General features: G+C 63.9%; 169 protein-coding genes, 2 tRNA genes and 2 riboswitches (1 of these 173 cut by a window edge). Of the genes, 52 read left to right on the forward strand and 119 right to left on the reverse strand.

Going from position 1 to position 230,686, the window contains the following annotated elements; all coding sequences use genetic code 11:
* Positions 1-671: 671 nt before the first annotated feature.
* The 3 genes from B5F90_RS03670 to B5F90_RS03680 all read right to left on the reverse strand — a co-directional run bounded on the left by B5F90_RS03670 (position 672) and on the right by B5F90_RS03680 (position 1,787).
* Positions 672-893: a hypothetical protein gene (locus tag B5F90_RS03670; RefSeq protein ID WP_087309017.1), complete on the reverse strand. Its 222-nt coding sequence runs from the start codon at positions 891-893 to the stop codon at positions 672-674.
* A 223-nt stretch (positions 894-1,116) separates the two neighbouring features.
* Positions 1,117-1,479, reverse strand: coding sequence for a hypothetical protein (locus B5F90_RS03675; protein ID WP_087361307.1), 363 nt, complete (start codon positions 1,477-1,479; stop codon positions 1,117-1,119).
* Between the two features lie 11 nt (positions 1,480-1,490).
* Positions 1,491-1,787 (reverse strand): helix-turn-helix domain-containing protein, encoded by a 297-nt coding sequence (locus tag B5F90_RS03680; protein WP_087263913.1) that lies wholly within the window; start codon positions 1,785-1,787, stop codon positions 1,491-1,493.
* Between the two features lie 225 nt (positions 1,788-2,012).
* Here B5F90_RS03680 and B5F90_RS03685 point away from each other — a divergent pair, with 225 nt between their 5' ends.
* On the forward strand, positions 2,013-2,900 hold the full coding sequence (locus B5F90_RS03685) for a Fic family protein (RefSeq protein ID WP_087361309.1): 888 nt from the start codon (positions 2,013-2,015) through the stop codon (positions 2,898-2,900).
* A gap of 832 nt (positions 2,901-3,732) precedes the next feature.
* Here B5F90_RS03685 and B5F90_RS03690 read toward each other — a convergent pair.
* The gene (locus tag B5F90_RS03690; RefSeq protein ID WP_087361311.1) at positions 3,733-4,638 is read right to left on the reverse strand and encodes a hypothetical protein; all 906 of its coding nucleotides are present in this window, start codon (positions 4,636-4,638) and stop codon (positions 3,733-3,735) included.
* A 356-nt stretch (positions 4,639-4,994) separates the two neighbouring features.
* Between B5F90_RS03690 and B5F90_RS03695 the strand changes: the two genes are divergently transcribed.
* Complete coding sequence (locus B5F90_RS03695; RefSeq protein WP_143256096.1) at positions 4,995-6,338, forward strand: porin; 1,344 nt, start codon at positions 4,995-4,997, stop codon at positions 6,336-6,338.
* A 199-nt stretch (positions 6,339-6,537) separates the two neighbouring features.
* Here the strand turns inward: B5F90_RS03695 and B5F90_RS03700 are convergent, their stop codons facing one another.
* From B5F90_RS03700 to B5F90_RS03725, 6 genes are all read right to left on the reverse strand, one after another.
* Positions 6,538-7,032 (reverse strand): exonuclease domain-containing protein, encoded by a 495-nt coding sequence (locus B5F90_RS03700; RefSeq protein WP_087361313.1) that lies wholly within the window; start codon positions 7,030-7,032, stop codon positions 6,538-6,540.
* A gap of 576 nt (positions 7,033-7,608) precedes the next feature.
* The gene (gene guaA / locus B5F90_RS03705; RefSeq protein WP_087361315.1) at positions 7,609-9,138 is read right to left on the reverse strand and encodes a glutamine-hydrolyzing GMP synthase; all 1,530 of its coding nucleotides are present in this window, start codon (positions 9,136-9,138) and stop codon (positions 7,609-7,611) included.
* Positions 9,138-10,232, reverse strand: a complete 1,095-nt coding sequence (locus tag B5F90_RS03710; RefSeq protein ID WP_087361317.1) for a hypothetical protein — start codon at positions 10,230-10,232, stop codon at positions 9,138-9,140. The genes guaA and B5F90_RS03710 overlap by 1 nt, the downstream gene beginning before the upstream one ends.
* Before the next feature lie 27 nt (positions 10,233-10,259).
* Positions 10,260-11,732, reverse strand: coding sequence for an IMP dehydrogenase (gene guaB, locus B5F90_RS03715; RefSeq protein WP_087361319.1), 1,473 nt, complete (start codon positions 11,730-11,732; stop codon positions 10,260-10,262).
* 217 nt (positions 11,733-11,949) lie between these two features.
* A complete protein-coding gene (gene panB, locus B5F90_RS03720; protein ID WP_087361321.1) occupies positions 11,950-12,765 on the reverse strand; it encodes a 3-methyl-2-oxobutanoate hydroxymethyltransferase in 816 nt (271 codons plus the stop codon).
* A gap of 272 nt (positions 12,766-13,037) precedes the next feature.
* Entirely contained in the window at positions 13,038-13,568 is a 531-nt protein-coding gene (locus tag B5F90_RS03725) for a TrmH family RNA methyltransferase (protein WP_087361323.1), read from the reverse strand.
* Positions 13,569-13,653: 85 nt separating this feature from the next.
* Between B5F90_RS03725 and B5F90_RS03730 the strand changes: the two genes are divergently transcribed.
* The 3 genes from B5F90_RS03730 (at position 13,654) to fbp (ending at position 17,937) form a co-directional block, all read left to right on the forward strand.
* Entirely contained in the window at positions 13,654-14,781 is a 1,128-nt protein-coding gene (locus tag B5F90_RS03730) for a hypothetical protein (protein WP_087361712.1), read from the forward strand.
* A gap of 25 nt (positions 14,782-14,806) precedes the next feature.
* Positions 14,807-16,489 carry a glutamine--tRNA ligase/YqeY domain fusion protein gene (locus B5F90_RS03735; protein WP_087361325.1) on the forward strand — a complete coding sequence of 561 codons (1,683 nt, stop codon included), beginning with the start codon at positions 14,807-14,809 and terminating at the stop codon, positions 16,487-16,489.
* Positions 16,490-16,923: 434 nt separating this feature from the next.
* Positions 16,924-17,937: a class 1 fructose-bisphosphatase gene (fbp, locus tag B5F90_RS03740; RefSeq protein WP_087361327.1), complete on the forward strand. Its 1,014-nt coding sequence runs from the start codon at positions 16,924-16,926 to the stop codon at positions 17,935-17,937.
* 278 nt (positions 17,938-18,215) lie between these two features.
* Here the strand turns inward: fbp and B5F90_RS03750 are convergent, their stop codons facing one another.
* The 5 genes from B5F90_RS03750 to B5F90_RS03770 all read right to left on the reverse strand — a co-directional run bounded on the left by B5F90_RS03750 (position 18,216) and on the right by B5F90_RS03770 (position 24,264).
* Positions 18,216-19,253, reverse strand: coding sequence for a glycosyltransferase family 2 protein (locus B5F90_RS03750; protein ID WP_087361331.1), 1,038 nt, complete (start codon positions 19,251-19,253; stop codon positions 18,216-18,218).
* Complete coding sequence (locus B5F90_RS03755; protein ID WP_087361334.1) at positions 19,240-20,160, reverse strand: lysophospholipid acyltransferase family protein; 921 nt, start codon at positions 20,158-20,160, stop codon at positions 19,240-19,242. The genes B5F90_RS03750 and B5F90_RS03755 overlap by 14 nt, the downstream gene beginning before the upstream one ends.
* Positions 20,157-21,506 carry a TIGR00341 family protein gene (locus B5F90_RS03760; protein ID WP_239307737.1) on the reverse strand — a complete coding sequence of 450 codons (1,350 nt, stop codon included), beginning with the start codon at positions 21,504-21,506 and terminating at the stop codon, positions 20,157-20,159. The genes B5F90_RS03755 and B5F90_RS03760 overlap by 4 nt, the downstream gene beginning before the upstream one ends.
* 175 nt (positions 21,507-21,681) lie before the next feature.
* Positions 21,682-22,410 (reverse strand): 16S rRNA (cytidine(1402)-2'-O)-methyltransferase, encoded by a 729-nt coding sequence (gene rsmI / locus B5F90_RS03765; RefSeq protein WP_087361339.1) that lies wholly within the window; start codon positions 22,408-22,410, stop codon positions 21,682-21,684.
* 6 nt (positions 22,411-22,416) lie between these two features.
* Positions 22,417-24,264: a hypothetical protein gene (locus tag B5F90_RS03770; RefSeq protein WP_143256097.1), complete on the reverse strand. Its 1,848-nt coding sequence runs from the start codon at positions 24,262-24,264 to the stop codon at positions 22,417-22,419.
* A 232-nt stretch (positions 24,265-24,496) separates the two neighbouring features.
* Here B5F90_RS03770 and ychF point away from each other — a divergent pair, with 232 nt between their 5' ends.
* From ychF to B5F90_RS03790, 4 genes are all read left to right on the forward strand, one after another.
* Positions 24,497-25,597 (forward strand): redox-regulated ATPase YchF, encoded by a 1,101-nt coding sequence (ychF, locus tag B5F90_RS03775; RefSeq protein ID WP_087361343.1) that lies wholly within the window; start codon positions 24,497-24,499, stop codon positions 25,595-25,597.
* 105 nt (positions 25,598-25,702) lie between these two features.
* Entirely contained in the window at positions 25,703-26,428 is a 726-nt protein-coding gene (locus B5F90_RS03780; protein WP_087361345.1) for an SIMPL domain-containing protein, read from the forward strand.
* 385 nt (positions 26,429-26,813) lie between these two features.
* Positions 26,814-28,349 carry a glutamate--tRNA ligase gene (gene gltX, locus B5F90_RS03785; protein WP_087361347.1) on the forward strand — a complete coding sequence of 512 codons (1,536 nt, stop codon included), beginning with the start codon at positions 26,814-26,816 and terminating at the stop codon, positions 28,347-28,349.
* Between the two features lie 42 nt (positions 28,350-28,391).
* A complete protein-coding gene (locus B5F90_RS03790; protein ID WP_087361348.1) occupies positions 28,392-29,447 on the forward strand; it encodes an aldose epimerase family protein in 1,056 nt (351 codons plus the stop codon).
* 83 nt (positions 29,448-29,530) lie between these two features.
* Here the strand turns inward: B5F90_RS03790 and B5F90_RS03795 are convergent, their stop codons facing one another.
* From B5F90_RS03795 to B5F90_RS03810, 4 genes are all read right to left on the reverse strand, one after another.
* Positions 29,531-31,849, reverse strand: coding sequence for a glycoside hydrolase family 95 protein (locus B5F90_RS03795; protein ID WP_162607742.1), 2,319 nt, complete (start codon positions 31,847-31,849; stop codon positions 29,531-29,533).
* Positions 31,850-32,210: 361 nt separating this feature from the next.
* Positions 32,211-33,899 carry a sulfate permease gene (gene sulP / locus B5F90_RS03800; RefSeq protein ID WP_087361352.1) on the reverse strand — a complete coding sequence of 563 codons (1,689 nt, stop codon included), beginning with the start codon at positions 33,897-33,899 and terminating at the stop codon, positions 32,211-32,213.
* A 270-nt stretch (positions 33,900-34,169) separates the two neighbouring features.
* Positions 34,170-34,886, reverse strand: a complete 717-nt coding sequence (locus B5F90_RS03805; protein WP_087361354.1) for an SDR family NAD(P)-dependent oxidoreductase — start codon at positions 34,884-34,886, stop codon at positions 34,170-34,172.
* Between the two features lie 54 nt (positions 34,887-34,940).
* Positions 34,941-35,501 (reverse strand): Crp/Fnr family transcriptional regulator, encoded by a 561-nt coding sequence (locus tag B5F90_RS03810; protein WP_087361356.1) that lies wholly within the window; start codon positions 35,499-35,501, stop codon positions 34,941-34,943.
* A gap of 96 nt (positions 35,502-35,597) precedes the next feature.
* Here B5F90_RS03810 and B5F90_RS03815 point away from each other — a divergent pair, with 96 nt between their 5' ends.
* On the forward strand, positions 35,598-36,173 hold the full coding sequence (locus B5F90_RS03815) for a hypothetical protein (RefSeq protein ID WP_087361358.1): 576 nt from the start codon (positions 35,598-35,600) through the stop codon (positions 36,171-36,173).
* Between the two features lie 214 nt (positions 36,174-36,387).
* Here the strand turns inward: B5F90_RS03815 and B5F90_RS03820 are convergent, their stop codons facing one another.
* Genes B5F90_RS03820 through B5F90_RS03840 form a run of 5 tightly spaced genes read right to left on the reverse strand, consistent with a single transcriptional unit; the run spans position 36,388 to position 41,706 of the window.
* Positions 36,388-37,392 carry a diacylglycerol kinase family protein gene (locus B5F90_RS03820; RefSeq protein WP_087361359.1) on the reverse strand — a complete coding sequence of 335 codons (1,005 nt, stop codon included), beginning with the start codon at positions 37,390-37,392 and terminating at the stop codon, positions 36,388-36,390.
* Between the two features lie 6 nt (positions 37,393-37,398).
* Positions 37,399-38,859 carry an aminoacyl-histidine dipeptidase gene (locus B5F90_RS03825; protein WP_087361360.1) on the reverse strand — a complete coding sequence of 487 codons (1,461 nt, stop codon included), beginning with the start codon at positions 38,857-38,859 and terminating at the stop codon, positions 37,399-37,401.
* 6 nt (positions 38,860-38,865) lie between these two features.
* Positions 38,866-39,882 (reverse strand): PhoH family protein, encoded by a 1,017-nt coding sequence (locus B5F90_RS03830; protein WP_087361362.1) that lies wholly within the window; start codon positions 39,880-39,882, stop codon positions 38,866-38,868.
* Positions 39,883-39,884: 2 nt separating this feature from the next.
* Positions 39,885-40,481, reverse strand: a complete 597-nt coding sequence (locus B5F90_RS03835; RefSeq protein WP_087361365.1) for a porin family protein — start codon at positions 40,479-40,481, stop codon at positions 39,885-39,887.
* A gap of 28 nt (positions 40,482-40,509) precedes the next feature.
* Positions 40,510-41,706 carry an MFS transporter gene (locus tag B5F90_RS03840; RefSeq protein WP_087361368.1) on the reverse strand — a complete coding sequence of 399 codons (1,197 nt, stop codon included), beginning with the start codon at positions 41,704-41,706 and terminating at the stop codon, positions 40,510-40,512.
* Between the two features lie 495 nt (positions 41,707-42,201).
* Here B5F90_RS03840 and B5F90_RS03845 point away from each other — a divergent pair, with 495 nt between their 5' ends.
* The 3 genes from B5F90_RS03845 (at position 42,202) to B5F90_RS03855 (ending at position 46,801) form a co-directional block, all read left to right on the forward strand.
* Positions 42,202-44,262: a cation:proton antiporter gene (locus tag B5F90_RS03845; RefSeq protein WP_087361370.1), complete on the forward strand. Its 2,061-nt coding sequence runs from the start codon at positions 42,202-42,204 to the stop codon at positions 44,260-44,262.
* Between the two features lie 311 nt (positions 44,263-44,573).
* Entirely contained in the window at positions 44,574-45,878 is a 1,305-nt protein-coding gene (gene der, locus B5F90_RS03850) for a ribosome biogenesis GTPase Der (RefSeq protein ID WP_087361372.1), read from the forward strand.
* Between the two features lie 470 nt (positions 45,879-46,348).
* Positions 46,349-46,801 carry a GNAT family N-acetyltransferase gene (locus tag B5F90_RS03855; RefSeq protein WP_087361374.1) on the forward strand — a complete coding sequence of 151 codons (453 nt, stop codon included), beginning with the start codon at positions 46,349-46,351 and terminating at the stop codon, positions 46,799-46,801.
* A 104-nt stretch (positions 46,802-46,905) separates the two neighbouring features.
* On the opposite strand, the gene B5F90_RS03860 is transcribed toward B5F90_RS03855, so the two are convergent.
* From B5F90_RS03860 to B5F90_RS03875, 4 genes are all read right to left on the reverse strand, one after another.
* Positions 46,906-49,458: a beta-N-acetylglucosaminidase domain-containing protein gene (locus B5F90_RS03860; protein ID WP_087361376.1), complete on the reverse strand. Its 2,553-nt coding sequence runs from the start codon at positions 49,456-49,458 to the stop codon at positions 46,906-46,908.
* 245 nt (positions 49,459-49,703) lie between these two features.
* Complete coding sequence (locus B5F90_RS03865; RefSeq protein WP_087361379.1) at positions 49,704-51,209, reverse strand: DEAD/DEAH box helicase; 1,506 nt, start codon at positions 51,207-51,209, stop codon at positions 49,704-49,706.
* A 104-nt stretch (positions 51,210-51,313) separates the two neighbouring features.
* Positions 51,314-52,705, reverse strand: a complete 1,392-nt coding sequence (miaB, locus tag B5F90_RS03870) for a tRNA (N6-isopentenyl adenosine(37)-C2)-methylthiotransferase MiaB (RefSeq protein WP_087361380.1) — start codon at positions 52,703-52,705, stop codon at positions 51,314-51,316.
* Positions 52,706-52,744: 39 nt separating this feature from the next.
* Complete coding sequence (locus B5F90_RS03875) at positions 52,745-53,734, reverse strand: YitT family protein (protein ID WP_087361382.1); 990 nt, start codon at positions 53,732-53,734, stop codon at positions 52,745-52,747.
* Positions 53,735-53,877: 143 nt separating this feature from the next.
* Here B5F90_RS03875 and plsY point away from each other — a divergent pair, with 143 nt between their 5' ends.
* The 4 genes from plsY to B5F90_RS03895 all read left to right on the forward strand — a co-directional run bounded on the left by plsY (position 53,878) and on the right by B5F90_RS03895 (position 58,611).
* Positions 53,878-54,555 (forward strand): glycerol-3-phosphate 1-O-acyltransferase PlsY, encoded by a 678-nt coding sequence (gene plsY, locus B5F90_RS03880; protein ID WP_087361384.1) that lies wholly within the window; start codon positions 53,878-53,880, stop codon positions 54,553-54,555.
* A 314-nt stretch (positions 54,556-54,869) separates the two neighbouring features.
* Positions 54,870-56,567 carry an AMP-binding protein gene (locus B5F90_RS03885; RefSeq protein ID WP_087361386.1) on the forward strand — a complete coding sequence of 566 codons (1,698 nt, stop codon included), beginning with the start codon at positions 54,870-54,872 and terminating at the stop codon, positions 56,565-56,567.
* 246 nt (positions 56,568-56,813) lie between these two features.
* Positions 56,814-57,878, forward strand: coding sequence for a histidine kinase (locus tag B5F90_RS03890; RefSeq protein ID WP_087361388.1), 1,065 nt, complete (start codon positions 56,814-56,816; stop codon positions 57,876-57,878).
* A complete protein-coding gene (locus B5F90_RS03895) occupies positions 57,871-58,611 on the forward strand; it encodes a LytTR family DNA-binding domain-containing protein (RefSeq protein ID WP_087361390.1) in 741 nt (246 codons plus the stop codon). The genes B5F90_RS03890 and B5F90_RS03895 overlap by 8 nt, the downstream gene beginning before the upstream one ends.
* Before the next feature lie 19 nt (positions 58,612-58,630).
* Here B5F90_RS03895 and B5F90_RS03900 read toward each other — a convergent pair whose 3' ends face one another.
* Positions 58,631-59,128: a type I restriction enzyme HsdR N-terminal domain-containing protein gene (locus tag B5F90_RS03900; RefSeq protein WP_343213191.1), complete on the reverse strand. Its 498-nt coding sequence runs from the start codon at positions 59,126-59,128 to the stop codon at positions 58,631-58,633.
* Between the two features lie 84 nt (positions 59,129-59,212).
* On the opposite strand from B5F90_RS03900, the gene B5F90_RS03905 reads away from it, so the two are divergent.
* Positions 59,213-60,511 carry a glycoside hydrolase family 2 TIM barrel-domain containing protein gene (locus tag B5F90_RS03905; RefSeq protein WP_087361394.1) on the forward strand — a complete coding sequence of 433 codons (1,299 nt, stop codon included), beginning with the start codon at positions 59,213-59,215 and terminating at the stop codon, positions 60,509-60,511.
* A 93-nt stretch (positions 60,512-60,604) separates the two neighbouring features.
* Positions 60,605-60,680 (forward strand) — tRNA-Lys (locus B5F90_RS03910).
* Positions 60,681-60,881: 201 nt separating this feature from the next.
* Here the strand turns inward: B5F90_RS03910 and B5F90_RS03915 are convergent.
* From B5F90_RS03915 to B5F90_RS03940, 6 genes are all read right to left on the reverse strand, one after another.
* A complete protein-coding gene (locus B5F90_RS03915) occupies positions 60,882-63,041 on the reverse strand; it encodes a hypothetical protein (protein WP_087361396.1) in 2,160 nt (719 codons plus the stop codon).
* A 557-nt stretch (positions 63,042-63,598) separates the two neighbouring features.
* The gene (locus tag B5F90_RS03920; RefSeq protein ID WP_087361398.1) at positions 63,599-64,540 is read right to left on the reverse strand and encodes a ribose-phosphate pyrophosphokinase; all 942 of its coding nucleotides are present in this window, start codon (positions 64,538-64,540) and stop codon (positions 63,599-63,601) included.
* Between the two features lie 114 nt (positions 64,541-64,654).
* Complete coding sequence (gene yihA / locus B5F90_RS03925) at positions 64,655-65,251, reverse strand: ribosome biogenesis GTP-binding protein YihA/YsxC (RefSeq protein ID WP_087361400.1); 597 nt, start codon at positions 65,249-65,251, stop codon at positions 64,655-64,657.
* Positions 65,252-65,442: 191 nt separating this feature from the next.
* Complete coding sequence (locus B5F90_RS03930; RefSeq protein WP_087361402.1) at positions 65,443-66,261, reverse strand: SDR family oxidoreductase; 819 nt, start codon at positions 66,259-66,261, stop codon at positions 65,443-65,445.
* Positions 66,262-66,338: 77 nt separating this feature from the next.
* A complete protein-coding gene (locus tag B5F90_RS03935) occupies positions 66,339-67,127 on the reverse strand; it encodes an MBL fold metallo-hydrolase (RefSeq protein WP_087361404.1) in 789 nt (262 codons plus the stop codon).
* 109 nt (positions 67,128-67,236) lie between these two features.
* Positions 67,237-67,881 carry a TetR/AcrR family transcriptional regulator gene (locus B5F90_RS03940; RefSeq protein ID WP_239307738.1) on the reverse strand — a complete coding sequence of 215 codons (645 nt, stop codon included), beginning with the start codon at positions 67,879-67,881 and terminating at the stop codon, positions 67,237-67,239.
* A 161-nt stretch (positions 67,882-68,042) separates the two neighbouring features.
* Here B5F90_RS03940 and B5F90_RS03945 point away from each other — a divergent pair, with 161 nt between their 5' ends.
* Positions 68,043-69,074 carry a von Willebrand factor type A domain-containing protein gene (locus B5F90_RS03945; protein WP_087361406.1) on the forward strand — a complete coding sequence of 344 codons (1,032 nt, stop codon included), beginning with the start codon at positions 68,043-68,045 and terminating at the stop codon, positions 69,072-69,074.
* 287 nt (positions 69,075-69,361) lie between these two features.
* On the opposite strand, the gene B5F90_RS03950 is transcribed toward B5F90_RS03945, so the two are convergent.
* The gene (locus B5F90_RS03950) at positions 69,362-71,395 is read right to left on the reverse strand and encodes an alpha-amylase family glycosyl hydrolase (protein WP_087361408.1); all 2,034 of its coding nucleotides are present in this window, start codon (positions 71,393-71,395) and stop codon (positions 69,362-69,364) included.
* Positions 71,396-71,761: 366 nt separating this feature from the next.
* Here B5F90_RS03950 and B5F90_RS03955 point away from each other — a divergent pair, with 366 nt between their 5' ends.
* Positions 71,762-73,264, forward strand: a complete 1,503-nt coding sequence (locus B5F90_RS03955) for a peptide MFS transporter (RefSeq protein WP_087361410.1) — start codon at positions 71,762-71,764, stop codon at positions 73,262-73,264.
* Between the two features lie 183 nt (positions 73,265-73,447).
* Here the strand turns inward: B5F90_RS03955 and tpx are convergent, their stop codons facing one another.
* The 8 genes from tpx to B5F90_RS03995 form a co-directional block, all read right to left on the reverse strand.
* Positions 73,448-73,960 (reverse strand): thiol peroxidase, encoded by a 513-nt coding sequence (gene tpx / locus B5F90_RS03960; protein ID WP_087361412.1) that lies wholly within the window; start codon positions 73,958-73,960, stop codon positions 73,448-73,450.
* Positions 73,961-74,200: 240 nt separating this feature from the next.
* Complete coding sequence (locus B5F90_RS03965) at positions 74,201-75,934, reverse strand: S41 family peptidase (protein ID WP_087361414.1); 1,734 nt, start codon at positions 75,932-75,934, stop codon at positions 74,201-74,203.
* Positions 75,935-76,179: 245 nt separating this feature from the next.
* A complete protein-coding gene (locus B5F90_RS03970) occupies positions 76,180-77,487 on the reverse strand; it encodes an amidohydrolase (protein WP_087361416.1) in 1,308 nt (435 codons plus the stop codon).
* A 140-nt stretch (positions 77,488-77,627) separates the two neighbouring features.
* A complete protein-coding gene (locus B5F90_RS03975; RefSeq protein WP_087361418.1) occupies positions 77,628-78,137 on the reverse strand; it encodes a DUF1573 domain-containing protein in 510 nt (169 codons plus the stop codon).
* Between the two features lie 146 nt (positions 78,138-78,283).
* Positions 78,284-78,973, reverse strand: a complete 690-nt coding sequence (locus tag B5F90_RS03980; RefSeq protein WP_087361420.1) for a TonB family protein — start codon at positions 78,971-78,973, stop codon at positions 78,284-78,286.
* Between the two features lie 85 nt (positions 78,974-79,058).
* A complete protein-coding gene (locus tag B5F90_RS03985) occupies positions 79,059-79,463 on the reverse strand; it encodes a biopolymer transporter ExbD (protein ID WP_087361421.1) in 405 nt (134 codons plus the stop codon).
* Between the two features lie 6 nt (positions 79,464-79,469).
* Positions 79,470-80,144 (reverse strand): MotA/TolQ/ExbB proton channel family protein, encoded by a 675-nt coding sequence (locus tag B5F90_RS03990; protein WP_087361423.1) that lies wholly within the window; start codon positions 80,142-80,144, stop codon positions 79,470-79,472.
* A 17-nt stretch (positions 80,145-80,161) separates the two neighbouring features.
* Positions 80,162-84,751, reverse strand: coding sequence for a translocation/assembly module TamB domain-containing protein (locus tag B5F90_RS03995; RefSeq protein ID WP_239307739.1), 4,590 nt, complete (start codon positions 84,749-84,751; stop codon positions 80,162-80,164).
* 71 nt (positions 84,752-84,822) lie between these two features.
* Here B5F90_RS03995 and tsaD point away from each other — a divergent pair, with 71 nt between their 5' ends.
* The gene (tsaD, locus tag B5F90_RS04000; RefSeq protein WP_087361427.1) at positions 84,823-85,848 is read left to right on the forward strand and encodes a tRNA (adenosine(37)-N6)-threonylcarbamoyltransferase complex transferase subunit TsaD; all 1,026 of its coding nucleotides are present in this window, start codon (positions 84,823-84,825) and stop codon (positions 85,846-85,848) included.
* A gap of 107 nt (positions 85,849-85,955) precedes the next feature.
* Here tsaD and B5F90_RS04005 read toward each other — a convergent pair whose 3' ends face one another.
* Complete coding sequence (locus B5F90_RS04005; RefSeq protein WP_162607743.1) at positions 85,956-87,122, reverse strand: Ig-like domain-containing protein; 1,167 nt, start codon at positions 87,120-87,122, stop codon at positions 85,956-85,958.
* A 335-nt stretch (positions 87,123-87,457) separates the two neighbouring features.
* Between B5F90_RS04005 and B5F90_RS04010 the strand changes: the two genes are divergently transcribed.
* Positions 87,458-88,558, forward strand: a complete 1,101-nt coding sequence (locus tag B5F90_RS04010; RefSeq protein ID WP_087361431.1) for a nitronate monooxygenase — start codon at positions 87,458-87,460, stop codon at positions 88,556-88,558.
* Between the two features lie 308 nt (positions 88,559-88,866).
* Here the strand turns inward: B5F90_RS04010 and folD are convergent, their stop codons facing one another.
* The 34 genes from folD to B5F90_RS04180 form a co-directional block, all read right to left on the reverse strand.
* Positions 88,867-89,718, reverse strand: coding sequence for a bifunctional methylenetetrahydrofolate dehydrogenase/methenyltetrahydrofolate cyclohydrolase FolD (folD, locus tag B5F90_RS04015; RefSeq protein WP_087361432.1), 852 nt, complete (start codon positions 89,716-89,718; stop codon positions 88,867-88,869).
* A 54-nt stretch (positions 89,719-89,772) separates the two neighbouring features.
* A complete protein-coding gene (purD, locus tag B5F90_RS04020; protein WP_087361434.1) occupies positions 89,773-91,023 on the reverse strand; it encodes a phosphoribosylamine--glycine ligase in 1,251 nt (416 codons plus the stop codon).
* A gap of 84 nt (positions 91,024-91,107) precedes the next feature.
* Positions 91,108-92,637, reverse strand: a complete 1,530-nt coding sequence (purH, locus tag B5F90_RS04025) for a bifunctional phosphoribosylaminoimidazolecarboxamide formyltransferase/IMP cyclohydrolase (RefSeq protein WP_087361436.1) — start codon at positions 92,635-92,637, stop codon at positions 91,108-91,110.
* A 3-nt stretch (positions 92,638-92,640) separates the two neighbouring features.
* Complete coding sequence (purN, locus tag B5F90_RS04030; protein WP_087361438.1) at positions 92,641-93,288, reverse strand: phosphoribosylglycinamide formyltransferase; 648 nt, start codon at positions 93,286-93,288, stop codon at positions 92,641-92,643.
* A gap of 4 nt (positions 93,289-93,292) precedes the next feature.
* The gene (gene purM, locus B5F90_RS04035) at positions 93,293-94,318 is read right to left on the reverse strand and encodes a phosphoribosylformylglycinamidine cyclo-ligase (RefSeq protein WP_087361440.1); all 1,026 of its coding nucleotides are present in this window, start codon (positions 94,316-94,318) and stop codon (positions 93,293-93,295) included.
* A 57-nt stretch (positions 94,319-94,375) separates the two neighbouring features.
* Positions 94,376-95,791, reverse strand: a complete 1,416-nt coding sequence (purF, locus tag B5F90_RS04040) for an amidophosphoribosyltransferase (protein ID WP_087361442.1) — start codon at positions 95,789-95,791, stop codon at positions 94,376-94,378.
* A 1-nt stretch (position 95,792) separates the two neighbouring features.
* Entirely contained in the window at positions 95,793-96,509 is a 717-nt protein-coding gene (gene purC / locus B5F90_RS04045; protein ID WP_087361444.1) for a phosphoribosylaminoimidazolesuccinocarboxamide synthase, read from the reverse strand.
* Between the two features lie 65 nt (positions 96,510-96,574).
* Complete coding sequence (locus B5F90_RS04050) at positions 96,575-100,288, reverse strand: phosphoribosylformylglycinamidine synthase (RefSeq protein WP_087361446.1); 3,714 nt, start codon at positions 100,286-100,288, stop codon at positions 96,575-96,577.
* A gap of 42 nt (positions 100,289-100,330) precedes the next feature.
* A complete protein-coding gene (gene purK, locus B5F90_RS04055) occupies positions 100,331-101,422 on the reverse strand; it encodes a 5-(carboxyamino)imidazole ribonucleotide synthase (RefSeq protein WP_087361714.1) in 1,092 nt (363 codons plus the stop codon).
* 65 nt (positions 101,423-101,487) lie between these two features.
* The gene (gene purE, locus B5F90_RS04060) at positions 101,488-101,955 is read right to left on the reverse strand and encodes a 5-(carboxyamino)imidazole ribonucleotide mutase (protein ID WP_087361448.1); all 468 of its coding nucleotides are present in this window, start codon (positions 101,953-101,955) and stop codon (positions 101,488-101,490) included.
* 391 nt (positions 101,956-102,346) lie between these two features.
* Positions 102,347-104,683, reverse strand: a complete 2,337-nt coding sequence (locus B5F90_RS04065) for a GH92 family glycosyl hydrolase (protein ID WP_087361450.1) — start codon at positions 104,681-104,683, stop codon at positions 102,347-102,349.
* Between the two features lie 29 nt (positions 104,684-104,712).
* Positions 104,713-106,896 (reverse strand): GH92 family glycosyl hydrolase, encoded by a 2,184-nt coding sequence (locus B5F90_RS04070; RefSeq protein ID WP_087361452.1) that lies wholly within the window; start codon positions 106,894-106,896, stop codon positions 104,713-104,715.
* 36 nt (positions 106,897-106,932) lie between these two features.
* A complete protein-coding gene (locus tag B5F90_RS04075; RefSeq protein WP_087361454.1) occupies positions 106,933-109,200 on the reverse strand; it encodes a GH92 family glycosyl hydrolase in 2,268 nt (755 codons plus the stop codon).
* Between the two features lie 4 nt (positions 109,201-109,204).
* Positions 109,205-110,215 (reverse strand): glycoside hydrolase family 130 protein, encoded by a 1,011-nt coding sequence (locus B5F90_RS04080; protein ID WP_087361456.1) that lies wholly within the window; start codon positions 110,213-110,215, stop codon positions 109,205-109,207.
* A gap of 57 nt (positions 110,216-110,272) precedes the next feature.
* A complete protein-coding gene (locus B5F90_RS04085) occupies positions 110,273-111,619 on the reverse strand; it encodes an MFS transporter (RefSeq protein WP_087361458.1) in 1,347 nt (448 codons plus the stop codon).
* A 198-nt stretch (positions 111,620-111,817) separates the two neighbouring features.
* The gene (locus B5F90_RS04090) at positions 111,818-113,338 is read right to left on the reverse strand and encodes a BACON domain-containing protein (protein ID WP_087361460.1); all 1,521 of its coding nucleotides are present in this window, start codon (positions 113,336-113,338) and stop codon (positions 111,818-111,820) included.
* Positions 113,339-113,358: 20 nt separating this feature from the next.
* A complete protein-coding gene (locus B5F90_RS04095) occupies positions 113,359-114,783 on the reverse strand; it encodes a DUF1735 domain-containing protein (protein WP_087361462.1) in 1,425 nt (474 codons plus the stop codon).
* A 20-nt stretch (positions 114,784-114,803) separates the two neighbouring features.
* The gene (locus B5F90_RS04100) at positions 114,804-115,991 is read right to left on the reverse strand and encodes a DUF1735 and LamG domain-containing protein (RefSeq protein WP_234025697.1); all 1,188 of its coding nucleotides are present in this window, start codon (positions 115,989-115,991) and stop codon (positions 114,804-114,806) included.
* Entirely contained in the window at positions 115,988-117,112 is a 1,125-nt protein-coding gene (locus tag B5F90_RS04105; protein WP_087361464.1) for a glycoside hydrolase family 18, read from the reverse strand. Before B5F90_RS04105 ends, B5F90_RS04100 begins: the two co-directional genes overlap by 4 nt.
* A gap of 26 nt (positions 117,113-117,138) precedes the next feature.
* On the reverse strand, positions 117,139-118,773 hold the full coding sequence (locus B5F90_RS04110; protein ID WP_087361466.1) for a RagB/SusD family nutrient uptake outer membrane protein: 1,635 nt from the start codon (positions 118,771-118,773) through the stop codon (positions 117,139-117,141).
* A gap of 4 nt (positions 118,774-118,777) precedes the next feature.
* Complete coding sequence (locus tag B5F90_RS04115) at positions 118,778-122,167, reverse strand: SusC/RagA family TonB-linked outer membrane protein (RefSeq protein ID WP_239307740.1); 3,390 nt, start codon at positions 122,165-122,167, stop codon at positions 118,778-118,780.
* A gap of 217 nt (positions 122,168-122,384) precedes the next feature.
* Positions 122,385-123,317: a FecR family protein gene (locus B5F90_RS04120; protein ID WP_087361470.1), complete on the reverse strand. Its 933-nt coding sequence runs from the start codon at positions 123,315-123,317 to the stop codon at positions 122,385-122,387.
* A gap of 95 nt (positions 123,318-123,412) precedes the next feature.
* Complete coding sequence (locus B5F90_RS04125; protein WP_087361473.1) at positions 123,413-123,994, reverse strand: RNA polymerase sigma-70 factor; 582 nt, start codon at positions 123,992-123,994, stop codon at positions 123,413-123,415.
* 270 nt (positions 123,995-124,264) lie between these two features.
* A complete protein-coding gene (gene pyrB, locus B5F90_RS04130; protein WP_087361475.1) occupies positions 124,265-125,350 on the reverse strand; it encodes an aspartate carbamoyltransferase in 1,086 nt (361 codons plus the stop codon).
* Positions 125,351-125,399: 49 nt separating this feature from the next.
* Positions 125,400-126,032 carry an orotate phosphoribosyltransferase gene (pyrE, locus tag B5F90_RS04135; RefSeq protein WP_087361716.1) on the reverse strand — a complete coding sequence of 211 codons (633 nt, stop codon included), beginning with the start codon at positions 126,030-126,032 and terminating at the stop codon, positions 125,400-125,402.
* Between the two features lie 102 nt (positions 126,033-126,134).
* Positions 126,135-126,398 carry a glutaredoxin domain-containing protein gene (locus tag B5F90_RS04140; protein WP_087361477.1) on the reverse strand — a complete coding sequence of 88 codons (264 nt, stop codon included), beginning with the start codon at positions 126,396-126,398 and terminating at the stop codon, positions 126,135-126,137.
* 113 nt (positions 126,399-126,511) lie between these two features.
* Positions 126,512-127,219, reverse strand: a complete 708-nt coding sequence (pyrF, locus tag B5F90_RS04145) for an orotidine-5'-phosphate decarboxylase (RefSeq protein WP_087361479.1) — start codon at positions 127,217-127,219, stop codon at positions 126,512-126,514.
* A gap of 347 nt (positions 127,220-127,566) precedes the next feature.
* Complete coding sequence (locus tag B5F90_RS04150; protein WP_087361481.1) at positions 127,567-128,478, reverse strand: dihydroorotate dehydrogenase; 912 nt, start codon at positions 128,476-128,478, stop codon at positions 127,567-127,569.
* Between the two features lie 83 nt (positions 128,479-128,561).
* Positions 128,562-129,305, reverse strand: coding sequence for a dihydroorotate dehydrogenase electron transfer subunit (locus tag B5F90_RS04155; protein ID WP_087361483.1), 744 nt, complete (start codon positions 129,303-129,305; stop codon positions 128,562-128,564).
* Between the two features lie 79 nt (positions 129,306-129,384).
* The gene (carB, locus tag B5F90_RS04160; protein WP_087361485.1) at positions 129,385-132,567 is read right to left on the reverse strand and encodes a carbamoyl-phosphate synthase large subunit; all 3,183 of its coding nucleotides are present in this window, start codon (positions 132,565-132,567) and stop codon (positions 129,385-129,387) included.
* Positions 132,560-133,651, reverse strand: a complete 1,092-nt coding sequence (gene carA, locus B5F90_RS04165; protein ID WP_087361487.1) for a glutamine-hydrolyzing carbamoyl-phosphate synthase small subunit — start codon at positions 133,649-133,651, stop codon at positions 132,560-132,562. The genes carB and carA overlap by 8 nt, the downstream gene beginning before the upstream one ends.
* A gap of 327 nt (positions 133,652-133,978) precedes the next feature.
* Positions 133,979-135,259, reverse strand: a complete 1,281-nt coding sequence (locus tag B5F90_RS04170; protein ID WP_087361489.1) for a dihydroorotase — start codon at positions 135,257-135,259, stop codon at positions 133,979-133,981.
* Positions 135,260-135,488: 229 nt separating this feature from the next.
* A complete protein-coding gene (locus B5F90_RS04175) occupies positions 135,489-136,268 on the reverse strand; it encodes a DeoR/GlpR family DNA-binding transcription regulator (protein WP_087361491.1) in 780 nt (259 codons plus the stop codon).
* Positions 136,269-136,420: 152 nt separating this feature from the next.
* Positions 136,421-137,794, reverse strand: a complete 1,374-nt coding sequence (locus tag B5F90_RS04180) for an MFS transporter (protein WP_087361493.1) — start codon at positions 137,792-137,794, stop codon at positions 136,421-136,423.
* 507 nt (positions 137,795-138,301) lie between these two features.
* Between B5F90_RS04180 and B5F90_RS04185 the strand changes: the two genes are divergently transcribed.
* The 3 genes from B5F90_RS04185 (at position 138,302) to B5F90_RS04195 (ending at position 141,233) form a co-directional block, all read left to right on the forward strand.
* A complete protein-coding gene (locus B5F90_RS04185) occupies positions 138,302-139,168 on the forward strand; it encodes an HAD-IIA family hydrolase (protein WP_087361495.1) in 867 nt (288 codons plus the stop codon).
* Between the two features lie 256 nt (positions 139,169-139,424).
* The gene (gene zupT, locus B5F90_RS04190) at positions 139,425-140,225 is read left to right on the forward strand and encodes a zinc transporter ZupT (RefSeq protein ID WP_087361497.1); all 801 of its coding nucleotides are present in this window, start codon (positions 139,425-139,427) and stop codon (positions 140,223-140,225) included.
* 42 nt (positions 140,226-140,267) lie between these two features.
* On the forward strand, positions 140,268-141,233 hold the full coding sequence (locus tag B5F90_RS04195; protein WP_087361499.1) for a calcium/sodium antiporter: 966 nt from the start codon (positions 140,268-140,270) through the stop codon (positions 141,231-141,233).
* Here the strand turns inward: B5F90_RS04195 and mutY are convergent.
* Complete coding sequence (mutY, locus tag B5F90_RS04200) at positions 141,209-142,264, reverse strand: A/G-specific adenine glycosylase (protein ID WP_087361501.1); 1,056 nt, start codon at positions 142,262-142,264, stop codon at positions 141,209-141,211. The genes B5F90_RS04195 and mutY overlap by 25 nt on opposite strands.
* A gap of 104 nt (positions 142,265-142,368) precedes the next feature.
* On the opposite strand from mutY, the gene B5F90_RS04205 reads away from it, so the two are divergent.
* From B5F90_RS04205 to B5F90_RS04225, 5 genes are all read left to right on the forward strand, one after another.
* Entirely contained in the window at positions 142,369-142,659 is a 291-nt protein-coding gene (locus B5F90_RS04205; protein WP_087361503.1) for a GNAT family N-acetyltransferase, read from the forward strand.
* Between the two features lie 445 nt (positions 142,660-143,104).
* Positions 143,105-143,524: a DUF2141 domain-containing protein gene (locus B5F90_RS04210; protein ID WP_087361505.1), complete on the forward strand. Its 420-nt coding sequence runs from the start codon at positions 143,105-143,107 to the stop codon at positions 143,522-143,524.
* Positions 143,525-143,568: 44 nt separating this feature from the next.
* Complete coding sequence (locus tag B5F90_RS04215; protein WP_087361507.1) at positions 143,569-144,219, forward strand: hypothetical protein; 651 nt, start codon at positions 143,569-143,571, stop codon at positions 144,217-144,219.
* A gap of 134 nt (positions 144,220-144,353) precedes the next feature.
* The gene (locus B5F90_RS04220; protein ID WP_087361509.1) at positions 144,354-145,004 is read left to right on the forward strand and encodes a hypothetical protein; all 651 of its coding nucleotides are present in this window, start codon (positions 144,354-144,356) and stop codon (positions 145,002-145,004) included.
* Entirely contained in the window at positions 144,989-145,276 is a 288-nt protein-coding gene (locus B5F90_RS04225; RefSeq protein WP_087361511.1) for a transcriptional regulator, read from the forward strand. Before B5F90_RS04220 ends, B5F90_RS04225 begins: the two co-directional genes overlap by 16 nt.
* A 279-nt stretch (positions 145,277-145,555) precedes the next feature.
* Here the strand turns inward: B5F90_RS04225 and B5F90_RS04230 are convergent, their stop codons facing one another.
* Complete coding sequence (locus tag B5F90_RS04230) at positions 145,556-148,258, reverse strand: AsmA-like C-terminal region-containing protein (protein WP_087361513.1); 2,703 nt, start codon at positions 148,256-148,258, stop codon at positions 145,556-145,558.
* Complete coding sequence (locus B5F90_RS04235) at positions 148,255-148,704, reverse strand: GNAT family N-acetyltransferase (protein WP_087361516.1); 450 nt, start codon at positions 148,702-148,704, stop codon at positions 148,255-148,257. Before B5F90_RS04235 ends, B5F90_RS04230 begins: the two co-directional genes overlap by 4 nt.
* 66 nt (positions 148,705-148,770) lie before the next feature.
* Positions 148,771-148,974: riboswitch (cobalamin riboswitch) on the forward strand.
* 116 nt (positions 148,975-149,090) lie between these two features.
* Between B5F90_RS04235 and B5F90_RS04240 the strand changes: the two genes are divergently transcribed.
* The 6 genes from B5F90_RS04240 to crcB all read left to right on the forward strand — a co-directional run bounded on the left by B5F90_RS04240 (position 149,091) and on the right by crcB (position 156,031).
* Entirely contained in the window at positions 149,091-150,125 is a 1,035-nt protein-coding gene (locus B5F90_RS04240) for a DUF5074 domain-containing protein (protein WP_087361518.1), read from the forward strand.
* Positions 150,126-150,129: 4 nt separating this feature from the next.
* Positions 150,130-151,020 carry a hypothetical protein gene (locus tag B5F90_RS04245; protein WP_087361520.1) on the forward strand — a complete coding sequence of 297 codons (891 nt, stop codon included), beginning with the start codon at positions 150,130-150,132 and terminating at the stop codon, positions 151,018-151,020.
* Between the two features lie 25 nt (positions 151,021-151,045).
* Positions 151,046-153,115 (forward strand): TonB-dependent receptor, encoded by a 2,070-nt coding sequence (locus B5F90_RS04250; RefSeq protein ID WP_087361522.1) that lies wholly within the window; start codon positions 151,046-151,048, stop codon positions 153,113-153,115.
* Entirely contained in the window at positions 153,112-153,795 is a 684-nt protein-coding gene (locus B5F90_RS04255; RefSeq protein WP_087361524.1) for a DNA alkylation repair protein, read from the forward strand. The genes B5F90_RS04250 and B5F90_RS04255 overlap by 4 nt, the downstream gene beginning before the upstream one ends.
* A gap of 290 nt (positions 153,796-154,085) precedes the next feature.
* Positions 154,086-154,814 (forward strand): polyprenol monophosphomannose synthase, encoded by a 729-nt coding sequence (locus B5F90_RS04260; protein ID WP_087361526.1) that lies wholly within the window; start codon positions 154,086-154,088, stop codon positions 154,812-154,814.
* Positions 154,815-155,465: 651 nt separating this feature from the next.
* Positions 155,466-155,536, forward strand: a riboswitch (Fluoride riboswitch).
* Positions 155,537-155,653: 117 nt separating this feature from the next.
* Complete coding sequence (gene crcB / locus B5F90_RS04265) at positions 155,654-156,031, forward strand: fluoride efflux transporter CrcB (protein ID WP_087361528.1); 378 nt, start codon at positions 155,654-155,656, stop codon at positions 156,029-156,031.
* Positions 156,032-156,206: 175 nt separating this feature from the next.
* On the opposite strand, the gene B5F90_RS04270 is transcribed toward crcB, so the two are convergent.
* From B5F90_RS04270 to B5F90_RS04310, 9 genes are all read right to left on the reverse strand, one after another.
* Complete coding sequence (locus tag B5F90_RS04270) at positions 156,207-158,990, reverse strand: hypothetical protein (RefSeq protein ID WP_087361530.1); 2,784 nt, start codon at positions 158,988-158,990, stop codon at positions 156,207-156,209.
* 20 nt (positions 158,991-159,010) lie between these two features.
* Positions 159,011-161,350, reverse strand: a complete 2,340-nt coding sequence (locus B5F90_RS04275; protein ID WP_143256098.1) for a DUF1566 domain-containing protein — start codon at positions 161,348-161,350, stop codon at positions 159,011-159,013.
* 16 nt (positions 161,351-161,366) lie between these two features.
* Complete coding sequence (locus B5F90_RS04280) at positions 161,367-162,755, reverse strand: hypothetical protein (RefSeq protein ID WP_143256099.1); 1,389 nt, start codon at positions 162,753-162,755, stop codon at positions 161,367-161,369.
* Between the two features lie 36 nt (positions 162,756-162,791).
* The gene (locus tag B5F90_RS04285; RefSeq protein ID WP_158699719.1) at positions 162,792-163,763 is read right to left on the reverse strand and encodes a FimB/Mfa2 family fimbrial subunit; all 972 of its coding nucleotides are present in this window, start codon (positions 163,761-163,763) and stop codon (positions 162,792-162,794) included.
* Positions 163,764-163,863: 100 nt separating this feature from the next.
* Positions 163,864-164,931, reverse strand: coding sequence for a hypothetical protein (locus B5F90_RS04290; protein ID WP_162607744.1), 1,068 nt, complete (start codon positions 164,929-164,931; stop codon positions 163,864-163,866).
* A 125-nt stretch (positions 164,932-165,056) separates the two neighbouring features.
* The gene (locus tag B5F90_RS04295) at positions 165,057-166,355 is read right to left on the reverse strand and encodes a hypothetical protein (RefSeq protein WP_162607745.1); all 1,299 of its coding nucleotides are present in this window, start codon (positions 166,353-166,355) and stop codon (positions 165,057-165,059) included.
* Positions 166,352-166,954, reverse strand: coding sequence for a DUF3575 domain-containing protein (locus B5F90_RS04300; RefSeq protein ID WP_087361543.1), 603 nt, complete (start codon positions 166,952-166,954; stop codon positions 166,352-166,354). Before B5F90_RS04300 ends, B5F90_RS04295 begins: the two co-directional genes overlap by 4 nt.
* 187 nt (positions 166,955-167,141) lie before the next feature.
* Positions 167,142-167,459: a hypothetical protein gene (locus tag B5F90_RS04305; protein ID WP_087361545.1), complete on the reverse strand. Its 318-nt coding sequence runs from the start codon at positions 167,457-167,459 to the stop codon at positions 167,142-167,144.
* A 160-nt stretch (positions 167,460-167,619) separates the two neighbouring features.
* Complete coding sequence (locus B5F90_RS04310; protein WP_087361547.1) at positions 167,620-168,330, reverse strand: hypothetical protein; 711 nt, start codon at positions 168,328-168,330, stop codon at positions 167,620-167,622.
* A gap of 392 nt (positions 168,331-168,722) precedes the next feature.
* On the opposite strand from B5F90_RS04310, the gene B5F90_RS04315 reads away from it, so the two are divergent.
* From B5F90_RS04315 to B5F90_RS04325, 3 genes are all read left to right on the forward strand, one after another.
* Complete coding sequence (locus B5F90_RS04315) at positions 168,723-169,268, forward strand: TlpA disulfide reductase family protein (RefSeq protein WP_087361549.1); 546 nt, start codon at positions 168,723-168,725, stop codon at positions 169,266-169,268.
* A gap of 206 nt (positions 169,269-169,474) precedes the next feature.
* Complete coding sequence (locus tag B5F90_RS04320) at positions 169,475-170,440, forward strand: fimbrillin family protein (RefSeq protein ID WP_162607746.1); 966 nt, start codon at positions 169,475-169,477, stop codon at positions 170,438-170,440.
* Positions 170,441-171,026: 586 nt separating this feature from the next.
* Positions 171,027-172,340: a UDP-glucose/GDP-mannose dehydrogenase family protein gene (locus B5F90_RS04325; RefSeq protein ID WP_087361553.1), complete on the forward strand. Its 1,314-nt coding sequence runs from the start codon at positions 171,027-171,029 to the stop codon at positions 172,338-172,340.
* A 189-nt stretch (positions 172,341-172,529) separates the two neighbouring features.
* Here the strand turns inward: B5F90_RS04325 and B5F90_RS04330 are convergent, their stop codons facing one another.
* From B5F90_RS04330 to B5F90_RS04390, 13 genes are all read right to left on the reverse strand, one after another.
* Positions 172,530-173,681, reverse strand: a complete 1,152-nt coding sequence (locus B5F90_RS04330) for a sialidase family protein (RefSeq protein WP_162607747.1) — start codon at positions 173,679-173,681, stop codon at positions 172,530-172,532.
* A 43-nt stretch (positions 173,682-173,724) separates the two neighbouring features.
* Positions 173,725-174,174: a YhcH/YjgK/YiaL family protein gene (locus tag B5F90_RS04335; RefSeq protein WP_087361557.1), complete on the reverse strand. Its 450-nt coding sequence runs from the start codon at positions 174,172-174,174 to the stop codon at positions 173,725-173,727.
* 12 nt (positions 174,175-174,186) lie between these two features.
* Positions 174,187-175,338, reverse strand: a complete 1,152-nt coding sequence (locus tag B5F90_RS04340; RefSeq protein WP_087361559.1) for an endonuclease/exonuclease/phosphatase family protein — start codon at positions 175,336-175,338, stop codon at positions 174,187-174,189.
* 25 nt (positions 175,339-175,363) lie between these two features.
* On the reverse strand, positions 175,364-175,972 hold the full coding sequence (locus B5F90_RS04345) for a rhomboid family intramembrane serine protease (protein ID WP_087361561.1): 609 nt from the start codon (positions 175,970-175,972) through the stop codon (positions 175,364-175,366).
* Positions 175,973-176,072: 100 nt separating this feature from the next.
* Positions 176,073-178,145 carry a DNA mismatch repair endonuclease MutL gene (gene mutL / locus B5F90_RS04350; protein ID WP_087361563.1) on the reverse strand — a complete coding sequence of 691 codons (2,073 nt, stop codon included), beginning with the start codon at positions 178,143-178,145 and terminating at the stop codon, positions 176,073-176,075.
* Between the two features lie 4 nt (positions 178,146-178,149).
* Positions 178,150-178,602 (reverse strand): hypothetical protein, encoded by a 453-nt coding sequence (locus B5F90_RS04355; protein WP_087361565.1) that lies wholly within the window; start codon positions 178,600-178,602, stop codon positions 178,150-178,152.
* Positions 178,603-178,693: 91 nt separating this feature from the next.
* On the reverse strand, positions 178,694-179,866 hold the full coding sequence (dnaJ, locus tag B5F90_RS04360; protein WP_087361567.1) for a molecular chaperone DnaJ: 1,173 nt from the start codon (positions 179,864-179,866) through the stop codon (positions 178,694-178,696).
* A gap of 4 nt (positions 179,867-179,870) precedes the next feature.
* Positions 179,871-180,515: a nucleotide exchange factor GrpE gene (locus B5F90_RS04365; protein ID WP_087361569.1), complete on the reverse strand. Its 645-nt coding sequence runs from the start codon at positions 180,513-180,515 to the stop codon at positions 179,871-179,873.
* 66 nt (positions 180,516-180,581) lie between these two features.
* A complete protein-coding gene (locus B5F90_RS04370; protein WP_087361571.1) occupies positions 180,582-181,310 on the reverse strand; it encodes an SAM-dependent methyltransferase in 729 nt (242 codons plus the stop codon).
* 19 nt (positions 181,311-181,329) lie between these two features.
* A complete protein-coding gene (gene alr, locus B5F90_RS04375; protein WP_087361573.1) occupies positions 181,330-183,705 on the reverse strand; it encodes an alanine racemase in 2,376 nt (791 codons plus the stop codon).
* Positions 183,706-184,001: 296 nt separating this feature from the next.
* Positions 184,002-186,497 (reverse strand): Smr/MutS family protein, encoded by a 2,496-nt coding sequence (locus tag B5F90_RS04380; protein WP_087361575.1) that lies wholly within the window; start codon positions 186,495-186,497, stop codon positions 184,002-184,004.
* Between the two features lie 360 nt (positions 186,498-186,857).
* Entirely contained in the window at positions 186,858-187,871 is a 1,014-nt protein-coding gene (locus B5F90_RS04385; RefSeq protein WP_308663238.1) for an MlaD family protein, read from the reverse strand.
* 12 nt (positions 187,872-187,883) lie between these two features.
* Positions 187,884-189,014: an N-acetylmuramoyl-L-alanine amidase gene (locus tag B5F90_RS04390; RefSeq protein ID WP_234025699.1), complete on the reverse strand. Its 1,131-nt coding sequence runs from the start codon at positions 189,012-189,014 to the stop codon at positions 187,884-187,886.
* A 140-nt stretch (positions 189,015-189,154) separates the two neighbouring features.
* Here B5F90_RS04390 and B5F90_RS04395 point away from each other — a divergent pair, with 140 nt between their 5' ends.
* The gene (locus B5F90_RS04395; protein WP_087361579.1) at positions 189,155-191,998 is read left to right on the forward strand and encodes a putative LPS assembly protein LptD; all 2,844 of its coding nucleotides are present in this window, start codon (positions 189,155-189,157) and stop codon (positions 191,996-191,998) included.
* A 238-nt stretch (positions 191,999-192,236) separates the two neighbouring features.
* Here B5F90_RS04395 and B5F90_RS04400 read toward each other — a convergent pair whose 3' ends face one another.
* The 3 genes from B5F90_RS04400 to B5F90_RS04410 form a co-directional block, all read right to left on the reverse strand.
* Positions 192,237-193,529, reverse strand: coding sequence for a hypothetical protein (locus B5F90_RS04400; RefSeq protein WP_143256101.1), 1,293 nt, complete (start codon positions 193,527-193,529; stop codon positions 192,237-192,239).
* A gap of 217 nt (positions 193,530-193,746) precedes the next feature.
* Complete coding sequence (locus tag B5F90_RS04405) at positions 193,747-194,601, reverse strand: nitroreductase family protein (RefSeq protein ID WP_087361583.1); 855 nt, start codon at positions 194,599-194,601, stop codon at positions 193,747-193,749.
* Positions 194,602-194,615: 14 nt separating this feature from the next.
* Positions 194,616-195,893 carry a nucleoside permease gene (locus B5F90_RS04410; protein ID WP_087361585.1) on the reverse strand — a complete coding sequence of 426 codons (1,278 nt, stop codon included), beginning with the start codon at positions 195,891-195,893 and terminating at the stop codon, positions 194,616-194,618.
* A 139-nt stretch (positions 195,894-196,032) separates the two neighbouring features.
* Between B5F90_RS04410 and B5F90_RS04415 the strand changes: the two genes are divergently transcribed.
* Both B5F90_RS04415 and B5F90_RS04420 read left to right on the forward strand, forming a co-directional pair.
* A tRNA-Gln gene (locus B5F90_RS04415) sits at positions 196,033-196,103 on the forward strand.
* A gap of 533 nt (positions 196,104-196,636) precedes the next feature.
* Positions 196,637-198,298: a hypothetical protein gene (locus B5F90_RS04420; RefSeq protein ID WP_087361587.1), complete on the forward strand. Its 1,662-nt coding sequence runs from the start codon at positions 196,637-196,639 to the stop codon at positions 198,296-198,298.
* A 488-nt stretch (positions 198,299-198,786) separates the two neighbouring features.
* Here the strand turns inward: B5F90_RS04420 and B5F90_RS04425 are convergent, their stop codons facing one another.
* Both B5F90_RS04425 and B5F90_RS04430 read right to left on the reverse strand, forming a co-directional pair.
* Positions 198,787-200,895 (reverse strand): M3 family metallopeptidase, encoded by a 2,109-nt coding sequence (locus B5F90_RS04425; protein ID WP_234025700.1) that lies wholly within the window; start codon positions 200,893-200,895, stop codon positions 198,787-198,789.
* Positions 200,896-200,955: 60 nt separating this feature from the next.
* A complete protein-coding gene (locus tag B5F90_RS04430; protein WP_239307741.1) occupies positions 200,956-203,196 on the reverse strand; it encodes a M3 family metallopeptidase in 2,241 nt (746 codons plus the stop codon).
* Between the two features lie 207 nt (positions 203,197-203,403).
* On the opposite strand from B5F90_RS04430, the gene B5F90_RS04435 reads away from it, so the two are divergent.
* The 3 genes from B5F90_RS04435 to B5F90_RS04445 are packed head-to-tail and all read left to right on the forward strand — an operon-like array spanning position 203,404 to position 205,298.
* Positions 203,404-204,138 carry a 16S rRNA (uracil(1498)-N(3))-methyltransferase gene (locus B5F90_RS04435; protein ID WP_087361593.1) on the forward strand — a complete coding sequence of 245 codons (735 nt, stop codon included), beginning with the start codon at positions 203,404-203,406 and terminating at the stop codon, positions 204,136-204,138.
* 33 nt (positions 204,139-204,171) lie between these two features.
* The gene (locus B5F90_RS04440; protein ID WP_087361595.1) at positions 204,172-204,729 is read left to right on the forward strand and encodes a chromate transporter; all 558 of its coding nucleotides are present in this window, start codon (positions 204,172-204,174) and stop codon (positions 204,727-204,729) included.
* A complete protein-coding gene (locus B5F90_RS04445; protein WP_087361597.1) occupies positions 204,726-205,298 on the forward strand; it encodes a chromate transporter in 573 nt (190 codons plus the stop codon). The genes B5F90_RS04440 and B5F90_RS04445 overlap by 4 nt, the downstream gene beginning before the upstream one ends.
* A 110-nt stretch (positions 205,299-205,408) precedes the next feature.
* On the opposite strand, the gene B5F90_RS04450 is transcribed toward B5F90_RS04445, so the two are convergent.
* The 3 genes from B5F90_RS04450 to B5F90_RS04460 form a co-directional block, all read right to left on the reverse strand.
* Positions 205,409-206,380, reverse strand: a complete 972-nt coding sequence (locus B5F90_RS04450; RefSeq protein WP_087361598.1) for a class I SAM-dependent methyltransferase — start codon at positions 206,378-206,380, stop codon at positions 205,409-205,411.
* 83 nt (positions 206,381-206,463) lie between these two features.
* The gene (locus B5F90_RS04455; protein ID WP_162607748.1) at positions 206,464-209,529 is read right to left on the reverse strand and encodes a glycoside hydrolase family 2 TIM barrel-domain containing protein; all 3,066 of its coding nucleotides are present in this window, start codon (positions 209,527-209,529) and stop codon (positions 206,464-206,466) included.
* A complete protein-coding gene (locus B5F90_RS04460) occupies positions 209,530-211,383 on the reverse strand; it encodes a U32 family peptidase (protein ID WP_087361601.1) in 1,854 nt (617 codons plus the stop codon).
* Between the two features lie 126 nt (positions 211,384-211,509).
* Between B5F90_RS04460 and B5F90_RS04465 the strand changes: the two genes are divergently transcribed.
* The 3 genes from B5F90_RS04465 to B5F90_RS04475 all read left to right on the forward strand — a co-directional run bounded on the left by B5F90_RS04465 (position 211,510) and on the right by B5F90_RS04475 (position 214,830).
* On the forward strand, positions 211,510-212,964 hold the full coding sequence (locus B5F90_RS04465) for an arylsulfatase (protein ID WP_087361603.1): 1,455 nt from the start codon (positions 211,510-211,512) through the stop codon (positions 212,962-212,964).
* A gap of 239 nt (positions 212,965-213,203) precedes the next feature.
* On the forward strand, positions 213,204-214,475 hold the full coding sequence (gene serS / locus B5F90_RS04470; protein WP_087361605.1) for a serine--tRNA ligase: 1,272 nt from the start codon (positions 213,204-213,206) through the stop codon (positions 214,473-214,475).
* 187 nt (positions 214,476-214,662) lie between these two features.
* On the forward strand, positions 214,663-214,830 hold the full coding sequence (locus B5F90_RS04475) for a 4Fe-4S binding protein (protein WP_087260820.1): 168 nt from the start codon (positions 214,663-214,665) through the stop codon (positions 214,828-214,830).
* 519 nt (positions 214,831-215,349) lie between these two features.
* On the opposite strand, the gene B5F90_RS04480 is transcribed toward B5F90_RS04475, so the two are convergent.
* From B5F90_RS04480 to cysS, 6 genes are all read right to left on the reverse strand, one after another.
* Positions 215,350-216,489, reverse strand: coding sequence for a hypothetical protein (locus B5F90_RS04480; RefSeq protein ID WP_087361607.1), 1,140 nt, complete (start codon positions 216,487-216,489; stop codon positions 215,350-215,352).
* Between the two features lie 131 nt (positions 216,490-216,620).
* Positions 216,621-218,048: a DUF1343 domain-containing protein gene (locus B5F90_RS04485; protein ID WP_087361608.1), complete on the reverse strand. Its 1,428-nt coding sequence runs from the start codon at positions 218,046-218,048 to the stop codon at positions 216,621-216,623.
* A gap of 113 nt (positions 218,049-218,161) precedes the next feature.
* Entirely contained in the window at positions 218,162-219,274 is a 1,113-nt protein-coding gene (gene prfB / locus B5F90_RS04490) for a peptide chain release factor 2 (RefSeq protein ID WP_087361609.1), read from the reverse strand.
* 6 nt (positions 219,275-219,280) lie between these two features.
* On the reverse strand, positions 219,281-219,916 hold the full coding sequence (locus B5F90_RS04495; RefSeq protein WP_087361610.1) for a cytidylate kinase-like family protein: 636 nt from the start codon (positions 219,914-219,916) through the stop codon (positions 219,281-219,283).
* A gap of 6 nt (positions 219,917-219,922) precedes the next feature.
* The gene (locus B5F90_RS04500; protein ID WP_087361611.1) at positions 219,923-221,320 is read right to left on the reverse strand and encodes an MATE family efflux transporter; all 1,398 of its coding nucleotides are present in this window, start codon (positions 221,318-221,320) and stop codon (positions 219,923-219,925) included.
* A gap of 231 nt (positions 221,321-221,551) precedes the next feature.
* Positions 221,552-223,027, reverse strand: a complete 1,476-nt coding sequence (gene cysS / locus B5F90_RS04505; protein ID WP_087361612.1) for a cysteine--tRNA ligase — start codon at positions 223,025-223,027, stop codon at positions 221,552-221,554.
* 185 nt (positions 223,028-223,212) lie between these two features.
* Here cysS and B5F90_RS04510 point away from each other — a divergent pair, with 185 nt between their 5' ends.
* Complete coding sequence (locus tag B5F90_RS04510; RefSeq protein WP_087361613.1) at positions 223,213-224,847, forward strand: DEAD/DEAH box helicase; 1,635 nt, start codon at positions 223,213-223,215, stop codon at positions 224,845-224,847.
* 240 nt (positions 224,848-225,087) lie between these two features.
* Positions 225,088-228,312, forward strand: coding sequence for a DUF2723 domain-containing protein (locus B5F90_RS04515; protein WP_087361614.1), 3,225 nt, complete (start codon positions 225,088-225,090; stop codon positions 228,310-228,312).
* Positions 228,313-228,684: 372 nt separating this feature from the next.
* Here B5F90_RS04515 and B5F90_RS04520 read toward each other — a convergent pair whose 3' ends face one another.
* A complete protein-coding gene (locus B5F90_RS04520; protein WP_087361615.1) occupies positions 228,685-230,391 on the reverse strand; it encodes an AMP-binding protein in 1,707 nt (568 codons plus the stop codon).
* A 133-nt stretch (positions 230,392-230,524) separates the two neighbouring features.
* Between B5F90_RS04520 and queG the strand changes: the two genes are divergently transcribed.
* Positions 230,525-230,686, forward strand: the 5' portion of a protein-coding gene (queG, locus tag B5F90_RS04525; RefSeq protein ID WP_087361616.1) for a tRNA epoxyqueuosine(34) reductase QueG. 780 nt of this gene lie beyond the right edge of the window; 162 of the gene's 942 nt are visible here — the first part of the coding sequence; the start codon lies at positions 230,525-230,527; its stop codon lies beyond the right edge, outside the window.

Genomic DNA, 230,686 nt, shown 5'->3' on the forward strand with positions numbered 1-230,686 from the left:
AAACGGAGCCGAAAATATAAAAAGATGAGTTCAATCGGAAAAATTACCGGGACAGTCTGCCGATTGACTCATAATGACGGAATTAAACGACTGTCCCTAATATAAATATCTTTCCGATATAAAAGAAACAGAATAACAGAAATTTTCATTAGCAATTATAAAAACCAATAATCGTAAAAGTGGTCTCTAAACTTGTTATATGTATGTAGTTTTTCCTCAATTAACTAATTGATAATATTCAATAAATGAAGCTACCATATATCTCGTCTTATCCAAAATCGAAGACCCATTCATTTAGTATCTTTCATACAAAACCTCAATAGTTCAGGTCAAATACCTCTAATAAGATTAGACAACAATTATTTTATATTTTCATGCATACCATATCCCATAAAAATAGATATTCCGCTCAAGATAGAGCGTGTGCAGGTCATATGAGATGACCCACAGACATAACGAGCGGTCGCCTCGAAGACTGAATGTCAAATCACGGAAAGCTGCTTTCGGGAAGCGGTCGTTCTGCGTGTAGAATCGCCCCTTATAACCCGCAGGCGTTGCTTCACACAGGTAGACACTAAAAGTGCAAAACAACCAGCGGAGAATCCTCCGCCGGTTCTCGGGGTACAGGCTCTCAACATAAAAGTGATGGTAGTAAATCATCTCCTGCTGCTTCAACGTAAACGATACCTCCGAGCAAAATAGGCGACAACTCCCGGAATGTGCTTTTTGTAATAGGGCTGATTCTCCCGGCACCACGTGGCGAGCTCCTGCTTCGTGGTAAAGGGACGATGCCAACTGCGTCCCGACATAATACGATCCAACTCGGGAGCCAAGCGCTCGACAAAGTCGCCAACGGTCCAACCTTCCCAGATGTGTTTCTGAAGGTCAATCATATCAAATCCATTTTGAAGTTTGACATACGTTCATGGACCGACTCCATTTAGGAAAGAAGGTGCCGGCCACGGGCAGAAACACAGCGGCGGGACCAACCGGAGGCACTTTTCGGACGATACGACCCGGACGGGTGGAGATCGTGCGAAAAGGGACTTCGAGGTGCAGGCACGACGCTATCTTGGCCCGAGGCCGGCACTTGTGGAATAACCTTCTACCCCACTGTCAAACTTTCTGTTCATCCGGTCCGACCACAATCCGGGGAGTACGCCGCAGTGCATTCTGCAGATTGCGCTGGTTAATCCGGTAAACGAGCATCAGCAGATCATAGGCGCTGTACAGGAATTGCCGCCGATAGATCTTGGGACGAATCAACCGTTTTTGACGGTAACGGGTCAGCATTTCGGGGCGAATGTCGAGGACCTCGCAGGCCGCATCGGCCGTCAGGAAGAGCGGTTCGTCGCTTTGACTGCACAGGTATTCAAACAGCAGCAAACTTTTGCTCAAAAGAAAGTTCGTCTTGATGAGACGTTCGAGCTGTTCAGAGGGTACAAGCCGATAGATCCGGGGATTTTGTTTGTTTTCCATGGGTAACAGATTTATTGATTCAACGATTCGAGTTTTCCACGGCGGCGCATCTTGCGGATGAACTCCTGCACCTCGGAGAGCAGGTACATGCGCCGGGCTCCGATGTTGAAGCCGACAAGCAACCCCTGTTCACGAAAGCGGCGCACCTGGCGTTCGCTCTGGCGAAGCAACTGGCAGACCTCCGCAAAATCGAGGATCGGATCGCCTTCGAGCTGGCTCCGGTGATCCTTCATGAAGTGTACAATCTCGAGAATCTCTTCGACCGTTCGCAGAATGCGGGACAGGTCATCCGTGTGTTGATTTTCCATCTTTGTCGCGTTTGGTTTCCACGGCAAAAATGGGATGACCCCGGCACTCGTTTATCAGTGTTTGAATCAATTATATGTTTTTCAGATCCGAAACCCGGACATCTCTTGTTCCCGGCAGACCATCAGATAGCAGGGCCAAAACTTCTATAATTTGCCGATATCGGCAAGAATCGTTATATTTGGGCCGGAAATCGGCCGTTTAACTTGCCGATACGACGTTCGGTTATGGAGTACATTTCAGTCGCGGCATTCGCCGCAAAGCACGGTATCGCAGAGCGGACGGCCCGCAATTACTGCGCCTCGGGAAAGATTGAGGGGGCCTTTCTTACGGGCAAGACCTGGAATATCCCGGCAGATGCCGCATTGCCCAGTCGCAAGCCGCGAGCCGGACACGTCATGCCGCTGCTGGAGGTGCTGAGCGAGCAGAAGGCGATGCGTCTCAAGGGCGGCATCTACCACCGCACGCAGATTGACCTTACCTATAACTCGAATCACATCGAAGGCAGCCGGCTGACCCACGACCAGACGCGCCACATCTTCGAGACCGACACGGTGGGCGTCGAGGGCGAGACGCTGCGGGTGGATGACATCCTCGAAACCACGAACCACTTCCGCTGCATCGACACGATTATCGACCGGGCCACGGAGCCGCTCACCGAAGCCTTCATCAAGGAACTGCATGCACAACTCAAGTCCGGCACGTCGGACAGCCGCAAGGAGTGGTTCGCCGTAGGCGACTACAAGCGTCTGCCCAACGAGGTGGGCGGCATGGAGACTACACCTCCCGAAGAGGTACACCGCGAGATGAAGCGTCTTCTTGCGGAGTACAACGCCCGGCGGCACAAGACGCTCGACGACATCCTCGACCTGCACCAGCGCTTCGAATGCATCCACCCGTTTCAGGATGGCAACGGCCGTATCGGACGCCTTGTGATGTTCAAGGAGTGTCTGGCAGCCGGCATCGTTCCCTTCATCATCACCGACGACCTCAAGATGTTCTACTACCGCGGTCTGCAACAGTGGCCCGCCGTGCGCGAATATCTGCGCGACACCTGCCTCACGGCGCAGGACAACTACAAGGCCCTGCTCGACTACTTCCGAATCCCCTACTGAACCGCCGAATCACCTTCCAGGGATGTTACAGGGACTGGAAATATCGGATTGGGCACCAGGCTCAAACGTCACAACTAGAATATTGATTTATTGACATTTAGGCACATCATAATACCCACAAAAACGATAAAAAAATCCGCAGGTTCGTTTCCAATTCGGTTGCAACATCAGGAAATTTTTCGTAACTTTGTAACAACCAAGTGAATACAAGGGAAAACAGCGAAAATAGGTTGTGGCCTATTCGGTGTATCTAAAAATTTTTACAATCTTAATACGTTGATATATTGGCGATTATGATATGGGTTCAGTTACCCCACTCTCCGCAACGAAGAAAAGCCTGAGTTTCGAGAACTCAGGCTTTTTTTGTTTCACCGCCGGACCGGCCCCGCACGGGACGGGCGGGCGGAGCAAAAAGGCCGGAACGGCGCAGCCGCACGGCTTTTCGCCTGTTGCAGGGGCCTCCCCGGCGAGGGGACGGGGAAAAAGCGTGCGCAGCACAGTTAATCCCCACTCTCCGCAACGAAGAAAGGCCTGAGTTCTCAAAACTCAGGCTTTTTTGTTTCACCGCCGGACCGGCCCCGCACGGGACGGGCGGGCGGAGCAAAAAGGCCGGAACGGCGCAGCCGCACGGCTTTTCGCCTGTTGCAGGGGCCTCCCCGGCGAGGGGACGGGGAAAAAGCGTGCGCAGCACAGTTAATCCCCACTCTCCGCAACGAAGAAAAGCCTGAGTTCTGAAACTCAGGCTTTTTTGTTTCACCGCCGGACCGGCCCCGCACGGGACGGGCGGGCGGAGCAAAAAGGCCGGAACGGCGCAGCCGCACGGGACGGAGACTTACTGCCCGGCTCGCAGCGAGACGACCTTCGTCACCTCGTAGACGCCCGTATATTCGGCCGCAAAACCCTCATCGCGGGGTCCCGTATCACGGACCTCAAGCTCCGCCTCGACGACCCGACCGTTCTTCACACCGCCCGTGACACGGTCATACTCCGCCGCAAGCCGACCGGTGCGGTCGATGACCCAATATTCACACGTATCGTTGTCGGCCATGAACGAACGGACCTCGTGACCGATAATCAACCGCCCCTTGACGCGCTTCGTGCCGCCCAAGACAACCGAATCGGGCAGCAGCACGATGCTCTGCTCGTCGAAAAGGGGTGCATTTTGGCCGATTTCGACAAAGAGCGCACGCCCCGGAGCATTGGCATGCAGCTCGAAATAGCGCATACCGCTGTTGCCCACACCCCATCCGCTGCAGGTTGCAGGCACGGGCTCCCCGGCACTCCGCCGGCGGAACTCCTCGGCGCAGGCCCCTGCCGGCCGAAGCTCAAAGCGCCGCACACCCCGACGACCGCTCGCCACCTCCTGCATGACACACTCCTGCGATGCATCCCAACCGGGCATCCTCCCGAGCTGCGAGAGCAGGGCTTCGGGACCGTCGCCGTCGATGCGGAGCACCCGCAGCACCGGCTGCCCCGGGACACCGTCGCACTCGAGCCGGGCACCGGGCAGTTCCGAATCGGCCACCACCTGCAGCCGGCCGTCGCTCTGACTCCAGAAGCGAAGGCCCGCACCGGAGACCTCCTCCCACCATAAATTCTCGAAGGCTTCGCGCGACGGACGTGCCGGGAAAAGCGGCTCATCCGCCCCCTTCTGCTCCGCCCCGCAGGCCGAGAGTGACAGCGCCAGCAGCGCCCACGAGATTCGGAGCCCGAAGCTCCGACCGAATACCTGTACCATAAGCCACGTGTTTGAAAAATGTCGTCTGACAACACGCTGCCGTTCCCCGAGGAGGGGCGACAGACCGTTCCGCGCCGCAGGCTTGATACAAATATAGTGAAAGATGGGCTCAATGGCAAACGGGAGGTCGGGAACTCCGCCTCGCGGGCAGCCATGACCCGGCCCCTTCGAAGGGAGCCACCCCCTCCAGAGGGGCCTCCCGCGGCAGCATGGCAACCGGGAAGCCGGAGCTGTAACCGAATTGTAACATCGGTTTCATAAAGGTTTCAGATTTATTTCGCAACTTTGTCACTCGAAAGCCGGAATGAAACCATTCCCGTCAACCAAAACCTTTTACCGAACCAAAATACCCCAAGATGAAACACCGTATCCTGCTTTTGCTGTTGTGTCTGACCGCCGCAACGGGACTTCGCGCCCAGGAGGAGCGTTCCCTGTTCCGAAAAACCGTATTCACCGTCAACGGCGCCTCGCAGACGGATTCCGACAGCCTCGAAGTGGCCCATCAGGAGTATCCCGCAGACAGCATCGCGGCTCTCGCCGACGCGGAGCACTCCGACGAGGAGCTGCTCGAACTGCTGCGCATGATGCCCAACATCGAGATAGGCAAGGGCATCACCTTCCAGCCGCGGAGCAAGTGGTACTCGATGACGCTGCGCTTCCGCATGCAGAACATGGTGGGGCTCTCGTTCGACCGCGACTTCTCGCTCACGCAGACCGAGGCGCGCGTCAAGCGGCTGCGCCTGCGCTTCGACGGTTACATCTACTCGCCCAAGCTGGTCTACTCCATCCAGCTCGGATTCACTCCCTACGACACCAAGGAGCTGCCCAACGGCAACACGAACATCGTCCGCGACGCAATCGTCTACTACGTACCCAACGCACACTGGAACATCGGCTTCGGACAGACGAAAATCAAGGCCAACCGCGCCCGCGTCAACTCGTCGAGTGCCCTGCAGTTCGTCGACCGCAGCATCGTCAACAGCGAATTCAACCTCGACCGCGACTTCGGATTCTTCGGTGAATACAACGGCCGCATCGGCAAGCGCTTCCGCCTCTCGGCCAAAGGCTCCATCACGCTGGGCGAGGGCCGCAACTGGAGCACGTCGTCCGACGGAGGACTGGCCTACACGGGTCGTCTGGAGCTCTACCCGCTGGGGCGTTTCAAGTCGAAGGGCGACGTCATCGAAGGCGACTTCGAATACGATGAGCAGGTGCGCATCCTGCTGGCTGGCGCCTACTCCTACAACAGCCGCGCAGCCCGGCTGCAGGGTCAGAACGGCGCGCTGATGCCCGACGGCGAGCAGCGCAGCCTGGGCTCCTACTTTTTCGACTTCATCCTCAAGTACCGCGGCTTCGCCTTCTATACCGACTTCATGGGCCGCACGTGCGACACCCCGCTCTTCGACGGCAACGAAGGCATCTTCGTCTACACGGGCAAGGGCCTCAACCTCCAGACGAGCTACCTCATCAAGCAGAAGTGGGAAATCGCGCTGCGCAACTCGACGATGTTCCCCGACCGCGAGGTGCAGTCGCTGGCCGGCTACCGCCGCTGGAACCAGACCACCATCGGCGTGACGCGCTACCTCATCGGGCACAGCCTCAAGCTGCAGGCCGACGCCTCGTACAACCACCAGAGCGGAGCGCTCAACCCCAACTACAACCGCTGGGAAATCCGCTTCCAGGTCGAGCTGGGTCTTTAGGCCATCGAGCCGCCCGACAGACAAAGACCCCCGGCACGCAGTCGTGTCGGGGGTCTTCGTTTCATGCGGGGTCATACGGAGGATGCGCGCCGGCGGCGTGCGCAGTGTTCCGCCGCAACAGGCGACAGCGCAGAGTCCGGCTTCGGCCCGGCGGCATGCGCAGCGTTCCGCCGCTAACGACGGCATACGGCCGCACCTTTCAGAGAATCTTGAGCGCAATGCGGGCGCAGGCCTCGGCATCGGCCAGCGCATGGTGGTGGTGTTCGAGGTCGAAGCCGCAGGCGGCCGCAACGGTATGGAGCTGATGGTTGGGCAGGCGGCTGCCGAAGATGCGGCGCGAGGCGCGGCAGGTGCAGTAGAAGCGGTAGCCGGGATAGGGCATGCCGTAGAGCTCGAAGGCGGCCTTGAGGCACCCTTCGTCGAAGGGCGAGTTGTGGGCCACGAGGGGCAGCCCCTCGATGCGGGGGGCAACCTCCTCCCACACGGTGCGGAAATCGGGGGCATCGGCCGTATCGGCATAGCTCAGGCCGTGGATGGCGGTGGTGAAGGCGCTGTAGTAGTTGGGACGGGGACGGATGAGGCGGTAGAGCGAATCGACCACCTCGCCGCCGCGCACGACCACCACGCCCACCGAGCAGACGCTGGAGCGCTTGCCGTTGGCCGTTTCGAAATCAATGGCGGCAAAATCGGTCATGGGTTGCAGTCAATCTTAACGCAGCTCCGCACGCCGCAGGGACGCAGCGTCGGAGGCGGATGCAAAGATAGCCATTTCCGGCATCGGATGTACTCCCTGCCGGCTCAAAAACCGCCGCCGAGAAGTTCCGGCCGTGCACCCCGCACAAGAATGGACCCCAGGCTCTCCTCTCCTCCGCCCCGCGACCGCGGTACCGGACGCAGCAACAAGCCCTTCCCCGCCGGCTCAAAAACCGCCGCCGCGGGAAAGTTCCGGCCATGTCCCCGCGCAAGAATGGGCTCCGGGGCCTTCCTTTCCTTCGCCCCGCGACCACGGCGCCGGACGCAGCAACAAGCCCCCGCGCAACTCCGCGGCCACGGACTCCGGCTGAGCCCCCCCCCGGCACGTCCCTCCGGCACCGTCCTCCACCCCCGAGGCGCCGGACCGCCATAAAATTCCGCCTCCGGTCCTCCTCCGCCCCCCATGACTCCCCTCCTCCTCCGTCCCCACTCCGCCTCGATGTCCCGCTCTTCCGCCGACACAAAAAAACCGGACCGTGAGGCTCGGTCCGGAGCGTTTGCTTGCCGCAGAGCGGGATTACTCCCACTCGATGGTGGCGGGCGGTTTCGAGGAGATGTCGTAGACTACGCGGTTGACCCCCTTGACCTTGTTGATGATGTCGTTCGAGACATCGGCCAGGAACTCGTAGGGCAGATGCACCCAGTCGGCCGTCATGCCGTCGGTCGAGGTCACGGCGCGCAGCGCCACGCAGCTCTCGTAGGTACGCTCGTCGCCCATCACGCCGACGCTCTTGACCGGCAGCAGGATGGCACCTGCCTGCCATACCTTGTCGTAGAGCCCGGCCGCATGGAGGGCATCGATATAAATCTTGTCGACGTTCTGGAGAATCTCCACCTTCTCGGGGGTGATGTCGCCCAGAATGCGGATGGCCAGGCCCGGTCCCGGGAAGGGATGGCGGCCGATGAGCTGCTCCGAGATGCCGAGCGAACGCCCCACGCGGCGCACCTCGTCCTTGAAGAGCAGCCGCAGCGGCTCGACGATGCGCAGATTCATCTTCTCGGGCAGGCCGCCCACGTTGTGGTGCGACTTGATGGTGGCCGAGGGTCCGTTGACCGAGCAGGACTCAATGACGTCGGGATAAATCGTACCCTGTGCCAGCCACTTCACATCCTTGATTTGCTGCGCCTCCTCGTTGAAGACCTCCACGAAGTCGCGGCCGATGATTTTGCGCTTGGTCTCGGGGTCGGTCACGCCCGCCAGGTCGCCGAGGAACTTCGCCCCGGCCTTGACCCCTTTGACGTTGAGCCCCATGTTCTCGTAGGATGCCAGCACCTCCTCGAACTCGTTCTTGCGCAGCAGGCCCGAGTCGACGAAGATGCAATAGAGGTTGTGGCCGATGGCCTTGTGGAGCAGCACGGCGGCCACCGACGAATCGACACCGCCCGAGAGACCCAGCACCACGCGGTCGTTGCCCAGCCGCTCGCGCAGCTCGCGCACGGTCGACTCGACGAAGCTCTCCGAGGTCCACGACTGCGCGCATCCGCAGATGCCCACGACGAAGTTGCGGAGCAGCTGCGTGCCGTCGGTCGAGTGGTAGACCTCGGGGTGGAACTGGATGCCCCACGTCTGCTCACCCTCGATGTGGTAGGCCGCCACGCGGACATCCTCCGTCGAGGCGACAATCCGGTAGTTGTCGGGCACGCGCGTGATGGTGTCGCCGTGCGACATCCACACCTGCGTCTTGGCCGGAAGCCCCTTCATCAGGGCATCCCCGGCGTCGCCCACCGTCAGCATCGCACGGCCGTACTCGCGGCTCGGCGCAGGCTTCACCTCGCCGCCGAAGGCCGAGGCGAGGAACTGTGCCCCGTAGCAGACGCCCAGCAGCGGCAGCCGGCCCTTGATGGCCGAGAGGTCGGGGTTGGGAGCCTCCTTGTCGCGCACCGAGTAGGGGCTGCCCGAGAGAATCACGCCCCGCACCGACGCGTCGAGCGCCGGAATCTTGTTGAAGGGGTGAATCTCGCAGTAGACATTCAGCTCGCGCACACGCCGCGCAATGAGCTGCGTGTACTGCGAGCCGAAGTCGAGAATCAAGATTTTTTCCTGCATTATTCCGTAGGTTTGTTAGTTTCGTTGGACGTATGTTCCGCAGCGGCTCCGTCGGCTGTTGCGCCCGAGGCCTCTCCGCCGGCACCCTCTGCGGAGTGCTCGCCCGAAGGACGGGCTCCGCGGCGGCGGTGACGGCTGCGGCTGCGCGGGGCGGCGGACTGCTCCTGCGCCCCCTCGGCCGACCCCTTTTCGCCGGCTGCAGGCGCACCCTCTGCCGGTGCGGCACTCGGTGCAGCGTGCTCAGCAGCGGCCGAAGCGGCTGCGGCCTCCGCACGAAGCGGCTCCTCGGAACGTGCCTCGGAACGTGCCTCAGGCCGAACTTCGGGCTGCGCTTCACGCTCCGTCCGCGCGGCCGTGAACTCGGCCGTCTTGACAGCGGCAGGCTGCTCCGAAGCGGGTTTTCCGGCTGCGCTCCGCTCCACGGCTGCCGACTTCTCGGCACCAACGGGCTTCTCACCGGCAACGGCCTTTTCCGCAGTCGCGGCATCTGTCTGCTTCCGGGCGGCGTCTCCGGCCGGTTTCCGGCGTTCGGCCGGACGCTCCGACGGCGTCTGGGTCGTCTGGGCCGGGGCTGCGGCGGCATTGCGCGGAGCCGAGCCCTGCGGCTGCTCAGCGGCGGCGGCTTCACCGCGACCGCCCCGGTTGCGGCGGCGACGGCGCGACGAGGCGGAAGCCTCCCCCTCCTTCACGCCGGCAGCCTGTTGCGGACGGGCCGGAGCCTCGTTGCGGGCTCCCTTTGCGGCGGCTTCGCCGCGTTGCGGGGCCGTCTTCACGTCGGCACGGTTGCGGGGCTGTCCCTGCGGACGGGCGCCCTCCTCGCCCCGGCGTACGGAGGCGGCAGCGGCCGTCGATGCGTTGCGTCCCGAACGGCCATTGCGGCCGCGGCCGTTGCGCCCCTCGCCGCGCTGCGCCCCATGGTCGCCCCGGCGCGAGGCGTTTGCCGGCTCCTCCTTGCCGGAGGACAGGCCCACAAGCAGCACGCAGCAGGCCGCCACGGCGCCGAGCGCCTGGACGACGATTCCGGCCGTATGCCAGTCGGTCACCAGCCGGATAAGGAGCGAGGCCACTGCCAGTACGGCAACGGCCCACTCCAACAGAGTTCTTGTGCGGTTTTTCGTCATTTATCGTTCACTCGAGTAGTTGGGAGCTTCGCGCGTAATGGCCACGTCGTGCGGGTGGCTCTCATGCATGCCCGAAGCGGTGATTCGGATGAATTTGGCCGTCTGAAGCGTCGGGATGTCCTTCGCGCCGCAGTAGCCCATGCCCGAACGCAGACCGCCGATGAGCTGGTAGACCGTCTCGCTGAGGGCACCCTTGAAGGGGACGCGGGCCTCGATGCCTTCGGGCACCAGCTTGTTGATGTTGCACCCCTTCTGGAAGTAGCGGTCGGCCGAGCCCGCCTTCATGGCCTCGATGGAGCCCATGCCGCGGTAGGCCTTGAACTTGCGGCCGTTGTAGATAATCGTCTCGCCCGGAGCCTCCTCCGTGCCGGCGAACATCGAGCCAATCATCACGCAGTCGCCGCCTGCGGCAAGCGCCTTGACGATGTCGCCCGAGTAGCGCAGACCGCCGTCGGCGATGACCGGAACGCCCGAACCCTTGGCGGCCGATGCGGCGGCGTAGATGGCCGAGAGCTGCGGAACGCCCACGCCGGCGATGATGCGCGTGGTGCAAATCGAGCCGGGGCCGATGCCCACCTTGATGCCGTCGGCACCGTGGCCAATCAGGTAGCGGGCCGCTTCTGCCGTGGCGATGTTACCCACCACTACGTCCAGCTTCGGATATTCGGCCTTGATGCGCATCAGGGCGTTGACGATGTTGGCCGAGTGGCCGTGCGCCGAGTCGAGCACCACGGCGTCGACATCCTCGTCGACGAGCGCCTTGACACGCTCCATCATGTCGGGCGTGATGCCCACGCCGGCCGCTACGCGCAGACGGCCCTTCTCGTCCTTGCAGGCATTGGGATGGTCCTGCACCTTGGTGATGTCCTTGTAGGTGATGAGTCCCACGAGCCGGCCTTCGTCGTCGACTACGGGGAGCTTTTCGATTTTGCTGCCCAGGAGCGTCTCCTGCGCCTCGCGCAGGTCGGTGCTGTGGGTCGTCACGAGCCGGTCACCGGGGGTCATCACCTCGGAGATGCGGCGCTGCATGTCGCGCTGGAAGCGCAGGTCGCGGTTGGTCACGATGCCAATCAGACGGCGCCCGGCATCCACCACGGGAATGCCGCCGATTTTGTTCTCCTGCATCAATGCGAGGGCATCGCCGACGGTCTCCTCCTTGGAAATGGTCACCGGGTCGTAAATCATGCCGTTCTCGGCACGCTTCACACGACGCACCTGCACGGCCTGCTCGGCAATGGACATGTTCTTGTGAATCACGCCGATACCTCCTTCGCGGGCAAGAGCTATCGCCAGCGGAGCCTCCGTGACGGTATCCATCGCCGCGGAGACGATGGGGATGTTGAGCTGGATATTACGCGAGAATCGGGTCTTGACATTCACCTCTCGCGGCAACACTTCCGAATAGGCGGGTATGAGCAGCACGTCGTCGAAGGTAAGGCCTTCGGGCTGCACCCTTTCATTGATAAACGACATAAGAACGTGGATTTTTGTTGCCTGCAAAAATAAGCATTTTTTTCGAACGGCCCAAACCTGCAACGAATTTCCTACGGAAAAGATGACCGAGCGCGCCGCACCCGCTCCGCGCCCGGAGGCAAAAGAGGAAAAAGACGAAGGGGCGCACCCTTGCGGGAGGCCCCTTCGGAGGTTTGCTGCCGCCGGACCGTGAAGTCGCGGCGCTCTGCGTCCGAGATTAATACTGCTCCTTCTCGTTGGGGAAGTCGCACTCCTTCACGTCGGCCACGTAGCGCTCGACGGCATCGGTCATCACCGTGTGCAGGTCGGCATAGCGGCGCAGGAAGCGGGGCGAGAAGCCCTTGTTGATGCCCAGCATGTCGTGGATGACCAGCACCTGGCCGTCGCAGCCCGGGCCGGCGCCGATGCCGATGGTCGGCGTCGGGATTTCACTCGTCACGCGCGTTGCCAGCGCCGCGGGAATCTTCTCGAGGACGATGCCGAAGCATCCCGCCTCGCTCAGCAGATGGGCGTCACGCACGAGCTTGGCCGCCTCGGCCTCCTCCTTGGCGCGGACGTTGTAGGTTCCGAACTTGTGAATCGACTGGGGCGTCAGTCCCAGGTGACCCATGACGGGGATGCCCGCCGAGAGGATGCGCTGCACCGACTCGAGCACCTCCTCGCCGCCCTCCATCTTCACGGCGTCGGCCTCGGTCTCCTTCATGATGCGCACGGCCGAGTCGAGCGCCACCTTCGAGTTGCCCTGATAGGTGCCGAACGGCAGGTCGACCACCACCAGCGCACGCTGCACGGCGCGCACCACCGAGCGGGCGTGGTAAATCATCATATCGAGCGTAATGGGGAGCGTCGTCTCGTAGCCGGCCATCACGTTGGCCGCCGAGTCGCCCACCAGAATCACATCGACTCCGGCGGCATCGACAATCTTCGCCATCGAATAATCATACGAGGTGAGCATGGCGATTTTCTCGCCGCGCTGCTTCATTTCCGTGAGCCGGTAAGTCGTCACGGCCCGAACGGTGCTTTCTACAGACATCTTTTTTGCGTTTAGTACTTAGCGTTGTACGGCCGGCCGGGCCCGCTGCGGGCGGCACGCCGGTCAAAATCGGAGCAAAGGTAGTGCATGGCGGCGGCACAAGCAAATTTTTTTCACCCTGCAGCCTCCGCGCCCGCTCCGGGACACCCGCCCCGGGACACCCGCCCGGCGGCGGCTCTGCGGCCCGACGGCTCTGCGGCTCTGCGTGTCAGCGGCCCGGCTGTTCTGCGGCCCGGCGCCTCAGCAGCCCGACGAGCCGACGGCCCGGCGCCTCAGCGCGCCAGCTGGCGGAAGAACTCCCACAGCACGACGCCCCCCGAGACCGAGACGTTGAGCGAGTGCTTCGTCCCCGCCTGCGGAATCTCCAGCGCCCCGTCGCACAGGTCGACGGCCTGCTGCGAGACCCCCTCCACCTCGTTGCCGAAGACCAGGGCGTACTTCACCCCCGGCTCGACGCGGAAGCGCTCGAGCGAGCAGGCCCCCTCGACCTGCTCGACGGCCAGCAGGCGGTAGCCCTCCGCACGCAGCGCCTCGAGGCAGTCGGTCGTCTGCCCGGCATGGTGCCACACGACGGTGGCCTCGGCACCGAGCGCCGACTTGTGAATCTCGCGCGAAGGGGGCACCGCCGTGATGCCGCACAGGTGGATGCACTCCACGGCAAAGGCGTCGCCCGTGCGGAAAAAGGCACCCACGTTCTGGGCCGACCGCACGTTGTCAAGCACCACCGCAACGGGCATCTTCTCCCGGGCGGCAAACTCCTCGGGCGTGGGACGTCCGAGCTCTTCGTTGGTAATCTTGCGCATTGCTCCTCTAATTTGGGTGCAAATGTAACCAAATTTGAAATCTTTTCCCTACTTTTGTCGGTTGATTGCAACCCTGCAACTGCGCATGAAGAAAATTCGAATCATCCTCACGCTGCTGACGGCCCTCTGCGCCGCCCGACTCTCGGCCCAGGAGCTCTTCGTCGACGTCGACTTCCGGACCTACTTCGACAACAAAGAGTTCGGCAGCTGCACCTTCACCGTGCCCGAACCCGAGAAGGTCTCGGGCACCGACTTCGCCGCCCGCCTCACCCCGCGCATCGGTCTGCGCTGGGAGGAGAAGAACTCGCTGGTCTTCGGTGCCGACATGGTCCAGAACTTCGGTGAACCCGGCTCGCAGTTCCTCTCGGAGGTGAAGCCCGTGATGTACTACCAGTTCCAGACACCCCGAGTGCGGGCCGTGGCCGGCATCTTCACGCGCGACCTGACCCACGACGAGGACTACTCGACGGCCTTCTTCTCGCTCGCCGAGCGCTTCGTCCACAACCGCATGAACGGCGTCCTGGCCCAGTACAACGGCCGGCGCGGCTCCTACGTCGAGTTCGTCTGCGACTGGGAGGGGATGTACTCCACCGCCTCGCGCGAGAAGTTCCGGATTCTCAGCTCGGGACGCCACTTTCTCGACCACTTCTACTACGGCTACAACCTCACGCTGCTCCACTTCGCCTTCCAGAAGGACGCTCCGCTCGAGAACGTGGTCGACTACCTGCTCGTCAACCCGACGGTGGGCGTGAAGTTCAAGGCCTTCTTCGACTTCGACATCCACCTCGGACTGCTCCAGACGGCGCAGCGCGACCGCAGCTTCGGCCACTCGTGGGAGCTGCCCCGCATGGGCGAATTCGGGCTGCGCATGAGCCGCTGGGGATTCACGCTCGACGAGCGCATCTACTTCGGCGGAAACCTCTGCCCCTTCTACGGCGGACACGACTACGTGACCGAGGGCGGCGAAACGGTCTACATCCCCTACGGCCGCGCGCTCTATCCGGGCGAGAGCTTCTTCCGCACCCAGCGCGGCTTCTACAACCGCGCGTCGCTCTCCTACGCCAAACACTTCTTCCACGACACGGTGCGCGTGCGCGCCGAGTTCGTCACCCACTGCGACGGCTCGGGGCTGGGCACGCAGCAGCTGCTCGACGTGGCCGTAAAGTTCCTCAAACCGGTCTACAACAGCCGAAACCACAAACACGGACATTAAACAGACATTAACAGACATATATATTATGGCAGCAACCGAAACCACCGAAACCCGCGAGAAGTCGCTGAACTTTCTCGAGGAGATTATCGAAAAATCGCTGGCCGACGGCAGCGTGAAGGAGATTCAGACCCGCTTCCCGCCCGAGCCGAACGGCTATCTGCACATCGGCCACGCCAAGAGCATCTGCATCAACTTCGGCCTGGCAAAGAAATACGGCGGCAAGTGCAACCTGCGCTTCGACGACACGAACCCCGTCAAGGAGGATGTCGAGTATGTCGACTCCATCAAGCGCGACATCCACTGGCTCGGCTTCGACTGGGCGCTGGAGCGCTACGCGTCGGACTACTTCGACCAGCTCTACGAGTGGGCCGTCCTCCTCATCAAGAAGGGGCTGGCCTACGTCGACGACCAGACCCAGGAGCAGATTCGCGAGAACCGCGGCACGGTCTCCGTACCGGGCACCCCGTCGCCGTGGCGCGACCGCTCGGTGGAGGAGAACCTCGACCTCTTCGAGCGGATGAAGCGCGGCGAGTTCCCCGACGGCTCGAAGGTGCTGCGTGCGAAAATCGACATGGCGCACCCCAACATGCTCTTCCGCGACCCCATCATGTACCGCATCATCCACGCCGAACACCACCGCACGGGCAACAAGTGGTGCATCTACCCGATGTACGACTACGCCCACGGCCAGAGCGACTCGATTGAGCACATCACCCACTCAATCTGCACACTCGAGTTCGACGTCCACCGTCCGCTCTACGACTGGTTCATCCAGGCGCTGGGCATCTTCCCGTCGCACCAGTACGAGTTCGCGCGGCTCAACCTCACCTACACGCTCATGTCGAAGCGCCGCCTGCTGAAGCTCGTGCAGGAGGGCGCCGTGATGGGCTGGGACGACCCCCGCATGCCGACCATCTGCGCCCTGCGCCGCAAGGGCTACACCCCCGCATCGGTGCGCAACTTCGCCGAGATGGTGGGCGTCGCCAAGCGCGACAACGTCATCGACCTGGGCAAGCTCGAGTACTGCGTACGCGAGGACCTGAACAAGGTGGCCGAGCGCCGCATGGCCGTGCTCAACCCCCTGAAGGTGGTCATCACCAACTACGACGCCGCGAAGACCGAGTACTTCAAGGCGGTGAACAATCCCGAGAACGAGGCTGCCGGCACGCGCGAGGTACCCTTCTCGCGCGAGCTCTACATCGAGCGCGACGACTTCATGGAGAATCCCCCCAAGAAGTTCTTCCGCCTGCAGCCCGGCGGCGAGGTGCGCCTGCGCTACTCCTACCTCATCAAGTGCGAGGAGGTGATTAAGGATGCCGAGGGCAACATCACGGAGCTGCACTGCACCTACGACCCGATGTCGGGCGAGGGCTCGTCGAGCGACGGCCGCCGCGTCAAGGGTGTCATCCACTGGGTATCGGCTCCGCACGCCGTCGAGGCCGAAATCCGCCTCTTCAACCCTCTCTTCACGAAGGAGAACCCCGACGACGTGGAGGAGGGCAAGACGTGGGAGGACAACCTCAACCCCGACTCGATGGTCAAAATCAAGGGTTACCTCGAGCCCTCGCTGCGCGACGTGCCCGTCGGCCAGGCCGTGCAGTTCGAGCGCGTGGGCTACTTCTGCCCCGACACGGACTCGACGCCCGACCATCTGGTCTTCAACCGCACGGTGACGCTCAAGGATTCGTGGGCCAAAATCAACAAGTAGCCCCGCCTCCCGACTGCCCTGCCCTGACATCCGACTGCCCCGCCACGTCCGACGCCCCAGTCGAGGGCAACAAACCGGGCCGCCGGGTAACAAGCCGGGCAGCCGGTGAAAAATCGGGCCGCCGGTGACAAGCCGGGCCGCCGGTGACAAGCCGGGCCGCGACGGCAAGCCGGGCCGCTGGCGAAAAATCGGGCCGCAGACCGCCGGTTACAAGCCGGGCAGCCGGCAACGAACCGAGCCCCTGGCAATAAGCCGCTCCGCCGGCCGCTGAAACCGCTCCGCCCCGCCGCTTTACGATGAAGCGACGGGGCGGAGCTCTTTTGTCCGGGAGGCCCTTTTCTTTGGGTGCGAAGAGCGTTTGCCCGAAAAAGTATTTCCTTTTTCGGAAATTTGTTTCTAACTTGCTCTACCGTAACCCTTAAAAAGAGACCGACATGACGAAAGTCACCACCCTCAACCAATTCATCATCGAACGGCAGTCGGAGTTCCCCGAAGCCACGGGCGGCTTCTCGCGGCTGCTCCACCACATCGGCATCGCGGCCAAGAAGGTCAACCGCGAAGTGAACAAGGCGGGCCTGGTCGACATCCTCGGACGCACGGGCGTCGAGAATGTCCAGGGCGAGGAGCAGCAGAAGCTCGACCTCTACGCCAACGAGACCTTCCTCGACGAGCTGCGCGCCAGCGGCGAGTGCTGCGGCGTGGCATCGGAGGAGAACGAAGAGGTGGTCCTCTTCGAGGAGGGGCTCGCGCAGGGCGCCCGCTACGTGGTCTGCATGGACCCGCTCGACGGCTCGTCGAACATCGACGTCAACGTCTCGGTGGGGACCATCTTCGCCATCTACCGCCGCCTCTCGCCCGTGGGCGAACGCGTCGGGCAGGGTGACTTCCTCCAGCCGGGGCGCGCCCTTGCAGCGGCCGGATATGTCATCTACGGCTCCTCGACGATGCTGGTCTACAGCTCGGGCAACGGCGTGAACGGCTTCACGCTCGACCCTTCCATCGGCGAATTCTGCCTCTCGCACCCCGACATCCGCTTCCCGCAGCGGGGACGCATCTACTCCATCAACGAGGGCAACTACGAACGTTTCCCAATCGGAGTGAAGAAGTACATCAAGTATTGCCAGGAGAAGGATGCGCGCACGGAGCGCCCCTACACGTCGCGCTACATCGGCTCGCTGGTGGCCGACATCCACCGCAACATGCTCAAGGGGGGCATCTACATCTACCCCGAGACCGAGAGCCACCCGCGCGGCAAGCTGCGGCTGCAGTACGAGTGCAACCCGATGGCCTTCATCGTCGAGCAAGCGGGGGGCCGGGCCACCGACGGCGAGCGGCGCATCCTCGACCTCGAACCCGAGGACGTGCACCAGCGCACGCCGTTCTACGCCGGTTCGGAGGCGATGATGGAGAAGGTGACCGACTTTCTGCGCTTCTTCGGCTCCATCTGAGCGGCGGCGCGAAAGGGCGCTGCACCACCCCTTTGCAGACAAAAATCCCCGACTTCTCACGAAGCCGGGGATTTTCATGATTTATGCCGGAGCGTATCTGAACCGAAAGATGCCCGTTTTTGGGTGGGGCACCCGCCGGAATCACATGGTCCGCAAGTTCAGGGCTGAGGGCGAAACAGCCTTCTCCTTCTCCTTCTCCTTCTCCTTCTCCTGTTCCTGCTCCTCCTTCTCCTGTTCCTGCTCCTCCTCCTTCTTCTCCTTCTTCTCTCGCCCCCGCGTTACATCATCCGGCCGAAGGTGCGGCGCCCGAGCAGGTAGCACAGCACGATGGAGCCGTCGTAGACATGCCGCCGCAGCGCACGTTCGCGCTCGCCGCGCACGCGCTCGGAGTCCAGCAGCGCCCGCGTCTCGAGCCGCTTGCGGGAGAGCATCGGATGCCACCGCACGAAGTCGCGGTAGGCGCGCCCCACGGCCCGGAAGTTGTCCCAGCGCCCCTGCGCCAGGTAGGAGAGGGCCGCCAGCAGGTCCAGCATCGGCCGCACGACGGCCACGATGAGGCGCTGCAGGGGCGACGAGCACTTGTAGAGCATCGCCAGATTGTTGCGGTGGTTGTAGAAGACCTTCGACGGCGAGTCGGTCTGCAGCGTGCCTCCGCCCAGGTGGTAGACCGTACTGCCGGGGACAATCCGCACCCGGTAGCCCGCCAGCTGCATCCGCCAGCAGAGGTCAATCTCCTCCATGTGGGCGAAGAAGTCGGCGTCGAAGCCCCCCAGCGCCCGGAAGACATCGGCCCGGCAGCAGAAGGCGGCGCCCGTCACCCAGAAGACGTCGCGCGCATCGTCGTACTGCCCCTCGTCGCGCTCGGTGCACTTCAGAATCCGGCCGCGGCAGAAGGGATAACCCAGAAAATCGATGTATCCGCCCGCCGCACCGGCATACTCGAACTTCTCGGGCTCGCAGAGCGACCGCAGGCGGGGCGCAACGGCCGCCACGTCGGGATGGCGTTCCAGTTCGGCGATGAGCGGCGCGAGCCACCCCGCGGGGGTCTCGACGTCGGAGTTAAGCAGCACGTAGTAGTCCGCCTCGATGTGTTCGAGCGCGCGGTCGTAGCCGCCCGCAAAGCCGTAGTTGGCATCCATCGTCACCACCTCGACCCCGGGGAACTCTTCGCGGAGCAGCCGCAGCGAGTCGTCCGTCGAGCCGTTGTCGGCCACGACCACGCCGGCCCCGTCGGCCGCCGCCACGACGCTCGGCAGGAAGCGGCGCAGATGCTCCGCACCGTTCCAGTTGAGTATGACGATTTTAACCGTTGACATTCGTGCGTTTGTGTTTCCAGCGGCGGTGCGACCATATCCACAGCTCGGGTTGGGCGACAATCTCCGCCTCGAGCCGGCGCACGTAGCGCTCCGTAATTTCGTTGGGCTCGACCGCCTCCTCGCCGTCATAGAGCAGGTCGAACGACATCTCGTAGCGGCCGCGGCGCAGCCGCTTCATGCGGACGAAATAGACGGGGAGGTGGCAGCGCAGGGCCAGCTTCTCGCCGCCGTCGAAGAATATCGTATCCTGATTGAGGAAGCGGAACCAGTGGCTGTCGGGACGCCGCGGCGGGTTCTGGTCGGCGATGAGCCCCATGACGAGGTTCTTGCCGTCGATGCCCTTCTCGCGGTTGCGCAGGTAGAAGCGCAGGCACTCCTTCATGGCCACCGTGGTCGAATTCTCGTAGTTGCGCAGCCGCTGGTAGAAGCACTCCATCACCACGCTGCGCAGCGGATGGTAGACCGCAACGAGCATCTGCGAGGGTTCGTAGAGCCCCCAGTAGGAGCAGTACTCCCAACAGCCGTAGTGGGCCGTCAGCGCAATCCAGTCGCGCCCCCTGACGGCGGCGCGGTGCTCCTCGAGCCCCTTGACCGTCAGCACCGTGCGGGCCTTGTCGGCGCTCATGTGGGCCATGTTGACCGTATCGACGAACAGCTCGGAGAGCGTGCGGTAGTACTTGCGGCGGATGGCGGTCAGCTCGTCGTCGCTCTTCTCGGGGAAGGAGTTGCGCAGGTTCTGCCACACCACCTTGCGGCGGTAGCGCAGCACGTAGCAGAGCAGCACGTAGAAGAGATTCTCGACCACGTAGTATTTGAACCAGTAGGGCATCACGGCGAAGAGCCATGCCCAGAGCCAGAGCAGCTCCAAACCTACCCGTTGCGCGAATGTCAGTTTCTGATGATTCATGGTCTGTCGTTCTCTACGAATACCTTGACGTTGGCCACCTTCGTGCGCACGCGCAGCCATGCGGCGAGCGACTCACGGTCGATGTGCTGCGTCGAATCGGCGGGCGAGACGACACAGACGAGCGTCGTGTCGCGCGGCTGGCCGTCGACTCCGAAGGTGATGCCCTTGGTGAGCGACACCGCCGCCACGTTGCGGACCACCACCCCGGCCTCGCGCGAGATATCCTCCACGGCGACGTTCGTCACCCGGTAGCGGGCCAACTGCGAGCGCATCTGCTCGATTTGGGCGTTCTTCTCCCCGAGCAGCTCGAGGTAGCTCTTCTGGAGCGTCGCCATGTCCAGCCGGTCGCTGTTGTCGGCCTGGCGGACCACCAGCTCGGCATCCTCCAGTCCGCGGAAGCCGGCCAGCTGCGCCCGGGCGTTCTCGATGACCTCGTCGCCGAGCGTCTCGCCCAGCAGCACCAGCTCAATCTGCGAGGGATGGCTGCCGCGGGCGTAGTGCTTGTTGCACTCGATGACGCGCGTATGGGGGAAGTTGAAGACCCGCGAGACGTACTTGTCGGCCGCCGCCTCGAAGAGCGAGACCCGCACCATGCGGAAGCCCACGAAGACGCTCGGGATGAAGGTGATGAGCGTGATGAACATCATCAGCCGCTTGACGTTGCGCTCGCGGACCTTGTCGATGAAGACCTTCTTCTCGTACTTGAGGAAGCGCACCATGAGGTAGGTGGCCAGGGCGATGAAGACCGAGTTGATGAAGAAGAGGTAGAAGGCCCCGATGAAGAAGCGCGGCTGCCCCGTCGCCACGCCGTAGCCCGTCGTGCAGAGGGGAGGGATGAGCGCCGTGGCAATCGCCACGCCGGGGATGACCGTCGAGGTGCGGTCGCGCCGCGACTGGGCGACGATGCCCGCCAGACCGCCGAACAGGGCGATGAGCACGTCGTAGGTCGTCGGGACGGTGCGCGCCAGCAGCTCGCTCTGCGCCGTCCCGATGGGCGAGATGAGGAAGTAGAGCGTCGAGGTGATGATGGCGACGATGAACATCAGCGCATAGTTGCGCAGCGAGCGCTTGAGCAGCTCGAAGTCGTTGATGCCCAGCGAGAGGCCGATGCCCATGATGGGGCCCATGATGGGCGAGATGAGCATCGCGCCGATGATGACGGCCGCCGAGTTGACGTTGAGTCCCAGCGAGGCAATCATCGTGGCGAAAATCAGCACCCAGAGGTTCACGCCGCGGAACTCGACCCCCTTGGCGATGTTGGCCACCACCTCGTCGCGCTGCGCCTTGTCGTCATCCTCGAGGCTGAAGCGGTCGCTCAGGTAGTCGCGCAGCGAGGCGAGCCACACTCCGAAGGCCCGGCGCTGGCGCCCGCCGCGGCTCCTCTGCGGCCCCGAGGTGGCGCCGCCGTTTGCGGTATTTGCGTTACCTGCGGGATTTTCCGTATTTCCCGCGTTTCCCGTATTTTCCGTGTTTTCCGTGTTTTCGGTATTTTTCAGTTCCGTATGCTCCATGTTGTCCGTTTCAATCGTTTTCCTGCTCGGGGAACTCCTCCCCGTCGGCCGCCTCGCCGCGGCGCGGGCGCGTCTTGCCGGCCACCACCAGGACGAACTCGCCCCGGGGCTCCGTCGCGCGGAAGTATTCGAGCACCTCGGCCACCGTGCCGCGCACGGTCTGCTCGAACTTCTTGGTCAGCTCGCGCGAGACCGACACCTGCCGCTCCGCCCCGAAGGTCTCGGCAAACTGCTCAAGGCACTTGACCACGCGGTAGGGCGATTCATAGAAAATCATCGTACGCTCCTCGTCGGCAAGCGCCTGCAGACGCTTCATGCGCCCCTTCTTCTGGGGCAGGAATCCCTCGAAGCAGAAGCGGTCGCAGGGGAAGCCGCTCTGGAGCAGCGCCGGCACGAAGGCCGTGGCTCCGGGCAGCGACTCGACCTCGATGCCCTGCTCGACGCAGGTGCGCACCAGCAGAAAGCCCGGGTCCGAGATGCCGGGCGTGCCGGCGTCGGAGACCAGCGCCACGGTGCGGCCCGCGGCGATGTGGTCGGCCACCATGCGGACCGTGGCATGCTCGTTGAACTTGTGGTGCGAGCGGAGCGGCTTTTCGATGCCCAGGTGGCGCAGCAGCACCGACGTGGTCCGCGTATCCTCGGCCAGGATGAGGTCCACCTCGCCCAGCACCTTGACGGCGCGCAGCGTGATGTCGTCCAGATTGCCGATGGGCGTGGGTACGATATAGAGTTTGGCCATGCTAAGCTAAGCGTATTTGCGTTCGAGGAGCTCCATGAGGAAGCGTGCGCCGTCCGACGAGGAGTTCCAGGCGTAGTTCTCGGCGATGTAAATCATGCACTCGTCCAGGTCGCTGCAGCCGTCGAGCGCCGTGATGGCGCGCTCGTAGGCGTCGGCGTCGCCGCCGAACAGGTCGCGAATCATCAGGAAGCGGTCGTTGATGCCGATGGCCCGGCGCAGGTCGGTGACCGGTTCGCTGCGGGCGATTTGCGAGGCCATGTCGCGCGGCGGAGCGATGGTGTCGGCCAGCGTCCGCACGTCGTGGTTGATGACCTCGCCCAGCACGGCGCCCCCCTCGGCGGCAAGAGGTGCCGACGGATGTGCATGCGGCGCAGCGCCCGGGACCGCTCCGTGCGGCACGGCACCGGCGGAGTGCGAGGCGTGTGCGGGATGCGATTGGACCGGCTCGGGTTCCGGTTCGAACTCGGGCTCAGGCTCGGCTTCCGGCTCTTCCGGTTGTTCCGGGGCCGGGGCCGCCTTCTCTGCAATCGCGTCGGGAGCGAGCTCCACCTCGACAAAGGGGTCCGCCTCCTCTTCCCCGGCTCCGGGTTCCGAAGCTGCGGCTTCAGCGGCATTTTCCAATTGAGGTTCCGGCGCGGCAACTTCGGGCTGCACCTCGGGCTCGGTTTGCTGTTCGTTCTGCGGCGCGTTCTGAACGTCGTTCTGCGGCCCGGTTTGCTGTCCGGCGGACGGCTCCGACTCCGGGCGCTGCCCGGCAGCTTCGCCCTTCACGGCAGCCGCCTCGACCGAATGCTCAGCCGCGGCGGCGGGTGCCGGCTGCGAAGCGGTCGGGCTCACGGCGCGGGCTTCGTCCCCGGCGGCCTCGTCACGCAGACCGGCCATGCGGCGCTCGGCAACGGAGGCGGCCGGTTTGCGCACCGTACCCGTACCCGAAAGGCGCTCGCCCGATGCGGGCTCCCCATCGCCGTAGAGCGACATGATGACCCGCTGACGGTGGCGGTGGCGCACGACGGGCTCCTCAGCACCGAACAGGCTGCCCATCACGGCACGCGGACGACCGCCCGCATGGTGCTCCTCCTCCCCGGCCTCACTTCCGGCAGCCGCTTCGGCAACGGCAGGGGCGGCGGCAGGGGCGGCGGCAGGTTCAGCCGTGACGGCAGGGACGACGGCAGGCTCAACTGCAACGGCCGGCTCAACCGCAGTCTCAGCTGCAACGGCCGGCTCTGCAGCCGCCGCTTCCTCTGCGGGCTGCACCGATTCGGCGGGTTCGGCCGGGACAGCCGGGGTGGCGGGCTCGGATACCGGCTCCGCAGGCGAGGCCTCTACGGCCTCCTTGACCTCTTCGGCGGCGGATGTCGCGGTGGCAGGCTCCTCCGGAGCAGTCTTTTCGGCGGCAGGCGTCTCCGGAACATTCTTCCCGGCAGCGTCGATGCGCTCCTCGTCGACGGTGGCCGTCACCACCTCGACCGTCTCGGCAGCAGCCTCCTCGGCCGCCGCCGCACGCGCCTCGGGCGAACCGGGGGCCGGGGCCGCAGCCTCTTCGGCCTTCATCACCGCTTCGGCCTCGTTGTCGTCGTCCGCAGCCGCCGCAGACTCCTCCACGGCAGCGGCGGCAACCGGTTCGAGGGCGAGCATCTCGTCCAGGTCGATGCTCTCGGGTACCTCGACGGCCCCCGTCCCGGCCTCTTCGGGCTGCGGCGCCCCGGGGGCGTCGAAACGCAGCTGCTCGTACAGCCTCCGGAGCAGTTCGAGCGCCAGGTCGCGCTCGACGGCCGGAACCTCCGCCGCGGCCTGCCAGCCGCCGACGAGCGATTCGAGCCGCGACAACTCTTCCCGTATCGTTTTCAAATCCATAATTTCAAGGCTCTTTTTGACCTCCAAAGATACGCATTAATGCGCATCGAGGCAAGCATTGCCCGCGATATTTTGCCCCGCGGCCCCCGGCAGCCGCCCCGCCCCGGGCCAAAAGATTTGAAACAGAGCCCACACACAGGAACCTCCACCCGAAAAATAAAGAGGCTCCCGCATCCCGTTCCCGAAAAGTTGGTTATCTTTGCAGCACGAAACGAAAATCAGAATTCAGATAATGGCTTTACAATGCGGCATCGTCGGACTGCCCAATGTCGGCAAATCGACGCTTTTCAACTGCCTCTCCAACGCAAAGGCCCAGGCGGCCAACTTCCCCTTCTGCACCATCGAGCCCAACGTGGGCGTCATCACCGTGCCCGACCAGCGGCTGGTCCGTCTGGCCGAAATCGACCATCCGAAGCGGGTCATCCCCACCACCATCGAGATTGTCGACATCGCCGGTCTGGTCAAGGGAGCCTCCAAGGGCGAGGGTCTGGGCAACAAGTTCCTGGGCAACATCCGGAACACGAACGCCATCATCCACGTGCTGCGCTGCTTCGACAACGGCAACATCACCCACGTGGACGGCTCCATCGACCCCGTGCGCGACAAGGGCATCATCGACACGGAGCTCCAGCTGAAGGACCTCGAGACGGTCGAGAACCGTCTGGCAAAGACCCAGAAGGCGGCCACCTCGGGCGGCGACAAGCAGGCCAAGCGCGCCGTCGAGCTGCTGCTGCAGTACAAGGCCGTGCTCGAGCAGGGCAAGAGCGCCCGCACGGTCGAGCTCGACAAGGAGGACCACAAGCTGGTGGCCGACCTCAACCTGCTGACCGACAAACCGGTGCTCTACGTCTGCAACGTCGACGAGAAGAGCGCCGCGACGGGCAACGCCTACACCGAAGCGGTGCGGGCCGCCATCGCCGACGAGAAGGCCGAGATGCTCATCATCGCCGCCGCCACCGAGGCCGACATCGCCGAACTGGAGAGCTACGAGGAGCGTCAGATGTTCCTCGAGGACCTCGGCCTCGAGGAGTCGGGCGTGGCCCGGCTCATCAAGTCGGCCTACCGGCTGCTCAACCTCGAGACTTTCTTCACCACGGGAGCCGACGAGACGCGCGCCTGGACCTACGTGCGCGGCATGAAGGCGCCCCAGACGGCCGGCATCATCCACACCGACTTCGAGCGGGGATTCATCCGCGCCGAGGTCATCAAGTACGACGACTACGTGACGCTGGGCTCGGAGAAGGCCTGCCGCGACGCCGGCAAAATCGGCATCGAGGGCAAGGACTACGTCGTGCAGGACGGCGACATCATGCACTTCCTGTTCAACGTCTGATTCGGCGTCCGCGCGGGGCGCCTGCGGCCCCGCCGCCGGCCCTCCGCCCCGAACCCCGTCCCGATTGAGACAACCAACCCGATAACCTAAAACAGAGTTCGAACCATGAAAAGCAAGTACCTCATTCTGGGAGTGACGGCCATCATCTGCGTTGTATTGCTGGGCCGCTACTACACCTACAAGTACCGTGCTCAGGAGACCGTCACCGTCACGGGTCTGGGCGAGACGGAGTTCACCTCCGACCTGATTGTCTGGTCGGGCGTCCTGACAGCCGAAGCGGAGAACGTCGCCCGGGGCTATGCCGAAATCGAGGCCGGCAAGGCGAAGGTCCAGAAGTTCCTCGCCGAGCGGGGGCTCCCCGCCGAGGCGGTGGTCTTCGAGTTTGTCAACGTCGAGAAGCAGTATACGGCCATCTACAACGCCAACGGCAACTGGGCCGGCCAGCGCTTCACGGGCTACCTGCTCCGGCAGCGCTTTACGGTCGAGTCGAACGAGGTGGAGAAGGTCGAGGCCATCTCGCGTGAAATCTCGTCGCTCATGGCCCAGGGCGTGGGCATCGAGGTGATGGCGCCGGACTACTACTACACGAAGCTCGACGACGTGAAGATGGGGCTCATCGAGACCGCCTCGGCCGATGCCCGCACGCGCGCCGAGAAGATTGCCCGGAACGCCGGTGCGAAGCTGGGCCGCGTGGCCTCGGCGCGCATGGGCGTCTTCCAGATTACGGGGGCCAACACCAACGAGGAGTTCTCGGCCGGAGGGTCGTTCAACACCTCGTCGCGCCAGAAGAAGGCCCGCATCACCATGCGGCTCGAGTACCGGGTCAAGTAGCGGCGCCCAAGGGGGGGGGCGGGGATGACACCCGCCCTACCGGCTGAAAACCGGCGCAACGCCGCCCCACGGCAACGGCTGAGGGCTGCGGCAACCGCCGAGGCCTCCCGCACCACCCAAAAACCGGGCCGCCGCGCAACGGGACCGCGCGCAACTGCCATCCCGGAACCGGGGCCGGTGTGAAAACGGAACCGTTGCGAACCCGCACCCGGCACCTTCCGCCGCCAACCGCTACGGAGCGCACACCCGCCCGGGCACGCCGCCCGCAGGTGTGCGCTGCCGCACGAAGCGGAGAGCCGCACGAAACGAAAAACGAATACGCGAAACGCGCACGCAACCGTGCACGGAACGCTTGAGCAAGGATATTCAAAATTTGAAAAACGATATGGAAAGACCCGTTCGGGTGCGCTTCGCACCCAGCCCCACCGGCCCGCTGCACATCGGCGGCGTCCGCACGGCACTCTACAACTACCTCTTCGCCCGCCACCACGGCGGCGTGATGCTGCTCCGCATCGAGGATACCGATTCGCACCGCTTCGTCCCGGGCGCCGAGCAGTACATCCTCGACTCGCTCAAGTGGTGCGGCATCGAAATCGACGAGGGCGTCGGCGTGGGCGGTCCCCACGCCCCCTACCGCCAGAGCGAGCGCCGCGAAATCTACCTCAAGTACGCCCTCCAGCTCGTCGATGCCGGATGGGCCTACTACGCCTTCGACACGGCCGAGGAGCTCGAGGCGCTGCGCAAGGAGGCCGAGGCGCGCGGCGAGGCCTTCGCCTACAACTACACGGTGCGCGAGAAGCTCGCCACGTCGCTCGCCCTGCCGGCCGACGAGGTGCGCGCCCGCATCGAGCGCGGCGACCAGTGGGTCATCCGCTTCAAGATGCCCGAGGACCAGACGGTCGAGATGGACGACCTGATTCGCGGCCATGTCGAGGTCAACACCTCGACGCTCGACGACAAGGTGCTCTACAAGTCGGCCGACGCGCTGCCCACCTACCACCTGGCCAACATCGTCGACGACCACCTGATGGAGATTTCGCACGTCATCCGCGGTGAGGAGTGGCTGCCTTCGCTGCCGCTGCACTACCTGCTCTACAAGGCCTTCGGATGGGAGGATTCGCGTCCCGCCTTCGCCCACCTGCCGCTGCTGCTCAAGCCTACGGGCGGCGGCAAGCTCTCGAAGCGCGACGGCGACAAGATGGGCTTCCCCGTCTTCCCGCTCTTCTGGAAGTCGCCCACCACGGGCGAGACGGCCCGCGGCTACCGCGAGGACGGCTACTTCCCCGAGGCCTTCATCAACATGCTGGCGCTGCTGGGCTGGAACCCCGGCACCGAGCAGGAGCTCTTCACGATGCAGGAGCTCATCGACAGCTTCTCGCTCGACCGCGTCTCGAAGTCGGGCGCCCGCTTCCAGCCCGACAAGGCGCGCTGGTTCAACGCCCAGTACATGCACCGCAAGAGCGACGCCGAGCTGGCGGCCGTCTACCAGCCGATTCTGCGCGAGCACGGCATCGAAGTCTCCGACGAGGTGGCCGGACGTGCCGCAGGCATCATGAAGGAGCGCGCCTCGCTCATCACCGACCTGTGGGACCTCACCTCGTTCTTCTTCGTGGCTCCGACCGAGTATGAGGAGAAGCAGGTGCGCAAGTACTGGAAGGGCGACAACCCGCGCATCCTGCGCGAGGTGCGCGCCGTGCTGGAGGGCATCGACGACTTCTCGCTCGAGAACACCGAGCGGATTGTCCACGGATGGATTGAGGAGAAGGGCTACTCCATGGGGCAGGTGATGAACACGCTGCGTCTGGCGCTCGTGGGTGCGGGCAAGGGCCCCGGCATGTACGACGTCACCTCGTTCATCGGCAAGCAGGAGACGCTGCGCCGCATCGACAACCTGCTCGAGCGTCTGCAGCCGGCCGAGTAGCGCACGGCGGCGGAACCGACAACCGACAAAAAAGCGAACACCATGATTGAAATCGAACAGAATCTCTGGAGCATGACCCCCGAAGGCGAGGCCATCATCCTCTATACGATGAGCAACAGCCGGGGCGGCCGCGTACGGGTGACCAACTACGGTGCGGCGATTGTCTCAATTGAGGTCCCCGACCGCGAGGGGCACATCGACGACGTGGCGCTGGGATACAAGCATCCCGAGGGCTACTTCTACGACAGCGCGGCGCTGGGCAAGAGCGTGGGCCGCGTGGCCAACCGGATTGCCTACGGGCGGATGACGGTCGAGGGCAAGGAGTACCGGCTCGAGGTGAACAACGGCGTGAACCACCTGCACGGCGGCACGAAGAACTTCGCCAACCGCATCTGGGAGAGCCGCGTGGAGGAGAACCGCGTGGTGATGGCCCTCACGTCGGAGGATGGCGACCAGGGCTACCCGGGCGAGGTGAACGTCGAGGCGGTCTTCGACTTCGACGACGACAACGCGCTCGAAATCACCTATCTGGCCAAGTGCGACCGGACGACGCCCGTCAACCTGACGAACCACGTCTACGTCAACCTCTCGGGCGAGCATTCGGGCTCGGTGCTCGACCACGAGCTGCGGCTCAACTCGTCGCACGTGCTGGAGATGAACGAGCGGCAGATTCCCACGGGGCGCATCCTCGACGTCGAGGGGACGCCGCAGGACTTCCGCACCTTCCGCACCCTGAGACCCGGCATCGACTCGGAGTTCAACCACATCCGCGACTTCCGCGGCTACGACCACCCCTTCATCATCGACGGCTGGAAGCCCAACATCCTGGGCGAGGTGGGCGAGTTGCGCGACCCGCGGTCGGGACGCCGCGTCGAGGTGCTCTCGTCGCAGCCCAGCGTGATGCTCTACACGGGCAACTGGCTCTCGGGCGGATGTCCCGAGACCAAGTCGGGCGGCCGCTACGAGGACTACGCTGGTGTGGCCCTCGAGTGTCAGAACTACCCCGATGCGGTGAACCACGCCGACTTCCCCTCGCCGCTGCTCCACCCCGGCGAGCTCTACTGCCAGAAGATTGTCTTCCGCTTCGGCACCTTCTGAAGGCCGGGCGACGACCGATAGGGAAAAAGCGGGGAGGGTTCCGACGTGGAACCCTCCCCGCTTTTTCGTCTCCTGGAAAACCGTCAGCTAAAGCGCAGCGTGCAGGGCTCGCCGGCGCGGCAGCTCACCTCGCGCGACTCGCCGCCCGGCACGCAGAGCGTCACGCGGCAGTCGGCCTCGCTGCAGAGCGTCACCTCGCGGACCCGCCCCTGCGACCAGCGGCAGCCGACCGTGATGTTACCGCGCGCCTTGAGCCCCCGGTACTCGCCCTCGGGCCAGGCGTCAGGAAGCGCCGGCAGCACATCGATGCAGCCGTCGTGGCTCTGCAGCAGCATCTCGGCAATGCCCGCCGCTCCGCCGAAGTTGCCGTCAATCTGAAAGGGAGGATGGGCGCAGAAGAGGTTGGGATAGGTACCGCTGCGTTCGTCGGCCGAACCCTCGACGAGCGCCGGCTGGAGCAGGTTGTGGAAGAGGCGGTAGGCGCGGTTGCCATCACCCAGACGGGCCCAGAAGGCGATTTTCCAGGCGCGCGACCACCCCGTGCCCTCGTCGCCGCGACGTTCGAGCGTCGCCCGGCAGGCAGACATCAGCTCGGGCGTACGGCGGCGTGTCAGCTGCGTGCCGGGATAGAGGCCGAACAGGTGGGAGACGTGGCGGTGGTGGGGCTCCATCTCGCGGTAGTCCTTCAGCCACTCGAGCAGGTAGCCCGACTCGCTGACCTGATGGGGCGGCAGCCGCAGCGCCGTGGCACGCAGCCGTGCGGCAAAATCGACATCGCAGCCCAGCAGCTCCGAGGCCTGGGTGACGGCGCCGAAGAGCTCGCGCACCAGCTGCGTATCCATCGTCGAGCCCATGCATACGTAGGTAATCTCCGTCGGGCTCTCGTCGTAGAATCCGTTCTCGGGCGACGAGGTGGGGGCCGTCACCAGCCATCCGTGCTCGGGCTCGGGGATGAGATTGTCGAGGAAGAAGCGCGCCGCACCCCGCATCACAGGGTAGACGCTGCGCAGGTAGGCCGTGTCGGCCGTGAAGCGGTACTGCTCCCAGAGGTGCAGCGCCAGCCAGGCCCCGCCCGTATTGGTTGCTCCCCAGGCGGGATTCTCGGCCGGCGCCGTGAAGTTCCACGGATTGGCCAGCACGTGGGCGCACCACCCCTCCGAGCGGTAGAAGCAGCGGGCGGTCCGCTCGCCCGAGGGGACCATGCGCCGGACGAGCTCGATGAGCGGCCGCTGGAGCTCCGACAGATTGCCCGGGCCGGTGAGCCAGTGGTTCATCTCGACGTTGATGTTCAGGTGGTAGTCCCCCTTCCAGGGGGTATCAACAGTATTGGCCCAGAGCCCCTGCAGATTGGGCGGCAGCGACCCCTCGCGCGTCGAACTGAGCAGCAGGTAGCGGCCGTACTGCATGTAGAGCGCCGCAAGCGCCGGGTCGGGCAGCGAATCGAACCGTTCGAGCCGCCGGTCGGTGGGCAGGTCGGGCGCCTCGCCCAAATCGAGCGAGACACGGTCGAAATAGCGGCGGTAGTCGGCCGTATGGGCCTCGCGCAGCGAATCGAAATCACAGCCAAGGGCCGCATCGAGCAGCGAGTCGGTCATCCGCCCGCAGTCGTCGCTCCACCACGTGGTCGAGGCCGAGAGGTATATCACCGCCTCGTCGGCATCGCTCACATGCAGGGCTCCCGCCTCCTCGTCGAGCCGGCCGTTGCCCTTCACCGCCGCACGGGCGGCATAGCGCATCCCTTCGACCCCCTCCTGGCCGCTCGGCAGCGAGCCCTCCATCCGCAGCTCCCCCCGCCCGGCCGAGCAGCGGGCGTTTTCGGGGCGCGACAGCCGCACCGAAAAGTTGAGCGCTCCGGGCCGGGAGGCGCGCAGCCGCACGGCCACGACATCGGCGGTGCGCGAGACGAAATATTCGCGCGTAAACCGCACGCCGCCCGACTCGAAACGCGTATAGGCCGTCGCGTCGCCGATGTTCAGGCCCCGTTCATAGGCTCCGACGTCGGAGCTGTCGGGAAGCTGCTGCCGGATATCGAGCGCACCCAGCAGCTGGTAGCTGCCGTAGGCCGCACCGGCGGAGCCTCCGCCCCGGCAGACGAAGTGACGGTACATGAGCCGCTGCGCCTCGAGGTTGCGCCCCTCGAGCAGCAGGGCGCGGATGCGGGGAAGCCACTCGCCGGCCTCGGGGTTGTCGGTGTTCTGCTCGGAGCCGCTCCAGAGCGAGATGTCGTTGAGCACGATGTGCTCGGCCGCAGGCCCGCCGTCGGGCATGGCCCCCAGCCGGCCGTTGCCCAGCGGAAGCGTCTCGACCCAGCGCGAGGCAGGTCTGTCGTACCATAGGGTGAGCGCTCCGTGACGGGGAGCCTCCGTGCCGCTGCACCCCGTCAGGAGAAGCAGAAGGGCCATTCCAATCAGTTTGCGAATCATGATGCGGTTTGTACGGATAACAAAAGCGGGATAGGGATGAGGCGCACACCGCCCTTCGGGTGCGTTGACGGTGCAGACCGTACGTGGGGAGAGGCGGCACCTCCTTCCTCCACAAAGATAAGGAATTCCGTCCGGAAACGCTTTTCAATTCGTACGCAAACGGCACTCCGCAAGGGACTTTTGCGACCTCGCACGGCGACGGTCCCCTCTTTGCGGAGCCGGCTTTCACAAAGTCCTCTTCCCGCACTGTATTTGCCCCGCTCCGGAAACAGGAGAGGCGGCGCGGAGTCATCGCTCCACGCCGCCTCTTCCAGCAGTCGACCTGCGACCGCCGCACGGGTCAGCTCCGCGCCGCAACGAGCCGTGCGGCACGCTCGAGCGCCACGTGGATGTTGGGGCAGACGTTCTCGCCGCCCAGCATCTCGATGATGCCCGCCCGTTCGAGCGCTCCGTGCACCTGCTCGTTCACGCCAGAGAGAACCACCTCGATTTTCTCGCGGCGCGACATCTCGCACAGCGTCGTGAGGTTGTGCAGGCCCGTCGAGTCGATGAAGGGGACCTTGCGCATGCGGATGACGCGCACCCTGGGGCGGTCGCCCATCTGGGCCATCAGCTCCTCGAACTTGGTGGCGATGCCGAAGAAGTAGGGGCCGTTGATTTCGTAGACCTCGACCCCCTCGGGCACCGTGAGGTGCTCCTCGTGCAGCGTCAGGTCGGTGCCGGCACTGGGGTCGATTTCGTCGCGGATGACCGAAATCTCGGTGGTCTCCATCACCCGCTTGAGGAAGAGGACGCAGGCGATGAGCAGCCCCACCTCGATGGCCACCGTCAGGTCGAAGACCACCGTCAGGAAGAAGGTGATGAGCAGCACGGCCACATCCGAGCGGGGGTTGCGCAGCAGCGCCTTGAAGGTGCGCCAGCCGCTCATGTTGTAGGCCACCACGGCCAGCACACCCGCCAGGCAGGCCATCGGAATGTACTGCGCCAGGGGCATGAGCAGCAGCAGGATGAGCAGCAGCACGACGGCGTGGACGATGCCCGCCACGGGGGTGCGACCGCCGTTGTTGATGTTGGTCATCGTGCGGGCGATGGCGCCAGTGGCGGGGATGCCGCCGAAGAGGGGCGTCAGCAGGTTGGCCGCACCCTGGGCGATGAGCTCGGTGTTCGAGTCGTGGCGGTCCTCGATGACGCCGTCGGCCACCGTGGCCGAGAGGAGCGACTCGATGGCCCCCAGCAGCGCGATGGTCACCGCTACCGGGAAGAGGCTCCGCACGGCCTCCCAGTCGAGGGCCGGGAGCGCCGCGGCGGGCAGCTCGGAGCGAATCGTGAAGCGGTCGCCGATGGTGTCGATGGAGTCGATGCCCGCATAGCGGCGCAGCGCCCAGACGGCTGCCGTCATCACGACGATGGCCACGAGCGAGCCGGGGATGCGGCGCATGAGCTTCGGCGTGAGGGCGATGAGGACGATGCTCAGCACGGCGACCAGCGTATTCCACCAGTTGACCGTGTCGAAGTGGCGGAAGTAGAGGGCCCACTTCTCGATGAAGTCGCCCGGCACCTTCTCGCCGCCGAAGTCGAGGCCGAAGATGTCGGCCACCTGCGTGGTGAAGATGGTCACGGCAATACCGCTCGTGAAGCCCACGATGATGGGATAGGGGATGAACTTGATGACCGTACCCAGCCGGAAGAGCCCCATGAGCAGGAGCAGCACGCCGCCCATGAGCGTTGCCACCAGAAGTCCCGCCTCGCCGTACTCCTGGACGATGCCGTAGACGATGATGATGAAGGCGCCGGTCGGGCCGCCAATCTGGACGCGGCTGCCGCCCAGCAGCGAGACGACGAAGCCGGCGATGACGGCCGTGATGATGCCCTTCTCGGGCGAGACGCCCGAAGCGATGCCGAAGGCGATGGCCAGCGGCAGGGCGACGATGCCGACGATGACGCCGGCCATCAGGTCGCGCATGAAGTCGGCACGCGAGTAGTTGCGGAGCGTGTCGACGAGTTTGGGCCTGAACGTGAAGAGTTTCATTTCGAGGATTCTTGTTTGGAACGAAAGCGCAAAAGTAGACAAAATTTCTCTTTTTTGCCTGTTTTGTTCCGTTTTTTTGCAGGTCGTGCGGCTGTCCACCGTCCTCCCCGACCCTTCTCACGCTGCGCCGCTTCCCGTCCGGCACCCCGGACCTCTTTCGGAAAAAGATTGACCCGCAAAGATGGTGAAGAACGGCGGAGGGCAACAAATCCACGCCAATCATCTGTCAGAAGCAAAATTCCCGCTGCCAGGAGAGACTCGTTCTTCTGATTACAATCTAAGATACAAGAATTGGGGCAATATACGAAGTATCCAGCCGACAATCAACCATCTGCGGGTAACAACGATTAATCGTCGGCCCTTGAGCAGGGCATTCAACGCCTGATTCGCTACCCGGTCGACGGGCATCACCCAGAACAAGCCACTGCCTTTGGCCATCGCCGTATCAACCAGGCCGGGACGAATCTCCATTATCCGGACATTCGAGGCAGATTGTACGCTTCGCTGACACAACCCCTCGACATAATTAATCTGATAGGCTTTCGAGGCATTGTATGCCGGAGCCGACGCGCTTCCGCGCAATCCGCCAATCGACGTAACAACCGCAAGGTCTCCTCCACCCCGACCTTCGAAATAGTTGTACGCCCAGTCCACCACGGCCGTCCATCCCCGTACGTTGGTCAAGATGGAGGGCTCTTCAAGGGTGAAATCGAGCGACGGATTCAGTTCGCCCGTGCCGGCGCATACGACACAGAGGTGCATCCCTCCCATCCGCTCGACCAAATCCGACAGAGCGTTCAGACAGGCGGCCGGTTGTGCAATATCGACTGCAGCATATGAAAAAGCGGTTGGATAACGCTCCTTCAATTCACGCAGCAACGCTTCGCGGCGTCCAACCACACCTACCCGCCAGCCGGCTGCAACAAGTTTCAATGCAAGAGAGCGCCCGATTCCCGACGTAGCTCCGATAACGACTGCCTGTTTCATGAAGGCAAAAGTATCGGATTTTTTCCGTGTCAATCTTGATTAGAATCAAGAAATCTACAAAATGCGGCGCCGGATGCGACTCAAGGTTTCGGGACGAATGCGCAGGAAGGAGGCCAGCTCCTTCAGCGATATGAAATTCAACAGATTGGGACAGCGGCGCAACAATATTTCATAAAGGTCCTGAGGCGAAGTGACGTAAGATTGCAGCAACCGTTCATAGACCTCGGACAGCAGATGCTCCGCAAACAGGCGCCCGAGTCGCTCATGCGCCGCATCCACTGCATAAAAAGCCTCCAGAGTGTCTCGCTCAAGAGTCCATACACGACTTTCGCAGATTGCCTCGATTCCGACCCAGGACGGACGACCGCTGCTCATCGAGATGTAGTCGCCCACAAACTCCCCGGCAAAGGCATAACCCACCACATGGGATTCCCCCCGAGAGGTAAGATGCACATAGCGAAAAGCCCCCTCTTCGACCAGTCCGCAATGGCGATTGCGCTCATCCTGACGCGCGAACGGCTCCCCGGGAGCAAACGCAACAAGCCGCCCTTCGGTCCGGAGAAGTTCTGCAAGTTCATGAAACTCAGCAGTCGTGATATAGCGATTGAAATCCATCGTCGCCGCTTATATTAAATATGGCACCGCAAGATACTACTTTTTTGGCACAGGGATTGCTCCGTTGCGAGGAAGCAAACCAACAACCAAGAAAGGATGAAAAAGATTCTACTCTGCATTCCGGTGCTGGCGCTCTTCGCCGCCGGCCTCGCGGGCTGCTCGCAGCAGCGCCGCTGGAACGACCAGGAGCGCAAGGCGATGCGCGAAGCGCTGCGCGACTACCGCCAGATGGTCTACCTCGACGACCTGACCGACGCCGAATTCTCGCTCTTCGCCGACGACGTGTCGGGACAGCTCGAGGCGAGCTATCCGGTCTACGTCACCTTCCTCGAGATGCCGGGCGTGAGCGACACGGTGGACATGGTCGTGGTGACCACCATCGTCGACGAGCTCAACGCCGACGCCCGCAACATGCGCCACATCTACCCCTACCCCTATCTGGTGGCCCAGGGCGTGCTGCCCGCCGGCCTGAACTACGAACAGCAGCACGGCTTCTACAAGTGCTTCGCCTCGAAGGTCAACAACACCTACCAGACCATGGGCGCCTTCTTCAACGCCGTGCTGGCCGACACGACCGACCTGTCGCAAATCCGCCAGATGGAGCTCGAGTGCGCCAACGACCTCTTCGGGTGGACCTTCACCGAGGTCGACATCCTCGAGACGGTCGACTGACCCCCGCATCGGCCCGGACGCCGCGACGAAGCGGACCTCCGCGGCCGGTCCTTGCAGCCCCCGCCCGGCGCAGCAGCAAACCCGGCCGCAGTGTTCGGAGCCGCACTTCGCGGATGCGCGGCACCTCCACACACGAAAAATCCCGGAACGGCAATGTTCCGGGATTTTTCATATCTGGCCTGCTCCGCATGCGGCCCGAGACGACGGCGCCCGCTCAGGCATCCGGCGTCGAAGGCTGCGGCCCGGCGCCGGCGCTGCGCTCAAGCCGCCCGGCCAGGAATTCACGCCCCACCACCACACGGATGGCGCGGTGGAGCACCGAGAACTCGAGCGGCGACTCGCCCAGCAGCTCGCCGTCGACCTCGACCGAGACCTCGGGCGAGGACTCAATCCGGATGCGGCTACCCCGCTCGCGCAGGATGTGGCGGATGCGGTAGATGCCGCCGTTGAAGAGGTAGTGGAAGCGGAAGAGCAGGTGCCAGAAGTGGACCGGACGGATGAGCGAGACGTCGAACATGCCGTCGTCGGCCACCGCTTCGGGCAGCGGCTGCATGCCTCCGCCGTTGTACTTGCAGATACCGATGGCGATGCTCAGCAGCAGGTTGTTGTAGACCAGCCGGTCGTCGACCCATACCTTCACGCCCGTCGACTTGTAGCGGAAGAAGGAGTTCACGACGCACCACGTGTAGCGCCAGCGGTGCTTGTGGCCCTTCTTCTTCAGATGCGACTGTTTGCGCACCACGTGGGCGTCGAACCCCGCGCCGGCCACGTTGGCCATGTAGCGGCTCTGACGGTAGTGCGCCTCCTCGTAGGAGACCACGCCGACGTCCTGCAGGAACGAGTGCCCCTCGGCAATGGCCCGCACAGCGTCACGGTAGCGGTTCGAGATGCCGAACGTGCGGACCCAGTCGTTGCCCGTGCCGACGGCGATGACCGCCAGCAGCACCTCGTCGGGGCGCACCTCCTGCTGGATGAAGAGGCCGTTGACCACCTCGTGCAGCGTTCCGTCGCCACCCACGACGATGATGTGGCGGTAGCCCTCCCTCACGGCCGTGACCGTGAGCTCCGTGGCGTGGAACTTGTGCTCGGTGAAGACCGGTTCGCAGCGGATGTACGCATCGCGCAGATGCTTCGATATCTGCGGAAAATGGTCAAGCCCGCGGCCGCCTCCGGCCACGGGATTGACGATTACGAACCATTTGACGCCGCGTGTCTCCAAGGTCTGCTACTTTTGGGGTACGTTCTCCAGCGTGTGGACCAGGAACTCGTAGAAGCGGCCCACCGAAGCGATGTCGACCTTCTCGTCGGGCGAGTGGGGGTAGCAGATGGTCGGGCCGAACGAAATCATGTCCAGACCGGGATACTTGCCGCCGATGATGCCGCACTCCAGACCGGCGTGGATGGCCGTCACCAGAGGCTTGCGGCCGTAGAGCGCCTCGTAGGAGGCGGTCATCGCCTTGAGAATCGGAGAGTCCATATCGGGCTTCCAGCCGTCGTAGCTGCCCGTCAGCTCGACGCGCGCGCCGGCCAGCGTGAAGAGCGCCTCGAAGGCCTGGCCCAGCTCCTCCTTCTCGGAGTTGACCGAGCTGCGCAGCAGGCTCTGCAGCCGGACGGTCCGCCCGTCAGAGACCACGCGGGCCAGATTCGACGAGGTCTGTACCAGACCGGGCATCGACATCGACATGCGGCGCACGCCGTCGGGGCATGCGAGCACGGCCCGCACCAGACGCTCGCCCACCGCGCGGGCAATCATCCGCTCGGGCAGCGCGCAGGGTTCGGCGTGCATTTCAATCGAATCCTCGATGCCGGCGAACTCCGCCACGACGACCTGCTCGAAGTGCTTCAGCGCCTCGATGACGGTACCCGAACGGCCGGCGGGAAGCAGCACAACCGCCTCGGCCTCGCGCGGAATGGCGTTGCGCAGACCGCCGCCGTCGACCGACGCGAGCAGCATTCCCTCGTCGGCAGCCATGCGGCCGATGAAGCGGAAGAGCAGCTTGTTGGCATTGGCACGCTGGCAGCCAATCTGGATGCCCGAGTGGCCCCCCTTGAGCCCCTTGACCACGATGCGCAGCGCCTCGCAGGCAGCGGGCACCGGCTCGGCCTCGTAGTTGAAGGTGATGTTGGCGTCCAGACCGCCGGCGCAGCCGACGTAGAGCTCGCCCTCGGTCTCGGAGTCGAGGTTGAGCAGGATGTCCCCCTGGAGCAGGTGCTCCTCCAGCCCGAAGGCGCCGTCCATGCCGGTCTCCTCCGTGGCGGTGAAGAGCGCCTCGACGGGACCGTGGCGCAGCGTGTTGTCCTCGAGCACGGCCAGAATGGCGGCCACGCCGATGCCGTCATCGGCGCCGAGCGTCGTGCCGTCGGCCGTCACCCACTCGCCGTCGATGTAGGCCTCGATGGGGTCCTTCTCGAAGTCGAAGGCCTTGTCGTTGTTCTTCTGCGGCACCATGTCGAGGTGGGCCTGCAGCACCACGCCCTTGCGGTTCTCCATCCCCTTCGAGGCGGGTTTGCGCACGTAGACGTTGTGGCCCGCATCTTCGCGGCACTCGAGCCCGAGCGAACGGGCCACGTCGAGCACGTAGCGGCGGATTTGCTCCTCGTGCGACGAGGGGCGCGGAATGCGGACGATTTCGGCGAAATGTTTCCAGACAAGCGCCGGTTTGAGGGCTGTCAGATTCTTATCCATAAGGTTCTATTGGTTTTTGTGTGATACATTCTGTTCGTTTTCGTGCGAAGCCGAAGCGCCGCGCGCGGGGGCCGATGCGGCGGCGTCGCGGTCGAAGGCCTCGACGATGTACTTGACCAGCGGGTGGCGGACGATGTCGCGCTTGTCGAATTCGACGATGCCGATATCCTCCACGCGGCGCAGAATCTCCATCGTGTGCACCAGACCGCTGTCGCTCTTGCGCGGCAGGTCAATCTGCGTCACGTCGCCCGTGACGATGAACTTGGCGTTGCGTCCCATGCGCGTGAGGAACATCTTGATTTGCGAGAGGGTCGTGTTCTGCGCCTCGTCCAGAATGACGAAGGCGTTGTCGAGCGTGCGGCCGCGCATATAGGCCAGCGGCGCAATCTGCACGGTCCCCTCCTCGATGTAGCGGGTCAGCTTGGCGGCGGGAATCATGTCGTTCAGCGCATCGTAGAGGGGCTGCAGGTAGGGGTCGAGCTTCTCCTTCATGTCGCCGGGCAGGAAGCCCAGTTTCTCGCCCGCCTCGACGGCCGGACGCGTCAGGATGATGCGCCGCACCTGCCGCTCCTTGAGCGCCCGCACGGCCAACGCAATGGCCGTATAGGTCTTGCCCGAGCCGGCCGGTCCGACCGCAAAGAGCAGGTCGCACTTGTCGTAGAGGCTCACCAGCCGCTGCTGGTTGACCGTCCGTGCGCGGATGATGTTGCCGTTGTTGCCGTAGACGATTACATCCTTGTCGGTGGGCGCCTCCTGCAGCGCCACGCCCGAGAAGGCCTGCGAGACCACCTCCGAGGAGATGTGGCCGTACTTGAGGTAATAGGCCACCAGCCCGTCGAGGTGCTTCTCGAAGCGCTCGGTCTCGGCACGCGGGCCGAGCACCTTGAGCGACGAGCCGCGCGCGACAATCTTCAACTGGGGATGCAGCTCCCGAATCTGGTCCAGATAGACGTTCTGGGCTCCGTAGAGCTCGCGGGGGTCGACCCCCTCGACGAGTATCTCTCTGCCGACTGCCTCCGTCATGGTCAGAAGATATAGCCGACGCTGAGCGCCACGTTGTAGGAACGGAGTTTGCCCATCACCTTGTCGTTGGGCAGCGCCACATCCTTCTTGCTCGAGAACTGGCCGTTGTAGCGCAGGTCGATGTAGAGGTGGCGCAGCAGCGTGATGCCCGCGCCCACGGTATAGGAGACCGACGGACGCACGCGCCCGAAGTCGAGCAGGTCACCGCCCGACTTCTGCTTGCAGTCGTTGAGCACCGTGAAGACCGGACCGGCGAAGATGCGCACCGGACGGAGCAGCCGCAGCGATGCGAGCACCGGCACGTCGATGGAGTTCGACTTGACGTTGACCTCAGCCTCGCCTTCGGTGCGGATGCGCATCCCCTGGCGGACATAGAGAATCTGCGGCTCGATGGCCACGGCGCCGAAGTTGACCGCCGTCATGATGCCGGCCTGCCAGCCCAGCTTGTTGCGGATTTCGGTCTTGCTCATGTTGGTGGTGAACTCGGGGACGTTCACGCCGCCCATGATGCCCCACTCCACCCGAATCGGAGAGCGCTGTGCCGAGGCCGTCAGAGCGGCGACGAGCAGCAGCGAGGTAATCACTATTCTGCGTATCATAATCGTTTCTGTTTTTCGGTTTGTTTCGTTATCGGTTGTTCATCTCTTTCCGGCCGCGCCGCCGCAGCACCACCGAGGCCCAGAGCATGTAGAGGACACACGCCGCCGGGAAGAGCAATCCCCATGCCGCGGCCCCCGTCCAGCGGACAATCGCCCCGCAGACCGGACCCGAGAGGGCGCCGGCCGAGATGGCCAGAATCATCAGCCCGGCCACGCCGTTGGCCTGCTCCGCGGCGACGGCCCGCGTGGCGACGGCGTAGAAGGTGGCGAAGACGCAGGCCAGCGTGAAGCCCAGCACCCCCAGCAGCAGGTAGACCGGCCATACGGAGCCGTGCGGCAGGGCCACCAGGGCGGCGAGTGCCGCGAGGGCCACCGTCATGTTGCCGCCGAGGTACTTCACGTCGGAGCGGCGGGCCAGCACCCACGCGCCGACCAGCGTCCCGACGATGCGGCAGGCGTAGAAGCCCGTCGTGGTGAGCATCGCGTCGGGCGAATCGATGAGCCGCACCGAGAGGTAGCCCACCCCGACATCGGCCGCGATGAAGCAGGCCACGCCGACGGCGCAGAGGAGCACCGTGCGGTTGCCCAGCAGGCGGAAGCTGTCGGCAAGCCCCCGCCGGCCGCCGCTCCGGGCGGTGCGTGCCGCCGCTGCGGGCTCCGCAACGGGTGTCAGCTGCAGCCAGAGCCCGCCCGCAACGGTCAGTGCAGCGTAGAGCGGCAGCAGCAGGCGCCACGAGCCGGTCAGCGCCACGAGCCCCGTGACAATCGGCGCCAGCAGGAGCAGCGAGGTGTTGCGGAAAATCTGCCCGATGGTCAGATAGCTCGTCATCCGCTCTTCGGGCACGATGGTTGCCAGCAGCGGGTTGACGGCCACCTGCACCACCGTGTTGCCGATGCCCAGCAGGCCGAAGCCGACGAAGTACCACCCCAGGGCGCACCCCTCGCCCGCAAGCCAGGGGACGAGCAGCCCGACGGCCGTCAGGGCGTAGCCCAGCAGCGCCGTGACCTTGCGCCCGATGCGGTTCATCAGCCCCGCGACGGGGGTCGAGAGAAGCAGGAACCAGAGGAAGACCATCGTCGGCAGGAAGCTCACGGCCGCCTGGCGCCCGGCCGGAAACTCGGCGGCGATGCGCCCCGTAATGGGGGCCACAATGTCGCAGAAGCCCATGATGAAGAACCCCATCAGGACCGCTCCGAGCAGTTTTCTGTCCACTTTCTTACCCATCGACACAAGGATATGTTTCGTCAAAGTTACATTTTTTTTCGGGAAAACAACCGCTCCGCCCGATTTTTTACCGCCCGGCGCGGCACTTTCGCCGACTTGCGCGACACTCCGTCCGACCCGGCGCGGCACCTCATCTGGCCCCAAGCGGCACCTCATCCGACCCGGCGCGGCACCTCATCCGACCCGAGCAACACCTCATCCGACCCCCGCGACACTCCGTCCGACCCGAGCAGCACTCCGTCCGCCCCTGCCGCATGCGCCGCTGCCGCCGGATGCCTCCCGCGCGCCACGGCAAGAGCGCCCGCACGCAGCGAATCGCTGCCGACCCCCGCCGAAGCCGCAGCACGGGGCAAAAAATACGGGCGGAACGTTCTCTTTTTCGCCGATTTTTCGTATATTTGTTTCTAAGGAGCCCGGGCGCAGCCCTTTTCTCAGGGAGAGAACCCGCACGGCATGCCCGAACCGGCTCCGCAACCTCCAAAAACCGCACCGACCATGTTTCTCGCACTCTCCGGCATCACCCTGCCGCTCGAAGACCCCATACTCAAGTTCCTGCTCATCCTGGCCATCATTCTGGCCGCCCCGCTGGTGCTCAACAAGCTGCGGATTCCCTACCTGCTGGGACTCATCATCGCCGGCGCCGTCATCGGCCCCCACGGCTTCAACCTCGTGCTGCGCGACAGCAGCATCATCCTCTCGGGTACGGCCGGACTGCTCTACATCATGTTCCTCTCGGGTCTCGAGATGGATGTCAACGACCTGCGCCGCAACGGCTGGCGCAGCATCGTCTTCGGCCTCTACACCTTCTCGATACCGATGGCCTTCGGCATCCTGGCCGGATACTACATCCTCGGCTTCGCGCTCCACTCCTCCATCCTGCTGGCGGCGCTCTTCGCCTCGCAGACGCTCATCGCCTACCCGATGGTCTCGAAGCTGGGGCTCGCCCGCGACAAGTCGGTGGTCATCGCCGTGGGCGGCACGATGATTACCGACACGCTGGCCCTGCTGGTGCTGACCGTCATCGTGGGCCTCTCGACGGGCAAGGTCGACCAGGCCTTCTGGTACCGGCTCAGCGGCTCGGTGGTGGCCTGCATCGCCGGCATCACGCTGCTCTTCCCGCTCATCGGACGCTGGTTCTTCAAACATTGCAGCGACAACATCGCGCAGTACATCTTCGTGCTGATGATGGTCTTTCTGGGGGCCTTCGCCGCCGAAGCCGCCGGTCTGGAGCCCATCATCGGCGCCTTCCTGGCGGGTCTGGCCATGGGGCGGCTCATCCCGCGCACCTCGCCGCTGATGAACCGCATCGACTTTGTCGGCAACGCCATCTTCATCCCCTTCTTCCTCATCAGCGTGGGGATGCTCATCGACTACCGCGCCTTCTTCAAGAGCTGGGAGACGCTCGAGGTGAGCGCCGTGATGGTCGTCGGCGTCACGGCGGCCAAGTACCTCGCGGCGGTCCTCTCACAGAAGACCTTCCGCCTCTCGCGCGACCAGCGCACGCTGCTCTTCGGCCTGAGCTCGGCCCACGTGGCCGCCACGCTGGCCGCCGTGATGGTGGGCTACAACGTCATCCTGGGCCATACGCCCGAGGGCGAGCCCATCCGCCTGCTGAACGAAAGCGTGCTCAACGGCACCATCCTCATGATATTCTTCACCTGCACCATCTCGACCTTCGCCGCCCAGCGCGGCGCCCACAACATCGCCCTGAGCGGCGGGCGGACGGAGGAGCCCGACGAACACGACGAGCGGATTCTCATCCCGGTGGCCAACGACGAGACGGTCGAGGAGCTGGTGCACCTGAGCACCGCCATCAAGACCCCGCGCGACAAGGGCGGCCTCTTCGCCCTCAACTCGGTGAGCAACCACCTGCAGGACAACGGCCCCGACATCAAGCGGGCCAAGACGGCGCTGCGCATCGCCCAGAAGACCGCCGCCGCGGGCGACTACCCCATCGAGGCGATGCTCCGCTACGACGTCAACACGGTCAACGCCATCACGAGCGTCATCCGCGAGCAGCGGATTACGGACCTGGTCATGGGTCTGCACCACAGCCAGGGGCGCATCGACACCTTCCTGGGCAACACGGCGCAGGGCGTGTTGAGCCAGAACAGCACCATGACGCTCATCTACCGCTCGAAGCAGCCGCTGTCGACCATCCAGCGCCATCTGGTGGTCTGCCCCGCGCAGGCCGAGAAGGAGGCGGGCTTCCCGCGCTGGGTGCACCGTCTGCGCAACATCGCGCGCAACACCGGCGCCCGGATGATTTTCTACGGCACCGAGACCACGCTGCGCTACATCCGCGAACTGAACGGCAAGCGGGCCGGTGAGGCGTCGTACCACACCTTCGACGACTGGGACGAGATGCTCGGCGTGGCCAACGACGCGCGCCGCGACGACTGCATCTGGCTCATCATGAGCCGCAAGGAGCGCATCTCCTACCAGGCGCCCATGAGCCGCATCTCCTACTATCTGAGCACCTACTTCCCCGAACACAGCTTCGTGCTGCTCTACCCCGAGCAGGCCTCGAACACCGAGGCGCACTACCTGGCCTGACGCCCACGGCCGCTCTGCGCGGCAGAGGGACCAAGGTGGAGGTTCCGGAGCAGAGGTTTCGGGAGAGGCTCCAAGAAGAGGTCCCAGGGCGGAGATCCCGGAGCGGAGGTCCCGGAGCGGAGGTCCCGGAACGGAAGTCCCGGAACGGAAGTCCCGGAACGGAAGTCCCGGGGAGAAGGCTTCGTGGCAGAGGCTGAAGGGATTTTCAGCAACGATGAAAGCCGTTGCGGCCCCTTTTTTGCGGTTCCGGGGGCCAAAACTTTTTTACTTCGCGGATTTACGCTATCTTTGCACCCCAAAACCTACGGAATATGAGTCTTGTAGCAATAGTAGGCCGTCCCAACGTCGGCAAAAGCACCCTCTTCAACCGGCTCGTCGGCCAGCGCCAGGCCATCGTCGACTCCACGGCCGGTACCACGCGCGACCGCCACTACGGCCGCACCGACTGGAACGGCAAGGAGTTCTCGGTCATCGACACGGGCGGCTATACGGTCAACTCGGAGGATATCTTCGAGGACGAAATCCGCCGCCAGGTGCTGCTGGCCATCGACGAGGCGGATGTCATCCTCTTTCTGGTCGAGGTGGCGACGGGCGTCACCGACCTCGACATGATGATGGCCGACATCCTGCGCCGCTCCTCGAAGAAGGTGCTGCTCATCTGCAACAAGGTGGACAACAACGACCAGATTTACCTCTCGCACGAGTTCTACTCGCTCGGGCTGGGCGACCCCTACTGCATCTCCTCGATGTCGGGCAGCGGCACGGGCGACATGATGGACGCCATCCTGGCGGCACTGCCCGAGGATGCGGCGGCCGAGGAGGAGGACGACCTGCCGCGTATCACCATCGTCGGCCGCCCCAACGTGGGCAAGTCGTCGATGACCAACGCCCTGCTGGGCGAGGAACGCAACATCGTCACGGCGATTGCCGGCACCACGCGCGACTCGATTCGCACGCGCTACAACAAGTTCGGCATGGACTTCTACCTGGTCGACACGGCCGGCATGCGCAAGAAGGGCAAGACGATGGAGGACCTCGAGTTCTACTCGGTCATGCGCTCCATCCGCGCCATCGAGAACTCCGACGTCTGCATCCTGATGCTCGACGCGCAGCAGGGGCTCGAGTCGCAGGATTTGAACATCCACAACCTGATTGTCCGCAACCGCAAGGGGTGTGTCATCGTGGTCAACAAGTGGGACCTCGTGGAGAAGGGAAGCAACACGATGAAGGAGTGGCGCGACTTCCTGATGAAGCGGCTCGCACCGTTCAACGACATTCCGATTATCTTCACCTCGGTCATCAACAAGCAGCGCATCCTCGAGGTGCTGCAGACGGCCATCCGGGTCTATCAGTCGCGCAAGCGGCGCATCGCCACCTCGGAGCTCAACGAGGTGCTGCTGCCGCTCATCGAGAACTACCCGCCCCCCGCAACCAAGGGCAAGTACATCCGCATCAAGTACGTGACGCAGCTCCCGACGCCGACGCCGCAGTTTGCCTTCTTCGTCAACCTGCCGCAGTACATCAAGGAGCCCTACCGCCGCTTCCTGGAGAACAACATCCGCGAACACTGGGATTTTTCCGGTGTCCCGCTCCAAATTTACTTCCGGCAGAAGTAGACCGAGACCGCACCCGTTGCAGCCCGGCTCGTTCCGCATCTGGAAAAATCCCATATTGACATTCCCCCTTTGTTCCTCTTTGGCAAAGGGGGATTTTTTGTTGCCCGCCTCCTCGCCGCGGCCCGGCACCGGCCCCCGGACACCCGACCCGGCTTCCCCGCCGACCGATGAGCCCCGGCGTTCCGCTTCTGATTGCTTCCAGCAATGGTCACACATCGCAACACGGCAACCGCCCTCTGCGAGAAAGCGTATGAACGAATTGCCCGACTTAGAACACTCAAATAGGACATTATCCATCAAATAATCGAGCCGACCAACACTGTATGAAACAGCTCAGGAGCATATTATTTTAATCCGAAGCCATAAGATTTGGCCTACATTTGTTGAATACGCTGAAATTGTCTAATTTTAGGGCTCACGTGAAGAAATATGCTTTCCGCGAATCAAACCATTCATCGATAAAAGTTGAAATGATGGATATATATCCTGTCCTTTGCAACAAAAAGCAATATCTCGATTTACTGCTCCTCGCCGACGAGCAGGAGTCGATGATTGACCGCTATCTGGAACGCGGGGAAATGTTCGTCCTGGCTGAAAACAGCGAGGTCAAAGCTGCATGCGTTGTAACTGAAGAAGGCAAAGGCATCTACGAAATCAAAAATATTGCGGTCTATCCACAGTTCCAGCACCGGGGGTATGGGAAAAGATTGATATTTTTTCTTCTGGAGCACTACAAGGCTCGATGTCACACAATGCTTGTCGGGACCGGAGAATCTCCCGAAAACCTCTCCTTCTACAAGCAATGCGGATTTGTCTATTCACACCGGATACCTGATTTTTTCACGGATAATTACGACCATCCCATTTTTGAAAAGGGCAAACAATTGAAAGACATGATTTACCTGAAGATAGCCATTCATTAACAAACAGGTCCGTAACCCTTTCAGGGCACGGACCTGTTTCATGTTTTTCCCGGCAACGATGTTCCGACAAATCTACGAAGAGAGGTCTGCCGGAGCAAACGCCGCTACTCGGCGATGATTTCGAAGATGCGCAGGGCGCCCTCCAGCTCGACGCGGGCGGCTCCCGACTCAAGCGTCAGGCGGAAGAGGGGTGCATCGACGTGCGTCTCGGACAGCAGCGTTCCGTCGGCCGCATACTGACGCACGCTCGCGGGCGCAGCATCGGCATCCGGCTGCAGGAGCATCGTATACCCCTTCGCACCGGCAAGCACCCCGAAGCGGAGCGCGCCGTCGAGCAGGAACGAGGTCGACGGGTTGCGGTCGAAGGCGTAGAGCGCCGCCGTCAGGTCGTCGGCCTCGACCTCGAAGCCGAGCCGCTCGGCCCGCACGGGGTTCACCTCGAACGAACGCACCGAGGCCCAGTGCGTGCGGGGCGACTCCAGGCGGCGCAGGCGCACGTAACGTGCCGGCACCGGCTCACCCGTCCAGCGGATGTCGTAGACCGTGCGGAGGCTGTCGCCCAGCGCCGTCCACTGCCGGCCGTCCACCGAGGCCTCGACCAGCGCATGGTCGAAGAAGTCGACGTCGTCGACCGAGTTGCGGCCCTGGAGGATGGCCACCTCGTGCACGTCGCGCACGCAGCCCAGGTCGGCGCCAATCCAGTCGCCGTCCTGCTGCGAGACGCCCGACGTATAGTGCGTCGTCGAGTCGTGGTCGAACATCAGCTTGCTGAGCGTCGTGCGCAGGTTCTGGAACGACCCGATACCCTTGCACCCGGCGGGTTTCTCGCCCGTGAGCCGCTCGAAGAGGCCCGAGGCCATGTCGTCCATCGCCTGCTCGTAGAAGGGCTGGAGCTTCATCGTGCCCGACTTGTGGGCCTCGTAGGCCTTCATCTGGTCGGGCGTCATGCGGTTGGCGACGTAGGCGGCCCAGAAGGCGGCATCGTCACCGCCGGCATAGAGCTCCATCAAATCGAGGGCGCGCAGGCAGCGCTCGCCCAGCTTGCCGAACTCGACGAGCCACGGCCGCAGCTCCGCCAGCAGCTCCTTGTTGGCGCACTGCTCCATCCGGGCCGGCACGCGCACGACGCGCTCCAGCTCGGCACGCAGCGCCGCAGCCCGCTCGGGCGTACGGTCGGCCAGACGGAAGGTCTCGGTCTCCCACGACTCGTCGCGGCGGTAGCCCGTCTCCGTATCGCACGAATGGATGGCGAAGGTGCGGTAGGCGTCGCGCACCTCGGGCGCAAGGAGCGCAAGGCCGCGCTCCCAGTTGTCGATGGGGTTGTAGGCGGCGACGTTCCACGTATAGTCGGCCACGCCGTAGAGAGCCAGCTTCGAGGCCTCGCCGTGCTCCATGGGGTTGCTCACCAGACCGCACAGGTCATCGGCCGTGAGCGTCGTATCGAGGCCGTAGACGGGGCCCTGCATCAGGATGTGGCGCACGTAGTCCGTCACCGGATAATTCCACCAGTAGAAGGCCGGCCGGCGGATGCGCGAATTGACCCACTCCAACGTCTCGGGCGTGAGGTCGCTGCAGACGACGTCGCCCGTCCAGAAGACCGCCACCGAGGGGTCGAGCGTCCGGCCGTAGATGGCCAGGCTGCCCTGCGGCGTGGGGTTGGCCCAGAGCTTCGAGTAGTCGGTCGGGCAGACCGTCAGCGGCGTCACGTCGCCCTTCACCCGGACGAACTCCTCGTTGAGACGGTTGAGCAGCTCGGTCTGCCGCTCGGGGTTGGTACCCTCACCCGAGATGTCGTCGAAGAAGATGGCGAACGAACGGACGCCGAGGTCGTACATCCACTCGAACTTGCGCACCAGATTGGCGTAGTCCTCCTCGTTCCACTTGATGTCCTGTCCCGGGTGGATGGCCCAGACGAAGTCGACGCGGTTGCGGCGGCACGCCTCGACCAGCTCGCGGATGTTGCCCGCCTCCTTCTCGGGATAGGGCAGCCGCCAGTTGGGGCAGCTGTGGTAGGGGTCGTCCTTCGGGCCGTAGATGTAGCAGTTCATCTTGAAGCGGCCGTAGAAGTCGATGAGCGAGAGGCGCACCTCATGCGACCAGGGGGTTCCGTAGAAGCCCTCGACCACGCCGCGCAGCGGCAGGTCGGGATAGTCGTTGACCTCCACCGCGGGGAGCGTACCGCCGGCCGCAGCGGGCGAAGCGACCAGCTGCCGGAGCGTCTGGATGCCGTAGAAGGCACCCCGCTCGTCGTAGCCCACAATCGTAATGCCCTTCTCACCGACGCTCAGTGCGTAGGCTCCCGAGAGGGGCTTCACGCCCGCGCGGGCGGCCGCCTTGGCGCCGAAGTCGATGTCGACCACGGGACCGCGGCGATTGGCTTTGAGGAAGTCCACGTCCTCGGAGAAGGCCTTGCGGCGGTCCTTCACGGCAACGCCGCGCGAAAGGTCGAGCCGCTGTGCGGCGTTGACCTCGAGGCTGTGAGGCGTGGGGTTGATGATGATGCCGCCGTGGTCGACCACGTGGCCGGGGACTTTGCGTACGTCCTGCGATTCGGAGCGCTGCGACGTGAGGTCGAAGCCCTCCTCCTGGGCCTGCAGCGGGCACCAGCAGACAAGGCCGGCGGCCAGCAGCGAGAGCAGTTTTCTGAAGTTGGTCATGTTTTTACCTGGGTTCTTAGGTTGAATAAGCAATTTGGGGTTCGGATTTCGGGTCTCGGGCCCGGAGTCCTATCGGAGGCCGGGAGCCGGGTCCGGCGTCCGGCGTCCGGCGTCCGGTTCGGGGCTCAGAGGCTGGGCCTCCGGGGCCTGGGGCCGGGATTCTGGGGTGGGGCCGGGGTCAAGGGCCGGCAGCCCTCCGGAGCGGCAATGCAGCCCTCCTTCGCCGCCGGGCCGAAGCCGGGTGGCTATGCCTCGCCGCCCTGCGGAGCTGCCGGGGTCGAGGAGGCCTCTGCCGAGGCTCCGCCGCCGCGACGATGGCGCCGTCCTCCGCGGTGACGCCGGCGGCGGGGCTTCTCGCCTTCGGTCGGAGCGGCGCCGGCCGCTACCGGGTTCGTCGCCGCAGCATCGGCCGCAGCCGCGGGACGGTCGTTCGACGTCGGCGCCCCGGCGCTGTCGGCCGGGCGCTCGTCACGCGGCGCCGAGCTGCTCGAACGCGGCTTGTCGCGCAGACGGTCGCGGCGTCCGCGCCCGTGGCCGCGTCCGTCGCCCCCCTTGCTGCGGCTGCGGCCTCCGCGGCCGCCCCGCTTGCGGCTCTCCTCGGGCTCGTACTTCGGCCCCTCGCCCACGCTGGCGGGAAGCTCCGCCTTGCGGATGTCGCGCTCGATGAACTTCTCTATCTGGTGGAACTTGCCCTGCTCCTCCTCGTTGACGAAGGTGATGGCGCTGCCCGTGGCGTCGGCTCGCGCCGTACGGCCGATGCGGTGGATGTAGTCCTCGGGGTCGTGAGGCACGTCGTAGTTGATGACCAGTCCGATGTCCTCGATGTCGATGCCTCGGGCCACGATGTCGGTGGCCACCAGAATGTTGACCCGGTTGTTCTTGAAGGCGAGCATCACCTCCTCGCGCTGCGCCTGCTCCAGGTCGGAGTGCATGGCCGCCACGTTGAGCTTCATGCGCTTGAGCGTATGGGCCAGCTCCTTGACCTTCATCTTCGACGACGAGAAGATGATGGTCTTCGACTCCGACGGCTTGGCGAAGAGCTCGCGGATGATGCCCAGTTTCTGGCTCTCGTAGCAGATGTAGGCCGACTGGTCAATCGCCTCGTTGGGTTTCGAGATGGCGATGTTGATTTCGGCCGGGTTGCGCAGGATGCTCTTGGCCAGCTCGCGGATTTTGGGCGGCAGCGTGGCCGAGAACATCACCGTCTGACGCTCGCGCGGCAGGTAGGAGATAATCTTCAGGATGTCGTCGCTGAAGCCCATGTCGAGCATGCGGTCGGCCTCGTCGAGAATCAGGCACTCGACGTGCGAGAGGTCGACGCCGCTGTTCTGCAGGTGGGAAATCATGCGGCCCGGGGTGGCAATCACCACGTCGGAGCCCATCAGCATGCCCCGCTTCTGAATGTCCCAGCCCTTGCCGTCGCCGCCGCCGTAGACCACCGTGGTCGAGACGGGCAGGTAGTAGGAGAAGCCCTGGAACTGCTGGTCGATTTGCTGCGCCAGCTCGCGCGTGGGGACGATGATGAGCGCCTTGACCACGTTGTCCTCGTTGCCCTCGATGAGCAGCCGGTTGAGCAGCGGCAGCGTATAGGCCGCCGTCTTGCCCGTACCGGTCTGGGCGCAGCCGATAATGTCGCGCCCCTCGAGGATGACCGGGATGGTCTTCTCCTGCACGGGGGTCATCTCGTGAAAGTTCATATCGTACAGACCGTCGAGGATTTCATCCTCCAAATCCAGTTCGTCGAATCGCATGAATCGTAAATTTTATATTAAAGGTACAACAATAGGGTTTGTTCCCGGAGTGGCTCCGGGAACACGGCTCCGCCGCGTCACGGGCGGCGGAGTGCGGCGGCCGCTCAACGCTCCGCCCCGGGCTGAGGCTCCCCTGCCGGAAGCTCCTCGCCCAGCAGCGTGGCGGAGGTGCAGCCCGTCACGCGCACGCGCACGTAGTCGCCGATGCGGTGGTTGCCCCGGTCGAAGACCACCACCTTGTTCTGCGACGTGCGGCCCGAGAGCTGGCCGCTGTTGCGCTTCGATTCGCTCTCGACCAGCACCTCGAACTCGCGCCCCACGTCGCGGCGGTTGCTCTCGAGCGAGAGGTCGTTCTGCAGGGCGATAATCTCCTGCAGGCGGCGGCTCTTCACCTCGTCGGGCACGTCGTCCGGCAGGTTGCGCTGGGCGAAGGTGCCCGGGCGCTCCGAGTACTTGAACATGAAGGCCCACGAGTAGCCCACCTCGCGCATGAGCGAGAGCGTGGCGGCATGCTCCTCCTCCGTCTCGCCCGAGAAGCCGGCAATCAGGTCGGTCGTGATGGCGCAGTCGGGCATGTAGCGGCGGATGGCGGCGATGCGGTCGAGGTACCACTCGCGCGTATACTTGCGGTTCATCCGCTCGAGCATCGAGGTGGCTCCCGACTGGGCGGGCAGATGAATCGCCCGGCAGATGTTGGGCATCGAGGCCATCGTTTCGAGCAGACGGTCGCTCATGTCCTTGGGGTGCGACGTGGCGAAGCGCACGCGCAGCAGCGGCGAGATGGAGGCCACGCGGCGCAGCAGCTCCGGGAAGTCGACCTCGCCGGCGCGGTACGAGTTGACATTCTGCCCCAGCAGCGTCACCTCGCGGTAGCCGTTGTCGAAGAGCGACTGCGCCTCGGCGACAATGGTCGCCGCATCGCGGCTCCGCTCGCGGCCCCGCGTATAGGGGACCACGCAGTAGGAGCAGAAGTTGTTGCAGCCGCGCATGATGGCCACGAAGGCGCTCACGCCGTTGCGGTCGAGCCGCACGGGGGCGATTTCGGCATAGGTCTCCTCGGTCGAGAGCAGCACGTTGACCCCCTTGCCGCCCGCCTCGGCCTCACGCACCAGCCGCGGCAGGTCGCGGTAGGCGTCGGGGCCCGCGACGACGTCGACGCCCCAGGGGCCCTCGAGCAGCTGCTCGCGCAGCCGTTCGGCCATGCAGCCCAGGATGCCGACAATGAGCCCCGGACGCGCCTTGCGGTAGCGTTTCAGCTCGTTCAGACGCCCCCAGATGCGCTGTTCGGCGTTGTCGCGAATCGAGCAGGTGTTGATGAGAATCACGTCGGCCTGCTCGATGCGGTCGGTATAGACGTAGCCCTCGCGCTGCATGAGCGAGACGACAATCTCCGAATCACCCACGTTCATCTGGCACCCGTATGTCTCGACAAAGAGCTTCCGTCCGGTGCCCTGGAGCGGTCGCAGCGAATTTACTTGAATTTCCAATTGTTTCATTACCGGTTTATAGCGTTTGGACCGCGCGTCGGTGCGCCGTCACTCCGCCTGAATCGTATCGGCGTCGGGCAGCGGTTTGAAGCCCTCGCCGTAGGTGTCGTAGGCATCGGTCACCACCACGAAGGCGCGCGGGTCGATGGAGCGAATCTTCTGCTCGACCAGGCGCACCTCCCTGCGGCTCACCACCAGGAAGATGACATCCTTCATCGCTTCGGTGTACATGCCCTTGCCCTTCAGGTAGGTGGCGCTGCGCTCGAGGTCCTCGAGGATGAACTGGCGCAGCTCCTGGTGCTTGTCCGTAATGATGAAGAGCAGCTTGTCGTACGAGGCGCCGTCGAGCATGTAGGCGATGACGCGCGAGGTGATGTAAATCGTGATGAGCGAGTAGAGCGTCAGCATCCAGCCGGCGGGCTCCGCCTCGGCCGTACCGATGCCGAAGCCGATGACCACCAGACCCGACAGCACCACCGAACCGTCGGCCAGCAGGATGCCCGTCGAGAACTTGATGCCCGCGAACTTCTGGAGCAGCATCGCCACGATGTCCGTACCGCCCGTGGTGGCCTGCTGCCGCACGACGATGCCCTGGCCCACGCCGATGACCACGGCGCCGATGACGCAGGTGAGCAGCAGGTCGTTCGACAGGTCGAGCCGGCCGCCGAGCAGCAGCGCCGGGTCGAGGCTCTCGACCGCCGCCGCGTCGGGATAGACCAGCCGCGTGAGGATGTTCATGTAGCCGGGCGTGAAGAGCGCGGCAAGGACCGTTCTCGTACCGAACTGCCCTCCGAAGATGAGCATGGCGATAATCATCAGCGGCACATCGAACATGTAGCCGAAGGTACCCACCTGCACGGAGGGGAAGATGTTGTGGAACACGATGCCGAGGCCGTAGACGCCTCCGGGCACGAAGTTGTAGGGATTGATGAAGAGCACGAAGCCCGTACCCATGACGGCGCATCCGAAGAATATCAGAAACCACGAACGCCACCATGCCCACGACCCCATCGGTTCGAGAAAAGCCTTAGTATTCATATCAGGTCAATTTTTAGATGTAGCGCAAAGTTACTCAAATCCGCCGAATTTGCCAGCTCCCGCAGGCGGATTTTTCGACCGGGGCTTCCGTTTCCCGAAAATTTTATTAAGTTTGCATTATCAACCCGCAAAACGAACCGACCATGATATTGACATACTACTGCGCCATCACCATGATAATCATTGCCTATCTGCTCGGCTCGATTCCGAGTGCCGTGTGGATTGGCAAGAAATACTACGGCATCGACATCCGCGAGCACGGCTCGAAAAACGCCGGAACGACCAACATGCTCCGCGTGCTGGGCAAGCGCGCCGCCCTTCCGGTCTTCGCGCTCGACTTCCTGAAGGGATTTCTGGCCGTGACGATTTTCGAGATGCTCAAATACGACGTCCACGTCGGTGACAACGACCTCATCAATCTGAAGATTGCCGCCGTCATCGCCGCCGTGCTGGGCCACATCTTCCCGATTTTCGCCGGATTCCGCGGCGGCAAGGGGGTTGCCACGCTGGTGGGGGCCATCACGGGCATCTACCCCCCGGTGGCGCTGCTCTGCTTCGGCGTATGGCTCGTCGTGCTGATGATTTCGCACTACGTCTCCCTCTCGTCGATGGTGGCGGGCTGCTGCTTCCCCGTCTTCACGCTCATCTCGCCCAAGGTGAACGACTCGGTGCCCTTCGTCGTCTTCTCGTTCGTCATTGCCGTACTGCTGCTCGTCACCCACCGCAAGAACATCGAGCGGCTGCTCCACGGCACCGAATCGAAAATCTACATCTGGAAACCCCGACCGCCCCACGAGGACCAGACGCCGCCGCAGGCGTGAGCCGGCGTGCAGCGTGCGGCACTCCGTTTGCAGCATGACTGCATCATGCGGCACGCTCCGGCGTGAAAAACGCCCCAACGCGCACGCGCGCATGCGCGCGCGAACGCAATCAGACAAGGTAGGCCCGAAACAGGCGCAACCGCGCGCGGAAGACTCGCCCGGCCGCGGATGCAGCGCCCGGGGCGACAAAACCGGAGCCGGCAGAGACGATGCTCCGCAATCGGAGCATGCGGGCAGACCGCGTCCCCGCTGACCCCCTGTCGAGCGAACCGGCCCCACGGGGGAGGGTTCCGCAGACCGAAACAGATACGACCATGTTACAAGAGAACCTGATTAAGATTTACGAACAGAGCTTCCGCGAGAATCGTGAGATGGCCGCTCTGACCGACTACTTCAAGAAAGAGGAGTTTTCCTACTACGAGATGGCCAAGGAGATTGCCAAGCTCCACCTGCTCTTCAAGAAGGCAGGCATCAAGCGCGGCGACAAAATCGCCCTGGTAGGACGCAACAACCCGCGGTGGTGCATCACCTATATCGGAACCATCACCTACGGCGCGGTCATCGTTCCCATCCTCCAGGACTTCACCCCGGCCGACATCATCCACATCATCAACCACTCGGAGAGCCGCCTGCTCTTCCTGGGCGACAACTACTGGGACAACATCGAGGAGGACCAGATTCGCCAGATTGAGGCGGTCTTCTCGCTCACCGACTTCCACGTCATCTACGAGCGCGACGGCAAGTCGCTGAGCAAGTACCAGAGCAACATCGTCAAGAACTACCGCTCGAAGTATCCGCGCGGATTCAGCATCGACGACATCAGGTACCCCGACATACCCAACGACCAGGTCATCCTGCTCAACTACACGTCGGGCACCACGGGCTACTCGAAGGGGGTCATGCTGACGGTCAACAACCTCACGGGCAACGTCCTCTTCGCCATGACGGCGCTCAACACCCGCACGCAGACCCGCTACTTCCAGCGGGGCGGCCGCACGCTCTCGTTCCTGCCGCTGGCCCACGCCTACGGCTGCGCCTTCGACTTCCTGGCACCGCTGGCCGTCGGCGGCCACATCACGCTGCTGGGCCGCATCCCCTCGCCCAAGATTCTGCTCGAGGCGATGGCCGAGGTCAAGCCCACCATCATCTGCTGCGTACCGATGATTCTCGAGAAGGTCTACCGCAAGCAGGTGCTCCCGCTGCTCGAAAAGGGTCCCATGTCGATTGCCATGAAGATTCCGCTGCTCAACTCGGCCATCCATTCGGTCATCCGCCGCAAGCTGATGGAGGCATTCGGCGGCAACGTGCTGATTTTCATCGTAGGCGGTGCCCCGATGAACCAGGAGACCGAGTCGTTCCTCATGAAAATACACTTCCCCATCACCATCGGCTACGGCATGACCGAGTGCGCGCCGCTCATCAGCTTCACCCCCGACAACGAGTTCAAGGCGGGCTCGTGCGGCCGCTACCTCCATGGCTTCCTCGAGGTGAAAATCGACTCGCCCGACCCCGAACATACGGCCGGCGAGATTCTCGTTAAGGGCGAGAACGTCATGAAGGGGTACTACAAGAACGAAAAGGATACGAACAAGGTGCTCACCCCCGACGGATGGCTCCACACGGGCGACATGGGGACGATGGACCCCGACGGCACGCTCTACATCCGCGGCCGCTCGAAGACGATGATTCTCGGCGGCAACGGCCAGAACATCTACCCCGAGGAGATTGAGGACAAGCTCAACAACATGTACCTGGTGCTCGAATCGCTGGTGCTCGACTCGGGGAACGGCCGCCTGCGGGCGCTGGTGGTGCCCGACTACGAGCAGGCCGAGAAAGAGGGGGTCGACAAGAACGACCTGCCCGCCATCATGGAGAACAACCTCAAGGAGCTCAACACGCTGCTGGCGGCCTACGAGCGCGTCAACTCGATTACCATCTACCCCACCGAGTTCGAGAAGACCCCCAAGCGGAGCATCAAGCGCTACCTCTACACCACGGCGCTGCTCGACTGACCCCGCCCCGCACCCGTGCGGCAACGGGACAACGGCCCCGGACAATCCGTGCGGCACGGCGCCGCAACGCACCTCCGCCCCGCACCCGTGCGGCAATGCGACAACGGCCCCCGGACAATCCGCGCGGCAACGCACTTATACAACGGACCTCACCCCGCGCCCCGTGCGGCAATGCACTTATACAACGGACCTCCGCCCCAGGGACGGACGGTCCGTTTTTTGCGGAATAATCGCTATCTTTACGGCATGAAAATCACGAAAAAGCAAGCCATCGGCGAGAACCTGCTCTACGTGATGGTCTGGCTGGCCATCATTCTGGTGCCGGTGCTCAACTCGCAGATGATGTCCGAGCTGCACATCAGTCTGGAGAACGTGCTGATTGCCTGGCGCAAAATCGCCCCCTACCTGATTGTCTTCATCGTCCACAACGCCATCATCGCCCCGCGGCTGATGCTCCGCCACCGCTATGCGCTCTACCTGGTGGTGAATCTACTCTTCATCATCACGGTCTTCTGGGCCGTGGACCTCTACGACCAGTACTTCTCCACCCCGCTGCTCTTCACCGAGGAGGAGCCCTTCGACGAGCACCGCAAGGCGTCGTTCACCGACCTGGAGCTCTACTGGAACGTCGTGCTGGCGCTCTTCATGACCGGCGCCAACTCGGGCATCAAGCTCATGTACCAGTCGATTCGCGACGAGCAGGAGATGGAGGAGCTCAAGCGCCAGAACATGCAGGCCGAGATGGACTACCTCAAGTACCAGATTAACCCGCACTTCTTCATGAACACGCTCAACAACATCCACGCGCTGATTGACATCGACCCCGAGTGCGCCAAGGATGCCGTCATCGAGCTCTCGAAGATGATGCGCTACGTGCTCTACGACTCGGGACGCGAGGTCATCCCGCTCAGCCGCGACATCCAGTTCCTCGAGAACTACATCGAACTGATGCGCATCCGCTATACGGACAACGTCGAGATTCGCCTCGACTACCCCCGCCCGCTGCCCGACGGAGTCTCGATTCCGCCGCTGCTTTTCATCGTCTTCGTCGAGAACGCCTTCAAGCACGGAGTGAGCTACAACCGCCGCTCGTTCATCCACATCGAGATTGCCTGCACTCCCGAGCGCGTGACGGGCACCATCGTCAACAGCCGCAACCCCGAGAGCGGCAACCGCCCGACGGGCATCGGACTGGAGAACGTCCGCAAGCGGCTCGAACTCATCTACGGCCCGCGCAACTACACGCTGCACATCGACGAGCAGCCGGATACCTATACCGTACAACTCGAAATCCCGACCCTGCATGCTTAAGTGTCTTGCCATCGACGACGAACCGCTGGCCCTGCGACAGCTCAAGGCCTACATCGCCAAGATTCCCTATCTGGAGCTGGCAGCCCTGTGCAACGACGCGCTCGAGGCACAGGAGTTTCTCGCCACGCACAGCGTCGACCTGATTTTCGTCGACATCAACATGCCCGACCTCAACGGCGTGGACTTCGTCCGCTCGCTCACCCAGAGGCCGATGGTGGTCTTCACGACAGCCTACTCGGAGTATGCCGTCGAGGGGTTCAAGCTCGACGCCGTCGACTACCTGCTCAAGCCCTTCAGCTTCGCCGACTTCAGCCGCTCGGTCTCGAAGGCCAACCAGCTCTACGAGCTGCGCCACAACCAGCGCACGGCTCCGGAGGCCGAAGCGGAGGCGGCGCCCAAGGACAAGGAGTATATCTCGGTGAAGGCCGACTACAAGGTTTCGCTAGTGAAAATCAGCGACATCGTCTATCTTGAAAGCGAGGGGGAGTACGTGCGGCTCCATCTGGCCGACGGTTCGAGCATCACCACCCTCTTCCGGCTCAAGAACATGGAGGCGGCGCTCCCCTCGGAACACTTCATGCGGGTGCACCGCTCCTACATCGTCAATCTGAAGTACACGCGGGCCTATGTCAAGGGGCGCGTCTATCTGAGCGACACGGAGTATGTCCCCATCGGGGAGAACTACAAGGAGGCCTTCCAGGCCTATATCGACCGCACGTTCCGGAATCTCTGACCGCCCGGCCCTGTCGGCCTCAGAGGGCCGAATGCCCCGGCTCTTCCGGCTTTGCGCCGGCGGCCGGCACCTCCGGCGCCCCGCACGAGGCGTCGTCCGAAGAATCGCTCAGGTCGGGAAAGGCCCCGAGCGGCAGACACTGCCCGTCGCGGCAGGCGTAGCAGTAGTGGTTCAGGCCGTTGGTGAGCAGGATGTAGCGGGCGCCGAGCACCGAGTTGTAGCGCACGGCCTGGGCGAGCGTACGCCCGTCGAGCTTCACGTCGGGGGCCTTGCATTCGGCCAGCAGCAGCGGCTGCCCGGCCGCATCGACCACCACCACGTCGGCCCGCTGCGGCTGCCCGTTGAGCCGCACGGGATACTCCTGCACGATGCGCTTGGCGCAGGCGCCGCACCGCTCCACAAGGAAGACGAGCAGATGGCGGCGCACCCACTCCTCGGGCGTCAGCACCAGATAGCACCCCCGCCACTCATCCCACACCTCGGTCTGCGCACCCTGCCGGCGGGCGCGGAGCTTCACGGGCGGGAAATTGAGTTTGGGAGGCCGCAACATGGGAGTTCCAAAAAAATTAGTATCTTTATGCGCACAAATATACGAATTCCCATGCGAACTCTTCTTGCAACCATAGCCCTTTTTTTGCTCACGCCGACGCTCCGCGCCCAGCAGCTCCCCGCCTCCTTCGGCAAGGAGGCAACGCGCGGCGAGGTGGTCGTCTACCCCACCCAGGCCGAGGCAACGGCGGGTGAGCGCAGCTCGAAATACCTCACGCGGCTCGAAGGCTGGACGCGCGAGGGCAACCGCTTCACCACCCCCTTCACCGTCCCCTTCGCCTGGGCCAATCGCCAGGTGCTCTTCCACATCTCGGCCGCGACGGCCGACTACGAAGTCTACGTCAACGGTAAGCAGGTGGCCTATAACGCCAACAGCTGCAACCCCGCCGAGTTCAACATCACGCGTGCCGTCCACGAAGGGCGCAACACGCTCGAGGTGGTGCTCTCCAACCCCTCGCCCCTCGCTCCGCTCGAGAGCTGGCGCGAGGAGTCCGCGCAGGCCGCCATCGGTCAGACGTGGGTCATGAGCCAGCCGACGATGTACATCCGCGACTACTATGCGCGCACGTGGCTGAGCGACACGACGGCCATGGCCGAGATTACGGTGGTGGTCAAGAGCGGGGCGCTCAACCCCCGCACCTCGCGCGTATACTGCGAGCTGCTCGCCCCGTCGGGCGAACAGGTCCTCTTCGACCAGAAGGAGCTGACGCTCGATATGCGCCGCGAGGATACGCTCCGCTTCCTGACCCCGATTCCGAAGAACCTGCTCTGGAGCGACGAGCTGCCGACCCGCTACACGCTGCGGCTCCGCACGCAGCACGAGGGGCGCTACGGCGAGTATATCGAGGCGAAGGTGGGCTTCCGCGCCCTGGAGTGGCGCGAGGGACGGCTGCTGCTGAACGGGCAGCCCGTCACGCTGCGGACGGCCGAGGTGGCCCCCTACATCCAGCCGCAGGAGCTGGCCCTGCTGCGCGAGCAGGGTTACAACACGCTCCGCGTCAAGGCGGGGGCCGAGGTGCCGGGATTCTACAACACATGCGACGAGATGGGCCTTATGGTCATCGCCCAGGCGCCGCTCAACACGAGCCGCAGCGGCAATTCGCGCCGCAAGGGGGGCAACCCGACCAACGACCCGCGCTGGAAGGGGGCCTACATCGAGCGGACAACCGACAGCTACTACTCGGCGCGGCGCCATTGCTCGGTCATTGCCTTCTCGCTGGCCGAAAATTCGTCGAACGGCACCAACCTCTACGATTCATACTTGACAATGAAGCAGTTGGGCGACGAACGGCCCGTCATCTACCCCGCAGCAGAGGGTGAATGGAACACGGACCTGGTGGTGACGGAGTGAAAAAAAATGCATTTTTTAAAAAAAATCGTGCAAATATTTTGGAGATATGAAAATTCGCCGTATATTTGCACTCGCAATCAGGAAATGATTGATGCCTCTCTAGCTCAGTTGGTAGAGCACGACACTCTTAATGTTGGGGTCCAGGGTTCGAGCCCCTGGGGGGGTACCAAGGAAAACCTCTCGAGATTACTCGAGAGGTTTTTCGTTTTTATCCCGCTCCCGGCTATTGACTCCGGCTTCCGATTCAGGCTATTCTGTTAGCTCCGACTACCGGCCGCGACCGGGTGCAAAGGCGTTGGTCCGCAACTGCAACCAAAAAGGCGGCCCGGCACTGTTGCCGGGCCGCCGCCTCTTTCACACGGGCCTTACCCTACCGCAGCTCGCGGCCCCAGTTGCGCACGGCAGCCGAGCCCCGCATCACCTCGGGCGAGAGCATGCGGCCGCGCAGCTTGTCCGACGAGGCCTGTGCCTCACGACGCCCGAGCTGCATCGCCTCGCAGCGCGCCGCCGGCACCGGCTCCGAAACCGGCGCACGGAGCGACTCGTCGAGCTGGCGCAGCGGGCAGGGAACCATCTCCACCGGCAGCTCCGGCCGCTCGGCATAGGGCCAGAACCAGGGATACTCCGAAATCGGCGTCACCCCTTCGTGGTTCACCTGGATGATTTCGCGCTGAATGGGACCGTAGTTGCCCTCGGCATCGATGGCCACGGCGCACAGCGTCATCGGGACATCCCACGCCAGCGAATAGATGGGACAATAGACATTCTTGTTGCCGTCGTTCTCCATCTTGGCCGCAAGCCGGTAATCGGGATAATCGCTCGTCGAGGTATAATCACCCTGATAGAGCGCCGTCCAGGTCGTCACGGCATTCTCGCTCCGCTCCGTACGGAAGTAGCCCACGGCAACCTCCGAGGAGACACCACCCATGTAGGGGTCGACCTCGGCAACGTCGCCGCCGTCGAAGTACATCTCGAGCCGGTGGGTCACGGTCTCCGACGAAAGCACGTAGGGCGTGGTCTTGAAGGCCTTCACGACGGGTTCCGACTGGAGCTTGCCCTCCTCGTCGCACGCGGCCGCCCAGGTGATGTAGTTCTTGTCGGGAGTGAGGAACGAGAGCCGGTAGGTGAACTCGTTCTTGGCCGTAATCTGGTAGACCACGTCTCGGACCGTAAGCGAGGGCAGCTGCTCGATGAGGCGGGCGATGAGCTCGTCGTAGTAGCGCTGAATCGCCGCGGCATCGGCTCCGTACTCGTTGTAGGTATCCTCGGGCATGATTTCATAGGCATAGCGGACCGACTCCATCGAGGGCTTGTAGGTAGCCTCGGCCTTGAACTGGTGGGGCACCACCTCGATTTCGAAGTCAAGGTCGACGACCGCGCCCGTTGCCGGCGTGCGGAAGTTGCGGCGGAAGAGCCCCGTCGTATTGACGCCCGACTCGTAGCCGAAGGCCAGCACGACCCACTCCGTATCGGGTGCGAGCTCGTAGAAGGTCTGCGTCCGCGTTCCGAACTTGAGTTCCGAGTCGACCGAAGGGCCGAACTTCTGAATCATGGCGTCGATAATCTCCTGGTCGCTCGAGAACTTCGTCAGCTCGTCGGCATAGAAGAGGTTGACCAGGTAGAACTCGTCGTCGTTGTCGGGCGTCGTGGTGACGTCGGCCTGGTCGGGCTTGATGTTCGAGACCTCGATGGCGATGGTCATGTCGGAGGCCTCGACGGCCGGCGTGCGGAACTTCTCGAAGGCGCACCGGTCGGAGATGTTGCCCTCGGCATCGACCACCACGGCATAGGCGTAGTATTCGGTGTCCTGCGTCAAATCCTCGTAGGTATATTCATCGGTTCCCTGCACGCTCATGGCCCGGACGAGCTCCTCAACCGTCATGCCGCCCGACGAAGCGGTATAGGAGGCCACCTGCCTGAAGTACTCGAGCACGGCGCCTTCACCGCCGCCCAGAGCCTCGTAGTCAGCGGCCTCCATCAAATCGGTGCAGTAGAACACCTCGGGTTCGGAGGCCTCCGTGACAACGGTCATGCGCGTATACTCGAGCACCGGGGTCGAGAAGGTGAACCGGACCAGCTCTTCGGGAGCCGGCTGCGTGCGGAACTCGCTGCGGGCAACCGCTCCGTCGGCACGCCCCGTCTCATCCATCCGGTAGGCGTAGATGAAGTAGTCGGTATCGGGGTCGAGCTCCTCGAAACGGCCCTCCGTCTGGCCGCACTCCAGCCGCTGGCGGAGCGCCTCCTCGAAGGTAATGCCCTTGCTTGCAGCCTGCTGCTCGACAAGCGCCCGGTCGTCGGCCTTGAGCGTGGCATCGTCGACATAGGACGCCTTCTTGATGTAGTATGCGAAGTAGGTCAGACTCTGGTCGTCGGGCATAATCGAGAATTCGACCGAGTTGGAGGTGGGTTCGGCCACCGCAAAGGTAAAGGAGAGCTCTTTCCACGCGGGGGTTTCGCTCTCATCCGAACTGCAGGAGAAGAGCGTGCTGAACGCCAGCAGGGCGCCCAGAAGCGACAGAAGTTTTTTCATGTTTTTTAAGGGTTAGATGGGTTTTGTCTCACAAGATAGGATTTTGCAGCCGTTTCTCCAAATATTTTCTCCTCTTTCGGGCGGACGGATTGATACTTTTTGGAGCCGGAGGCGGACAAAACAGCCCCATCCGGGGACAATCCGGCCTCTTTCCGAAAGCGGGAAGAGGCACGAACCAGAAGGGGGCACAGGAGGGGCCGGAGGGAGAACTGAAACAGGAGGAACCGGAGCAAGTAATGGCCGGGACCGAAGGGCGCCGGAACCGTAAAAAAAAGCGACGCCGGAGGGGTCGGAGCAGGGAAGGCAATGTGGCCGGAGGAAAGGCCATGCGGGGAGAGGACGCGGAGGCCGGGAAAGGCGACGCGGAGGGGTCGGAGCAGGGAAGGCGATGTGGCCGGGAAAGGGCGTGGAAAGGCCAGGGCCGGAAAAGGGAAGATGCCGGGGCTGGAGGAAGAGCTATGCGGGGGGCAAAGGCCAGAGAAACGCCGTCTCCATACAGCAAGCGGAGCGGAACCTCCGTCAGGGAAGTTCCGCTCCGCAGGGTGACGCAGGGTCGGCTATTTGAAGAATATCGACGAAATCTCCTTGTAGTTGTGGACGCGCTCGATGACGTCGGCAAAGAGGTCCGCCACCGAGAGCACCGTAAACTTGTGAAGGTCCTTCTCGGGCTTGAGCGGAATGGTGTCGGTGACAATCACCTCCTCCAGCGCGCTGTCGTTGATGCGCTCGTAGGCCGGGCCCGAGAGCACGGGGTGGGTAATGGCCGCACGCACGCTCTTCGCGCCGCGCGCCATGAGCATGTCGGCAGCCATGCAGATGGTGCCCGCCGTATCAATCATGTCGTCGACGATGAGCACGTTGCGCCCCTCGACCTCGCCGATGGCGGTCATCTTGCCCACGACGTTGGCCTTCGCACGCTCCTTGTGCGAGATGATAATCGGTGTACCGAGGTGCTTGGCGTAGGTGTTGGCCCGCTTGGCGCCGCCCATGTCGGGTGCGGCAATCGAGAGGTCCTCGATGTTGAGACTCTTGATATAGGGGACGAAGATGCCGCTGGCGTAGAGCGCGTCGACCGGAACGTCGAAGAAGCCCTGAATCTGGTCGGCGTGGAGGTCCATCGTCATGATGCGGTCCACACCGGCGGCCATGAGCATGTTGGCCACCAGCTTGGCGCCAATCGGCACGCGGGGACGGTCCTTGCGGTCCTGACGCGCCCAGCCGAAGTAGGGCATCACGGCCACCACCTTGTAGGCCGAGGCGCGGCGCGCCGCATCAATCATCATCAGCAACTCCATCAGGTTGTCCGAGGGCGGGAAGGTCGACTGGATGATGAAGACCGTACAGCCACGGATGGATTCGTTGTAGCTCGGCTGGAATTCGCCGTCGCTGAAGCGCAGCACGTCCGATTTGCCGAGGGTCGTGCCATAGCTGGCGACGATTTTTTCGGCAAGATATTCGGAACCCTGCCCTGCGAAAAACTTGATTTTGTGGATTGCCATAGGTATGGAGGGTTTTTGATGTTGCAAATATAGGACAATACGGTGAAAAAAAACACTTTGCCGGTTACCTTTTTTCAACACCGGTGCCCGATTTAGGTCCGCACGGCAGCTTTTTCAGCCCTGAGCCAGACACTCTTCGATGAAATCGAGCAGCTCGTCGCGCCCGGTGCCCCGCTCCGACGAGGTAACAAGCATCGGCGGCAGCTCCTCCCACTGCTCCGCGAGCGTCTGGCGGTAGCGCTCGACGCTTCGCTGCAGCTGCGCCTTCGAGAGCTTGTCGGCCTTCGTGAAGAGAATCCCGAACGGGACGCCGTTCATGCCGAGCATCTCGATGAAGCGCAGGTCGATTTTCTGGGGCTCGAGCCGCGCGTCGACCAGCACGAAGAGGTAGTGCATCTTCTCGCAGCGGAGCACGTAGTCGGTGATGAGCTTCGAGAAGCCCTCGCGCTGGCTCTTCGAGGTACGGGCATAGCCGTAGCCCGGCAGGTCGACCAGATACCACGCGTCGTTGATGCGGAAGTGGTTGATGAGGCGCGTCTTGCCGGGCGTCGCTGAGACCTTGGCCAGGCCGTTGCGGCCCGTGAGCATGTTGATGAGCGACGATTTGCCCACGTTGCTCCGCCCGATGAAGGCGATGTCGCGCAGCGAGTCGGCGGGCACCTGCGAGATGCGCTCGGAGCTGCACTGGAATTCGGCTTTGAGAATCTGCATGCGTCAAAACAATTGAAAGGACAACGGACGGAGCGGCACGCCCCGCAACTGCCGGTTTACTGACCTGCTTATCGGCCGGTCTGCCGTCTCCGGCGGCGGAAAGGCCGGGAGACGGAAGGCGAGAAGGAGGGCTGGAGGCCGGGAGGCGGAAGGCACCCCGCCCCACTCCCGTGGCGGCCCGGTGAGGGGTGTTACTTGAGCGGCGAATCGGGTTCGCGCGACATGACCAGATAGAACATGCGGTCGAGGAAGGCCGGGGCGAACTTCTTGACGAAGTGCGTGGCGCGTCCCTCGGCCTCCATCAGGCAGAGACGCTTGCGGTGACGCACGCCCCGGGCGATGATGCGGGCCACCTGTGCGGCGGTCATCATCTTCGACTCGTCGCGCGGCGTCTCGCCCTGCTGCGAACCGTTGGCCGTGAGGGCCGAGAAGCGGACGTTCGAGGCGGTGAAGCCCGGGCAGGCAATCATCACGTGGAGCCCCTTCTTGAGGTTCTCGATGCGCAGCGTCTCGAGGAAGCCCGTCATGGCGTACTTCGAGGCCGAATAGCCCGTACGTCCCGGCAGGCCGTGCAGGCCGGCCACCGACGAGACGCCGACAATCGAGCCGTGCGACGCCTGCAGGTAGGGCAGCGCATACTTGCAGCAGTAGACCGTCCCCCAGAAGTTGACATCCATCAGGCGGTGTAGCACGTCGAGCTCCACGTCGTCGAAGAGCGCCCGCATCGAAATACCCGCATTGCAGAGCAGGATATCCACGCCGCCGAATTCGCGCACGGCCGTGGCGATGAGCTCGCGGCACTCCTCGGGGCGGGTCACGTCGACGGCGCAGCAGGCGGCCTGCCCGCCCTGGGCGCGAATCTCGTCGACGATGTGCTGGAGTTTCTGCAGGCTGCGCGCTCCCAGCACGACACGCCCGCCCTCGGCGGCAAATTCACGCGCCAGCGCCTCGCCGATTCCCGACGATGCGCCCGTCACGACGACGACCTTGTCCTTGAAATACTGTTTCATTATCTCCTGTTTATGTTTTTCGTTCTGTTCCCTGTCCGGCGCGCCGGAGGCTTCGCCCCGCCGCTTCGTACAGCCGTTTACTCCTCCCCAATCTCGACCTGAAGGCCGTCGTAGGCCATGTGCACGCCGCAGGGCAGACGGGGCTCGGTCTCGGCCTGCAGCCCGATGTCGTGCGACATGTGGGTGAGGTAGGCCTCACGCGGCGCCACGCGGCGGATGAGCACAAGCGCCTCCTCGACGTTGAAGTGCGAATCGTGGGGCGCAAAGCGCAGCGCGTTGACCACCAGCACCTCCACCCCGGCGAGTTTGGCCACTTCGGACTCCTCGATGGTCTTGAAATCGGTCAGGTAGGCCAGCGGCCCGATGCGGTAGCCCGTCACCGTGAAGCGCTCGGAGTGGTGCCCCGCTACGGGGACGACCTCCACGCCCTTGACCTCGAAGGGGTGGTCGAGGTCGATTTCGTGGAGCTCGATTTCGGGCACGCCGCGGTACTTGTCCTGCGCGAAGGCGTAGTCGAAATCCTTGCGCACGACGGCCAGCGTACGCGGCGCGGCATAGATGTCCACGCGATGGATGGCGGCGGGATAGTCCACGAAGTTGAAGGCCCGCACGTCGTCCAGACCGCCGATGTGGTCCTTGTGTTCGTGCGTGAGGAGAATCGCATCAATGTGGCGCACTCCGGTGCGGAGCATCTGGCAGCGGAAGTCGGGTCCCGCGTCGATGACCAGACGCACGCCGCGCGTCTCGACCATGGCCGACGTGCGCAGCCGGTTGTCGCGCGGGTCGGTCGAACGGCAGACGGCGCACCGGCATCCGATGACGGGGACCCCCTGCGAGGTCCCGGTTCCCAGAAAAGTGAGTTTCATGAGGCAAAAATAGGAAAAATCCGCGGAAGCTCCTCCATCTGCGTGCAGGTTTTGCCCTCGGCACGACACGACTTATCGAGGTCCGCCCCTCACCGCGGCTCCGGAGGCGTCACGCCCGGTCGGTGCCGGAGACAATACGGTTCTTGTACTCGTCGATGAGCTCCAGCCCCTTGGCGGTGGCGATTCCGCGGAAGAAGGTGCTGATTACCTGAATGAAGGCCTCGCGCTCGGTCATCCCCTCGGGCAGCACCAAATCGCGGCGCTCCACCAGCACCGAGGCGGTATGGTAGAGCATCGTGATGGCCAAATCGAGGTTGAAGTCCGCCACGAAGAATCCGTCGGCTATCCCCTTTTCGAGCATCTCTCGGATGTTGCGCCGGTTCTTCTCGGCCCCTTCATGCAGCACGCGGTCGTGCACCGCAGGATGGAACTTGCGCAGGCTGCTCATGATGCGGTTGGCAGTCTCCGACTGGGCCATCAGCTCGTTGAGTTCGAGGAAAATGGCCTCCAGCACGTCGCGCGCCCCGGCACTCAGACGGGCCCGGCGCTCGTTGCACTCCCCGAAATAGCTCTCGACGGCCAGAAAGAGGAGCGTCTCCTTGTCGCCGAAGAGCTCGTAGAGCGTCCGCTTCGAGATGCCCATCATCTGGGCGATGTCGTCCATGCGCACCGCCTTGATTCCCTGCTTGAGGAATATCTGCATCGCCTGAGCGACGATTTTCTCCTTGTGGAGGTTATGTTCCGGAGCTTTCACGCGGCAAAGATAGCGAAGAAACCCGAAAAACCCAAAAAGTTTTCCATTCCGCCGCCGGTTCTACCGCACGGAAACAGGATTTTCGCCATCGCGGGACCCCGGAATTTCGCCGTCTCGAAAAAAATCCGTATCTTGTAGGTGAGAACCTGAAACCAACCGCCATGAAACGCTTCATCAGCCTGCTGCTTCTGCTGCTGCCCGCCGCAGCAGCAGCACAGCCGCCCGTCGCGCCCGAGCAGGCGCCGGAATCAAAGGCGGCTCCGGCGCCCGCAGAGGCCCTGCGCGCCCCACGACCCGATACCGTCGCACTGCCGATGCACGACCACACGGGGCTGGTCGGCGAGTGCCCCTACCGCCACGCCTTTACCGAGCCGCGCTCGGTCGTTCCCCTCACGCCATGCGGCAACGCGTATGCCGAATGCCGCCGCATGCTCGGCGAGGATAAGCTGCCCGCGGCCGGAGATGTGCACATCGACCAGCTGGTCAACCACTTCACCTACGACTACCCCGCACCCACAGACGGAGCGTCGCTCTCGTTCACGGCCGAGATGGCCCCCTGCCCGTGGAATGCCGAGCACCGGCTCGTCCGCTTCGGCATCCGCCTCCGCGACGCCGCCGACACGACCCTGCTGCCGCTCCGCCATGCACGGCTGCGCGTGGAGTTCAACCCCGCACAGGTCGTAGCCTACCGTCTGGTGGGTGACGACCGCATCCTTCCCCAGCCGCGCCACCGCCACAGAAGGCACGATGCGGCGCGACGCGGCGGACGCCTCGAGGCGGGCTACTCGACGACGATTCTCTACGAGGTGATTCCCGCCGATGCTGAACGCTCGCCGGAGCGGGCCTCGGCCCTTCGGCTCGAGAGCCGCGAAGGGGTTCCCGTCGTACTCATCCCCTCCTCCGAGCTGCTCACGGCACGGGTGCGCTACCACCTTCCGGGGGTCCGCCGCGGCGAGCAGATGACCGCGACGCTCAAGGAGGAGAACCTCGTGGAGCTGACGGGCGACTTCGCCTTTGCGGCCGCCGTGGCGATGTACGGGCAGCTGCTGAGCGACTCGGAGTTCCGCGGCGACTCCACCTGGGACAAGGTGCTCGAACTGGCCGAAAAGGGGCTCGGCAGTGACCCCGACGAAGAGCGCCGCGAGTTCATCGCCCTGGTGCGCATGGCCCAGATGCTCGACAGCCGCCGCTGACCCCGCAGCGGCCGGGCCGATGGAGCGGACCGGGCCAAGCCAAACCGAACAAAACCAAGCCGAACCGATAGACCGGGCCGGCGGGCTGGGCTGGCGGGCTGGACCGGCGGGCTGGACCGGCGAAGCAGACCGAGCCGGTGTATAGGACCAACGGGCTGGGCCGGACCGGGAAGCACGCCTCACAAGCAAAACGGGCGGGCCGCACACAAAAGAGTTAAACCCTGCAAAAAGAGAGGGGCGAGGTTCGACCTCGCCCCTTTTCGTCTCTTTGCCTTCCGTCGGCGGCCTCAACGCTTGCGCAGGTAGACCGTCGCCGTACGCGACGTGTTGTAGATGCGGATGTGGTGGCGCGTCTGCCCGTCGTCGCACACGACGGGGGTAGAGAGGTGCTCGACATCCATCGACTGCCGCTCCGGACCTCCGAAGCGCTTCTCGTCGGTCGAGAGGATGGGCACATAGCGACCCGGCCCCTGCACCTGCAGCTCGTAGTCGGGAATCGAGGCCGTGGGGTGCCAGTTGAAGACGAAGAGCAGCCGCCCGTGCGAGAAGACCATCGTCTTGTTCTGCTCGTCCATCTGCTGGTTCCAGGCATAGCCGTCGCCCAGCACGTTGTAGCGCTTCACCAGCCGCAGCATCGCCTTGTCGAAGGCCCCCAGCCACGAGTAGCGCAGCAGCCCGTTGCGCGAGAGCGACCACAGCCGCCGCGCATGGGCATAGCTCCAGCCGTTGCCCTCGCGCGGGAAGTCAATCCACTCGGGGTGGCCAAACTCGTTGCCCATGAAGTTCAGGTAGGCCTGACCGCCCGTCGAGATGGTCATCAGCCGAATCATCATGTGGAGTGCCATGCCCCGGTCGATGATGAAGTTCTCCGAGGCGCGGTCCATGTGGAAGTACATCTCCTTGTCCATCAGCCGGAAGGCGATGGTCTTGTCGCCCACGAGCGCCTGGTCGTGCGACTCGGCATAGGCCACGGTCTTCACCTCGGGCAGACGGTTGGTCATCACCGACCACATCTCCCAGATGTTCCACTGCTCGTCGGGGATGTCCTTGAGCAGCTTAATCCAGAAGTCGGGAATCGCCATTCCGAGGCGGTAGTCGAAGCCCACCCCGCCGTCGTCAATGGGGATGCACATGCCCGGCATGCCGCTCACATCCTCGGCGATGGTGACCGCCGTGGGGCGGAAATCGTGGATGAGGCGGTTGGCCAGCGTCAGGTAGCAGAGCGCATCGGTGTTGACCCCGCTGTCGAAAAAGCGCTCGCGGCAGTCGAAGTCGACGTAGCCGTGGTGGTGGTAAATCATCGAAGTGACGCCGTCGAAGCGGTAGCCGTCGAAGTGGAACTCGTCGAGCCAGTACTTGACGTTCGAGAGCAGGAAGTGCTGCACCTCGCGCTTGCCGTAGTCGAAGAGCTTCGAGTCCCAGTAGGGCTGGTAGCCCGCCTCGCCCGGCAGCGAATAGAGGTGGTCCGTACCGTCGAGCTCGTTGATGCCCTCATTGAGGTTCTTGACGTAGTGGGCATGGACCAGGTCCATGATGACGGCCAGCCCCATCTCGTGGGCGCGGCGGATGAGCTCCTTGAGCTCCTCGGGGGTACCGCAGCGGCTCGTCGGGGCGAAGAAGCTCGAGACGTGGTAGCCGAACGAGCCGTAGTAGGGGTGCTCGGCGATGGCCATCAGCTGCACGGCATTGTAGCCGTCGCGCTTGATGATGGGGAGAATCTTCTCGGTGAACTCGCGGTAGGTGCCCACCCCTTCGCGCTCCTGGGCCATCCCCACGTGGGCCTCGTAGATGAGCAGACTGCCCACCTGCGCGATGTCGAAGCGGTCGCCCTTCCAGTCGAAGGGGCCGGGGTTCCAGAACTGCGCCGTGTAGTCCTTCGTCTTGTCGTCCTGCACCACGCGCGTGGCGTAGGCCGGGATGCGGTCCAGCCAGCCGTTGTCGCCGTGGACGTGGATTTTGTAGAGCGAGCCGTGCGTCAGCCGGTCGCCGTACATGGCCGCCGGCAGGAAGATACTCCAGACGCCGGCCGCATCCTTGCTCAGCCGCAGCTCGGTGCGCTGCCAGTTGTTGAAGTCGCCGAAGAGGTAGACGTCGTAGGCGCCGGGCAGCCATTCGCGGAACCACCACCCGTCGAGGTCGTCGTCCCACTGCCAGCCGAAATAGCGGTATCCGTTGGCATAGTCGACGATGTTGCCGGCCGAAGCCTCAATATCCTTCATGTGGTTCAGGTAGCGCTCACGGCGGCGGAGAAGCTCCCCTTCGACGGGGGCGAGCCACTCGTCCCGTTCGACCATCGGAAGATGTCGCGACGTTTGTTCCATAGCGTGTCAGTAGCGGTTGATTTACTACAAATATACGAAAAAATCCGATGCCGTCGGCATCCGCCCACTGAAAATCGACACCCCGCCGCCGGCAAAAAGGCCGGGCCCCGCCCGAAGCGTGGCCCGATATTGAAGTTGAGCCCCAAACAGGGCATCGGCGCAAACCGCCGGCCCGGATTGAGTCGATATTCGGGGCCCAAAGGTTGACCGGCGATACAAAAAAACGACAAATCGCAATACCCTGTTTGCCGAATGCCCGATTCATTCCACCCCCCGTCGGCTGCACAATTCATCGGCGCGGATATTGCAGGTCGTGGAAAAAATATTATCTTTGTCGGAAAACGTAACCAAAAACCCCTAAATGCAATGTTCAAAAATCAACCCAAAGGCCTGATTGCCGCCGCGCTGGCCAACACCGGCGAACGCTTCGGCTTCTACACGATGATGGCCATCCTGACGCTCTTCCTCATGTCGAAATTCGGCATCGACGGTGAGCAGGCCGGAAAAATCTATTCGTTCTTCTACACCTCGATTTACATCCTCGCTCTGGTGGGCGGACTCATCGCCGACCGCCTGCGCAACTACAAGGGGACGATTATCGCCGGCATCGTGGTCATGACGCTGGGTTACGCCGTGCTGATGGTACCCACCATCACCTCGAAAACGATGGTCATCGGCGCCCTGATGATTATCGCCTTCGGCAACGGCCTCTTCAAGGGCAACCTCCAGGCACTGGTGGGCCAGCTCTACGACAACGAGAAGTACGCCAAGCTGCGCGATACGGGCTTCCAGATTTTCTACATGTTCATCAACATCGGCGCCATGGTCGCCCCCTTTGCGGCCGTGAGCGTCCGCAACTGGTGGCTGCGCACGCAGGGCTACCTCTACAACTCGGACCTTTCGGCCCTCTGCCACCAGTATCTGGGCGGCACGATGGCTCCCGAGGTGGTTGACGGCCGCTTCAGCGAACTGGCCGCCCAGGTGAGCCTCAACGGCGCCCCGACCGACATGGGTGTCTTCGCCGAGAGCTACCTCAACGCCTTCAACACGGGCTTCCACTACGCCTTCGGCGTGGCCATCGTGGCGCTGCTCTTCTCGCTGGTGGTCTTCGTGGTCAACAAGAAGAAGCTGCCCGACCCCAAGGTTGCCGAGAAGAACCGTCCGACCCCCTCGAAGGCCGAAATCCAGCAGGATGCCCGCGAAATCAAGCAGCGTCTCTACGCGCTGTTCGCCGTCTTCGCCATCGTGATTTTCTTCTGGTTCTCGTTCCACCAGAACGGTCTGACGCTGACGCTCTTCGCTCAGGACTACACGCGTCTTGAAATCTTCGGAATGCCCATCACGGCCGAAATCTTCCAGTCGGCCAACCCCTTCTGCGTGGTCTTCCTCACGCCGCTGGTCATCGCCGTCTTCTCGTGGCTGCGCAACCGCGGCAAGGAGCCCTCGACGCCGATGAAGATTGCCATCGGCATGGGCATTGCCGCCTTCGCATACGTGCTGATGGTCCTCGGTTCGCTGGGTCTTCCCAAACTGGCCGAGGTGCAGGCCCAGGGCGGTCTGGCCGTCGCCGACCGCGTCACGCCGTGGCTGCTTGTGGCCACCTACCTGATTCTGACCATCGCCGAGCTCTTCATCTCGCCGCTGGGTCTGTCGTTCGTCTCGAAGGTGGCTCCCCAGAAGCTGCAGGGTCTGATGCAGGGCTGCTGGCTCGGCGCCACGGCCATCGGCAACGGACTGCTCTTCATCGGTCCGATTCTCTACAAGCGCATCTCCATCTCGGCCACGTGGAGCATCTTCGTGATTGTCTGCGCCATCTCGATGATTGCCATGCTGGCCATGGTCAAGTGGCTCGAGCGGGTGACCAAGTAGCGGGAAACGCACCGCATGCAACGGAAGAGGGGGTGATGCTTCGGCATCACCCCCTCTCTCATATCCGGTCCAACCGGCACCCGAAGCGGAAAGCGCCTCAGACGCGCGAAGGCCTCAGACGCAGCACACGACGGAACGCGGCAAAATGCGGCGGAAAGCGCCCCGCCGGCCGGATTTGTCCGCCTACTCCTTGAGCGCGCTGCGAACCGCCTCGATGGCCCGCGCATAGTCGGGTTCGTGGGTCACCTCGGGCACATACTCGATGTAGCGAATCCGGTCGTCACGGCCGACCACCACCACGCCGCGCGCCAGCAGCCGCAGCCCCGGAAGGACGAATCCGTACTTCATACCGAAGTCGAGACGCTGATAGTCCGACAGCACCTCGACGCGGTCGATGCCCTCGGCCGCGCAGAAACGCTTCTGCGCAAAGGGAAGGTCGACCGAAATCGCCACGATGGTCACCTCGTCACCCAGCGCCGCCGCCTCGCGGTTGAAGCGGATGTTCTGCAGCGAGCAGACGGGGGTGTCGATGGAGGGGAAGACGCTGTAGACACGCACCTTGCCGTGCAGACGCTCCGACGACACGGGCGCCAGGTCCTGACCCATCAATACGAAATCGGGGGCCGCATCGCCCACACGCCGCGGCGTACCCTCCAGCTCGAAGGGCTGCCCTGCGAACAAAACTTTTTCTCCCATAACGTTTTACTGTTTAGTTGTTATCCTTGTCCCGCAGCCCGGTGCGGCACACCGCACCGGAGCCGAAGGGCTCTTTTTCGTTCATACACCGTCCGAGCGGCCCGGCGTCCGCATGTCAGCCATCGGAGACCGCGCCGCGGACCATTCACCGCTGCAAAAGCCGTACCGCCGGCCCGCCCCGGCCACGGCCACAGTCACGGCCACAGTCACGGCCACAGTCACGGAGCGGCACGCCCCACCCTATTGCCGGGCCAGCTCCAGTGCCCGTTCGAGCACCTCGTCACGCCCGGCCTGTAACCCTTCGGCCGTCGGCAGCACCTCGACATCGAGGCGCACACCCACGGTCTGGGGCTGGGTCCCGTCCGGATAGAGGGCGCCGATGCCGGAGAAACTGGTCATCTGACCGGGCAGCGGAATCCAGACAATGGAACCGTTGGCACCCGAGGTCGGCGAGCCGATGGTCAGCGTCTGCGGGCAACTCTGGAACGCCATGGCCTGGAACTCGGGGTTGCTTTGCGTCATCTCGTCGACCAGTAAGATCACCCGTCCTTTGTAGGGCTCGGTGCATCGTGCAGCAACCTCTCCGAAGTCCTCGAACAGCCACTGCTCCTGCCGGTAGAAGAGGCCGGGCAGTGCCAGTGTCTGATAGAGCGCCTGCCTAACAACAACCGACTCGGTGCGCAACGACTGGCCAATCAACGCTATCAGCGCGCCGTCCACTTTCAGCGGGTAGGTGCGCAGGTCGATGATGAGCGCCCGCGTGCGGGGCAGCGTCTGCACGACCTGGGCGAGGTGCTCGCGTGAGAAGGTCCCGGCGTAGATGTAACCCACCGAATCGGCCAGCAGGCGGAAGGGCGGCTGCTCGAGCTGGGCCGGGTCGTAAAGGGGGGAGACGCTGCCATAGGGCACCGTTGCCACGCGGAGCGTGTCGCAGGACCCGGCGCGACGGCGGACCACCTCGGCGGTATCGCGGCGCGTGCAGAGCCCGTAATAACGGAGGGCCTGGCGCAGACTTGCCTCGTTCGACCGCGAGGCATATTCCCGCAGCAGCTCCAGCCGTTCGGAGATAGGCTCCCCATCAATGGCCACCACCTCGTCGCCCCGTTCGAGAACCCCGTCGTCGGAGTGGCCGACAAAGAGGCGCCCTTCGGCCTGGAGCGGCCACACGGGCAGCATCCGCTGTCCGAAGAGCATCTCGATCGGCGCGTAGGCATGGCCGTCGTTGAGCTCGCGAATCAGCCGGAAGTAGAGCCGGGAGAAGCGGACGGGATCCGTCTCGACCCCCATGCGCGGAATGTAACTCGTGAGCACCTCCTCCCAAGGGTGCAGCGTCAGCGAACGGTTCGGAGCATAATATTCGATGACGTTCCACAACCGGAAGAGCGTCAGCAGGTTGAGTCCGCTATCCATCTGCTGGGTCGGATAGGACCTCTCGTTGCGCAACGAAAGGTAGTGATAACCCGGTCCGTTTTCCATTGTTCCCATGCGGAGGTAGAAGTTCTCATCGCGCTCGGCATAACGCAGGTCCTGCAGTAGCTTCGAGAGCTCCCCGCCCAGCAACACGGTGTCGGCCGTCCAACCGAGGTCGGCTGTCTCGACCAGGTCATACGGTGCCAGCGCCTGTTCGCACTCGATCCGGTTGGGGGTGTAATCTCCCAGCGAGCGTACCCAGTCGAGCAGGTGCCGGTTGCGGGTCACCCGGTCGGCATGCACAACCCGGGGCAGCAGGGCAAAGAGGGCGCTGTCGATATCGACGCGGCACAGCGTGTCACAAAAGACCGGATGGTGGTACTTGGCATAGCCCCAGACGCGGCAGAGCGTCTCAAGGTTGCCGGGCACGCGGGGGTCACTCAGGTCGTCGGAGGTCATCGAAAACCCCGAAGAGGCATTCGCCATCTGCTGGGCCTGCACCGGCAGGGCAGCGAGCATCCAAAGGCTGCACAGAAGGAGCAAAAAACGAAGGTTTCTCTTCATGGTCGGAAAATTTGGCTCCCCGAAGGGCACGTTTCAGGTAACAAGATAGTGTTTTTTTCCGACAAACCTCCCGCACCGGCAGAATTCCGCCGGACCAGACCGAACAACGGCGCCCTCCATACCCCGAAAAGGGGATGGAGAGCGCCGCATGAGACCGAAAATCGGCAACTTGCGCCGCATCAAAAACGGGACAGCCGCTAGCGGCGGGAGGCAGCACTCCCCCCCCGGCGCAAGCGGACGGACGGCTACGCGCGCTTGATGCGCTCGACGGCAGCCGCCACGTCGGCATAGAGCCGCTCGAGGTCGATGCCCTCTATCTGCCGCTTCTCGACAACGACGCGGCCGTCGACCACCACCGTCTCGACATCCGACGCCTTGCCGCAGTAGACCAGGTTGCCCACCAGGTCGTGGACGGGCTGCAGGTGGGGCTTCCGGAGGTCGACCACCACCACGTCGGCCAGCGCTCCGGGGCGCAGCACCCCCAGGAGGCCCTCCAGACCGAAGGCGCGGGCGCCGTTGACGGTTGCCATGCGCAACGTCTCGTAGGCCGGCAGCGCGCAGGGGTCGCCCGTATAGGATTTCTGGAGGAAGGATGCCGTGCGCAGCTCCTCCCACATGTCGAGGTCGTTGTTCGAGCAGGTGCCGTCGGTGGCCACCGTCACGCAGGCCCCGGCCTTGCGCAGCCGCTCGACGGGGGCTACGCCGCTCGAGATTTTCATGTTGCTCTGCGGGTTGTGCGAGACGACGACACGCCGCTCGACGAGCGTGCGCAGGTCGTCGTCGGTCAGATGGACGCAGTGCGCGGCGATGAGCCGCTCGTCGAGCAGCCCGAGGTGGTCGAGGTGTTCGACGGGCGTGCAGCCGAAGCGTTCGCCGATGATGCGCACCTCGTCGCGGGTCTCCGCCACGTGGGTCATCATCCGCAGGCCGAGGCGGTCGGCCAACTTGCGGCCCCGCAGCAGGTTCTCGGGCGAGACGGTGTAGGCCGAGTGGGGCGCCACGGCAATCTGCACGCGCAAGCTGCCGGCAGCGGCCGCCGCAGCGCGCTCAATCTGCGGAAAGACTTCGTCGATGTTGCTGTCGAAGTAGTTGCAGCCCAGCATCGCGCGGATGCCCATCCGCTCGGCCACCTCGACGCAGCGGTCCTCGTGGTAGTACATGTCGACGAACGAGGTGACACCCCCGAGCAGCATCTCGACGATGCCCAGCGTCATGCCCAGCGCCACGTCGTCGGCCGTCTGGCGCCCCTCGAAGGGCCAGATGTAGTCGTTGAGCCACTCCATGAGGGCGATGTCGTCGGCGTAGCCCCGCTGAAGCGTCATCGCCGCGTGGCAGTGGGTGTTGACCAGACCCGGCATGACCAGCTTGCCGCGGCAGTCGAAGAGCCGCGCGTCGGGGTGCGCCGCCAGGAACTCGTCGGCGCCGGCATCTCCGGCCTCGACCCGCTCGATGCGGTTGCCGACGATGCCGACCCAGCCCGTGAAGTATTTCGGTGCGTCCGCCTCCACCGTCATGGGCAGCACGGTCGCGTTTCGGAAGAGAATCGATGTCATAAAAAAGATTGTTGCTTAGGTGTTTCGCGCCCGGCCCCGCTGCGGACTTCGGACGACATACCCGGGCGGTTGCGCGTCCGGGTATGGTTGACTGCGCCGGGATGCGGAGGCTCTGTCGCCGCGTGTCCCGACAGAGGGAGCTACTCCTCCTCTTCGTCGTCGTAGGAGCTTCCCTGCACCGTGATGACGGTGCGCCCCTCGGTCGAATTGGAGTAGACCTGGATGACCTTGTAGAAGGTTCCGGGCTCGCTCTTGTAGGGTTCGTAGGTAATCCGAATCACCCCCGTGCCGCCGGGCGGGATGGGGCGCTTCGAATAGCTCGCCTTGAGGCACGAGCACGAGGTGAAGACCCGCGTGACAACGAGCGGCACCGTACCCTCGTTCTCGACGACGAAGTCGTGCACCAAATCGCCGCCGCGGCGCGGCACGCGGCCGAAGTCATAGACCGACTCCTCGAGCCGCAGCAGCGCACCGCCCTGCTGTGCCGAGGCATTCCGCCGTTCGCGGCGCGAGGGGTTTTCCCCCTTTTTCGGGGAGCTCTCCGCCACGGCATCCCGCTGCGAGCGCTCCGCCGCGCCGGCGGTCCGGCCGACGGCCTGTCCCGTTGCCAGGAGCAGGCACCCGATGCATGTCCAAACAAATTTGCGCATAGTGTTTCTCTTTTTCCGGGAGTCCCCTCTGAGGGGCTCCCCTCCGGAGTCTTCTCCGCTTCCGCAGCTCGGCCCGCGGCCTCCGTTGCCGGCGGGTCTGCCTCGTCGGAGGGGCGGCCGCTTATCGGCTCCGCCCCCGCCGGCGGCTACTCCATGCGGAAGACGTAGGTGATTGTGCCGCCCTGCACCGCCGCACGGCTCTCCGTGAAGCGCGCCTTGCGGGCCGCCTCGAGGGCCGCGGCCACCAGTGCCGGGTCGCTTTCGGTCGACCCCTTGGGCTCGTACGAGGCCCCCGTCACATTGCCTTTGGGGCCAACGGTCACGCGAATCACGATTTTACCGCTCTTGTTGCCCGGATAGACGGGCTTGGGCAGCGCCCCCACCAGGCCGCGTCCCTGCAGCCCCTTGTCGAGCTGGTCGAGGCCGTCGACGTCGAGCCCCGGACCCTTGCCGCTCGCCTTGTCCTCGCCCTTCGGAGCGCGGGGATTGCCCGCATTCTCGGGCTCGTCGGCCCCGCCCTTGTTCATCCGGAAGAGCGCCCGGGGGTTGGGTGTCTGCGTCACCTCGTCCTTGCCGCTCACGCGGGCCGTCTGCTCGACGGGAGCCGCCTCGTCGTGCATGCGCGGCTCGGTGGCCCGCCGCACCGGAGGACGCTGCGGCTCGGGCTCGGGAGGCTCCGTGAAGTCGATGACAATCGTATCACCGGGCTTCTCCTCGATATGCCGGAAGTCGAACGACACGAGCGCGAACGCAACGACGAGCAGCAGCGCGTAGCACAGCGCCGCCATCGTCGCCCACCTGCGGGGGGACCGGTCGTTCGGGTCGTAATAATACATCTTCTCTGTTGCGTTTCAAAATCCAGGTCTCCGCCCGGCGGCATGCGCCGCTCCTGCGCAGCGGGCCGCCGCGAAGACCGCCCTCCTAGCGCGGTGTCGTGGCCAGGATGAGCTTGTACTTGTTGTCCTTGGCGATGTTCATCACCTTCACCACCTCGTCGACGGCCACCGTCTTGTCGCAGTGGAGCGATACGGTGGGCTCCTCCTGACCCTCGAGGCGCGTGGAGAGCGCCCGCTCGACCCCTTCGATGGAGCCCACGTCCTGCAGCTCGACGTAGTAGCGGTAGCCGTGGCCCGTGTCCTGAATCGACACGGTGGTCATCGCCTTGTCCTTCAGCTGGTTCGAGCTCTTGGGGAGCATCAGCTTGAGGGCGTTGGGGTTGATGAGCGTCGTGGCTATCAGCAGGAAGAGCAGCAACAGGAACATCAGGTCGGTCATCGACGATGCCGAGAAGCTCTTGTCAACCTTGGAACCGTGTTTGATTGCCATGGCGCACTATTTTTGAACGGGTTGGTTAAGGATGTCCATGAAGGCAATCGAGTTGGCCTCCATCTGGAAGACCAGCTTCTCGATGCGCGCCACCAGGTAGTTGTAGCCGAAGTAGGCCGGGATGCCGACGATGAGGCCCATCACCGTGGTGACCATCGCCACATACATGCCGCTCGAGAGCAGACCGAGGTCCACCGTGCCACCCGCGGCTGACATGTCCATGAAGGTCTGCACCATGCCGAGCACCGTGCCGAGGAAGCCAATCATCGGGGCGCCGCCGGCGATGGTCGCCAGGAAGGGAAGGCCGTTCTCGAGCTTCGAGACCTCGAGGTTGGCCACATTCTCGATGGCCGTCTGCACGTCGCCCATCGGCCGTCCGATGCGCTCGATGCCCTTCTCAATCATGCGGGCAATGGGGGTATCGGTCTTCTTGCAGAGGTTGACCGCCACGGCAATCTTGCCGTCCGAGATATAGTCGCGAATCCGGTTCATGAAGTTCATGTCGAGCACCGAGGCCTTGCGGATGGCGAGGAAACGCTCCACGAAGATGAAAATCGTCACGCCGCCCAGTGCCAGCAGAGGCCACATCAGCCAGCCGCCCTTGGTGAACAGGGTCCACAATCCCATGCGGGTCTCTTCGCTCGCAGCCACCGCTTCGGCAGCCTGTAAAAAAGTCATCATAACGTCGTTTTTTGTTTTTATTTGTTGTTTGAGTTCTCCGTATTGTACTCGTCGTCCGCCGTTGCAAGCGGCTCCGCACCGGCGGCGGCCGCCTCCGGCTGCTCCTGCCCGGCCTGACGCCGGCACTCCCGTTCGGCGCGGCGCTCCTCGCGGCGGGCCCGGCGCTTGCGGTTGATGAAGCGCTCCTTGACCCGCTGGCGGAAGTCGCGGAAGTTGTTGAAATCCTCCTTGAAGTAGACGCCCAGGCCGTACTCCTGCAGACCCTGGTTCTCGTCGAAGCGGTCGATGGTCTGCGTGAAGAGCTTCAGGCGCAAGGCACCCGAGCGGTCGATGAGGTAGGTCACATAGGCCTCGCCCATGAAGTTGGACATGGCGTTGTTGTTGACCGCCTGCTTGTTGTCGATGATGTAGTTGCCCTCCAGCTCGACGAACAGACGGTTGTTGATGAGGCTCTTCGAGAGGCCGAAATCGACCTCGTCGCTCGTCAGCTCCGACTTGGGTCGGTAGCGGATGACCAGGTTGTAGTCGTCGGCCGAGAGCCAGTTGCTGAGCTGGTTGGTCAGGAATTCGAGCCCCGTGGCGGCCGACACCGAGGCGCCCATGTTGCTCCCGGCGGCCGAATTTTCGGCCATGAAGCTGTTGAAGAGCAGCAGGTAGAGGAACTGCATGTCAACCGACTCGGGGGTGCTGAGCGCATTGGCGATGATGCTCTGCATCTCGGGGTCGACACCCGGCACGCGCACGTCGAAGCCGATGGCCGGGTTGGTCAGCCGGTCACCCAGATGGATGACGCACTCGACCGGCACGGAGCGGTCGCCGGCCACGTCGGCCGTACCCTGCAGCAGCGGCTGGAGCGAGGCCTTGACCTTGTAGACGGCATCGATGTCGAGCATCGCGTCGGTCGGCGCTCCGGTCCACTGAATCGTCGAGCCGTTCTCGATGACGAACTTCTTGTTGATGAGGTTCTCGAGCGAGAAGAGGTAGCTTCCCTCCAGAATCGTATAGTCGCCGTACATCTCGAAGATGCCCGAGCGGGGGTTAATCTGCAGGTTGAGCGTACCCTCGCCGCGGGCCCGCACGGCATTGCCCGACACGGTCAGCTCGACCTCGGTGTTGGGGCGCACGTCGAGTGCCAGCGAGATGTTCATCTGTCCCGGCGTGGCGCTCTTCTTGCGCTGCTTGCGCTCGAAGCTCAGCTTCTTGAGCTCGACGGTCGTGAGTGTATCGGTGGCGGCGGGCTCGACGAAGGTGACGAAGTTGGCCGCCGAGATGTTCGACTTGCCCGAAAGGGGCATGAAGAAGGAGGAGCTGCCGGCCGTCGTCGCCGTCACGTCCATGTTGACGCCCAGCTTGTCGCCCCGAATCCGGGCGCGGCCCGAGGCGTAGACCTTGCCGTAGAAGAGGTCGTTGTCGCGGCTCGAGGTGTTGAGCACGAGCATCTGCTCGGGCGTGACGCGCAGGTCGTAGGCGATGTTGGTCACGTGGCCCAAATCGAGGCTGAAGTCGAGCGAGCCGCTGTTGCCCTCGCTGTCGAGCACCGTGGCGTTTTTGGCGCTGAAGAGGCTGTTCTTCACCTCGAGCGTCACGTCGGGCACCGTGTAGGTCACCTGCGTGAAGTCGACCGTGGTCGAGAGCCCCGAGGCGTGAATCGCCCCCGAGAGTTCGCCGTCGCGGCCGCGCCCCGTCAGGACGAGGTCCAGATTGGCCAGACCGCGCGTGCGGGATATGACCCCCGTGAGCACGGGGTCGAGCAGCCCCATGTCGAGGCTGTCGATGCGCATGCGGGCGTAGTAGCGCCGCTGCGAGGGGGCGTAGAAGCCCCTCACGAGCGTGTCGCCCTTGATGCGGTTGGCCACCGTCAGCCCCGCGCGGTTGCGCTGGAAGTCCCACTGCGAGGTCAGCCGCATGGGAGGGGCCGGGATGTCGTTCACCTCGAGGCTGTCGAGCTGGATGTCGGCCGTGAACTGACCGTCGCGCAGCACCGACTTCATCACCGCGAAGCCGTCCGTGCGCCCCTCGACGACGTAGCCCATGCGGTCGGCGAACTGCGTCAGGGGGGCCAGGTCGAAGTTGCGCAGACGGAGCGTGAGCGAGTCGTCGCGGCTGCGCGAGGCGATGCCGTTGAGCGCCAGCACCTGCTCGTCGTTGCGCACGTAGAAGCGGTCGATGACCACGCGCGTGGTGTCGAACTGGATGTTGCGGGCCAGGATGCGCCACATCTTGTCGCCGCGGACGATGCGCGAGGGGAGAATCCTCAGACCGACGACCCGTCCCGAGGGGCCGTGCTCGTCGGCAATCGAGGCGCGGACGCTCAGCTGGCCCGAGAAGCGGCGCGTCGTGTCGGAGAATCCCGTCGAGAGCTGGACGTCGCCCTGCCGCGCGCCGCCCGTCACCGAGAGGTTGGGCAGATGGAGCATGCCGAGGTAGAGGTCCTCGGCCGAGGCGTAGAGCGTGAGCGAGTCACCGCGGTTCGAGGCGTTGACGTTGAGCCGCGTGGCCAGCATGCGGCGCCGCTCGATGTAGTCCGAAGTGGCCCGGAAGGAGAGCTGGTCGCTCGCCGGGTTGAAGAGCAGCTGGAGTTTCGAGCCGTCGGCCACCTGCAGCCCCTCGGAGATGGCGTCCATCACCGGATTGATGTTGCGGATGCTGACCGACAGCAGCGAATAGTCGTTGGCCAGGGCGATTTTCCGCTCGGCGGCGCCTTCGCGCACCCGGGCGTCGTGGAGCATCGGCAGGTAGCGGGCCGCACTCTCGCGCAGGTAGGCGAAGACCTCGCGGTAGCTGGTCTTGCTGCGGAAGGTGGCGTCGGCGAAGTCCGAGCGCAGTTCGACGAACTTGCTCGTGGGCGAGTTCTCGCCCGTCACCGAGACGTTCTTGGCCGTGAGCGACTTGTCGTTGTAGCGGTAGGTGGCGTCGAGCACCTGGATGCGGCCGTTCAGGTCGTCGAGCGAGCGGCCGCCCGCGCGGGCCACCACGCGCGCCGAGAGCTGCGAGATGGAGTCGCGCCGGTTGAGGTGCAGCGCTGCAAGGTCGGCCCTATGGAGCTCCATCACGAAGTCGTAGCGGGGCGTTCCGTCGTTCAGGTCGACCAGTCCGAGGAAGTCGAAGTTGAGGTTGGGGTCGCGCGCGAAGATGCGGCCGTCGAACTCCTTGTTGCGCAGCCGGCCGTCGAGGCGCACGTCGTTGTAGGTGTAGCCCTTGAATTCGAGCTGGGCGATGTTGCCGAGCACCTCGGCGTCGGCAAAGCCGCGGCCGATGGCGCCGTCGACACGGGCCGTGAGGGTCGTGCTGCCCAGCAGCTGCTCCTTGCCCAGCAGCTTGCCGAGGCTGAACGAGCGAACGCGCACGCTGCCCGTCACCTGACGGCGGCCCACACGCAGGGGCTTCATCGCCAGGCGGCCCGAGAGACGCCCCAGCGGCGTGCGGAGCTGCGTGCGGAGGTCGAACAGCGAGAGGGTTCCGCGGAAGCTCCCCGCCAGGTCGATGCGACCCGCGCGGCCGAGCATGGCGACCGTCTGCGGCGGGAGCTCCGTCCGCGCGAAGGAGGCGGCCAGCGTCCTGAGCGAGCGGGCCGAGGTGGCCAGGCGCTGCACGTTGACGTCGAAATGCGTCGAGGCGATGTCGGGAAGCCCCTTGACCGTGGCGCTGCCCATCAGGGTCGTACCCCCGACGTCGAGGCTGCGGATGCGGGTCTGGAAATCGGCAACCGTACCCGAGGCGTCGAGCTCGACGTCCGAAAAGAGCGTCTTCCACTCCCGCAGCTTGGGGGCGAAGTAGGCCAAATCGTCGCTCGAGAGCTTCGAGCGGCGGAAGGCGGCGTCGATTTGCACCGAATCGACGAACCACTTGTAGTCGTTCCACGAGTTGCCCACCAGCGCGATGCGGGGAATCTCAAGCTGCGAGCGGGGCGTTCGGATGGTCGTCTGCTCGAAGCCGATGCAGCCGGTGGTTAGGTAGAACGAACCGGCGAGGTTTTCGATGCGGAAGCCGCTCCGCTCGGTGGCCGAGAGGCTCTCGAAATCGGTATGGATGACCGAGCCGTCGATGGTCAGGTCGCGGGCCACGGTCGCAAGGTCGTAGATGTGCAGGTGCGAGAAGTCGATGCCGTATTCGGGGTTGCGGTGCTCGAGCCGTTCGAGGCAGAACTCCATCCCCTCGATGGCCGCGTCGTGAATCGTCAGTTTGAATTCGCCCTTCTTCTTGCGGTCGGGATTGCTCAGCCGCTCGACCACCTGCTTGATGTTCATCTCGCCGTCGGGCGTCTCGTGCAGGCAGAGCTTCGCCCCCTCGATGCGGGCGCGGCTCAGCACGATGCCCTCGCTGAAGAGGCCGAAGCCCGTGACGAAGGCCTCGGCGCGCCCCGCATAGAGCAGCGTATCGTGCTGGAAATCCTCGACGTAGAAGCCCTGCACGCGCACCCGGCTGAAGAGCCCGATATCCACGCGGTCGATGGCGACCTTCGTTCCGAGCTTCTCGCTGACGAGTGTCACGGCCTTCCGGACCACGAAGTTCTGCACGGCCGGGATGTCGAGCAGCAGCGAGAGCAGCAAAGGCAGAAAGAGCAGCAGCAGAACTGCTGCCGAGAGCACCTTTCCCAATATTTTCATACCTTTGCGCATTGAAAGTCGTTTAATCTGCAAATTTAACTATTTTTGCAATAAAATAACGAAATCAACCAATGGATATTACAATCTTAGGCATCGAATCCTCGTGCGACGACACCTCGGCGGCAGTCATCCGCGGCAACGTGCTGCTGTCGAATGTCATTGCGTCACAAGCCGTTCACATCAAGTACGGAGGCGTGATTCCCGAGCTGGCCTCGCGCGCCCACCAGCAGAACATCGTTCCGGTGGTGGATACGGCGCTCAAGGAGGCCGGCATCACGGCCGACAAGCTCGATGCCATCGCCTTCACGCGCGGCCCCGGCCTGCTGGGTTCGCTGCTCGTGGGCGTTTCGTTCACCAAGGGGCTCTCCATCGCCCACAACATCCCGATGGTGGAGGTCAACCACCTCCAGGGCCACATCCTTTCGCACTTCCTCGACCTGCCGGACCGCAAGCTGCCCCACCCCGACTTCCCATTCCTCTGCCTGCTCGTCAGCGGCGGACACACGCAGATTGTCCGGGTGAACTCCCCGCTCGAGATGGAGATTGTCGGCACGACGATTGACGACGCCGCGGGTGAAGCCTTCGATAAGTGTGCCAAAGTGATGGGACTCCCCTATCCGGGCGGTCCGGTCATCGACCGCCTGGCCAAGGAGGGCGACCCCAAGGCCTTCCGCTTCGCCCGACCCCACGTCGACGGCTTCGACTACTCCTTCTCGGGGCTGAAGACCTCGTTCCTCTACACGCTGCGCGACGCCGTGGCCCAGGACCCCGACTTCATCGAGAAGCACAAGGCCGACCTCTGCGCCTCGCTGCAGAGCACCGTCGTGAGCATCCTGCTCGACAAGCTCGTCAAGGCCGCCCGGGAGTACGACATCCGCGACATCGCCATCGCCGGCGGCGTCTCGGCCAACTCGGGGCTGCGCAACGGGATTGTCGAAGAGGGGCGCAAACGGGGCTGGCGCACCTTCCTGCCCGAGTTCAAGTTCACGACCGACAACGCGGCGATGATTGCCATGGCGGGACTCTACCGCTACCGCGCGGGGCTCTTCTCCTCGCTCGAGGTTTCGCCCGTGGCCCGGCTCGAGGAGCTGCTCTGAGCCGGCAGCCGCTCTACGCAACGGATTCCAAGGACGAAGGCCGCAACCCTTACGGGGGTTGCGGCCTTCGCTCGTCAAGGGGGCGGCACCGGGCCGCCCGCCTAAGGTCAGAATGCCAGAATGGGACGCGCGAAGCAGTCGGCGTCGTACCAGTTGGTCATGCACTCGATGAGCCCCTCGGAGCCGATTTCGAGGATGCATGCCGACTCGCTGTCGTAGGGGGTCGAAGCCCAGAGCGAGCAGAAGGGATGGGTCTCGTCGTCGTTGACCAGCAGGTCGCGCTCCGCCTCGGGAATCTTCGAGAGCGTCTCGTTGAAGCGGGCCATCGCGTCGTAGGAGACCGTCTCCGAGCAGTACCACGTGGCGTCGTACGAGAGCGTCTGCCACTCCTTCATGTAGCGGGCCACCTCATCGCCGCACAGGTTGGCGGCCATGTCCCACAACTGCCCCGTCGAGGGGAGGAACCATCCGCTCGTATGTTCGGGCGCCGGCAGCGAGAAGTCGTTGAGCACACACCCGAAGGCGGGCATCATCTCGTCGAGCGTTTCGCCGTAGTTGTCGCGCACGGTCATCGTCTCGACATAGCCGTTCACGTTGGCATACCACGTCTCGGCCAGCTTGGCGGCATCCAGGCACGAGAACTCCCAGTCCTTCGACCAGTAGGTGGTCATCTTGTCGGCGCCGTGGGCAAAGCGCACGGCCACCACATAGCCGTGGGTATAGCCCGCCGCAACGTCCGAAGCGGCCATGCGTTCGGGGTTGGTCTGGAAGACGATGCCGATGACCTGCTTCCCGGCCACGGGCGCCGGCTTCTCGTCGGCCCAGACGGGATTCAGACCGTCGGCCTCGATGCTGACCAGTCCGCCGTCACTCCACGTGCCGTCGCTGTAGAAGTAGTCGCCCACCTTCGGCTCCGAAGGCTCGGGCTCGGGCTCGGGTTCGGGCTCGGTCACCGTCACCCGACATGCGGCCGAAGATTCACCTACCGAGGCCGTGACGGTCGTCTCGCCTGCACCTACGGCCGTCACCACGCCGGCATCGACAACTGCCACTTCGGGATTGGCCGATGCCCACACGACACTTGCACCGGCCTCCGCCTCGGGCGTCACCTGGGCGGTCAGCGTATGAGTCTCTCCCACGGTCAACTCGATTGCGTTGGCGTCAAGCGCAACCTTGACGCGACTCTCCGTCCGTTCGCCATCCTCCTTGTCACAGGCGCTGAAAGCAAACAGAGCACAGGCCAACAACAGCGGCCTCCACATCACTCGTTTCATAAGCATCGTTGTTTTTTAGATGAATACTCCGGTCGTGAGCTCCGCACCGTCGGGGGCAAGGGGGCGGAACCCGGCCTCTCCGGCCGCGTCGGATTCACGATACCCACTCAAATATACGAAAATCCCGCCAGAATCCGACTGCAGGTTCACAAATTACTGGATAACAGACCATAAAATAGGCCAAACCGCACAACATCCGTACTCGGACGCGTTCCAGGCTGCGACTTTTCGGCAAATTTTTCGGACTTTTCAGCGAAACAGAGGCTACCCGCGCCAAAAAATCCCTACCTTTGCCTCAACGGGACGGAACAAAAGGCGTCCCGCGCCAAACAACCATGAAAGCACTGAAAATCGGAAACCTGCTCGCTCCGCTGCCCATCGTACAGGGCGGCATGGGCGTCGGCATTTCGCTCTCGGGCCTCGCCTCGGCCGTTGCCGAGCAGGGAGGCATCGGCGTCATCTCGTCGGCCGGACTGGGAGCCATCTACAACGACTATTCGAAGGATTACCGCAAGGCCAGCATCTGGGGGCTGAAGGAGGAGCTGCGCAAGGCGCGCGAGCGGACGCGCGGCATCATCGGCGTCAACGTCATGGTGGCCATGTCGAACTTCGCCGACATGGTCCGCACGGCCATTGCCGAGAAGGCCGACATCATCTTCTCGGGTGCGGGGCTGCCGCTCAACCTCCCCTCGTTCCTCACCCAGGGGGCGCGGACCAAGCTGGCCCCCATCGTCTCGTCGGCACGCGCCGCCGGACTGCTCTGCCGCAAGTGGTTCTCGGAGTACCGCTACCTGCCCGACGCGATTGTGGTCGAGGGTCCCAAGGCGGGAGGCCACCTGGGCTACAAGCCCGAACAGCTCGAAGACGAACACTACGCCCTCGAGCAGCTCGTGCCTGAGATTGTGGCCGAGGTGCGCTCCTTCGAGGCGGCACACGAGTGCCGCCACATCCCGGTCATCGCCGGCGGCGGCATCTACACGGGCGAGGACATCTACCGCATCATGGAGCTGGGGGCCGACGGCGTACAGATGGGGACGCGCTTCGTGACCACCGAGGAGTGCGACGCCGCCCGGGAGTTCAAGGAGAGCTACCTCCACGCCCGCAAGGAGGATATCGAAATCATCCAGAGCCCGGTCGGCATGCCGGGCCGGGCCATCCACAACACCTTCCTCGAGCGGGTGAAGCAGGGGCTCAAGCGCCCGCGGGCCTGCCCCTTCGACTGCATCAAGACCTGCGACGTGACGCACAGCCCCTACTGCATCATGCTGGCACTCTACAACGCCTTCAAGGGGCGGCTGCAGAACGGCTACGCCTTCTGCGGGGCCAACGCCTGGCGGGCCGAGAAAATCCAGAGCGTCCGCGAACTCATCGCCTCGCTGCGCAGCGAGTATGAAAGTTTCGCGCTCCGCACCCGCCTCTCCGGCGCCAAGCGGTAGCGGGCACAGCGTTGCCGGTGCCGGTGTTGTCTGGGGCAGCGTTGCCGCCCGGCACGGGCAATCATGACACCGCCACCCGGCACGGACAACCGCGACACGACCGCCCGACGCCAAACGCCGCAGCACGGACGCCCCGGCACGAAGCACCGCAACACGGCTGCCCGACGCGAAACATCGTGCCGCCCGGTGCAAGCCGCGCATCGGCAGGCCGCAAAACAAGAGAAGACCCCGAAGAGTTTATCTTCGGGGCCTTCTCTTTTACAGGCTTTTACCGGCAGCCTTCGCTGCCTTCGGACCGCCCGGACGCACTACTTCGCCCGACGGCGGAGGAAGCACTCGATGGTATTCTCCATCAGGCAGCAGATGGTCATGGGACCCACGCCGCCCGGCACCGGAGTGATGACCGAGGCCTTCGGCTCGATGGCCGCAAAGTCGACGTCGCCGCACAGCTTGCCCGTCTCCGGGTCGCGGTTCACACCCACGTCGATGACCACCGCCCCGTCGGCAACCATGTCGGCCGTCACGAACTTCGGGCGGCCGATGGCCACCACCAGAATCTCCGCCTGGCGCGTCACCTCCGCAAGGTTACGCGTACGGCTGTGGGTCATCGTCACCGTGGCGTTCTCGTCGAGCAGCAGCTTCGAGACGGGAAGACCCACGATGTTGCTGCGGCCGATGACCACGGCCCGCTTCCCCTCGATGGTCACACCGGCCGCCTTGAGCATCTTGATGATGCCCTTCGGGGTGCAGGGAAGCGTGCAGGGCTGCTTCTGCCACAGGGCGGCGACGTTGAGCGGATGGAATCCGTCGACATCCTTCGCCTTGTCGATGGCGGCAATCACCTTGTCCTCGTCGATGTGCTTCGGCAGCGGCAGCTGCACCAGAATGCCGTCCACCTCGTCGTCGGCATTGAGCTGCGCGATGAGCTCCAGCAGCTCCTGCTCCGAGATGGTGTCGGGCTTGCGGATGGTGGTGTTGCGAATCCCCACCTCGGCCGAAGCCTTCGCCTTGCCCTTCACATAGCTCACGCTGCCCGGGTCCTCGCCCACGAGAATCACCACCAGGTGGGGCACCCGTCCATACAATGCGGGAAAGCCCTTCACCTTCTCCGCCATCTCGGCCTTGAGTTGCGCCGAGAGCTCTTTTCCACTAATAATCATACTGTCAATCAGGTTGTTCGTTTGTTGTTGTTCGGTATTCGCATCCGCACGCCGCTACCTCTTGTTGAGCGCCCAGTGGCCGATGTCGGTACGGTGGAAGAGGTTGTCGCACTCGATGCGGGCGACATCCTCGAGCGCATGGCGGCGCGCCTCCGAGAGCGTCGCCCCCTCGCCCACGACGAAGAGCACGCGGCCGCCGGCCGTCACCAGACGGTCGCCCTCCATGCGGGTGCCCATGTGGTAGACCTTGCCCCGCACGCGGTCGAGTCCCTTGATTTCGTGACCCTTCTCGTAGCTGCCCGGGTAGCCCTTCGAGGCGAGCACGATGCCCAGCGTGGCGAAGTCGTGCCACTCGAGCGTCGCATCGCCGCCGTCGGCCACGGCGCAGAAGATGTCGACGATGTCGCTCTTCAGACGCGGCAGCACCACCTCGGTCTCGGGGTCGCCGAAGCGGGCGTTGAACTCGATGACCTTGATGCCCTGCGCCGTCTTCATCAGACCGCCGTAGAGCACGCCCGTGAAGGGACACCCCTCCTCAACCATCGCGTCGGCCGTCCGCTGCATGATGTTGCGCAGCGCGAACTGCTCGTCCTCGGCCGTGATGAAGGGCAGGGGCGAGTAGGCACCCATGCCGCCCGTATTGGGACCCTTGTCGCCGTCGTAGGCGCGCTTGTGGTCCTGAGCCAGCACCATCGGCCACACCTTGCGGCCCGAAACGAAGCACATGAACGAGAACTCGGGGCCTTCGAGGAAATCCTCGACAACGACCTTGCCCTCGCCGAAACGGTCGTCGAGCAGCATCTCGCGCAGCGCCTCGTCGGCCTCCTCCATCGTGGCGGCAATCACCACCCCCTTGCCTGCAGCCAGGCCGTCGTACTTGAGCACGGCCGGCAGCGGACGCGCGGCAACGTAGGCGCGCGCCTCCTCATACTCCGTAAAGGCGCGGAAGCCGGCCGTCGGCACGCAGTATTTGGCCATGAGCCGCTTGGCGAACTCCTTCGAGGATTCGATGCGCGCGGCCGCCTTCGTGGGGCCGAAGATGCGCAGCCCCGCAGCGCGGAAGACGTCGACCACACCGGCCGCCAGCGCCACCTCGGGGCCCACCACCGTGAGCCCGATGCCCTCGCCGGCCGCAAAATCACGCAGCCGCTCGACCTCCGTGTCGCGGATGTCGACGCACTCGGCCACGCGGGCGATGCCGGCATTGCCCGGTGCGCAGTATATCTTTTCGACTTGCGCCGAGCGCGTCAGCGCATCGACGATGGCGTGCTCGCGGCCGCCGCTTCCTATAACCAGTACCTTCATATTGCGAACGGTTGTTGGATTTGTAATGAAACGATACGGGACGGCAGACTTCACGGAGGAGTCCGCCGCCCCGTCTCTGTCCTGTTAATGCTTGAAGTGGCGCTCGCCCGTGAAACACATGGCAATGCCCTTCTTGTTGGCCTTGCTGATGGACTCTCCGTCACGCACCGAGCCGCCCGGCTGGACGATGGCCGTCACGCCGTACTCGGAGGCCAGCGCCACGCAGTCGTCGAAGGGGAAGAAGCCGTCCGAGGCAAGCACCAGACCCTCGGTCACACCGGCCGCACGCGCCTGCTTGAGGGCAATTTCGGCCGAACCGATGCGGTTCATCTGACCGGCGCCCACGCCCAGCGTGCGTCCGTCCTTGACCGCCACGATGGCGTTCGACTTCACATGCTTGACGATGCGCCAGCCGAAGTTCAGGTCCTCCATCTGCTCGGGGGCGGGCTTCGTCTCCGTCACGCACATCGAGGCGTCGACGTGCTTGGTCGTCAGGTCGAGGTCCTGCACCAGCAGACCGCCGTTCACGCTCACATACTGCTTGCGGTCCACCTCGCCGCGCGTCATGTCGACCTCGAGCAGACGCAGGTTCTTCTTCGTGCGGAGCAGCTCGAGGGCCTCGTCGGTGAACGACGGCGCCATGATAATCTCGAGGAAGATGGGCTTCATCAGCTCGGCTGCCTCGAGCGTTACGGGACGGTTCGTCGCCACGATGCCGCCGAAAATCGACACCTTGTCGGCCTCGTAGGCCTTCTTCCACGCCTCGACCACGTCGCGGCCCGTAGCGGCGCCGCAGGGGTTCATGTGCTTCAGACCCACGCAGAAGGGCTCGTCGAACTCACGGACGATGCAGAGCGCCGCATTGGCATCCTGAATGTTGTTGTACGAGAGCTCCTTGCCGTTGAGCTGGCGGGCAAAGGCCAGCGAGTAGGGAACGTGCTTCTCCTCGCGGTAGAACTTGGCCGCCTGGTGGGGATTCTCGCCATAGCGGAGCGACTGCACCAGGTCGAACTCGAGGAAGAGCTTCTCGTTGAGCCCCGCCTGGGCGCGCATGTAGGTGGCAATCATCGTATCGTACTCGGCCGTATGGGTAAAGGCCTTGGCCGAGAGGCGCAGACGCGTTTCGCGGCGCGTCGTACCTTCGGCACGCAGCTCGTCGAGCACCGCAGCATAGTCTGCCGGGTCGCATACGACCGTCACGTCGGCCCAGTTCTTGGCCGCCGAACGCAGCATCGAGGGGCCGCCGATGTCGATGTTCTCGATGGCGTCCTCCATCTTCACGTCGGGTTTGGAGATGGTCTGACGGAAGGGATAGAGGTTGACGCAGACCATGTCGATGAGTTCAATGCCGTTCTCCTTGAGCGCCGCCATGTGCGACGGGTCGTCGCGGCGGGCCAGCAGACCGCCGTGCACCTTGGGATGGAGCGTCTTCACGCGGCCGTCGCAGATTTCCGGGAAACCCGTCACGTCGCTGATGTTGATTACCTCCACACCGCTCTCGCGGAGCAGCTTCATGGTGCCGCCCGTGGCGATGACCTCCCAGCCGAGGCTCCGCAGCCCCCGGGCAAAATCGACCACGCCGGTCTTGTCGCTTACGCTGATTAATGCTCGCATATCTTATTGTTTATCGTTTGTTTGTGTTGGTTGTTCCTGTTTCTTTTCCTCCGCGGCCCCCGCAGCCGGTCCCCGGTCCCGGAGTCCGCCGTCGAGCAGCCGGGCGATGGTCTCGATATAGAGCGGGTGCTCCACACAGTGAATCATCGCCTCGAGTTCCTCCAAATCATGCCCCTCGTAGCCAAAGGCGCGCTGCGCGATGATGCGCCCGCCGTCGAGCGTCGCATCGACCCAGTGAATCGTCACGCCGAAGACCTTGACGCCGTAGTCGAGCGCCTGTTCGATGGCGTGCGCTCCGCGGAAGGAGGGGAGCAGCGAGGGGTGGAGGTTGATGATGCGCCCTTCGTAGGCCCCGAGCAGCGTCGGTCCCACGATGCGCATGTAGCCCGCCAGGCAGACCAGTTCGACGCCCGCCTCGTCGAGCCGCCGCACAATCTCGCGCTCGAAGTCGGCCTTCGAGGCGAACTCGCGGGGGGCAAAGACGTAGCTCTCGACGCCGTGGGCGGCAGCCCGCTCCACGACCGGCGCTCCGGGCCGGTCGCAGACCATCAGCGCCACCTCGGCCTGCAGCTCGCCCGTATCGCACGCCGTGGCGATGGCCTCGAAGTTGGAGCCGTTGCCGCTGGCGAATACCGCAATCCGTCGCTTCATGGCACTAACGGATGACGACCCCTTCGGTGTCGGTCACGCGGCCGATGACCGAGGCCTTCTCGCCTGCGGCCGTCAGGATGTCGATGGCACGCTGCGCCTCCGAAGAGTCGAGGGCAATGACCATGCCGATACCCATGTTGAAGATGTTGAACATCTCGCGATGCGGCACCTTGCCGTACTTCTCGAGGAAGCGGAAGACGGGGAGAATCTCCCACGTGCCCTCCTCGATGTCGAGTCCCTGGCCGTCGTGCAGGATGCGGGGAATGTTCTCGTCGAAGCCGCCGCCCGTGATGTGGCTGATGCCGTGGACATCGCAGTTGCGAATCACCTCGAGCACCTGCTTCACATAGATTTTCGTCGGCGTGAGCAGCACCTCGCCCAGCAGGTTGTGCGACAGCTCGGGGTAGACCTTGTGGAGGTCGAAGCCGTTGTCGGCCACAATCTTGCGCACGAGGCTGAAGCCGTTCGAGTGCACGCCGCTCGAGGCGATGCCCACCAGCACGTCGCCCGCCTTGACCTTCGAGCCGTCGATGAGCTTCGACTTCTCGACCACGCCGACCGTGAAGCCCGCGATGTCGTACTCGCCGGCTGCATACATGCCCGGCATCTCGGCCGTCTCGCCGCCCACCAGAGCGGCACCCGCCTGGCGGCACCCTTCGGCCACGCCCGCTACGATGGCCTCGATTTTACGGGGTTCGTTGTGCCCCACGGCCACATAGTCGAGGAAGAGCAGCGGTTCGGCACCCTGGGCCAGCACGTCGTTGACGCACATCGCCACGGCGTCGATGCCGATTGTGTCGTGTTTGTCCATTTCGAAAGCCAGTTTGAGCTTCGTGCCCACGCCGTCCGTGCCGCTGACCAGCACGGGTTCCTTCACGCCGAGCGACGCCAGGTCGAACATGCCGCCGAAGGCGCCGATATTACCCATCGTACCCGGGCGCGAGGTCGATGCCACATGCTTCTTGATGCGCCGCACCACTTCGTATCCGGCTTCGAGATTCACGCCGGCCTTTTCATAGGATTGAGCCATGAAATTCTATTGTTTTTAAGGTTCTTACTTCAATTCTTCTTATCTGTCTCTGCGAGGCTATTTGCCATCCTTGTTGGCCTCCTCCACACGGCTGTAGAGCGCCGTGGGATAGTGCCCCGTAAAGCAGGCCATGCAGAGCTCCTTGCGGTTGCCGGCCTTGAGCACCGACTCGGGCGAGAGGAAGGAGAGCGAGTCGGCCCCGATTTCGGCGCAGACCTCCGCGCAGTTCTTGCGGGCCGAGATGAGCTCGTCGTAGGTCGAGGTGTCGACCCCGTAGAAGCAGGGGTTCGTCATCGCGGGGCTGGCGATGCGGACATGCACCTCGGTGGCTCCCGCCTGCCGAAGCATCGCCACGATGCGCCGCGAGGTGGTGCCGCGCACAATCGAGTCGTCGACCAACACCACGCGCTTGCCGCGCACGATGGTCCGCACGGCCGAGAGCTTCATCCGCACGCCCTTCTCGCGCAGCTCCTGCGAGGGCTGGATGAAGGTGCGGCCGATGTACTTGTTCTTGATGAGCCCCATCTCGTAGGGCAGTCCGCTCGCCTCGGCATAGCCCATCGCGGCACTGAGGCTCGAATCGGGGACTCCCACCACGATGTCGGCCACGGCGGGCGCCTCGCGGAAGAGCAGACGTCCCGACTCCTTGCGGTAGGCGTGGACGTTGCACCCCTCGATGTCGCTGTCGGGGCGCGCGAAGTAGATGTACTCCATCGCGCACATCTCGTGGCGCTTGTACATCGAGTAGTCGCTGCTGCGAATCCCCTTCTCGTCGATGGTGACGATTTCGCCCGGCTCGACGTCGCGCACGAACTCGGCGCCGATGACGTCGAAGGCGCAGGTCTCGCTGCTGAGCACGTAGCCCTCGCCCAGCCGTCCAATCGAGAGGGGGCGCAGTCCGTACTTGTCGCGGCAGGCATAGATGCGGTTGCCCGTCATAATCAGGAAGGCGAAGGCCCCTTCGAGCATGTTCAGCGCATCGATAATCGAGTAGATGCGCGGACGGTCGTGGTAGCGGGTCTCCTTCTTGATGAGGTGGGCCAGAATCTCGCTGTCGGAGGTCGACTGGAAGAGGCTTCCCTTGTTCTCGAGATACTCGCGCAACAGCTGCGAGTTGACGATGTTGCCGTTGTGCGCCAGGGCGAAGTCGCCCGAGTTGTGGCGGAAGAGGAAGGGCTGGATGTTCTCCGCACCGCCGCCGCCCGTGGTCGCATAGCGCACGTGGCCGATGGCCATGCTGCCGCGCAGGGTGGCGAGCTTCGCCTCGTCGAAGACCTCGGTCACCAGTCCGGCTCCCTTGATGCGGCGGAAGTTCTTCCCGGCGTCGACGGCCACGATGCCGGCGCCCTCCTGCCCGCGGTGCTGCAGGGCGTGGAGTCCGTAGTAGGTCAGCGAGGCCGCATTGGGCACCCCGTAGACACCGAAGACGCCGCACTCCTCGTGCAACTCGCGCTCTTGAATCTTCTCTATCATGTCAGGCACAGATTTTTTTCAGTCGGTTGAGAATCTCCTCATAGGCCTCGCGCACACGGCCCAGGTCGCGGCGGAAGCGGTCCTTGTCCAGACGCTCGCCGGTCGTCATGTCCCACAGGCGGCAGGTGTCGGGCGAAATCTCGTCGGCCAGGATAATCCGCCCGTCGGAGGTGCGGCCGAACTCGATTTTGAAATCGACGAGGGTGATGTTGATGCGGGCGAAGAGCTTCTTCAAAACCTCGTTGATGCGGGCCGTCATCCGGTAGATGCGGTCCAGCTCCTCGTAGGTCACCAGCCCCAGCGCCACGGCGTGGTGGTCGTTGATGAGCGGGTCGCCCAGCTCGTCGCGCTTGTAGCAGATGTCGTAAATCACGTTCGACGGCCGCGTCCCCTCCTCGATGCCGAGCCGCTGCGCCATCGACCCTGCGATGACGTTGCGGACGATGACCTCGAGCGGGATAATCTCGACGCGGCGGCACAGCTGCTCGCGTTCGTTGAGCGTGCGGACGTAGTGGGTCTCGACCCCCGCCCGGGCGAGCTGCTCGAAGATGAGTGCCGAGATGGCGTTGTTCAGAATGCCCTTGTTCACGATGGTGGCCTTCTTGATGTTGTTGAACGCCGTAGCCGCATCCGTATAGTGGATGATGACATACTCCGGGTCGTCCGTGCTGAACACCTGCTTGGCCTTGCCGTCGTAAAACTTTTCGAGCTTTTGCATGGTTTGTATTCTGTATCTTGTGTTTGTTGCTTATACTGCTTGAATTCCGGGGTTCACGGCGCCCTCTACCGCTTGCGGAAGTAGTTCACCGCATTGCGGAAGATGGCCTGCTCGCGGTTGCCCGCAATGTTCTTGTAGAGGTTCTCCTCCCAGCGCTCCGTGTGGCCCATCTTGCCCAGAATCTGGCCGTCACGCGAGATGAGGCCCTCGATGGCGAAGTTCGAGCCGTTGGGGTTGCAGGGAGCCTCGGCCGTGGCGCGACCCTCGGAGTCGGCATACTGGAAGGCCACCTGCCCGTTGTCGAAGAGCACCTGCGCCAGCTCGTCGCTCACCACGAACTTGCCCTCGCCGTGGCTGACGGCAATCGAGTGCAGTTCGCCCAGTTCGAAGCCGGCCAGCCAGGGCGAGTTGAGCGACGCCACGCGCGTCGTGACAATCTGCGAGACGTGGCGGTTGATGTCGTTGCGGAAGAGCGTCGGCGAGGAGTCGTTCACCATGCCCAGACGGCCGTAGGGAAGCAGTCCCGACTTGACCAGCGCCTGGAAGCCGTTGCAAATGCCCAGAATCAGGCCGCCGCGGTCGAGCAGCGCATGAATCTCGGCGGCGATTTCGGCGTTGTTCAGCACGTTGACGATGAACTTGCCGCTGCCGTCGGGCTCGTCGCCGGCCGAGAAGCCGCCGCTGAGCACCAGGATGTGGCAGCGGGAGATGTGCTCCTTCATCTGCTGAATCGAGCGCAGGATGTCGTCGCCCTCGAGGTTGCAGAGCACGCTCGTCGTCACCTCGGCGCCCGCCAGACGGAAGGCCTTGGCCGTATCGTAGTCGCAGTTCGTACCGGGGAAGACCGGCAGATAGGCCACCGGATGCTCGACCGCCTCGCCTTCGTAGTGGAACACGCGGCGCTCGGGCGTGGTCTCGACCACCTCGGCGTGGTTCTCGCCCTTGTCGGGATAGATGGTGGCGAACTTCTCGGTGTTGGCGCGGTAGAGCTCGTCGAGCGGCATGCGCACACCGTTGACAATCAGCGCCTCGTCGGCGACGGTCTCACCCAGCAGCTCGGCCGAGGGGTAGTCCAGCTCGACGGCGCTCTCGACCAGAATCGAGCCGTAGGCGTAGTCGAAGAGCGCATGCTCGTCCATCTTCACCTGCGCACCGATGCGGTTGCCGAAGGCCATCTTGGCCAGACCCTCGGCAACGCCGCCGAAGCCCACCGACCAGGCCGAGAGGATGTCGCCCCGCTCGATGCAGTCGCTCACGAAGCCGAAGTTGGCCTTGAGCTGCTCCGTATCGGGCATGTAGCTTGCGCGCGGCGTGTGGCGCACGAGGTAGAGGCGGCTGCCCGGCCGCTTGAAGTCGGTCGAGATGACCTGCCCGGCGTTGACCGTCGTGATGCCGAAGGCCATCAGCATCGGGGGCACGTTGATATCCTGGAAGGTTCCCGACATGGAGTCCTTGCCGCCGATGGAGGGGAGCCCCAGCTCCACCTGCATGCGCAGCGCGCCGAGCAGCGCGCCGAGCGGCTTGCCCCACGAGGTCGGGTTCTTGGTCATGCGTTCGAAATACTCCTGGTAGGAGTAGCGCATCCGGTTGTAGCGCGCACCTGCGGCCACCACCTTCGCCGCAGCCTCAACCACGGCATAGGCCGCCCCGTGGTAGGGGCTCCACGATGCCAGGAAGGGGTTGTAGCCGAAGGCCATGATGCTGGCCGTATCGGTGTAGCCGTCGGTCGGGAGCTTCTGCACCGAGACCTGCGTCTCGCTCCCCTGCGTCCGGCCGCCGAAGGGCATGAGCACCGTCGAGCGGCCAATCGTCGAGTCGAACATCTCGATGAGGCCCCGCTGCGAGAGGACATTGTCGTCGCTCAGATTGGCGGCCATCTTCTCGGCGAGCGTCGCACCGGGCAGCTCGCGGCGGAAGGGGTCGCGCTGCTCGACGCGGCCGATGCGCGCCTGAGCATAGTGCCGGGCGCCGGCGCTGTCGATGAATTCGCGCGAGAGGTCGACCACCAGACGGTCGCCGTTGTACATCCGCATGCGCTCCGTGTCGGTCACCTCGGCCACCTGCACCACCTCGATGTTCTCCTCGCGACAGTACTTCATGAACTCCTCGGCATCCTTCGCCTCGACCACCACGGCCATGCGCTCCTGCGACTCGCTGATGGCCAGCTCCGTCGCATTCAGACCGCTGTACTTCACCCGCACGCGGTCGAGGTGGATGTCCAGTCCGTCGGCCAGCTCGCCGATGGCGACGCTGACGCCGCCGGCGCCGAAGTCGTTCGACTTCTTGATGAGGCGCGTCACCTCGGGACGGCGGAAGAGCCGCTCGAGCTTGCGCTCCTCGGGGGCGTTGCCCTTCTGCACCTCGCTGCCGCACGTCTCGAGCGACTTGGCGTTGTGCTCCTTCGACGAGCCGGTCGCTCCGCCGATGCCGTCACGGCCCGTACGGCCGCCCAGCATCAGGATGACGTCGCCCGGCTGCGGCTTCTCGCGGCGCACCGACTCGGCCTTGACGGCGCCCACCACGGCGCCCACCTCGAGGCGCTTGGCCACATAGCCCTCGTGGTAGATTTCGCGCACGTGGGTCGTGGCCAGACCAATCTGGTTGCCGTAGCTCGAGTAGCCGGCCGCGGCCTTGTGGGTGATGACCCGCTGCGGCAGTTTGCCCGGCAGCGTGTCGCTCACCTTCTGGTAGATGTTGCCCGCACCCGTCACGCGCATCGCCTGGTAGACGTAGCTGCGGCCCGACAGCGGGTCGCGGATGGCGCCGCCCAGACAGGTCGACGCACCGCCGAAGGGCTCGATTTCGGTCGGGTGGTTGTGGGTTTCGTTCTTGAACTGCAGCAGCCAGCGCTCCGTGCGTCCGTCGACGTCGACGTCGACATAGACCGAGCAGGCGTTGTTCTCGTCGCTCACCTCGAGGTCGTCCAGCAGCCCGTGCTTGCGCAGGTAGCGGGCGCCGATGGTGGCCAGGTCCATCAGGCAGATGCTCTTCTGCTCGCGGCCCAGTTCGCGGCGGATGCGCAGGTAGAGCGCGAGCGACTCCTCGATGTCGCCCCGCACGAACGACTCCTCGACCGAGATATCCTCGAGGTGGGTCGTGAAGGTGGTGTGGCGGCAGTGGTCGCTCCAGTAGGTATCGAGAATCCTGAGTTCGGTTTCATAGGGGTCGCGGCCCTCGCGGCGGAAGTAGTTGACCACCTCGCGCAGGTCGTCGGCGTTCATCGCCAGGCCGTAGCGCTTGCAGTAGGGCTCCAGCTCCTCCTCGCCCATCTGGCGGAAGCCTTCGAGCTCCGGCACGGTCTTCACCTCGGCATGCTCGAGGTCGGTCAGACGGCTGAGGTCCTTCTCGCGCGACTCGACGGCGTTGATGTAGTAGTGGCGGATGCGGGCCAGCTCCTCGTCGGTCACGCCGTTGTCGAAGAGCAGCAGCTTGGCCGAACGGATGTTGACCCGGGCCGAGGGGTCAATCAGCCGCACGCAGTCGATGGCCGACGCGGCGCGCTGGTCGAACTGGCCGGGAAGGAACTCCACGGCGATGTACTTGCGCCCCTCCAGGTCGCAAGAATCGCTCACCGTGTCGGTCACCACCTCGCCGAAGACGCGGTAGCGGCTCTTCTCGAGCAGCTCCTCCGTGAAGCCGAACAAATCGTAGATGTTCAGCAGCCGCAGCTCGGCGATGTGCAGATTCAGGTTGTCGTTCAGCTCGCGGCGGAGGCTCTCCGCCTCGACGCGGAAGCGGGGACGCTTCTCGACGAAAATTCGGTAATTGGACGTTTTCATGTATGCTCTTTTGTTTCTTTTTTCCTCGCTCTTCGCGGCCGACTACCGCACGAAGCGGTCGCGCCACTCCCGGTCGTAGCGCTCGGGGGTCATCCCCACGAAGGTGATATGGCCCATCTTGCGCTTGGGGCGGCTCTCCGTCTTGCCGTAGATGTGGACGTAGACCCCGTCATGGTCCTCGGCCGCAATGCGCTGCGCCGCCTCGAGGTCCTGGCCCAGGATGTTCTTCATGACCGTCGGGGCGACCAGCCGGGGCTCCTCCAGCGGCAGGCCCAGCAGGTAGCGGGCCAGCTCGCGGAACTGGTTGGTCGTACACCCCTCAATCGTATAGTGTCCGCTGTTGTGGGGCCGCGGCGCCATCTCGTTGAAGTAGAACTCGCCGTCGCGGATGAAGTACTCGATGGCGAGGATGCCCTCATAGCCGCACCGCCGCATGAACTCGGCGCTGAGCCGCTTCATGCGCTCGAGCAGCTCGGCCGACATCTCGGCCGGCACGAAGCAGAGGTCCAGAATGCCGTCGCGGTGGACGTTGCGCCCCACGGGGAAGCTCACCACCCGCTCCGCGTCGGCGACCATCACGATGCTGGCCTCGTAGTCGAAGGGGACGAACTCCTCCAGAATGCAGGGAACCGAGAGCATGGGCAGCGCCCGGCGGATATCCTCCTCGGTGCGCAGCACCGCCTGACCGTGGCCGTCGTAGCCCAGCGTGCGGGTCTTCAGCACGGCCGGAAGCCCGAGCGATGCGACGGCCGCACGCAGCGACGCCTCGTCGTCGACCGCCTCGTAGCGCGGCGTGAGCAGCCCGTTCCGGCGGGCATTATCCTTCTCGCGCAGGCGGTCCTGCGAGTCGTAGAGCGGATGGTATCCCTGCGGGATGTTGTAGCGCTCGACCAGCGGGATGAGGATGTCGCCCGGCACGTTCTCGAACTCGTAGGTCACCACGTCGGCACGGCGGCAGAGCTCCTCGACCGCCTGCGGGTCATCGAAACGCCCCACGATGCGGTCGTCGCAGCAGGCGAAGGCCGGGGCGTCGGCCGCCGGGTCGAGGCAGACGACGCGCGCCCCGAGCAGGTGGGCCTGCTGGGCAATCATCAGCCCCAGCTGTCCGCCGCCGATGATTCCTATGGTTTTCATTTCGTTCATTTACAAATGGTTGTCAGCACGGAAGCGGACTCCGCACGGAGCTCCGCCCCACCAATTCAGAGTTCGGCACGCAGCACGTCGGCCGTCTGCCTGGCGCGGAAGGCCTCGAGCTTTTCGGCCAGTGCGGCGTCCTGCAGCGCCAGAATCGAGACGGCCATCAGCGCCGCATTCTTCGCGCCGTTGATGGCCGTCGTGGCCACGGGCACACCCGCCGGCATCTGCACGATGGAGAGCAGCGAGTCCAGACCGTTGAGCGCGCGCGACTTCACGGGCACGCCCACCACCGGCAGCGTCGTCATCGCGGCGACCATGCCCGGCAGATGGGCCGCACCGCCCGCTCCGGCGATGATGACGCCCAGACCGCGGCTGCGGGCCGTCTTGGCATATTCGCACAGCAAATCGGGCGTACGGTGAGCGCTCACCACCCGCTTCTCGTACTCGACGCCGAACTGCTCGAGCATGGCCACGGCATCGGCCATCACCTCGTAGTCGCTCGTCGAACCCATAATAACTCCGACCTTCATAGTTTATCTGTTTTTATCTGTAAATCAACTCCAAAGCCCGGCACGCCTCCCGGTCGTGCGCCCCTTCGGCGGCGCTCCGACCCGGGAACAGGGCCGGGAGATACAAAAACAGACCGCCACAACATATCTGTCATGGCGGTCCTATCTATCCGCACAGAGTGCAGGCCGCTTGCCGCTCCTGCCCCGCTGCGCTCGTGGTCCGGTCAATCCGGTGCACCCGGGAGTGAAGAACAGAGCTGCCGCCCTGTCGTCTCCTGCGCCCTCGCCGGTCGTTATTGCCGATTCGTGTCATGAATTCGTCCGGATAAACCTGTCAATGGTCAAAACAACGTTACAAAAGTACGGTTTTCCGGACAACTTTCAAAATAACGGCACAGATTCTATCGACAAATTATCGACAATCTTCGCGGCTGAACGAGTAGGGAGCGTCCTCCTCGGCCGTTCCGCGCGTGGTGACGGGCTCTTCGGACATCGTGAAGTGCAGCCGCGCCCCCCGCTCCAGCTCCGAATGGCGGAGGAAGTTGTGCCCGTAGGGCTTCCCGTTGAGCTCGGCCGAGGCGATGTAGCGGCGGGCAGGGCCGTTTCCTTCGGCCTCGATGACCAGCTGCGCGCCGTTCTCCAGCGTGACGGTCGCCCGCGGGAAGAGGGGCGAGCCGATAACGTACTCGTCCGAGGCGGGGCAGACGGGATAGAAGCCCAGCGCCGAGAAGACGTACCAGGCCGACGTCTGTCCGTTGTCCTCGTCGCCGCAATAGCCGTCGGGACGGGCCGAATAGAGACGGTCCATCACCTCACGCGTCCACCACTGCGCCTTCCAGGGCTGGCCGGCGTAGTTGTAGAGGTAAATCATGTGCTGCGCCGGCTGGTTGCCGTGGGCGTAGTTGCCCATGTTGGCCACCTGCATCTCCGTGATTTCGTGAATCCGGAAGCCGTAGTAGCTGTCGTCGTAGACGGGCGGAACGACGAAGACCGAGTCGAGCATCCGCGCAAAGGCCTCGTGGCCGCCCATCAGCCGCGCGAGCCCCTCCACGTCGTGGAACACCGACCAGGTGTAGTGCCAGGCGTTGCCCTCGGTGAAGGCGTCACCCCACTTGTAGGGGCTGAAGGGGCTCTGGAACAAACCGTCGGCGTTGCGGCCGCGCATGAGGTGCGTCTCGGGGTCGAAGACGTTGCGGTAGTTCTTCGCACGCAGCGCCCAACGCTCCTGCTCCTCGGCCGGGCGACCCAGCCGCTTGGCCGTCTGGAGGATGCACCAGTCGTCGTAGGCGTACTCGAGCGTGCGGGCCACGTTCTCCGGGATGTTGACGTCGTAGGGGACGTATCCCAGCTCGTTGTAGTACTCATGGCCCCAGCGGCCCGACGACGAGACCTCGGGATGGACATGCTCCGTGGCGTAGACCATCGCCTCGTAGAGCTTCGCCAGGTCGGCCGAGTCGGTAACGATGCCCTTGACCACGGCGTCGGCTACCACCGAAGCGGAGTTGTTGCCCACCATGCAGCCGCGGTGGCCCGGGCTCGCCCACTCGGGCAGCAGCGCATTCTCGCGCGCCACGTTGGCCAGTCCGGCCTGAATCTCGGCGTTGACCGAGGGGTAGACCAGGTTGAGCAGCGGGAAGAGGCAGCGGAACGTATCCCAGAAGCCGGTATCGGTGTAGAGATAACCCGGACGCACCTCGCCGTTGTAGGGGCTGTAGTGGACGGGATTCCCCGCGGCGTCGATTTCGTAGAACTTGCGCGGGAAGAGCGTCGAGCGGTAGAGGCACGAATAGAAGGTGCGCATCTGCTCGTCGCTGCCCCCCTCGACGCGAATGCGGCCCAGGACGTCGTCCCAGCGCTGCTGCGCCTTGGCCGTCACCGTCTCGAAGTCGTCGCTGCCCAGCTCGCTCTCGAGGTTGCGCACGGCCTGCTCGGGGGAGATGAACGACGAGGCGACGCGCACGTTGACCTGCTCGCCGCGCCGCGTGGCGAAGTGCACCTTGGCCACGGCATGCTCCCCCTCGACGCGCTTGCCGCCCTCGGGATAGAGCACGCGGCTGCCCGCCTTGTAGTCCGACGGCGAGTCGGTCAGCTCGATGCCCGAGAAGGGCTTGTCGAAGCGCAGGACGAAGTAGTTGCGGAAGTTGTCGGGCACGCCGCCGCTGTTGCGCGTCGTATAGCCGGCCAGCGTGTGGTCGTCGACCATCTCGATGCTCGACCCGCGGTCGAAGGCGTCGACCACCACGCCCGACTCCTCCGATTCGGGGAAGGTAAAACGCAGGATGGCGGCCCGCTCGGTGGGGGCCACCTCGGCCTTGACGTCGTGGTCGGCCAGGTAGACCGAGTAGTAGTAGGGACGCGCCTGCTCGGACTGGTGCGAGAACCAGCTCTGGCGCGACTCCTCGTCCAGTTTGTCGTTGCCGCGCACGGGCATCACCGCGAACTGGCCGTAGTCGTTCATCCACGGCGAGGGCTGGTGCGTCTGCTTGAAGCCCCGGAGCGTATGGGCCCCGTAGGTGTAGGTCCACCCGTCACCCATGCGGCCCGTCTGGGGCGTCCAGAAGTTCATGCCCCACGGCAGGGCGATGGCCGGATAGGTGTTGCCGGCCGACAGCGAATAGTCGGACTGCGTCCCGACGAGCGTCGAGACATACTCCGAAGGGCGGACAACCTCCTCCGCGCTCCGCGACGGAGCGCAGCAGGAGGTTGCAGCCATTGCGAGCACCGAAAGTGCCCAGAAGATGATTTTCATCGGCAGATGTCGATTCGTTTAGCGTTCATTCAGAGTTCATACCATACCTTCGGCTCGGAGCCCATCTCGAACTCCAGCACACCGCCCCGCGCCAGCGACTCGAAGTCGATGCAGGGCTTGTCGTACTCCTCGCCGTTGAACCGGACGCTCTGGATGTAGCGGTTCTCGGCCGAGTTGTTGTGGGCCACGATTGTCAGCAAGCCGTCGCGCACCTTCAGCTCGGCACGGTCGAAGAGCGGCGAACCGAAGAAGTAGCGGCCGCCGGCCGGCTCAACCTGATACATGCCCAGCGACGAGAGGATGTACCATGCCGACATCTGACCCGCGTCCTCGTTGCCCGAGAGTCCGTCGGGCTGGTCGTGGTAGAGCGTCGTGAGCACCTCGCGCACCTTGTCGGCCGTCTTCCAGGACTGGCCAATCATCGTATAGAAGTAGAGCACGTGGTGGCTCGGCTCGTTGCCGTGGGCATACTGTCCGATGAGGCCCGAGATGTCGGGCGATGCGGCGCCGGCGAGCTCCGAGCTGACCGTGAAGAGCGAGTCGAGCTTGGCGGTGAAGGCCTCCTTAGAGCCGAAGCACTCAATCAGACCCTCGACGTCGTGGGGTACCAGCCACGTATACTGCCATGCGTTGCCCTCGCAGTAGTCGTCGCCGCGGTGGATGGCCGAGAAGGGGTCGAACGGCGTACGCCAGCCCCCCTTCGAGTCGCGGCCGCGCAGGAAGTGCGTCTCGGGGTCGAACAGGTGGCGGTACGACTTGCTGCGGTCGAGGAAGTAGGCGTAGTCCTCCTCCTTGCCCAGCTCGCGGGCCACCTGGGCCACCGACCAGTCGGCAATGGCATATTCGAGGTCGAAGGCCACCGCCTCGTTGTAGAGGTCGCAGGGGATGTAGCCGTACTGCATGCGCAGGTCCATACCCCGCTCGGGAACCATCGCCGAGGCCTTCAGCGCCTCGTAGGCCTCCTCACGGTTCGGCACGTAGCCCTTCAGCACGGCGTCGGCCAGCGCGCAGATGCCCGGATTGCCCACCATGCAGTCGGTCTCGTTGCCCACCAGGTGCCATACGGGCAGCTTGCCCTGCTGCTTGTAGATGTCGACCATCGTTGCGGCGATGTCCTGCATCCGGTCCGGATGGATGAGCGTCATGAGCGGCTGTGCGGCACGGTAGGTGTCCCACAGCGAGAAGGTCGTATAGATGTGCGCACCCTCGGCGTTGTACGTCTTGCCGTCGGCGCCGCGGTAGTCGCCGTTCACGTCGCAGAAGGTCGAGGGGACAATCATCGTATGGTAGAGCGCCGTATAGAAAATCCGGCGGGCCGACGAATCGGCCGTCTCGATGCGCACACGGCCCAGCTCGTCGTTCCAGGCCGCATCGGCAGCCTGTGCCGTGGCCTCGAAGTCCCAGTCCGGCAGCTCGGCGGCGAGGTTCTCCTTCGCATTCTCGACCGAGACGGGCGAGATAGCCACCTTGAGCAGCAGCTCCTCACCCTCGGTGGTTGCGAACGAGGCACGGCCGTACATGTTGTTCTCACCCTTGAGCTCGAACGAGGTGAAGGGCTTCGAGAATTCGGCCGCAAAGTAGATTTTCTGGTCCTTGGCCCAGCCCGTCGAGTAGCGGTAGCCCGTCACGACGCGGTCGCCCTCGGCCTCCATGCGGGTCTCGGTGGCTTTGTCCCAGCAGCCGCCGTTCTCCAGGTCGATGACCACGGCCGCCTCGTCCGATGTGGGGAAGGTGTAGCGGTGCAGGCCCACGCGGTTGGTCGCCGTCAGCTCGGCGTCGATACCGTAGCGCAGCAGGCGCGTGCGGTAGTAGCCCGGGCGGGCCACCTCGTCGGCATGGCTGAAGTAGGACCAGAGGCCCGACTGCGGCTCATCCTCCGTTCCGCGGGCGTAGGTCACCTCGCCGATGACGGGCATCACCGTCACGTCGAACAGGTCGCCGATGCCCGTACCGCTCAGGTGCGTGTGCGAGAATCCGATGACCGTCGTGTCGGATACGTGGTAGCCCGAGCACCAGTCCCACGTCTGGGGAATGCTGGTGGGACCGAGCTGTACGGCGCCAAAGGGGACGTTGGCGCCCATGAAGACGTGGCCGTGGCCGCCCGTGCCGATGCGCATGTCGACCCACTGCGTCAGCGACTCGCTCTGGGGAGCCTTGCCGCAGGCGACCGCCGCTATTGCCGCGCCTATGGTGAAAATGGTTCTGAGTTTCATGGTCTATGGGGATGGTTTGGGGTTATAAAAACAATCTTAACGGTGCTCGTTGCTGAGGTCGAAGGTCAGCGTACCGCCCCGCAGCAGCTCCTCGTGGCTGATGCGGTACTTGCGAAGCGGTTTGCCGCCCAGCGACATCGAGCGGATGTAGATGTTGTCGGGAGCGTTGTCGCGCGTCTGGATGACCAGCTCGTCGCGCCCGTAGAAGCGCGGGTCGAGGCGGATGGTCACCTTGTCGAAGACGGGCGAGGTGAGCGTATAGTAGGGCTCGCCCGGACAGTCGGGATAGAGGCCCATCATCGAGAAGACAGCCCACGTCGACATTGTTCCCGTATCGTCGTTGCCGGGGATGCCGTCGGGCTCGGTGGTGAAGTACTTCGCCGTCAGACGGCGCACCTCGCGCTGCGTACGCCACTCCTCTCCCTTGAAGTAGCTGAAGAGGTAGGGATAGGCGATGTCGGGCTCGTTGGCCGGGTCGTAGAGGCCCGTGTCGAAGACCATCTGGAGCTTGTCGACGAACTTGCGCTTGCCGCCCATCAGTCGCGCCAGCCCCTCGACGTCGTGCGGCACGTAGAAGGTGTAGTTCCAGGCCGAACCCTCGTGGAAGCCCGGCGCTGCGGTGAAGTTCTCGCCCGCCTTCGGGTCGAAGGGGGTGAGGAACCGCCCCTCGAGCGTGATGGGGCGCAGCGTTCCGTACTCCTTGTCGTAGTAGTGGCGGTAGCCCAGCGAACGCTCGCGGAAGAGGCGGGCATCCTCCTTGCGGCCCAGCGAGTCGGCCAGACGCGAGAGGGCATAATCGGCGATGTAGTACTCCAGGGCATGCGACACGGAGGCGTCGCCGGCCAGGTCCTTGGCATAGAAGCCCAGCGGCACGTAGCCCCGCTCGATGTAGGGGTCGATGTCGGGACGCAGCCGGTTTTCGGCTCCGGGCGTGGTCGCCGACTTGAGGAAGGCCTCGTAGGCGCTCTCCACGTCGAAGTCGCGCAGCCCCTTCATCCAGGTGTCGACGATGACCGGAATGGCCGGGTCGCCCTCCATGGTGAAGGTCTCGCGGCCGTAGAGCTCCCACTTGGGCATCCAGCCCCACTCCTTGTAGATGTCGACCATCGAGCGGACCATCTCAATCTGACGCTCGGGGTAGACCAGCGTCAGGAGCTGGTGCACGTTGCGGTAGGTGTCCCACAGCGAGAAGACCGTATAGCGGTTGCCCTTCACGGTGCGGATTTCGGAGCTCTCCATGACGGGGTACTCGCCGTTGACGTCCTGCAGCAGATTGGGGTGGATGAGCGCATGGTAAAGACCCGTGTAGAAGACCTCGCGCTGCTCGCGCGTACCGCCCTCGACACGGATGCGGCCCAGGTCGTCGTTCCAGCGCGCACGCGCTTCGGCGCGCACGGCGTCGAAGTCCTTGCCCTGCTGCTCGGCGTCGAGGTTCATGCGGGCGTTCTCCATCGAGACGAACGAGACGCCCATCTGCACCTCGATTTGCTCGCCCTCGGTCGTCCGGTAGGTGAACCACACGCCGATGTCGTCACCGGCCAGCTCCTTCGCATAGCGCGTATAGAGCTTGTAGCGACCGCTGTCCTTGTCCCACTCGGCCTCGACGCCCTGCTTCGGGGGCTGCATCTTCCAGTAGCCGACCGCCTCGGGACGCTTGTTGACACGCATGACGAAGTAAATCGGGAAGACCGCCTGCGGATTGTAGCAGAAGGTGCCCAGCAGCTTCGTCCCCTCGATTTCCGTATCGCTCACGCGGCGTACGAAGGCGCCCGACTCGTTGGTCAGACCCTCGCCCAGGTTGAGCAGGATGTGGCTCTCGCCGGCCGGGAAGGTGAAGCGCGTCACGCCGCTGCGCAGCGTGGCCGATACCTCGGCCAGGATGCCGTACTTGTCCAGGAAGTTGGAGTAGTAGCCCGGCGAGGCCGTCTCGCGCGAATAGGTGCTGCCGTAGTTGTGGTAGTCCACATCGAGCGGGCCCGAGGTGGCCATCAGCAGCAGGGAGCCCATCTCGGGGCATCCCACGCCGCTGAGGTTCACGTGCGAAAAGCCGGTGAAGAACTTGTTGTAGTACTCGTAGGGCGTCGACCACCAGCGCGCGTCCTTGTCGTAGCGGTTCATATCGGAGCCCATCACGTTGAAGGGGGCCACCGACATCAGGCCGTTAGGGCAGACCGCGCCGGGGTTGGTCGTACCGAAGTTGGTCGTACCGATGAACGGATTGACGTAGTCGGCCGGTTCCTGCGCCGCAAGGGGGGCAACGGCAAGCGTTGCCGCCAGCGCCGCGAGCCAAAGCGTCCGTTTCATCGGCCTACAGGATTGAGTTCTTCTTCGTAAATTCGATGATTTCGGGGATGTAGCCGAATGCCAGGCCCGTCACCGTGTCGGCGCAGCCGTAGTAGACGGCCACGCGGCCCGTCTCGGGGTCATGCAGCGCCGCGCAGGGGAAGGTGACGTTGGGCACGTCGCCCATGCACTCGTAGGGCATCTGCGGCGTAATCAGATACGGGCCGCTGCGGGCCAGCACCTTCCAGGGCTGGTCGAGGTCGAGCAGCGCCGAGCCGAAGGCGTAAACATAGCCGTTGCACGAGCGCAGCACGCCGTGGTAGAAGAGCAGCCACCCCTCCGAGGTCTCGATGGGGATGGGGCCCGCACCGATTTTCATGCACTGCCAGGCGCTCACCTCGAATGCGGCGGGCGACATCACGTGGCGGTGGTGTCCCCAGTACTCCATGTCGGGGCTTTCGGAGTAGAAGATGTCGCCGAAGGGGGTGTGGCCCGTGTCGCTCGGACGCGACAGCATGGCGAACTTGCCGTTAATCTTGCGGGGGAACATCACGCCGTTGCGGTTGTAGGGCAGGAAGGCGTTCTCCAGCTGGTGGAAGGTCTTGAAGTCGGTCGTCCAGGCCACGCCGATGGTGGGGCCGTGGTAGCCGTTGCACCACGTCACGTAGTACTTGTCGTCGATTTTGGCCACACGCGGGTCATAGCCGTAGACCCACTCCCCCACTTCGGGGTCGGCACCCTCGAGGTGGAAATCCTCCTCCTCGATGTCCCAGTCGATGCCGTTGACCGAGAAGCCGACGTGAATCCGCATCCGGCGGTTGGTGTCGTCGCAGCGAAAGACACCCGCATAGTTGTACTTGCCGTTCTTGAAGGGAACGACCGCCGAGTTGAAGATGCTGTTCGAGGTCGAAAGCAGGTTGCGCGGGATAATCGGGTTGGCCGAATAGCGCCAGAGCACCTCTTTCGAGCCGGCGGGACGCTCCTCCCACGGCATGTCCGGAAGCGCCGGACCTGCGATTTTCAGATTGCTGTTCATGAATTTACGCTTGTTTATTGGTTATCTTTTCCTTTTTTCAAATCGTGTCGCCGCGCGTCAGTCGTTCTTCAGCTCCTCGTTCAGCTCGCTCGACGAAACCTCCTTGCCGTCGGGGTGGGTGAAGGGGACGAACCACGTGATGAGGAAGGCCGGAATGGTGGCGAACATCACGGCGATGAAGAAGAACTTGTAGCCCAACAGGTCGCTCAGGAAGCCCGAGGCCATGCCGGTGACCATCACCGAGAGGTTCATGATGCCCGAAGCGAAGGCGTAGTGGGCCATCTGGTGCTTGCCCGGAGCCACCTGCTGCATCATGAAGAGCGTGAGGCCCACGAAGCCGAAGCCGTAACCGAAGTACTCCAGGACGATGCCGCCGCCCACCAGCCACATCGACGAGGGCTGGAAGAGGGCCAGCAGCGCATAGACCGCAAAGGGGATGTTGAAGATGCAGCAGAGCGTGAAGAGCGTCCGCTTCAGGCCGCGGCCCGCGATGAAGTATCCGGCCAGCAGCGAGCCCAGCAGGAAGGCGCCGGCGCCGAACGAGCCGTAGTAGAGGCCGATTTGCTGGTTGCTCAGCCCAAGACCGCCAATCGAGGTGTCGGCCTTGAGGAAGAGGGGGACAATCTTCATCACGAAGCCCTCGCCCAGACGGTAGAGGATGATGAAGGCGATGTAGTACCAGATGTGGCGCTTGGCGAAGAACGAGGTGATGACCTCCCGCAGGCCGTCGAGCCCCTCGCGCAGCGAGTGTGCGCCCGATGCGGGGGCGCCGCCCAGCGGCAGCACGCGGATGTGCCACAGGCCGGCGGCGACCATGATGGCGCCCAGAATCACCAGCACGATGGTCCACGCATGGCGGTAGGCCGCCACGTCGCTCGCGGCATCGGGGGCGAAGCGGTTGAAGAGCCAGCCGGCGAACCAGACCAGTCCGCCCGTGGCCACCAGCTTGGCCAGGTTGTAGAAGGCCCCCTGCCAGCCGATGTACTTGGCCTGGTCCTGCGTCGAGAGCTCCGACATGTAGACGCCGTCGGCCGCGATGTCGTGCGTCGCGCCGCTGAAGGCGATGACGGCGAAGATGGCAATCGTGATGGCGAAGAACGACGGCAGGTGGAGTGCCAGCGCACCCACGCCGAAGAGCACGCCGCTGGCCAGCTGCGTCAGCACGACGAAGAACTTCTTGTTGCGGAAAATTTCGAGGAAGGGACTCCAGAGGAACTTGATGGTCCAGGGCCACATGATGAGCGAGGTCCAGAAGGCAATCTGCGCGTCGGAGATTTCAAGGTCCTTGAACATCACCGCCGAGACCATGTTGAGCACCACGAACGGGAGGCCCATGGCAAAGTAAAGAGTCGGAACCCACGCCAGAGGCGAGTGTTTCGTGGATTGGGCATGTACCGGTTTCATTCAGGTCTAAAGGATGTAGGTTTGTGGGGATAAAATCCGGGGACAAAGATACAAAAAATTCGGGAGTTTCACACATTCGGCCGGGACATTACGCAACGATTCCGCAGTGCCGCCACCCCGCGCCCCGCCGCCGGAAAAAGAGCGGGCGTCCGGCCGAAGACCGAACGCCCGCACCCTGCAAATCGGGTCGAAACACCATCAATCCACCCACACGATTTCCACGGACGACGTCGTGCCGCGGTAAACCACATCCTCGGAGTGCACGCCCCGCTTCAGGTAGAGAATATAACCTGCATAGGTAATGTACGAAACGTCGATGCGCTTGAGGTTGGGCACCTGCGTCATGTCGAACTTCGTGCAGACGCAGTTGTCGCCGGCCTTCACCTCGAGCGGCTGCGAGCTGATGAGGGTGAACTTCGGCGGATAGACCATCTCCCACCACTTCTCGCCGACCTGGAGCTTCGTTCCCGAGATGTCGACCAGCATCACCGGCGCATCGCCCAGGTTCATCAGCTCGACGGGGTTGGTCTCGAACTTCAGGTCGCTCAGCTTCGTGTTGGCCGAGAGGTCGACCTCCTTGACCATGTTGTTGGTGAAGTTGAGCGAGACGAGCTCCGTGAAGCCCTCGATACCCTTCAGGGACTCAATCTTCAGACCGCTGCAATCCATCTCCTGGAGCTCCATGCCGGCATCCGTGAGCTGGCACTTCGTGCCGTCGGCCGCCACGACATAGCCCTTCTGGAGCAGGAAGTTGCGGAAGGCCTCATCGGGCACGTCGACAATCGGAGCGTCCGACTCGACAATCTGCGAGATGTTCACGATGGCCGTCGCACCCCCCTCGACCGCACGCAGCACCACCACGGCGTTGCGCGTCATCGAGGCTTCGTCGACCTCGAAGGTCTCGACCGTACGGCGCAGGGGACCCTCCCCCGCCGACTCCTCGCTCGACGTATGGCGGCACCACGAGGCAGCCTCGGCGGGAATCTCGACCGTATAGTCGACGTTGGCGTCGACCTGGACGGTAATGACGCCACCCTCGGGCTCGACCGGATAGGTGTCGGCGTCGACCAAAATCGCATCGTTCTGCAGCTGGGCCACGGTAATCTCACGCGTCTGGCCGCCCTCGCCCGTCACGCGCAGCAGACCTTCGCGGGCCGCATAGGTCGTATTCTCGTCCACGGTCAGATAGATGTACGAACGCTCGGGCATGCCGGCACGCGAAACGGGAGTCGTGTCGCTCACCCAGTCGCTGCACGACGGGTCGAGCTCCCAAGTCAGGGCCACGTTCGCATCGATGCGGATGCGGAACTCGCCGCCGGCCGATGCCACCTCGTAGCGGTCCTTGTCGGCCTCGACCACCACGCCGCCTTCCTGGCTGACGGTCATCTTGCACGACTTGCCGCCGCTCATGAAGGTGTAGACCACGCTGCGGGCCTCGTAGCCGGTGTTCTCGTCGACGGTGAAGTGCACCTCGGCACCCGCCGCGCCCTCCGTCACATCGGGGCGGCACCACTCCTTCCTGCCGGCCAGCCGCCAGTCGCCGCTGCTCTTGACCGTCACCGCGAACTCGGTGCCGGCGGCCGGGAGCGGCTCCTGTTCGCCGCCCGTGACCTCAATCCAGTCGGTCACCTCGGGCGTTACCGGCGCTTCGGTATTCTCCTCGCTGCAGCCGGCCAACAGCATCGCCGCCGCTGCAAACGCTATCATCATTCTTTTCATTGTTCCAAATACGCTTTTCGTTACCAATCCTTGCCGTAATCATATCCGCGCTTGACGGTCTGCTCGCCGTAGACCACGCTCGACACCTGCGAGAAGCGCCCCACGTAGCTCTGGCGCTTGTCGGTGCGCAGGTCGTACCACACCATCACGCCGTAGCCACCCTCGTGCAGCTTCTGAATCTCCGCATCGGAAAGCGAGTCGCCCGTGTACTGGTCGGAATCGGGGTTCAGGCAGATGGAATAGGGCCCCCACTGCCCGGGCATCAGCCCCAGGAAGTTCTTCATCGAGTTGTAGTCGGCGTAGAGGTAGGAGCTGTTCCATGCATAGTCGACCACCTCGCCGATGCGCTTGCCGTCAATCGGGTTGTAGAACGAGGTGTGGCCGTAGGCGTAGAGCGTCACCAGCTTGTCGGGCATCACGCGGCGCGTCTCGATGAGCAGACGGCCGTAGAGCTCCGACGAGGGGACGAGGAAGCCCGGAGCTTCGTCCGCACGCGAGGGGTAGTCGCTCCACTCGTCGTCGAAGTCGACGCCGTCCAGCCCATAGGTGTCGACCACCACGCGCAGCTCGCGGGCGAACTCGCGCGCGCCCTCGGCCGAGAGGTTGGCCACGCCGATGCGGTCGTGGTTGCCCAGAATCGTCAGGCAGACGCGGATGCCGAGTGCCTGCAGCGGCGCGATGTACTTGTCGCGGTTGGCCAGCAGGTGGGCGACGTTGTCGTTGAAGTGGACATAGGCACGGCCGCTCGCGGCGTCGTAGTTGATGTTCGCCGCAAAGATGTTGACGATGTCGAAGAAGGGTTTGCCGCTGTCGGCCAGGAAGTAGTTCGCGGCGTTGAGCGGGTTCATGTCGTTGACCTCGAAGTAGGAGACCATCGTGAAGCCGCTCGGCTTGGTCGCATCGGGACGCGCGCCCGAGACCTTCACCAGCAGATAGAGCGCCTTGCGGTCGGCGGCCGGGGCAATGCCCGTGGTCTTGACGTCGAAGGTGACGGGCAGCAGGTAGGTCTGCCCCTCGACCGCACCCTCGCCCGGCATGAGGTTGAGGGCCATGTAGTCCGAGAAGACATCCTCGGGGCCAATCAGCACGGCTCCGTTCTCCTCGAGCAAGACCTGGCTCTCGGGGAAGAGTTCGAACGAGGTCTCATGCTCCTCGTTGTAGGCCTCCACCAGCTCGGGCGCCACACGCAGCGTGGCATCCACGGCACGGCCGGCCACGTGGGTCAGACCCAGCCGCACGGTGCTCCGCACGGCCTGGCCGCGCAGCTCGACCGTCGTTTCGCTCTTGCCGCTCTCGCTCTGGAGGTAGGCTTCGATTCCTTGCTCACCGGCCGCGCCTCCGTTCTGCTCCGAGCCCGGAATCGAGATGTCGTCGGTGCAGGAGACCGCCGCGAAGGCCAAGCATCCGAGCAGGCATCCGGCGGCTAATTTATGCAGTATGTTCATGGGTTGATTCGTTTTAGGGGTTATTTATCGGTCCGGGGCAGCTCGACCTGCTTCCACTCCATCGTGGCGAACGAGCGGGCGTCGTTGCCGTTGCCGCTGTGGTCGCGGACGGTGTTGCCCTCGCCGTCGTCGAATTTCCAGTAGGCCACCAGTCCGTCGCTGGCCGGGTCTACCCAGTAGAAGTGGTTGGTCGCGTTGATTTCATCGGCGCTCAGCACGCGGTTCCAGATGCGCACCTCCGAGAGGTTGCCGGCAAAGTAGCGCTCGTCGGTGTAGGAGTAGCCGATGTGGAAGCCGCGCTTGCTGGCGGTCTCCAGGTAGGGCGGAACGTAGGTGCCCCAGTTCACCGCGCCGCTGCCGCACTTGCCCTCGGACTGCAGCACGCCGTTGACGTAGATGCAAATCTCGCCCGTCGACTGGTAGGTCACGGCGATGTGAACCCACTCGTTGGTGGGAATCGCCTTCGAGTCATCCTTGTCGGGGAACTTGGTGCTGCCGTTGACCACCTGCAGCTGTCCGGGGTTGTAGGTCGCGTCGCCGAAGCGCAGCAGGAACTTTCCCTCGATGCCCATCAGCGTCGAGATTTCGCGGTCGAAGTCCCGGGCGTAGACCAGCGCCTCGACGGTCATCGCCGTGAGGTTGTTCACCACGTCGGCATTGACCCAGTTGACGTCGAGGTAGTTTTTCTCCATTTCGCCCACGACGTTGATGAGCGCACCCTCGCGGAAGAGGTAGTAGAACGTGCGGCGGCTCTCGAGTACGGGCACCGTGGCACGCACGATGGTGACGGGCAGCACGTAGAGCTGCTGGCCGGGCAGCACGTCAAGCCCCGTGAAGGAGAGCTCGACGGGCACCGAGGCGACGCTTCCCGCGCCGATGACCGACTCGGTGGCCGAGAGCGTGTAGTTCTCGGCGGGCAGCGCGACGGCCTCGGCTCCGTAGGCGAGGTTGTAGTGGTCGACCAGCGACGGGTCGGCCGCGAACTCCACCTCGACGGCCTGCGACTCGGGCAGGGCCATGGCAGCCATCAGCTGCACCGTATAGGAGGGGACATCCTTCTTGAGCAGCAGCGTGGTGACGGTCGACTCACCGTCGAGGTAGAGCCGGTTGTCGAAGTGGTGCTCGTTGAGGTCCTCGTTCGCGCATCCGCCGGCCAGAAGCGCAGCGGCGGCGAAGGCTAAAGTCATGAATATGCGGTTCGACGTCATAATTCGGTAGTGGTTTTGGGCGCGTAGTTCATCAGGCCGATGGCCTCACGCGTATATTGGTAAATGCGATAGGGGTTGAAATAGTCGTACTGGAGATGGTTCACCGCCAGGCCCGACTTCGAGCAGCCGGCGTCGTAGCGATTCATCCAGCGGGCCACCTCGATGACGGCACGCCCCTCCTTGCCCTCCTCGGTCTGGAAGCGGCCGGTCTTGGTGTCTGCCGCATCGAGCGGCCACGACTCCACGCCGATGACAATCCGGTCCGAGGGGACGTTGTCGGTCAGCGCCAGACGGAGCGCACGGTCGAGGTCGGCAACGGTCGTCTGCGTGAACATCTTGAGGATGATGTAGTCGCACCCCTCGAGCAGCGAGGCGTCGGCCAGGTACTGGGGCGTTCCCTCGAAGAGCAGCATCCGGTCGGGATGGGCGGTGCGCCATGCGGCCACGGCCGCAAGGAAGGCCTGCTGGCGGGAGAGGTAGCTCTCCTTCTCCGCGTCGGGCATCTGCGTGGTGCTGCGGCCGTCGTAGGCGACGCTCACGCCGTCGAGCGCCCACGTATCGCAGAGCGCCATGACGCGGGCCACGTAATCGTTGCAGAAGAGCGTGAAGGCGTCGGCTGCGGGCTCCTGAGGCTGTTCGCCGCCCTCATCGCCGCCATCGCCACCCTCCTGGCCGGAGCCCTCGTCTCCGCCCTCTTCACCGCTCTCGTCGGCCGCGGGGGTCGTCTGCTGCTGCGCCTCGAAGGCCGCCTCGAGCTCGACGAAGCTGACGCTACAGAGCGTCCGCGTACCCATCCGGGTGCGGATTTCGGCCGCCTCGGCGGCCAGAGCCTCCGTGATGAGTTCGGGGTGCTGCAGCACGACGATGTCGATGCTGTCGGGCAGCACGGTCAGATGCTGGGAGCGGTCGCCCGGAAGGGCCACGTTGTCGAACCAGCCGATGAGCACCTTGTGTTCCGAAGCCTTGTAGTCGCGGATGGCCTGCATGTAGGCCTCGCTCTTCTCCACCTGGGGCTCCTTGATGGTCACGCTCTCCATGTCGGTCCACTCGCTGCAGCCGCCCAGAGCGAGCAGCGCGGCAAGCGAAAGGAGGGCGAAACGTCTGTTCATATTGAATTTCATATCAGTCTTGGATTCGTTTTAGGTGATTATCGAAGTTGCGGAAGGTCCTCCTTGCAGTCCCACCACAGGCGCGTTGCCATGTCGTCGCCGCCGTTGAGCCAGGAGGCCACGGCCTGACGCACGTTCTCTCCGTTGGTCGTATACTCGACCTGCGGATAGGGCATGCGGCGGGCGCCCATGCGCGAATCGACCTTGCCGTTGCTCTTGTTGCCCTCGGCCGTGGCCGGCATCATGAGCGGATAGCCCGTGCGGCGGAAGTCGGCCCACGCCTCGTTGCCCAGCTGCCAGTTGGCAATCCACTTCTGGGTGATGATGCGCTCCTGCTTCTCCTCGGTCGAGGCGCCGTCGTTCCAGGCGACGGTGATTTCGGAGATGGGCTCCGTATAGGTGTTCGTGCCGTTGGGGTCGCGGTAGTTCTCCGGCTTGGTCTGACCGGCGGCGTACTCCTCCCAGCCGGCGACACCCCACTGCTCGAACGAGAGGCGGATGCCTTCACGGTAAAACTCCTCGGCCGTGCCGGGACCCATGTCGAATCCGAAGACGGCCTTGGCCTCGGCCTTGAGGAAGGCCACCTCGGCGGCGTTCATCCAGTAGACGGGCGACGAGATGTCGCACTTGATGCCCGAATACTTGTGGCCGACGGTCACCAGCGAGGGAATCTGGATGCTGCGGCGCATGCCGACATACTGGTAGCCGCTCCACTCCGAGGGGATGAAGTAGGCCGGACGGCGCGGGTCGTTGTAGCCGTTCATGTAGCAGATGATGTCGGCTGCGGCGTGCGTGTCACCGCCCGTCTGGCAATCCTTGCCGTCGGGATGGTCGGCCGCCGTCACCGAGTTGTAGTTGATGGCCGTGTAGAGCGGGTTTCCCTTCTCGCCGAAGGCGGTCAGCATGGCGTTGTCGGCATTCGAGGTCATCACGCCCACCTCGCTCTTGACGGCGCTCTCGGCCATCTGCTGGGCCTTGGCCTTGTCGGCATAGACGATGCGCATGGCCAGACGCAGCTTGAGCGAGTTGGCGAAGCGGCACCACTTCTCGGCGCTGCCGCCGTAGATGTAGTCGGCCGTCGAGGCGATGGCGCCCGTGCGGTGCTCGGTCAGCACGCCGATGGCGTGGTCGAGCTCCTCGAAGAAACGCGTGTAGACCTCCTCCTGCGAATCGTAGGGCACCTGCAGCTTGCCGTCCTCACCCACCTTCGAGTAGGGAATCGGGCCGTAGGTGTCCGTAACGCGGCTCATGGCCGCAACCTTGATGACCTCGGCGATGGCCAGCGTGATGGGGTCGTCGGTCACGCGCTCCAGCTCGCGCAGGTTGGAGTAGAGCACCGGGATAATCTTGTCGCTGGCCAGGAAGACGTTGGTCCAGTCGTCCGTCGGGTTGAAGTTCATGATGGTGCCCGTGGGGAAGGAACCCGTCGTGGTGAAGTAGCCGCCCAGCGGGCCGCCCATCAGCACGTCGGTGAACTGGGCCGTATTGACGTCGGTCGAGACGACGGTGGTTGCAAGCGCCGTCAGCGTCGCGCCGATGATGTATCCGTCGGCCTGCATCTGGTCCTCGGTCGGCTCGTAGGGATTGCCGTTGATGTCCATGTAGTTGGCCGTGCAGGAGATGCCCGCTGCGGCAAGCAGGCAGACAAAGGGCCTGAATATGTGAAGTTTCATGGTTTTAGAATTTGAGTCTGAGGTTGAAGCCGATGTTGCGCAGCGACGGCATCATGAAGTAGTCGATGCCCTGGTAGAAGTTACCCGTCGTGGCGATGGTCTCGGGGTCGAACGGAGCCTTGCAGTAGAGCATCCACAGGTTGCGGCCCACGAGCGAGAGGGTGATTTCGCAGAGGTTGCCCAGCTTCTTGCGCGGAATGGTGTAGCCGATGGAGGCCTCCTGCAGACGGACGTTCGTCGCCGAGTAGGTGTAGTACTGCGGCACCGAGTTGCCGCCGCCGATGGCCGAATACCAGACGTTGGGGTCGACATAGTCGCCGCCGTTAATCATCACGGTGCCCGCATCGCGCGCCGCGGCCGAAGCCTCCGAAACGCCGTAGTAGTCGAGCATGGCCTGCGTACGCGAGAAGACGATGCCGCCCAGACGCGCCGAAATCATAAAGCCGAAGTGGAAGTTGCCCACGCGGAAGTCGTTGCGCCAGGCCATGTTGGCATCGGGCAGCACCGAACCCAGCTTGATGTAGCGGTCGACGTTGCCGATGGTCTCGGTGGCCAGCTTGCCGTCGGCATCGATGTAAATCGAGCCCGTCTCGTCGCGCTTGAGGTCGACGAACGAGTAGAGGTCACCCAGCGTGCCGCCCTCCTTGAGCAGGAAGTGCGCCGTACCCAGACCGTTCATGTCGAGCAGGTCGACCGAGAAGTGTTCGCCCGTCTCGGGGTTGACCACGTTGTTGGCCAGCGAGAGAATCTCGTTGCGGTTGGTCGAGAGGGTGTAGTTGCTATCCCACGAGAACTTGCCCCAGGTGTTGCTGTAACCCAGCGCCAGCTCGATACCGCGGTTGCGGATGTTACCCGACTGGATGTAGATGGTCGAGCTTCCCGAACCGGTCGACACCTGCGGGTCGAAGGTCTGGTCCTGCGTACGGGTGTCGTAGTAGGTGAAGTCGAGGTTGAAGTGCTTGAGGAAGCGCATCGTCAGACCCACCTCGAAGGACTTCGTCCGCTCGGGCTTCAGGTCATACATCGGGTACTGCGTCTTGGTGTTCCAGCTCAGGCCGCTGGCGTTCCAGCTGTAGCGCGGGTTGGCGATGAAGCGCTCGAAGGCGACGCCCACCGAGGCGTACGAGGCGCGCAGCTTGATGTAGGAGAGGTTCTTCGGCATGTTGGGGATAATCTCCGAGAGCACCACCGAGGCGCCGACCGAAGGATAGAAGAACGACGAGCGGTTCGAGTGGGGGCCCGCCAGCTGCGAAGGCCAGTCGTTGCGGCCCGTCAGCGTGAGGAAGTAGGCGTTCTTGAAGCCCACCTCGGCCGAGGCGAAGATGGACTGCGTCTGCTCGCGCCAGCCCTCCTGCAGACGCGTCGTGAGCGACGAGTTGCTCAGGTTCTGCACGTTGAAGACGTTGGCCAGCAGCGGCTTCTCGTCGGTGATGGAGCCGTCGGGGATGGGGCCGCGCACCTTCATGGCGTCGTAGCGCAGGTCGGAAATCGAGGCGCCGACGTTGGCCTGCAGCGACCAGTTCTCGCCGAAGGTCTTGTTGATGTTGACCAGCACGTCGCCGTAGACCTGCTTGTCCTTCGAGGTGGTGATGCCGTAGAGGCCGTTTCGCGACCCCTCGGTCAGCTGCGTGTTGGTCGAGGCGTAGAACTTCTCGGTGTAGTCCGTGTGGGCGTTGTCGACGCGCAGGCGGCCCGAAACCGAGAGCCAGTCGAGGATGTCGTAGGAGAGCTGCGCATTGAACATGTAGCGGTCCTTGCGGTTCTCGCGCAGGTTGCGGTAGTTAATCCAGTAGGGGTTCTGCATGGTCATGCCGGCGGCACCCACGGGCCAGTACTGCGTGTAGAGCAGGCGCGACATGTCGTAGCGCTCGTACATCTTCACGTCGTTCCAGTCGTTACCGCGCGGGAAGATGTAGGCACCCACCAGCGGGTTGTTGTAGACACCCTGGTTGGTCATGTTGCGGTCCTTCTGGATGACGTAGTTGGCGCTCACGTCGAGCGTCAGACGGTCCTTCAGGAAGCTGGTCGTATTGCGGAAGGTGAAGTTGTAGCGGTCGTAGCCGTTGTTGGGGACGATGCCGCGCGAGTTGACCGCAGCGGCCGAGAGGTAGGTCTGGTTCTTGTCGGTGCCGGTCGAGAAGGAGAAGCTCTCGGTGCCGGTCACGCCCGTCTGGAAGTAGTCCGACGCGGGGTCGTAGCCCATGTAGTTGGCCTTGTTGAGCCGTTGTCCCCAGCTGCGGTCAATCGACCCCTCGCTCGAGAGGAGGTCGCCCGTGCCGTAGCGGTTCTGGAACGACGGCAGCATGAAGGGGCTCATCACCTCGGTGTTGCTCGAGACGGTCACCGACGTGAAGCCGGCCTTGCCGCGCTTGGTCGTCACCACGATGGCGCCGTTGGCGGCATCCGAACCGTAGAGGGCCGCCGCTGCGGCGCCGTTGAGCACCGAGATGGATTCGATGTCCTCGGGGTTGATGTCGGCGATGGGGTCGGTCGTACCCTGCGAGGCGAACTCCGTGCCGCCGTCACGCGCCGTGGTGAACATCGGCACGCCGTCGATGACGTAGAGGGCGTTCGACGACTGCATGATGGACTTCTGACCGCGCATGACCACCTTCGAGGCGCCGCCGACGCCCGACGACGAGGCGTTGATGGTCACACCGGCCACCTTGCCGTTGAGCGAGTTGACGAAGTTGACATCCTTGCCGGCGAGCAGCTCCTCGGAGCTCACCTGCTGGACATTGTACGAAAGGGCCTTCTCGGAGCGCTTGATGCCGAGGGCCGTCACCACCACCGCGTCGACATCGACGGCCGACTCGCGCAGCGTGATGCGGATTTGGGTGCGGCTGCCCACGGCCACTTCGACCGGTTCGTAGCCCAGGTAGTTGACCGTCAGCACGGCCGACTCGGCGGGAGCCGGAACCTGGAGCGAATAGGAGCCGTCGACGCCGGTGCTCGTGCCGAGGGTCGTGCCCTTGACAATCACACTGGCGCCGATGACGGGGAGTCCCGCCCCGTCGACGACCTCACCTGTTACGACGACAGGGTTTTTGGACTTCGGAGCGGTCGGCTCCGCAGCCCGACGGGACAAGACGATGGAGGAGTTCTCTACGGCATAGCTGATATCGGTCGAACCGAAGAGCGTCGAGAGCACCGTGCCCAGAGGCATGTTGTCGACGTCGACCGATACGCGGCGCGTCACGTCGACGCTCTTGTCGTAGACGAAAAGATAGGTAGTTTGTTTTTCAATCGCATCGAGCACCTGCTCCAGCGGGGCATCCGTCGCCTTCAGCGTCACGGCCACGCGCTGCGCGTAGGCTCCGCCTGCGAAAAAGCAGCACAAAAGTGCCAATACAGGCAAGAACACGAAGGCTCTTGCTTGCCTTTTCATTTTCATATTTCAAGGTTTAAGTTGGTTAGTGTGTTCCCGCCGGGCGGCTCCTCGAATGTCTCCGCGCGGGGGAGACGGTCCGCACGTCGCGGCGTGCGGCACGGAATTGTTTCAAATGGGTGTAGTTCGTTTCTTCTTACATAGGCGTTCGTCTCGGTTTTTCGTTATTATTTTTTCTGTCTGTCATATTCTTTCGCATGCATCCGCCGCCTCCCCCCGGGGTTCAGCGGATGTAGATAACGTCGCCACTCTCGCTGCGCTCGCAGACGAAGTCGGCGCTGCGCTGCAGCACCCACAGGGCGTGGTCGAGCCCCTCCGAGATGCGGATTTTGCCCGTGAAGCGGTTCGACGAGAAGTCGCGCCCGGGCGCCACCACGATGCGTACGTCGTAGTACTTCTCGAACTCCTCAATCAGCTCGCCGAACGAGGCGTCGCGGAAGGCTATCAGGCCGTCGCGCCACTGGAAGTTCTCGTAGTCGGGAATCCGCCCCACCACGAGGCGGCCGTCCACCTGGCTCACCTGCTCGCCGGGCTGCAGCTCGACCTGACGGTCGCGGTCCACCACACGCACGCGCCCCTCGACGAGCGAGGTGACGAACTTGTCGCTTGCGGCATGCGCCTCGACGTCGAATTTCGTACCGAGCACCTCGACGTCGCAGGCGAAGGTCTCGACCACGAAGGGGTGCTTCGCATCGTGCGCCACCTCAAAGAAGGCCTCGCCGTCGAGCCGCACGCGGCGCTCTCCGTCGGAGAAGAGGGCCGGATAGCTCAGCTCGGAGCAGGCGTTCATGCAGACCTTCGTGCCGTCGGGCAGCACCAGGTCGACCCGCTGTCCGGCCGGAACCGAGACGGTATTGCCCGCGCCCGCCAGACGGTTGTGGCCGAGCTGTACGTAGAGGGCCGCCGCGCCGAGCGTCACGAGCACCACGGCGGCATAGCGGAGCAGACGACGGGCCCCGCGGAGCAACTGCATCCGCGGACGGCGCGCCGCGGCACGCTCCGCATCCGTCAGCATCAGCATCGAGTCGAAGAGGCAGCGCTCCGAGAGCAGCTCGCGGCGGCTTTCGGGGTTGCGGTCGATTTCGTCGAGCAGGCGTTGCTCCTCCTCGACGGAGGTCTCTCCATTGAAAAAGCGGTAGAGCAGTTCTTTGTCCATAGTCACACTAATAACACCGAAAGGCGCCCTTCCCCTGAAAAAAAGTCGGATTTTTTTCGGATGCGGGCGCCCGGCGGCAGCTCCACGAGGAGCAACTATTTGTCAATCAGCAGAAAAAGCATGAGAAGCGGAAGATAGTCCTTGAGCGAGACGCGCAGCGAGCGCATCGCCTTCGAGATTTCGAACTCGACGCTCTTGACCGTCGTTCCCAGAGCGGCGGCAATCTCCTTGTAGCTCTCGCCGCGGAAGCGGCTGCGGACGAAGACCTCGCGCGTACGGTCAGGCAGGCGGTCGAGCGTCTCGTTGACCAGCCGCCGGGCCTCGTCCGAGAAGAGCTGCGCGGGTTCGCACGCCTCGAGGGTCGAGATGCGGAGTTCGAGCATCCGCGCGCCGTGCGAATGGAGGTGCTCCTCGGCGCGCAGGCGCACCTGACGCGCGCGCAGGTGGTTGAGGCACTTGTTGCGGACGATGACCAGCACGTAGGGCGGGAGGCTCCGCTCCGAAAGGAGGGCACGACGCTCCCACGCCGCCATGAAACTCTCCATGACGATGTCCTCGGCCACGGCCGCATCGGTCACATACGACGCGGCAAAACGGATGAAGCGCGGCCTGTACTCCCCGAACAGGCGGTCAAAGGCCGCGAGGTCCAGCATTTCGCCTGAAGAAACCGACTCCATACCCATCTCTCCTTTCTCTTCGCGCGGGGCATCTCCCCCACTGCACAGGTCCGGGCTCCGGGCCCCGGCCGGAGCGTTGCGTCGACTCCCGACCGGATGCGGATGCTCCGACCTTATGTATTATAACACTTCAGCAGGCAAAACTCCTGACGCCACCCGCCACTTTTTTTTCAGACAAATGCATAAAAAAGAGGAAAAAGCCCCCTCGAAAGGGAGCTTTTCCGCAAATTCGCAGCGTGTGCCGGCCGCACGGGCCGCCGCACAGCGGCTCTATTTCGCCTTCGACTCGCAGTAGGCGCAGCGGCACGTGCCGTCGGCGTGGCGCCGGAAGAGCTGGTCGACATCCTCCGTCGCCGAGATGCAGCGTCGGTTCGGGCAGACCAGCTCGTTGACGATGTACTCCTCGTCGAAATGGGGCGTATGGTCGAAGGGCTTGTTCTCGTCTGCCCACTTGAGCAGCGTGTAAATCAGCGCCATACGGACGAACTTGCCGTTCTCGACCTGGCGGAAGTAGGCCGCACGCGGGTCGTTGTCGACCGCACGCGTGATTTCGTTCACGCGCGGCAGCGGGTGGAGGATAATCATATCCTTGCGGGCCGTCTTCAGTTTGTCGGGGTCGAGCACGAAGCTGTTCTTCACGCGGTCGAACTCCTCCTCGTCGAGGAAGCGCTCCTTCTGCACGCGCGTCATGTAGAGGATGTCGAGCTCGGGCATCACCTCCTCCATGGTGCGCACCTCGTGGAACTCCAGCTTCGAGTTGGCGCTCATCTCCTGCAGCATGTAGTCGGGCAGGCGCAGCTCCTCGGGCGAAATCAGAATCACGCGGATGCCCTCGTAGCGCGAGAGCGCCTTGATGAGCGAGTGCACCGTGCGGCCGAACTTCAGGTCGCCGCAGAAGCCGATGGTCAGGTGGTCGAAGCGCCCCTTCTCACGCTTGATGGTGAGCAGGTCCGTAAGCGTCTGCGTCGGGTGGGCGTGGCTGCCGTCACCGGCGTTGATGACCGGGATGCCGGCATACTGCGACGCCACCAGAGGGGCACCCTCCTTGAAGTGGCGCATGGCGATGATGTCGGCGAAGCAGCGGATGACGCGCACCGTGTCGGCCACGGTCTCGCCCTTCGATACGGAGGAGGAATTGGCGTCCGAGAAGCCGATGACGGTGCCCCCCAGCTCCAGCATGGCCGACGTGAAGCTCAGACGCGTACGCGTCGAGGGTTCGTAGAAGAGCGTCGCCAGCTTCTTTCCCTTGCAGGCTTCGCTGTATTTGGCGCGGTTGGCGATGATGTCCTCGGCCAGCGCCACAATCTGTTCGGTTTCGGCGACCGACAGGTCGGTCGGGTCTATCAGATGTCTCATATCAGGCAATCAGCAATTAGCGGGTTTCACATTGTGCAGCGGCAGCCTCTCAGCGCTGCATCCAGCTCTCGTCCGAGGGGTTGTCGCGGAAGCGGAGCAGGCGCGCCTTGTCCTCGGGCTGGATGTAGCCCTCGTCGGCAGCCACCTCCACCAGGGCGTCGAGGTTCGAGAGGCTGTAGTTGACCACGCCGGCCTCCTTGAGCCGGTCCAACCCTTTCTTCATGCCGTAGGTGAAAATCGAAGCGACGCCCAGCACCTCGGCACCCGCCTCGCGCAGCGCGTTGACCACCTCGATGCAGGAGCCGGCCGTCGAGATGAGGTCCTCGATGACCACCACCTTCTGGCCCTTCTCCAGACGGCCCTCAATCTGGTTGCCGCGTCCGTGGTCCTTCGAACCGCTGCGGACGTAGCCCATCGGCAGGTTGAGAATCGTCGCCGTGATGGCGGCATGGGCGATTCCGGCCGTCGAGGTACCCATCAGCACCTCGGCCTCGGGGAACTTCGTGCGGACAATCTGCGCGAGGCCCTCCTCCACACGACTGCGCACGACGGGGGCCGTGAGGGTCAGCCGGTTGTCGCAATAAATCGGGCTCTTGATGCCGCTCGCCCACGTAAACGGCTGCTCGGGGCGCAGGAAGACCGCGCCGATTGAGAGCAAATCCTTGGCAATTGATTTCTCCATCTTCTCCATCTTGATATTTCTCTTGTTCCGGTTCTTGTCAGCTGCGCTCCTGCAGCGGGGCACCCGCACCGCACCGCGGTCCGTCGCCGCCCCGCCCGCGTGCTACGCCTCGAGCGCCTTGCGCAGCACCGCCTCCACCTCGTCGGGGTAAATCCCCCCTTCGTGGAGCTTCTCGCCTCCCACATAGAAGGTCGGCACGTAGTAATAGTCGTAACGGTCGGCCACTTCGGGCTCCTCCGACTCCTCGACGAGCTCGATTTCGACGGCCGCCAGTTCGGGGTGGGCCGCCTTCGCCTCGTCGATGTAGCGCAGCGCCCGCTTGCAGAAGGGGCAGTTGCGCAGGTAGAACAGTTTTACGGGTTTCATACGTCTCTCTTCAACAGTTGTCTGCGGGGCGTCTCCTCGGAGCCGCCGCTTCTCGGACAGCACCGCAAAATGTGCGCCGAAGGGCCCGGTCCTCCGTCACTCCCCCGCCCCGGCTATTCGCCCAGGAACTCGGCCACGCAGCGGCGGTAGGCTGCCACGGGGTCCGGTGCGGCCGTGATGGGGCGTCCCACCACGATGAAGTCGGAGCCGATTTCGCGGGCACGGGCCGGAGTGGTCACGCGCACCTGGTCGGCCACGTCGCCGTCGGCGAAGCGCACGCCCGGCGTTACGGTCAGGAAGTCACGGCCGCACGCCTCGTGGACCATGCCCGCCTCGAGCGGCGAGCAGACCACGCCGTCGAGCCCCGCCTCCTTCGTATTGCGGGCATACTGCACGATGGTCTCGTTCATCGAGGCTCCGATGAGCAGCTCGCGCTGCATGCGCTCCTCGCTCGTCGAGGTGAGCTGCGTGACGGCAATCAGCAGGGGCCGCGTGCCGTCCTCGCGCGTGAGCCCCTCGCGGGCGGCACGCATCATCTCGATGGTGCCCGCCGCATGGACGTTGCACATGTCGACGTCGAGCCGCGACAGGACGGCCATCGCCTTGCGCACCGTATTGGGGATGTCGTGGAGCTTCAGGTCGAGGAAAATCCGGTGGCCCCGGCGCTTGATTTCGCGCACGATGAAGGGACCCTCGGCGTAGAAGAGCTCCATGCCGATTTTCAGAAAAGGTTTGCGCGCTTCGTCACGGAACAGGTCGAGGAACCGGAAGGTATCCTCCGCCGACTTGAAGTCGCAGGCAATGATGACGTCGTGTTGCATGGTATTGGTTGTTATGCTTTTTGTCGTTTTGTTTCGTTTTCGCTCTTTGCGCGGCAGGCCGCCGCCTTCAGCCGCAGGGACCGCACGGCGCGGTACCGCACTGCAATATTACGCAAAATCCGCCGTTTGCGCAACCCTTGCGCCTCCGGTCCGTCTTCGGTCAGCCTCCGTTTCGCTGCCCCCAAGCCGCATCCCGCCGCATCCCGCCGCGTTCCGCTACCCTTCCGTCGCATCCCGGCTCAGGTCCGCCACCTCTCTGTCGCACCCTGTTCCGTTCCGCCACCCTTCGGCGGCGTTCCGAGGCGCCGGTCCGGAATCGGTCGGCACGGCGGCTCCCCTTCCGGGGATTACTCGGCGCAGCCGATGATGTCGCTCAGGCGCTCGATGCCGAGCCGCTCCATCTCGACGGGCAGCGCCTCGACAATCTCCTTCGAGGCGTAGGGGTTCACCAGATTGGCCGCCCCGACCTGTACGGCCGTGGCTCCGGCCATCATCATCTCAATCACGTCGCGGGCCGACTGCACGCCGCCGCACCCCATCACCGGAATCCGGCATGCGCGGGCCACCTGGTAGACCATGCGCAGGGCCACGGGGAAGATGGCCGGTCCCGAGAAGCCGCCCGTCGTGTTGGCAAGGACGGCCCGGCGGCGGCGCGTGTCGATGCGCATGCCCAGCATCGTGTTGATGAGGCAGATGCCGTCGGCGCCCGCCTCCTCGCACGCCCGGGCAATCGAGACGATGTCGGTGACGTTGGGGCTCAGCTTGATGAAGACCGGCTTGGTCGTGACGGCCTTGACGGCACGCGTCACCTCGGCCGCAGCCTCGGGCGAGGTGCCGAACGACATGCCGCCGTGGCGCACGTTGGGGCACGAGACGTTGACCTCGATGATGCCCACCTGCTCCTCGCCGTCAATGCGCTCGCAGCAGTAGGCGTACTCCTCGACCGAGAAGCCCGAGATGTTGGCGATGACCGGCTTGTGGAAGAAGGTGCGCAGCCGGGGCAGCTCCTCCGAAATCACGGCGTCGATGCCGGGATTCTGCAGCCCGACGGCATTGAGCATGCCCGCCGTGCACTCCGCGATGCGGGGCGTGGGGTTGCCGAAGCGCGGCTCGCGCGTCGTCCCCTTGAAGGAGAACGAGCCGAGGATGTTGATGTCGTAGAATTCGCGGAACTCGTTGCCGTAGCCGAAGGTTCCGCTGGCCGGAACGACCGGATTGTCGAGCCGGAGCCCGCAGAGTACAACCGAGGTGTCTTTCATCAATCGTGCATTTGTTTCGAAGCCCGGAATGCCGACGCATCCGCCGCTTCGTGGTATTCACTCTATGTATCCGGAGGGAGGCGCTACCAGAGAATCTCCTCTTTGAGCAGCACGGGGCCCTCCTTGCAGATGCGCTTGTTGCCCGTGAGGGTCTTGCAGCTGCACCCCATGCATCCGCCGAAGCCGCAGCCCATCCGCTCCTCAAACGAAAGCTGGCCCGAGACGCCGGGGGTAGCCTCGCAGAGCGCCCGCAGCATGGGCAGCGGGCCGCAGGCGTAGAAGTAGTCGAAGGCGGGCACCTCGGCCGCGATGGCCGTCGTGACGAAGCCCTTCACCCCCAGCGAGCCGTCCGCCGTAGCGATGTGGACGTTGCAGCCCAGCGCCCGGAACTCATCGGCATAGAAGAGCTCCCGCGCGGTGTTGAAGCCCAGCACCACCTCGACCGGAAGCCCGCGGCCGCGCAACTCGCGCGCCAGCGCATAGAGCGGGGGAACCCCCACGCCGCCGCCCACGAGCAGCGGACGGCTCGCCTCGTTGCGCGTCGAGAAGCCGTTGCCGAGCCCCGTCAGCAGGTCGAGCCTCTGGCCCGGCTGCATGCGGCTCATCCGGGCCGTACCGTCGCCCACCACCTTGTAAATCAGCGTCAGCGTACGCCCGTCCCAGTCGCAGACCGAAATCGGACGCCGCAGGTAGTGCCCCTCGAGGGCGATGTTGACGAACTGCCCCGGGCGCGTAATCCACTCCGTATCGCCCCCGAGCACCATCCGCCATACGGCGTCGGTGAGCGGTTCGTTCCGCAGAATCTCGTATATGCCTTTCTTGTACATCTTCTCTCTGTTGTCTTGGCTCCGCGCCGTGCGGCATGCGCCCCGGGAGCAGGCCCGCCCCCGGAGTCACCGCCGCGGACTACTTCGCGTCGATGGTCGAGACGCCGAAGGTTATCTCCTCGAGCACGTCGAGCAGCACCTTGACCGTTTCGAGCGCCGTGAAGACCGTGACGTTGTTCTCGACGGCCGTGCGGCGAATCTCGTAGCCGTCCAGACGCGTATTGTGCTGGTTGATGTCAATCGTGTTGATTACGTAGCTTACATGGCCCTGGCGCAGCGCATCGATAATCTCGGTGCTCCCCTCGCTCAGCTTGCGGCGCGTCCGCGTGCGGATGCCGTGGCTGCGCAGGTAGGCCGCCGTGCCGGTCGTCGCCTCTATGTTGAAGCCCAGGTCGTAGAAGCGGCGGATGAGCGGCAGCGCCTTCTCCTTGTCGGCGTCGGCGATGGTGACGAAAATCGTCCCGTAGTTGCAGACGTTCATGCCCGTAGCCTGCAGCGCCTTGTAGAGCGCCCGCGTGAGCTTGTCGTCGTAGCCGATGGCCTCGCCCGTCGACTTCATCTCGGGCGAGAGATAGGAGTCCATGCCGCGGATTTTGGCGAACGAGAAGGCCGGAGCCTTGACGTACCAGCGCTCCTTCTCACGGCCGTAGACCTCCGTGATGCCCAGCTCGCGCAGCGTCTTGCCAAGAATCACCTGCGTGGCGATGTGGGCCATCTGCACGCCCGTGGACTTCGAGAGGAAGGGCACCGTGCGCGACGAGCGCGGGTTGACCTCGATGACGTAGACATCCTCCTCGCCGTCGAGGATGAACTGGATGTTGTAGAGACCCACGATGCCGATGCGCAGACCCAGACGCACCGTGTAGTCGATAATCTTCTCCTTGGCCCGCTTCCCGACGCTGAAGGTCGGATAGACGCTGATGGAGTCGCCCGAGTGGATACCCGTCCGCTCGACATGCTCCATGATGCCGGGGATGAAGACATCCTTGCCGTCGCAGATGGCGTCGACCTCCAGCTCGCGGCCCATGATGTAGCGGTCGACCAGCACGGGCGAATCCTCGTTCACCTCGACGGCCGTCTGCAGGTAGTGGCGCAGACGCTCCTCGTTCGAGACAATCTGCATGGCGCGGCCGCCCAGCACGTAGCTCGGACGCACGAGCACCGGGTAGCCGATGCGTGCCGCGGCGCGTACGCCCGCCTCGATGTCGGTCACCGCCTCGGCCTCGGGCTGGGGAATGCCCAACTCCTCCATGATTTTCTCGAAGCAGCCGCGGTCCTCGGCGTTGCGGATGGCGTCGCAGTCGGTGCCGATGATGGGCACGCCCAGCTCGGCAAGCGGCTCGGCAAGGTTGATGGCCGTCTGGCCGCCCAGCGAGACGACAATCGCCTTGGGGTGCTCCAGATGGAGCACGTTCATCACATCCTCGACCGTCAGCGGCTCGAAGTAGAGCTTGTCGCTGGTCGTATAGTCGGTCGAGACGGTCTCGGGGTTGTTGTTGATGATGATGGCCTCGTAGCCCGCCTCACGAATCGACCAGATGGCATGCACGGTCGAGTAGTCGAACTCGACGCCCTGGCCGATGCGGATGGGGCCCGAACCCAGCACGACAATCTTCTCGCGGTCGCTCACTACCGACTCGTTCTCGTCCTCATAGGTCGAGTAGAAGTAGGGCACGTAGGAGGAGAACTCACTGGCGCACGTGTCAATCATCTTGTAGACGGGGAAGATGCCGTGCTGCTCGCGCAGGCGGTACATGTCGTGCTCCGAGAGGCCCCACAGCTGGCCGATGTACTTGTCGCTGAAGCCCATGCGCTTGGCGTCGCGCAGCGTCTCGATGTCCTTCGGATGGGCCGCCACGACGCGCTCGAACTCGACGATGTTCTTGAACTTCTCGAGGAAGAACATGTCGATTTTCGTATTGTTGTAAATCAGCACCAGGTCGATGCCGTTGCGGATGAGCTGGGCGATGGCGTAGAGGCGGTCGTCCGTACCGTCCTTGATATACTCCAGCAGCCGGTCGCTCGTCCACGAGTCGAACTTCTTGTGGTAGATGTGGCAGACGCCCGTCTCGAGCGAGCGGACCGCCTTGAGCAGCGACTCCTCGACCGTACGGCCCACCGACATCACCTCGCCCGTGGCCTTCATCTGGGTGCCGAGCTTGTTCGAGGCGTCGGAGAACTTGTCGAAGGGGAAGCGGGCGATTTTGGTCACCACGTAGTCGAGCGTCGGCTCGAAGCTGGCCGGGGTGTTGGCCAGCTGAATCTCGTCGAGGGTCAGACCCACGGCAATCTTGGCGCTCACGCGGGCAATCGGATAGCCCGAAGCCTTCGAGGCGAGGGCCGACGAACGCGACACGCGGGGGTTGACCTCAATGAGGTAGTACTTGAACGAGAGGGGGTCAAGTGCGAACTGCACGTTGCAGCCGCCCTCGATTTTCAGCGCGCGGATGATTTTCAGCGCCGAGTCGCGCAGCATCTGGTACTCGCGGTTGGTGAGCGTCTGGCTCGGCGCCACCACAATCGAGTCGCCCGTATGGATGCCCACCGGGTCGATGTTCTCCATGTTGCAGACGGCGATGGCCGTATCGTTCGAGTCGCGCATCACCTCGTACTCAATCTCCTTGTAACCCTTGATGCTCTTCTCGATGAGCACCTGGTGCACCGGCGAGAGGAAGAGCGCATTGCGCATCATGTCGCGCAGCTCCTGCTCGTTGTCGGCAAAGCCGCCGCCCGTACCGCCGAGCGTGAAGGCGGGACGCAGCACCACGGGATAGCCGATGCGGGCAGCCACCTCGACGCCCTCCTCGATGGTGTTGGCAATCTCCGAGGGGAGCACCGGCTCGCCCAGCGACTGGCAGAGCTCCTTGAAGAGCTCGCGGTCCTCGGCCCGCTCGATGGATTCGAACGAGGTGCCCAGAATCTCGACCTGGCACTCCTCGAGGATGCCCTTCTTGGCCAGCTGCACCGCCAGGTTGAGGCCCGTCTGACCGCCCAGACCCGGGACAATCGCATCGGGACGCTCGTAGCGGATAATCTTGGCCACGTACTCGAGCGTCAGCGGCTCCATGTAGACCTTGTCGGCGATGTGCGTGTCGGTCATAATCGTGGCGGGGTTGGAGTTGGCCAGCACCACCTCGTAGCCCTCTTCCTTGAGCGCGAGGCACGCCTGCGTACCCGCATAGTCGAACTCCGCGGCCTGACCGATGACAATCGGGCCCGAGCCAATCACCATTACCTTCTTGATATCCGTTCTCTTAGGCATTTTTGTGCTCCTCCATCATTTTAATGAACTTGTCGAACAAATAGGCGCTGTCCTGCGGACCCGGCGCGCTTTCGGGGTGGTACTGTACCGAGAAGACCATCTCTTCGGGGCACTCGATGCCCTCGGCCGTATTGTCCAGCAGATTGATGTGGGTCAGCCGCAGCGGCGTACCCTTCAGCGAGTCGATGTCCACGGCGTAGCTGTGGTTCTGGCTCGTGATTTCGATTTTGCCCGTTGCGAGGCACTTGACCGGATGGTTGCCGCCGCGGTGGCCGAACTTCATCTTGAAGGTCCGGGCGCCGTAGGCCAGGGCCACCATCTGGTGTCCCATGCAGATGCCGAAGATGGGCAGACGGCCCTTGAGCGCGCGCACCTTCTCGATAACGGGCGTCACGTCGGCCGGGTCGCCGGGGCCGTTCGAGAGGAAGATGCCGTCGGGACGGAAGGCCAGAATCTCCTCGACCGTCGCATCGTAGGGCACCACCGTCACGTTACACCCCTTCTCGTTGAGCTTGCGGATGATGTTGTACTTGATGCCGCAGTCGATGGCCACCACGTCGTAGCGGTGGTTGGGCGTACGCGAGAACCAGCGCTTGCGGCAGCTCACGCGGGCCACCATGTCGTGCGGCAGGGCGTAGGCGCGCAGCCGCTCGAGCGCCTCCTCGCGGGGGGTCGAGGCATCGGTGATGATGACCTTCTGGCTGCCCTCGTCGCGGATGATGCGGGTGAGCGTACGCGTGTCGATGCCCGAGATGGCGGGGATGTCATACTCCTCGAAGACCTCGTTGAGCGTCTTCGTGTAGCGGAAGTTCGAGGGGATGTCGTTGTACTCGCGGACAATCATGCCGCCGATGGTGGGGAACTTCGTCTCGTAGTCCTCCTCGGCCGTGCCGTAGTTGCCGATGAGCGGGTAGGTCATCACCACCATCTGGTCGGTGTAGGACGGGTCGGAGAGAATCTCCTGGTAGCCCACCATCGAGGTATTGAAGACAATCTCGTTGATGGCCTCCCTGTCGGCACCGAAACCGTAGCCATAGAACTCGCGTCCGTTCTCCAGCACAATTTTCTTGGTAAAGGGTTTCATAGGAATTTTCGTTCTGGCCTCTCGCAGCCTTTATATTTGTTTTTGTCGTTTGTCGTTATTCGCAGCCTCCCGGCGCATCGCACCGCGCCGCCTCGCTGTTCCACCGCCTCGCCGTTTCACCTTGCCGCCGCGTCGCAGCCGCCGCACGGCCGTCGCAGCCGTATCACTGCCGCCTCCGTCGTCTCACTGCCGCGCCGTCGTCTCCGGAGTATCCCGGTGCGACCCCGATGTAGTCCCCGTGCGACCCAGGTGTAATTCCAGTGCGGTCCCCGTGCAGCCTTGGCCGGCTCCCGGTGTGGTCCCCGTGCAGCCCCGGCCCCGGGCGGGTCACTTCGTGAAGGAGGGGTCGCGGTAGGCTTCGCGCCCATCGACCACCGTAAGCATCGTACGCCCCTCGACCCGCCAGCCGGCGAAGGGGGTTGCATGCCCCTTCGAGAGGAAGTGCCCGGGGTCGATGTCGTACGAGGCGCCCAGGTCGATAACCGTAAAGTCGGCCGGAGCCCCCGCCTGAAGGCCGCCGCCGAGGCGGAAAATCCGCCGCGGGTTGAGCGACATGAGCGCCACCAGACGCTCGAGCGTCAGCACACCCGGCTTGACCAGATAGGTATAGAGCAGCGGGAAGGCGCATTCGAGTCCGACGACGCCCATCGCGCTGCCGGCCAGCCCGCGCGCCTTCTCCTCGGCCGTATGGGGGGCATGGTCCGTCGCGATGACCTCGATGGTGCCGTCGAGCACCCCTTCGCGCAGCGCATCGCGGTCGGCGCGGCTGCGCAGGGGCGGATTCATCTTGAAGCGTCCCTCCTCGTGCAAATCCTCGTCGCAGAGCAGCAGGTAGTGGGGCGCCGTCTCGCAGCTCACGGCAAGACCGCGAGCCCGTGCGCGGCGCACCAGCTCGACGCTCTCGCGCGTCGAGACGTGGCAGACGTGGTACTGGCACCCCGTGCGCTCGGCCAGCGCGATGTCGCGCTCGACCTGCCGCCACTCGCTCTCGGACGAGATGCCCCGATGGCCATGCTCATGGCAGTAGTCGCCGTCGTGGATGTATCCGCCGCGCAGCAGCTCGTCCACCTCGCAGTGGGCGACAATCGGCTTGTGAACCGCCGCCGCACGACGCATCGCCTCCTCCATGAGCGCCTCCGACTGCACGCCGCGGCCGTCGTCCGAAAAGCCGACGACGTAGGGGGCCAGCGCCGCGAAGTCAACCAGCTCGCCGGCTCCGCGCTGCCCCATCGTGATGCAGCCGTAGGGCAGCACCTTCACCCGCGCATCGCGGCGGATGATGTCGAGCTCGACGCCGAGCGTTTCGGGCGAGTCGGGCGCCGGATTGAGGTTGGGCATGGCGCAGACGGTCGTATAGCCGCCGTGGGCCGCAGCCGCCGTACCGGTGGCCATGGTCTCCTTCTGCGGGAATCCGGGCTCGCGCAGGTGGACATGCACGTCGACCAGTCCGGGCAGCAGGTGCCGTCCGCCGAGGTCGACCACGGCGTCGCAGCCCGCCGGGTCGCAGTCGGGGCCGATGCCGGCGATGCGCTCCCCGTCGACGACCAGGTTGCCCGTCACGAAGCGTTCGCCGTCGAAAATCGAGGCATTGCGGTACAGAGTTCTCATCGGAGTGTAAAAAAATAGGGCAACCGAAACAGTTACCCTAAATAAAACAAAACGCCCGAAAACGGAAGAGAATGGAACCCCGAATGCTCCTTTTGCAGCCAGACAGCGTGTGCCGCGAATATGTTCGGAGTCCAGTTCATGCGTTACGGGTTGTTACAAATCAACTGCAAAGATAGGGCTTTTCGCGGGGAGTGCAAAAGTTTTCGTCATTTTTTTGTCGAAAGCGGGGCTACTCCCCGTCGACGACAATCAGGTCGATGCCCGCCTCCTCGATGAGCGCGACGGTCTGCTCCGGAAGCCGGGCGTCGGTCACAATCACGTCGACATCCTCCAGCGAGCAGATGCGGCCGAAGCCCCGCTGCCCGAATTTCGACGAGTCGACCACCAGGATGCTCCGCGAGCAGGACTTCATCATCTTGCGCACGAGCTTCGCCTCGTCGATGGTCGAGGTGGTGATGCCGTATTCGAGGTCGATGCCGTCGGCCCCGAAGAAGAGCTTCGAGCAGATGCAGTCGTCGAGTCCGCGCGACGCCTCCTCGCCCAACACCGAGAGCGATGTTTTGTGGATGCTGCCCCCCAGCTGGACCACATGGACCTGCTCCGAATCGTTGAGCAGCACGCCCAGCCGCAGGAAGGGGGTCACGATGTTGAGGTTCTGCCACGTGCGGCGGCGAATCTCCTCGCCCAGCGCGAAGACGGTCGACCCCGACGAGAGGATAATCGAGTCGACGGGCTCGACCAGCTCGACAGCACGCGCGGCGATGCGGCGCTTGGCCTCGGGGTTCATCGTATCCTTGAGGTGCACGTCGGTGTCGGCCACGTGGGGATTGGTCGGACGGGCGCTGCCGTGCACCTTGTAGAGCAGCCCCTTGCTCTCAAGAATCTTGACATCCTTACGAATCGTCACCTTCGTCACTCCCAGCTGATTGGCCACGTCGGTGATGCGGACAAATCCGTATTTGTTCAAATTGTCGAGAATGTACTTGTGTCGTTCCGCAATACTTAACATAAATGCCGGTCTGATTCGTTTATTTTTATAAACAAATATAACAAATTAATCGAAATAATCAAAAAAATGCCCGAATCTGCACAGATTCGGGCACTCAGGCACTCCATCGGGACGCCTTATATGCTATATGCAAAGTGCGGTCTTCGGGCGCATCAGTTCGACTGCCCGGCCTGCGGCTCGTCATAGCCGTCGGCGCGCGCGCGCCACATCAGCAGGAATACCGCCATGCCGACGAGCGCCATGGCCAGAATCCCCACGTAGGCCAAATCCCAGCCGTAGTGCTGGGCCAGGTAGCCCAGGCCGACACCCGAGACGAGCGTGCTGGCGTAGCCGAACAGCCCCGTCAGGCCGTTGGCCGTGGCGGCGGCATGCTTGGTGGCCTGGTTGGCCGCCGCAATGCCAATGAGCGCCTGCGGGCCGTAGATGCAGAAGCCGGCGGCGCACAGCGTGGCGAAGAGCAGCCATACGGGGGCGTCGGCGGGGAGCCTCCAGAAGAGGAAGACGAAGAGCGCCGCACCCGCCATGCAGAAGACGCACGTACGGTGGGCGCGCCCCTTGAGCCAGCGGTCGGTGGCCCACCCCGCGAAGACCATGCCGGCGATGCCGGCAATCTCGAACATCGCCACCAGCCATCCGGCATGCTCCATGCTGACCCCCTTCGACTGGCTCAGCAGCGAGGGGCCCCAGTCGAGCACCGAGAAGCGGACGACGTAGACGAAGAAGTTGGCGATGCCCAGAATCCAAATCAGCGGGTTGCCGAAGACATGCTTGCGCAGGAAGGCGCGGTATTCGGGCCCCTTGGTGGCTGCGGCATCCTTCTTGTCCTTCGTCTCGGTCCCCTCCAGCTCGGGAAGGCCCACCGACGAGGGGGTGTCGCGCAGGAAGATGGCCAGCGCGATGGCTCCCGCGAAAGAGATGCCGGCCGGAAGCCAGAAGCACCAGCGCCAGGCCCCCGTATGGGAGGCTCCGACGCCCATGTTGCCCATGATGTAGCCGCAGAGAATCACCACCAGTCCGGCGCCAATCGAGTGCGAGGTGTTCCACCACGACATCTTCGTGGCCAGCTCGGTGGGGGGCACCCAGTGGGTCAGCAGCCGCGCGCAGGGCGGGAAGCCCGTCCCCTGCAGCATGCCGTTGACCACCCACATGATGCCCATGAAGAGTATCATCGTGTTGGTGAACTGCGTGCCGTCGTGTTCGCCCGTAAGCCAGTAGGAGACATCTTCGCCGAATCCGAAGGCGAAGTTCGAGAGGGCGCAGAGCGCCAGACCGATGGACATGTACCAGCGGGCGTTCATGCGGTCGGCCAGCACGCCGTTGACGAAGCGCGAGAGGCCATAGACCACTCCGTTGAGCGTCAGGAAGATGCCCAGACTCGTCTTGGAGATGCCGAGGTCGGCCTCCAGACCGGGCATCGCAAGCGAGAAGTTCTTGCGCACGAAGTAGAAGAGCGCGTAGCCCACCATCGTGGCGATGATGGTGCGCGTCTGCCAGTACTTGAAGCGCTTTTTCTGTTCGGGTGTCATTTCGGAATGAAAGTTTTTTCGATTTCGGTGAACAAAGATAAGAATTTCGCTTCGAATCGCGAAGCAAACCCTTCAAAAATATCTCCGGATGCCCCGAAAATCGGCCGCACGGCCCACAGCCGCACCCCCGTTGTCCCGCCGGCAGAGTGGTCCGATGCGGGGCAAACCTTCCGAAAAAGTTGCAAAAAGGCAAATTATCACCTATCTTTGGGGAGCTTTTGCCCCTCCCGCCCCGACCGCATGCAGCGCAATGAGGCGGCGGGCTGCGGAGTGCGGCCATGGTGCGGCCCGAGGTCGTCCGGGCTCCTCCTCCCGGGAGTACGGGCCTTCGGCACGGTATGCGGAAATGAAACATTTCGAAACCGGACGACTTCCCCGCAGGCCGCAGGACCGGAGAGCCGGGCTCCGACGCCCCGCCCCGCCGGAGCTGCGCAGCTAACACCGGAGCGCCGCACCGCCCGACGGCGGCAAGGCCTCGCAACAACGAACAAACACACCTCAACAACGATGAAGGAATTTCACGAATACCGCTCCGTCTACACCCACGACGAGTTGATGGAGCTTCTGCGCCGCATCCGTCACGTGGCGCTCGACATGGACGGAACCATCTACATGGGCATGTCGCTCTTCGACTGGACGCAGCCCTTCCTGGCCGAACTCCGCGAGCTGGGCATCGGCTACTCGTTCCTGACCAACAATCCCTCGAAGTCGATTGACGACTACCTGCGCAAGTTGGAGTCGCTCGGCATCCACGCCACGCGCGAGGAGATGTACACCACCACGCTGGCCACCATCGACTACCTGCACGAACACCACCCCGCCGCCCGCCGTCTCTTTCTGCTGGGCACACCCTCGATGGTCGCCGAGTTCGAGGCCGCGGGGTTCATCCCGACGGCCGACTCGCCCGACGACCGGCCCGACGCCGTCGTCGTCGCCTTCGACATGACGCTCCGCTACGAGCGGCTCTGCCGTGCGGCGTGGTGGATTACGCAGGGGCTCCCCTACATCGCCACCAACCCCGACCGCGTCTGCCCGACCGACCAGCGGACCGTACTGGTCGACTGCGGCTCGATTTGCGCCTGCCTGGAGCACGCCACCGGACGCCGTCCCGACATCACGCTGGGCAAGCCCGACCCCAACATGCTCTCGGGCATCCTCGCCCGCCACGGACTGCAGCCCGACCAGATAGCGATGGTCGGCGACCGCATCTACACCGACGTGCAGATGGCCCACAACGCCGGAGCGATGGGCGTACTGGTGCTCTCGGGCGAGACGACGCTCGAGGTGGCCGACCATGCCGACCCGCAGCCCCACCTGACGGCCGACAACATCGGAACGCTGGGCCGCCTGCTGCGCGAGGCGCACCGCTCGTAGCTCTGCCGGCATCACCCCTGGAAAAACGACTACGGTCCGCACTGCGGTGCGGACCGTTCGTTTTATCCATTGCGGAGCCTCTGCCGCCAGCACCCGCGCCCGGCCCCGGTTCCCAGCCTCAACACCCGGGCAGCGTCTATCATAGGCCCGACCTATCACACCATAGATAATACCGAACTCTTGCGAGGCGCTGCGATTCGTTCGGGGAGCAAAAATGCACTATCTTTGCCCCTTGAAAGAAAAACACGACACAACCATGGATTCCAACATACTCTACCCGCTGCTGATGACCCTCGGCGCCGGTCTGGCGACCGGCATCGGCAGCGCCATCGCCTTCTTTACGCGCCGGACCAACAAGCGGCTGCTCTCCTTCTCGCTCGGGCTCTCGGGCGGCGTGATGATTTACGTCTCCTTCGTCGAGCTCTTCCAGCAGTCGCAGCTCGCGCTGACGGCGGAGTGGGGCCAGCGGCCCGGAACTGCGATGACCGTCCTCTGCTTCTTCGCCGGCATCCTGCTCATCGGCATCATCGACCGCCTGGTCCCCTCGGTGGAGAACCCCCACGAGGCGCACCGCGTCGAGGAGATGGAGGAGCAGCCCCGCAACCCGAAGCTCATGCGCATGGGGGTGATGACGGCCCTCGCCATCGCCATCCACAACTTCCCCGAGGGCATCGCCACCTTCACCACGGCCGTCGACAACGCGACGCTCGGCGCGGCCATCGCCGTAGCCATCGCCATCCACAACATCCCGGAGGGCATCGCCGTCTCGATTCCCGTCTACTACGCCACGGGCGACCGCGTGAAGGCCTTCCGCCTGTCGCTCCTCTCGGGCGTGGCCGAGCCCGTCGGAGCGCTGCTGGCCTGGCTGGTGCTCATGCCCTTCATGTCGACAACGCTCATGGGGTGCATCCTCGCGGGCGTGGCCGGCATCATGGTCTTCATCTCGATTGACGAGCTGCTGCCGGCAGCCCGCGAATACGGCGAGGCGCACATCTCCATCTACGGCGTGGTGACCGGCATGGCGGTGATGGCCGTCAGCCTGCTCATGCTGGGCTGAGCCGGCGCGGCGCACAACCCCTGAAAAACCCCTTTTCTCAACATGGATATCTTTCTGCTCATTCTCGGACTGGCGCTCATCCTGGGCGGCGCCAACTTCCTGACCGACGGCTCGGCCGCCCTCGCCCAGCGCTTCCGCGTCCCGGAGTTCATCGTCGGACTGACCATCGTAGCGGTGGGCACCTCGACCCCCGAGCTGGTGGTCTCGGTGCTCTCGGCCGCCGCGGGCAACAGCGACGTGGCCATCGGCAATATCGTCGGGTCGAACATCTTCAACGTCTTCCTCATTCTGGGCGTCTGCGCCCTCATCGCGTCGCTGCCCCTCACGGGGGGCAACATCCGCCGCGACCTGCCCTTCCTGACCGCCGTCTCGGTGCTGCTGTTGCTGCTCACCTCGGACCGTCTGCTGGGGCTGGGCGAGGTGGATGCCATCGGCCGCATCGACGGCATCGTCATGCTGCTGCTCTACATCGCCCTCATCCGCTACACCATCCGCGCCGAGCGCCGCACGGCCGCTCAGGCAACGCAGACGACGCAGACGGAAAAGCCACAGCGGAGCAGGTCGCTGTGGCTCATCGTGGTGATGATTGCGGGAGGTCTTGCCGGACTGATCTTCGGCGGCGAGCTCTTTCTCGACAGCGCCACGGCCATAGCACGCGCGCTGGGCGTCAGCGAGTCGGTGATAGCCATCACGCTCGTGGCGGGTGGCACGTCGCTGCCCGAGCTGGCCTCGTCGGTGGTCTCGCTGCTCAAGGGAAAATCCGAAATGGCGCTGGGCAACGTCATCGGCTCGAACATTGCCAACATTTTGCTGATTCTGGGCCTCAGCGCGACGATTCACCCGCTGACGCTGGGCGGCATCACGCGCATCGACCTGCTGACCGTGCTGCTGAGCTCGGTGCTGCTCTTCGTCACGGCCTTCACCTTCCGCCGCAAGGCCGTCGACCGCTGGGAGGGCGCCATCTTCCTGGTGATTTACGCACTCTATATCGGATACCTCGTCAGGTAGCGCTCGATGAGGCGCGGCACGGCGTAGTCGTCGAACCGCTCCGCACGCACGCGCACCACCCCGTCGGGCAGCCGCTCGGGAAGGCGCTCCACGCGCAGCCGGTGGAACGTGGCGTGAAGCAGCTGGTGCGAGAGGCGGTGGGGAGGCATCGCCACCGAGGAGAGCCACATGCAGGCGGCGGCGCCCGTCAGCTGCGCGAACTCCTCCTGCGCGGGCAGCTCCGCCGCATCGAGCGGACGGTCGCGCTCCACGAGGGGAAACTCGTACAGGCCGCGCCAGATATCCCGCCCGTCGCGGCGGTGCAGGAGCAGCTCGTCGCCGCAGAGCACCACCACGTAGGCAAACCAGCGGTCGCGCACCTTCGTGCGCCCCTGCTTGACGGGCCGCATGGCAACCGTACCGGCCGCCAGCGCCAGGCAGTGTTCCGCAAGGGGGCACTCCCCGCAGCGGGGCTGCTGAGGGGTGCACTGCAACGCCCCGAAGTCCATGATGGCCTGATTATGAAGCGCCGCACGCCCGGGCGGCAGCAGCGAGGCAGCCAGCTCGGCAAAGCGGCGGCGCCCCTGCGTGGTGTCAATCGGAAGGTCGAGGTCGAAGAGGCGCGCCAGAACGCGGAAGACATTGCCGTCGAGCACGGCAAGGGGCGCATCCGAGGCAAACGAGCAGATGGCCGCCGCCGTATACTCCCCCACGCCGGGCAGCGCGCGGACCTCGTCGTAGCGTTCGGGGAAGCGGCCGCCATATTGTTCGGCAATCAGCCGGGCGGCGCGATGGAGGTTGCGGGCACGGCTGTAGTAGCCCAGCCCCTGCCAGAGCTTCAGCACCTCCTCCTCCGAAGCGGCAGCCAGGGCCCCCACGTCGGGAAAGCGTCCGACGAAGCGCAGGTAGTACTCCCGCCCCTGCTCGACGCGGGTCTGCTGGAGAATCACCTCCGAGAGCCAGATGCGGTAGGGGTCGCGCGTATGGCGCCACGGCAGGTCGCGTCCGAAACGGGCGTACCACGTACAGAGGATATCGGAAAAGTCGTTCACTTCGGGAAAAGGCTTCTTTCGGCGGATAAAGATAGGGATTTTTCCACTTTTCGGAACTATTTTTGGGGGGGGTGCAAGATTCACGAACCAACAAACACCACACCATGAAACGATATACGCTTCGACACGACCCGGCCCGGCAACGCTTCTCGTTCGACCTGGGCGACGGGAAGCAGGCCGTCATCGACTACCTGCGCAGGGGTGACACGCTGCACCTGCTGCACACGGGGGTGCCGTCCCGCTTCGAGGGGCAGGGCATTGCCGCAGAGCTGACGGAGGCTGTGCTCGCGGAGATTCGCGCGCAGGGGCTGCGGATAGTTCCCGAGTGCAGCTACATTGCCCGCTACATCGAGCGCCATCCCGAGTGGCGCCAACTGGTGGCCGGGCGGTCGTAACGCGACGTCCATTCGCCCGTCATGCGGGGTAAGTCGGCGGCAGCGGCACCTTTTTCCGGCGCAACGGTTCAGCTTGCCGGAAGCAGCGGCTATTTCATCTGTTTTCTTCAGCTTTTCGCCGCCGAAAAGTAGCAAAAGCCGCTCCGACCCGTCACGCGGGCGGCTGCCTGCGGCCCTGTGGGCGGCGTCGGGCGACTGTGCGGTTTTCCGGCAAACCTTCCCCGACGCTTTCCGCACCCCGGCCGCAGGCCTCTTCTTCGCCCTCGTGACATAGTCGGAGGTTTTCACCAACCGAAAAATTTTGCGTCGAAAATTTGGTTTATGTTATAAACTAATTTATATTTGCATCAGAGAACGGGAAGAACCGGGCCGCCGACCTGCCGGGAAAAGGCAGCCAAACGCGACCGGGACCCGAAAAAACACCAACCGCCTAAAATTGCAAACGATGAAAAAGAGTGTAACCTGCATGGCCGCGCTGCTCTGCACGGCGACCGTTCTGGGTGCAAACCCCGGAATCACAATCGCGAACCTCCGCACCGACCGGGGAAAGGTTCTCTGGATGCTCCGCGAGGCGAACGGAAAGAGCCAGATGGGCATCGAACAGCCCGCCGCTGGCAAGGCAACCATTGTTCCGGAGGCCATCAGCGCCGACTCAGCCACGCTCTACGCCTTCCTGGACGAGAACGGCAACTACACGCTCGACCGGAACGCAGACGGGATGCCGGCCGAGGGGTGCTGCACCCGCACCATCCGCCGGGAGGAGCTCGGCGACAGCGTCCGCGTGGAGCTCCGCTACGAATTCGGCCGGAAAAACCCCAAGGAGACTCCGGAGCAGGTGCCCGCCGGGGAGCCCGCCACAAAATAGACCGACCCTTCATTCCAAACACCAATCATAAAAAAGTCTGAACCATGGAAGAGAAACAACTGGATGCCCGGGAGAGCCTCGAACTCATCACCCGCATGATTCGCAACACGCGCCGGCGCCTCGAACGCAACTCCGAACGCCCGTTCCTGGTCTGGGGCTATACGACCGTCGCCATCTCGCTGCTCAACTACGCGCTCCGCATCACCGGGGCCGACCCGAACTGGAGCCTCACTTGGTTCCTGATTCCCCCGCTGGGCGTACTGCTCATGCGTCTCTTCCCCGCACGGAGGAGCACGGAGCCCCGCACGGAAATCGACCGCATCGTCAACGCCCTGTGGCTCGCCTGCTCACTCTCGCTCATTCCGATTTTCATCCTCGCACTGTGCCACGGCCTGCAATACCGCCCGAGCATCTATGCGCTCATCGCGCTGGTCATGTCGATTGGGACCACCGCAACGGGCTTCATCGTCCGCTCAAAGGTCTACACGACGGCCGGCCTGCTCGGCATGGCGGGAACCGCCGTACTCGCCCTTTGGGACTTCATGCTCGCAAGGCTCGCCGGCTCGCAGGAGATGGACAGCACGATGCTCCACAACGAGATTCTGATTTTCGCAGCCATCTTCGTGGTGATGATGGTCATCCCGGGCCACATCATCGGCTGCCGGAACCGACGCGAGGCGGCCGAAGAAAAATAGCCGCAGCCGCGCACCGCCGCAGACGAACGTGCCGCAACAAGCCGCAGCCGGACCTGCCGCGCCAACCGCCTCAGCCGCAGCCCGGCACGTCAAAATAAAAACTATTTCGTACCTTTGCAGAAACGGAACGCACCATGAAATCCGAAAAACCGGAGACCAATACTCTTTCCGAACAGGAAGCGTTCGAACTCATCGCCCGCGTCTTCGACCGCAACATGCGCCGCATGAACTTCGTAAGCGGCGAGCTCTTCATCGCGTGGGGAGCGCTCGCAGCGCTGACCGCCCTGGCCGAATATGCCCTGCTCCGCTGGACGGGCACGCCGCAGGTGCTCTGGAGCGCCATCATTCCCTTCACCGCATGCTACCTCTTCACCGTCGGGCGAAACCGCCGCAAGGGCATCGTCCGCACGGGATTCGACGACCTGCTGCTGCTCGTCTGGGGCTTCCCGGCGATGACGGCACTCGCCTCGGTCGCCTATGCCGTCATCACTCCCGAGAACACCGTCAACCCCGCGGGCATCGTCCAGCTGCTCTTCTCGGGCGCACTGATGGTCACCTCCGAATTCTTCCGCGGCAAGGGAAGCAACCAGTCGGGGTCGTTCGCCGCACTGGTCGGTCTGGGAATGGCCGGCTTCATCGCGACATTCACCTTCACCTTCCGCACACCGTTCGACCTCATATCGGGCGAATGGCTGCTGCAACTGGCGCTCTGGTGCACGCTGCTCGTCATGCTGCCCGGCTTCATCCTCCGACATATCGCACGCAAACCATGTTCAAGGAGCTGAATCCCCTGCTGCACTCCGAGTTGCGGCTCGCCGTGATGTCGATACTCATCGGTGTCGAGAGTGCCGACTTCGTCTTCCTGCGCAACGAGACGGGGGCGACGGCCGGCAACCTCTCCGTGCAGCTCGACAAGCTGGCCAGGGCCGGATACATCGAAATCGAGAAGGGCTTCCAGGGCCGCAAGCCCCGCACCCTCTGCCGCATCACCGACGCCGGCCGCGATGCCTTCGCGCAGTACGTCGAGGCGCTCCAGAGCTACATCCGCCCCCGATAGGCACCCAAGCATCCGCACAGCCGAAAGGCCCGCGCAACCGGGCCGGGCGCTCCGCTTTCGCTGCAACGCTCCGCCACAACCCGCCTCCCGCCGCTACGGGAGGCTGTTTTTTTCGGAGAGGAGTCGGGAGCCGGCAGCCGGCAGCCGCAGTCGGAACGCAAAGTTGCCGAACTGTAGCGGCACAACGCCGGCCCGAGGCAGCAAATGAGCACAAAAAAAGGCCGCCGCAGAGTTTCGGACTCCGCGGCGGTCTCTTTACATTTCAACCGGCAGGAACGGCTACTGGGCCTTCGAGGCGAGTTTCTCAATCTGCGCCTCGGCCTCGGCCGTCAGCTTGTCGGCCTGCTTGCGCGCCTCGTCGACCAGCTTGTCGCCGGCCTTCTCGGCCGCCAGCTTCGCAATGGGGTTCTTCGCCGCGTCGACCAGCTTCGTGCGCTGCTCCTCGGCAGCCGCAATGAGCTTCTCACCCGCCTTGCGCGCCTCCTCGCGCAGCTTGGCTGCCTGCTCCTGGACCGCCTCCGAGAGCGATTCGTTGCCGGTGAGTTTCTGCACCTGCTCGTCGATGAGGTTGCGGGCCGCCTCCTCGACCGCCTCCTTCACCCCGATGGTAATCTTCGGGTCGGTGAAGGTTCCGCCGATGCCGACGTTGACCTTCGAGAGGACGCCGCCCGTAGCCGAAGCGGGCAGGGCCACCTGGGCCGTATAGTCGATGCTCTGGTCGAGCCCCGTCGAGCCCGAGAGGTTGAGCGAGACGTCACCCATCTTCAGGTCGAAGGGCTTGGTGGTGAGCCGCCCCTGGCGAATCGAGAAGGGAATGACGACATCCTTGGCGCGGATGGAGCTCAGCGCGTCGTTGCCGAGCGTCTTGGCCAGCACCTCGAAGGCCTTGAGCTGCTCGATGTGGATGTCGGCCGAGCGCAGCTCGCCCTGGGCATCGAGCGACATTAGGTCGGGCTCCATCGCCTGGTCGAGGTTCATCTTCATGTCGAGCGACATGGAGTAGACACCGCCGGCCTTCTCGAAGAGCGGCACGATGCGCTGCACCATCTCCAGCTGCTCGAAGGTCCGGGCGTAGGAGGCGTCGGTGAAGCCGAGGTTGAAGGTGAGCGCCGGATGGGCGGCGTCGGCCGTCGAATAGCTGCCCGATGCGGTCAGCGAGCCGTCGAAAGCCTTCATGCGCAGTCCGTCGAGCGAAAGGGTGCCGTTGGCCACGCGCACCTCGCCCGAGAGCTGCTCAATGACCATCTTTTCGTAGAGGAGCTTGCCCACCTCGGTACGCAGCGAGAGGTTGAGGTTGCGCGGAATCTCGACCGCCTGAGCAGCCACGTCGCCCTCGGCCGGAGTCTCCTCCGCGGCGGGCTCTTCGGCCGCGTCGCCCCCGGCCGTTTCCGTCGAGGAGAGCGAGGCGAGGATTTCATTGAGGTCGAGCAGCTTCGAATTGACGTAGAGCCGTCCCGAAAGCGTCGCACCGCGCAGCAGATAGTCGATGTAGTCGGTCAGCTGGCCGTTGGCCGCAAGGTCGCTGCCGCCGATGGTCAGGCTCAGCTCGCCGAGCGTCATGGCCTGGGGCGAGATGCCGGCCGCGGCGCGGCGCAGGCCGATGGCGGGAAGGCCGGGCAGCTGTGCGTCGACGTTCTCGACCACGAAGTTGCCCGAGGCCGAAACCCGGTCGTAGCGGCGGTTCTCGACATCGGACATCCGTCCGGCGGCGCTCAGGTCGGCCTGGATGAAGCCCTTGAGCGACATGCCGTCCTCGAGCGGGTAGACCTCGCCGATGTCCGCAAGGTCGAGCTTGCCCTCGAGCGAGGCACGCAGGTCGGGGTCGCTGACGAGCGTCGTGCCGTGGAAGGTGGCTGCGAGCGAGTTGTCCCCCATCCGCAGGCCGAACGTCGGGATGTCGACCACCGTGCGGTCCATCACCCCGCCGGGGTTGGTCACGCTCGCCTGGATGTTGATGTCGGAGACCGCCTTGGGAAGCGAAGCATACTGGAAACCGCCGTTGCGCACGCCCAGCTCAAGGCCGAAGGCCGGCAGCTCGGCGCCGCGCAGCTCACCTTTGGCCCAGAGCGAGAGCGTCAGCTCGCCCGAAGCCGAGAGGCCGCGGTAGTTGCGCGTATAGAAGGCCGGGATGAGCGACAGCACATCCTTGAACTCGACGCGCTCGCAGCCCAGACTGAGGTCCATCGCCACGGCATCGTCACCCAGCTCGGCCCAGCCGTCGAGCGTCGCCTCGATGGCGTTGAGCCGCAGCTTGTTCTCCTTCAGCTCGAAGCGGTTCTTCTCAAGGTCGGCCGCCACATCGGCATTCAGCTCGATTTCGGCATTGCTCAGCAGCGTCACCACACCCGACGAGAAGGTCGTCTTCTCGGTGCGCATCCGCAAATCGAGCGTGCTCTGCGCCGCCGAGAAGTCGCCGCGCAGGCGCAGCAGCGGGAGCAGCGTGCGGAACGAGGTGTGCGTCGAATCGTCGACGTAGGAGAGTGCCGCGTCGGTGATGCGGAAGTCGCGCACCGAGAGGCTGAAGGCAGAGCCCGTGTCGGTGCTCTCCTCCTCCGCGGCAGCCTCCGCCTCGGGCTCCTCCTCCGAGGGTTTCATCAGCAGCCAGTTCACGCTGCCGTCGGCGAGCTTGCGGGCCCTCAGGTCGGGCTTCGCGATGAGCAGCTTGCGCACCTCCAGCCCCCCGTCACCGAGCAGCGACCAGGGGTCGACCACCACCGAGAGGCGCCCTACGGAGGCGATGGTATCCCCCTCGAAGGGGGCCACACCCACGAGCGTCACCCCCTTCAGCTCGAGCGAGGCGTTGGGGAAGTGGCGCAGCAGGCTGATGCCCAGCCGCTCGAAGTCGAGCCGCGGGACGAGCATCGCGTTGGCCTCGGTACGGACCAGTTCGGCAATCTTGCCGCGCAGGAAGATGGGGGCCGTCAGCACGACCACCAGCAGGACGGCAATGACCGTCACCGCAATTTTCAGAAACTTTTTCATAGGTCAACCTTCTTATTCATGTCGAAGCGGAACAGGGTGCTCCCCACCTCTTCGAATCCACATGTGCGATAGAGTGCATGGGCCGCACGGCGCGCGGGGTTGGAGGTGAGCATGAGGTGCTGCACCCCTTCGCTCCGGGCCAGCTCCAGGGCCTTTTCGACCAGCAGGCGTCCGACACCGCGGCCCCGCTCGCCGGCATCGACCACCACATCCTCGACCCATCCCTTGCGGCCCGAGGGGACGTCGTACCACACCAGGGTCAGCACCCCCACGATACGCTCCCCGTCGAGGGCGGCCAGCAGCGCCGAGCAGGGCTGGGCAAGCAGCCGCCCGAGCACCTCGCGCGAGGGCGCACGAAGCCCGCCGGAGAGCTGCGGAAGCAGCCGCGCAAGCGCCTCCTCCAACCCGGCGTCGAGGGTCGTCATCCGTCGAATTTCGAGAGCCATGGACACTATTTTTTACAAAGATAACTTTTTTGGAGGATTTTCGGACGACAATCTGCCAAAAAAAGCGTACTTTTGTCGCGCATCGGTTCCGCAGGGCGCACCTTCGGTGCGCGCGGATGAAAAGGGAATGCCGTGCGATTCGGCAACAGTTCCCGCTGCTGTAAGCCGCAGCAAACGCTCCGATACTCCTCAGCCACTGCCCCGCACCGGGGCGGGAAGGCATCGGAGCGGCGGCAAGTCAGAAGACCTGCCGGTGCACTCCATCGATAAGCGCCCCGCGGAGAATGGGGCCCGACGTCGTCCGCGCATTTCCGCCCGTCCGCGCCTGCCGTCCCGCTCCGCCGAAACGAACGAGGATGAAACGACTGCTGCACGCACTCTGGCGCATGCTTCCGGCCGCATGCGCCGCCACGCTGGCCGCCTGCATGGATTTCGGTCCGCTCGACGAAGAGCCCTTCGGCTTCTCGCAGGGGGGTGTGTTCATCACCTGCGAGGGCAACTTCGGCAGCGACAACGCCTCGCTCTCGTTCTACCGCGCCGATGCGGAGGAGGTCGAAAACGAGGTCTTCTCGCGCGCCAACGGCATGCGGCTGGGCGACGTGGCGCAGTCGATGGCCCTCCATCGGGGGCGCGGCTACGTGGTGGTCAACAACTCGGGCGTGGTCTACGTCATTGACCCGGCAAGCTGCACCGTCACGGGGCTCATCGAGGGGGTCGTCTCACCCCGCTACATCCACTTCCCCAACGACACGACGGCCTACATCACCGACCTCTACGACCCGCGCATCACGGTCGTGGACACGCGCTCGAACCGCATCCGCGGACGCATCGCCATGAACGGCCACAAGTCGACCGAGCAGATGGCCCAGTGGGGCGACGAGCTCTTCGTCAACTGCTGGTCGTACGACAACAAGCTGCTGGTGGTCGACCTGCGCACGGAACGGCTGGTCGACTCCATCGAGGTGGGGCCGCAGCCCACGTCGCTCGTCTGCGACCGCTACGGCAAAATCTGGACCGTCACCGAGGGACGCACCGAGGGGATTCCCGCCGTGCTCTACCGCATCGACGCCGCCACGCGCGTCATCGAGCGGAGCTTCCTCTTCCCCTCCGGCGACCACCCCTCGGAGCTGGTGCTCAACGGCCGGCGCGACACGCTCTACTACCTCGACCGCGACGTCTGGCGCATGTCCGTAAAGGATGAGTCGCTCCCCGCGACCCCCTTCCTCCCCTACGCCGGGACCACCTACTACGGTCTGGGGGTCGACCCGCGCAATTCGGAGGTCTACGTGGCCGACGCCATCGACTACGTGCAGCACGGCGTCGTCTACCGCTTCACGGCCCGGGGCCGCGCGCTCGACACGCTCCGCGTGGGCATCACCCCCAGCAGTTTCTGTTTCTGGCAACCTGAGCAAAATCAATAACGACATGAAACATACCCGCATCATCACCCTTCTCGGCGCCGCAGCGCTGCTCGCCGGCTGCAACTCGGGCGAATCGACCACCACCAAACGCGTCATCGAGCAGGCGGCCACCGTCTTCGAGTATACGCCCGCCCCGGGGCAGTTCATCAACGAGCCGCTGAGCGGCTACACCGACGTCACCACCCCCGAAAAGGCCTGCGCCTACGCCATGCAGCGCTTCGCCTCCCGGCTCTACGTCTCGCTCGGCGGCTGGGGCGGCTATCTGGTGGTGGGCTTCGCCGAGCCCGTGCCGCAGAACGGCGGCGGCGAGCTGCTCGTACGCGGCAACTCCTTCGTCAACTCCTCGGAGCCGGGCGTGGTCTACGTCATGCGCGACGAGAACGGCAACGGACTTCCCGACGACACGTGGTACGAGCTGCGCGGCAGCGAGTACGACCGCAGCACCCACGGCTACGCCATCACCTACACCCGCCCCTCGGGGGCGAACCAGCCCGTCGCCTGGCGCGACAACGAGGGCAAGCCGGGCGAAATCGCCCGCATCGGCGAACACACGCAGGAGAGCTACTACCCCGCATGGATTGAGACCGACGAACTGAGCTTCACCGGCGTGCGGCTGCCCGACAACATCGTCCGCAAGGAGGTCGAGGGGACCGAGTCGTGGACCACGGCCCCCTTCGCATGGGGCTATGCCGACAACTACTCGTCGCAGGACCTCATCGGCGGCTACAACACGCTCAACATCTCCGACGCCGTGACGGCCGACGGTGAGCCCGCCAACCTGCCGCAGATTGACTTCGTGAAGGTCCAGAGCGGCATCAACGCCTCGGCGCCGCTCATCGGCGAAATCTCGACCGAGGTCTGCGGCGTGGCCTGCTACCGCGAAGTCACCGAATAACCCACCCGCAACGCCCCGCCGTACGATGTCCCGCCGCCTGCTTCTCTCGATTGCGCTTCTGGCCGCCCTCCGACCCGCAGCTCGGGCCGCCGCGCCGGAGGACTCGCTCTACGTGCGCGACATCGAACGGGTCGAAATCACCGGCACGCGCCCGATGAAGGAGATAGGCGTCCAGCGCACGAAGCTCGACAGCATCGTCCTGCGCGACAACATCTCCTCGTCGCTGGCCGACGCACTGACCTCCGGCTCGACAATCTTCATCAAGTCGTACGGCCGCGCGACGCTGGCCACCGCCTCGTTCCGGGGCACCTCGCCCTCGCACACGCAGGTGACGTGGAACGGCATGAAAATCAACTCGCCGCTCTTCGGCCAGGTCGACTTCTCGCTCATCCCCGCCTACTTCATCGACAACGCCACGCTCTACCACGGCGCCAGCTCGGTGGGCACCACCGGAGGCGGGCTGGGCGGCGCCATCACGCTGGCCACGCGCCCCGGCGACGAGGAGGGATTCCACATGCGCTACATCCAGGGCATCGGCTCCTTCACCACCTTCGACGAGTTTCTCCACCTGAGCTACACGGGAGCGCGGTGGAGCGCCTCGACGCGCCTGCTGTGCAGCACCTCCGAGAACGACTTCCTCTACCGGAACTACCACACCAAGGAGTTCGAGACCGACGCCGACGGCAACATCGTCGGCACGAGCTACCCGCTCCGCCGCAACCGCAACGGCGGCTTCCGCGACATCCACCTGCTGCAGGAGCTCTACCACACCTTCGGCGACGGCAGCCGCCTCTCGATTGCCGCCTGGTACCTCGATTCGCACCGGGGCCTGCCGCTGCTCAGCTCGGACCGCAACGACGAGAAGTCGAAGAAGGACCTGCAGGACGAGCGGACGCTGCGCGCCACGGCAGGCTGGGAGCGGCTCGCAAACGGCCTGAAGCTCGACCTGCGGGCGGGCTACACCTACACCGACCTGCGCTATGAGCGGCTGCAGGACCCCGAGGGGCAGGGCAACTTCCTCACGATGACCGACTCGCGCAGCTACGTCCATTCGCTCTTCGCCCGCGCCGGAGCCGAATACGCCCTGCGGGAGAAGTGGCTCTTCACGCTCGACGTCACGGCCTCGCAGCACATGGTCAACAGCGGCGACTTCTCGCTCATCGACAACACGACGGGCGAGTATGTCCGACAGCTCGACGACCGCTCGCGCTTCGAGCTGTCGGGATTCGCCGCCGTGAAGTGGCGCCCCGTACCGCGGCTGGGCGTGGCGCTCAACCTGCGCGAAGAGCTCTACGGCGACCGCACGACGCCGCTCATACCGGCGCTCTTCGTCGACTGGCTCGCCTCGAAGCGGGGCAACGTCGTGCTGAAGGCCTCGGCGGCGCGCAACTACCGCTACCCGACGCTCAACGACCTCTACTTCCAGCCGGGCGGCAATCCCGACCTGCGCCCCGAGCAGGGGTGGACCTTCGATGCGGGGGGCGAGTTCTCGCTCGGCGGCCCGAGCCGCTCGCTCAAGGGGTCGCTCACCTTCTTCGACTCGGAAATCGACGACTGGATACTCTGGCTGAGCGACGGCGCCAAGTCGGGCATCTACACCCCGGTCAACGTCAAGCGGGTCCACAGCTACGGCCTCGAGCTGAAGGTGGACGCCCGCGCCGAGCTGGGGCGCCGCTGGAGCCTGCGCTTCGACGGCAACTACGCCTGGACACGCTCCATCAACCGGGGCGACCCCTTCAGTCCAGCCGACGAGTCGGTGGGCAAGCAGCTGGTCTACATCCCCGAGCACTCGGCCGCCTTCACGGCCCGGCTTCAGTGGCGCCGTTGGGTGCTGAGCTACAAATGGTGCTGGTACAGCACCCGCTACACCATGTCGAGCAACGACCGCGACCATCTGGGCTACGTGCCCCCCTACTTCATGAGCGACGTGGCGCTCGAGAGGCTGCTCTCGTGCCGCTGGGCCGACTTCACGCTCAAGGGGTGCATCAACAACCTCTTCAACGAGGAGTACGAGACGGTGATGGGGCGCCCCATGCCGCGGCTCAACTACTCCTTCTTCATCGGCATCACCCCCAAATTCGGCAAAAAACAATGAACATCCGCGAACGGCTCCTTGCGCTGGGCGAACCCGCCTACCGCGACTTCAGCGCCTCGCTGCTGCCCGGCGTCGAACACATCATCGGCGTGCGGCTCCCCGCGCTGCGGCGGCTGGCCCGCGAAATCGTGCGGGGCGACTGGCGCGCATACCTCCGCAGTGCGGAGGAGTACTACTTCGAGGAGCGGATGCTGCAGGGGATGGTCATCGGCTATGCGCCCTGTCCGGTCGACGAGTTTCTGAGCCTCACGGCGGCACATCTGCCCAAAATCGACAACTGGAGCCTCTGCGACAGCTTCTGCCGGCGGCTCCGCCCTGCCGAGCGCGAACCCATGTGGCACTTCATCGAGCCGCTGTTCCTCGCCGACGGCGAGTACGAGGTCCGCTTCGCCGCCGTGACGGGGCTCAACAACTTCACCGACGGGGAGCACCTCGACGCGCTGCTCCGTCATCTGGGCAGCGTCCGCCACGAGGGCTACTACGCCCGCATGGCGGTCGCCTGGGCCGTCTCGGTCTGCTACGCCGCCGACCCGGAGCGGACCGGGGCCTGGCTTGCCGGGGAGTCGGGACTGCCCGCATGGAGCTTTCGGATGAGCCTGCGCAAAATCCTCGAGTCGCGTCGCACCACACCTGAGCAGCGGGCCGAAATCCGGCGGCTCGGGACGCTGCACCACCCGTAGCGTCCGCCGGGCGGAGGGGCCGGACAGGCAAGGTGTGCCGGAACTTCGGACCGCCGACGCGGGCAGATGGAACGGACGGCACCGGGATGCAGGACCGGGCCGGACTGGAGTAGCAAAACGCAGAAAAGTCCGCCCGGGGCACAGGACGCTGAGGCCCATCCCGGCACCGATTCCGGCGCAAGCGTGGAGAAAACGGGCCGAGGTGCTCCACTTCTGCAAAAAAATGCTATCTTTGTAAAATCGCGGTCGAAACGTCGCGGCCGCATCACACGGAAAACGCCGCACAGCCCATGCGCAAACTGGTTATCATACCGACCTACAACGAGCGGGAGAACATCTCCGCAATGATTGACAAGGTCTTCTCGCTGAGCGAGCCCTTCGAGCTGCTGGTCATCGACGACGGCTCGCCCGACGGCACGGCCGCCATCGTGCGCCGCCGTCAGAAGGAGTTCCCCGAGCGGCTGCACCTCATCGAGCGGAGCGGCAAGCAGGGGCTCGGCACGGCCTACCTGACCGGTTTCGAGTGGGGGCTGAGCCGCGGCTTCGACCTCATCTGCGAGATGGACTGCGACTTTTCGCACAATCCCGACGATTTGGTGCGCCTCTGCCGGGCAGCCGAGCAAGGGGGCGACGTGGTGGTGGGCTCGCGCTACGTCGAGGGGGTCAATGTCGTCAACTGGCCGATGTCGCGGCTGCTGATGTCCTACTTCGCCTCGAAATACGTGCGCCTGGTCACCGGGCTTCCGCTCCACGACGCCACGGCGGGCTTCGTCTGCTACTCGCGCCGGGCGCTGGAGGCCATCGACCTGCACGCCATCCGCATGAAGGGCTACGGGTTCCAGATTGAGATGAAGTATACGGCCTGGAAGCTGGGCATGCGGCTCTGCGAGGTGCCGATTATCTTCACCGAACGGCGCCGCGGCTCTTCGAAGATGAGCAGCGGCATCTTCGGCGAGGCACTCTTCGGCGTGCTCGGCCTCCCCTTCCGCCGCATCCGCGGCCGTGCCGGCCGGGCATGACTGCGGGTCGGCCGCCGCACGGCCTTTTTTGCCCCTCCGGCCGTTCTCTCCTTGCCGCCCATTCCTACCCTGCCTTGACGCGCGGCCACACAACCACGCTACCTTACCTTGCCACATTGCCCCGTCTGTCGCCCGGCCCTGCCATCCGACCGTCCTCTTCTTCCTGTCCTTCCTACCCTGCCTTGACGCGCGGCCACACAACCACGCTATCCTGCCTTGCCACGCCGCCCCGTCTGTCGCCCGGTCTTTTCTGCCCCCGGCCGTTCTCTCCTCGCCGCCCATCCGGCCGCCCGCCGTTCCAGCCCTGCGGTACGACCCGGTCTGTCGCCCTGCCCGCCGCCCGGCCTCCTGACTTCACAGCCACTCCGTCACCCGTCCGTCCGCCGCTCCATCTGCCATCCCTATGCCCCCTGCCTTATAACCGCTCTCCGGTCCACGGCTCCGCCTTTCTAACGCCCCGAACTCCCCGCTCAGCCGCTCAGCCGCTCGGCCACCCAGCCGCTCGGCCACCCAGCCGCTCGGCCACTCTGGGAAATACCCCTCCCGGCGGTTTCGACCGACTCCTCCCGGCCGAACTGTCTCCCTCGGCACGCAATGCGGAAGATTTAGCCGGGAAAAATTCGTTTTTTCACGCCGAAGCGGTATCTTTGCAGCCGCAAAGGCAATGGTATCTGCCTCAAACCGCCGCCCGTTCGGGATGTGCTGATGATACCTGCATAAACGTGGAGCACACGCTCCACCCAGGCAGTCGTTATGGCGGTTCATAAATTCACAACAGATTGGTCGGCCCGGACGTGCGGCAAAACCCGCCGCACGGAGCCCTTCAGACACTTCACGCTATGGTAAAGACCCTCTTTTTCATCGGTGCCGGAAGTTTTGCCGGCGGTATTGCACGCTACCTTCTTTCGCGGCTCATCCAGAGCCACGCCGCCTCGGGCTTTCCGTGGGGGACGCTGGCGGTCAACGTCGCCGGCTGCCTGGCCATCGGGCTGCTCTACGGTCTCTTCGAACGGGGGAACCTGCTCAACGCCGAGCTGAGGCTCTTCCTCACGGTGGGCTTCTGCGGCGGATTCACCACCTTCTCGACCTTCATCCACGAGAACTACGCCCTGCTGGGCGGGCAGCAGTTCCTCCACTTCGCAGGCTACGCCCTGCTGAGCTTCGCCCTGGGCATGCTGGCCGCCCACCTGGGCCATCTGCTCGTCCGGGTCTTCTGACCCCGCGCGGCGCAGCCACACCGGCGGCCGACACGCTCGGCCCCTGCCCCACAAAACGACAAAAGGAGAGCCACCCCTTTCGGGATGGCTCTCCGCTCTTATCGGCAGTTGATGCTCCGGGGCACCGCAGGCGCGTCCGGCCACACCGGACCGCCGCAGCCGCCTTCCGGAACCTCTATTGAATCGTCCAGTTCTTGCTCAGCACGAGGTCGGGCGAGGCGAAGAGCGCCTCGAGCGAGGTGACGGCGCCGTAGCGCTCCGAGCTGTTGAGCGGCGAATAGAGAATCGTCAGGTTGGCCGTCTTCCACTCGAAATCATACTCGCCGCGCAGCGTCAGCGTATAGCGTCCGTCGGCGCCCACCGTAAAGTAGCCGATGCGCGTACCGTCCGTACGTTCGATGGTGACGAAGGCATCCTCCTCAACCGGCTGCACGGTCGCATCGCCGGGATTCGAGGTCTCGCCGTAGCTCATGACGCCCTCGATGGGCCGGTTGGTCAGCGTCACGCTCTCGGAGGTGAACGAGATGGTCTCGTCGGAGGAGATGCTCACCGTCTCGCCGCTCACAATCTCCTTCGTCACGAAGTGGAACGTATGCTGCGTCGATGCCGTAACCAGATATTCGTAGCCGACACGCCCCGTCTCGTTCACGGCCGTGAGCCCCTGGTCGCCATAGGCCGGGTCGGGCTCGAGGTTTCGGGTAGCGATGAAGCAGGTGTACTGCGCATTGCCCGGCGAGATGAACTCGGTGGTTTCGGAGGTGAAACCGCTCGTATCGAAGCTGACGGTCACGGGCACGCCCGGGCCATAGGGAATCATCTGCGTGCCATCCTCGCCCCGCACGTCGAAGTGGAAGGGGAAGTAGCCGTAGGTCGCAAGCTCCATCGTCGCCGAGGCATACTGCGTCTGCTCGTCGGCAATGCGAATCGGCTCGTCGCTTACGGCCACACGGGTCCGGAAGCGAAGCGTATAGACACCCTCGCCATCCCGGTCCGAAGCCTGGGGCGTATAGCGCAGGTAGCGGCCGTTGGCCTCCATCTCGGGGTCGCTCTCCATCTCCTCCATGCCGGTCTGACCTTCGGCCGGGTCGAGGTTGTTGGTATAGATGCGCACCGTGGTTCCGGGGTCGCCGGTCACGGCGGCGCCCGTCTCGGAGACGAAGCGGAACTGGAGCGTCAGCTCCGAACCGGCAATCTTCGGTACGAGGGCGTACTGGATGCGCGCCGTATAGTCGCGCAGGCCGACGAACTCGAGCTTCCGGCTGTCGTTGGTCACACGCAGGCGTTTGGTCACGGGCTCAAAATGCTCCGCCTCGAGGAGCACGGTGCTGTTGTTGTCGTTCAGGGCCCGGGTCGTGCGGAAGTAAATCCGGTGCGTGCCCGTCGTCTGGGCCTCATAGACGTATTTGTAGGGCCACTGCGTCTGCTCGCCCCACTCCTCATCGGGGTAGTCCTTCTGGAAAATCAACCGCAGCGGCGTCTCGGAGGTACCCGTAATCTCGTTGGCCGAGATGCGGCACTCGAGCGGCAGCAGCTCCTGGGGATAATCCTCCGGAATCTGGAAGACCAGCGTCACATCCTGGTCGCTCACGCTGCCGTTGATGCCCGAGCTAATCCAGACGGGGGTGAAGACGAAGGGGCGGACCAGCATCAGCGAGACCGTACGCGAGAGCGCTCCGGCACGGATGCTCAGCTCGGCATGACGCGCCGTGGCACCGGCGGCAAAGGGGACTATTTCGACCGTACCCTCACCCGTCCGGGTATCGTAGTTGTTGACCACCATGTCGGTCTGGGCCACACGGTCGTTCGAAAGCCAGCTTACCGAGGGGGCCGTGAGCCCGGTGGTCGAGCCGTCGAGGTTGCAATACCGGTAGGCAATCGTATAGCGTCCCTCGCTGCCGTCGAGCAGGTGGGTCGTCCGCTCGACCGTGAGCACGCGCTGACCGTCGGAGATGGTCGGCACCTCGGGCGAGACGGCCACATAGACGTCGTTGACGGGGACACCCTCCTTCGCCTCGGCGAAGGTCGCATAGGCGGGCGAGCTGGCCAGCGACTTGCGGATAACCACCTCGTACCACATGTTGCGGTAGATGGGCCACGGGGTCTTGTCCTCGCGCAGGAAGAGCACCTTGTAGTAGGACCACTCGGGGGCTCCCACGGCACGCCCCTTGACAATCAGGTAGGTCTGGTCGCCCTCGGGATTGGGGTCCTCGAAGATGTAGTGGTACTGGTCGTGGTCGACATCGGCGGCGTCGGTCGCCTTGACGGCATTGGTGGGCAGCGTCACGTAGAGGTTGGGATAGGAGCCGTCACCGGCCGTCGCATCCCACCCGAAGGTGAGCGACACGGGGTCGAACGGCGCTACGGTGCCGTTGGCGTAGGTGTTGCAGATGGAGAAGCCGTCGGTCTCGAACTCGCCGGCCAGGCTCTCGTCGACCCGCACCTCGATGCGCGCCTGGTTGCGCACCATCTGGATGTGGATGCTCTCGCCCGAGGTGAAGTCGCCCTCGTGGCGGTACTCCGACCAGTAGACCATCTTGCCCGAGGTGGACTCGAGCAGCGGAATGACCGAGGTGACGTAGCTGCCGACGTTCTGCGCATCGTCGAAGTTGTCGAGGTTGGCATTGGCCACGAAGTGGATGATGCGGGTGCTCGACGGAATCTGAAGCGTGAACTCACCCTCCAGCACGGGGGGGGCCGTCTTGACGTCGGCCCGCACGCGGCTGATGAACATGCCTCCCTCGCCGAAGCAGAAGGCATAGAGCGACTGGATGCCCCAGCCGTCGTTGTCGACGCTGCGCGTCTGGACGACCGTCATGTCGGGCACCGTCACGGTACCGGTGAGGGTGACCGTTCCGTCGGCCGACGGTGTCGGTCCGCCCGCCGACCGGGTCGGGTCCTCGCTGCAGGCCGCAAAGGAGGCTGCGGCCAGAAGGAATATCGCTGCAAAAAGACGTTTCATACGCTTTTCGATGTTTTACGTTATTTGTCGGCCTTCACGTCGCGCACGCAACGGACGGCGGGCTCACTCTGCGAGGTCTTGTAACCACCCCAGTCTATGCCGCTCTCCGAACCGAAATCGTATTTACTGATTCCGTACTTATTCTCGTAGGGGCCATCGGCGCACCAGTACCAATAGGCCCGGAAGGTCTGCTTCACGACACTCGGGTTAGGGTCTGCTGTCGTACCGGGTCGCTGATAGTAGGTCAACACATCCATCTCGGCGCGGGTAGGCAGACGCCAGTCATCGTAGACGGCTCCGGCCGCAGTCTTCTCTACATACTGTTTGCAATGCAGCTCGACCTCGCTCCGGTTGCCCCATGCTTTAGTGCAACCCAACTGCGAGGCAACCATCAGCGACGGAGAGACAAGCAGATTGTTGTCCGGAGTATTGACCGTATAACCATTGGAATCGGTCTGGGGAATACCCAAACGATGCTGACCGCTGGTCGAAGTCAAATACAGGTGATAGATACGCGCATTATTCAGGTTCACCGTAACCGGTTTTCCGCCAAACAGACTCCAGTCCGTATACAACTGGAGATTCCAGTCGTTATCGTGCCACCAGACATTTATCGGATTGTTGTAATAATATTGATAAATTACCGACTCTCCATTCGTTGCATTGGTCGAATAGACGACCATCGAGAAGAACTGCAGGTCCCAGAAGCCGATTACGTAACCGCCGCCCGAACCGGCGTAAACTCTATCATCGTCATTTGAATTGCGCGTAGGGGCCTGCTCATAGCTGAAGCAGCTGCTGTTGGGCTGTCCCAGCGTTCCGTCATCCACATAGGAGTACCACGACTGCTCCGAAGTGAAGTACTCCAGCGGATACTGCTCCACAAAGAGCGTATCGGTCACACCCTGCTGGTTCTCCACCGAGATGCGGATGTATTTCGGCACGTTGTTGGTCGGCGTCGCGCTTGCAATCTTCAGATAGCCCGTATATCCGGCCTCGTCCGACTGACTCAGCGTCGGGTAGAACTCGCCGGCCGCGACCTGCTGTTTCCGACCGTAATCGTCGAAATAGTAGGCCTCGATGACCCGCGTTTTGGTCGTCGCCATGTCGAGCGGGCTGGTCGAGATGAAGTAGACCGAATCCTGCGTGGTGTTGGCCATCGTAAGCGCATTGCGCTTGAGCACGAGGAACTGCAGGTCGTCAGGGTTGACGTCGATGGTGATTTTCTGCCAGTCGAGAATCTCGAACGTGCACTGCGGGTCGAGCTCGACAGGCACCTCGGGGGTTGAGGAGCCCAGCGTGCGCAGCGTCGCGCGTACGCGGTAGAGGTGGTTGCGCAGCAGCTTGTTGTTCGCATCGGCATCCTGCCCGTAGTTGAGCTGCACCTTGTAGTAGTTGTGCGACTTCTGCTCAACGGAGGCCTCGCCCAGCGGCTCGCCCGCCGCCGTATAGCGCTGCGTGCGGACCGTAATCGGAATGTCGACGTTGACAAAGGTCTCCTGGTCAATCGTATGTGCGCCGCTCCAGTCGTTGGGATAGCAGTAGAAGGAGAGCGTCGAACGGCTGTCGCCGATGACCTCGAAGCTGGTCCATGCCTCGTTCGTCACCAGATGGCCCTCCAGCTCGGCAAGCGAGAGCTCGTGTCCGGCGACCATGCGCACCCGGTCGGCCGCATTGTGCAGACGGCCGAGCGTTCCGCCGAAGAAGGCATACGTCGTCTCGACATATCCGCCGGGGTTGTCCGCCGCCGTATCATCGCTCCGCACGGGGGCGCCGATGGTCACCTCGACGCACACCTTCACGGCCGCACGCGTCAGCGGCACCGTGACCTCGACCAGATTGCCCGTGCCGTCGTTGAGCTGCGCGGAGGTCTCGCCCTCCATGAGCAGCGACTGGAGCGTCGACTCGGTCCGGCTCGTCAGCTGCGACGTCACGGCCACCATCTCGGCAAGTTCCGAACGGCTCGGCCACGAGGCCTCCTCCTCGGGGAAGGAGGCGTTGCCGTCCTCGCCGTCGCGGTAGTTGGCCACCACATGCACCTCGTAGGGCTGGCCCACGACGAAATCGGTTGCCAGTACCTGGCTCAGAGGCACCGGAGCGCCGTTCTGGGGGATGGAGAGCCGCTCGTAATGGAGGCACTGCTCGCCGTCGTAGATGAAGACGTCGGCCGTCTCGACCCGGCTTTCGGAGCCGGTGCCGGCCTCCTCGCCCTGGACCGTAGCCTCATCCCCGGTCGGGAACTGCAGGTAGATGCGTCCGCGCTCCGGCTGCCACTGCGACCGGGGCTCCTCCGTCGAGCAGGCCGTGAGGGCCAGCGCCGCGGCCGCGAGAATCATCGAATATCGGTATATTCGTATCATAATGCGTTCCTATGCTTTACTGTTCCTTCTGGACAATCTGGTATACGTGGGCATCGGTGCTGCCGTAGAGCAGGTCGGGGTTAATCAGCAGGGCCTCGAAGTCGGACGAACCCGCCTTCTGGAGCGAGATGACCAGACGCGTCGAGGGGTCGGTCATCGAGCCGTCGGCCCCCTGGACCTGATGGTAGGGCGAGGTGGCCATGACGCGGATGTAGGCCGGCTGACCGCCCGCAACCACGACGCCGTTCTGCACGCCGCCGTTGATGTCCGAGAAGGCGAAATCGGTCGAATTGGTGAGCGAAGCGTTCCACAGGGCCCCAACCGGCGCCGTGATGTAGAACTCGAAGGACTGCATGCGGGCGTCGCCCGGAATCTGGTCGTAGACCACCGTCAGCTCGCCGTCAGCGGTCGAGGGCGGGGTCATCGGACCGCATTCGAAGGTCGCCGTCGAGACGTCGCCCCACTCGATGTCGGACTCCTCGGTCTGCCAGTCGAGTACGTCGACCGAAACCGAAATACCCGACGACTTGACCTCGGCCAGCACACGGTAGATGGTGTTGCGCAGCAGCTTGCAGTCGGGGTGCGCCGCATCGGCAATGCGGCACGTGCGGGTCATCTCCATGCCGTCGACATCGAGCACGACCGTCAGTTCGGGAACATCGTCCGCAGCCGTCGTCCCGGGCACATACTGGAAGGAGTAGAAGCGCGCGGCGGGGGCCGTGGCGGCAGTCACCTCCGAGGGGCGGACACCGACCGTATAGTCGAGTTCGTCCTTCGTGCGGGTACGCGTGACCGGCGCGGCGGGCATGCCCGCATCACCGGGGCGCATCGTCGTATTGAGCACCTGACCGGCCAGCTGCACGCTGCGCACCTTCACCGAGCGCCCCGTAACCAGCTCCGGAGTACCGAAGACATGCACGTCGACGCGCGCCACCAGACGCACCAGCTCGATGCTCATCGCACCGCTCTGCGGCACCGCGGCCTCGCCCAGCATGAGCAGCTGGTCGGGCTGGAAGTCAAGCAACTTGGTCGCCACGAGGCTCGTCAGCTCGTCGTAGTTCATCGTCAGCGAGAGCGTGCGCTCCAGGTCGCTGTCCTCGTAGTTGGCGATGACCACCGCGCGCGTCGCCTCGACAGGCAGACGGAAGACCTCCTCGTAGGTATCCCGTCCGGGGGTAAAGCTCCTAAAGACGGTCTTGCTGTTGGTGCCGTCGTCGGTGAAGAAGTAGAAGACCAGGCTCCGGAACAGGTTGTCGTTCTGCGCCACGTTCTCGTCGGCCGCACGCGTGTCGAGCGAGACGAAGAGGTCGCGCTCGCCCACGGCACCGGCACCGCGCTCCTTCTGGCACGAAAAGACCGTGAGAGCCGCAAGCAGCCATATTCCTATTTTCAATGCATGTTTCATGACATACGCATGTTAGCAGGTTCCAACGCTCCCGCGTCAAAGGTCGGGAGTGATATCGACGATTTTCCAGCCGTTAATCCACACCTCGGCGACCACGTTCATCTCCAGCTTGATACGGAAGTCGAACAGGTCCTCACGGTCGAGGTCCTCCTGGGTCGCAAGCGCGGGATTCTCCATGATGGCTTCGATGAGCGACTTGCGGTAGATATCGGTATTCTGCTCCTTGTCGTGCACCACCAGCATGGACTGGCACGAGCGGTCGGCCATCAGTCGAAGCATCGACATCGTCTGCCGGCTCTCCTGCCCCGCATCGGTGCGGTCGTAGGGAGTATATGTCAGAGTGAGGGCTCCATCCCCCAGCGTATTGTCGGCGTTGTAGCGTCCGTTGGCCGAGGTGCAGTAGACCTCGAACCGGTCGTCAGCCCGACCTGCGGCAGAACCGTCGGTCGTATTTCCGGGTGTCGTATCGACCAGCGTGACACGCACGTCACTCGTATTCTTGGTCAGCGACACGGTATAGGTGTTGCTCCGCGTATAGTCGGAGACCACCCCTGTGATGATGCCGTGGTACAAATCATCCACGTCGGAGTCCACGGCAGGCTCACCGTCGACGCGGTATTTCAACATGAAATTCTCGATTCGGGTCACACCGGCCTCCGGTGCGGAGAAATCGGACGTGGAGTTGTCCCCCACGATGTAGTCACCCAGAGGTCCGGCCCACACCACGAGCGTATAGACGCCGTCGGGCAGCGGCAGCACCATCCGGTAGTCGTTGGTCAGATGTTCGCCCGCGTCGGAGTATGAACCGACGAATATTCCATTCTCGTCGAAGGCGTAGGTCGTCACCTTGTCGACCTCGGAGCCGAAGAGGTTCTCCTGCTCGCTGTTCAACGAATATTCGTACACCACGCCGACCCCGGGGCGGCAGCCCGAAAGGTCCTCCCTGATGCACCCCGCCGCACCCGACAGCAGCAGCGTCAGGGCGAGTCCGGTTATTTTACATCTCATTGACATTCGTGCGAATCTTAATGTGAAGCTTTTTTTGAAAAAGGGTGCGGAGCGGAGCTCGCCGCTCCGCACCCCGTATGACACAGGCAGAAAGGATGGACTACAACTCGGGAGTAATCTCCTCGACGTTCCACTTCAGCACCTCAACGGTAGCCGTAACGTACTTGGCCTCGATACCCGGCTGCGGGGTCAGGTTGTCGGTCGAGAACTGGATGTTGCTGATGCGGTAAATCGTACCCGGCTCGAAGTTGGTCACAGGGTCACCCGACTTGTTGAAGGTCAGCACCTCGACATACTGGTTGTTCTCCGTGATGTCGTCGGTATCGAGCACGTTGCGACGGGTAACCGTCTCGAGGTGGAGCACGATGTGCGAAGCCTCACCGGCTGCTACGGCATAGTCCCAGTAGGTGTGGCCCTCGGGAGCAACCTCTGCATTGACACCCTGAAGCTGAGCCGTGGTTGCGGGCGTGAACTCGGTGCACATGTAATCCGTGAACGTCGGCGTGGTCGACCAGTCGAGGTCAATCATCGTATCACCCTCACCTGCGATGGTGGCGTTCTGGTAGTAGTGGTCTACATAGATGCCCTTGAGCGTGAAGCCCTTCACGTCACCGGCAACGATGGCGTCGCCCTGAGCAGGCTTCGACGAGACCTTGGCAATCTGGATGCGGGCTACGCTCGGAGCAATCTGAACCGAGGTCTTGTAGTGGTTGGCACCGGCGTCGGGGTCAAGCTCGAAGGCCGTCGTGTTCGAGCCATAGAGGATGGCGCCTGCGATGGTCTGGTTCTCGAGCGAGAAGAGCGTTCCCTCAACGGTGCTGATGTTCGCACCCTTGGTGGCCGTAATCTCGGCTACGCCCTGGGCGTTGGCTACAACGTAGAGCTTCTGAGCGCTGGTCGAAACCTCATAGGGGCCATAAGAAGCCTTGGTCGAAGCCTCGTCAAAGTCCTCAGTAATCACGCCGCTCGACGTAGTGAAGATGAACTTCAGGTTGTTGGCAACCGGCGTATCCTCAGCGTCGGCGAAGGCACGCGTCAGAGCCGCGTTCTTCACGACAATCGAGACCTTCTTCACTTCACCCGTTCCCGGCTCGCCACCGACGTTCTCCTCGCTGGAGCAGGAAGCCATCATGGCAACAGCCATGATTCCGAATAAAATTTTCTTCATAACTTGATAAATTAAAGGTTGTTGTAAATTATTGTTTGTTTGGTTTACTGCAGGCTTGCATCCCCCTTCGCGGCCGATGGCCGGCATGTGTTCCACACCTTTCGGCCGGGGAGGCTCAGGTCTTGTCAATAGTTTTCGATTTGCTTCAGATTCTCACGCACCAGCTCCGCCTCGGCGGGGTCGCCCTCGGCAAGGGCACGGGAGAACCACTCGCGCGCCTTCTCTTCCTGCTGCTGCATCATCAGGCTCACGCCGATGGCGTTGAAGGCCCGCGGGTCGGACTCCACCTCACGCAGCATCTCGCGCGCCTCGGCATAGCGGCCCTCGCGGATGAGCGCCATGGCACGGTTGATGGTGTCGGCAGCCGTATCCTCCAGCACGTCGTAGTAGACCGAAATGTAGCAGGCGTTGCGCAGCTCGGGGAAGAAGTGCTTCATCATGTAGCGGTAGGGATTGCCCGCACGCAACCCCATCAGCTGGTGGTTGCGCCCCTTCTCGGCCGGCACGTTGTCGATGATGTCGAGCACCTCGTCGCGGTACTGCATGTCGGAGGCCTCGACCTTGCGGCGCAGCCCCTCCCAGTTGATGGCGCCGTTGATGAGCTCGAAATTCTCGCGCTTCAGCTCCGGAAGCTGCTGCATCAGGTAGTCGCGCAGCGCTTCGGCACGTCCCTGGCTCAACTCGATGTTAAGCTGCAGACGACCCTCGGGCGAGGCGTATCCCGACAGCTCGATTCGGTTCAGCCGACGGTCGGGGTCGTCGAGCACCGTATTCAGCGCCGCCATAATCTCCTCGAGCGTTGCGGCATTGTCGAAGGCGTCGACGTCGATAGAGGTGCTGGCCACCTCGTAGTGGATGACCATGTCGCGCTTCGAAAAGAGCCAGCGGCGGTTGGCCTCCTTCAACTGCGGGGCACGACGCGCCTCGAACGGCATGGCGGGGTCGGGCTCCTCGTAGACCTTCACGTCGGCCAGTTCGACCTGACGACCCAGCGGCGTGCTTTCACCGCACCCCTCGCAGCGCTGGCCTACGCCGAGCGACAAATCCTTCATCCACCGCTCGTAGGGGACCGTGCAGCTGTAGACCAACTCCTCGCCCGCCTCGACGCGGTTGGCATCGGGCGCCTCGCCGCGCTCGCCGCGGAGCAGCCGCTCCTGACGGTCGCGGAGCATCCGGCGATGGCCGACCACCTCGGCTTCGGGCAGACGGAGCGTATCGTCGCCGTCGAACAGATAGGGCGAAAGCACCGTCTTGAAGTTGCGGGCGGGGGTCCGCTTGTCGGACTCCACCGTGAAACGTACGGTAATCTGCTGGCGGTTGCGCTCAATCCGCTGCTCGGAGAGCTCAACCCGGTTCTGGCTCCAGGCAAGCAGGGGAAGGAGCACCCATGCCGCACCGATGGCATACTTGAGCGTCTTCATCACTTAATCATGTAAATTAACGAAATGCCGAGCTTCGTCGGTCCGAAATAGTGCTTGGTGCCCGCCTCGCGGAACGGTCCGCAGGTCACGCAGTCGTAACGCTTGTAGTCGAAATAGACATACCCCACGCCGATGGTCGCCTCGAGGTTCCAGCGGCGGCCCAGAATCCAGGAATAGCCGTAGGAGATACCCACGCCGGCGCCCCAGCCCTGATAGCGGTTGTCGCCCGAGGTATTGATGAGCGGAATGTGCACCGCACTTATATTATATTCGCCGTAACCGGCATGTACGCCGAAGAAGTGTCCCTGAAAGCGTTCGCAGAGCCAGTAGCGGAACTCCGGCTTGACCAGGAAGTGCTTCACCTTGCGGTTTTTGTCGCTGTTGAGCGTCCAGGGGTTGTATCCACCCGAAATGTCGAGCGTCGTTTTCTTTCCGAGCCCGAACTCAAATCCGGCATTGGGAGTCGTCGTCGCCCAATAAAGCAAATTGGTTTTAACGGCCACCTTCTCCACGCGCGTAGAGCGCTCCGTCTGCTGGGCCTTCACCGCGTGAAGCCCGCCGCATAACACCGCAAAAAGGAAAATGGACAGAATTTTTTTCATATACCCTTTTCGAAAAGTTAGCTGCCCCCGATGGAACAACGTTCTATCGGAGGTACTTTCGTGAGGGCAAAATTATAAATCCGTTTACTCAATTCAGAGGAAAAACGACAATGATTTGGTTCCATTTTAGCAGTAAAAAGGCCAAAATGGTACCGTAAAAACAAGGTGATTCCAAAAAGACAAAAAACTACTCTCTGACAGCGACCGGAGAATGGCGGCGGACATACTCCATGGGGGTCATCTCTTCGAAGCGGGAGAAATTGCGGAAAGCCGTGGTTTTGGACCGGAAACCTACGGCTCGAAAGCCCTGCTCGAGAGACTCAACCCTGCCCAATCCGACCAGACGTTTGAACTCCCGGATGCGGTAGTAGCCGACATACTCCTTGAAGCCGGCATACCCGGCCTCACGGATTGCCTGGGCCAGCGAAGTGCGGTTGGTATAGAGCATTGAAACGACATCGGCCAGCGTGAGTTCGGGATTCCGCCACGGTTCGTCGTGCTGCATGTAACTCTCCAGACGCGCATAGAGCGGACTTATCGATTTGGGCTCCGGAACGGCTCCGGGCTGCACGGGGGTGTCAGCTCCCGTTTCAGAGGCGGATTCAGAGGCTGGAAGCGGCCCGCATCCGTCCGCACAATCAGCTGACAAAGAATCCGTTACAGACTCAAAAGAGGTATTTACGCCCGGGGGGGGGGAATTTTTCCGCCCCGAAGCATTCGTGCACGCCGAAAAGCACCAGATAGACCAGCACACTGTCGAAAAGCAGGAAGTAGAGCTGCACGCCGAGCTGCGAAGGCATCGAACCGTCGAGAAAGACAAAGAGGTATGCGGGAATGAACCCAAGGCACCCCACCGCATAGACCCGTGCACAGGCCGAGTGCTTCTCGACGGCTACACGACACAGAATCCGGAACGACCGGATGGCATACCAGGGAATCGGCAGAAACATCAACAGACGCAGCCAGACGTCGGGGCGCGAAAGCACGCTCCACAGCGAAACGTCGAACTCCAATTCATGAAACTGCACCCCCGACAGACGGGCTATCAGATAGAGAAACAGCGGGAAGAGCCCTGGCAGAAGGACGCTCACCGAATTCCGGAACACGGTCCGGGGCGAGGTAAACCAGATTCGGGGCACCATGCAGAGTACCATGGTGACATATCCGCTCATGAGCGCCGGGCGCAAATCGAGCGGATGCAGCACAAGGCCGAAAGCCCACAGCTTGAGCAGAAAGAAGGCCGCCAGAAGCGCCATGAGCAGCGCAAGCGCCTGCATCTTCACATTCCCGCGGGCGCGAAGCCACAACACGCAGGCAAAAAGCAGATGCAGAATAAAGACAAAATGAGCTATGGAGTAAAATACCTTTGCGAACATAGCCACGAAAAAGTTCCATTTCGTCCGATTTTTACCGCTCCACGCTCATCTCCCGCATCGGACAGTTCATCCCTTCAAACGATTCCGTCTTACGAATATAAGACAAACTATTCAAAAAAACAAGTTTTGGTCTGTTAAAAATCAAAAAATCCCCCCCCCTCAATTTTTTAATACATTGATTTTCAATGTATTAAAAAATAATCGTCGTGACAAGAGCAAAAACGCGCCGAATTCACGTACCAAATTTCGCCCCAAAATGAACATGGCCGGAATCGTATACATTTATCATTATTGCCATCCATTTTCTCAAAAAAAATTGTTATCTTGGAAAGTTGAAAAGGGCGTCACCCGTCCCGAAACGGCGGGCGGGGCGCTCCAAAACCGGCCGAATCATGACTCCTCGTATCTTTCCACTTGCGAAACTCTGCCTGGCAGCCGTACTGCTGCTGGCTGCAACGAATTCGGGATGCATCCGTGACAACGACGACGACATCGCCGCGACGACGCTCGTCGGCGACGGTGAGCCCGCCCCGGACTTCACCGTCGAGATGCTTGACGGCACGTCGACGACCCTCTCGTCGCTGCGGGGCGAGGTTGTGCTGCTCACCTTCTGGAATACGTGGTGTCCCGAGTGCGGGCGCGAGATGGCGGAGGTTCCGCAGGAGCTCGCCCGACGCTTCGGCGGGAGGAAGTTCCTCTTTCTGCCCGTTGCCCGCGAGGAGAGCACAGAGACGGTCGGGGCCTTTGCCTCCACGCAAGGCTATGACTTCCCCATCGGCGTCGACCCCGACGGAAGCATCTACGGCCTCTATGCCACGCGCTATGTGCCGCGCAACATCCTCATCGACCCCGACGGCACGGTGGTAGCCAGCCGTGCGGGCTACTCGCCCGAGACGTTTGCCGAGCTGACCGCCCTCATCGAACAGCTGCTCCGGTAGGCTGCCCCGAACAGAGCGGCCTTCGCCCGCATACCCTCAACCCCGCTTTTCCGCCCCAGCATGCGTGGATGGCGTAAAGGGGGGAGACCCCGGGCGGGCCCCACGTCTTTCACGAAGACGGCTGGGACCAGCTCCACTGCTTCCGTTGCGCTGCGGCACAGATGTTGCGTGAATCGGGCAAACACCTTATATCCGATTCACACACCATGAAAACAACTCGATTTACGGGAATGCTCTCCCTGCTTGCGGCAGCGGCGCTGCTGCTCGGCGGATGCTCCAAGACAACCATCACCATCGACGAAGGGGGCAACACCTCCTCGCAAGGCTCCTCCGGCTCGTCGGACGACGGTACCGCTGCGGCCGACAACCTCGTGGGGTTCCACGCCACGGTCGAAAGCATCAACATGACCCGCTCGATGTCCCCCATTGCCGAGGGGACCGTCGTGCGGATATTCGCCTATCACGGCGGCACGGACGAGACCCACTCCACCTCGCCGATGGCCCGCGGCACCTATACGGCCCAGCAGGCCGGCATGCTGACGGGGCAGAGCGGCTACAAGATGTACCTGAGCAACGGCACCTTCGACTTCTACGCCGTCTCGACGAACAACGACCTGGTGCCGCCGACCTTCCAGATGGGCACCTCGGTGGCGCTCTCCAACGGCGTGGACTACCTCTGGTGGGGGTGCGCCGACTATGAAATCGACGGTTCGCAGGTGACCGTGCCGATTGTGCTGAACCACTCGGCCACGCAGGTATGCTTCGAAATCCAGGCCGGCACGGGGGTCGTGCTGCAATCCATCGCTTCGGCAACCATCACCGTGCCGCAGCCGGGCGCCAGCATGGACCTGACCACCGGCATCATCACCCCCGCCACGGAATACGCCACGCAGCCCGCCGCGATGGGCATCAACGGCATGAAGCTCCAATATACGATGCTGCCGCTGCAGACCACCTCGCCGATGACGCTCACGCTGACGCTCAACATGAACTACGACCCCACGCCCCACGTCTACACCGTCCAGGTTCCCGTACCCGACGGGGAGCTCCAGGCCGGAAATTCCTACCAGTATCTGGCCGTCATCGACGCCAACACGGTCACCTTCCCCTCGGTCGGCGTCACCGACTGGGTCGATGTCGACGAGACGGGCAATCCGCTCTACCCGCACTAACCGCTGCGGAGCACCCGCCACACGACGGTCCCCTGCTTCGGCGGTCCGGACCGCCGGCACGCCGAAGCTCCGAGTGCATACCATACCGCGCCGACAGCTGCCCGGACAGGGCGGCCGTCGGCGCATTGTGCATTCCCCGCGGGCAAGCGGAGGCCGATGGGTCGCGACAAGGTGTGCAGCCGGAAGACGGTGCCGGAACTCCGAGACATCAAGCATCGGGCTGCCGGAGCGTCGAAGCGTCGAAGCGTCGGGCGTCGGGCTGTCGGGACACCGGGGCTTCTTTGGAAGATGCAAAGGTCCGGCTCTCAGGGCAATTTATTTGCATTTCTCGGGAATATGAGCTACTTTTGCCGGGTATCGGCCGACCGTCCGCCCCCCCGACGGATAACCCCCTCCGATACGCCTCCGCACCTGCGCGGAGCCATCCGAACCCAATTGTTCAACCGAACGAAAACGATACGTCCGCAGTGCGTCTGCCGGCCGGAACCCGTCCCGAAGAGTCTGCTCACGGGCAAAAACGGCCGCCGCATTCTTTCCGCCTGGCGGTAAAGCGGATGCCCCGTTTTCGGGCAGAAACCGCAACCCAATGAAAATCGCAATCGTAGGAACCGGATACGTGGGACTGGTCTCGGGCGCATGCTTCGCCGAGATGGGACTCGACGTCACCTGCGTGGACACCAACCGTGAAAAAATCGACAGCCTGCTGCAGGGCGTCATTCCGATTTACGAGCCGGGGCTCGACGAGCTCGTCGCACGCAATGTCGGCGCAGGCCGGCTGCACTTCACCACCGACCTCTGCTCGTGCCTCGACCAGGTAGAGGTGGTCTTCTCGGCGGTCGGCACCCCGCCCGACGAGGACGGTTCGGCCGACCTCAAGTACGTGCTCGAGGTGGCCCGCACCTTCGGCCGCAACATCCGCAAATACACGCTGCTGGTGACCAAGAGCACGGTGCCCGTCGGCACGGCCCGCAAAATCAAGGCCGTCATCCGCGAGGAGCTCGGCCGCCGCGGCTGCGACGTGGAGTTCGACGTCGCCTCGAACCCCGAATTTCTCAAGGAGGGTGCCGCCATCAAGGACTTCATGTCGCCCGACCGCGTGGTGGTGGGCGTCGAGAGCGAGCGGGCGCGCACGCTCATGTCGAAGCTCTACCGTCCCTTCCTGATTAACAACTACCGCGTGCTGTTCATGGACATCTCCTCGGCCGAGATGACCAAATATGCCGCCAACGCCATGCTGGCCACGCGCATCTCGTTCATGAACGACATCGCCAACCTCTGCGACCACGTGGGCGCCGACGTGGAGATGGTCCGCAAGGGCATCGGCGCCGACGCACGCATCGGCACCAAGTTCCTCTATCCGGGCTGCGGCTACGGAGGCTCCTGCTTCCCGAAGGATGTCAAGGCGCTTGCCCACACGGGGCGCGAATACGGCTACACGATGGAGGTCATCGAGGCGGTCGAGCGGGTCAACGAACGGCAGAAGTCGATTGTCTACGAGAAGCTCTGCAAGGCGCTGGGCGGCGAGCTGAAGGGGCGTACCGTGGCGCTGTGGGGACTCGCCTTCAAGCCCGAGACGGACGATATGCGCGAGGCTCCGGCGCTGGTGGTTATCGACCGTCTGCTCAAGGCGGGAGCAACCGTGCGGGTCTACGACCCGGTGGCGATGGACGAGTGCCGACGCCGCATCGGCGAGCAGGTCATCTACACCCGCTCGATATACGAGGCGGCCGAAGGGGCCGACGCCGTGGCGCTGATGACCGAATGGAAGCAGTTCCGCATGCCGACCTGGTCGCGGCTGCACGAGGCGATGCGCGACAACATCCTGGTCGACGGGCGCAACATCTTCGACAAGCAGGAGGTCATCGCCGAGGGGTTCCGCTACTACGCAATCGGCAAATAGCCGGCCCCGTGCCGGCGACCCGGCGCGAACATGGTGCCGGGCGGAAGGCAGGAGGCAGGAAGCGGAAGGGCTGCCGGACCGAAGCCGGAAGAGACCCGGAACACATAAAGAGCGTGGGCAAGACCTGTTGGTCTTGCCCACGCTCTCTTTTTGCATATTACGGATAGACGGCTCCCGGAGCCTTGCGTGCTACTGCCCGTCATCCTCCCCGCGGGTGAGCCACTCGGGGGTCAGACGCGTGAAGTAGATTTCGAAGCCGCGCTCCCAGTTGCCCACCTCGGTCAGAAGGCCGATATCGCCGTCGGGCAGCACCGTGAGCGACGAATAGCCGGCATCACCGCTCCAGACGCTCCGCCGCACGGGCCACGTACGCCCCTCGTCGTAGCTGAGCAGCACCGAGACGTTGCGCCGCTCGACCGAATCGAGCGGAATCGAGTGCAGCATCCGATTGCGCCGGGCACCCTCGACGCGCAGCGTATAGCGCACGATATCGCCGTTGCAGGCGGGCGAAGGCATATCCTCCCACCGCTGCGGCTCGCTCCACGTCGCGCCGCGGTCCGCAGAAAGGGCATACTTGCGCCGCCCCTTGGCCGGATTGCGGATGCTCATCAGCCAGCTGCCGTCGGCCCGCTCGACGAGCTTCGCCTCGTCGCCGTTCATATCGACCGGCGTGGGCAGCAGGCGCCAGCTGCGGCCGCCATCCTCCGACATACAGACATAGTTGACCAGCGGCGGGGCCTCGCGTCCCGTACGGGCCGCCACGACGAAGAGCAGCGTCCCGTCGCGCAGCTGCAGCGCACGCCCCGAGGCGGCAAAGGCGCCGTACCACCCCCGCGAGAGGGGATTTGCGCAGGCCGCGCCCCACAGTTGGGGCGTGATGCATTCGGGCGCGGACCACGTCTGCCCAAAATCGCCGCTCCGGCAGATGTTGATGTCAATCGGCGCCTCGGGCGTCGACTCCCACAGCCCGCGCCCCGAGGCGAAGATGCAGAGCAGCTCGCCCGAGCGGGCATCGCTCACCAGCGCCGCATCGCCGTAGCCGCAGTCGCCGCGGTGTTCGGCAATCGGAATGACGGAGGACCAGGTACGGCCCCCGTCGGTGCTGCGCCGCGCCACGAGGTCGATTTTGTTGGGCAGGTCGCCCATCGACTCGAGCCGGCGGTCGGCCACGGCCACCAGCGAGCCGTCGTCGGCCGTCACCAGCGCCGGAATGCGGTAATACTTCGAACCACCGTCGCCGGGGGCGAAGAGGAGCGTGCTCACGGGCTCTTCGGGAGCCCCGGCACAGCCGCCGCACCCCAGCACGAGGGCGGCAAGCAGGATTCCGGACAAAATCTTCATCGCGTTCATCGCGGACGTGGAGGGTCAACGGCCACCGAGGGCGCTACTTGCGGACCTTGACAATAATCTTGCGAATCGACCCCTCGCCCACCATCGGAGCGTGGGCATCCTCGGGCAGCAGAATCGTGAACTGCCCCGGACGCAGCGTATAGTAGCACTGCGGCTCGTCGTCGTAGAAGCGGATGTCCTTCTCGGTGTCGAACTCGCCCAGCGGCTTGCGCACGTCGGCGCGGGGGCTCCAGCCGAAGGCCTCACGCTCGCCGCGGATGAGCACCTGGATGTCGATGTAGGCGTTGTGCACCTCGAGCTTGGCATCCACGGGACGCTTCAGCTCGACGTCCATCACGTTGACGTAAATATCGCGGCCGTCGAGTTCGTGGGTACCCGGTTCGATGGTCGTCCAGTCGATGCGGGCAATGTGTTCGAAGGCCCGGGCCATGCGGGGCGAAAGCGCGTTGTAGAGGGCGCTGTTCTGCAGTGTGTCGAGAATCATATCGGTTTGGTTTTAGTCGTTTTCATCGTTTCGCCTGAGGCGCACGACCACCGGCAGGTGGTCCGAATAATCGACCTGGGGCACCTCGTAGGAGAGGGGCTCAAGTCCGTCGGACGTGAGCACGTAGTCGATGCGCAGCGTGTTGAAGAAGCCCTGGAAGGTATAGGAGTAGCCGCGGCCGCAGCTGCGGAAGGCGTCGGTCAGCCCGCGCGCCATGCGGCGGTAGACGTACGACATGGGGGTGTCGTTGAAGTCGCCGCAGACAATCATCCGGTAGGGCGTCGCCGCCATCACGCTGCGAATCGTATCGACCTGCTCGGCCCGCAGCACGCTGTTGCGGCACAGGCGGGAGAGGATGCTGCGGATTTTCTCCTCGCGCGCCGTATCCGAAACGTAGCGGTGCGTGGTGAGGTATTTGGCGTCGTGCACCGTGATTTCGGTCGAATGGAGGTGGTTGTTGAAGACCCGGACGGTATCCTCACCCACCAGCAGGTCGGCCCAGATGGAGGTGCGGGGGATGATGGTCCCCGAGCGCAGAATCCGGTAGCGGCTCAGGATGGCCTGCTGGCTGCCCCGCTCCGCGCGGTTCTGCTCCTCGGTGCGGTTGCCGAGCGTCATGCGGTAGCGGCCGGCCAGCTGCGAGAAGGCCTCGCTCTCGGCCGCCTTCCGGTGGTCGAACTCCTGCAGGCAGATGATGTCGGGCTCCTGCTCGCCCAGAAGGCCGGCGATAGGCCCCTCCTGCCACCCCACTTTGGGATAGTAGAAGCCCCGGATGTTGTAGGAGAGCACCTTGAAGGCATCGCGGCCGTACTCCTCGGTCTCGTAGGCGCGGCGGAACTCGGGCTTGTAGTAGAGCCCCAGCCGGAAGAGCCCCGCCACGACGCAGACGAGCAGCATTCCGGCGCGTCCCCACCGCCAGCGGATGACCCAGTAGAGGGCCAGCAGCACGGTGGCGACGTAGGTCAGCGGCGCACCCAGCCCCAGAATCGGGAAAAACCGCGAGCCCGCCGGGTGGACGTAGGGCGCACACAGCGTCAGCACCATCGCCACGACGGCCAGATAGGCCAGCACCGTCATCACGACATCGAGCAGCAGCATCACCGCACCGCGGCGGCTCCGCTTGCGGCCGTTGCCGCTCCGGTATTCATCGTAATATTCGGACATACTCCGCAGGGTTGAACATCAGAAATCAGAAATAGATGTTTCCGCGCCGCTTCCAGTAGTGGAGCAGCAGGAATCCCCACAACATGCCTCCCACGTGGGCGAAATGGGCCACGTTGCCGCCGTAGCCGGTCCAGCCCAGGAAGAGCTCGATGACGCCGTAGATGATGACGAACCACTTGGCCTTCATCGGGATGGGCGGGATGAGCAGCACAATCATCGCGTTGGGATGCATCACGCCGAAGGCGAGCAGCAGCCCCATGACGGCACCCGAGGCGCCGACCAGCTGGATGTAGTATTCGCCCGAGGCCCATGCGGCGAGCATCTGGATGAGCGCCGCGCCGATGCCGCAGACCATGTAGTAGACCAGGAAGCGGCGCGAGCCGAGCTCGTACTCGAGTGTGCGGCCGAACATCCACAGCGCAAACATGTTGAAGAAGACATGCTCGAAGTTGGCATGCAGGAACATGTAGGTGACGAACTGGTAGGTGTGGAAGAGCGGGTTGCCCACCCAGAAGAGCGAGCCGAAGCCGAAAATCCACTTCCCCAGCGGCAGCAGCGCCGTGGCCATGTAGACCAGCACGTTGATGATTATCAGATTGAGCACCACGGGGGGTGTCTGGAAAGTGCGGTTCATAACGGAAAATCTCTTTTACTTCTCTAACGTTGTCCAGCCTCGGGAAGCGCATCAACGCCGTGCCGGGCCGCCATGCAAAGGTAACAAATTATCGGCGAAGTCACCCGAGCCGCGCGCGAATATCTTCGGCCGTGAACTCGGCCATGATGCGCTTGCCCGAGGGGGTAAAGCTAGGGTTGCCGCACGCCGCAAGGCGGTCGAGCAGCGCCTGCACCTCCTCCCGGGCAAAGGAGGCCTTCGCCCCGCGCGTTGCGCTGCGGGCCATGACGGCGGCCACCTTTTCGCGCCGGGCGTCAGCCGCCCCCACCGGCGTGTCGAACTGCTGCAGCAGCTCGTAGAGCAGCATGTCGACCCCTTCGGCCGAAATCTCGGCCGGGAGCCCCTTGACGTCGATGGAGCCGCCGCCCCCGAAGTCGAGGTCGAAGCCCAGCGCCGCCACCTCGACCGAATGCTCCTCGAGCAGCGCATACTCCTCCTCCGAGAGGAGCAGATGCTCGGGGAAGAGCAGCTGCTGGCTGGGCGCCGCACCCGAGCTCAGCGTCGCCAGATAGTATTCGTAGAGCACCCGCTCGCGGGCACGCCGCAGGTCGACTGCCACCAGCCGTCCGCCGTACGAGGCGGCGGCGTATCCGCCCGCCAGCGGAATGGCCCCGGCAAAGGCGGGCGCCCCGCCGTCGAGCTGAAGCTGCTGCTGCTCGCCCACCGACGAGGAGACGAACTCCAGCTCGCTCTCCTCCTCCCCTGCGGTGCCCTGCTCACTCGGCGAGACGATGTCGTCGAACTCCTCGGCCGAGGCTCCGCCGTCGAATGCGTCAAAAGCGGTGGCACCCGGCGAAAGGCTCCGCCAGGGGGCCGCATCGGCCTCGTCCGGCTCCCCAGCCGGGCCGGCATCGGAAGGACGGAATGCCGGAATGCCGGCACCGCCCGGCTGCCGGGCTCCGGCGCGCGGCGCGAAGGAGGCGGCGCTGTCGGCCACCTCCGTCGAGGCGTCGGGCACCGTATAGGGGACATCGAAGCCCGTGAACTCCTCGTTGGGGTCGGGAGCCGTCGGGTCGATGTAGGATTCGCGGAAGGGGTTGTAGTCGAGGTTCGACTGCGCGGGGGGTTCGCTGTAGAGCGCGCCGCGGCGCAGCACCGGAATCTCGACCGTACGGTCGCTGTCGAAGTCCATCATCGGCACGGCGCCCGTCTTGGCGAGCGTCTCGCGCACGGCAGCGTTGATAATCTGCCATACGGCCTCCTCGTCGGCGAACTTCACCTCGGTCTTCTGCGGATGGACGTTCACGTCGATGCGCGCCGGGTCAACCGTCAGGTAGAGGAAATAGGAGGGCGCGCAGTTGCCGGGGATGAGCTTCTCGTAGGCCTTCATGATGGCGCTGTAGAGGTAGCTGCTCTTGAAGTAGCGGCCGTTGACGAAGAGGAACTGCTCCGTATTGCGCTTCTTGGCGGCAGCCGGCTGGCCGATGAAGCCCTCGACCGAGGCGATTGAGGTGTCGGCCGAGACCTCCAGCAGATTCTGCTTGATGTGGCGCCCGATGACGTCGACAATGCGCGTGGCGAGCGTCGCCGCCCTCAACCGGTAGAGCGGGGCGTCGTTGGAGTAGAGCTCGAAGGCGACCTGCGGATTGCAGAGCGCCACGCGCTGGAATTCGGCCTTGATTTGGTTCGACGACGTAGTGCTCTTCTCCAGGAAGCGGCGCCGCGCCGGCACGTTGTAGAAGAGGTTGCGCACGAAGAACTGCGACCCCACGGGGCAGGCCACGGGCTCCTGCGAAACGAAGACGCCGCCGTTGATTTCGGTGCGCGTACCCACCTCGTCGCCCTCCTGGCGCGTGCGCAGCTCGACCTGCGAGACGGCCGCAATCGAGGCGAGCGCCTCGCCGCGAAATCCGAAGGTGTGCAGCGCATAGATATCCTCGACCGAACGGATTTTGCTCGTCGCATGGCGGTCGAAGGCCATGCGGGCATCGACGGGCGACATGCCGCAGCCGTTGTCGACAATCTGAATCAGGTCGCGGCCGCCGTCGCGGAAGTTGACCTTCACCTCCGTGGCTCCGGCATCGATGGCATTCTCCATCATCTCCTTCACCACCGAAGCGGGGCGGTTGACCACCTCGCCGGCCGCAATCTGGTTGGCGACAACCTCGGGCAGAAGTCTGATTTTGTCTGCCATCCGTCTACTCCTCCCCCTGATAATCGTTCGGCACCACCGTGATGGGCTGCGCCTGCCACTCCACGTCGCTCACACCGCGCTGGTCCAGCTCATTGGCCGGCCGGCGCTGCTCGACAACCTGCTCCTGACGCTCGCGGGCCGAGCCCTGCACCCACAAGAAGAGGCGGGCCAGACGCGGGAAGAGCAGCACGATGATGAGCAGCATGACGACCACGCCGAGTATCATCTTCCAAATCTGGCGGCGGCCCGACCGCTCCTCCTCGGAACGGCGTGCGGCACGTGCCTCGCGCTGCGTGCGAATCAGCTGGCCGGGGCGGTACTCGCGCTCCTCGTCCTCCGACCGTTTGCCGAGCAGTTCGGCACGGCGCTGCTCGCGGGCCTCCTTTTCGGGGTCGTAGTAGCGCGGTATGTAGTTGAATTTGTTCGGATGCTTCTTGTAGGGACCGAAACCGGACATAGCTTCAAGTGTTTGGTGGTTGCACAAAAAAGGGAAAAATCCGCCCCTTTACCCGGTAAAGGTACGAATTTTTCCCGCCATTTATTATCCGCTAACGGAAGAAACTCTTCATCCGCTCGAAGATATTCTGATTTTTGACCGATTCGGCCTTCTGGAACGAAGGCTGCTGGGCCAGCTGCTCGACCAGGCGCTTCTCCTCGGAGGTGAGCTTCGAGGGGATGGTGATGTCGACCACCACCAGCTCGTCGCCGCGGCCGTAGCCGTTCACGTCGGGCAGACCCTTGCCCGCCAGACGCAGCACCTTGCCCGCATGGGTTCCCGGCGCAATCTTGATTTTGGCGCGGCCGCCCACGGTCGGCACTTCGACCGTACCGCCCAGCAGGGCCGTCGTCACCGTGATGTTCAGGTTGTGAATCAGGTCGTTGCCGTCACGCGTCAGTTCGGGGTCCGGCTCCTCCTCGATGAGCACCTGCAAATCGCCGTTCACGCCGCCCTGGCGTGCCGCATTGCCCTTGCCCGAGACGGTGAGGACCATGCCCTCGCCCACGCCGGCCGGAATCTTGATTTCGACCACCTCCTGACCGCGCAGCGTCCCTTCGCCCTTGCACTGGTCGCACGCGGCCGTGATGACCTTGCCCGTACCGCCGCACGTGGGGCAGACACCCTGCGTCTGCATGCGGCCGAAGAAGGTGTTCTCGACGCGCGTCACATAGCCCGTACCGCCGCACTTCGAGCAGGTTGCATAGGAGTTGGCATCCTTGGCACCCGTGCCGCCGCACTTGTCGCACGCTACGGTCTTGTTGATTTTGAGCTTCTTGGTCACGCCGTTGGCAATCTCCTCGAGCGTCAGCTTGACCTTGATGCGGATGTCCGAGCCGCGGTTCACGCGCCGGCCGCCGCCCGTCGACGACGAGCGGAACCCTCCGCCGCCGAAGTGGCCGCCGAAGATGTCGCCGAACTGCGAGAAGATATCCTCCATCGAGAAGCCGCCGCCGCTGAAGCCGCCGAAACCGCCGGCTCCGCCGCCCGCCGCGCCGCTCATGCCGGCATGGCCGTACTGGTCGTAGCGCGCACGCTTGTCGGGATTCGAGAGCACGTCGTATGCCTCGGCCGCCTCCTTGAACTTCTCCTCGGCCTCCTTGTCGCCGGGGTTCTTGTCCGGGTGGTACTTGATGGCCGCCTTGCGGTAGGCCTTCTTTATTTCGTCTGCGTTAGCGTTCCTGGCAACGCCCAGGACCTCGTAATAATCCCTTTTCTCTGCCATGGTTCTACTCTCCTACAACAACTTTAGCGAATCGCAGCACCTTGTCGCCCAGCATGTAACCCGTCTGGACCACATCGATGACGCGACCCTTGTTCTCTTCGCCGGCCGCGAACTTGGCCACGGCCTCGTGCAAATCGGCGTCGAATTCGTTGCCCTTGGCCTCAATCTCCGTCACGCCGCGCTGACGCAGCGCCTCGGTAAACTTCTGGGCAATGAGGTTGACGCCCGCCCGCAGCGCCGCAATGTCGTCGCTCTTCTCCATCGCCTCGACGGCGCGCTGCACGTCGTCGCGCACCGGCAGCAGCGCCAGCAGCACGTCGCGACCGCCGGTCTGCACCAGCTCCATCTTCTCGCGCAGCGTACGCTTGCGGTAGTTGTCGAATTCGGCCTGCAGACGCAGGTACTTGTCGCGCCACTCGGCGATTTCGGCCTCGAGGTCGGGCTTCTGCTCCTCCTTCGCGGCCTCGGCCGACTCCTTGTCGGAAGCCTTCTTGTCGGCTGCATCCGCCTCTGACATCGTGTCATGCGCGGCCTCACCGCCGTCTGCCATATTGGCACGTGCGGACTCTTCGCCGGCAGGTTCACCGCTCGCTCCCTTGGAGCCCTCGCGGTCCTTAACCTCCTCGTTATAAACTTTTTCCTGTTCCATATATCTGTGTTTTTTCATATTTTCCGACATCTATGGCACAAAATGCATACCAAGCGGCCGAATGCGTTATCCAAGGATGAAAATGGCAGGCCGCCGGTTCAGCTCGGGACGCGGATGCGCGCGCCACTCCCCCACCGTACGGGTCTCGACCAGCTCGCCCGGCGCCGTGAGGTCGGCCGCCACCGTCAGGCGCGTCTCCGGGGCGCAGACCGTGAGCAGCTCCTCCAGCAGCTTCACGTTGCGGTAGGGCGCCTCGATGAAGAGCTGCGACTGATGCTCCGTGCGGGCCCGCCGCTCGAGCGCGCGGATGGCGCGCTGCCGTTCGGGCGCCTTGACGGGCAGATAGCCGTTGAAGGCGAACGACTGTCCGTTGAGACCCGAGGCCATCACCGCAAGGATAATCGACGAGGGGCCCACGAGCGGCACCACGCGGATGCCGCGGCGGTGGCACGCCTCGACCACCAGCGCCCCGGGGTCGGCCACGCCCGGCACGCCCGCCTCGGAAATCACGCCGGCCGAGCGCCCCTGCTCGAGCGGCCGCACCAACTCCTCGACCTCGCGGCCGGCAGCCGTATGTTCGTTCAGTTCGCGGAACTCCAGCTCGGCGATGGGGCGGGCGACGCCTGCCTTCGAGAGGAAGCGCCGCGCCGTGCGGACGTTCTCGACGATGAAGTAGTCGAGCGCATCCATCACGGCCCGGTTGGCCGCGGGAAGCACCTCCCAGGGTGCCGTTTCGTCCGAGATGGGACAGGGAATCAGATAGAGCGTGCCCTTCCGCACGGGTTGCGATGTCATGGTCGGTCCTTTTTAGATGTTACTCCTTGAGATAGATGCGCTTGACGCGGCCCGACACGGAGGTGAGCACCTCGTAGGAGATGGTGCCGAGTACCTGGGCCATCGTCTCGGGGTCGTTGCCCGGCTCGGCCGAGAAAATCACCGCCTCGTCGCCCTCCGCAACGCCGGGGATGTCCGTCACGTCAATCATGCAGCTGTCCATGCAGATGCGCCCCACGATGGGGGCCGGCATCCCCTTGACGCGCATCGACCAGCGGCCGCAGCTCAGATGGCGGTCCAGACCGTCGGCATAGCCCACGGGGATGGTCGCCGTCACCGTATCGCGGTCGAGCTTCCCGGCACGGCCGTAGCCCACCGTATCGCCCGCGCGGAGGTGTTTGAGCTGCACGATGCGGGTCTTGAGCGTCGCCACGGGGCGCAGCGCCGGATTGTGGCGCCAGCCGAAGCCGTAGAGCCCGATGCCCAGCCGGCACATGTCGAACTGCGCCTCGGGAAAGCGCTCGATGGCGGCCGAATTGGCCGTATGGCGGATGACGCCGTAGGGCAGCGCCTCGGCCAGCTGCGAGCTCATCCGCGCAAAGCGGGCAATCTGGACCCGCGTGTACTCGTCCTCCTCGGGCATGTCGGCGCAGTTGAGGTGCGAGAAGATGGTGGCCACCTGCACCTGCGTCGTCGCACGAAGCCGCTCGGCAAGGTGCGGGAGCTCCTCCTCGACAAAGCCCAGACGGTGCATCCCCGTGTCGAGCTTGATGTGAATCGGATAGCGGCTCTCGCCGGCCTGCTCGGCCGCCGCCTCGAAGGCCTCGAGCGAGTGGAAGCTGTAGATTTCGGGCTCCAGACGGTTGGCAATCATCACGTCGAAGCTGTCGGCATCGGCGTTGAGCACCACCACGGGCATTGTGATGCCCCGCTCGCGCAGCAGCACCCCTTCGTCGGCAAAGGCGACGGCCAGGTAGTCGACCCCTTCGTGCTGGAGCATCTGCGCCACCTCGAAGTCGCCCGTACCGTAACTGGCCGCCTTGACCATCGCCACCAGACGCGTGCCGAAGGAGAGCTTCGAGCGGAAGTAGTTGAGGTTGTCGCGCATGGCGTCGAGGTCGACCTCGAGCACCGTCGTATGGCTCTTGCGCGAGAGGGCGTGGGCCAGCTTCTCGAAGCGGTAGTCGCGCGCCCCCTTGAGCAGCACCGTGCAGCCGGCCACCGCCTCGCGCGGGATGCGGGCGATGCACTCGTCGGTCGAGGCGTAGAAGGAGCGCCGGCAGTTGAAGAGCCCGGCAAAGCGGCGCAGCCGCGGGCCGATGCCGATGAAGTACTCCACGCCGGCCCGCTCGACCATGCCGGCCACGCGGGCGTAGAGCTCCTCGTCGGGCAGGCCGCTCTGGGGGATGTCCGACAGCACGAGCGTCTTGCGGCGCGAGAGGGCGATGTTGTGGAGGTAGTCGAGCGCCAGCGCCAGCGAGTTGAGGTCGAGGTTGTAGGCGTCGTTGACCAGCACCGAGTCGTTGATACCCTCCTTCACCTCGAGGCGCATGGCCACCGCGGGTGCCGAGGCAAAGCTCGGGGCCGGATAGCCCATCACGGCACAGAAGGCCTCGACAATCTGGGCGTTGCGGCGCGAGGCGGCGTTGCCCACGACGCTCTCCGCCACCTCGGGGAAGCGGGCGGCATCGACCGGCCGGCGCTCCGGGAAGCGGGCCTCAATCATCGCGCCGAGCGGCTCGTAGTAGCTGTGGTAGATGATTTTGCGGGCGCTGCGGGCCAGCACCATCTTCTCGTCGCACTTCTGCTCGAGGCTCAGGAAGTTCTCCTGGTGGGCGTCGCCAATCGAGGTGAAGACCACCTCGTCGGGGCGGATGATGCGCTCCAGACGCGCCATTTCGCCCGGACGCGAGATGCCCGCCTCGAAAATCGCCAGCTCCTCGTCGCCCTCGAGCATCAGCACCGAGAGGGGCACGCCCAGCTGCGAGTTGTAGCTCTTGGGCGAGCGGTAGAACTTCACGCCGGCGGGCAGCTCCTCGACAATCCACTCCTTGATGACCGTTTTGCCGTTCGAGCCGGTGATGCCCACTACCGTCCCGTGGAACTGCGCGCGGTGGTAGGCCGCCAGACGCTGCAGCGCCGCAATGGCGTGGTCGACCACCACGAAGCCGCACGTGCCCTCCTCGAGCTCCTCCAGGCGGCGTTCTACCAGAAAGGACTTCACCCCCCGGCTCTGCATTTCGCGCACGAAGTCGTGCGAATCGTGGTTGGCGCCGCGCATGGCGACAAACATCGGGGCCGAGCCGAACTCGCACGAGAGCGAGCGGCTGTCGGTCACCACCGAGCGGACCTCGGCGTCCGCCCCGTACAGGCTGCCGCCCACGATGGCGGCAATCTGCGAAAGAAGGTATTTCATGAACGAATCACTAAACTAAAAGGTTCCATCTCTTTGTTCCGGCCCTTTGCGTCGGGCAGTTGCCCGGGCATTCGCTCGGACAGCAGCCCGGACAGCTGCTCCGGGTCTTGTTCCGGCCCTTGCTCCGGCCTTTGACTCCGGCCTTTGGCCCCGGCCCTTGCTCCGGCGCCGGCACTCCGCAGTCCGTTTTCCCCCCCCCGAAGGGAGCGCGGCCCCGAAGGGAGTGCATCCTGCCGCCCGCTCCGCCGGCCGGAGGGCGGAAGGCAGAGTCCGGAGGGCGCAGCGGCGCCGTCGGGTCAGTTCGTATCGAAGGTCACCACCGTGATGCCGGCGCCGCCGCGGTCGGCATGCTCGTCGACGGCGCTCACCACCTCGGGCACCGTCCGCAGGTAGCGGCGAATCTCCTCCTTGAGCGCGCCGGTGCCCTTTCCGTGGAGGATGGTCACCGAGCTTACGCCCACCATCAGCGCATCGTCCACCAGGTCCTGCACCGCCTCGAGCGCCTCGGCGGCCCGCATGCCCCGCACGTCGATGTGGTCGCGGAAGTTGAGCTTGCGCGCCGAGATGTCGACCGAGATGCGGGTCCGCGCCGTCTGGGGACGCGTCGCCTCGCGGTACTCGTTGTTCGAGACCACCTGCAGCCGCTCCTTCTCGACGGTCGTGAGAATCTGCCCGAAGGCCACCTGCGCCCGCCGTCCCTTGATTGACTGCACCACGCCGACCATCTCCTGCCCCGCCATGCGGACCTTCGAGCCGACCTCCACCTCGCGCGGTTTGGGCGCCTCGGCCGGTGCCGCATCGCTCTTTGCCGCAGCCTCCTGCTCGCGCCGCTCGGCCCGCCGCTGGCGCCGCCGCTCGATGCGCTCCATCTCGCGCGCCACCGAGGCGTCGTGCTCCTCGTCGTCGCGCTGCTCGACCGTATCGCGGAACTCCTCCAGCTCCTTGCGCGCCATGCGCGTGAGCTCCTTGTCGGCCTGCGCCTCGCGGATGGTCTTGATGGTGTTCTCAATCTGGCGGTTGGCCTCGGCGACCAGCTCCTGGGCCTCCTGCTTGGCGCGGCGGATGATTTCGTTCCGCTCGGTGCGGATTTTCGAGAGCTGCTCGGCATAGTTGCGCTCCAGCTCCTCGACCTTGCGGTCCGTCAGACGGATGCGCTCGCGCTTCTGCGCCCAGTAGTGCTTGTCGCGCGCAATCTCGCGCAGCTGCTTCTCGATGTTGATGTGGTCGCTGCCCGCCTTCTCGCCCGCCTCGCGGATAATCTCCTCGGGCAGTCCGATTTTGCGGGCGATTTCGATGGCGAACGAGCTGCCCGGCTTGCCCATCTCCAGACGGAAGAGCGGCCGGATGTGCTGCACGTCGAAGGCCATGGCGCCGTTGGCAATCCCCTCGGTGCTGGCCGCATAGTATTTGATGTTGGCGTAGTGGGTCGTGATGACGCCGTAGCACCCCTTCTCGAGCAGCCGCTCGAGGATGGCCTCGGCGATGGCGCCGCCGATGATGGGCTCGGTGCCCGAACCGAACTCGTCGATGAGCACCAGCGTCTGAGACGACGCCCCGGCAAGCATGTGCTTCATGTTGAGCAGGTGCGACGAGTAGGTCGACAGGTCGTCGTCCATCGACTGCTCGTCGCCGATGTCGATGTAGATGCTGCAGAAGACGGGCAGCTCGGAGACCTCCGAGGCCGGGACGAGGTATCCGCACTGGAACATGTACTGCACGATGCCGGTGGTCTTCAGGCAGACCGACTTGCCGCCGGCGTTGGGGCCCGAGATGACCAGGATGTGCTTTTCGCGGTCAAGCTGCATGTCGAGGGGCACCACCTCGCGCCCCTGGGCGCGCAGCGTCTGCTGCAAAAGAGGATGGCGGGCATTCCGCAGCACGAGGCGGTCGTCGGTCGAGACAATCGGCCGTCCGCAGCCGTTCTCCGAGGCCCAACGCGCCTTGGCCCGCACCATGTCGACGTCCGAGAGGTAGTCGCCCGAGGCGGCGATGAGCGGCGCATCGGGGCGGATGGAGTCGGTGAACTCGGTGAGGATGCGGACAATCTCGCGCCGCTCGGCATACTCCAGCTCGCGCAGCTCGTTGTTGATTTCGACCACCTCGACCGGCTCGACGTAGAAGGTGCGGCCCGTGGCCGACTCGTCGTGGATGAAGCCCTGCAGCTTGCGCTTGTTCGAAGCGGCGACGGGAATCACGGGGTGTCCGTCGCGGATGGAAATCTGGGTGTCGGCATCGACGATGCCCGCCCCCTTGGCGGCAGCCAGCACCTGCTGCAGCCGCTTGGCCGCCTGCCCCTCGCGTTCGCGGATGGAGCGACGCACCTCCTGCAACACGGGTGAGGCGCTGTCCTTCACCTCGCCGAAGTTGTCGACAATCGAGTCGATGCGCCGCACAATCTCGGGGAAAGCCTCCACCCCGCGGCTGCGGGCATAAAGGGCCGGATAGCGGCTCTCGCCCCGCGTCTGGATGAACGAGACAATCGCCCCGACGGCCGCAAGGGCCTGCCGCAGCGTGACCACCTCCTCCACGTCGAGGAAGGTACCCTCGACCTGCAGCTTGGCCATCACGCCGTCGACATCGGGGAAGTCGCCCGAGGGGAAGTCGCGCTCGAGGTCGAGCAGCTGGCGCATCTCGTCGGCCAGCGCCAGGCGCCGCTCAATCTCGCGGGCCGAGGTCGAGAAGCCCTCGGCAGCGAGCTTCTCGCGGGCCGCCTGCATCGTACAGCCGGCGGCCACCTGCTCTCGGATTCGGTCGAAACCGATTTTCTGTTCGAAAGTATCCGGATATATCATAAAACAAACTATTCTAACAACGGAACCACACGCTACAGCGGAGCCATACGCGCCCCTTTCTGCCGGGCCGCCCCTGAACGGGGAGCTTCTCCCGCTTCGAAGGCCGCCCCTCTTCATGAATCAAACCCCTCCCGAGGAAGGGGTTTGCATCACATTGTATCGTATCCATCTGCCGCCTGCCGTCCCGCTCCCGCGCTCCGCCCCGGAACGAACGCTGCGAGACGCCGCAGGTCCACATCGTCTCATCAATCGTTTCCATCACCTCTCTATCGCCACCGCAGGCCCCGATGTCTCGCCGGCTCCAGCCGCAGCTGCCCGAAAAGGACAAGTCGCCCTCCGCGCTCCGCGGCACCGCCTCGGCTACTGCTGCGCGGCGCGCTTGAGCGAGTCGCGCTCGGCACGGGCCGCCTCCTTCGCGGCACGGCGCTCGGCACGGGCCTTCATCTTCTCGGGGTCACGCCCGAAGAGCGAAAGGTGGACGTAACGCGCCGGGTACTGCTTCAAATCCTCGAGCAGCGTCGCGAGGTTGCCGCTCGCCTCCGTGAGCGAATCGTAGAGCGCCGCATCGCCCACCAGCTTGCCGAGCGTCCCCTGCTGCTCGTTGAGCTTCTCGAGCAGGGCGTTGAGCTCCTCGACCGAGCCGGCCAGATTCGAGGCGAACTCCTGCTCGGAGAGCTCCCCGGCCATCGCATTGACACTGCGCAGGATGCTGTCCACGCGGCCGGCATTCTCGCCCAGCGTCCCGGCGAACTCCGACAGTCCGCCGATGGCTTCGTGCAGATGCGTCCGCTCGGCGGCGAGCAGCTCGTCGACGTTGCCCGTGATGGAGTTCAGATGGGTCATCGTCCCCGAGAGGCTGGCGGCATTCTCCTCCAGCAGGCGGTTGATGTTGCCCAGCGTCTGCGACAGGTCATCGGTCAGCCGCGAAAAGCGCTGCTTGAAGAAGTCGAGCTCCGAGTCGGCCATGTCCATCAGGTCACGGTCGCGGCTTGAACGAATCGTATCGCCCGCCTCGAGGTAGGTCGAGGCCGCGCCGTAGCTCACCTCGATGGCCTTGCCGCCCATCAGGCTCTGGCTGACAATCTTGGCCTCGGAGTCGGTCGGAATGCGGTACGTACGGCGGATGGTGAGCTGCAGCACCACCTTGTCGCTCTTTGCCGGGTCGAAGGCGATGCCGGTCACCGTACCGATTTTCACGCCCCGCATCATGATGGGCGAGGCGGCCTGCACGCCGTTAATCTGGTCGTAGGCGGCATAGTACTCCACGTTGCGGCTGAAGATGTCGATGCCGCTCAGGAAGCGGATGCCCGCCCATGCGGCGAGAATCATCGTGACGGCGAATATTCCGATTTTGGCTTCTCTTTTCACTTTCATGGCTCAAATGCTTTATTTGACAATCCGGCCCCCGCTGCAACGCACCACGAAGGCATCGGGGAAGCTGCGGCGCACCTCGCGGAGCGCCTTGCGGGCCTCCTCCTGGGTGCGGTACTCCCCCACACAATATTTGTAGCGGAAGCTCCCCTCCGCATCGTACTGCTTCACCTTGTTGCGGTACTTGCCGAACTGCGACGAGGAGAGGGCAACCTGCCGGGGGCTCGCAAGCACCTGCACCGCGTAGCGCACCTCCGTATCGGCACGCTGCGCAGCCTCGGAGCCGCTCTTCCGCTCCCCGGCCGCCTGAACGGTCTCGGGCGCCGGCTCCTCCTCCGCATCGGCCTCGTCGAGCTCCGGAAGCTGCGTGCCGCGCAGGTAGGCGTCGTAGTCGCGCACGGCGTTGTAGAGCGAGCGGGCGATTTCGGCCTGTCCCTTCTCGGACTTCATGTAGGCCATCTCCTGGGGGTTGGACATGAAGCCGATTTCGGTCAGCACGCCCGGCATGTCGGTGGCGTAGAGCACGCGCAGCAGCTGGGGCTTGATGCCCCGCAGGTGGCGTCCCGCCTTGCCGTAGCGGCTCTGGATGCAGCGGGCCATCGCCATGCTGTACTCGCCGTAGGTGAACTGCAGGTTCTGGATGTAGGCCCGCACGATGGCCGCCGTCCGCTCGTCCGACATGTCGATGAGGTCCTCGCGGTTGCTCTCGTAGAGGGCGTTCTCGTTGTAGCGCTGCTCCTTGGGCGTCTCGCCCATGATGAGCGTCTCGACACCGCGCGCCGAGGTTGCCGCCGCCGCATTGACGTGCACCGAGACGAAGAGCTCGCCGCCGGCGCCGTTGGCAATGTCGGCCCGCGCCTGCAGGTCGTCGAGCAGCGTAGCGCCCAGCTCCTTGTCCGTCTTGCGCGTATAGACCACCTTCACCCCGGGCATCCCCTGCTCGATGAGCCGCCCCAGACGGAGCACCACCGCCAGCGTGAGGTCCTTCTCGTAGACCTTGCCGTAGTGCGCCCCGGGGAACTTGCCGCCATGGCCCGCATCGAGCACGATGACCTTGAGCCCCGGCGCAATATTTTCCGCCTGCGCACCGTTCATAAGAACGGCGCACAGCGCAAAGGCCACTGCTGCAAGAAATCTTCCCCGCATATTGTGAGGTGAATTGTTAGCTTTCTGTAAATTTTTACCTATCTTTGTCGCGCCCCGAAAATGCCTCCCGGCAGAGCGAAGGACACCCCTCGGAGGTGTTTTGCCGACTTGTCGGCAAAGGTACGTAATTTTTTGAAAATTTGGAGAAATTCCGGGTAAAATATCTCGTCTCGGCAGCCGTCGTCCTGCTCTTCGCGCAGCTGGTCTTCGGCTTTCCGGCCTCTCCTGCTGCGGGAGCGGCCCCGTTGCGTGATACCCTGAACCCTGCCTCCGACTCGGCCCGCGAAGCCATCGCCCGCCAGGAGACCGCAACCCCCGAAGAGCCGCTGAGCCGCCGCGAGCGGCGCCGCCAGCAGCGCGAGGCCCGCGAAGCGGAGCGCCGCCGCGCCGCCTTCGATTCGCTGCCCCAGCAGGAGCGCGACTCGCTCTTCAGTGCCTCGGTCGACTCGCTTGTCGAGCAGAAGAGCGCGGCCCCGCAGCGCGACTCATCGAAGCGCAAGGGCGGCAAGAAGGGGGGCGCCTTTCTCGAAGACATCATCTCGGGCCAGAACACCGACTCGCTGGTCTACGACGTGCGCAACAAGACGGTCTACGTCTACAACGAAGGCAGCGTCTCCTACCAGAACAGCAGCCTGAAGGCCGACTTCATGCGCATCAACATGGACAACAAGCTGATTTACGCATACGGCAAGGCCGACACGGTCGAGGGGAAACCCACGGTCACCAAGCCCGAGTTTTCGGAGGGCAGCGAGTCCTACGCGATGGACACGATTGTCTACAACATCGACACGAAGAAGGCCAAAATCAAGGGCGTGGCCACGCAGCAGGGCGACGGCTGGCTGGTGGGCGGCAGTGTGAAGAAGATGCCCGACAACACCATCAACATCGAAAACGGCAAATACACCACCTGCGAAAATACGGACCACCCGCACTTCTATCTGGCAATGACCAAGGCGAAGGTGATTCCCGGCAAGAAGGTGGTCACCGGTCCGGCCTACCTCGTCATGGAGGATGTGCCGATTTACTTCCTCGGCATCCCCGAAGGCTTCTTCCCTATCAGCAGCGGCCCGAAGTCGGGTCTGCTGATGCCCACCTACGGCGAGGTGGCCACCAAGGGCTTCTACATGCGCGACATGGGCTACTACTTCACGCTGGGCGACCACGCCGACCTGGCCGTGCGCGGCGGTTTCTATACGCTCGGCTCGTGGGAGGCCTCGGCCGCGGCGCGCTACATCAAGCGCTACAAGTACAGCGGCAGCTTCAACGTCCAATACTCGAACAACAAAATCGGCGAGAAGGGCGAACCCGACTACACCAAGAGCAGCGACTTCAGCATCCAGTGGACCCACTCGCAGGATGCCAAGGCCAACCCCGGTTCGACCTTCTCGGCCTCGGTGAACTTCCGCACGAGCGGCTACAACCGCTATGCGGCCACCAACCTCAACGACATTCTTGCCACGCAGACCAACTCCTCGATTTCCTACTCGAAGAACTGGGCCGGCACCCCCTTCTCGCTCTCGGCCAACATGGCCATCTCGCAGAACTCGAGCAACAAGACCATCTCGGTCACGCTCCCCACGCTGGTCTTCAACGTCTCGCGCATCTACCCCTTCAAGCGCAAGGAGCGCATCGGCAAGGAGCGCTGGTACGAGAAGATTTCGATGCAGTACACCGGCAAGATGACCAACTCGGTCTCGGCCACCGAGTCGGAGCTCTTCTCGAGCAAGACGTTCGACAACATGAAGAACGGCATCGAGCACTCGATTCCCGTCTCGGCGTCGTTCAACCTGCTCAACTACATCAACATCTCGCCGTCGTTCAACTATACGGAGAAGTGGTACTTCAAGAAGCAGGAGTATGAGTGGAACCCCGTCACCAACCGCACCGACACGCTTGCGCCCCAGTACGGATTCTACCGCCTCTACAACTACACGGCCAACGTTTCGGCCTCGACGACCATCTACGGCATGTACGACTTCACCAAGAAGCGCAAGGACCGCAAGCTCCAGGCCATCCGCCATACGCTGACCCCCTCCATCGGCTTCTCCTACGCCCCCAACTTCGGCGACCCGCGCTACGGCTACTACCGCATGCGGCAGACCGACTCGCTGGGCAACTTCACCACCTATTCGCCCTATGCGGTCAACGCCTACGGCGTCCCCAGCTCGGGCCAGCAGGCGGCGATGACCTTCTCGCTCTCGCAGAACCTCGAGATGAAGGTGCTCTCGAAGCGCGACACCTCGGGCGTGAAGAAAATCAAGCTCATCGACGAGCTGCGTCTGAGCGGTTCGTACAACTTCCTGGCCGACTCGATGAACCTCTCGAACATCAGCATCTCGTTCCGTACGACGCTCTTCAACAACTTCGGCATCAACCTCTCGGCCACGCTCGACCCCTACCGCGTGACCCCCGAGGGACGGCGCTACAACAAGCTCTTCTTCCCGGGACGCATCGTCTCGACGGGATGGTCGTTCGGCTACACCTTCAAGTCGCGTGACGACCGCTCGCAACCGGCCGTCAACGACATCACCAGCATCCCGCCCGAGTACATGAACCCCTTCTACGACCCCTACGGGTCGATGGACCCCGTGCTGCGCCGGCAATACATGGCCCAGACCTACTACGACTTCTCGCTGCCGTGGAACTTCGGCTTCAACTATACGGTCAACTACTCGGTCTCCTACGGCAACTATCCGCCCAAGGGCTACCGGGCCAACGTCTCGCAGACCATCGGCTTCAACGGCAGCGTCAACATCACCCCCAAGATGGGCGTCACGTTCCAGGGCGGTTACGACATTGCCAACAACAAGCTCACCACCTCGTCGGTCTCCATCACGCGTGACCTGCACTGCTGGCAGATGTCCTTCTCGTGGATTCCCTTCGGATACTACCGCAGCTGGAGCTTCAACATCGGCGTGAAGGCCGCCTCGCTTGCCGACCTGAAGTACGACAAGAGCCAGAGCCGCTACGACAACATGTACTGATGCCGGGGGGGGCCGACAGGAGCCGACAGGGACGGACGGTTGCCCGGTGGGAACGAACCGGGGACCGACACGAACAGACAGAAACCCGGCGAGATGAACAGAAGCCGGCGCGGCTGGATGCCGGAGAGGCAGCGGCACAAAACATAAAGCGGACACTCGTCGGAGTGTCCGCTTTTACATCTTCCGGCCCGCCTGCGCGCGGAGGCAGCTCTCCGCACGTAGGGGCCGAGGCAGGGAATTAGAGCCGCTGCCGGACTGCCGGATGGCCGGCAAAGGCACCGCGGCCCAGCTTGACGCCCGAGGAGCTGCCCGCAGCCGACCCTTCGGAAACCGCATCGATGTCCAGACGCTGGATTGCGGTGGTCACCAACCCCAGCTCGCTCACGCCGAAGACCAGTACCGAGCACTTCGTCCCGGGCAGAACGGAGAAGCCGTGGTCGATGGCCGAGACGGTCGCCTTGCCCTTCGAAAGAATGCCGGGGGCGAACCAGCTCGAAATACCCTCGTACTGCTCCATCGAGAGCACCAGCGCAAAGGCATAGCCGTAGTCGCCGCCGTTGTCGGCCACCACGTCGCTCTGGGGGAAGGCCACGTAGTAGTGTTCGGTATCGTCCGAGGGGGTCACCTCGACCGTCACGTTAACCGTATTGAACGGCTCGCCGGTCTCGGAATCGGTCACCTCGACCAGCTCCTGGCCGGTCACCTCAACGTCGAACGTGCAGTTGCTCGTCGCCTTCCACTCGGGCGTGGTGAAGTTCTTGATGTAGAGCGGCGTGGTGACACGTACGGGCCCCTCCTCGTTCGAGGAGTCGAACTCCACGCCGTAGGCATAAAGCATGTAGTCCACACCGGGATTCAGGATGCGCGTATCGTAGACGCTGTTGCCCGTTTTCGAGGCCTCCTCCATCCACTGGTACCACTTCACCCAGGGCATGGCGGCCGTCATCGCCTTGTAGTAGCCGAAATCATACCCCTCGATGAAGGCCATGTCGGAGTCGTAGGCCAGATACTTCTCGACGGGAATCTGTGCGAACTGATAGAGCAACGCTCCGTCCTTGGGCTCGACCCGCAGCCGCGCCGAGCGATAGGTGAGGTTCTCGACCGTCAGGGCAATCGGCGCCTCGCTCGTCGTGATGTCGACGCTGGCGAAGGCCGAAGCCGAGAGCGTCACACCCTCGGCGGGCAGCGCCTGCACGGAGAAGCGGTAGGTCGTACCGAGCGAGAGCGTACGTCCGCGCTCGCCGCCCAGCTCGACCGACGTTGCGGCAGTCTTGCCCGACAACAGAGGGTGGAGCTCCTCGCCCACCACCTCGTCGAGGCGGTAGGCATACTCGGCGGCATCCTCCACGGCCGACCACCCGAAGGCGAGCAACACGGGCTCCGTGGAGCGCTCCTCGCTCTGCCCGATGGCGGGAGCCGCCAGCGACAGATTACCCTCCCCGTCGGAGGAGTCGCAGGCGACGGTGCCGAACAGCAATACAGCCACTACCCAAACCTTGAACCAACCATTAACCAGATTTTCTATAAGCATTGAAACTTTTAACAGGATGAATAAAAAAACCGGCCGTCCCCGACAACGGCCCGGCAGCGTGCACCGAGTGATATCAAGGGCGGTCTGATGGAGACAAAAATAGGACAAATCATCGGAAAAATCGACCAAAACAGGTAAAAAAGTAAGGGGATGGCCGCTTTTGCAGCCATCCCCTGCCTTTCAAGACAGAGGGCAATCCGCCCGTCCGCCCGCCGATTCAAAGACGCGTTACGGGCGAGGCCTTGCGCTCGAACGTATTGGCAAACCGGAAGGCGGGCATGCCGAGCGCCAGCACGGCGCAGACGCGGCGCCCGTCAAGACCCAGAAGCTGCTCCAGCGCCCCCTTCTGGCGGCGTCCGGCCACCAGCACGAAGCCCATGTATATCTGACTCACACCCAGCGCCTCGGCCATGAGCGAGGCGTTCTGGCAGGCCAGATTGGAATCCTCGACCGCAAAGCGGCTCTTGAGCGGAGCGTGGATGAAGAGCACGGCCGTCGCACCCCGCAGGATGGGGTCGCGCCCCTCTGCATACTGCTGCTTCATGCGGCGGAAGGCGGGCAGATAGCGCGCGGCGTCGGGCATCAGGAAGCGCACGAAGGGGCGCATGAGCGGATGCGACAGCAGCCGCGCCGTACGGTCGAAGACTCCGAGCGTGAACTCCGTCACGGCGCGCAGCTTCGCGGGGTCGGTCACCAGCGTATAGCCCAGTTCGCGGGCGTTGGAGGCCGTCGGGGCGCAGTCCGCCGCGGCGACAATCCGCCGCAACGCCTCCTCGGGCACGGGCATGTCGGTCAGCGCCCGATTCGAGCGGCGTGCCCGGATCAGCAGTTCGACCGCATCGGCCGACGGCAGCGCCGCGCGGTCGAGCGGATGGATTGTCCCGGCCGGGAAGAGCTCATGGTCGATGGCCGACGCGGGGCAGACCGCCACGCAGTGGCCGCAGCCGATGCAGCGGTCTGGCCGCTGCACCGTAACCGGCATACCGGGCTTCTCCTGCTCCAGAATCTCGAAGGGGCAGACCCGCACGCAGCGGCCGCACCGGATGCACTTGTCACTAATCTCAATTCTCATTGTCGTCGTTTGTTTTACCGCACGTCGCCTACCGTCTTCGGGTCATGCCGGTAGCGGAAGACCAGCGCGAAGACCAGCGCCACGACCAGTGCATAGCCCGCAAAGATGAGCCACGAGGTCGACCAGCCGGCCACCATTGCCTCGGCATCCGTCTGCGAATAGACGAAGCGGTTGACCACTGCCTGCGCTCCGAGCGTGCCGATGGTGGCGCCGATGCCGTTGGTCATAATCATGAAGAGCCCCTGGGCGCTCGAACGGATGGCGACGTCGGTCTCCTTGTTTACAAAAAGCGAGCCCGAAATGTTGAAGAAGTCGAACGCCACGCCGTAGACAATCATCGAGAGGATGAACATCCAGACACCGGGACCGGGATTGCCCAGTCCGAACAGGCCGAAGCGCAGCACCCAGGCCAGCATCGCCATAAGCATTACGTTCTTGATTCCGAACCGCTTGAGGAAGAAGGGAATGAGCAGAATGCAGAGCGTCTCCGAGACCTGCGAGAGCGAGATGAGCGCATTGGCGTGGTTCGCGCCGAAGGTCGAGGCAAACTGCGGAATGTCACGGAAGCTGGTGATGAAGGGGTTGGCAAAGCCGTTGGTTATCTGGAGCGAGACACCCAGCAGCATCGAGAAGATGAAGAAGAGCGCCATCTTGCGCTGCTTGAAGAGCGTGAAGGCGCGCAGGCCAAGCGCCTCGACCAGGCTCTTGCGCTCGCCGCCGCGGCTGACCGGGCACGAGGGGAGCGTCATGGCGTAGACACCCAGCACCAGCCCCAGCACGGCGCACTGCACGAACTGCATGTAGGTGGTCTGGAAGCCCGCCGCGTCGCACACGAGCATCGAGCAGATGAAGCCCACGGTACCCCACACGCGAATCGGCGGGAAGGACTTCACCGTATCGTAGCCCGACCCTTCGAGCACGCAGTAGGCCACCGAGTTGGAGAGGGCGATGGTGGGCATGTAGAAGGCGACGCTGAGCGAGTAGAGCGTGAAGAGCACGCCGAACGAGACCCCTTCGCCCGTAGCCAGGGCGTAGTAGCCGGCCGCCCCCATGAAGAGCGCAGCCAGCAGGTGGCAGATGCCCAGCAGCCGCTGCGCCGGCACCCAGCGGTCGGCAATGATGCCCACGATGGCGGGCATGAAGAGCGACACGATGCCCTGCATGGCATAGAAGATTCCGATATGCGAGGCCAGTCCCACGCCGACGAGGTACGACCCCATGGAGGTCAGGTAGGCTCCCCAGATGGCGTACTGGAGAAAGTTCATTACGGTAAGGCGGAATTTAATTCCCATAAAAACAACGGTTTAAGGTTACATTTGCGTTTTGTGTCGGTTTGTCGTCCAAAAAAAGTTTAAACAAAAATACATTTTTTTTGCGATTTTCTTTGCATTTGCAAAATAAATATCTACTTTTGCATCACCAAAACGTCATTGAGCTATGGTGTAATGGTAACACAACAGATTCTGGTCCTGTTATTCTTGGTTCGAATCCAGGTAGCTCAACAAAACCGCTCCTCTTCAGGAGCGGTTTTCTTTTTCCCCGGAGCCGTCGCAAACCCCGACCGACCCGGCGTTACAGATGCTCGGGACGCCCCCCCGCACCACGCTCCTGCCGATTGACCGTTGACCGCGCGGCCCCGCTGCTCCACGGCGAGGCGCAAGCCTTTCGCGAACCTTTGCCCCACCACCGACAACCTCCCGACCGTCGTTCAACCCTCACCTATTTATAAGAGCGCAGCCGCATCTTCCGCCGCAGAGGGTGCGCCCGCCCCGAACGAAGCGCCGCTCCGTTACCCCTGCACGCTCTGCTGGCCCGGCACACTTCGACTTCCCGGCCCGCTTCGACATCCCTGCGCACTTCGACTTCCCGGCCCGCTCCGACACCGGCCCGCTCCGCAAACAAGGCTCCAAAACGAACCATTCTGCACCCGATGTCGGGAAAATGTGCCGAAAATGTACTTTTTTACTCCGAAAGATGCAGAGTAAACCTTTTTTTACTACATTTAGCACGAACAAATCATCAAAATCAACCCGCTATGAAACAGCACCGCTTCTTCCATGCCCTGCTGCAAGGGCTATTTGCCGGCTTCGCCGCCGTTTCGCTCCTGACCGGATGCAGCGACTCGAAGACCGACTCCCCCACTCCCACCCCCAAACCCGACCCGGACCCCGACACCCCGACGGCCGTCACCTTCGCCATCACGCTCGGCAGCTACGACCAGCAGGGTGTCTCGCTCAAGGTCACCCCGTCGGACGAGCAGGCGTCGTACTACTGCAACCTCTTCGAGGCGTCGACCTTCGAGGAACTCTCCGACGATGCCCTGCGCGCCTTCATCAAGGGGCTCGAGGCCGAAGCGTCGCTCCTGCACACCGGCACCGGGGAGTTCACCCTTGCGCGTGAGCTCACCCCCGCCACCAAGTACCGCATTCTGGTGGCCGGCCACGACGCCACGGCAGGCTTCACGGGAGACTTCGCGCTGAGCGAACCCTTTGAGGTGGAGACTTCGGCCGAACCCGAGCCCTTCTCGTTCGAGGTCAAGGAGGTCACCTTCAACAGCGCCTCCATCCTCGTCAAGCCGCTCGACGCCTCGATGTCCTACTTCATCGACGTGCGCGATGCCGCTTCGGTCGACCAGATGGGCGACGAGAAGCTCGTCGAGGAGCTGCTGAAGCTCTACGGAGGCGCCATGGCCTTCCTCTTCACCTATCAGGGCGAGAAGACCATCTCTTCGGGTGTCGACTTCGGCTCGCTGCAGCCCGACACCGAGTACTACGTCTCGGCCTTCGGCTACAACGAGGCAACGAACAGCGCATCGACCAAGCTCGCCAAGATGAAGTTCAAGTCGGCCGCTGCGGGCGACCCGACGCAGAACTCCTTCACGTTCGACATCGCCGACGTCACCGCCAACGGCGCCAACATCACGGTGCACCCCTCGGACGCCAGCGTGTTCTACGTCTGGGACGTCATCACCGAGGCGAACTACAAGAGCTACGGCCAGAACAACGACGGCCTGCGCAAATACCTGAACAACTACATCGAGAGCCAAATCAGCACGTCGTTCCCCACGCGCGAGGATGTCGTTGCGGTCTGCGGCGTGCGCGGAGAGAGCAACTTCGGCTACGAGTCGCTGCTGCCCAGCACGACCTACTACATCTGGGCCATCTGCGTCGACGCTTCGGGCAACCCGACGGCCGACCCGGCGCTGAGCGAGTCGTTCACCACCAAAGAGGAGGTGGTCTCGACGGCCACGGCCACCCTCGTCTTCGACAAGTACTACGACGGCAGCGAGCTCTACAAGCTCGACCAGAACCTCTACGCCAGCTACAACGGCAAGGCCTACGTCCCGGCCACCGTGGAGCGTTCGGCCGACGCCACGACGTGGTACACCATCTACACCTCGACCAACCTCATGGACACGGAGACCTACACCGACACGGTACTGCGTTCGATTCTCGTCAAGCAGGGGACCGAAGGGGTCGAGACGCCCCATTACGCCGTCGCGTGGGATACCGAGGTCTACTTCCTCGCCGTGGCGAAGGATGCCGCCGGGAACTTCGGACCCGTCTTCCGCAAGAGCCTTACCGTCAGCCTCGACGGAGCATCGCCCGTGAGCGAGCTGACCGGTTCGGCCCGTCCTGCCTCCAGACCGCTTGCCACGCGGCCCCTCGTGCAGCAGCTGGTCAACAAGCTCCGATAACAGAGCCTGCGTGACAGCACGCGAGGTACAACCCGCCGATTCCGGCACTTCAACGCACAAGACCGCTTCCCCTCCGGGAGGCGGTCTTTTTTTGGAGAGGCCTTGTGCCGCAAAAGCACCACCCCACTTCTCGCCTCGACGCCTTCTTCCACAGCAAGCCCCGAAGCGCAGCTTCACAGGCAGGAAGGAAGTTGGGCCGGAACGCGCACTGGAATTCACACCGAAACGCGGACCGAGACGCAGGCCAGAACACAGGCCAATGCACACCGAAACGCGGACCGCAATAGAGGCGGATATGCACACCGGAATCGGGCGCAGAAATCCGACGCGAAAATCCGACGCGGGCCAGGCATCGCACCGCCTGAACACACCGCCCGAACGCACCGCTCCCCCTCTCCTCTGTCGCAAAAAAAGGGCAGCCACCCCGAAGGGTGGCCGCCCGTAACGGACGCCGCACACGGTGCGGCCCGCAGGGTTCCGACATACGGCTACTTCTGGTCGCTGCCCAGACCCATCTTCTCAATCAGCGCCTTGGTCTCGGGCTTGTGGCCGCGGAACTTGACGTAGAGGGTCATCGGGGGCTCCGTACCGCCCTTCGAGAGGATGTTCTCGCGGAACGAGTCGGCAACCTCGCGGTTGAAGATGCCCTTCTCCTTGAAGAGCGAGAAGGCGTCGGCCTCGAGCACCTCGGCCCACTTGTAGCCGTAGTATCCGGCCGCATAGCCGCCGGCGAAGATGTGGCCGAAGGCGGGCGACATGGCCGTACCGGCAACGACGGGCAGCACCTGCGTGGGGGCCATCGCCTTCACCTCGAACTGCTCTACATCACCCTCGTAGGGCTGCTTGAGCGTATGCCATGCCATGTCGGTCATGCCGAACGAGAGCTGGCGCACGTTGGCGTAGGCCGCCAGGTAGTTCTGCGCCGCCACGATGCGCTCGACCAGCTCGGCGGGCATCGGCTCGCCCGTCTCGTAGTGGACGGCCCACAGGTCGAGGAACTCCTTCTCGGTGGCCCAGTTCTCCATAATCTGCGACGGGAGCTCGACGAAATCGCGGTAGACGTTCGTGCCGGTGAGCGACTCGTAGGTACCCTTGCCCAGCATGCCGTGCAGCGCGTGGCCGAACTCGTGGAGGAAGGTCTCCACTTCGTCAAAGGTCAGCAGCGAGGGCTTCGTCTCGGTGGGCTTCGTGAAGTTCATCACCAGCGACACCAGCGGGCGGGTCTCTTTGCCGTCGACCACCTTCGTACCGCGGTATTCGGTCATCCAGGCGCCCGAGTTCTTCGAGGCGCGGGGGAAGAAGTCGAGGTAGAGCACCGCCAGGAAGTTGCCCTGCTCGTCGGTCACGTCGTAGGCCGTCACGTCGGGGTGGTAGACCTCGACCTGCTCGTTGGGCGTAAAGTTGAGCCCGTAGAGCTTGTTGGCCAACAGGAAGACACCCTTCTTCACGTTCTCGAGCTTGAAGTAGGGCTTCACCATCTCGTCGCTCAGGGCATACTTCTCGTTCTTGTACTTCTCGCTGTAGTAGGCCCAGTCCCAGGGCATCAGCTCACCCTCGAGCCCCTGCGAGGCGGCATAGGCGTTCAGCGTGGCGTAGTCCTGGTCGGCGTAGGACTTCGTGGCCTCCAGCAGCTCGTCGAGGAAGGAGTTGACCGTCTGCGTATTCCCGGCCATGCGCTCCTCGAGCACGTAGTCGGCATAGGTCTCGTAGCCGAGCAGGTTGGCGATTTTCAGACGCAGGTTGGCAATCTGCTTCAGCACCTCGCAGTTGTCGAACTCACCGCCGAGCGCACGCGAATTGTAGGCGCGCCAGAGCTGCTCCTTCAGCTCGCGGTTCGACGAGTAGGTGAGGAAGGGGACGTAGCTCGGCGCATGGAGCGTCACGGTCCACCCCTTCTGACCGCGGGCCTTGGCCTCGGCGGCCAGCCCCTCGCGGACAAACTCGGGAAGTTCGGCAACGGCCTTCGGGTCGGTGATGTTGAGCTCGAAGGCGTTGGTGGCGGCCAGCTCGTTCTGGTCGAACTTGAGCGTCAGGCCGGCCAGCTGGGTCGAATACTGGCGGTAGAGCTCCTTGTCGGCATCGGAGAGCGCCGCGCCGTTGCGGGCGAAGCTCTTGTAGCTCTTCTCGAGCAGCATCTTGTCCTCCTGCGAGAGGAACCATCCCGGATGCTCGTAGACGGCCTTCACGCGGGCGAAGAGCTCGGGGTTGAGCGCGATGTCGTTCTGGAGCGCCGTCAGACGGGGCTGCACCTCGGCGGCGATGCGCTGCATCTCCTCCGAAGTGTTGGAGCTCAGCAGGTTGTAGAAGACACCCGAGATGCGGTTGAGCAGCGCGCCCTGACGCTCGAGCGCCACGACCGTATTCTTGAAGGTGGGTTTGGCGGGGTTGTTCACAATCGCCTCGATTTCGGCCCGCGAGCAGGCGATGGCGGCATCGAAGGCCGGTTCATAGTGTTTGAGCTCGATTTTCGAGAAGGGCGGCGTGGCGTAGGGGGTATCCCACTCGACCAGCAGCGGATTGGTCTTGTCGAGCTCGGGCAGCTGTGCCTTGGGGAGCGAATTGTCGGCGCAGCCCGCCGTCATTGCGGAGATTGCCATGATTAGAAGTGCTTTTTTCATAAACGTTCCTGGGTTAGGGTTCTTTCCGATTGGGTTGCATTACTTTTTGAGCGTGGTCTTGAGACGCGCCGCCTGCGTGGGGCGGGGCCGGGCGCCGAGCGAATCGACGCTGCCGGCAACGGGATGCGCCGGGGCGTCGGGCATCGCCACGCTGTCGGCCGTCTGGGGCGGTTCGATGAAGCCGCGGGCCACGAGCAGCGCCGTCTTGTCGGGGTCGGCGTCGCGGAAGGCGCGGTAGAGGCTCATGCCGTCCTCCGAGCCGCCGCGTGCGAGCAGCTGGCGGCGGAAGCGCTCGGCCAGACGCCGGTTGAAGAGGTCGCCGCTCTGCTTGAAGGCCTGGAAGGCATCCTTGTCGAGCACCTCGGCCCAGATGTAGAAGTAGTAGCCGGCCGAATAGCCGCCGTCGAAGATGTGGCTGAAGTAGGGATAGCGGTAGCGCGGCTCGATTTGAGGCATCAGGTTGCGGCGCACGCGCAGGGCGTCGTGCTCGAAGGCCTCGACGTCGAACGGCTCGTACTTCTCGATGGAGTGGATGTCCATGTCGGTCAGGGCGGCGGCCACCAGCTCGGTGGTGTTGAAGCCCTGGTTGAAGTATTCGCTGCGGCGGATGCGGTCAATCAGGTGCTGGGGAATCACGTCGTCCGTGCGGTAGTGGACGGCGAACTGGCGGAGCATCTCGGGCTCGGTGACCCAGTTCTCCATAATCTGCGACGGAAGCTCGACGAAATCGCCCTCGACCTCCGACAGGCCGCGGTACTTCACGTCGTGGAAAAGGAAGTGGAGCGCATGGCCGAACTCGTGGAAGAGCGTCTTGGTCTCGTCGAGGGTCAGCAGCGCCGGAGTCGAGCCGGTCGGGCGGGTGAAGTTGCAGACGATGCTCAGCACGGGAGCCACGCGCTTGCCGTCACGGTAGACCTGCTCGACGTAGTTGCCGCACCATGCCCCCTGGCTCTTGCCCGGACGGGGGAAGTAGTCGAAGTAGAGCACGCCCAGATGGGTTTCGTCCTGGTCGAGCACCTCGTAGGCGCGCACCTCCTCGTGGTAGACGGGGGCGGCAATCGGCCGGAAGGTGATGCCGTAGAGGCGGTTGGCCAGGAAGAAGACGCCGCTCTGCACGTTGTCGAGCGAGAAGTAGGGGCGCAGCATCTCCTCGTCGAGCGAGTAGTTCTTCTTGCGCAGCTTCTCGGCATAGTACCACCAGTCCCACGACTCGAAGGTCGCGCCGGGCAAATCCTCGTGCAGCAGTTCGGTCATCTCGGCCAGCTCCTCGGAGGCGCGCTTCAGGGCGGGCTCCCACACCTGGTCGAGCAGCGAGTAGACGTTCGACACCGTGCCGGCCATCTCGTCCGCCACGACATAGGCCGCATAGGAGGGGTAGCCCAGCAGGTGGGCCTTCTCCGTACGCAGGCGGATGAAGTCGTTGATAAGCTGCTTGTTGTCGTACTGGTCGCCGTGGTTGCAGCGGTTCAGGTAGGCCTTGTAGAGCTCCTCGCGCAGCGCCCGCTTCGACGAATAGGTGAGGAAGGGGATGAGGCTCGGCTTGTGGAGCGTGAAGACCCACTTGCCGCCGCGGCCCAGCTCGTCGGCCTTCTCGCGCGCGGCGTCGCGCACGCCGGCGGGCAGTCCGTCGAGGTCGGCCTCGTCCGAAATCTCGAGCACGAAGTTGTTGTTCTCCGCCAGCAGGTTGCTGCCGAAGCGGACGGCCACGCGCGTCAACTCCTCGTTAATCTCCTGGAGCCGCTTCTTCTGGGCCGGGTCGAGCAGCGCGCCGCTGCGCACGAAGCGGTCGTAGGTCTTCTGCAGCAGGCGGCTCTGCTCGGCGTCGAGGCCGAGCTCGGCGCGCCGGTCATAGACCGCCTTGACGCGGGCGAAGAGCTGCTCGTTGAGCAGAATCCGGTCGTTGTGGGCCGAGAGCAGCGGCAGCGCCTCCTCCTGGATGGCCTGCATCCGCTCGTTGGTCTCGGCGCCGCAGAGCATCTCGAAGACCAGCCGCGTCTGCGCCAGCATCTGGCCCGAGTTGTCGTAGGCCAGAATCACGTTCTCGAAGGTCGGCTCGTCGTTGTTCTCCACGATGGCGGCAATCTCGGCATCGTGCAGCGACATGCCCCGCTCGAAGGCCGGCATGAAGTGCTCGGAGCGGATTTTATCGAAGGGAGGCGTCCCGTAGGGGGTTTCCCACTCGGTGAAGAAGGGATTCTCGCCGCTCTGCTTCGAAGAGCCGCATGAGGCGAGCGTCATGAAAAAGGTACTCATCAGTAACAGTCCCGTAAAACGTTTCATCGTCGGTGAAATTCCTGTAAATTTTACTTAACTTTGCAGCGGCGCGGCCCCGGGCGGAGCGTTGCCTCCGCAAAGATAATCATTTATACCGATTATGCAACTCCGGAGCGCCTGCACGGCTCCCCCTGCGGGCGGAAAAAGCCCCGCGCCGCAGCCGTGCGGCCCCACCCCGCCGCGCGGCAGACAGACCATACCGAACAACCAGACATGCAACTCTTCTACGCTCCCGACATCACTCCGCCGCTCCACACGCTGAGCGAGGAGGAGTCGAAACACTGCGTGCGGGTGCTCCGCCTCGCATGCGGCGACCGGCTCCACATCACCGACGGGCGGGGTGAGCTCTACTGCTGCGAGATTGTCGACGACAACCCCCGGCGCTGCACCGTGCGCGTCGTCTCGACGCAGCACGAATTCGAGAAGCTCCCCTACGCCCTCACCGTGGCGTGCGCCCCGACCAAGAATACCGAGCGCTTCGAGTGGTTCCTCGAAAAGGCGACCGAAATCGGCATTGCGGCGATTCTGCCGCTTGAGACTGAGCACAGCGAGCGCCGCCTCTTCAAGGCCGAGCGCAGCGAGAAAATCATCACGGCGGCCCTCAAGCAGTCGCTCAAGGCCTACCGCCCCCTGCTGGCCCCCCTCACCCCCTTCGCCGAGGCGGTCACGCGCCCCTTCGCCGGGCGGAAGTTCATCGCCCACTGCGCCCCGGCCCTCTCGCCCGCCGGCAAGCACTATCTGGCGCAGACGCTCCGCGCGGGTGAGGATGCACTCATCCTGATTGGTCCCGAGGGGGACTTCTCCCCGGCCGAGATTGCGCTGGCGCTCGACCACGGCTTCGAGGAGATTACGCTCGGCGAACAGCGGCTGCGCACCGAAACGGCGGCCGTCGTCGCCACGACGATGGTCTCGGTGGTCAACCACCTCGCCGCCCCCGACAACGAATAGACCGCCCGGCGGACAACAACACCCTTACACCCCATGCACGAACTGTTTGAACTCTTCCGCAGCTTCTTCCGAATCGGCCTGTTCACCTTCGGCGGAGGCTACGCCATGATTCCGCTCATCCAGGCCGAGGTCGAGCGCCACGCCAACTGGCAAATCGGCCGCACCGAATTCCTCGACCTGCTGACGCTGGCCCAGACCGTCCCGGGCCCCATCGCCCTCAACACGGCGGTCTTCATCGGCTACAAGTCGCGCGGCTACGCCGGCGCCGTGGCCACGACGCTGGGCATCATCGTCCCCTCGTTCGTCATCATCCTGGTCATTGCGCTGCTCTTCGCCGACGTCCGCCACAATCCGGTAGTTGACGCCGCCTTCAAGGGGATGCGTCCGGCCGTGGTGGCCCTCATCATCGGGCCGGTCATCTCGCTGGCCCGCGGCATGCACTGGTCGATGCTCTTCGTCATCGCCGGCACGGCGCTGGCCGTCTGGTACCTCGGCTGGTCGCCCATCTACATCCTGCTGGCCGCCGCCCTGACGGGCATCGGCTGGGTGCTCTACACTTCGAAAAAAGCCAAGAAACAAAACGACCGATGATATTTCTCCAACTCTTCATCAGCTATCTGAAAATCGGCTTCTTCGGATTCGGCGGCGGCTACGCCATGCTGTCGCTCATCCAGAACGAGGTGGTGGTCCAGCACGCCTGGCTCACCAACGCCGAATTTGCCGACATCGTGGCCATCTCGCAGATTACGCCCGGCCCCATCGCCATCAACTCGGCCACCTACGTCGGCTACTCGGTGGGCATCGAGGCCGGCAGCCCGTGGTTCGGACTGCTCGGCGCCTTCATCGCCACCTTCGCCGTCAGCCTCCCCTCGCTCATGCTCATGCTCCTGCTCACGCGCTTCTTCCTCAAGCTGCACAACAACCCGCTGGTCGAGGGGGCCATGAAGGGGATGCGCCCGGTGGTCATCGGCATGATTGCCTCGGCCGCCCTGCTGCTCATCGCCCCCCACAGCTCCGAGCCGGGCGACCAGAACTTCATCGACGCCTGGAGCTGGGTGCTCTTCGGCGGCGTCTTCATCGGCTCGCTGCGCAAGGTGAACCCCATTCTGCTCATCATCCTCTCGGCCGTGGCCGGCATCCTCATTTACTACGTCTTCTGAGCCGCCGCACGCCGCCTGATACCACCGAAAAAGGCTCCTCCCGACGCATCGGGAGGAGCCTCTCTTTTTCCTTCGTCCCGCTCCGCAGGGACGCCGCCCTCAGGGGCGGCTCAGCGCACGAAGCGGTAGTAGGTGCCCAGCGGCAGCTCCTTGCCGCCCCGGTCCGTGAAGGTCAGCTCGCCCCACTCCTCGTCGCGCGGCGCACCGAAGGCCTGACGCACGGCCGTGCGGGCCAGCGTCGACGAGAGCCCCATCGAGTAGAGGTTGAGCACCAGAAAGGCGTGCGCCGGCGCCAGCAGCCGGGCGCAGCAGTCGAGCATCTCGCCGATGTTGTCCTCCAGAATCCACTTCTCGCCGTTCGCGCCGCGGCCATAGGCGGGCGGGTCGAGGATGATGCCGTCGTAGCGGTTGCCGCGGCGCACCTCGCGCTGCACGAACTTCAGCGCATCTTCCACAATCCAGCGCACCCCGTCCAGACCGCTCAGCTCCATGTTCTCGCGGGCCCACGTCACCACCTGCTTCACCGAGTCGACATGCGTCACCTCGGCACCCGCGGCACGCGCCGCCAGCGTCGCACCGCCCGTATAGGCGAAGAGGTTGAGCACGCGCAGCGGCCGCTCCCCGGCCCCTTCACCGCCGGCCGCGGAAACCGCACCGGCCGCCTGACCGTTTCCGGTAGCCCGACCCTCCTCGGCGGGCACGGCGCCGCTCCGGCACCGCGTGCGGCAACAGTCGTAGATGAAGTTCCAGTTGGTCGCCTGCTCGGGGAAGAGGCCCACGTGCTTGAACGAGGTGAGTCCCAGCCGCATGCGCAGCCGCATCGCCCCGTAGGCATACTCCACCGTCCAGCGGTCGGGCATCTTCGGTGCAAGGCGCCACTCGCCACGCTCCTCCTGACGGGCATCGCGGCGGAACGAGGCGTCGGCCAGGCGCCGCCACTCCTCCTCGGGAAGCGACGGATGCCAGATGGCCTGCGGTTCGGGACGGCGCGTGACGAAGCGGCCGAAGCGCTCGAGCTTCTCGAAGGCGCCCGAGTCAATGAGTTCGTAGTCCCGGAAATCGGGGGTGAGTTGTCGTTGCATGGTTTTCGGAAAGGGAAAAAGGGAGCGGCCGCCGCCCGGTACGGACATGTACGGAGGGCACCGCTCCCGTGGATTCGAAGCTCTTATTTGCGCACCGGCGTCATGATGAAGCGGAAGGTGTAGTCACCGTAGGGCAGGCGGTACTGCTCCATGGGCAGCGCACCCCAGCTGTCGATGCAGCCGAGTCCCATCTGGCACAGGTCGAAGTTCACGAAGGTGGCACCACCGCCGACCAGCTGGCCCGAGTGGCGCTGCGGCGGGAAGTTCGTCACGTCGAGCTCCGCGGTGGCGTAGGGCAGCGCCGAGGCCGAGAATGGCTTCTCGGCGCGGAGCTCCAGACCCGAGCCTGACGAATCGAGCACCGCCCAGCGGCGCAGGTCGCTCCGCGTGCCCGACTCCTGCGGACGGACATACTCGTCGTGGTACTGCTCGTCGACCCGCTGCTCGTAGAGGCCGATATCGGCCGACGAGAGGCGGTCGGCATAGTTCTCATGGGCGCCGCGGCCGTAGTAGCTCAGGCGGTTGTAGCGCGGCTGCAGGGCCATGCTCATGCCGAAGCGGAAGAGGTTCGGAACCTCGGCCCGGGGGCCGGCCTCCATCCGCTCGACCACCTCCATCCGCCCCTCGCCGTTGATGCGGTAGCTCATCGTGAGCGTCGCCCCGACGGCGGGCATCGTATAGCGGCACTCGACGCGGGCCACACCCTCCTCCACCGTCGCGTCGAACGACTCGAGGCGCAGCTCGGGCTCTTTCCAGACGGCGTACTTGTACTGAAGGCCGGCGCCGAGGTCGTTCTCGGTCGGGGCGCGCCAGAAGTTGGGCCGCAGCTCGCTGTCGCGGGCCAGCAGTTCGCGCCCCTCGACGCAGTAGGAGCTGACGAAGCCCTCGCGCGAGAAGAAGATGCTCCAGTTGTCGCCCTCGACGCGCTTGCCGCGCTCCCAGACCGTAAGCTTCACGCCGCGGTCGCTCTTGGGCAGCACGCAGGCCGCCGCGCAGTCGTAGGGGCGGATTTCCAGCTGCTGACGGGCCACGACCGTGCCCGGGTCGAGCAGCGGCTGCTTCACCTTGAGGCGGTAGGCGACGTCAAGCAGCAGCTCGCCGGAGGCGGGGAACTCCCCGGCGTTGAAGCCCAGCGCATAGACGCGGCGCGACTGGGGCGCGACGTCGAGCTCCGTGATGCGGCCCGTACGGATGACCGCGCCGTCGGCCTTGAGGCTCCACTCAAGCTCGTAATCCTCCAGCCCGATGAAGAAGTTCTCGTTGTAGACCTCCACTTCGCCCTTCGACAGGTCGACGGGCGAGGTCCAAATCGACTGATACTGGCGCTGCACCTCGTAGGCGTGGGGGTGCCACGTCCGGTCGGCGGCGATGATGCCGTTGTTGTTGAACGAGTTGTCCGTAGCGTCGTAGTTGTTGAAGTCGCCGCCGTAGCAGAACGACACGCGGCCGTTCGGCTCGTAGCGCGCAAGGCCCTGGTCGACGAAGTCCCAGATGAAACCGCCCTGGTAAGAGGGGTACTTGCGCACCAGGTCCCAGTACTCCTTGAAGCCGCCGAGCGAGTTGCCCATCGCATGGGCATATTCGCACTGAATCAGCGGCTTGGTCGGATTCGACGTGCAGTAGCGCTCGCACCACCGGTAGTCGCAGTACATCGGGCAGATGATGTCGGTGAAGTCGGACGGGGTCTCGAGGCTGTAGTCCACCGCACGCTCGTAGTGCACCGGACGCGAAGGGTCGTAGGCCTTGAGCCACTCGTAGCAGCGCTCGAAGTTGGGGCCCATGCCCGCCTCGTTGCCCATCGACCAGATGATGACCGAGGGGTGGTTCTTGTCGCGGCGCGCCATGCGCTGGTTGCGCTCCAGGTGCATCCGGGCATACTTCGGCTCGCGGGCCAGCGTCTGCTCGCCGTAGCCCATGCCGTGCGACTCGACGTTCGCCTCGTCGAGCACGTAGATGCCGTAGCGGTCGCAGAGGTCGTACCAGACGGGGTCGTCGGGATAGTGGCACGTACGCACGGCGTTGATGTTGAGCTGCTTCATGATGCGGATATCCTCCACCATCCGCTCGCGGCTGACCACATATCCGCCCAGCGGGTCCATCTCGTGGCGGTCGGCCCCCTTGATGAGGACCGGCTGCCCGTTGACGAGCAGCTGCGCGTTGCGGATTTCAACCCGGCGGAAGCCCACCGGCTGCTCAATCCGTTCGGTCGTCCGACGGCCGTCCGAGACGGCCAGTTCGAGCGTATAGAGATACGGAGTCTCGGCGCTCCACTTGACGGGGTTCTTCACCGCGAGCCGCACCTCGGAGCGGCCCCCCTTCGGCTGCGCGCTCCCCTCGGCCACGGCGACGCCCGACGCATCGCGCAGCGTCAGCTCCACGCGGCGCACCGTGGGGGTGGTCTCCAGCGCCACCCGCAGCGTGGCGTCCGTGTAGTCGTCGTCGAGCTCCGGCGTGACGAAGAGGTCCTCGAGGCGCGCCTTCTCGCGGGCACGCAGCTCGACGCCGCGCGCAATGCCCGAGAAGCGCCAGAAGTCCTGGTCCTCGAGGTAGGTGCCGTCGCACCAGCGGAAAACCTGCAGCGCCAGCAGGTTCTCACCCTTGCGCAGATACTTCGTCACATCGAAATCGGCCGACAGCTTGCTGTCCTCGCTGTAGCCCACAAAGCGGCCGTTGAGCCACACGTAGACATTCGACGTGGCCGAGCCGATGCTCAGGCTGACATCCTTGCCCGCCCACGATTCGGGCAGGGTGAAGGTCCGGCGGTAGGAGCCCACGTGGTTCTCGGCATCGGGCACCTCGGGCGGGTTGTTGACGAAGTTGCCGCGCCAGGCGTAGCCGATGTTGACGTAAATCGGGTCGCCGTAGCCGTTCAGCTCCCACATTCCCGGCACGGGCATCCGCCCCCACGAGGCGTCGTCGTAATCCGCGCGTTCAATACCCGAGGGGCGCTCCGAGGCGTTGCGCACCCAGTGGAAACGCCATACGCCGTCGAGCGACATCCGCTCGCCCGCCTCGAACGAGGCGCGCATCGGCAGACGGTTGACCTCGTTGACGGCCGGGTCCTGCCATTCGCGGCCCGTCTGGGCCACCGTGGCGAGGGGGCCGCACACGGCCGCCAGCGCCCAAAGCATCAGAAGTCTCTTTTTCATTTATCGGTTTGGTTTCGGTTTGTCGGTCTTCTCGTCGCGCGGACGCTCGGCAGAGCAATCCACCAGGCTCATCTCGCACCGCGCGCAGTCGAAGCAGAGGCGGTAGCGGTGCGAGCCCCGCTCCAGATAGAGGTCGCCCCGCAGGCGGGGGTGCTCCTTCAGGCATTCGCCGATTTCGCGGCGGATGCAGTAGGCCGAGCGCATCACCGTATGGCCCGCCGTCGAGGGGGCGAGGTCGAGGCCGCGCTCGATGCGGCGCACGCCGTGGGCCCGGTAAAACTCTTCGGCCAGGTGGTTGGTGACGTTCTCCTCGGCCGTCAACGTATCCGACGGATAGCGCGCCGTGCCGTCGTCGGGCAGGATGCGGTGCGTGCGGGGAGCCTCGATGCGGAGGCGGCGCAGCCCGTCGAGCGCCTCGCGGCGCAGCTCGCCGAGGAGCGATGCCGGCACGAAGCGCACCGGCCCCTCGATGCTCACGTCGCGCACCTCGAAGATGGTGTCGCCGCAGCGGGCCGCCTGCGTGCGGAGCGTCCGCTCCATGGCGGCGACGTCGCGCGCCTCGTCGAAGGGTCCGTCGTGCCCGGCCGAAGCCTCGAACCCCTCGCAGTCGCGGTAGCTCAGGCGAAGCCCCCCGTCCATGAACTCCACGCGGGCCGTCACCGGAATGACGCGGCGCGTGCGGCTCCGCTCGAGGACCAGGTTGAAGCGCCGGTCGAAGTTGCGGTAGAGCTCCACCCCGGGGCGGATGCCCTCCATCCGGTTGGGGGTGATGCGCCGCCCCTCGACCGCGTTGACGTTGGTTCCCGAGGGCCCCCGTCCGGTCACGAAGCAGATGCCGTCGCCGGGTGCCAACTCAACGTCGCCATCGAGGCGGAAACTGCGCGCGTCGCACGAGACGACGCGCCCCACGTACTCGCCCACCGACTTCGGCGTATCGAACGACGCCACACCGGCGCTCCGGCCGGCGAAGAAGTACTCCGAAGCGCCGCGCGTGAAGCTCTTGGCCGGGTCGGGACGGAAGTCGGGACGGCTCACGCCCACCGACGAGCGGCGCAGCTGCGGACGCGCGGCCAGCGCCTCGTCGACCGCGCGGCGGTAGTAGGCCACCACGTTGCGGATGTAGTTGATATCCTTCAGACGCCCCTCGATTTTGAACGACGTGACCCCGGCGTCGAGCAGCTCGCCGATGTGCCCCGAAAGGTCGAGGTCGCGCACCGAGAGCAGATGACGGCCCGACAGGTAGCTCCTGCCGCGGCCGTCGGTCAAATCGTAGGTCAGCCGGCAGGGCTGGCTGCAGGCGCCGCGGTTGCCGCTGCGCTCCGACATCGAGCGCGAGAGGAAGCAGCGACCGCTGTACCCCACGCAGATGGCGCCGTGGACGAAACACTCCACGTCGGCCTTCGTGGCGGCCGCCACGGCCCGAATCTCCTCGAGCGAGAGGGCCCGTTCGAGAATCACCCGCGCAAAGCCGCAGTCGCCCAGGAAGCGGGCCTGCTCCGGCGTCATGTTGCACATCTGGGTCGAGGCGTGCAGCTCGACGGGAAGCTCCATGCGCCGCAGCGCCATGTCCTGCACGATGAGGGCGTCGACCCCCGCGGCGATGAGCGCACGGGCCTCCGCCTCGGCGTCGGCCAGCTCCCCGTCGAAGAGCAGCGTATTGAGCGTGGCGTGGATGCGCACGCCGTATTGATGGGCGTACTCCACGGCGCGGGCCACCTCCTCGACCGGGTTGCAGGCGCCGCGGCGCGCACCGAATTTCGAGCCGCCGATGTAGACGGCATCGGCGCCGTAGTCGACGGCGGCCATGGCGGATTCCAGGTCCCGGGCGGGAGCGAGCAGTTCAACGCTTTTCACGAGGGTTTCGGATTGATTTTCGGATATGACTTCAAGGGAACAAAGATACGCTTTTTTTCCGGTTCACGCCCGATTTCGGAATATAATCGCTAAATTAGCCTCCGCAACCAAAACCCCCACCGCACCATGACCACTCCCCTCCGAATCGGCGGCGCGCTGCTGCTCGGCGCAACGGCCTCGCAGCTGACGACCGCCTGCTCGCCCCGCAACGCCGAGGCGCCCCGCCGCCCCAACGTGCTCTTCATTCTGGCCGACGACCTGGGCTACGGCGACCTGAGCTGCTACGGGCAGCAGCGCTTCGCCACGCCCCACATCGACTCGCTCGCGCTCACGGGCATGCGCTTCACGCAGTGCTACGCGGGCACGACCGTCAGCGCCCCGTCGCGCTCGTGCCTGCTTACCGGCACCCACTCGGGCCATACCCCCGTGCGCGGCAACATCGAGCTGCCCCCCGAAGGGCAGTACCCGCTCCCCTACGGCGCCGCCGAGCTCTTTCGCATCTTCAAGCAGTCGGGCTACACGACGGGGGTCTTCGGCAAGTGGGGGCTGGGCTTCATCGGCTCGACGGGCGACCCGGCCAACCAGGGCGTCGACCGCTTCTACGGCTACAACTGCCAGCTGCTGGCCCACAGCTACTACCCCGACCACTTGTGGAGCGACTCGACGCGCGTCGAGCTGCCGGGCAACGACGGGCAGACCCCCTACGGAGCGGGAAGCTACGCCCCCGACCTGATTCACACCGAGGCGCTGCGCTTCCTCGACGAGCGCACGGCCGACGAGCCCTTCCTGCTCTTCTACCCCACGACCATCCCCCACGCCGAGCTGATTGTCCCCGAGGACAGCACCATCCTCCGCCTGCGGGGCCGCTTCGAGGAGACCCCCTACCGGGGCATCGACTCGGGCCCCGCCTTCCGCCGGGGCGGCTACTGCTCGCAGGAGTATCCGCGGGCGACCTTTGCGGCGATGGTCACGCGGCTGGACCGCTACGTGGGCGAGCTGGTGGCCAAACTCCGCGAAAAGGGGCTGCTCGATAATACCGTCATCCTCTTCGCCAGCGACAACGGGCCCCATCTGGAAGGGGGCGCCGACCCCGACTTCTTCGACAGCAACGGCCCGCTGCGCGGCTACAAGCGCGACCTCTACGAGGGAGGCATCCGCGTGCCGCTGCTCGTCTCGTGGCCGGGACACGTGGCCCCCGGCAGCCAAAGCGACTTCGTATGCGCCTTCTGGGACCTGCCGGCCACCTTCGCCGAGCTGACGGGACGCGACGCCCCCTCGGGCGACGGTCTGAGCCTCCTGCCGCTGCTCGAAGGGCGAATGGAGGAGCAGGCGGAGCACGACTACCTCTACTTCGGCTTCATGGAGCTCGACGGGCGTGAGGCCGTGCGGCAGGGGCCCTGGAAACTGCTCCACCTCGACATCCGCAGCGACGCCCCGCGCTACGAGCTCTACAACCTCGACGAGGACCCCGCCGAGGAGCACGACCTGGCGGCCAGCCATCCCGAAAAGGTCGCCGAGCTGCGCCGGCTCATGGAGCAGGCCTACGCCTCGGACCCCTCGTGGCCCCTCTTCGGGGAGTGAGCCCGGGCGGAAAGCGCACTTCGCCTCAGGCCCGCACGACGGAGGCCCGGCACGACCAAGGGAAACGGCCGCACGGACCATCCGCCTCCGCAAGACTGCCGCGCCGCGGGAGACCGGCCGCACCTCCTTGCGAAAAATAAGCTCTGCCATCCAAAAAACGGGGCCCGGAGCGCCACTTTGAGGCGATTTTTACTAATTTTGCAGACTGAAAAGGGAATACACAACAAAACGAAGATACCATGCTTACAATCAAGCAACTGAGAGAAGACCCCCAGGCCGCCATCCGCAAACTCGCCAAGAAGGGCGTGGATGCAGCCCCGGTCATTGCCAAAATCGAGAAGCTCGACGACCGCCGCAAGGCCATCCAGGTCGAGCTCGACAACACGCTCGCAACCCAGAACAAGGCGGCCAAGGAGATTGGCATGCTGATGAGCCAGGGCCGCCGCGAGGAGGCCGAGGAGCGCAAGAGCTTCGTCGCCGGACTCAAGGAGCAGTCGGCACGCCTCAACACCGAGGCCAAGGAGGTGGCCGAGGAGCTGCAGGCCGCCATCGTCTCGCTGCCCAACTTCCCCGCCGACATCGTCCCCGAGGGACGCACGGCGGCCGACAACCTGGTGGTCAAGCTCGTCGAGAGCTACACCAAGCTGCCCGAGAATGCACTGCCCCACTGGGAGCTGGCCCGCAAGTACGACATCATCGACTTCGACCTGGGCGTGAAGCTCACCGGCGCCGGATTCCCCGTCTACAAGGGACAGGGCGCCCGTCTGCAGCGCGCGCTCATCAACTACTTCCTCGACTGCAACACCAAGGCCGGCTATCTGGAGGTCGAGCCTCCGGTGATGGTCAACGAGGCGTCGGGCTTCGGCACCGGCCAGCTGCCCGACAAGGAGGAGCAGATGTACCACGCCACGGTCGACAACTACTACATGATTCCAACGGCCGAAGTGCCCGTGACGAACATCTACCGCGACGTGATTCTCGACGAGAAGGACTTCCCGGTCAAGATGACCGCCTACACCCCCTGCTTCCGCCGCGAGGCAGGCTCCTACGGCAAGGACGTGCGCGGTCTGAACCGTCTGCACCAGTTCGACAAGGTGGAAATCGTCCAGCTCTCGCTGCCCGACCGTTCCTATGAGGCGCTCGACGGCATGGTGGCCCATGTCGAGTCGATTGTCCGCTCGCTCGGCCTTCCCTACCGCATCCTGCGGCTCTGCGGCGGCGACATGTCGTTCACCTCGGCGCTGACCTACGACTTCGAGGTCTACTCCGAGGCGCAGAAGCGCTGGCTGGAGGTTTCGTCCGTCTCGAACTTCGAGTCGTTCCAGGCCAACCGCCTGAAGCTCCGCTACAAGGATGCCGACAAGAAGATTCACCTGGCCCACACGCTCAACGGCTCGTCGCTGGCCCTTCCGCGCATCGTGGCCGCCATGCTCGAGGACTTCCAGACGCCCGACGGCATCCGCATCCCCGAGGTGCTGGTACCCTACACGGGCTTCGACATGATTCGCTAACCCACGCCGCCCGACCCCACAGGGCGGTGCCGGACCCCGAGGCCTGGCCCGTCCGGCGGCCGGAAAGCGTCGACACGACAAAGTGAGGCCGAGAGGATGCAATTCCCCATTACGGGAGATTTGTTTATCCGAGATATTTGCTTATCTTTGCTGACACAACACACATTAACCAATAAAATTTACTGCAATGGCTTACAAAATTACCGACTCCTGCGTAGCCTGCGGCACCTGCATCGGTGAGTGCCCCGTTGAGGCCATCTCGGCCGGCGACATCTACGTGATTGACCCCGACAAGTGCATCGACTGCGGCACCTGCGCCGGCGTATGCCCCTCGGAGGCTATCGTATCGGAGTAACACGAAGATTCGAATAGAAAATGCACCGACCGGTTCGTCCGGCGGTGCATTTTTTGTTTTTGTGGCCGGGCGGTGACTGGCAGACAAGCCGACGACAGGCTGACGACAGGCAGGCGGACGGCAGACGACGGCTACACTCCGCCCGCAGCCGGCCGGCATCGTCCCGTCTGACGGTCTTCGGCCGCGGACAGACGGCGGGCGACGGACTGGCGACAGACAACGGACGACGGTGACCGGGTGACCGGGTGACCGGGCAGCAAAGAACAGCGAATGGCGGACAGCAATGGCCGGGCGGTGACCGGCGGACTGGCAGCGGGCGACGGACAGACGGGCGACGGCAACACTTCGCCCCGCGACCGTCGGCAGGCCCTTGGGGCATCAGCCCCGAGACAGGGGTTCGGATACAAAATCAAGGGTGCGTAAAAAACAAGTGAGCGGATACAAAAAAGGGAGGAACCCCAGTTGGAGTTCCTCCCTTGTCGTATCGCCCGCTAAGGAGCATGCTTCTCCTCGCGGAGCCTATTTTGCCAGGATGGCCGTACGAACCTCCTTGCTGAGCAGACGTACGGGATAGCCGGCCTTCTTGGCCTGGGGAGCTGCAAAGTAGGTGTGCAGACCCTTGCTCGAAGCTGCCGAACCGCTCTTGGTGAGCGTGTAGGGGCCAATCGGGTAGTCTTCGTCGGTGAAGCCGTCAGCCGTCTTGTAGAGGTAGAACGAATCGGCACCCATGGCGAAGAAGTCAAACGTATAGACGGGAACCACGTCACCGGTCGAAATCTCAATCGACTCACCCTCGAAGGTTGCCGTATTGCCGTCCTCAGACAGCGTACCAATCAGGCCGTAGTAGTCACCCGTAACAACCGTCCAGCTATCGTTGTAACCGCAAACGCCCAGATAGGTTACCATCAGCGACTCGCCTTGCGGGCCGGAAACCTCACCGAGCTCCTGACCGTTGACAAAGTAGAACTTGCCGTCCTCGCTGTTGAAGATTGCACCGGCGGGCTGCTGTGCGGCAACAACCGAGATGCCCCAACCCGTTATGGCATAGGACTGGTCGGCATTAAGCTCTGCAATGCTTACCGTGAACGAAATAGGCTTCTTGCTGGCAAGCGAGCTCGTACTGGTCACGTTCCACGTGCCAATCCATGCATTGTAGGCGTCGCTGCCCGTGCCCGGCGTTACGCTGCCGCCGCCACCGTTGGCCGTCGTTGCGGTTGCCGACTTCACGGCCGACTCGGTGCCGTTAACGGCATATACGGCGCAGGTATACTCCGTGTTGGGCTCCAGCTGCGTGAACACCAGGTCGAGACCCTGGCCCAGAGCGTTCTGAAGCTGCGAGCTGGTGAGTGCATTGCCTTCGGACTGAACCAGCTCCTCGAGCGTTGCGCTGTTCAGAGCGTTATTGAGTTCCGAGGTCGGTACCGTGAGGTATTTGGCCGACTCGGCATTCTTGAGCGTGAGCTTGAAGGTCAGCGAAGAGCTCTCCGAACCGGAGGTCTGAGCGCCGGTCAGCGTGATGGTCGGAGCCGTCTTGGGATCATCCCCGCCGCCGGGATTGGGGTTGGGATTGGGGTTGTCGTCGTCACCACCGCAAGCCGTGAAGACTCCGGCTGCAAAGATACCCATGAGGGCCATCTTGAAGAAATTCGTCATTTTCATACACTCGGGATATTTAAATTAGACAATGAAAATCGAGTATTAAGGGTTTGTTCACAAACAACGCTTTCACAAATATAGGAAAAAAACCTCCGATATATCACTGCCGTTTCTTTTTTTTTCGACAATTTTATTCACAATTCCGAAGCCGGGCCGTCGGGATAGAGCAGGTACCCAAGACGCATCGTGCGGTAACGGAGCAAATCGTCGTGCCAGCGGGCGCGCATCTGCTCCTCCGTGGCCCCCTCGAGTATCAGCGGACGGAGATACCCCACACCGACCAGCTTCTCGAACATGGGGGTGAAGAAGCGCTCGCCGAGCTCCAGCCCGTGACAGGCCTCGAGCAGCCAGCCGAGCGAGAAGCCTACCCCGGCGGCCTCCTCCTCGGAGAGCTTCCTCAGGTCGCGGCCGTGGCAGAGGCGCCCCTCGAGCGGCGGATGGGCCGCACCGGCCGTCGGGCGGGGCGTGAAGGAGAAGTCGCCCGCAAGGTCGGGGTGGCCGTAGCACTCGAACGGGCAGTCGGTGCCGCGCCCCAGGCTGACGACCGTCCCCTCGAAGAGGCAGAGCGAGGCGTAGAGGTAGACGGCCCGCTGCGTGCGGAGGTTGGGCGAGGGGGCGACGGGCAGCCGGTAGGGGGTAGCGTGCGTATAGCGGCGGCAGGGGACCACCTCCAGCGAGCAGGGCGGCGTCCACCCCTCGCCCACCGCCATCCGGGCAATCTCGCCCATCGTCAGGCCGTGCAGCACGGGTAGTGGCAGGGCTCCGACCCCCGAGCGGTACTTCATGTCGAGCACCGGGCCGTCGATGTGGCGGCCGTTGGGGTTGGGTCGGTCCAACACCACGACCGGAATTCCGTAGTCGGCGCACGCCTCCATCATCCGCAGCATCGTTATATAATAGGTATAGAAGCGCAGCCCGACATCCTGCAGGTCGACCACCAGCACGTCGAACGAGCGCATCGCCTCGTCGGAGGGGCGCTGCGTCCGGCCGTCATAGAGCGACCGAATCGGGACGCCGGTGCGGGCATCGACCGAGCTTTGGACGTGGGCCCCGGCGTCGGCCTCGCCGCGGAAGCCGTGCTCGGGCGAGAAGATGGCCCGGAGGTCGAAGCCGCATTCGTGGAGCAGGTCGACCAGATGGACCCACCCCTCGCCGGCGGGCGTCATCGCAAGCTGCCGCGAAGAGGCCGCAGGGGTTGCAACGGAGGTTGCAGCGGAGGTTGCAGCAGAGGTTGCAGCAGAGGTTGCGGCGGAAGCATGTGCGGCGTCGCCCAGCTCGGAGCGGAGGGCCACCGAGGTATGGTTGGCCAGCACGGCCACGCGCCGGCCGCGCAGCAGCGGGAAGTAGGCCGCCGTATCGGTCATGCCGACCAACGGTCCGGCGTCGGTCGTCGCACGGGAAGGAGCCGCTGAAGCCGGCCCGTCACACGCCGTCTCCACGTACGGCAGCAGCACCGCAGCGGCGGCCGTCTGCACCGCAACAAGGGCGCAGAGGCCCGTACACAACGCCGCAAGGAGGCTCCGCAGGCCCCGGCGGCAACGCAAGGTTGTCGAATGGTTCATCGCTTCAACACGTTTCAGAGGTTGTCCATGAAAAAAGATGCCGGCTCCTGCGACGAAGGCCCCGTTCCGCCGACGGGAACGGGGCCTTCGCGCATTACACTCCGGCCGCTGCGCTACGCCTCGCCGCCGAACTCCATCAGGTAGGCCTTGATGAAGGCGTCGATGTCGCCGTCCATCACCGCATCGACATCCGAGGTCTGCACCCCCGTGCGGTGGTCCTTCACCCGGCGGTCGTCGAAGACGTAGGAGCGAATCTGCGAGCCCCACTCGATGCGCTTCTTCGAGGCCTCCAGAGCCTGCTGCGTCGCCATGCGCTTGTCCAGCTCGCGCTGGTAGAGCTTCGACTTGAGGATGCGCATCGCATTCTCGCGGTTCATCAGCTGGGAGCGGGTCTCCATGTTCTCGATGAGGTACTCCACCGGTTCGCCCGTATCGGGGTCCTTGCCGTGGTAGCGCAGGCGCACGGCCGTCTCCACCTTGTTGACGTTCTGGCCGCCCGCACCGCTCGAACGGAAGGTGTCCCACTCGATGTCGGCCGGATTGACCACAATCTCAATCGAGTCGTCGACCGCCGGCGAGACGAAGACCGAGGCGAAGGTTGTCTGGCGCTTGTTGTTGGCGTTGAAGGGCGAGAGGCGCACCATGCGGTGGACGCCGTTTTCGCTCTTCAGATAGCCGTAGGCATAGTCGCCCTCGAACTCCAGCGTACAGGACTTGACGCCCACCTCCTCGCCGGCCTGGTAATCGAGCACCTTGACCTTGTAGCCGTGGGCCTCGCCCCAGCGCGTATACATGCGCATGAGCATCGAGGCCCAGTCGAGCGCCTCGGTGCCGCCCGCACCGGCGTTGATGTCCATGATGGCGCCCAGCTTGTCCTCGTCGCGGCGCAGCATGTTGCGCATCTCGAGTTTTCCGATGCGCTCCATCGTCTCGGCGTAGTGGGCGTCGAGCTCCTCCTCGGAGACGACCCCCTCCTTCACGAAGTCGGGCATCAGCTCGAGGTCCTCGACCAGCTTGTCCACGGCATCGTACTCCTCAATCCACGCCTTGATGCCCGCCACCTTGCGCAGCTGTTCGCGCGCCTTGGCGGGGTCGTTCCAGAAGTCGGGCTCCTGGGTCTTCTCCTCCTCGTTGCGCAGGTCTATCCGGCGCTGTTCGATGTCGAGACAGCGGTAGAGCGTATCGCGGCGCGCGGCCGCCTCCTTGATTTGTTCGGCAAGTACCATGATGTTTCAGAATCGGGTTTTGAGCTTCCGCGACGCAAATTCGAGGATGAAGTCGGCCGTTCCCTCCTCACCGCCGAGCGTCGACGAGTTGACACACAGGTGATAGGTGGCCGCTTCGCCCCACGTGCGGGAGCTGTAGTAATTGTAATAGTCGGCGCGGCTGGCGTCGGTCCGCCGCATCCGCGTGCGCGCCTCCTCGGGCGTGATGCCGTGCAGGCGGCAGAGCCGCTCGATGCGGTCCTCCTCGTCGGCCGAGATGAAGACGTTGACCGCGCGCGGATGGTCGCGCAGGATGTAGTCGGCGCAGCGTCCCACGAAGATGCACGACTCGCGTGCGGCCAGGTCGCGAATCACGTCGCTCTGGATTTTGAACAGCGCGTCGTTCGACAGCACGTTGGCCACCGTGGCGTTGTCGCCGCAGAAGGGGGCCCTCAGGTAGTAGACCAGCGACGAGAGCATGCCGCGCGACTCCTTCTCGTCGGCCTTCTCGAAGTGTTCGGGACGGATGCCGCTCTGGTCGGCCGCCAGGGCGATGAGCTGCTTGTCGTACATCCGGATGCCGAGCCGGCGGGCAAGAAGCTCGCCGACAGCCTTGCCGCCGCTGCCCAGCTGGCGGCCTATGTTGATTACGAACTTGTCCATATCGCGTTATTTTTGAGGTGCGGAGTCCGGCCCCACCAGGCGCCTGAATCCGCGCAGTTGATGCATCAGCATGAGGAAGGCGACGATGCTGGCCAGCAGGTCCGACAGCGGCATGGCGCACCATACGCCCCAGCTGCCGTTCCACTGCGTATACTGGTCGAAGAGCGGAGGCAGCAGCACGAGCCCCGGCAGCAGGAAGAGCAGCTGGCGCGAGAGCGACAGGAAGATGGCCTTGCCGGCCATGCCGATGCTCATGAAGAAGTTGGTGGCCACCATCTGGAAGCCGATAATCGGGAAGCAGACAAAGGTGATGCGCATGCCCTCGGCCGCCAGACGCACCAGCTCGGCATCCTTCGTGAAGAGCGAGACGGCCAGCCGCGGCATCAGCTCGCCCAGCAGGAAGCCGCACGTGGTGACGCACGTGGCGCCGATGGCCGTCAGCTTCAGCACCCGCAGCACGCGGTCGTACTGCTGCGCGCCGAAGTTGTAGCCGGCGATGGGCTGCATGCCCTGGTTGAGCCCCATGACCACCATCACGAAGAAGAAGGCCACACGGTTGACGATGCCGTAGGCGCCGATGGAGAGGTCGCCGCCGAACTCCTTGAGCCCCTTGTTGATGAGAATCACGATGAAGCAGGCGGCCAGGTTCATCAGGAAGGGCGACATGCCGATGGCCAGGATGTCGCGCACGATTTTGGCATGGAGGCGGTAGATGCCGCGCCGGAAGTGGAGCAGCTCGCGCCGGTCGGAGAGGATGCGGAACTGCCACACGAGCGAGATGACCTGGGCAAGCACCGTGGCGATGGCGGCGCCGCGGATGCCCCAGCCGAAGCCGTAGATAAAGAGCGGGTCGAGCACCGTATTGATAACCACCGTATTGATGGTGGCGTACATCGCCTTGCGCGGGTGGCCCGAGGCGCGCAGCACGGAGTTCAGCCCCAGATACATGTGCGTGATAACGTTGCCCAGCAGAATCACGGTCATGTACTCGCGCGCATAGCCCACCGTCGCCTCGCTCGCACCGAAGAAGTAGAGAATCGGGTCGAGGAAGAGCAGCGTGACGATGCTGAAGGCCACGCCGATAATCAGATTGAGCATGAAGACGTTGCCCAGCACCTTGCCGGCCGTGTCGTAGTCGCGCTGTCCGAGGCGCATCGAGACGAGCGTCGCGGCACCCACGCCCACCAGCGAGCCGAAGGCCGCCGCGAGGTTCATCAGCGGGAAGGTGAGCGCCAGACCCGAAATGGCGAGCGGGCCCACGCCGTGGCCGATGAAGATGCTGTCCACCATGTTGTAGAGCGACGAGGCCGTCATGGCAATGATGGCCGGCACGGCATACTGCACGAGCAGTTTGCGAATACGCTCGGTTCCGAGCTCCATGGCCGCTCCCCTTATCTCCGTCATAACTTCTTCTCTCCTTTCTTTCCTTGCGTTGTCTCTTCCAGATGCGGATGCCCGCAGGCACCCCGTTGTTTATTTTTCATTCAGGGGAGGAACCCCGGGCTCTCTTCCCGGCACGGACAGTCCCGTGGCGGAGCACTCCGGACGGATGGAGTCTCCGCCCCGGAGACCCTGCCCTCCGGAGAGCACACCTGCGCCCCGGCGGATGGATGCCGGGGCAGGGGTTCCGCAGCGCTACTCGAGCTCCCAGTCGCTGCCGTCCTTGCGGTCCTTGACGCGGATGCCGGCGGCGGAGAGGCCGTCGCGGATGCGGTCCGACGTGGCCCAGTCCTTGGCGGCACGCGCCTTGAGACGCTCCTCGAGCAGCAGCTCGACCAGCGGCGTCACGTAGTCGCGGCCCGAAGCGGCGCCGGCCGCCTTCTCGTCCTTCAGTCCGAGGATGCCGAAGACGTAGCGGTGCACCGTCGTGTGAAGCGCCTTGAGGTCCTCGGCCGAGATGCGCTGCTGCCCCTCGGCAATCTGGTTGATGATGCGCACCCAGTCGAAGAGGGCCGAGATGACCATCGGCGAATTGAGGTCGTCGTCCATCGCCGCGCGGCAGCGCTCCTCGAGCTCGGCCGGATTGACCGTCGAGGAGTCCGACGCCTTGAGGCGGTCGAGCGTCTCGACGGCCTTCATCAGACGGTCGAGCCCCTTCTCGGCGGCCTGCAGCGCCTCGTTCGAGAAGTCGAGCGTCGAGCGGTAGTGGGCCTGCAGCACGAAGAAGCGGATGGTCATCGGCGAGTAGGCCTGTGCCAGAAGACGGTGGCGCCCCGTGAAGAGCTCCTCGAGCGTGATGAAGTTGCCCAGCGACTTGCCCATCTTCTGGCCATTGATGGTAATCATGTTGTTGTGGACCCAGTAGCGCGCCGAATCGTGGCCCAGAGCGGCCGTCGACTGCGCGATTTCGCACTCGTGGTGGGGGAACATGAGGTCCATGCCGCCGCCGTGGATGTCGAACCGCTCGCCCAGATAGCGCGTCGACATGGCCGAGCACTCCATGTGCCAGCCCGGGAAGCCGTCGCTCCAGGGCGAGGGCCACCGCATGATGTGTTCGGGCGAGGCCTTCTTCCAGAGGGCGAAGTCGTAGGAGTGGTGCTTGTCGCTCTGGCCGTCGAGCTCGCGCGTGTTGGCGACGATGTCGTCGAGGTTGCGGCCCGACAGGCGGCCGTAGTTGTAGGCGGCGTTGTACTTCTCGACGTCGAAGTATACCGAACCGTTCGACACGTAGGCGTAGCCCGCATCGAGAATCCGCTTGACGAAGGCAATCTGCTCGATGATGTGGCCCGAGGCGCAGGGCTCGATAGAGGGCGTCTCGACGTTGAGCGCATCCATAGCGTGGTGGTAGCGCTCCGTATAGTAGTGGGCCACCTCCATCGGTTCGAGCTGCTCGAGACGCGCCTTCTTGGCGATTTTGTCCTCACCCTCGTCGGCGTCGTGTTCCAGATGGCCCACGTCGGTGATGTTGCGCACGTAGCGCACCTTGTAGCCCGAGGCCTTCAGGTAGCGGAACAGCAGGTCGAAGGTCACGGCCGGACGGGCATGGCCCAGATGGGGGTCGCCGTAGACCGTGGGGCCGCAGACGTACATCCCCACGCGGCCGGGGGTAATCGGCTCGAACACCTCCTTGCGGCGGGTGAGCGTATTGTAAAGCACGAGTTTGGAATCCATAGTGTCGGAATATTTTGCTACAAAAATAGGAAATATAATTCAGAGTGCGCCCAAAATCCGACAATAAATCCTACCTTTGCCGCGCCCCGACGGCCCCGCAACGCGCCGGCGGGGCCCTTTCGAGGCGACAGCGGCGGCAACGGCCGCAGAGGCTGCCGCCGCAAATCCCGCAGATTACAACACGCATGACATTCCACGACTTGGCACTGACGGCCCCACTGCAGAGGGCCGTCGAAGCAATCGGGTACGATACCCCCACCCCCATTCAGCAGCAGGCCATTCCGGCCGTGCTGGCCGGGCGCGACCTGCTGGGCTGCGCCCAGACCGGCACGGGCAAGACGGCGGCCTTCGCGCTGCCGCTCATCCAGCTGCTCGACTCCTCGCCCGCCCCGCGCGGACGACGCCCCGTACGGGCTCTGATTCTCACCCCCACGCGCGAGCTGGCCATCCAGATTGACACCTGCTGCCGCGACTACGCCCGCTTCACGCGCATCCGCCACACGGTCATCTTCGGCGGCGTCAGCCAGCGGCCCCAGGTCGAGGCGCTCCAGCAGGGCGTCGACCTGCTCGTCGCCACGCCGGGCCGCCTGCTTGACCTGCTGGGGCAGGGGTGCCTCACGCTCGACGCCGTGCGCCACTTCGTGCTCGACGAGGCGGACCGCATGCTCGACATGGGCTTCATCCACGACATCAAACGGCTGCTGCCGCTGCTGCCCCGCCAAAAGCAGACGCTGCTCTTCTCGGCCACGATGCCTGCCGACATCGCCGCGCTGGCCGAACAGCTGCTCCACGACCCGGTGCATGTGACCGTCACCCCGCCGGCCTCGGTGGTCGAGACCATCCGCCAGGAGGTCTACTTCGTCGAGAAGCCCGACAAGAGCGCCCTGCTTGCCGAGCTGCTGCGCCGGGCGCCGGAGCGCTCGACGCTCGTCTTCGCCCGCACCAAACACGGCGCCGACCGCATCGCCCGCACGCTCACGCGCAGCGGCATCCCCGCGCGGGCCATCCACGGCGACAAGTCGCAGGGCGCCCGGCAGAAGGCCCTCGGCGACTTCAAGTCGGGCGAGCTGCACGTGCTGATTGCCACCGACATCGCCGCGCGAGGCATCGACATCTCGGAGCTGCCGCTGGTGGTCAACTACGACCTGCCGGAGGTTCCCGAGACCTACGTCCACCGCATCGGCCGCACGGGGCGCGCCGGATGCGAGGGGTGCGCCTTCTCGTTCTGCTCCGAGGAGCAGCGCCCGCTGCTGCGCGACATCGAGCGGACCATCGGACGCGCGATTCCCCACGCCGCGCCCCTCGCCGGCTTCGAGCCCACCGTCGAACCTGCCCCCGCACCGGAGCCCTACCAACCTGCCCCCGCAAAGGGCCCGGCCGCAAAGGGCTCTACGGCAAAAGCCGCCGGGGCTGCTCCCGCAAAGGCTGCCGCCAAGGGGCAGACCGTTTCCGCAAAAGCTGCAGCCGGAGGCGACCGGCCTGTCCCCGCAGCCTCCGCCCGACGTGCGGAGCACCCCACCGCTGCGGCACCCCGCCCCTCCGATGCGCAGCAACAATCCGGCACCCGCTCCGATGCCCGCCGAAGCCGTCGCCGTCGCACGGGAACCCACGCCGCACCGGCCGCAACCGGCCCCTCCGCACATGCCGCGCACCCGGTGCACCCCGCAGCGAAGAGCCAATACGCCGCAACCTCTCCACGCCCCGCCCGTCAGGAGCGGCAGGAGCGTCAAGAGCGGCACGTGCATCCGGAGCATCAGGAGCGCCCCTGCGCGGAGCGCCCTGCCCGACACCGCAGCCACCGCCGTCCGGCAAAGCGGTGACGCGTGCCGTCGGGAGTGAACTTCCGGGGCAGAACAAGCCCCTCCGGCGGCGGAACAGGCGGCACCCGACAAAACAGCGGTCCCCGGCGGCAGGGCTGGCCTCCTGCCGGCCGGTTGCGCGGCACCCGAACGACAAAATCGGCCCCGAGCATGGAACTTTCCGCCTTTGAGGGGTAATAACGATTGATTTTCGCCGTTAAATGATTACATTTGCAGGAAAAACTTGAGCTCAAATCCGATATGACATTTTTCAAACGCTGGAACAACATCGTCGGATGGGCGGTATTCGCCATTGCGGCGTTCGTCTATCTGAAAACGATGGAACCCGTCTCAAGTCTCTGGGACTGTTCGGAATTCATCGCAACCTCCTACAAACTCGAGGTGGGGCACCCTCCCGGAGCTCCCCTCTTCATGATGCTGGCCCGTCTGGCCACCCTCTTCGCGCTGGGCAACCCCGACTACGTGGGGATGGCCGTCAACGCCATGAACTCGCTGGCGAGTGCCTTCTGCATCCTCTTCCTCTTCTGGACCATCACGCACCTTGCACGACGGCTCGTCACGCGTGACGGCCGCGAGCTGACCGTCGCCTCGACGTGGGCCGTGCTCGGAGCCGGCATCGTCGGCGCCCTGGCCTACACCTTCACCGACACCTTCTGGTTCTCGGCCATCGAGGGCGAGGTCTACGCCCTCTCGTCGATGTTCACCGCGCTGGTCATCTGGCTCATGCTCAAGTGGGAGGACGAGGCCGACCAGCCCCACAGCCTGCGCTGGATTGTGCTCATCGCCTACATGATGGGACTCTCCATCGGCGTGCACATCCTCAACCTGCTGACCATCCCGGCGCTGGTCTTCATCTACTACTTCCGCACCACCAAGCGGGTGACCTGGCGCGGCATGGGCCTCGCCACGCTCGTCGCGCTGCTCATCCTGGGCTTCATCAACGGCATCATCATCCCCTATACGGTCTACTGCGGGGCGATGGTCGACCTCTTCTTCGTCAACACGCTGGGGCTGCCCGTCAACTCGGGCATGGTGCTCTTCGCCCTGGCGCTCATCATCGCCATGGGGTGGGCCTCGTGGTACACTCACCGCAAGGGCAAGGTGATGTGGAACGTCATCCTGCTCTCGACGACGATGATTCTCATCGGCTACTCCTCCTACGCCTCGATGACCATCCGCGCAGCGGTGAATCCCCCGATGAACAGCAACAACCCCAACAACCCCTTCGCCCTCTACTCGGTGCTCAACCGCGACCAGTACGGCGACCGTCCGCTCTTCTACGGCCCCTACTACTCGGCACCCATCGAGGGCTACAAGGAGAAGCAGGTGCGCTACCTCGACGAGGACGGCCGCTACAAGGCGACCACCACCGTCACGGGCTACACCCACTCGTCGGAATTCATGCACCTCTTCCCCCGCATGTGGGAGCCGCGCCGCGGCGAGCGAGCCTACAAGCCGTGGGCCGCATACCGCACCAAGACCGAGGTGATGCGCGACGACAAGGGTGAAATCGTCCGCGACGAACAGGGACGTCCCGTCCGCGGCGAGGTGCTCGACTTCGGCCGCAAGCGGGTCTACGACGACGGCTACGACCTGCGCACGGTCGTCGAACCCACCTTTGCCGAGAACCTCTACTTCTTCTTCAACTACCAGCTCAACTACATGTACTGGCGCTACTTCCTCTGGAACTTCGTGGGGCGCCAGAGCGACATACAGCCTTCGGGCTCGAGCACCATCACCGACGGCAACTGGCTCTCGGGCATCCGCTGGCTCGACGAGCGGCGTCTGGGCCCGCAGGACAACCTGCCGCACGAAATCGCCGAGAACAAGGGGCGCAACACCTACTACTTCCTCCCCTTCCTGCTGGGTCTGGTCGGACTGCTCTACCAGCTCAACCGCGACCCGCGGAACTTCTCGATTGTCATGTGGCTCTTCATCATGACGGGCGTGGCGCTGGTCTTCTACTTCAACACGGCGCCCGGCGAGCCGCGTGAACGCGACTACGTCTATGCCGGTTCGTTCTACGCCTTCTCCATCTGGATAGGCTTCGGCGTGCTGGCGCTGCGAGACCTGTTTGCCCGGCTTGCGAAGCGCGACACGCGGGTCGTTGCCGGCGCGGCGACGCTCGTCGGACTGGTCGTGCCCGCCATCCTGGCCGCCCAGAACTGGGACGACCACGACCGCTCGCACCGCTACATGGCCCGCGACATCGGCTGGAACTACCTCCAGTCGACGCTGCCCAACTCGATTATCCTCAACTACGGCGACAACGACACCTTCCCGCTCTGGAACAACCAGGAGGTCTACGGCGTGCGCCCCGACGTGCGCATCATGAACACCTCCTACCTGGGCGGCGAGTGGTACATCGACGAGATGAAGACCAAGGCCAACGACGCGCCGGGCGTACCCTTCTCGCTGCCCAAGCGGAAGTACACCTATGCCAACGACGTGCTGCCGGTCGAGGAGCGTCTGGAGGGTCCGGTCGACATCCACGAGGTGATGGACTTCGTGCTGAGCGATGACCCCCGTTCGAAAATCAAGCTCGTTGACGGCTCCTCCATCGACTACATCCCCACACGGCGCATCGCCCTGCCGGTCAACAAGGAGAACGCCATTGCCTCGGGCATCGTGGCCGAGAAGGACCGCGACCTGATGGTCGACACGGTATACATCAACCTCCGCCAGAGCAGCATCGACAAGAGCCAGCTGATGATTCTCGACATGCTGGCCAACTTCGACTGGAAGCGTCCGATTTTCTTCACGCAAATCTACATCCTGCAGGACTTCGGGCTGCTCGACTACCTCCAGTACGACGGGTACGCCTACCGTCTGGTGCCGATTCTCACGCCGGTGCAGAACGCCTATGAAATCGGCCGCATGGATGTCGACTACACGCTGCCGCTCGTGCGCGACACCTTCCGCTACGGCAATCTGAACGACCCGCGCGTCTATGTGGACTACTTCCTGCAGTACAACCTGGGGGCATCGCGCACCCGCGAGATGTTTGCCCGCGTCGGGAAGGAGCTGCTGCGCGAGGGACGCGTCGACGAGGCGGTCGAGATGCTCGACATGGGGCTCGAGAAGTTCCCCACCTCGCAGATTCGCTTCACCGACATGAACACCTATCCCTACATCGAGGGGTACTACGCCGCCGCAAGCATGGGGGCCGAAGGGGCCGCCGAGAAGGGCGATGCCCTGCTCAGGGAGTATGCCACGACGCTCATCGAGTACATCGAGTACTACTTCCGCTTCGACGGAGCGCTGGGCGACATGGTGTCGGACACCATCGATGCGAAGCTCACCGAGCTGGGCGACATCTACTCGCTGGCAAGCTATGCCGGACGGCGTGACGTAGTGGCTGAAATCAACAAGTACTACCGCTCGCTGGGCGTCTCGGAGGAGTACCTCACCGACGTGGGCGACAAGCCCCAGCAGGCCGACTCCACCGTCTCGGAGCAGCGGTAACGACTCTTCTTTCGGGCCGGGCGCGGCGCAACGATGCCGCGCCCGCTCTGTTCCCGGTCCGAAAACGTAAAAAGGAACTCCGCACCTTTGGGGTGCGGAGTTCCTTTTTCATTTCATCTCACCGGCCGAACCGGAGGACTCCCATCAGCCGAGCCGAATCTTTCTCACCGGCTAACCCGAAAGCTTCTCTCCAGCTGAACCAGTTGCTTCTCACCGGCCCAACCTGTTGCTTCACATTGGCCGAACCGGGGCTTCGCCCGCAGCGGGCTCACCGGCCGGCCGAAGGCTTTTTCGGCGGTTCTTTTCCCGGCGAGCGAGGCGCTCGCCTTCTCCGTGAGAGGTTTTCACGGTGTCACGCCCCGCCCCGGCGCATTACGCCTGCGGCTTGTCGGCGGGAAGCGCCGCATTGGCATGGGTAGCTCCCGACTTGGAGCCCTCCTTTTCGTGCTTGCGGTGCGTCGTATTGTAGAGGAAGCGCTTGATCTTGAGCGTCGGGGTCTTCTCGAACTCCTTCTTCTGCTCGACCACCTCCGAGATGCGCGAGAAGCGGTTCACCTTGGCATTGACATAGGCCACCAGCTCCTTCTTGAGCTGCTCGGTCTTCGCCTCGAGCGCCTCCTTCTTCGTCGCCCACTCCTCGCGCCAGTCGTCGAGCATCGACTCAAGCTCCTCGCGGTTGAAGTGCACGAGTGCCACAAGACGACCTTCCCTCTGCGTGACGATGGAATCGGCGATGCAGACGTGCGAATTGAGCACGCTCTCGATATCCTCGGGATAGATGTTCTCGCCGCTCGGGCCGACAATCATGTTCTTCAGGCGCCCCTTGATGTAGAGCCAGCCGTCCTTGTCGAATTCGCCCAGGTCGCCCGTGCGGAACCAGCCGTCGGAGGTGAAGGCCTCGCGCGTGGCCTCGGGATTCTTGTAGTAGCCCATCATGACGCTCGGCGTGCGGGCGACGATTTCACCCTGCCGCGTCTCGGGGTTGACATTCACGAGCCGCAGCTCGACGCCCGGAGCCTGGGGCCCGGTCGAACCCAGCCGCACCTGCGACGGCGCGGCCCCGGCCAGCAGCGGAGCCGTTTCGGTCAATCCGTAGCCGATGGAGTAGGGAATCCGCGCCTCCATCATGAACTTCTCGGCGTCGCCGTCGAGCTTCGCGCCGCCGATACCCAGGAAGCGCAGGCGGCCGCCGAAGAGCTTCAGCAGCTTCTTGCCCGCTACGCGGTGCAGGTAGCGGCGCATGAAGCCCACGCGGTAGAGCGTCCGCCAGAAGTTGTTCGAATTGAACTTGGCCAGCACCTGGTGGCGGTAGATTTTCTCGATGATGAGCGGCACGATGAGCATCACCGTGGGGCGCACCTGCCGCAGCGCCGGCATCAGGGCCGAAGCCGTGGGCGGACGGTCGAGGTAGACCACGCGGGCCCCCTTCGAGAAGGGGTAAATCATGCCGATAGAGCACTCGTAGGTGTGCGACAGGGGCAGCACCGAGAGGAAGACATCTTCGGAATGGATTGGGAAAATCGAGGCGCTCAAATCCACCTGGGCGCAGAGCGCCGCGTGGGAGAGCATCACCCCCTTGGGTTTCGAGGTCGTACCCGAGGTGTAGATGATGACGGCCAAATCCTCGGGTGCGGGAACCGCCGTCGAGCCCTGGGCGTGGACCTTTTGCGAGATGACGCCCAGATTCTTCGTACGGACAACGACGTTGAGCGACGCCACCGTCGTCTTCGAGAGTTTGGTGAAGAGCCGGTCCGAAACCAGCAGCGCCTTGGCCTCCGAGTGGGCGATAATCATGTCGAGTTCCTCGCCCGTGAAGTCGGGCAGAATCGGCACGACCACCAAGCCGGCCGAGGTGACGGCGTAGTAGCAGACGCCCCAGTTGGGCATGTTGCTGCTCAGCAGCGCCACCTTGTCTCCGGGACGAAGGCCGGCGCCAGTCAGAATATCCTGCACCTTTGCGATGCGCCTGCCCACCTCGGCGTAGGTCACATCCTCGCCGTCGAACATCGAAAAGGCAATCCGGGATGCAAACTCCTTTACGCTGTGACGGACAAGGTCGTAAAGTGTGTTAAGAGTCATTTTTCAGATTTTGTTCACGTTTCACAACAACGGTCCCGCAGCGGAGCGGAGACCCTCGTTTATCAAACGGAAAGTTTGTTGCAAAATTACGAAATTCCCCCGAAAAACGCTATTTTTGAAACAAAATCTTGCAATGCTCGAGAGCCTCCACATCAAACGCCTGGCCGTCGAAGCGGGCTTCGACCTCTGCGGAATCGCCCGCTGCAGACCCTTTCCCGAGAACGAGCGACGCTTCCGCTCGTGGCTTGCAGAGGGCTACAACTCCTCGCTCGACTACCTGGCACGCAACCTCGAC

It is taken from the genome of Alistipes sp. An31A (assembly GCF_002159425.1).
In the GTDB taxonomy this organism is placed as follows: Bacteria; Bacteroidota; Bacteroidia; order Bacteroidales; family Rikenellaceae; genus Alistipes; species Alistipes excrementigallinarum.

Coding starts and splice junctions, on each gene's coding strand:
- B5F90_RS03670 (WP_087309017.1), bottom strand. CDS start 893: ATGATTGACCTTCAGAAACACATCTGGGAAGGTTGGACCGTTGGCGAC.
- B5F90_RS03675 (WP_087361307.1), bottom strand. CDS start 1,479: ATGGAAAACAAACAAAATCCCCGGATCTATCGGCTTGTACCCTCTGAA.
- B5F90_RS03680 (WP_087263913.1), bottom strand. CDS start 1,787: ATGGAAAATCAACACACGGATGACCTGTCCCGCATTCTGCGAACGGTC.
- B5F90_RS03685 (WP_087361309.1), top strand. CDS start 2,013: ATGGAGTACATTTCAGTCGCGGCATTCGCCGCAAAGCACGGTATCGCA.
- B5F90_RS03690 (WP_087361311.1), bottom strand. CDS start 4,638: ATGGTACAGGTATTCGGTCGGAGCTTCGGGCTCCGAATCTCGTGGGCG.
- B5F90_RS03695 (WP_143256096.1), top strand. CDS start 4,995: ATGAAACACCGTATCCTGCTTTTGCTGTTGTGTCTGACCGCCGCAACG.
- B5F90_RS03700 (WP_087361313.1), bottom strand. CDS start 7,032: ATGACCGATTTTGCCGCCATTGATTTCGAAACGGCCAACGGCAAGCGC.
- guaA (WP_087361315.1), bottom strand. CDS start 9,138: ATGCAGGAAAAAATCTTGATTCTCGACTTCGGCTCGCAGTACACGCAG.
- guaB (WP_087361319.1), bottom strand. CDS start 11,732: ATGTCGTTTATCAATGAAAGGGTGCAGCCCGAAGGCCTTACCTTCGAC.
- panB (WP_087361321.1), bottom strand. CDS start 12,765: ATGTCTGTAGAAAGCACCGTTCGGGCCGTGACGACTTACCGGCTCACG.
- B5F90_RS03725 (WP_087361323.1), bottom strand. CDS start 13,568: ATGCGCAAGATTACCAACGAAGAGCTCGGACGTCCCACGCCCGAGGAG.
- B5F90_RS03730 (WP_087361712.1), top strand. CDS start 13,654: ATGAAGAAAATTCGAATCATCCTCACGCTGCTGACGGCCCTCTGCGCC.
- B5F90_RS03735 (WP_087361325.1), top strand. CDS start 14,807: ATGGCAGCAACCGAAACCACCGAAACCCGCGAGAAGTCGCTGAACTTT.
- fbp (WP_087361327.1), top strand. CDS start 16,924: ATGACGAAAGTCACCACCCTCAACCAATTCATCATCGAACGGCAGTCG.
- B5F90_RS03750 (WP_087361331.1), bottom strand. CDS start 19,253: ATGTCAACGGTTAAAATCGTCATACTCAACTGGAACGGTGCGGAGCAT.
- B5F90_RS03755 (WP_087361334.1), bottom strand. CDS start 20,160: ATGAATCATCAGAAACTGACATTCGCGCAACGGGTAGGTTTGGAGCTG.
- rsmI (WP_087361339.1), bottom strand. CDS start 22,410: ATGGCCAAACTCTATATCGTACCCACGCCCATCGGCAATCTGGACGAC.
- B5F90_RS03770 (WP_143256097.1), bottom strand. CDS start 24,264: ATGGATTTGAAAACGATACGGGAAGAGTTGTCGCGGCTCGAATCGCTC.
- ychF (WP_087361343.1), top strand. CDS start 24,497: ATGGCTTTACAATGCGGCATCGTCGGACTGCCCAATGTCGGCAAATCG.
- B5F90_RS03780 (WP_087361345.1), top strand. CDS start 25,703: ATGAAAAGCAAGTACCTCATTCTGGGAGTGACGGCCATCATCTGCGTT.
- gltX (WP_087361347.1), top strand. CDS start 26,814: ATGGAAAGACCCGTTCGGGTGCGCTTCGCACCCAGCCCCACCGGCCCG.
- B5F90_RS03790 (WP_087361348.1), top strand. CDS start 28,392: ATGATTGAAATCGAACAGAATCTCTGGAGCATGACCCCCGAAGGCGAG.
- B5F90_RS03795 (WP_162607742.1), bottom strand. CDS start 31,849: ATGGCCCTTCTGCTTCTCCTGACGGGGTGCAGCGGCACGGAGGCTCCC.
- sulP (WP_087361352.1), bottom strand. CDS start 33,899: ATGAAACTCTTCACGTTCAGGCCCAAACTCGTCGACACGCTCCGCAAC.
- B5F90_RS03805 (WP_087361354.1), bottom strand. CDS start 34,886: ATGAAACAGGCAGTCGTTATCGGAGCTACGTCGGGAATCGGGCGCTCT.
- B5F90_RS03810 (WP_087361356.1), bottom strand. CDS start 35,501: ATGGATTTCAATCGCTATATCACGACTGCTGAGTTTCATGAACTTGCA.
- B5F90_RS03815 (WP_087361358.1), top strand. CDS start 35,598: ATGAAAAAGATTCTACTCTGCATTCCGGTGCTGGCGCTCTTCGCCGCC.
- B5F90_RS03825 (WP_087361360.1), bottom strand. CDS start 38,859: ATGGATAAGAATCTGACAGCCCTCAAACCGGCGCTTGTCTGGAAACAT.
- B5F90_RS03830 (WP_087361362.1), bottom strand. CDS start 39,882: ATGACGGAGGCAGTCGGCAGAGAGATACTCGTCGAGGGGGTCGACCCC.
- B5F90_RS03835 (WP_087361365.1), bottom strand. CDS start 40,481: ATGATACGCAGAATAGTGATTACCTCGCTGCTGCTCGTCGCCGCTCTG.
- B5F90_RS03840 (WP_087361368.1), bottom strand. CDS start 41,706: ATGGGTAAGAAAGTGGACAGAAAACTGCTCGGAGCGGTCCTGATGGGG.
- B5F90_RS03845 (WP_087361370.1), top strand. CDS start 42,202: ATGTTTCTCGCACTCTCCGGCATCACCCTGCCGCTCGAAGACCCCATA.
- der (WP_087361372.1), top strand. CDS start 44,574: ATGAGTCTTGTAGCAATAGTAGGCCGTCCCAACGTCGGCAAAAGCACC.
- B5F90_RS03855 (WP_087361374.1), top strand. CDS start 46,349: ATGATGGATATATATCCTGTCCTTTGCAACAAAAAGCAATATCTCGAT.
- B5F90_RS03860 (WP_087361376.1), bottom strand. CDS start 49,458: ATGACCAACTTCAGAAAACTGCTCTCGCTGCTGGCCGCCGGCCTTGTC.
- B5F90_RS03865 (WP_087361379.1), bottom strand. CDS start 51,209: ATGCGATTCGACGAACTGGATTTGGAGGATGAAATCCTCGACGGTCTG.
- miaB (WP_087361380.1), bottom strand. CDS start 52,705: ATGAAACAATTGGAAATTCAAGTAAATTCGCTGCGACCGCTCCAGGGC.
- B5F90_RS03875 (WP_087361382.1), bottom strand. CDS start 53,734: ATGAATACTAAGGCTTTTCTCGAACCGATGGGGTCGTGGGCATGGTGG.
- plsY (WP_087361384.1), top strand. CDS start 53,878: ATGATATTGACATACTACTGCGCCATCACCATGATAATCATTGCCTAT.
- B5F90_RS03885 (WP_087361386.1), top strand. CDS start 54,870: ATGTTACAAGAGAACCTGATTAAGATTTACGAACAGAGCTTCCGCGAG.
- B5F90_RS03890 (WP_087361388.1), top strand. CDS start 56,814: ATGAAAATCACGAAAAAGCAAGCCATCGGCGAGAACCTGCTCTACGTG.
- B5F90_RS03895 (WP_087361390.1), top strand. CDS start 57,871: ATGCTTAAGTGTCTTGCCATCGACGACGAACCGCTGGCCCTGCGACAG.
- B5F90_RS03905 (WP_087361394.1), top strand. CDS start 59,213: ATGCGAACTCTTCTTGCAACCATAGCCCTTTTTTTGCTCACGCCGACG.
- B5F90_RS03915 (WP_087361396.1), bottom strand. CDS start 63,041: ATGAAAAAACTTCTGTCGCTTCTGGGCGCCCTGCTGGCGTTCAGCACG.
- B5F90_RS03920 (WP_087361398.1), bottom strand. CDS start 64,540: ATGGCAATCCACAAAATCAAGTTTTTCGCAGGGCAGGGTTCCGAATAT.
- yihA (WP_087361400.1), bottom strand. CDS start 65,251: ATGCAGATTCTCAAAGCCGAATTCCAGTGCAGCTCCGAGCGCATCTCG.
- B5F90_RS03930 (WP_087361402.1), bottom strand. CDS start 66,261: ATGAAACAGTATTTCAAGGACAAGGTCGTCGTCGTGACGGGCGCATCG.
- B5F90_RS03935 (WP_087361404.1), bottom strand. CDS start 67,127: ATGAAACTCACTTTTCTGGGAACCGGGACCTCGCAGGGGGTCCCCGTC.
- B5F90_RS03945 (WP_087361406.1), top strand. CDS start 68,043: ATGAAACGCTTCATCAGCCTGCTGCTTCTGCTGCTGCCCGCCGCAGCA.
- B5F90_RS03950 (WP_087361408.1), bottom strand. CDS start 71,395: ATGGAACAAACGTCGCGACATCTTCCGATGGTCGAACGGGACGAGTGG.
- B5F90_RS03955 (WP_087361410.1), top strand. CDS start 71,762: ATGTTCAAAAATCAACCCAAAGGCCTGATTGCCGCCGCGCTGGCCAAC.
- tpx (WP_087361412.1), bottom strand. CDS start 73,960: ATGGGAGAAAAAGTTTTGTTCGCAGGGCAGCCCTTCGAGCTGGAGGGT.
- B5F90_RS03965 (WP_087361414.1), bottom strand. CDS start 75,934: ATGAAGAGAAACCTTCGTTTTTTGCTCCTTCTGTGCAGCCTTTGGATG.
- B5F90_RS03970 (WP_087361416.1), bottom strand. CDS start 77,487: ATGACATCGATTCTCTTCCGAAACGCGACCGTGCTGCCCATGACGGTG.
- B5F90_RS03975 (WP_087361418.1), bottom strand. CDS start 78,137: ATGCGCAAATTTGTTTGGACATGCATCGGGTGCCTGCTCCTGGCAACG.
- B5F90_RS03980 (WP_087361420.1), bottom strand. CDS start 78,973: ATGTATTATTACGACCCGAACGACCGGTCCCCCCGCAGGTGGGCGACG.
- B5F90_RS03985 (WP_087361421.1), bottom strand. CDS start 79,463: ATGGCAATCAAACACGGTTCCAAGGTTGACAAGAGCTTCTCGGCATCG.
- B5F90_RS03990 (WP_087361423.1), bottom strand. CDS start 80,144: ATGATGACTTTTTTACAGGCTGCCGAAGCGGTGGCTGCGAGCGAAGAG.
- B5F90_RS03995 (WP_239307739.1), bottom strand. CDS start 84,751: ATGAAAATATTGGGAAAGGTGCTCTCGGCAGCAGTTCTGCTGCTGCTC.
- tsaD (WP_087361427.1), top strand. CDS start 84,823: ATGGATATTACAATCTTAGGCATCGAATCCTCGTGCGACGACACCTCG.
- B5F90_RS04005 (WP_162607743.1), bottom strand. CDS start 87,122: ATGAAACGAGTGATGTGGAGGCCGCTGTTGTTGGCCTGTGCTCTGTTT.
- B5F90_RS04010 (WP_087361431.1), top strand. CDS start 87,458: ATGAAAGCACTGAAAATCGGAAACCTGCTCGCTCCGCTGCCCATCGTA.
- folD (WP_087361432.1), bottom strand. CDS start 89,718: ATGATTATTAGTGGAAAAGAGCTCTCGGCGCAACTCAAGGCCGAGATG.
- purD (WP_087361434.1), bottom strand. CDS start 91,023: ATGAAGGTACTGGTTATAGGAAGCGGCGGCCGCGAGCACGCCATCGTC.
- purH (WP_087361436.1), bottom strand. CDS start 92,637: ATGCGAGCATTAATCAGCGTAAGCGACAAGACCGGCGTGGTCGATTTT.
- purN (WP_087361438.1), bottom strand. CDS start 93,288: ATGAAGCGACGGATTGCGGTATTCGCCAGCGGCAACGGCTCCAACTTC.
- purM (WP_087361440.1), bottom strand. CDS start 94,318: ATGGCTCAATCCTATGAAAAGGCCGGCGTGAATCTCGAAGCCGGATAC.
- purF (WP_087361442.1), bottom strand. CDS start 95,791: ATGATAGAGAAGATTCAAGAGCGCGAGTTGCACGAGGAGTGCGGCGTC.
- purC (WP_087361444.1), bottom strand. CDS start 96,509: ATGCAAAAGCTCGAAAAGTTTTACGACGGCAAGGCCAAGCAGGTGTTC.
- B5F90_RS04050 (WP_087361446.1), bottom strand. CDS start 100,288: ATGAAAACGTCCAATTACCGAATTTTCGTCGAGAAGCGTCCCCGCTTC.
- purK (WP_087361714.1), bottom strand. CDS start 101,422: ATGAAAACCATAGGAATCATCGGCGGCGGACAGCTGGGGCTGATGATT.
- purE (WP_087361448.1), bottom strand. CDS start 101,955: ATGAAGGTCGGAGTTATTATGGGTTCGACGAGCGACTACGAGGTGATG.
- B5F90_RS04065 (WP_087361450.1), bottom strand. CDS start 104,683: ATGAAAATCATCTTCTGGGCACTTTCGGTGCTCGCAATGGCTGCAACC.
- B5F90_RS04070 (WP_087361452.1), bottom strand. CDS start 106,896: ATGAAACTCAGAACCATTTTCACCATAGGCGCGGCAATAGCGGCGGTC.
- B5F90_RS04075 (WP_087361454.1), bottom strand. CDS start 109,200: ATGAAACGGACGCTTTGGCTCGCGGCGCTGGCGGCAACGCTTGCCGTT.
- B5F90_RS04080 (WP_087361456.1), bottom strand. CDS start 110,215: ATGAACAGCAATCTGAAAATCGCAGGTCCGGCGCTTCCGGACATGCCG.
- B5F90_RS04085 (WP_087361458.1), bottom strand. CDS start 111,619: ATGAAACCGGTACATGCCCAATCCACGAAACACTCGCCTCTGGCGTGG.
- B5F90_RS04090 (WP_087361460.1), bottom strand. CDS start 113,338: ATGAAAAGAATGATGATAGCGTTTGCAGCGGCGGCGATGCTGTTGGCC.
- B5F90_RS04095 (WP_087361462.1), bottom strand. CDS start 114,783: ATGAACATACTGCATAAATTAGCCGCCGGATGCCTGCTCGGATGCTTG.
- B5F90_RS04100 (WP_234025697.1), bottom strand. CDS start 115,991: ATGACGTCGAACCGCATATTCATGACTTTAGCCTTCGCCGCCGCTGCG.
- B5F90_RS04105 (WP_087361464.1), bottom strand. CDS start 117,112: ATGAAATTCAATATGAACAGACGTTTCGCCCTCCTTTCGCTTGCCGCG.
- B5F90_RS04110 (WP_087361466.1), bottom strand. CDS start 118,773: ATGAAACTTCACATATTCAGGCCCTTTGTCTGCCTGCTTGCCGCAGCG.
- B5F90_RS04115 (WP_239307740.1), bottom strand. CDS start 122,167: ATGAAAATGAAAAGGCAAGCAAGAGCCTTCGTGTTCTTGCCTGTATTG.
- B5F90_RS04120 (WP_087361470.1), bottom strand. CDS start 123,317: ATGGACAAAGAACTGCTCTACCGCTTTTTCAATGGAGAGACCTCCGTC.
- B5F90_RS04125 (WP_087361473.1), bottom strand. CDS start 123,994: ATGGAGTCGGTTTCTTCAGGCGAAATGCTGGACCTCGCGGCCTTTGAC.
- pyrB (WP_087361475.1), bottom strand. CDS start 125,350: ATGAGACATCTGATAGACCCGACCGACCTGTCGGTCGCCGAAACCGAA.
- pyrE (WP_087361716.1), bottom strand. CDS start 126,032: ATGGAGAAATCAATTGCCAAGGATTTGCTCTCAATCGGCGCGGTCTTC.
- B5F90_RS04140 (WP_087361477.1), bottom strand. CDS start 126,398: ATGAAACCCGTAAAACTGTTCTACCTGCGCAACTGCCCCTTCTGCAAG.
- pyrF (WP_087361479.1), bottom strand. CDS start 127,219: ATGCAACACGACGTCATCATTGCCTGCGACTTCAAGTCGGCGGAGGAT.
- B5F90_RS04150 (WP_087361481.1), bottom strand. CDS start 128,478: ATGAAAGACACCTCGGTTGTACTCTGCGGGCTCCGGCTCGACAATCCG.
- B5F90_RS04155 (WP_087361483.1), bottom strand. CDS start 129,305: ATGTACAAGAAAGGCATATACGAGATTCTGCGGAACGAACCGCTCACC.
- carB (WP_087361485.1), bottom strand. CDS start 132,567: ATGCCTAAGAGAACGGATATCAAGAAGGTAATGGTGATTGGCTCGGGC.
- carA (WP_087361487.1), bottom strand. CDS start 133,651: ATGAAACCCTTTACCAAGAAAATTGTGCTGGAGAACGGACGCGAGTTC.
- B5F90_RS04170 (WP_087361489.1), bottom strand. CDS start 135,259: ATGAGAACTCTGTACCGCAATGCCTCGATTTTCGACGGCGAACGCTTC.
- B5F90_RS04175 (WP_087361491.1), bottom strand. CDS start 136,268: ATGTTAAGTATTGCGGAACGACACAAGTACATTCTCGACAATTTGAAC.
- B5F90_RS04180 (WP_087361493.1), bottom strand. CDS start 137,794: ATGACACCCGAACAGAAAAAGCGCTTCAAGTACTGGCAGACGCGCACC.
- B5F90_RS04185 (WP_087361495.1), top strand. CDS start 138,302: ATGAAGGAATTTCACGAATACCGCTCCGTCTACACCCACGACGAGTTG.
- zupT (WP_087361497.1), top strand. CDS start 139,425: ATGGATTCCAACATACTCTACCCGCTGCTGATGACCCTCGGCGCCGGT.
- B5F90_RS04195 (WP_087361499.1), top strand. CDS start 140,268: ATGGATATCTTTCTGCTCATTCTCGGACTGGCGCTCATCCTGGGCGGC.
- B5F90_RS04205 (WP_087361503.1), top strand. CDS start 142,369: ATGAAACGATATACGCTTCGACACGACCCGGCCCGGCAACGCTTCTCG.
- B5F90_RS04210 (WP_087361505.1), top strand. CDS start 143,105: ATGAAAAAGAGTGTAACCTGCATGGCCGCGCTGCTCTGCACGGCGACC.
- B5F90_RS04215 (WP_087361507.1), top strand. CDS start 143,569: ATGGAAGAGAAACAACTGGATGCCCGGGAGAGCCTCGAACTCATCACC.
- B5F90_RS04220 (WP_087361509.1), top strand. CDS start 144,354: ATGAAATCCGAAAAACCGGAGACCAATACTCTTTCCGAACAGGAAGCG.
- B5F90_RS04225 (WP_087361511.1), top strand. CDS start 144,989: ATGTTCAAGGAGCTGAATCCCCTGCTGCACTCCGAGTTGCGGCTCGCC.
- B5F90_RS04230 (WP_087361513.1), bottom strand. CDS start 148,258: ATGAAAAAGTTTCTGAAAATTGCGGTGACGGTCATTGCCGTCCTGCTG.
- B5F90_RS04235 (WP_087361516.1), bottom strand. CDS start 148,704: ATGGCTCTCGAAATTCGACGGATGACGACCCTCGACGCCGGGTTGGAG.
- B5F90_RS04240 (WP_087361518.1), top strand. CDS start 149,091: ATGCTTCCGGCCGCATGCGCCGCCACGCTGGCCGCCTGCATGGATTTC.
- B5F90_RS04245 (WP_087361520.1), top strand. CDS start 150,130: ATGAAACATACCCGCATCATCACCCTTCTCGGCGCCGCAGCGCTGCTC.
- B5F90_RS04250 (WP_087361522.1), top strand. CDS start 151,046: ATGTCCCGCCGCCTGCTTCTCTCGATTGCGCTTCTGGCCGCCCTCCGA.
- B5F90_RS04255 (WP_087361524.1), top strand. CDS start 153,112: ATGAACATCCGCGAACGGCTCCTTGCGCTGGGCGAACCCGCCTACCGC.
- B5F90_RS04260 (WP_087361526.1), top strand. CDS start 154,086: ATGCGCAAACTGGTTATCATACCGACCTACAACGAGCGGGAGAACATC.
- crcB (WP_087361528.1), top strand. CDS start 155,654: ATGGTAAAGACCCTCTTTTTCATCGGTGCCGGAAGTTTTGCCGGCGGT.
- B5F90_RS04270 (WP_087361530.1), bottom strand. CDS start 158,990: ATGAAACGTCTTTTTGCAGCGATATTCCTTCTGGCCGCAGCCTCCTTT.
- B5F90_RS04275 (WP_143256098.1), bottom strand. CDS start 161,350: ATGATACGAATATACCGATATTCGATGATTCTCGCGGCCGCGGCGCTG.
- B5F90_RS04280 (WP_143256099.1), bottom strand. CDS start 162,755: ATGAAACATGCATTGAAAATAGGAATATGGCTGCTTGCGGCTCTCACG.
- B5F90_RS04285 (WP_158699719.1), bottom strand. CDS start 163,763: ATGAGATGTAAAATAACCGGACTCGCCCTGACGCTGCTGCTGTCGGGT.
- B5F90_RS04290 (WP_162607744.1), bottom strand. CDS start 164,931: ATGAAGAAAATTTTATTCGGAATCATGGCTGTTGCCATGATGGCTTCC.
- B5F90_RS04300 (WP_087361543.1), bottom strand. CDS start 166,954: ATGAAAAAAATTCTGTCCATTTTCCTTTTTGCGGTGTTATGCGGCGGG.
- B5F90_RS04305 (WP_087361545.1), bottom strand. CDS start 167,459: ATGCAGCACGACGAACCGTGGCGGAATCCCGAACTCACGCTGGCCGAT.
- B5F90_RS04310 (WP_087361547.1), bottom strand. CDS start 168,330: ATGTTCGCAAAGGTATTTTACTCCATAGCTCATTTTGTCTTTATTCTG.
- B5F90_RS04315 (WP_087361549.1), top strand. CDS start 168,723: ATGACTCCTCGTATCTTTCCACTTGCGAAACTCTGCCTGGCAGCCGTA.
- B5F90_RS04320 (WP_162607746.1), top strand. CDS start 169,475: ATGAAAACAACTCGATTTACGGGAATGCTCTCCCTGCTTGCGGCAGCG.
- B5F90_RS04325 (WP_087361553.1), top strand. CDS start 171,027: ATGAAAATCGCAATCGTAGGAACCGGATACGTGGGACTGGTCTCGGGC.
- B5F90_RS04330 (WP_162607747.1), bottom strand. CDS start 173,681: ATGAAGATTTTGTCCGGAATCCTGCTTGCCGCCCTCGTGCTGGGGTGC.
- B5F90_RS04335 (WP_087361557.1), bottom strand. CDS start 174,174: ATGATTCTCGACACACTGCAGAACAGCGCCCTCTACAACGCGCTTTCG.
- B5F90_RS04340 (WP_087361559.1), bottom strand. CDS start 175,338: ATGTCCGAATATTACGATGAATACCGGAGCGGCAACGGCCGCAAGCGG.
- B5F90_RS04345 (WP_087361561.1), bottom strand. CDS start 175,972: ATGAACCGCACTTTCCAGACACCCCCCGTGGTGCTCAATCTGATAATC.
- mutL (WP_087361563.1), bottom strand. CDS start 178,145: ATGGCAGACAAAATCAGACTTCTGCCCGAGGTTGTCGCCAACCAGATT.
- B5F90_RS04355 (WP_087361565.1), bottom strand. CDS start 178,602: ATGTCCGGTTTCGGTCCCTACAAGAAGCATCCGAACAAATTCAACTAC.
- dnaJ (WP_087361567.1), bottom strand. CDS start 179,866: ATGGCAGAGAAAAGGGATTATTACGAGGTCCTGGGCGTTGCCAGGAAC.
- B5F90_RS04365 (WP_087361569.1), bottom strand. CDS start 180,515: ATGGAACAGGAAAAAGTTTATAACGAGGAGGTTAAGGACCGCGAGGGC.
- B5F90_RS04370 (WP_087361571.1), bottom strand. CDS start 181,310: ATGACATCGCAACCCGTGCGGAAGGGCACGCTCTATCTGATTCCCTGT.
- alr (WP_087361573.1), bottom strand. CDS start 183,705: ATGAAATACCTTCTTTCGCAGATTGCCGCCATCGTGGGCGGCAGCCTG.
- B5F90_RS04380 (WP_087361575.1), bottom strand. CDS start 186,497: ATGATATATCCGGATACTTTCGAACAGAAAATCGGTTTCGACCGAATC.
- B5F90_RS04385 (WP_308663238.1), bottom strand. CDS start 187,871: ATGAAAGTGAAAAGAGAAGCCAAAATCGGAATATTCGCCGTCACGATG.
- B5F90_RS04390 (WP_234025699.1), bottom strand. CDS start 189,014: ATGCGGGGAAGATTTCTTGCAGCAGTGGCCTTTGCGCTGTGCGCCGTT.
- B5F90_RS04400 (WP_143256101.1), bottom strand. CDS start 193,529: ATGCTTATAGAAAATCTGGTTAATGGTTGGTTCAAGGTTTGGGTAGTG.
- B5F90_RS04405 (WP_087361583.1), bottom strand. CDS start 194,601: ATGAGAATTGAGATTAGTGACAAGTGCATCCGGTGCGGCCGCTGCGTG.
- B5F90_RS04410 (WP_087361585.1), bottom strand. CDS start 195,893: ATGGGAATTAAATTCCGCCTTACCGTAATGAACTTTCTCCAGTACGCC.
- B5F90_RS04420 (WP_087361587.1), top strand. CDS start 196,637: ATGAAACAGCACCGCTTCTTCCATGCCCTGCTGCAAGGGCTATTTGCC.
- B5F90_RS04425 (WP_234025700.1), bottom strand. CDS start 200,895: ATGGCAATCTCCGCAATGACGGCGGGCTGCGCCGACAATTCGCTCCCC.
- B5F90_RS04430 (WP_239307741.1), bottom strand. CDS start 203,196: ATGAAACGTTTTACGGGACTGTTACTGATGAGTACCTTTTTCATGACG.
- B5F90_RS04435 (WP_087361593.1), top strand. CDS start 203,404: ATGCAACTCTTCTACGCTCCCGACATCACTCCGCCGCTCCACACGCTG.
- B5F90_RS04440 (WP_087361595.1), top strand. CDS start 204,172: ATGCACGAACTGTTTGAACTCTTCCGCAGCTTCTTCCGAATCGGCCTG.
- B5F90_RS04445 (WP_087361597.1), top strand. CDS start 204,726: ATGATATTTCTCCAACTCTTCATCAGCTATCTGAAAATCGGCTTCTTC.
- B5F90_RS04450 (WP_087361598.1), bottom strand. CDS start 206,380: ATGCAACGACAACTCACCCCCGATTTCCGGGACTACGAACTCATTGAC.
- B5F90_RS04455 (WP_162607748.1), bottom strand. CDS start 209,529: ATGAAAAAGAGACTTCTGATGCTTTGGGCGCTGGCGGCCGTGTGCGGC.
- B5F90_RS04465 (WP_087361603.1), top strand. CDS start 211,510: ATGACCACTCCCCTCCGAATCGGCGGCGCGCTGCTGCTCGGCGCAACG.
- serS (WP_087361605.1), top strand. CDS start 213,204: ATGCTTACAATCAAGCAACTGAGAGAAGACCCCCAGGCCGCCATCCGC.
- B5F90_RS04475 (WP_087260820.1), top strand. CDS start 214,663: ATGGCTTACAAAATTACCGACTCCTGCGTAGCCTGCGGCACCTGCATC.
- B5F90_RS04480 (WP_087361607.1), bottom strand. CDS start 216,489: ATGAAAATGACGAATTTCTTCAAGATGGCCCTCATGGGTATCTTTGCA.
- B5F90_RS04485 (WP_087361608.1), bottom strand. CDS start 218,048: ATGAACCATTCGACAACCTTGCGTTGCCGCCGGGGCCTGCGGAGCCTC.
- prfB (WP_087361609.1), bottom strand. CDS start 219,274: ATGGTACTTGCCGAACAAATCAAGGAGGCGGCCGCGCGCCGCGATACG.
- B5F90_RS04495 (WP_087361610.1), bottom strand. CDS start 219,916: ATGGACAAGTTCGTAATCAACATAGGCCGCCAGCTGGGCAGCGGCGGC.
- B5F90_RS04500 (WP_087361611.1), bottom strand. CDS start 221,320: ATGACGGAGATAAGGGGAGCGGCCATGGAGCTCGGAACCGAGCGTATT.
- cysS (WP_087361612.1), bottom strand. CDS start 223,027: ATGGATTCCAAACTCGTGCTTTACAATACGCTCACCCGCCGCAAGGAG.
- B5F90_RS04510 (WP_087361613.1), top strand. CDS start 223,213: ATGACATTCCACGACTTGGCACTGACGGCCCCACTGCAGAGGGCCGTC.
- B5F90_RS04515 (WP_087361614.1), top strand. CDS start 225,088: ATGACATTTTTCAAACGCTGGAACAACATCGTCGGATGGGCGGTATTC.
- B5F90_RS04520 (WP_087361615.1), bottom strand. CDS start 230,391: ATGACTCTTAACACACTTTACGACCTTGTCCGTCACAGCGTAAAGGAG.